Source organism: Salinicola halophilus, assembly GCF_003206155.1.
Classification (GTDB): Bacteria; Pseudomonadota; Gammaproteobacteria; order Pseudomonadales; family Halomonadaceae; genus Salinicola; species Salinicola halophilus.
In genome coordinates this window covers 57,141-285,869 of record NZ_PZJV01000006.1, presented here as the reverse complement: position 1 = coordinate 285,869, position 228,729 = coordinate 57,141, and the positions used below count along the sequence as shown (strand labels likewise).

Genomic DNA, 228,729 nt, shown 5'->3' with positions numbered 1-228,729 from the left:
AGCTCGGCTGGCTCGCGTCGACCTCGACGCCGTCCGCCGCCGCCATGGCGATCACGTCGGTGAGGTAGTACTCGCCCTGGGCGTTGTCGGCAGAGAGCGCGGGCAGCCAGCGCTTCAGCTGGGCGCTGGTCATCGCCATGATGCCGGTATTGCACTCGCGGATGTAGCGCTGCGCGGCGTCGGCATCCTTGTGCTCGACGATGGCGGTGACCGCCCGCTTGTCGTCGCGAACGATCCGGCCATAGCCGGTGGGGTCGTCGAGCGTCACGGTCAACAGCGCCATGTGCTCGTCATCGACGTGGTCGAGCAGCGTCTGCAGGGTCTTCGTCTGGATCAGCGGCACGTCGCCGTAAAGCACCAGCACCTTGCCGTCACCGAGACCCTCGAGCGACTGCGCCACGGCGTGACCGGTGCCCTTCTGTTCGGTCTGCTCGCAGAACGAGAGATTCGTGGCACCGGTCACCGTCTCCAGCGAGCTGCGTACGCTATCGCCGCCGTGCCCGATGACCACGTGAACGCGGGCGTCATCCAGCGATAGTGCCGTGTCAACGACGTGGCGCACCAGCGGACGGCCGGCGAGCGGATGCAGCACCTTGGGGGTCTTGGAGCGCATCCGGGTTCCCTGACCGGCGGCCAGGATCACGACGTCCAGTGACATGGGGGGTCCTCGATTCGAACGTTGAGAGAGGCGCGCTCGCACGGCGGCGGTTCTTCGCAGGCGAGCGCTCGCAAAATACAGAGCCTAACGTGACGCGCGACCGGCGAACAGCCGATCGTCGCGACATCTTGCTGACCGACCGGGCATGAAAAAGGCGGCTCCGAAGAGCCGCCTTGGTCGGGTCCTGCCGAACGCCGCCATCGCCTGACGAACGTCGAAGACGCGCGTCAGCCGCGACCGCTCTTGCGGCGCATCTGCTGCAGCGTCCGCAGCTGGGCGGTGGCTTCGGCCAGCTCTGCGGCGGCACGGGTGTAGTCGAGCTCGGACTGCTTGTCGTTGAGCGAGGCCAGTGCGTGCTGGCGGGCCTGCTCGGCCTCGGCCTCGTCCAGATCGCTGGCGCGAGTGGCGGTATCCGCCAGCACGGAGACCATATCCGGCTGTACTTCGAGGAAGCCACCGGTGACGTAGTAGAGCTCTTCTTCACCGTTTTCCTGAACCACGCGCACCGGACCGGGCTTGAGCTCGGTCAGCAGTGGCGCGTGGCCGCGCAGGATACCCAGATCGCCGGCCACGCCGGCAGCGATGAGCTGCTCGACGCTGCCCGAGAAGATCTCCTTCTCGGCACTGACGATGTCACACTGAAATGTGGCCATAGCGATATCTCCCGGGAGTCTGCAGGCTTACTTCATGCTCTTGGCTTTCTCGACGGCTTCGTCGATGGTGCCGACCATGTAGAAGGCCTGTTCCGGCATGTCGTCGTAATCACCGTTGAGGATCCCCTGGAAACCGCGAATGGTCTCCTTGAGCGACACGTACTTGCCGGGCGCGCCGGTGAAGATCTCGGCGACGAAGAACGGCTGCGACAGGAAGCGCTGGATCTTACGCGCTCGCGACACTGCCAGCTTGTCTTCGTCGGAGAGTTCGTCCATCCCCAGAATGGCGATGATGTCCTTGAGCTCCTTGTAGCGCTGAAGCACGTTCTGCACGCCGCGAGCGACGTTGTAGTGCTCATCGCCGACGACCAGCGGGTCGAGCTGACGCGAGGTGGAGTCGAGCGGATCGACCGCCGGATAGATACCCAGCTCGGCGATCGAACGCGCCAGCGTCACGGTGGAGTCAAGGTGCGCAAACGTCGTTGCCGGCGACGGGTCGGTCAGGTCATCCGCGGGCACATAGACGGCCTGCACGGAGGTGATCGAGCCGGTCTTGGTCGAGGTGATGCGCTCCTGCAGGGCGCCCATCTCTTCGGCGAGCGTCGGCTGGTAACCCACCGCGGACGGCATACGGCCCAGCAGCGCCGACACCTCGGTGCCTGCCAGCGTGTAGCGGTAGATATTGTCGACGAACAGCAGAACGTCGCGGCCTTCGTCACGGAAGTTCTCGGCGATGGTCAGGCCGGTCAGGGCGACGCGCAGACGGTTGCCCGGCGGCTCGTTCATCTGACCGTAGACGAGTGCGACCTTGTCGAGGACGTTCGACTCCTGCATCTCGTGATAGAAGTCGTTACCTTCACGCGTACGCTCACCGACACCGGCGAACACGGAGTAGCCGCTGTGTTCGGTAGCGATGTTCCGGATCAGCTCCATCATGTTGACGGTCTTGCCGACACCGGCGCCGCCGAACAGGCCGACCTTACCGCCCTTGGCGAACGGGCAGACCAGGTCGATGACCTTGATGCCGGTCTCGAGCAGTTCGCTGGAGGCGGACTGCTCGGCATAGGTCGGTGCCTGACGGTGAATCGGCATACGCTCGACGTTTTCACCGATGTCGCCGGCTTCGTCGATCGGCTGACCGAGCACGTTCATGATGCGGCCCAGCGTCTGCGTGCCGACCGGCACGGAGATCGGCGCCTGGGTGTTGACCACCTCGATGCCGCGCTGGAGACCTTCACTGGAGCCCATGACGATGGCGCGTACCACGCCGTCGCCGAGCTGCTGCTGTACTTCGAGAACGGCCTCTTTGCCGGAGACCGTCAGCGCGTCGTAGACCTTGGGCACGTCGTCCCGCGGGAACTCTACGTCAACCACCGCGCCGATGATTTGTACGATACGTCCGCTCATAGTGGTTCCTCGTAAACCTGCAAATGAAACCTGTTGGCCAAGCCGTACTCGAGCGCCGCCACGCAGGCGGCGCCGTCGTCATACCGCCGCGGCGCCACCGACGATTTCCGAGATTTCCTGGGTAATGGCCGCCTGACGCGCCTTGTTGTACACCAGTTGAAGATCGTCGATGAGATTGCCGGCGTTGTCGGTCGCGTTCTTCATCGCGATCATCCGCGCGGCCTGCTCGCAGGCCGCGTTCTCGACCACGGCCTGATACACCTGGGATTCGACGTAGCGAACCAGCAGGTGATCGAGCAGGGTCTTGGCGTCCGGCTCATACAGGTAGTCCCAGTTGCCGGGACTGGATTGTTCGTCACCCTCGGTGTCGTCCTCGACCGCCTCGAGCGGTAGGAGCTGACGCACCACGGGTTTTTGCGTCATGGTGTTGACGAATTCGTTGTACACCACGTAAAGCCGATCGAGACTGCCTTCGTCGAAAGCATCGAGCATCACCTTCACGCTGCCGACCAGATCCTGGGCTTCCGGCGCATCGCCGAGGCCCTTCTTGGCCGCCATGAGGTTGCCGCCCTGCTTCTGGAAAAAACCGGCCGCCTTGCTGCCGATCGCCGCGAAGTCGGCGCCGACGCCCTGCTCGTGCCACTCTTTGGCATGGCGTACGACGGCCTTGAACAGGTTGACGTTCAACCCGCCCGCCAGACCGCGATCGCTGGAGACGACGATATAGCCGACGCGCTTGACCTCACGCTCGACCATGTAGTCGTGTCGATACTCCGGATTGGCCTTGGCGACGTGACCGACCACTCGGCGAATCAGCTTGGCATAGGGCTGGCTGGCCGCCATGCGCTCCTGGGCCCGACGCATTTTCGACGCAGCGACCATTTCCATGGCGCTGGTGATTTTCTGCGTGTTCTTGATGCTCCCGATCTGGGATTTGATCTCTTTTGCAGCTGCCATCGCGGATCACCTGATTCCTGTCGCTCAGCTGGACGGGGCGGCCCGGGTATCCAGGGATATCCGGGCCGCGCCGCTTACCAGGTCTGAGTGGACTTGAACGACTCGAGACCCGACTTGAGACCTTGCTGAATCTCGTCGTCGTAGCCGCCGCTTGAGTTGATCTTGTCGAGCAGGTCGGCGTGCTCGGACTTCATGTAGTCCTGCAGCGCGCGCTCGAAGTCCAGCACCTTGTCGACCGGTACGTCGTCCAGGAAGCCTTCGTTGGCGGCATAGAGCGTGAGCGCCATCTGGGCCACGGACATCGGCGAGTACTGCTTCTGCTTCATCAGCTCGGTCACACGCTGACCGTGTTCGAGCTGCTTGCGCGTCGCCTCGTCGAGATCGGAAGCGAACTGCGAGAACGCCGCCAGCTCACGATATTGCGCCAGCGCCAGACGTACGCCGCCACCCAGCTTCTTGATGATCTTGGTCTGCGCCGAACCACCGACACGCGAGACCGAAAGGCCTGCGTTGATCGCCGGACGAATGCCCGAGTTGAAAAGCCCGGTCTCGAGGAAGATCTGGCCGTCGGTGATCGAGATCACGTTGGTCGGTACGAACGCGGAGACGTCGCCGCCCTGCGTCTCGATGATCGGCAGTGCGGTCAGCGAGCCGGTCTTACCCTTCACTTCGCCGTTGGTCAGCCGCTCGACATAGTCGGCGTTGACGCGCGCGGCGCGCTCGAGCAGACGCGAGTGGAGGTAGAAGACGTCACCGGGGTAGGCTTCACGGCCCGGCGGACGACGCAGCAGCAGCGAGATCTGACGGTAGGCGACGGCCTGCTTGGAGAGATCGTCGTAGACGATCAGGGCGTCTTCGCCACGGTCACGGAAATACTCGCCCATGGTGCAACCGGCGTACGGCGCCAGATACTGCATGGCGGCCGGATCGGCAGCGCCGGCGGCGACCACGATGGTGTGATCCATCGCGCCGTGCTCTTCGAGCTTGCGCACCACGTTGGCGATGGTCGACTGCTTCTGACCGATCGCGACGTAGATACAGGTGATGCCGGTACCTTTCTGATTGATGATCGCGTCGATCGCCACGGCGGACTTGCCGATCTGGCGGTCACCGATGATCAACTCGCGCTGGCCGCGGCCGATCGGCACCATGGCATCGATCGACTTGAGACCGGTCTGCACCGGCTGGTCGACGGACTGACGCGTGATGACGCCCGGCGCCACCTTTTCGATCGCGTCGGTCATCTTGGTGTCGATGTCGCCCTTGCCGTCGATCGGGTTACCCAGCGCGTCGACCACGCGGCCGACCAGCTCGGGGCCCACCGGCACTTCAAGGATGCGACCGGTGCACTGTGCGGTCATGCCCTCTTCGAGCTCGAGATAGTCGCCGAGCACTACGGCACCGACGCTATCGCGCTCGAGGTTGAGCGCCATGCCGAAGATGCCGCCGGGGAATTCGATCATCTCGCCCAGCATCGCGTCGGCCAGGCCGTGGATACGAACGATGCCGTCAGCGACGCTGACGACGGTGCCCTGATTACGGGCTTCGGAAGCAACATCCAGCTTGTCGATACGCTGTTTGATGATGTCGCTGATCTCGGAGGAGTTCAGTTGCTGCATGCCATGTCCCTCGAACTCAAGCCGTGAGCGTTTCGCGCAGGCGCTGCAATCGACCGCGTACGGAGCCGTCGATGACGGTGTCGCCAGTACGCAGGATCACGCCGCCTATCAGCTCGCGGTCCACTTGAGTGGTAATGGAGATTTCACGATTCAGGCGCTTCTTGAGCGCTTCGGCGAGAGCGTTTCGCTGAGCGTCTTCCAGCTCGAAGGCGGAGACGATGGTGACATCGGCCCGCTTTTCTTCTGTCGCCCGCAGAACTTCGAAATGTTCGGCGATGTCGGGAAGCGCCGTCAGGCGTCCTCGCTGACCCAAGAGCCGTACGAAATTGTTGACGTTTTCGTCTCGGGAGCCGTCTTCGCAGAGAGCCAGAAACAGCCGTGTCTTTTCGTCGTTCGACAACCGGGGGTTGTGCAGAACGCGCTCACGAACGTCGTCGTCGCGGGCGACGACGACGTAGTAGTCGAGGCTTTCTGACCAAGCCGCTAGCGCCTGATGATCGCGTGCGTGTTCGAACGCCGCCTTGGCATAGGGGCGAGCAACGGTAAACGAATCAGCCATGGGCATTCCCCCTTAGAGCTCAGCGGCAAGCTTGTCGACGAGTTCACGATGCTTGCTCTCGTCGACGGAGGATTCCAGAATCCGCTCCGCGCCGGCGACTGCCAGCACTGCGACCTGGGCACGTAGCTCTTCCTTGGCGCGCTGCACTTCCCGATCGATCTCAGAACGTGCACCGGCCACGATGCGATCGCCTTCCTCGCGAGCCGTTTCACGCGCTTCCTCAACGATCTGGGCAGCGCGCTTGTTGGCCTGTTCGAGGATCTCGTGCGCCTGCGCTTTGCTCTCGGCGAGCGTCTCGTTGGCCTTTTCCTGCGCCAGTTCGAGATCGCGAGTGGCACGGCTGGCTGCGTCCAGGCCGTCAGCGATCCTCTTCTGACGTTCCTGCAGCGCCTGCATAATGGGCGGCCACACGTACTTCATGCAGAACCAGACGAAGATCGCGAAGGCAATCGACTGTCCGATAAGCGTCAAGTTGATATTCACAGGGATGTACCTCTGACAGGTTCGTGGCAGCCGACATGAAACGAACCGAGCGGTGAACCGCCCGGCGTCGAGTCATTAACCGGCGACGACGAAGATCAGGTACATCGCAATACCCACACCAATCATCGGTACGGCATCCAGCAGACCGGCCATGATGAATGTCTTGGTCTGAAGTTCAGCGCCCATTTCCGGCTGACGAGCGGTCGCTTCCAGCATCTTGCCGCCCAGCAGGGCGAAACCGATACCAGTACCGAGTGCACCCAGGCCGATCATGAGAGAGGCTGCGAGGTAGATGTAGTCCATGGGGATGGCTCCTGTTTCAAGTTGCGGTTAAGGGAAAACCTGAGAGAAATTTCACACGCGAAACTCAGTGTTTCTCGTGCGCCAAACTGAGATAGACGATGGTCAGCACCATGAAGACGAAAGCCTGCAGGGTGACGACGAGAATGTGGAAAATGGCCCAGGGGACGTTGAGCGCCCACTGAATCCAGAACGGCAGCAGGGCGATCAAGATGAAGATGACTTCGCCGGCGAACATGTTGCCGAACAGTCGCAGTCCCAGACTCAAAGGCTTGACGACCAGCCCGATGATTTCCAGCAGCAGGTTGAAGGGTATCAGTGCCCAGTGATTGAACGGGGTGAACGAGAGCTCTCTGGCGAAACCGCCAACGCCCTTGACCTTGATGCTGTAAAAGATGATCAAAAAGAACACGCCCAGCGCCATCCCCATGGTGGCGTTGACGTCGGTGGTAGGGACGACTTTCATGTAGTCGACGCCCATCTTGGCAAAGAGACCGGGCAAGAAATCGACGGGAATGAGCTTGAGTGAGTTCATCAGGAAGATCCAGACGAACACCGTCAACGCCAGCGGGGCGATCAACGTATTCTTGCCATGGAAGGATTCGTTGACCGTACGGTCGACGAATTCGACGATCGACTCCACCACGTTCTGAAGTCCGTGCGGCACGCCACTGCTCGCCCGCACGGCGACACGCCGGAAAAGCAGCAGAAACAGCACGCCCATGGCGATGGACCAACCCAGCGTATCGAGATGAAGTGCCCAGAAACCCATTTCGCGCGCTTCTTCCTGACCGTGGGCGATCGACCACCCGTTCTGCGGATGTAGGCCAAAGGTCAGATTCTGGAGATGGTGCTGGATGTATTCGACTGACGTCGTGTCGTTGCCTGCTGCCATGAGTCTGCCTCAGTTCCGAGGGGACGACTGTCGACGCACCAGCCAGGGGGCCAGCCAGTGCACGGCGATCGTCGCCACGTAGGTCAAAAAGAAAAAAGTCGGGTTTGAGGGGGGCACTAGCGCAAACACGATTGCAAATAGTGCCACCGTCAAACCGAACTTGCCTGCTTCCGCCTTGTAGAGGCGGCCTGCCGCACCCGTGAGTCTCTGAGACTGGCCGAACAGGCGCCAGGCAAAGTAGAAAGACGGTATCAGACTGACTAGCCCGCCCATCACGGCATCCCGCGCCGTTTGTCCGCCCCCCAGGGCGGCCGCGATCACACTCAACGTGCCGATGACCACTACCTGGCAAACGATGAGACGAGTGGTACTCGGGCGCGGGTAACGGGCAGGCCCGCGGACTCTTGCCATCTGTCGGTTCTGACCGCTTGTTTGAATGTTGAATAGCCGCAGAGGCAAACCCCGGCGGATTATAGAGAAGCGGTCATGCCGCTTCAACCGGACCTGCATCGATCTGAGGCATCTTGTGGGAAAACGACGCGTGAAAAGCGCGTATTTTCCATTAACCCGCTAAATACTTTCTAGGAACCCTCAACGAATGTGGCCGAGAATACCATCCAACTCGTCGAGACTGGTGTAGCGGATCGTCACACGCCCCTTGCCGGAGTTGTTGTGGTGAATCTTGACCGGCGCCCCGAGCAGATCGGCGAGACGGTTCTCGAGCCGTCCCACATCGGCGGGCTGGCGCTTGTCGTCACTCTTCTTCTCGCCGCTTGCGATCTGCTTCACCAGCGCCTCGGTCTGGCGCACGGTCAGCTCACGAGCGACGACCTCGTGCGCCGCATGGCGCTGCTTGGTCGTGGGTAGCCCGAGCAGTGCCCGGGCGTGGCCCATGTCGAGATCGCCGCGTTCGAGCAGCGTCTGCACGTGAGGGTCGAGCGCCAGCAGTCGCAGCAGGTTGGCGACCTGGGCCCGCGAGCGTCCCACCGCATCCGCGACCTGCTGCTGGGTCAGTTCGAACTCGTCGAGCAGGCGCTTGAGCGCCATCGCTTCCTCGACCGGGTTGAGATTCTCGCGCTGGATGTTCTCGATCAGCGCCAGCGCCAGCGCCACCTCATCGCTGACCTCCCGGACCACTGCCGGGATGGTCTCCAGCTCCGCCAGCTGGGAGGCGCGCCAGCGCCGCTCCCCGGCAATGATCTCGTAGCGATCCTTGCCGATCTGACGCACCACGATCGGCTGCATCACGCCCTGGGCGCGGATCGAATCGGCGAGCTGCTCGAGCGCCTCGGGCTGGATGTCGCGGCGCGGCTGATACTTGCCGCGGCCGAGCTGGCGTAGCGGCAGATACTCCAGTCGATCGCCCGTTTCTCCCGTCTCGGTGACCGGGGCGTGCGAGGCGTCCGGCACGTCGACGTCGGACGTCGATGGTGCGTCGGCCGACGAAAGCGTGTCGCGGCGACGCGCGCTGGAACCGATCAGGGCATCGAGGCCGCGCCCCAGCGGGCGTTTACGCGTCGTCATGGCTTTTTCCTCGCAGCGATCGTTGGCTTGCTGATGAAACGCGAACGCTTCGACCGAACGGATCGAAGCGTCATGAACGGGTCGTCGGCCGAGCTTTACAGCTCGAGACGGCGAATCAACTCCTTGGCCAGCACGCGGTGCGCCTGGCTGCCACGAGACAAGCGAGCGTATTTGGTCACCGGGACGCCGTGGCTCGGCGCCTCGGCGACGCGAACGTTACGCGGAATGGTGGTCTTGAGCAACGCATCGCCGAAGTACTGCCCGAGCTGTTTGCTGACGTCTCGAGTGAGGCTGTTGCGGGGGTCGAACATGGTGCGCACGATACCGAAGATAGCCAGCGTCGGGTTCACGCTCTCCTGGATCTGCTCGACGGTATCGAGCAGTGCGGAGAGCCCTTCGAGGGCATAGAACTCGCACTGTACCGGGATCAGCACGCCATGAGCGGCGGTCAGTGCGTTCACCGTGAGCATGTTGAGCGAAGGCGGACAGTCGATGACGACCACGTCGTAGTCCTCGGCGACGCTCTGGATCGCCGACTGCAGCACCCGCTCGCGTCCTTCTCGGGAGAGCAGGTCGACCTCGGCGGCGGTGAGATCGCCGTTGCCCGGCAGCAGGGCATAGCCGGCGACCGCGCAGTCGACGATCACCTCGCCGGCACTACGTTCGCCGAGCAGCACGTCGAGCACGCTGGCATCGAGGGCGTGCTTGTCGACGCCGCTGCCCATGGTGGCGTGTCCCTGCGGGTCGAGGTCGACCAGCAGTACGCGACGGTCCAGCGCCGCGAGGCAGGCGGCGAGATTGACCGCCGTGGTGGTCTTGCCCACGCCGCCTTTCTGGTTGGTCAGGGCGATGATTCTGGTCACTGGCGACTCCCTAGGTCGAAACTGGATCGCGGAGATCGTCGCTGGACCCGCCGCTATGGCCGTTGGCCGTGTCGCTCTGGTTCGAACTCACGCCGATGTCAGCGTCAAGGTAAGCAGCTGGCGCTCGGCGCCGTCCAGTCCGGGGACCTCGAGGAGGCGCTGCTCGCGAACGAGGATGTCCGAGGGAAGTGCATCGCGCTCCCGAGACTCGAGCGCGCCCTTCATGGCCAGCCACTCGCCGCCCACGGCCAGCAGCGGCCGCGTCAGCGTGATGAAATCACCCAGCGACGCGAAAGCCCGCGAAATGATCTGATCGAAACGCCCTTCGAACGTTTCCACCCGACTCTGCTCGCAGCGTACGTTGTCGAGTCCGAGTTCCATGACCGCCTGGCGCTGGAAGCGAACCTTCTTGCCGTTGCTGTCGAGCAGCGTTACCGCAAGCGATGGATTCAGGATCGCGAGCACCAGCCCGGGGAACCCGGGTCCGGCGCCGACATCGAGCAGCTTGGGGCCACGTACCGACGCCGCCGCACTGGCGCTGTCGAGCAGATGTCGCGAGACCATCGCCTCGGGGTCGCGCACTGCGGTGAGGTTATAGGCGCGATTCCACTTGTGCAACAGCGCCAGGAGCGCCAGCAGGCGCTGACGCTGGGAGGCATCGACGTCGATGTCGAGCGCCGCGAGACCGCGATCCAACAGGGTTTCACACGTCGGCGTCATGCCTTCATCGCCTGGCTGTCGTCGAGCAGTCGACGTTTCTTGAGATGAATCAGCAGTATCGACACCGCCGCCGGCGTGACACCGGAAATGCGTCCCGCCTGCCCCAGCGTCTGCGGGCGGGCCTCGGTGAGCTTCTGACGAATCTCGTGGGAGAGCCCATCGACGTTTGCGTAGTCGAGCGAGTCGGGCAGCGCGGTCTCTTCGTGACGCCGCAGTCGCTCGATCTCATCGGCCTGTCGCGCGATATAGCCGGCGTACTTGGCCTCGATCTGAACCTGCTCGGCGACCGCTTCCTGATCCACCGGCTCGCCCTTGAGCGAGGCGACGTCGGCGTAGGTCAGCTCGGGGCGCTTGAGTAGATCCATCAGGCTGTACTCGTGAGCCAAGGGCTGGCCGAGTTTTTCCGCCAGCTGATCGGCGGCCGGCGTTCCCGGCTGGATCCAGCTGGTTCGCAGCCGCTCGCTCTCCCGCTCGATACGCTCGCGCTTGACCTCGAAGGCAGCGAACCGCGCATCGTCGACCAGGCCCAGTTCGCGCCCGATCGGCGTCAGGCGCAGATCGGCGTTGTCCTCGCGCAGCAGCAGTCGATATTCGGCACGCGAGGTGAACATGCGGTAGGGCTCCTGCGTGCCCATGGAGATCAGGTCGTCCACCAGCACGCCGAGGTAGGCCTCGTCACGTCGCGGCCACCAGGCCGTCTCTCCACGAGCGCGGCGTGCGGCATTGAGTCCGGCGAGCAGCCCCTGGGCACCGGCTTCCTCATAACCCGTCGTGCCGTTGATCTGGCCGGCGAAGAACAGGTTGTGGACGAATTGGGTTTCCAGCGAATGCTTGAGATCCCGCGGATCGAAGAAATCGTACTCGATGGCGTAGCCCGGACGCGTGATCGTGGCGTTTTCGAGTCCAGCGATGGAGCGCACGACCTCGAGCTGCACATCGAAGGGCAGCGACGTCGAGATGCCGTTGGGGTAGAGCTCGTGGGTATCGAGGCCCTCGGGCTCGATGAAGATCTGGTGGCTCGTCTTGTCGGCGAAGCGGTGAACCTTGTCCTCGATCGACGGGCAGTAGCGCGGACCGACCCCGCCAATAACGCCGGAGTACATCGGCGACCGATCGAGATTGGCGAGAATGATCTCATGGGTTCGGGCGTTGGTGTGGGCGATGAAGCAGTCCACCTGGCGCGGATGCTGTTCCCGTGAGCCGAGGTAGGACATCACCGGCAGCGGCGTATCGCCCGGCTGACGTTCGAGCTGAGAGAAATCCACGCTCTTGGCATCGATTCGCGGCGGCGTTCCGGTCTTCAGGCGATCGACGCGAAACGGCAGCGCTCGCAGTCGTTCGGCAAGCGCGTTGGCGGGCGGGTCGCCGGCGCGGCCACCGGCGTAGTGATCCATGCCGATGTGGATAACCCCGCCGAGGAAGGTACCGGTACACAGCACCACGGTATCGCCCATGAAACGGATACCGGTCTGGCTCAAAGCACCGATCACCGTATCGCCGTCGACGATCAAGTCATCCACACCCTGTTGGAACAGGGTGAGATTCGTTTGGTTCTCCAGCAGATGCCGGATGGCTGCCTTGTAGCGAACGCGGTCCGCCTGGGCTCGAGTCGCACGGACTGCCGGGCCCTTGCGTGAGTTGAGCACGCGAAACTGGATACCTGCAAGGTCGGTCGCCGTTGCCATGGCACCGCCGAGTGCATCGATCTCCTTGACCAGATGACTCTTGCCAATGCCGCCGATGGCGGGATTGCAGGACATCTGACCCAGCGTCTCGATGTTGTGAGTCAACAGCAGTGTCTTGGCACCGCTACGAGCGGCTGCCAGAGCCGCTTCGGTGCCGGCATGGCCGCCACCGATGACGATGACCTCAAAGCGGTCGGGGTACTCCACGTCTCACCTCGTTGAACGCGCATCGATGCGTTCGACAGCGAATGAATCTCGTTGATCGCTTCTGTGACGAGCCGGCGCGTTAGCGACGGCGGCGATCCGCGACCCGGTCTTCCTCGATTCGACGTTGGGTGATGACACGCTCGTTGAATCAGGGCCGGTATCGCAAGGGCCGCACAGTATAAACGTCCTGTGGGTAACCGTCAGGGGTTTTCCACACCGTCTCGCTATGCGACGGGTCAGTCATCAGTATCAATATTAAATAAAAGAAAGAATATAAAAGAACTTCTGTAATGGTAATGACTATTGGTGTGGATGATTTCTGTGGATATTCTAAAAAACTCTAATATTTCCAATAGCTTGTGCTGTTATTCAAAACCGTTGAAAGTTCTGACGAGGCTGGCGACAAGCGGTCCGGATCCTGTGGATGAAAGCGTACATTGTCCACAGCCGTGATGGCGCACGGGTTATCCACCGATGCATACGCCCGCTGTCACCGTAGGCCTCAACAGATGATCGATCGCGCTGTGACGACTGCCATGAGCGGGATGGAAGCGAATTCGTCGAAAAACTATCCACAGGCCCAAAAAGTCGATGTGAATACCGATTAGCAGGGTGCCATTCTCACGATGAGCTCCTGATCGATGCCCGCAGGGCGGTCATGATCGAGCGCTGAGCGCGAATGCTGTGCCGTGCTCGCTGAAGGCGCGAGCGCGGAATCGGCATCGAAAGAGCGAGCGAGAGTCGAGAAGAGAGAGCGTTGAGAAGAGAGGAAAAGAGGCTGTCGGTGCGAGGGAAGCGAGGAGACCAGAACAAGCGCGAGCGAACTCCGAACGGGTCCGCTCGCGGGGGGCTAGTGCTTGAGCACGCGTGAGAGGAACGCCTGAGTCCGTTCATGACGTGGCTGGTCGAAAACGCGCTCTGGCGGCCCTTGCTCGACGATCTCGCCGCCGTGGATGAAGACCACGCGGTCGGCGACTTCGCGGGCGAAGCCCATTTCGTGGGTGACGATCATCATCGTCATGCCGTCCTTGGCCAGCTCGCGCATGGCATCGAGCACCTCGCCGATCATCTCCGGGTCGAGGGCCGACGTGGGCTCATCGAACAGCATCAGTCGCGGCTCCATGGCGAGCGCTCGCGCCAGCGCCACGCGCTGCTGCTGGCCGCCGGAGAGCTGTCCCGGATACTTGTCCGCCTGATCGGCAATGCCCACCCGCTGGAGCAGCCGGTCCGCGGTCGCATCGGCCTGCTGACGCGTCATACCGCGGACCTTGCGCGGTGCCAGCGTGACGTTGTCGCGGATCGAAAGATGGGGAAACAGATTGAATTGCTGAAATACCATGCCGACCTCGGTGCGCACCGCCTGGAGCGATTTGCCACTCGCCCCGTTGGGCTCGAGGTATTTGCCATCGACTTCGATCCGGCCACCCTGAAAGGGTTCGAGGCCGTTGACGCAGCGGATCAGCGTCGACTTGCCCGAGCCGCTGGCGCCGATGATCACTACCACTTCTCCCGGCGCCACATCGAGATCGATGTCGCGCATGACGTGCAGCTTGCCGAAGTGCTTGTTGACCTTCTGCAGGCGCACGATGGGCCGTGTGTCGGTCGCGCTCATCCCACCACCCCCTTGCGTTCGAGCAGGTTCAGCGCCATCGACAGGCTCAGCGTGATTGCCAGATAGAGCAGCGCGATCATGAAGTAGACCTCGAGAGCGGTGAACGTATTGGCGATGTAGACCTGTCCCTGACGCACCAGCTCACCGACCCCGATCACCGAGAACAGCGAGGTGTCCTTGATGCTTACGATGCCCTGGTTACCCAGCGCTGGGATCATGCGTCTGAGCGCCTGCGGCCAGACGATGTACTGAAAGGTCTGCGTGCCGGAGAGACCGAGCGAGAGCCCCGCCTCGCGCTGACCGCGTTCGATCGACTGAACGCCGCCGCGCACGATCTCCGAGATATAGGCGCCAGCGTTGAGCGCGATGGCGGCGATGCCTGCAGTGAGTGCGTTGATCGGTCCGCCGAGCAGTGTCGGCAGCCCATAGAAGATGAAGAGTACCTGCACCAGTACCGGCGTGCCGCGGAACACTTCGATGTAGACCACGGCCGGAATGCGTAGCCAGCGGGTCGGACTGATGCGCATCAGCCCGAACAGAATCCCGACGACGAAGCCGATGGCCAGCCCGCCGAACGAGATGAGCAGGGTGTAAGGCAGACCCTTGAGCAGATAGGGCAGCGAGGCGATCGCCGCGTGCCAGTCGAACTGGAAATTCAATTCCACGGAGGAGCTCCCTCGATCACGAAAGGCGTGTCGTCAGACGACGAGACGCAGGACGACAAGAGGCCGGGCATGAAAGCCCGGCCTCGCGACGCCATAGGTGACGTTATTCGGCGTCCGGCGCTTCGCCGAACCACTTCTCGTAGATGTCGTCGTAGGTGCCGTCTTCATGCATCGCGGTAAGCGCTTCGTTGGTGGGTTCGACCCACTCGCTGCCCTTATGGAAGGCGATGCCGTACTGCTGGCCCTCGTAGAGCGGTCCCACCGTCTTGACGCGGCCCTGGCCCTTGGTCTGGGCGAAGTAGCTGACATTGGGGGCGTCGTAGAAGACGGCGTCGACGTTGCCGCCCATCAGCGCCATGTACATGTCGGAGCTGCCGGGATAGGGCGTGATCTCGGCGTCGTCACCGAGGTTCTCCTGGAGATAGTCGTAGCTGGTCGACCCGATCTTGGTACCGATGCGCATACCTTCGAGCCCGTCGACGGTTTCCACGTCGCTGTCCTCCTTGACCAGGATGCGCAGGCCGGAGTCGTAGTAGGGATCGCTGAAATCGACGATCTCCTGGCGCTCGTCGGTGATGGTGATGCCGGCGATGGCGAAATCCACGTTGCCGGTCTGAATGGCAGGGATGATGCCGTTGAAATCCATCGTGTTGATATCGACGGCAAAACCGGCGCGGTCGGCAATCTCCTGGATCATGTCCATGTCGAAACCGACCATCTCGCCGCTGTCCTGATCCATCATCTCGAAGGGGACGAAGCTGGGGTCGGTGGCACCGTTTAGGGTGGTTTCCTGGGCCTGAGCCGCACCGGTCACGGCAACGGCGGAGAGACCGAGCGAGAGGGCCAGCGCGGAAGCCGCCAGCCGGGGAGTCGCGGGAGTGTTGTTGTTCATGATTTCCTCGAATCGGTGAGTGATCGGGACGATCACCGCCTACAGTGAGGAAATTTGTTAAGAAACGTCAAGTCGATACGCGCGGGGGAGGCGAATTCAGACCGAGAAGGACGCACCGCAGCCGCAGGTAGATTGGGCATTGGGGTTGCGGATGATGAACCGGGCGCCCGCCAGCCCCTCTTCGAAGTCGACGGTAGAGCCGACGAGATACTGATACGACAACGAATCGATCACCAGACTCACGTCGGCGTTGTCGATGACGGTGTCGTCCTCGGCGAGCTGGTCGTTGAGATCGAAACCGTACTGGAACCCGGAGCAGCCGCCGCCGGTCACGTAGACCCGCAGCTTGAGTGCCGGATTGTTCTCCTCGCTGATCAACGCCTTGACGCGTCTCGCCGCGGCATCGGTGAAGAACATGGGGCTTGGAGCGAAGGACTCCACTGTACTCATCGTCACGCTCCCAAAGCGCGGTCGCATGACCGCAGGGTAGATCGGAAAGGCTTGGCGGCCGGCGGGTTGCGCCGCCGTCGATGGCCGTCATTATCGGTAATACCCAGTAAAAGGGTCAACTTTAGCGCCGTCGTCGCATCCGACGCGACGTGTATGATTGCCTTCTGAGGCGTCGCCCGGGTCCCCATCGGCATACCGGCGCGCGATCGATCAATCCGCGAGATCGACCAACCCACGAGATCGACCAACCCACGAGAAAGGGGGCAGGCGTGGCGAGACTGGCTTTTCGACGTCCCAGCATGGAGCGTTTCCGTCGCCAACTGGCGAGCGTCGATGCCATGCCCCAGCTCTGCCTGCTGGGCATTTTCGCCGGCGTGTTAACGGGGGGCGTGATGGTGGCCCTTCGTCTGCTGCTGCAGCTCGGGGCGCTCTTTCTGATGCCGGGAGACGACCCGGAGGCATTCGAGGCGCTACCGCCGCTGGCGCGCGCCCTGATGCCTTTGATCGCCGTCGCGCTCATCGGCCTCTGGCTCTGGCCGCAGCCTCGACGCACCCTGCGGATGGGCATCGGTCACGTCATCGAACGTCTCGCCTATCACCAGGGCAAGATGCCGTTTCGCAACTGGCTCAATCAATGGTGGGTGGGGGTGATCTCGGTCATCGGTGGGCTCTCCGCGGGCCGCGAAGGGCCGGCAGTCCATCTCGGCTCGGCGGCATCGAGCTGGATCGGCACACGCCTGCGCCTGCCCCACAACAGCCTGCGCGTGCTGGTCGGCTGCGGCACCGCCGCGGCGATCTCGGCCTCGTTCAATACGCCCATCGCCGGCGTCATCTTCGCCATGGAAGTGGTGATCATGGAGTACACCATCGCCGGTTTCATGCCAGTGATACTCGCCTCCACCATGGGGGCGCTGGTGTCGTGGGCGGTCTACGGCAGCGAGCCGGCGTTCAGCGTGCCGCCACTGGAACTGAGCTCGCTGCGTGATCTGCCCTGGATCGTGCTGACTGCCCTGATCATCGGGGTCATGGCCGGCGTCTTCGTGCGTCTGGCCAAGGGGCATGCGCTGGTCGCGCGCCTGCCGTTCGCGCTGCGTCTGCTGATGATCGGTAGCGTGACCGGCGCCATCGCCTGGTTCTACCCCGAGGTTCAGGGCATCGGCTACGACAGTCTGGCACAGACGCTGAACGCCCCCATGGCGCTCGATACGCTGCTGGTGCTGGCGGTGATCAAGCTGTCGCTGACCGCGCTCTGCCTTGCCGGCGGCATTCAGGTCGGCGTAATCGGCCCGCTGCTGGTATCGGGGGCGGCGGCCGGTGCGGTGATGGGCATGATGGGGGGAGCCTGGCTTCCGAGTATCGTCACCACGCCGGATCTCTACGCCGTGCTCGGCATGGCGGCGATGATGGCCGCTGCCCTGCAGGCGCCGCTGGCGGCGCTGCTCGCGCTGCTGGAACTCACGCGCAACGCCGCCATCATGCTGCCGGGCATGCTGGCGGTCGTGGTGGCTGTCCTCACGGCACGGCAATTCTGCGGCTGCCAAGGATTTTTCATGTCGACGCTCAATCAGTTGGGCCAGCATCCGCTGCAGCAACCCCTGATGCAGGCGCTCTCCCGCGTCGCGGTACCGGCGGTCATGGAGCGCAACCTGGTGCGCACGCCGCGCCTTATCGATCATGACCGCGCTCGTAGCCTGCTCGGTTCCAAACCCACCTGGCTGGTCATCGTCGACGACAACCGCAACAAGCCGCCCTTGGCGATGAAGGCGGCGAGTCTCGCCCGCGTGCTCGACGACGAGGCGTGGCTCGCCGAGCACGAACGCATCGATCTCGAGGAAGTGCCGGGCGAGCGGCTGGATCTGGCGCCGGTTCCGCTGCAGGCAACGCTCTCGGAAGCCTTTGATACCCTCAACGAATCCGGCGTCGACGCGCTCTACGTCGAGCACATGACCGCGCCGATGATCCGCAAGATTTCCGGTATCATCACCCGCGAAGCGATCGAGAATTACTATCGTCGCAAACGCTGACGATGAAGACGCCTCACGATGCAAACGACACCAATATCCGCCGGGAGGTGAGCGACATGTCTCATGACGACAAGCCGGTGGTGCTGATTCTGTCAGGTCATGACCCCAGCAGCGGGGCCGGTCTCGTCGCCGATGCCGAGGCCGTACGCGGCTGTGGTGGCTGGCCGGTCACCGTGCCCACCGCCCTCACCGTGCAGTCGACGCAGGACGTCGAGAGCGTCACCGCCTGCTCGGTCGAGTTCGTACGCCGGGCCGCGAGGGTGCTCTGCGACGACTTCCCGATCGCGGCGATCAAGGTCGGGCTGATTCCCGATGCCGACGTGCTCGACGCGGTGATCGACGTTGCCAGAACGTGTCCCGGCGTGCCGCTGATCGTCGATCCGGTCATGGCCAGTGGTGGCGGCACCGAATTATCCACACCCGGTTGGCTCGGGACGTTTCGCGAACGGCTGCTTCCCCTTGTGGATATCCTGACGCCCAACCGTCGAGAGCTCGCTCGGATCGCCGCGCTTCCCCGGTCGGGCGAAGTCGCTCAAGTCGTGGAGATCATGTCGCTCGGCTGCGCCGCGGTACTGGTGACGGGCACCGATCCGCTCGCAGGGGAAGCGGTATCGAGTAGCGTGGTTCACACCCTGCATACGCCAGACATCAACCGGCAGTGGCAATGGCCGCGTCTGCCGGCGGACTACCACGGCTCGGGCTGCACGCTTGCCGCCGCGCTGGCGGCTCGGCTGGCCGCCGGCGAGGGGCTACCCGGCGCCTGCGCGCAGGCTCAGCGTTTCACCTGGGATGCCCTCGACCATGCGCGTGCACTCGGCCAGGGCCAGCACCTGCCGGACCGATTCTGGCGCGCGCCCAACTTCGATGCCACGCTGGAGACATGATGTCAGACCGCCCCGCCTGCCGACCCCTGAACGGGCTCTATGCCATCACCGACAGCCATCTGTTGCCCGACGACGAGCGGCTACTCGATGCCTGTGGACAAGCACTCGAGGCGGGGATAGCGCTGCTGCAGTATCGCGACAAGTCCGACGACGTCGTTCGTCGCCGCCGCCAGAGCGATGCGCTGGCCGCGCTCTGCGCCCGTTACGCCACGCCGCTCATCGTCAACGACGATCTGGCGCTGGCCGGCTGGCTACACGAACGCTGGGGCGATGGCGTCGGCGTCCATCTGGGTCAGCAGGACGCGTCGGTCGTCACCGCGCGGGCACGACTGGGCGACACGGCGATCATCGGTGCCACCTGTCAGGGGTCGCTCGAACTCGCCGAGCGTGCGGCCGGTCAGGGGGCGAGCTATCTCGCCTTCGGGCGGTTCTTCGCCTCCAGGACCAAGCCCGACGCCGCGCCGGCCTCGCTCGACGTACTCGCCGAAGCCGAACGCTTCGGCCTGCCCCGCGTCGCCATTGGCGGCATCGATCGAAACACGATAGGGCCAACCCGGACGGCCGGCGCCGAGATGCTCGCCGTGGTGCACGCGCTGTTCGGCACTGCCGATGTCGCCGGCGCGACCCGCGAACTCGCCGCCGCGATCCGCGCGACGCCCTTACCGAATTCCGTCACCGAACGCTGTTAGAGAGAGTCTCATGACCACTTCCGCCGAACTCTTCGAACGTGCCAGCCAACGCATTCCCGGCGGCGTCAATTCACCCGTGCGAGCCTTCAAGGGCATGTCGCGCTCACCGGTCTTCATCGAACGCGCCCAAGGGGCGTATCTATTCGACGTCGAGGGCCAGCGCTACATCGATTACGTCGGCTCCTGGGGCCCGATGATCACCGGGCACGCCGATCCGGAAGTCCTCGCCGCGGTCCGCGAGCGGCTCGATAGCGGGCTCTCCTTCGGCACGCCGACGGCGATCGAGACGACCATGGCCGATCTGATCTGCGAGATCATCCCGTCGATCGAGATGGTGCGCATGACAAGCTCCGGGACCGAGGCGACGATGTCCGCGATCCGCCTGGCGCGGGGCTATACCGGCCGCGACAAGATCGTGAAGTTCGAGGGTAACTACCACGGCCACTCCGACTCGCTGCTGGTCAAGGCGGGCTCCGGGGCGCTGACTCACGGCGAGCCCAGCTCGCCGGGCGTACCCGCTTCGCTCGCCGAGCACACCATCACGCTGCCCTACAACGATATCGAAGCCGTTCACGAGTGCTTCGAGACCCTCGGCGAGCAGATCGCCGGGGTGATCGTCGAACCCGTCGCCGGCAACATGAACTGCATTCCGCCGCAGCCGGGCTTTCTCGAAGCGCTGCGTGAAGTCTGCCACGTCAGCGGCGCGGTGCTGATCTTCGACGAGGTGATGACCGGCTTTCGCGTCGCCCTCGGCGGCGCCCAGGCCCACTATGGCGTGACGCCGGATCTCACCTGTCTCGGCAAGATCGTCGGTGGAGGCATGCCGGTGGGCGCCTTCGGCGGCAAGCGCGAGATCATGGAGTGGATATCGCCCCTCGGGCCGGTCTACCAGGCGGGAACCCTCTCGGGTAATCCGCTCGCCATGGCCGCCGGCGTCACCCTGCTCGAAAAAATTCGCCAGCCCGGCTTTCACGAGGCGCTGACCACGCGGGTCGATACGCTCTGCGACGGTCTCGAGGAACGCGCGCATGCCGCGGGCATCGACATGATCACTCAGCGTGCCGGAGGCATGTTCGGGCTGTTCTTCACCGCTCAGCAGCGGGTGGACAATTTCGGTCAGGCAACGGCCTGTGACGCGCAGGCATTTCGCGATTTCTTCGTCTCGATGCTCGAATCCGGGGTCTATCTGGCGCCGTCGCCCTTCGAGGCCGGTTTCATGTCGAGCGCCCATACGCACGACGATCTGCAGCGCACGCTGATGGCCAGCGAACGCGCGTTCGCCGCGATGAAGCGAGGGGCCTGATTTCATGATGCAACCGCAGCACCCTCCACGAGGAGAAGGATGATGAGTCGAACGTTGATCCAGGCGCTCAAGGAGAGCGATTGTTTCGATCATCCGGTCGGCGCCATCGATCTTTTCGAGACGCCGATTTCCTGGGTGGTATTGACCGGCGACTACGCCTACAAGATCAAGAAACCGTTGGATTACGGCAGCTTCCTGGACTTTTCCACCCTCGACAAGCGCAAGCAGCTCTGCGAGCAGGAAGTGCAGCTCAACCGCCGCGTCGCCCCCGCGCTGTATCTGGGGTGTGTCGCGATCTCGGGTAGTGAAGAGGCCCCCCGGGTCAACGATGACAGCGCGCCGATCGAATACGCGGTGAAGATGCGTCAGTTCAGCAACCGTCACCTGCTGAGTTCGATCCAGGCGAGCGGCGAGCTGTCGGTAGAGCTGATCGACGATCTGGTCGATCAGCTGGTCGCGCTTCACGAGTCGGCCGCCAGGGTGGCCGACGACAGCCCCTACGGGACGCCGGACTACATTCGCCAGATGCTGGTCGAGGAGTTCGAGCTGATCGAGTCGCTGCTCGAAACGCCGGAGGATCGTCAGGCGCTCGACAGCGTCAAGACACTGTCACTCGAGAGTTTCGCGCGACTCGAGCCGGTGCTCGCGTCGCGGCGCCGCGAAGGGTTCATCCGCGAAAGCCACGGTGACATTCACCTGGGCAACGCCGTCCACTTCGAGGGGCGGGCGATCCTGTTCAACGGCATCGAGTTCAACGAACGTCTGCGCTGGTGCGACGTCGCCTGCGAGCTGGCGTTTCTGATCATGGATCTGGAAGCCCGCGGCGAGCACGAGTACGCGCACTACGCGCTCAATCGTTATCTCGAACTCTCCGGCGACTACCAGGTCGTCAGTCTGATCAGCTTCTACAAGCGCCATCGTGCCCTGCTGCGGGCGCGTATCGAGCTGGTCCGGGACCGTGAAGCCGGTGCGATCGATGACCTCCCCGAGGCGGAGCCGCTCGACGTCTTTCGTCGTTATCTCGCGATGGCGCAGGACTACAGCGAATTCCGTTTTCCTTATCTGATCCTCGCGGTGGGCGTCTCGGGGAGTGGCAAGAGTCGCTTCACCGAAGAGACGGTACGCCGCCTGGGGGGCGTGCGCATTCGCTCGGACGTCGAGCGCAAGCGGCTTTTCGACTTCACCGCCGAACCGGCGGATGCCGAGACCGTCTATAGCGAGGCGGCCACGGAAAAGACCTATCGACGCCTCGCCGAGCTTGCCGGCACCGTACTCGAGGCCGGTCTACCGGCCTGCATCGATGCCACCTGTCTACTGAGCGAACAGCGCAAGCGGTTGCGTTTCGAGGCGGAAAAACGGGGCTTGCCGGTACTGATGGTGAGCTTCGAAGCCGACCCGGCAACGCTGCGCGCCCGGATCGTCAAGCGCGCCAGACGCAGCGGCGAGCCTTCCGAGAAGAGCCTTGCGATCCTCGACAAGCAGCAGGCCCGTTTCGAACCGTTCGCCGAGGACGAGTCGAGCTACCTGGTACATCTGGACACTACCGCCCCCGACGCCAACCTGACGCTCGCGTCTCTCATACAAGAACGTATGCGTCTCAACTAGCGCCACCCGTCGATACGCGAAGGCTGTCGTTTCGCGTATCGACGCTTCACCACACGCTCCTGCCATAAAACGCTCACCTCTCCGAGAGTGTTAGTCTCATTTAAATTAGCGATGTCGAATATAAAAGGCCGAGAACCTTTTATCTTTAATTGAGCTAAATTAGCGAGTTTTGTTTTGTCAAAAGTGTTCTCATCGTTTTGCTCTATTGCTGTCTCTTAAATAAGACATCTACGAGTTTTAAGTCGGGACACGGCGACATGTAACGATGGTTTAGTCGGCTTTTAACGACACCCTTTCGGCTGCTGGCCAATATTTAATTAAACTAAACTAACGTTGCGTCAGTTTTTGACGACGGTTTTTCCGCTTGCCGGCGGCTAGCGACGACTGGCGTAACGCGATGCCATCACCGGAATGGTGCCCAGGTTCTGCCGCGCCCAGTTGGTCGCCTGGATGCGGTTATGGACGTTGATCTTGCGAAAGAGGTTGTAGAGGTGCGACTTCACGGTGTGTTCGCTGACGAACAGTTTCTCGGCGATCTCGGTGTTGCTGGCACCCGAGACCAGGAGCGTCACGATCTCCAGCTCTCGACGCGTCAGGCCGCAGACCGGGCGGTAGGTATTGACCTGCTGGCGCCGGTAGAAGTCGATCAGCATTGCCGAGAGAGGGCGAGAGATCCAGAGCTCTCCCTTGAGTAGCTTGAGGATGCCCTTGCAGATGAGCTCGAGACTGTCCTGGCGGTAGAAGACGCCACGCAGGTGGATCCCGATCAGAAGCTCCATGACCTGCTTGTTGTCGCGCACGTTGAAGGCCGACAGGATGACGGTCTTGTGCTCCTCGGCGCGCGTGTTCCAGGTGAGAAGATCCTTCTCCTGGACGTGATCGCCGTCGAGCAGGACCAGCGCGCCACGTCCTTCGACCACCGCAAAACGCTCCTGGGGGTTGAGCGCCAAGACGCGACAGCCGGTTTTCTGATGAATGTAGTCGAGAAAGAGGACGGACTGAGAGTTGCAGTCCGTGACGAGAATGATGTCAGTGCTATCGGTGTTCACGACCAAGATCCCCCTTTGAGTCATTAATCTTCTATATGTTTTATGGTGCGCGCTGAGCGAATTCCCCGTACTCAAGTGCCGAGAACGCGGGTGCTATAGTGTTAATAAAACCTCTGCCTTGTAAATATGGGGGTGAAATGTTTTCAAACTGTCACGCGTGAGAAATTTTTGCGCTCTTGACAAGGGTAAAAATAATGGTATCCAATCAATAGTTTGCAGCGGCTAATTCAGATTAGGCCTAAAAAATGACGAGCACCGTATGAGAAAAACCCACCGTTTCATCGCCCCCGATATGCTGGGTACACGCGCTAAATCGTCAGATTTCTGACCAACGTAAGCGGCTGGCGGGCGAGGGGGCGAGACGCTGCCCAGGGTGCTATACCCGCTTTCGTGTGCCCCGTAGAATGGCCCTTTTCTCAGGCAGGAAGTCACTCATGCGCGAACCTCTCGATGATCTGGTCGTCGCCAGCGCCAATTCCGGCAAGCTCACCGAGTTCCAGCAGCTGCTGGGCCCGTTGGGTTGTCGAGTCCAGCTGCAGTCGGCTTTCGGCGTCACCGACGTCGAAGAGACCGGGCTTACGTTCGTCGAGAACGCCATCCTCAAGGCGCGAGCCGCGTCGCGAGCGAGCGGCCTGCCGGCACTCGCCGATGACTCGGGGCTGGCGGTGGAAGCATTGGGCGGTGCGCCCGGCATCTATTCGGCCCGCTACGCCGGTGCCTCGGGAGATCGCGCCGCCCGTGATCGGGCCAACAACGACAAGCTTCTCGAAGCCTTGAAGGAGGTGCCCGAGGGGGCGCGTGGCGCGCGCTACTGGTGTGTCCTGGTCCTGCTGCGTCATGCCGAGGACCCGGTGCCGCTGATCGTTCAGCGCGACTGGGCCGGCGACATTCTCGCCTATCCGCGAGGCGAGGGGGGGTTCGGCTACGACCCGCTGTTCTGGGTGCCGGAGAGCGCCATGAGCGCCGGCGAACTCAGCAGCGATGAGAAGAATCGCCTGAGCCATCGCGGCCGCGCCCTGCAGGCACTGATGGAGCAGCTCAAGGCGTGAGCGATGTCATGACCCGTGAAGCGAGGAGCGCAGCCGCCGGCGTGTCGGGTTCACTACCCCCGCTGGCGCTCTACATTCACGTGCCCTGGTGCGTGCGCAAGTGCCCGTACTGCGACTTCAATTCGCATGCGCTGGGTGCCGGCCAGCAGCCCCCTGAAACGGCCTACGTCGAGGCGCTACTCGCCGATCTCGATGGCGACCTGCCCCTGGTGCAGGGGCGCGATATCGTCAGCGTGTTCATCGGCGGCGGGACGCCGAGTCTGCTCTCCGCCGAGGCCTACGCGCGCCTTTTCGCCGGCCTGCGCGAGCGGCTTCGCTTTGCCGACGACGTCGAGATCACGCTGGAGGCGAATCCGGGCACCTTCGAGCAGGCGCGTTTCGAGGGCTACCGGCGGGTCGGCATCAACCGGCTCTCGATGGGCGTGCAGAGCTTCAACGCCGCCCAGCTCGAGGCGCTGGGGCGAATCCACTCCGGCGACGACGCCATCAATGCCATGAATCGTGCGCGAAGCGCGGGGTTCGACAACGTCAACCTCGATCTGATGCACGGGCTTCCCGGACAGACGCCGGCGCTGGCGCTGGCCGATATCGAACAGGCCCTGGCGCTGTCGCCGAGCCATCTCTCCTGGTATCAGCTGACGCTCGAGCCCAATACCGAGTTCTACTCGCATCCGCCGGCGCTACCCGATGAGGAGCACCTGTGGGACATCCAGGATGCCGGCCATGCGCTGATCGAGTCCGCCGGGTTCGAACGCTACGAGATATCCGCCTACGCCCGGCCCGGTCGGCAGGCACGCCACAATCTCAACTACTGGCGGTTCGGTGACTATCTGGGAATCGGTGCCGGCGCCCATGGCAAGCTCTCATCGCAAAGCGGCGACGGCCATTTCCAGATCGAGCGGCGCTGGAAGGCGCGTCAGCCCGAGGCGTATCTGCGCCGAGCGAACGATCCGCGGGGCTTCGTGGCAGGAAAGCAGACACTGCCCGCCGAGACGCTGGCGCTGGAGTTTTCCATGAATGCGCTACGCCTGGTCGACGGTGTCGCCATCGACGATTGGCAAAACCATACCGGCCAACCGCTGTCCGAGTTAACGGCCAAGTTGCACGAGGCCCGTGACAAGAGGTTACTCGAGCCGAGCGACACTCGTTTTCAAGCGACACCGCAGGGTCTTCTGTTTCTCAACGACCTGCTGGTGTCGATCGATGAGGCGTGAGGGTCTCGTCCCCACACCATGGAATCAGGCCGCCTACGGGCGGTGAGGCAAGCAAGGAGCTAGACGCATGACAATCGCGACGAAGAAGACATTCTGGATGGCCATCCCGGTAGCCGTCGCCGTGGGGGTTTCCGGCTGTGCATCCGATGGCTCGCAGCAGGCCTCCTCGCCGCAGCAGAATGGCGGCAACACCAATACCTGGGGCGGCGCGGGTATCGGTGCGGTCGCCGGTGCGATCGCCGGCGCGCTGACCGGTGACGGTGGCAGCAGCACGCGGGATCGTGCATTGATCGGGGCCGCCTCGGGGGCCGCTATCGGCGGCGGAATCGGTGCCTACATGGACAAGCAGGAGCGCGAGCTTCGCAACCGCCTCGACGGCACCGGTATCGGCGTCGAGCGTCAGGGCAACGACCTGATCCTCAACATGCCGAGCAGCGTGACCTTCGATACCGACTCGAGCGATCTGCAGACGCCGGCGCGTCAGGCATTGAACGACGTCAACGCCGTGCTGCGCGCCTATCCGGAGACGCGCATCACCGTGGCCGGCTACACCGACAGCACCGGCGCCGAGAGCTACAACCAGACGCTCTCCGAGCGCCGTGCCCAGTCGGTCGCGACCTATCTGGAACAGGGCAGCGTGCAGGCGAGCCGGATCGATACCATCGGTTACGGCGAGCGTAATCCGGTCGCCAGCAACGATACCGACGCCGGTCGGGCGCAGAACCGCCGCGTCGAGATCACGCTGACGCCGACCGGTCAGTCCTGAGCCGCCGTCGCTGAACGCAAGCGGGCGTAGGCCCGCTTGCTGCGTCGATGATTCCCGAGGGCGTGGCTTTTCGAAGCCGCGCCTTTCGTCATTCTGGAGCGTTGCCCGCCATTCCGGGTCGTCGCTCCTCATTCTGGGTCGTCGCCCGTTATTCTGGGTCGTCACCGACGGTCCCCGTTGCCACGAGTCGCTCATGCTCGCCTATCAGCACGCCTACCACGCCGGCAATTTTGCCGACGTGCACAAACACTTGGGGCTTTTCGCCCTCACTCGTTCGCTCACCGGCAAGACGTCGGCGATCAGTTTCGTCGATACCCACGCCGGACGTGGGCGCTATCCGCTGGCCGCGAAAGAGACGCAGAAGCTGGGGGAATATCGGGACGGCGTCGAGCGCATCTGGCGAGAGCGGCGAGGGCTTTCGGCGACGTCGCTGCTGGGGGAGTGGACGGCGGCGCTCGCCGCGCAGCAGCCCGGTGCCGAACTCGAGCGCTATCCCGGCTCGCCGACATGGCTGGGCGAGGCACTCAGGCCACAGGACCGGCTGACGCTGTTCGAGCTGCATCCGGGGGAGCATCGCTTCCTCGCCGATCAGGCCATGCCGTCAACGGCCAACGTGACGCGCCGCCACGCCGACGGCCTCAAGGGGCTGCGCCAGCTGCTACCGGTGTCGACGCCCAGGCTCTGTGCGCTCATCGACCCGAGCTACGAGCGCAAGGCGGAGTACGACGAGGTCGCCGAGACGCTCGAATTCATCGCGCGCAAGGTGCGCCATGCCGTGGTGATGGTGTGGTATCCGCTGCTGCCGGCCGAGCGTCATCGACCGATGCTCGAGCGCCTGCGAAAGGCCGGTATCGACAAGCTCTGGCGCAGTGAACTCAACGTGCGCAAACCCGCTGCCGAACNNGTTCGGCAGCGGGTTACTGGTACGCAATCCGCCCTGGCAGCTCGACCAGCGGCTCGATGCCGCCTTCGCCGACCTGGCGCCGAGACTCGCCGAAGGGGCGAGGCATCGAAGCGAATGGTGGACCGGCGAAGCCTGACGGTTCGATTCGAACCCGGGCGTGGCGTGCCACGCCCGGGCGTCACTCAGGCGAGGTTGCCCGTCGGGTTGACCGTGCTGGTCTCGCTGCCTTCGCCTTCTCCCGGCGCTTCATCGCGGATCGCCTCGATGAACGTCTTGCCCCAGCGGCGAATGTCGTTGTAGCTGACGATATCGTTGAGCTGGCGCAGCCGCGCCTCCGCTTCCGCCCGCGGCAGATTGAGCCCCAGATAGCAGGTGCGTGCCAGGTCGTGGATGTCGTGCGGGTTGGTCAAAATGGCGCCCTTGAGCTCTGCTGCCGCCCCGGTGAACTCGGAGAGCACCAGCACGCCGCAGCCCTGCGTCATTCCTTGGGTGGCGGCGAACTCCTTGGCCACCAGGTTGAGTCCGTCGCGCAGCGGCGTGATCCACATCACGTCGGCCATGGCGTACCAGGCGACTACCTCCTCGAACGGAAAACCGCGGAAGTAGAACTGCACCGGCGTCCAGCCGACGTCGGCAAAGCGCCCGTTGATGTGGCCGATGGTCTGCTCGATCTGCGTCTGCAGCTCGTTGTAGATCGTCATCTCCCGCGCCGCCGGCACGCAGATGCTGACCAGCGTCACCTTGCCCCTGAGCTCCGGGTTCTCCTCGAGCAGCAGCTCGTAGGCCTGGAGCTTCTCCAGGATGCCCTTGGTGTAGTCGAGGCGTTCGACGGAGAGAATCAGTTTGACCCCGCTGAACTCCTGGCGCAGCTCCGTCATCCGCGCCTCGGCGCCTTCCCGGTCTAGGGCGTTGCGAATACGGTCGATGTCGAGGCCCACCGGATGTGCGCCCAGGCGCACCACTCGCGAACCGGTGTCCACCGCCGTCGTCATGGTCTCGAGCCCCACCGCGCAGCCGTAGGTCAGAAAGCGCGGCGCGCAGTTCTGCCGGGAGAGTGTCTTCAACGGCACCACGCCGCGGGCGACGTCGACGAAGTTCTCGACCTGGCGCGGAATATGGAAGGCAACGTAGTCACACTGCAGCAGGCTGGAGACGATCTCGCGACGCCACGGCAGCACGTTGAAAACGTCGGCCGAGGGGAAGTAAGTGTGGTGGAAAAACGCGATACGCAGATCCGGGCGAATTTCGCGCAGATACGCTGGCACCATCCACAGGTTGTAGTCGTGAATCCAGATCAGCGCGCCTTCGGCGGCCTCCTCGGCGGTGCGTTCGGCAAAAGCGCGGTTCACCTCGCAGTAGACCGTCCAGTCCTCCTCGCGAAACACCGCGCGCTCCCAGAAGGTATGCAGCGTCGGCCAGAACGCTTCCTTGGAGAAGCGCTTGTAAAAGGTGTCGACCTGCTCCTTGGTCAGCGCCACGCGAGCGGCAGTCAGCAGCGGGTACTGCTTGGCGTCGACGCTGGTGTGCTTGACGAAGGGTTCGACGTCGTCGGGCTCGTGGATCGACCAGGCGATCCACGAGCCGCGCTGATCGGCGAAGAAGCTCAGCAGTGTCGGGATGATGCCGTTGGGGGACTTCGGACGACGGCGCTGGGTCTTGCCATCGACGCGGTGCTCCTCGTAGGGCAGGCGGTGATAGACGATCACCAGCTCCGCCTTGCCGGTCTGGGTGGCATCGCGCCGGTTCTCGGCGGTCATGCCGTGGGCGCCGAGAAAGCCGAAATGCGCGAAGGCCTCGATGATGCCGCCGCAGCCCGCCTCGGTGGCATGCATGACGCGGGTCTGGCTCTGGGTCTTCTCGAGCAGGGCAGGCTCCGAGCCGCCGACGCAGACCGACTTGAATCCGACGGTGAGCATGGCGAGATCGTTCAGCGTGTCGCCGGCGACCAGCACCTCCTCGCGGTCGATACCCAGCCACTCGACCAGCTTCTCGAGGCTCGAGCCCTTGTTGACGCCCCGCGGCAGGAAATCCAGATAGCGATCCGAGGAGTAGAGCATGTCGCAGTCGAGGGTGCGGGCGAGCTCGGCGAGCGCTGGGTTCTCGGCCTGCGCTGGCGGGCAGTAGTAGGAGCAGCGTCGGAGCTGCGGCTCGTCCTGGCGAACGACATCGGGGAAGCGGGTCATGGCGCTGGCGATCTGGGATTCGCCCGGCCAGCGTTCATCGATGGCGGTCTGCAGCGGCTGGATGGGCTGGAGCGTATCCCCGTGATAGAGGCTCGCCCCGACGTCGGCGACGATGAAGTCCGGCTGTGGCAGCGTCGGATCCGACAGCAGCGGCAGAATCGCCTCCAGGCTACGACCGCTGATGTAGGCGAGCTGGATCTCGGGATGGGCGGCGATGGTCTGGTAGAGACTTAGCTTGGCATCGGCATCGCCGCCCAAGAACGTTCCGTCGAGATCGGTTGCAAGTAGCATGCGTCTTCTCCTGACCGGTCGTTGGACCGGCAATTATCCCTTGATAGGCCATGTCGCGCGTTCTCTTGCGAATCGCTGAGCACCGCCGAGCCGAGGCTGCCAGAGGATCAGCGCTCGCCCGCCATCTCGACGATTCGCTGGCGCTCGTGCTCTTCGTAGAAACTGGGGTCGGCGAACAGATCCTTCTGCACGTCGTCGTACATCATCGCCAGCGCTTGGCCGCTGGTCGGCGTCATCGGCTCGAAGTGTGCGGTATCCCCGCTGATCAGTGTAGAGACTCGGCGGCGTCGGTAGTGCGCGAATATCGCCAGCAACATCAGGACACCGGCGATATAGAGCGGAAACGCCTGCACGCCGAAGATTCCCATCAGAAAACCCGCCACGATCGGCGCCACGGCGCTGCCCGCTCCCTGAACCACCAGCATGTCGGCGGAGCCGGCCACGATCTCGTCGGGGTGGAGCTGATCGACCAGCTGAGCGATGGCGATCGGATAGATCGAGAACGCAAGACCTCCCCAGGCGAAGTAGAGCGCCAGCAGCGTCGTCTGATTCGGCGCCAGCGGCATGACCAGGGCCGTCACTGCGGCGAGGAGAACCACGTAGGTCATCACCCGCGAACGGTCGTGCCGATCCGAAAAGCGGCCGATGGGGATCTGCAGCAGCGCCCCCCCCAGAATAGCGCAACTCATCAACGTACCGACGCCGGTGACGTCGAAGCCGACGCTGCGCGCAAAGACCGGGGTGAGCGTCCAGAACGCGCCCATGGCGAGCCCCGACATCGCCGAGGCGGCAACCGCCAGCGGCGCGAAGCCGAGCAGCGCCTTGAGGCTGCTCTTGGGGCGCTCGGCAATGACCGGCTGGCTGCGCCGGGTCATGGTGATGGGCAGCAGCGCCCAGCAGATCAGAATCGAGGTGATCGCGAAGAGCAGAAAGCCCTGCGACGTATCCAGTCGCAGAATCTGCTGTGCGATGGCGAGCGAACCCAGGTTGACCACCATGTAGATGGCGAAGACGCGACCGCGCTGGTGGCTCGCGGCCTGACCGTTGAGCCAGCTCTCGATGACCGTCATCAGCGTGATGAAAGACAGCCCGTAGACCACGCGTAGCGCCAGCCATACCCAGGGGTTGATGAAGATGAGATGGAGGAGGGCGGCGGAGGCGCAGATGCCGGCACCGAAGGCGAAGGTGCGGATGTGCCCCATGCGCCGGATCAGACGCCCGCTGATCCAGGTCCCGCCGATGAAGCCGATGAAGTAACCCGACATCACCAGACCCAGCAGCGTCGTCGAGAACCCCTCGTCGGTGCCGCGAAGCGTCAATAGCGTGTTGATCAGACCGTTGCCCAGCAGCAGTAGCGCAACGCTACCGAGCAGGGCACGGATGGGGCGCAGTAACGACCACATGGCACTCTCCCGAAGTGGTATCTGGCATGAGTCCTGTCTGGCATGAGCTCTGTCTGGCATGAGTCATGCAGTAAACGTGCCGGACCCCGCCTTCGACGCGGGAGAGGCGGGTAGTGGCTGCCTTTCGTCGGTGCAGGAACGTGCGACCTTTGTCCTAGCGTCCGCGGCGACTGCACCAATTTGATGCAGATTGCCCTGGCCAAACGAGTCAGGGCACCTTGGCGGTCCAGTCGTCGCGGGAGAATTTCGTCTCGACGAGGGCGTCGGCCGCAGCCAGTTCCGCCTCGGTCAGCGGCTCGGAGGAGAGCGAGAATCGGGCAGCGAAGGAGTCGATCATCCGCGCGATGATCGTGTCGCGGTCGAGACCGGTCTGGCGCTTGAGCGGATCGACACGCTTGCCGGCGCTCGTGGTGCCCTTGTCGGAGAGCTTTTCGCGGCCGATACGCAGCACGCGGGTGAGTTTGTCGGCGTCGATGTCGTAGGCCATGGTCACGTGGTGCAGCACCGCACCGTCGAGGCGCTTTTGGGCAGCGCCGGCGATCTTGCCGCCGGGGGAGGTAATGTCGTTGATCGGCACGTACCAGGCGTTGATCCCCATGTCGCCGAGGGCCTGGATGACCCAGTCATCGAGAAAGGCGTAGCTCTCGACGAACGACAGCCCCTGCACCAGGGACTCGGGTACGATCAGCGACCAGGTGATGGTGTTGCCGGGTTCGACGAACATCGCGCCGCCACCGCTGATGCGCCGGACCACCTCGATCCCTTCGGCGGCCGCGGCCTCGCTATCCACCTCGTTGGCCAGCGACTGGAACACGCCGATGATGATCGCCGCGCGATCCCACTCCCAGACGCGCAGCGTCGGGCCGCGCCGCCCTGCGGCCACCTCCCGGGTCAGCAGCTCGTCGAGCGCCATGTGTCGCGCGGGCGATTCGGGGTCGCGATGCACCAGGCCGAAGCGATGATCCCGCCAGTCCGTGGTCGTCGCCAGTGCCCGCCGCACCACGGTAGCGATCGCCGGCACCGACAGCCCCACCATCTGTGTCTCTGCCGGCAATGCGGCCTGGACGCGCTGCGTCAGCGTGTCGGCTCCGCTCGTGACCGGCGAGCCGATCAGCGCGGTTTCGATCGCCTCGAGCGCCGACTCCGGTTCGAGAAAGAAGTCTCCCGAGAGCTGCACGCGGCTCAGGCTGTCGCCATCGATTTCGACATCCACGACCAGCAGCTTGCCGCCGGGAACCTTGTATTCGGCGTGAAGACGCTCGGCGTGACGACGCTCGGCGTTGGGGCGCGGCGATGCGGGGGGCGGCGTCGGCGTCATGGTGTCGTCTCCTGCGGGCTTGAGATGAGTGGCGACAGTATAGCGGCCCTGTCGCCGGCGGCCGCTGGCGTCAGAGGTAGAGCGTACCCTCGCCGACGATCACGGCGTCACCGGCGATACGGATCGCGTCGATGCCGTCGGCGCTGCGCTCGACTCGACCCTGGATGCGGCTCGAGCGCCCCATCTCGACGCCTTGCACGATCTCCCAGTCGATCGTGCCGGTCTCGGTCGTTTGCGACGAGAGATAGCCGATCAGCGGTGCGGCGGCGCTACCCGTGGCCGGGTCTTCGGGGGTGCCCGTCAAGGGAGCGAACATACGCGCACGCAGGCGATTCCCGCCTTGACGCACGAAAGCGTAAAGCGAGCCAGTGTCGAAACCGCACGTTGAAGACCTGAGTTCGCCGACATCGATATCGATACGCGCCAGTGCATCGAGACCGGACAGCTCGACAAGATGATAGGGCGTGCCACAGGAAGCCAGTACGGGCGCAGAGACCACGGCGGCGGGTGGCAGACCGAGTATCGCCGCCGCCTTTTCACGCGAGAGTGAGTCTTCACTGACAGTGAGCGGCTGTGCCGTGGTGAGCTCGGCGCCGTCGCTCGAGAAGCGGATGGCGACATCGCCAACGTTCTCGACGAGCACCAAGGGGGCGTCGCCGTCGTGCCAGCCCAGCGCGCGGATCAGCCAGGCGGTGCCGACGCTCGGATGCCCGGCAAAGGGAAGCTCACCCTCTGGGGTAAAGATTCGAATCACGTATCGCCCTGGCTGGCGGTCAGTGATGAATACGGTCTCGGAGAGGTTCAGCTCGGCGGCGATGCGCGCCATGTCCGCCTCATCGATCGCCTCTGCCTCGGGAAAGACCGCCAGCGGGTTGCCGCTGAAAGGCGTGTGGGTAAAGACATCCAGCAGTACGTAGCGATGGCCAGTGCGATCTCCCACCAGCGATTTTGTCGGTAAGTACTCACTCATCTTTGACCCCTGGCGTTGCAACGTTTCATTTACCGATACAGAAGCTGCCGAATATCTCGCCGAGCAGATCGTCTGCGGTGAATTCGCCGGTGATCTCGCTGAGGGCGTTCTGGGCGTCGCGCAGATCCTCGGCGAGCAGTTCTCCGGCGGCGGCCCCCTCGAGCTGAGCGGTACCGCTTTCGAGTGCGCGCGCGGCGCGGTCGAGGGCGTCGAGATGACGCCGGCGCGCGGAGAAGCGCCCTTCGGTGGTGGCATCGAAGCCCATGATCGTTTTGAGATGCTGTTTCAAGTTATCCACACCTGCCCCGGTCTGCGCCGAGAGGCGGATCACCGGTGGGGTTGTGGATAGATCGGCCTGATCGCCCTCGCCGCTTTCATCGATCTTGTTGCGCACCAGCGTCAGCCGCGACGGGTCCGGCAGGCGCTCGACGAACTCCGGCCAGATGGCGTACGGGTCGGTGGAGTCCGTCTCGCGGCCGTCGACCAGTAGCAGCACGCGGTCGGCGTTTTCGATCTCCGCCCATGCGCGCTGGACACCGATCTTCTCCACCGCATCCGGGGTGTCTCTGAGCCCGGCGGTGTCGATCACGTGCAGTGGCATGCCGTCGATATGGATGTGTTCGCGCAGCACGTCGCGGGTGGTGCCCTCGATCTCGGTGACGATGGCGCTGTCGCGCTCGGTCAGCCGGTTGAGCAGGCTCGACTTGCCGGCATTGGGTCGCCCGGCGATCACCACGCTCATGCCCTCGCGCATCAGCGCGCCCTGATTGGCACTGGCGCGCACGCTCTGCAGTGTCTCGCCGACCGCGGCGAGCTTGGTCGCGACGACGCCGTCGGCGAGGAAGTCGATCTCCTCCTCGGGGAAGTCGATCGCCGCCTCGACGTAGAGCCGCAGTTCGATCAGCTCGCTGACCAGCGTAGAGACGCGCGTGGAGAACTCGCCCTGCAGCGAGCGCAGGGCGTTTTCGGCGGCGGTGCGGGAGCTGGCGTCGATCAGGTCGGCGATCGCTTCCGCCTGGGCGAGATCGAGCTTGTCGTTGAGAAAGGCGCGCTCGGAGAACTCACCGGGACGCGCCAGCCGCGCACCCAGCGCCACGCAGCGCTCCAGCAGCATGTCCATCAGCACCGGGCCGCCATGACCCTGCAGCTCGAGAACGTCCTCGCCGGTGAAGGAGTTGGGCCCCGGAAAATAGAGTGCGATGCCCTCGTCGATGACATCGGCCTCGCCGCGAAACGCCCCGTAGTGGGCGTAGCGGGGCGTCGGCGTGTAATCGAGGATGGCAGCGGCCAGGGTGCTGGCCGCGGGGCCGGAGACACGCACGATGCCGACGCCGCCGCGCCCCGGCGGGGTGGCGAGCGCGGCAATGGTTTCCTGACGGTAGAGGGGGGCGTTCATCGCGATCTCCATCGGCGAAGAGTCGAAGTCGGTGGCCGGTCATTGTCTTGATCCGGCCCCAGAAACGCCAGACCCCCGCAGAAGCGGGGGTCTGGAGACAGGCTTGGCGGGCGTGATCAGCTCTTGGCTTTCACCGCTCGGCCTTCGCTGGGTTCGTCGACGATCTTACGCGTGATGAACCACTGCTGAAGGATCGAGATCGAGTTGTTCACGATCCAGTAGATCACCAGACCTGCCGGGAACCATAGGAAGAAGAAGGTGAAGACGATGGGCAGCATCTTCATGATCTTCGCCTGCATCGGGTCCGGCGGTGTCGGGTTCAGGAACTGCTGCATGAACATCGTGCCGCCCATGATGATCGGCAGGATGAAGTACGGGTCCATCGCCGAAAGATCCTGAATCCAGAGCATGAACGGCGCATGGCGCAGCTCCACCGACTCCATCAGCATCCAGTAGAGGGCAATGAAGACCGGCATCTGGATCACCATCGGGAGACACCCACCCAGCGGGTTGATCTTCTCCTTCTGGTAGAACTTCATCATCTCCTGCGACATCTTCTGACGGTCGTCGCCGTACTGCTCCTTGAGCCGCTTCATCTCGGGGCCCATCTTGCGCATCCGTGCCATCGACTTGTAGGCCTTGGCGGAGAGCGGGAAGAGCACGATCTTGACGCAGACGGTGAGCAGGACGATCGACCAGCCCCAGTTGCCGACCAGGCTATGAATCTTCTGCAGCAGCCAGAACAGCGGGTTGGCGAGGAACCAGAGCCAGCCGAAGTCGACGGTCAGTTCCAGATGCGGCGCCACGGCTTCCAGACGATCCTGAACCTTGGGGCCGACGTAGAGCGTCGCGTCGAGCGTCTGGGATTCTCCCGGTGCGAGGGTCTGGTTGGGACCGGCAAAAGCGGCCACCGTGCGGTCGCGGCTGTCGACGCTGCCGTAGTAGAGGTTCTGCTGATCGTCCTTGGGCACCCAGGCGGAGGTGAAGTAGTGCTGAATGATGGCGACCCAGCCACCTTCCACGTCCCGATTCTGGAAGTTGCCGTCGCGGATGTCGTCGAAATCGACCTTGCTGTAGTTCTCGTCCGGCGAGGAGAACGCCGCGCCCAGGAACGAGTGCATGCCGACACCGGAACCGCCGGCGGGATCGTCGCTGCGATCGCGGGCGAGCTGGCCGATGAAACGCGCGGTGACCGGCTCCTGGCTCTCGTTGTCGAGACGGTATTCGACGTCGATGGCGTAGTCGTCGCGATGGATGACGAAACGCTTGACGATATCCACCCCGTCGACGCTGCCGCGAAGGTCGACGTTGAGCGTGTCTTCGCCCTCGTCGAGGGTGTAGCTCGACTGCTCGGCGTCGAATGCGATGCGGCCGCTGTGACCCTCGATCTGCAGCCCGGACTTGGCGACGTAGCTACGCACGTCGTTGTCGCTGAGCAGCACGAAGGGCCTGTCGGAATCGAGCGCGTCGTCGTGGCCGAACAGCGCGGCGTAGACAATGTCGCCACCGTTGGGATTGATGCGCAGGTCGAGAACGTCGCTGCGAACCTGAATCAGGTTGCTGCCCTGGGCCGGTTCGGCGCCGGTGGGCATGTCGTCTTCGATGGGCTCGGCATTACCGTTGGCGTTGCTCGGCGCGGAGAGGGCGCCGTCGCGATCGCCATCGTTACCCGGGGCGGCGGTGGTGACTTCCGGCGCGGGGTTGTTGACGACGCTGTGACCGTAGTCCTGATTCCACTGCATGATCAGCAGATAGGCGAGTAACGCCAGCGGAATCACGAATAGGAGTCGTTTGAAATCCATAGAAGGGTCTGCCCGGTAAAGGAATGGGTCGATGGGCGCCGGGCATCGGCGGTGGTCCGGTGGTGGACACCGAAACTCCCCGGCCGTGGGCGCGGGGATGTCCGATCAGGTCGAGAGCGACGAGCCGCGTCTAGCGAGCGGACTTCTCCAGCCGCCGCCACATGCCATGGAGCTGGCGAGAGACGGTGGCGTTATCCAGCTCGTTCACTCCACGTCGCGCAAGCAAGACGATGTCCACGCCGGGCAGCTGATGCTGACGATGCCGGATGGATTCGCGGACGAGACGCTTGAGACGATTACGGTCGACGGCACGCCGCACGTTCTTCTTGCTGAAGATCAACCCGATCCGCGGATGGCCCAGTGTGTTGGGACGAGCCAACGCCAGCATTCCTTTACCGTGGACCTTGAAGGGAGCGTGGTCGAAAACGTGCTTGTAGTCCCCGGCATTCAGCAGTCGCAGCTGCCGGGGAAAACCTTGATCGAACACCCGAGGTCCGATCAGGCGCTGAGACGCTTGCGGCCTTTGGCACGACGACGGTTGAGGACCTGACGGCCGTTCTTGGTGGCCATGCGTGCGCGGAAACCGTGATTGCGCTTACGCTTCAGAACGCTCGGCTGAAAAGTACGTTTCATGGTGGCTGATTCCCAATTGGTTGCGTGTTAATGCCGCTGACTAGCCGTGCAAGTGACTGACTAGAAAGCAAAACGGGTTCGAAACGGCACGCCCGATGGGTTCGCAGGGACCGGGCTCGCTCGGCTCAAGAGCGGGAATTCTAGAGAATCCTGGGAAGCGGTGCAATTTTTCTGTGGATTATCCACACCCCTTTTGATGTGAATTTCGCGCCAGCCTGTGGGCAAAATTGTGGGCAATATCGGATCGACGCAGTCGGCGCCATTCGGCTCTTGGCGCGGCTTTCGCGCCGCTGCGGCGTCGCGTTTTCCACCCGGGAGTCGGTCACTGGCTCGGGTGGGGATGGGTACCAGAATAATTTTGTCAATCGCACCATGTGGTTAAAAGTGGGGACACAATTTGTGGTTAACTCCACTTAACCCAAAAAATTCAAAAACATACGGCTATTTATGATGTGTGCATAACCTGCTGGATAACGGTGAATCAAGCGTGGATGGCTGTGTCCTGTGGGCGTTTCGATGATGAGCGGTGATCGACATTGAGAGAAGTTGTCCCCGCGGCTTCTACCGCTTGCCACTAGGTTATCCACAGGACGACTTCTCGCTTACCTCGTGTGGATAACCTGAGCGCTGAGCGCTACAATGCCACCCCGATTTTCCCAACTCTTCAAATTCTCGTGAGGTCGCGTGTCGGTCGCTCTCTGGCAACAATGTCTCAATGCGCTGCAGGATGAGTTGAGCTCGCAGCAGTTCAACACCTGGATTCGTCCGCTGCAGGCGGAGGACGATCCGTCGGACGAGCTCTGCCTGCTGGCGCCCAATCGCTTCGTGCGCGACTGGGTCAGCGACAAGTACTTGAAGCGCATCAACGAACTGCTGCGGGAAGTTTCCCCTTCCAGCAAGCCGCCGAAAGTGCGTCTGGTAGTGGGTAGTCGCGGCACGGGGGCGGTTTCGGCGCGCGGACTGGGGGCGCCGGTGTCGGCACCGACACCGAGTCAGCCTGCCGCTCCCAGCGTGCAGACGACGTCCCGCTCTTCGAGCGCGAGTGACAATCGCGAAGAGGACCGTGCGCGCGAACAGGCGCCAGCGCGGGAGGAACCCAGCCGGCGCGGTAACCGTGAGCGTCAGGTCCAGGTCGAAGGGAGTCTGAAGCACGGCAGCGGGCTCAACCCCAACTTTACCTTCGAGACCTTCGTCGAAGGCAAGTCGAACCAGTTGGCCCGGGCGGCCTCGCGTCAAGTCTCCGAGAACCCCGGCGGCGCCTACAATCCGCTGTTCCTCTATGGCGGCGTGGGGCTGGGTAAGACCCACCTGATGCATGCAGTGGGTAACCACCTCGCGGGGATGCGCGACAACGCCAAGGTGGTCTATCTGCACTCCGAGCGCTTCGTCGCCGACATGGTCAAGGCACTGCAGCTCAATGCCATCAACGACTTCAAGCGCTTCTACCGCAGCGTCGATGCGCTGCTGATCGATGACATTCAGTTCTTCGCCGGCAAGGAGCGCTCTCAGGAGGAGTTCTTTCACACTTTCAACGCCCTGCTCGAGGGCGGCCAGCAGATGATTCTGACCTCGGACCGCTATCCGAAGGAGATCAGCGGCGTCGAGGAGCGCCTGAAGTCGCGCTTTGGCTGGGGTCTGACGGTGGCGATCGAGCCGCCGGAACTCGAGACGCGCGTGGCGATCCTGATGAAGAAAGCGGATCAGGCCAAGGTCGACCTGCCTCACGATGCGGCGTTCTTCATCGCCCAGAAGATCCGCTCCAACGTGCGCGAACTCGAAGGGGCATTGAAAAAGGTGATCGCCGACTCCCACTTCATGGGCAAGCCGATCACCCAGGACTTCATCCGCGAATCGCTCAAGGATCTGCTCGCCCTGCAGGACAAGCAGGTGGGAATCGAGAACATTCAGCGCACCGTCGCGGAGTACTACAAGATCAAGCTGGCCGATCTGCTCTCCAAGCGCCGCTCGCGCTCAGTGGCGCGTCCGCGTCAGGTCGCCATGGCGCTGGCCAAGGAGCTGACCAATCACAGTCTGCCCGAGATCGGCGACGCCTTCGGTGGCCGCGACCACACCACGGTGCTGCATGCCTGCCGCAAGGTCGTCTCGCTCAAGGAAGAGAGCGCGGACATCCGTGAAGATTACAAGAATCTCATGCGGCTTTTGACCAGCTGAGCGCACCATCGACTCGCCGCGCGGGGATTGCGGCCCGGGCACGGCGGGGCAAGAATGGTTCCAATCGCACCGACCAACAATCATCGAACGTCTCGGTATCGAATCCACCTGACGCCGGATCGACATCTCTAGTGGAGCTCCAATGAAATTTTCCATCTCCCGCGAAGCCCTGCTGCGCCCGCTCTCCCTGGTCGCCGGGGTCGTCGAGCGGCGTCAGACGCTGCCGGTTCTCTCCAACGTGCTCATCGAAGTCCACAACGACAGCGTATCGCTGACGGGTACCGACCTGGAGGTGGAGCTCATCGGCCGGGCGGTGCCGTCGCTGGTCGACGAGCCGGGCTCGGTGACGGTGCCGGCGCGCAAGCTGATGGATATCTGCAAGTCGCTGCCGGACCAGTCCGAGATCACCTTCACCCTCGAGGATGCACGGGTCGTGCTGCGCGCCGGGCGCTCGCGTTTCACGCTCTCCACGCTGCCGGTAGCGGAGTTTCCCAACATCGAGGACGGCCAGAACGACACCAATCTGTCGCTGCCCCGCGGGACGCTCAAGTACCTGATCGATGCGACGTCGTTCGCCATGGCGCAGCAGGACGTGCGCTACTACCTGAACGGCATGCTGCTGGAGCTGGGCAACCACATCGTGCGGACCGTGGCGACCGACGGCCACCGCCTGGCGGTCTGTGAGCGCAGCGCAGAGATCGAGCTCGAGACTCATCGCAAGCTGATCATTCCGCGCAAGGGCGTGCTCGAGCTCGGACGTCTGCTCGACGGCAGCGACGAGCCGGTCGAGCTGTCACTCGGCGCCAACCACGTGCGTGCTCACACCGGCGAGTTCACCTTTACCTCCAAGCTGGTCGACGGCAAGTTCCCGGACTACGACCGCGTGATTCCCAAGGGCGGCGACAAGACCTTCATCGCCGAGCGTCAGGAGCTGCGTCAGATCCTCTCGCGTACGGCGATTCTCTCCAACGAGAAGTATCGCGGCGTGCGGCTTCACCTGGAGACGGAGAACCTCAAGGTGATGGCCAACAACCCCGAGCAGGAAGAGGCCGAAGAGAACGTCGGGATCGAATACGACGGCGACTCGCTCGAGATCGGGTTCAACGTCGGCTACCTGATCGACGTGCTCAACGTGCTCGACGCCGATCGCATGCAGATGACGCTTTCCGACTCCAACAGCTCAGCGCTGATGGAAGAGCCGGGCGGTGGGGATGCGCGGTATGTCGTCATGCCGATGCGCCTTTGATCACCGGTAATGGCTGCGAGCGCGAATCGCGTTGTTGCACGCCGCCCGTCAAGCTCGCCTGACCTCACTGTTATGCCTCGCTTTTCGGGCGGCGTGCGCCGCGCGTTTCATCACTCTCGCCGATTACCCGCCCGCGGCAGCGGATCCGCTCGTCGCTCGCCGGCTTCTTCCGTATCGGCGAGGTCGTGTGCGAATGCTGCATCACGCTCGTCGGTTACCCGTGACGCGGTAACGCCTCGCTACCTCATACGTTTCCCCCCTCCGGATTCCCATGCCGCTTGATCGGTTGAGCTTTCAGGGTCTGCGCAATCTCGAGCCTTTCGAGATGACGCCGGGGCCGCACATCAATCTCATCAGCGGGGCCAACGGCAGCGGCAAGACCTCCCTGCTGGAGGGAATTCATCTCCTCGGCATGGCGCGCTCCTTTCGCACCCAGAAGCTCAAGTCGGTGATCGGTCACGACGAGGAGGCGTTCACGCTCTTCGGCCGGCTGGCCGGCGATCCGCCGGTACCGCTCGGCGTGCGCCGGCGCCGCGACACGCCGGAGCTCGAGATCCGTGTCGGCGGCGAGCGCGCGGCCCGCATCACCCAGCTTGCCGAGGCGCTGCCGCTACAGCTGATCAATCCGGATGCGTTCCGGCTGCTGGAGGGGTCACCCGCGGCGCGGCGCGAGTTTCTCGACTGGGGCGTTTTCCACGGCGAGAGCGCGTTTCTCGACGTCTGGAAGCGCACCCGGCGGGCGCTGAAACATCGGAATGCCCTCCTCAGGCATGATAGAATCGACGTCCAGTCGATCCGTGTCTGGGAGCAGGAACTGGCGCACTGGAGCGAGCGGCTCGACGCGCTGAGAGAGACGTACATGGCGCGGTTTCTGCCGGTGTTCGAGGAGACGCTGGCGGCACTGCTGCCGCTACCCGATCTGGCGCTTCGCTACTCGCGCGGCTGGGACGGCAAACGCGAACTGCTCGATATCTTCGAAGGCAACCGCGACACCGACCGCCAGATGGGGTTCACCCAGCAGGGGCCACAGCGCGCCGATCTGCGTATCCGCCTGGGGCGCCACCCCGCAGTCGAGGTGCTCTCCCGCGGCCAGCAGAAGCTGGTCGTCAGCGCGCTGAAGCTGGCCCAGGGGCGGCTTCTAGAGCAGTGGAACGCACGCACCTGCCTCTACCTGATCGACGACCTGCCGGCGGAGCTCGACGGCGAACACCGACAGATTTTCTGCCGCTGGCTGGAGACCCTCGACTGTCAGGTCTTCATCACCAGCGTCGATCACTCGGCGCTGGCCGACGTCTGGCAGCCAGGCACGGATGTGGCGACATCGCGCATCTCGAGAGGACGGCTGCACCCGGAATGATTTCACCATGGAGTGAGCAATGAGCGAACAGGCCTACGATTCATCGAGCATCAAGGTCCTCAAGGGATTGGACGCGGTGCGCAAGCGTCCCGGCATGTACATCGGCGATACCGATGACGGCACCGGGCTGCACCACATGGTGTTCGAGATCGTCGACAACTCGATCGACGAAGCACTGGCCGGCCATTGCAGCGAGATCCGCATCGTCATTCACCCGGACGAATCGATCACCGTCTCCGACGACGGCCGCGGCATCCCCACCGATATCCACTCCGAAGGGGTCTCTGCCGCCGAGGTCATCATGACCGTGCTCCACGCCGGCGGTAAGTTCGATGACAACTCCTACAAGGTCTCCGGTGGCCTGCACGGCGTTGGCGTCTCGGTGGTCAACGCACTCTCCGAGCAGCTCAAGCTCACCATCTGGCGCAAGAACCAGGTCCACGAGCAGATCTATCGCCATGGCGTGCCTCAGGCGCCGCTGGCGGTGGTGGGCGATACCGAGAAATCCGGCACCCAGATCAACTTCAAGCCGTCATCGGAAACCTTCGCCAACATCGAGTTCCACTACGACATTCTCGCCAAGCGCCTGCGCGAACTGTCGTTTCTCAACTCGGGCGTGGCGATTCGGCTGATGGACGAGCGCGACGGTCGCGAGGAGCTGTTCCACTACGAGGGCGGCCTCAAGGCGTTCGTCGATCACCTCAACACCAACCGCACCGCGCTCAATCCGGTCTTTCACTTCTCGATGCAGCGCGAGGACGGCATCGGTGTCGAAGTGGCGATGCAGTGGAACGACACCTTCGCCGAAAACGTCTACTGCTACACCAACAACATTCCGCAGCGCGACGGCGGCACGCACATGGCGGGCTTTCGCGCCGCGCTGACGCGCACGCTCAACAGCTACATCGAAGCCGAAGATATCCAGAAGAAGGCAAAGGTGGCGACCGCCGGTGACGACGCCCGCGAAGGTCTCACCGCGATCATCTCGGTGAAGGTGCCGGACCCGAAGTTCTCCTCGCAGACCAAGGACAAGCTGGTCTCTTCCGAGGTGAAGACGGCGGTGGATCAGGAGCTGAGTCGCCAGTTCTCCGATTACCTGGTCGAGCACCCGGGCGAGGCCAAGTCGATCGTCAACAAGATGATCGACGCCGCCCGCGCCCGCGAAGCGGCGCGCAAGGCGCGCGACATGACGCGGCGCAAGGGCGCGCTCGACATCGCCGGGCTGCCGGGCAAGCTCGCCGACTGCCAGGAAAAGGACCCGAGCCTCTCCGAGCTCTATCTGGTCGAGGGTGACTCCGCCGGCGGCAGTGCCAAGCAGGGCCGCGATCGTCGCACCCAGGCGATCCTGCCGCTCAAGGGCAAGATCCTCAACGTCGAGAAAGCGCGTTTCGACAAGATGCTGTCGTCTGCCGAGGTGGGCACGCTGATCACCGCACTTGGCTGCGGCATCGGCCGCGAGGAGTTCAATCCGGACAAGCTGCGCTACCACTCGATCATCATCATGACCGACGCCGACGTCGACGGCTCGCACATCCGCACGCTGCTGCTGACGTTCTTCTTCCGTCAGATGCCGGAGCTGATCGAGCGCGGTCACGTCTTCATCGCCCAGCCGCCGCTCTACAAGATCAAGCGCGGCAAGCAGGAGATGTATCTCAAAGACGAGCAGGCGATGACCGACTATCTCACCGCCACGGCGCTGGACGGCGCGCGTCTCTACGTCAACGAGACCGCCCCGGCCATCAGCGGCGAGCAGCTCGAGACGCTGGTCAACCAGTATCGCGACGTGATGAAGCGCATCGATCGTCTTTCGCGGGTCTACCCCAATGCCGTGCTGCGCAAGATGGTCCATGCCCCCGGCATCGACGAGACCCGCCTCGACGACCGCGGCACCATGCAGCAGTGGATCGACGGGCTGCAGGTGGCGATGGACTCGCTGATCGCTCACGAGGGCGGGCCGCGCTACGTTTTCGAACTTTTCGAGGACACCGAGCGCGGGCTGTGGCTGCCGAAGGTGGCACTCACCGCTCACGGCGTGACCACCGACTACCTCTGGGGTATCGACTTCTTCCGCAGCGCCGACTACCGCGCGCTCTCCGGACTCGGTGCGACGCTCGACGGCTTCATCGAGGAAGGGGCGACGATTGCCCGCGGCGAGCGGCAAAAGCCGATCGAGAACTTCTATGACGCGCTCGAGTGGCTGATGCTGGAAGCCCAGCGCGGGCTCTCGATCCAGCGCTACAAGGGACTGGGCGAGATGAATCCGGATCAGCTCTGGGAGACCACGATGGACCCGGGCTCGCGGCGCATGCTCAGAGTCTCCATCGAGGACGCGGTCGCCGCCGACCAGATGTTCAACACCCTGATGGGCGACGAAGTGGAGCCGCGACGCGACTTCATCGAGCGCTTTGCCCTGGTGGCGAACATCGACATCTAGTCTTCCTCGGCTTTCTGCCAAAGGCGGCCTGCGGGCCGCCTTTTTTGTGAGCGTCGTTCGCCGCCCGAGTCGAACCCGACCGAATCTTCGTCCATGCTGGGCAGCCGGCGACGTGCCGGGTTCTCCTTCATCGATACAGTGAGTCTCCCGTGCCCGAGACGTTCAGCGCCATTGCCGGTCAGTGCTTCGGTTTTGCCTCGTTTGCACTCTGCCTGCTCGCCTTCGCCAACAAGCGCGACGATCGGCTGATGACCTATCTGATTCTCGCCAACGTCGCTTTCGCGCTGCAGTTTCTGTTCCTGCAGAGCTGGACCGCCGCGGCGCTCACTGTCCTGGTCATCGTGCGGATCGCGCTGGCGCGTCGCTACCCCGGCAACATTGGCGTGATGGCGGGGGTGCTCGCCGCGAGCGTCCTCGCTGCCTGGCTTACCTGGCAGGGCTGGGCCGATCTGCCCGCGCTGGTGGCGATGGCGACCGGTACCGTGGGCATGTTCCTGCTTCACGGTATCGCCATGCGCGTCTTTCTCGGGCTGGCGGCGCTGGGATGGATGCTCAGTCATCTGCTGGCGGGCTCGGTGGGCGGCACCCTCGCCGAGGCGCTGGTGATCGTCACCAACGCCATCACCATCGTCCGGCTGATTCGCGCCAGGCGGCGCTATCCGGACGCCTTCGGCGAGACGAAGGAAGAGACGTCGTGACCCCGGCACGCCGCCCATCGCTGGATGACTCGGTGGGAACGACGACGGCCCGCGCCAGAAGCGCGGGCCGTCGTCGTTGTGCGCGGGGCAGTCGCCGCATGCTTGTTTCGCCTCGATCGTCTCAGTCGAAGAAGCTCACCAGCAGCGTGTAGGAGCCCCACAGCGTCAGCAGCGTGGTCGCCACCAGAATGACGTTCTCGACGATGTTGTTGGTCTTGTCGGCCAGATAGCCCTTGTTGTTGGAGATGATCAAAAGGCCCACGGCGATGGCGGGCAGGGCCAGAATGCTCAGGGCGTTGGTGAACAGCACCAGCGTCACGAAGCCCGTCACGCCCGGAATCGACCACACCAGCGGTGTGAAGAGCAGAAACATCGTCATCCAGAAGACCTTCGGGTCCTTGTCCAGATTGTCGGTCTTCTTCACCGCCTGGTTGGCGAGCTGATAGTAGCTGTCGACGATGATCTTGCCGTAGCCGTTGGCGGTGCCGATCACGCTCGAGTAGAGGATGCCGAACACCCCCAGATAGAAGATCCACGCTCCCAGATGGCCCATGTAGAGCATCAGCGCCTGGGCGATGTCGCCGATGTCGGTGACCTCGATGCCGTTGGGCCGCAGAATTTCGGCGCCCACCACCCAGATTGCCAGATCGATGACGATGGCGGCGGCGAAGCTGAACAGCAGATCGTTGCGCTGAATGCGTTTGTGCTCCGGGCGTACCCAGCCGCGGTCGACCAGAAAGTAGGGATAGATCAGGTTGGTCAGCGAGCCGGCCACCGAGCCGACTAGGGCGATCCCCACCAGAAAGGCGTCGAAGGCGGCGGTGTCGTCCGGAAAGCCGAAGCCGACGGTGCCGATCAGAATCTCCACGGGGTCGGGGCCGCTGTAGACCGCAAGCCCGATGAAGCAGAAGGTCAGTACGCCGAGCAGCACCTTCATCATCTTCTCGACGCTCGAGTAGGCATTGCGCCGCATCAGGATGACGCTTGCGATCACCACCACGATCGACAGCACGAACGGGTAGTCGAGCCCCGACATCCAGGCCAGCGCGATCCCCGAGCCCTTGATCATCTGCGCGGTGATCAGGTGACCCATGCAGATCGCCGCGATGCCGAAGAACACCGGGAAGATCTTGTGGATCCGTGAGTAGCCTTCGAGGATCGTCATCCCTTCGCTGTTGTAGATCTGAAAGCGTCCCATGACGTTGAGGATCACGAAGCGCAGCATCAGCGACAGCACCAAAAGCCACATCAGGTTGTAGCCGTAGTTGGAGCCCGACACGGCCGAGGTGATGAGGTCCCCCGCACCCATCATGGTCAGCACCATCACGATGCCGGGGCCGTAGTCGCGGGCGACATTGGCCAGTTTCTTGGCAAACCCGGGGGAGCGGTCGGCGCTCGCCGTCGTCGTGTCTCGTTCAGCCATGGAGCAGCCCTCGAAAGCGATCGGGAAGCCCGCCTGCCGGCGGGCGCAAACGATGGAGTGACGGGTCTTGCGGTTATCTCATGGCTCGCTCACGAGTGTCTTGCCGACGTGGCGAGATTCGTTTCATCGCGTTTCAACCTGAAGCCCGGCGCTCTCGGCGCGCGGCGAGTTCGGCCTCGCGCAGGGTACGCACCGCCGGGCCCACGCGCCGCGTTTCGTGCTCGTCCAGGCCGCTGAGTAGCGGCAGCATCGGCCCCATGTCGGCGGCGCCGGATAGCGTCACCGCGTCGTGCATCACCCGTATCGGGCTGATCGCATCGCGCTGATCCTCGAGCGCCAGGAAGTGCTCGCGGAGGATTTGTGCCTTCTCGATATCGCCCTGCTGCAGCGCCTGTCGTATGCGATTCGAAAGCGTCGGCGCCACGCAGACGCCGCCCGAGGTAAAGGCACGCACGCCGAAGGTCTGCCAGTGCGCGATGACCGGACGCTCGCCGATGCCGCTGATCACGCGCTCGGCACCGAGGGCATCGATCAGCGCCGTCAGATAGACGTCCTCTTCGGGCGTGTCACGGACCACCGCATACTTGACGGCGAATACCGCCCCTTCGTCGACCAGGCGTGCCAGCGCCGCCGGCGAGAGATAGCCGTCGCTTTTCACATAGGCGATCAGCGGTCGGCCGAAGGTTGCCTGAGCGTGCCGAATGCCGGTTTCGATACCCGCCTGCGTCGCCGGAAAGGACTGGGGCAGCACCATCGCGGTGGGAAAGTCGCGCTCGGCCAGCACTCGCGCCTGCGCGATCATTCGTCCGTAATCGGGACCGATCGAGGGGATCATCCAGGTATCGCCGTCGGCGGTCGCGGCGAGCAGGTCGAGCAGCGCCGGGTACTCGTCGAGTCCGAGGTGATAGAGGTTGGCGTTGCCGCCATAGAGGAGAGTGGTGACACCACCCGCGGCGAGATCCGCAACCAGACGGCGATTCTCTGCGCCGACGAGTGCAAGGCTTGCGTCGCGGGCCAGCGGCGGGACCGCGATCACCGAGTGTCGGAGTCGGTCGAGCACTGTCTTGGAATCGACGAACATGCCGGCGTCCTCATCACATGTCGGATGTATGACGAAGCTTATCCGCGCCGGGCGCAGCGGCGAATAGGGATTTGGTCGATACGACTTAAGGCGCAGCCCGGAGGAATGCGGGTGCGTTGGGGGTGGCGACACCGCAAGCCGGTGGCTTCGTCGATGGTTGTATTGTTAGACAAAAGCGCCTGAGTAATAGTCCGCTTCAGCCCACGCCAGCGGCTGTCATCGTGGGTAATCTCGTAAAAAAACCGATATTGATTCCCACAAAACAAGGGATGCACTCATGACAACAACGCTTAATAAGTGCCTGGTGGCCGGTGCCGTGCCGCTCGCCATGCTGCTGTCGGCATCGGCCTTCGCGCAACAGAGCGCAACCGAAGGCGACGTCGAAGTCCTCAACTGGTGGACCTCGGGCGGCGAAGCAAAAGCGCTCGGTGCGCTCAAGGACCAGCTGGCAGAAGACGGCATCGGCTGGCAGAACATGCCGGTGGCCGGCGGGGCGGGCACCAATGCGATGGCCGTGCTGCGCTCGCGCATCACCTCCAACAATCCGCCGACCGCAGCACAGGTGCTGGGCTACGACGCGCAGGACTGGGCCGACCGCGATTCGCTGAGCTCGCTCGACGACGTTGCCGAAGCCGGCAACTGGGGCGAGGTTTTTCCGCAGCCGATCCAGCGTTTTGCCAAGAGCGACGGCCACTGGATTGCCGCGCCGTTCGAGATTCACTCGACCAACTGGGTGTGGGCCAACACGTCGATGATGGACGAGCTCGGCCTCGAGCAGCCCGAGACCTGGGACGACTTCATTGCATCGATGAAGACGGCACAGGACGCGGGCCACACCGGTCTGGCCTACGGCGGGCAGCCCTGGCAGGACGCGACCGTGTTCGAGAACGTGGTGCTGGCCACCGGCGGCGCCGACTTCTACCGCCAGGCGATGATCGATCTCGACCCCGAGGCGCTCGATTCCGACACCATGACCGAGTCCTTCGACCGCTTTCGTGAACTTCTCCAGTACAAGGACGACAACTCCCCGGGGCGCGACTGGAACCTGGCCACGGCCATGGTCATCAACGGCGACGCGCTCTATCAGATCATGGGCGACTGGGCCAAGGGCGAGTTCCTCAACGCCGGTCTCGAACCGGAGCAGGACTTCATGTGCTTCCGCACGCCGGGCACGCAGGAGGCGGTGACCTTCAACAGCGACCTGATGATCATGTTCAAGAACGACGACGAGCAGCAGCAGTCGATGCAGAACACCATGGCCGAGATCATCGGCTCGCCGGAATTTCAGGTGACCTTCAGCCAGTTCAAGGGCTCGGTGCCGGCGCGTACCGACCTGTCAGCCGACGAGCTCGATGCCTGTGCCAAGCGCGGCTACGAGCAGGCCAAGGCCGCCGCCGACAGCGACACGCTGATGGGCAGCATGGCGCACGGCTATGCGGCGCCGGCGAGCGTGAAGAACGCGGTGTTCGATATCGTCTCCTCGTTCGTCAACAGCGACATGCCAAGCGACGTCGCCGCCGAGCAGCTGGCGATGGCGGTGCAGGGCGCAAGCTCCTGATCGAATCCGATTAGACCCGTTCGGCCCCGTCGCATCCGGCGGGGCCTGGCCCTGTATCGAGGTGATCGATGTCGAAACCACCCTCCTCGCGAGGCGGCGCGCGCGAGCGTTTGCAGCACTGGCTGCCAAGGCTCGTGCTCTCGCCGTCGTTCGTGCTGGTGCTCTTTTTCGTCTACGGCTTCATTCTGTGGACGACCTACATCTCCTTTAGCGGCTCCGGCATGATGCCGGACTACACCTGGGTCGGTACCCGGCAGTGGTCGAGGCTATGGTCCTCCTGGACCTGGGGTATCGCGCTGCACAACATCTGGGTGTTCGGGCTGCTCTATATCGTTACCTGTACGGTGCTGGGCCTGCTGCTGGCGATTCTGCTGGATCAGCGCATCCGCGCCGAAGGCACGCTGCGAACCATCTATCTCTACCCGATGGCACTGTCGTTCATCGTCACCGGTACGGCGTGGCAGTGGTTTCTCAACCCGGGGCTCGGGCTCGAGCGCACCATGCATTCGCTCGGCTGGGAGAGCTTTAGCTTCAACTGGCTGATCGACGCCAACATGGCGATCTACACCGTGGTGATCGCGGCGGTCTGGCAGGCGACCGGCTTCATCATGGCGATGTTTCTGGCCGGGCTCAGAGGCATCGACGGCGAGATGATCAAGGCCGCTCAGATCGACGGCGCGCCGACCTGGAAGATCTATGGACGGATCATCATTCCCCAGCTGCGCCCGGTCTTTCTGAGCGCGATCGTGGTACTGGCGCACCTGGCGATCAAGAGCTTCGATCTGATCGTCGCCATGACCGGCGGCGGGCCGGGCAACGCCACCGCGGTGCCGGCGACCTTCATGTACTCCTACGCCTTCTCGCGCAACGAGATGGGCATCGCCGCGGCCAGCGCCGTGTTCATGCTGGCGGTGATCGCCGCGCTGATCATTCCCTACCTCTACTCCGAACTGCGGGAGCCCCGATCATGAGTGCCGGATCCCTCGTTGCCCGCCGCAATACCCTCGCCCGCGCGCTGCTCTATGCCGTGCTGCTGACGTTCGCGGTGATCTATCTGATGCCGCTCTACGTGATGCTGGTGACCTCGTTCAAGCCGCTTGAGGAGATCCATCAGGGCAACATGCTGGCGCTGCCTCAGGACTGGACGTTCGCTCCTTGGCGGGAAGCCTGGGGGAGTGCCTGCATCGGGCTCGAGTGCAGCGGCGTGCACGGCTACTTCTTCAACAGCATCAAGATCGTGGTGCCGGCCGTGCTGATCTCGGGGCTTCTGGGGGCGTTCAACGGCTACGTGCTGACCAAGTGGCGCTTTCGCGGTCACAAGATCGTCTTTGGCCTGATTCTGTTCAGCTGCTTCATTCCGTTTCAGATCATCCTGCTGCCGATGGCGCGAGTGCTGGGCATTCTGCACATCGCCAACAGCACCACGGGGCTGGTGCTGGTGCACATCGTCTACGGCATCGGTTTCACGACGCTGTTCTTCCGCAACTTCTACGCAAGCTTCCCCGACGAGCTGGTGCGGGCGGCCAAGCTCGACGGCGCCGGCTTCTTCACCATCTTCTTTCGCATTCTGCTGCCGGCATCCATTCCGATCATCGTGGTGACGATCATCTGGCAGTTCACCAACGTCTGGAACGACTTCCTGTTCGGCGTCTCCTTCACTTCCGGCGACAGTGCGCCGATCACGGTGGCGCTCAACAATCTGGTCAACAGCTCCACCGGGGTGAAGGCGTACAACGTCAACATGGCGGCGGCGATGGTGGCGGCAGTGCCGACGCTGATCGTCTATATCCTGGCGGGCAAATACTTTCTGCGCGGTCTGATGTCGGGATCGGTCAAGGGCTGAGGATCACATGAGCTTTCTACACATCAACAACATCCACAAACGCTTCGGCGAGACCCACGTGCTCAAGGGCATCGACATCGCCATCGAGAAGGGCGATTTTCTGGTGCTGGTGGGGCCGTCGGGCTGCGGCAAGTCGACCCTTCTGAACATGATCGCCGGGCTCGACGACATCAGCGAAGGCGATCTTCTGCTCGATGGCGAACGGATCAACGATCTGCACCCCTCGAGGCGTGATATCGCCATGGTGTTCCAGTCCTACGCGCTCTACCCGAGCATGACCGTCGCCGGCAACATCGGCTTTGGACTCGAGATGCGCAAGGTCCCCAAGGCCGAGCGCCGTGAAGCGGTCAGGCGCGCCGCCGAGCTGTTGCAGATCGAGAACCTGCTCGATCGCAAGCCGGGGCAGCTCTCCGGCGGCCAGCGCCAGCGTGTGGCGATGGGGCGCGCGCTGGTGCGCGAGCCGCAGCTCTTTCTGTTCGACGAGCCGCTCTCCAACCTGGATGCCAAGCTGCGCGTCGACATGCGCACCGAGATCAAGCAGCTCCATCAGCGCCTGGGCACCACCATCGTCTACGTCACCCACGATCAGATCGAGGCGATGACGCTGGCCTCGCGAATCGCGGTCATGCGAGGCGGTGAGCTGCAGCAGCTGGGCACGCCGCAGGCGGTCTACGACGACCCCAACAACCTCTTCGTGGCGGGCTTCATGGGCTCGCCGTCGATGAACCTGGTCAACGCACGCATTACACGAGACGCCGGTGTGCTGGTGGCCCGCATCGAATCGCCCTCGGGCGATGTGACGCTGCCCATCGTGCGCGATCGTGCCGCCCTCGAGACCTGGTGCGATCGAGACGTGATCCTCGGGCTGCGTCCGGAAGCGATCACCGATCCGTCCAGTGCCAACCGCCAGGACGGCGAGATCCATGAGGCCGAGCTCGAGGTCGAGCTGGTCGAGCCCACCGGCGCCGATCTCTACGTGGTCACCCGGCTCGGCGGTCGCGGCATCAATGCCCGTATGCGTCCGGGTGCGCCGCTCGAGTCGGGCCAGCGGGCGCGTTTTGCCTTCGACGTCTCGCGCATGGTGGCGTTCGACCCGGAGAGCGAAGATCGGATTCGCGACGTCGAAAAAGCCAGTGCCGAGATGCCGGCGGCGGCTCTGGATGTCAGTTAGCGCTGGCTGACTCGCGAGACGCCAACCGGTCGGCATCAGCGCTGGCGGCGGCCTTCGCGCTCGACGAAATGGCGAATCCCCTCCGCCAGGCGCTGGCCGTGGGTGGCAAGCGTCTCGCCTTCGACCATACCGATGCCCAGAACCAGGCCGCGGCGTTCGTCACCCGGGCTGCAGACACGACTGAGCGGTCGCGCTACCAGATGGTGGCGGCTCAGCAGAAAGTCGGCGAGACGCTCGTCGTCGATCGTCGCCGAGAGTGTCAGACAGAGGCTCACGTTGCCGGCAGGGGGCGAGATCGCCTCGATACCCGGCGTGCCCGCCAGCAGCGCCGCGAGCGTACGCTGGCGGGCGAGATAGACCCCGGCCATGCGCCGGCACCAGGCGTCCAAGTCGCCGCCGTCGATGAAGGCGGCGAGCACCGCCTGATCGAGTAGCCTTCCCTCCCGAAACACCCCGCTGCGCAACCGATTGATCGGCGCGCTGAGCGCCCGCGGTACGACCAGATAGCCCAGGCGCAGACCCGGAAACATCATCTTCGAGAAGGAGCCGACGAGAATGCGGTTGTCGGCATCGTCGCCGAACAACAGATCCCGTCGCGTTCCGTCGCCGAACTCGTAGTCGTCTTCCAGCACCCATCGGGGCGAGAGCCGCGCCTCCAGTGCACGTTTGTGAGCGCTCACTGTTGGTAAACACAGCGGATAATGGTGGCTGCCGGTGAAGTAGAGTAGTGTCGGATGCGTTTCGGGAAGCGGCTCGCGATAGCCCGCGTGTGCGGTCCAGGGCGCGTGCTGCAGTGTCAGCCCACTGGTTTCGAAGACATTGCGTGCGCCCCAGTAGAAGGGGGAGTCCATCACCACGCGATCCCCCACGTCGGTCAGGGCCAGCGCGCAGAGGTGGAGCCCGTGGTGGGCACCTTCGGTGATCACGATCTGATCGTGATCGCAGTGGATGCCGCGCCAGCGCGCGAGAAAGTCGGCGATGGCCCGTTTGAGCGGTCCGTAGCCGCCGGAAGCGTAGGAGAGCAGCAGCGTGTTGCGGGGCACGGTGATGCGCGAGTAGAGATGGCGCCAGCGCGCGATGGGGAAATGCACGATGTCCGGCACGCCGGGCACGAAGGCCCCGCTCTGCACTCGACTGGCGCCGATGTCGCCGAGCACCCGCTCGCCGCGGCGCGAGAGCGTCACGTCCGGCTCGCGCGGCGTCGTTACCGGCACGGGCTTATGCACCCAGGTGCCGCGGCCGTGGTCGGTCATCAGATGACCCTGCGCGACCAGATCCTCGATCGCGCCGGCCAGCGTGTTGCGGGCAACGTTCAGGCGCTGACAGATCAGGCGATGACCGGGCAGGCGCTGCCCGTGGGTCCAGTGCTGCTCGATCGATAGCCCCAGCGCCTGCGCGAGACGCGACTGCTTGGTCAGGTGATCGGGCAGGGCGCGGTAGCGCCGTTCGATCTCCGCAAGCGTCTGCTTCGTATCGTCCGTCGGCAAAGCGTCTCTCCGGCGTGTTCGACGTGCATCCTGCGTGGCGCGCCCGAATCGGCAACGGGTAGCGAATTATGGGGTGTGACGGAAAAGTGGTCCACTCGATCCGAAAAGTGGTCTAGCTAAAGCGGTTGCGCGCGGTGATAGCGTGGCCGCTCTCACCAACAACAACCTCATGAGACATAGCCAATGTCGAAATCCTCGGAACCTCAAGAATTCGTCCGTGTGCTGGCGCGCGCCGACGTCTTAGCGCTCGCGTTCGGCGCGATGATCGGCTGGGGCTGGATCGTGCTCACCGGCAGCGCCATTCTCGACGGCGGCAGCGTGGGGGCGATTCTCGCTTTCGTCGTCGGCGGTATCGCGGTGCTGCTGGTCGGGCTGACCTACGCCGAGCTGGCAGCGGCGATGCCGCGGGTCGGCGGCGAGCACGTCTACAGCTATCGGGCGCTGGGTCACGCCGCGTCGTTCCTCTGTACCTGGAGCATCGTGCTGGGCTACGTCAGCGTCGCCTCCTTCGAGGCGGTGGCACTGCCCACGGTGTTCGAGTACCTCTTTCCCGGCTATGCCGTCGGGCATCTCTGGACCGTCGCCGGCTGGGACGTGCAGGCGAGCTGGGTTGCGGTCGGTGTGATCGGCTCGATCGTGATGATGATCGTCAACTATTTCGGCATTTCGACGGCCGCGCTGCTGCAGAAAGTGGTCACCGGGCTGATTCTGCTGGTCGGCGTGATGTTCGTCACCGGTTCGTTGTTCACCGGTGACGCGGCCAACATGCAGCCGCTGTTCTCCAGCGGCGAGAGTGGCGCGATCGGCGGCATCGTGGCGGTACTGGTGCTGGTGCCTTTCCTGTTCGTCGGCTTCGACGTCATTCCGCAGGCGGCGGAGGAGATCAACCTGTCGTACCGCGACATCGGCAAGGTGCTGGTGCTCTCCGTGCTCATGGCGGTGGCGTGGTATGTGCTGATCGTGCTCGGCACCAGCCTGATCCTGGATGGCGAGGCGCTCGGTGCGAGCACGCTGAGCGTGCCGGCGGCGATGGAAGCAGTGTTCGGCGGCGCCTGGGCGGGCAACCTGATGGTGCTGGCGGGGATCGCGGGAATCATCACCAGCTGGAACGCCTTCTACATCGGTGGCTCGCGGGCGATCTACGCGCTGGCGCACTCCGGCATGCTGCCGGCCTTTCTGGGCAAGCTACATCCGAAGTACAAGACACCCACCAACGCCATCATCCTGATCGGCGTGCTCTCCACGCTGGCGCCGTTCTTCGGCCGCCCGGCGCTGGTCTGGCTGGTGGATGCCGGCGGTCTGGGTATCGTCATCGCCTATCTGGTCGTGGCGGTCTCGTTCCTCATTCTGCGCCGGCGCGAGCCGGACATGCCGCGTCCTTACCGCGTCTCCTGCGGCATCGCGGTGGGCGTGCTCGCAGTGCTGATGTCGCTCGGCATGCTGTTCGCCTATCTGCCCGGCAGTCCGTCGGCCCTGGTGCCGGTCGAGTGGCTGATCTTCGGCATGTGGATGGTCGGCGGTCTGGTGCTGTACGCCTGGGCGAGACGGCGCTACGGTCGAGAGATGGGCGACCGACTCATTCGTGCCTCCTACGAGCGCGACTAGTCGCGACACCGCCCGATCCCCTGCCGAGCGTCGGCAGGGGTGCCTAGACTACCGCGCGCGGCGCCGACGCTCGCCATCGACGACGCGCATCGAGAGTCGCGGCGTAACGCGCCGCGCCAAGAGGAGTGAATCATGACCAACGCAGAACTCAACGAACTCAAGCAGCGCTATGTCGCGAGCGGCGCCGCCAGCCCCGCCACCCAGTTCGCGGCCAAGGCGGAAAACGCCGAGCTGTGGGACGAGGACGGCAAGCGCTTCATCGACTTCGCCGGCGGTATCGGCGTGCTCAACATCGGCCATCGCCACCCCAAGGTGGTCGAGGCGGTGAAGGCGCAGCTCGACCGTGTGATGCACACCTGCCAGACGGTGATGCCCTATGAAGGCTACGTGCGCGTCGCTCAGAAGCTGAGCGAGCTGACGCCGGTACGCGGACACGCCAAGGTGATGCTCGCCAACTCCGGCGCCGAAGCGCTCGAGAACGCGGTGAAGGTCGCCCGCGCCGCCACCGGCCGCTCCGGCGTGATCTGCTTCACCGGCGGCTATCACGGCCGCACGTTCATGACCATGGCGATGAACGGCAAGGTCGCCCCGTACCGCACCGACTTCGGCCCGATGCCGGGGCAGGTCTACCGCGCGCCCTACCCGGTGCCCTCCATCGGCGTCAGCGAAGAGGAGGCTCTGCGCCATCTCAAGATGACGCTCAAGAGCGACGCCAATCCCAGCGACACCGCGGCGATCGTGATCGAGCCGGTACTGGGCGAGGGCGGCTTCCACGCGGCGCCGGCGAGTTTTCTGAAGGCGATTCGCGAAATCTGCGACGAGCACGGCATCCTGATGATCGTCGATGAAGTGCAGTCCGGTTTCGGGCGCACCGGCAAGCTCTTCGCCATCGAGCACGCCGGGATCGAGCCGGACATCATGACCATGGCCAAGAGCATGGCCGACGGCATGCCGATCTCCGCCGTGGTCGGCACCGACACGGTGATGGACGCCTCCGGCGGCAACTCGCTCGGCGGCACCTATACCGGTAGCCCGGTCTCCTGCGCCGCGGTACTCGCCGTCCTGGAAGTGTTCGAGGAAGAGAACATCCTGGAGAAGAGCCAGGGGCTCGGGGAGAAGCTCAAGTCGCAGTTCAACGCTTGGGAGGCGCGCTTCGACTGTGTCGTCCGTGGCCGCGCGCTGGGCGCGATGGCGGCCTTCGACCTGGTCGAGAAAGACGGCTCGCCGGCCACCGAACTCACCGGCAAGCTCTGCCGCGAGGCACGCGAGCGCGGCCTGATCCTGCTCTCCTGCGGGCTCTACGGCAACACGATCCGCTTTCTGATGCCGGTGACCATCGGCGATGACGTGCTCGAGGAAGGGTTCTCGCTGATCGAGACGCTGCTCGACGAAATGACTGCCTGAAGGCATACCGGGTCACATGACTGCCTGAAGGCATACCGGGTCACATGACTGCCTGAACGCCTGTCTGACCGGAAGACAGGACTGCCTGAAGGCACACCGGGCCACATGACTGCCTGACCCCGAGACAGACCGGGCTCCATGAGCGTCCGGCGAAGCTAAGTGAAAGGCCGGTATCCGCGAGGATATCGGCCTTTTTGTTGGTCCCGGGTCTTCACCGCAGGGGAGAAGGCTCACGGCGTCTGATGGGCGACAGGGCGATGCATGCCGATATGAGGAATATCGTCTTCGAGATAGACGTCGGTGACGGCCCGAAAACCGTGGCCGGCGTAGAAGTGTTGGAGATGCGCCTGCGCGGAGAGGTAGGCGTCGCGCTCTGGCCAGGCTGTCTCGATTCGCTGCAGTGCTTCCTGCATCAGCGCGTGACCGAGACCCGAGCCGCGTTGGGCAGGGGCGATCACGACGCGGCCGATGGCGATCGCTTCTCGCGGATCGCTCGGCGCGAGCAGCCGCAGCGTGGCGGCGAGTCGGCCCTCGCGATGCACCAGCAGGTGCTGGGTCGTCGCCAGCAGGTCCTGGCCGTCGAGCTCCTGATAGGCGCAGCGCTGCTCGACCACGAAGACCGCGACGCGAAGAGCGAGCAGCTCGTAGAGCGTGGTCGCGTCCAACGCGGTACCGATGTGCCAGGTGGTCTCGGGGGGTGCCATGGTTCGCTTCCGTCGCAGAGGTTTGCAGGTCATTATCAGGCATCGACAGGCGGCCGGGGTGCTGCCGGGGTGAGGCCAACGTGTCGACCTTAGACGCTGGAGCACCCCGATGGAATGACAGAGCGTACGATATCGCCCCGTCCCGGCTTCAGTTTCCGTTAGATAGTGTGGGAGTCAGTCATGCAGCATTCAGCCGGCGGTCGCGCGCTTGCGATCGACTACGACGACGTTCTCTCGGCTCAGCGCCGACTCGAAGGGGTCGCCCATCGCACGCCGGTACTGCGTTCGGCAACGGCGGATGCCCGGGCGCAGGCGACTCTGCACTTCAAGGCGGAGCATCTGCAGCGTATCGGCGCTTTCAAGTTTCGCGGTGGCTACAACGCGCTCGACCGCTTCGATGCAGCGCAGCAGCGAGCCGGGGTAGTCGCGTTCTCTTCCGGTAACCATGCTCAGGCGATCGCGCTCTCGGCACGGCTCAAGGCGATGCGCGCGGTGATCGTGATGCCCGAGGACGCCCCCGAGGCCAAGATCGCCGCGACGCGGGGCTACGGCGCCGAAGTGGTGCTCTACGATCGCTACACCGAGGATCGCGAGGCGCTGGGGAGAGGGCTTGCCGAGCGCGAGGGACTGACGCTGGTGCCGCCCTTCAATCACCCCCACGTGATGGCGGGGCAGGGGACCGTCGCCAACGAGCTGTTCGACGAGGCCGGCGAGCTCGACCTGCTGCTCGTCCCGCTCGGCGGTGGCGGGCTGCTGTCCGGCTGTGCCACCGTGGCCCGCGCTCGCTATCCGAACTGCCGGGTGATCGGCGTGGAGCCCGAAGCCGGCAACGACGGTCAGCAGAGCCTGGCGCGCGATGCCATCGTCGCCATCGATACCCCGCGAACCATCGCCGATGGGGCGCAGACCGCGGCGCTCGGAGATCTCACCTTCGGCGTCATTCGTCAGTGCGTCGACGCCATCGTCACGGTCAGCGACGCCGAGCTCGTCGACGCCATGACGTTCATGGCGAGTCGCATGAAGCAGTTCGTCGAGCCCACGGGCTGTCTGGCCGTGGCGGCGGCCTTCGCCAATGCCGAGCCCTGGCAGGGTCTGCGGATCGGTATCGTCATCAGTGGCGGCAACGTCGACCCGCTGCGTTTCGCTTCACTCATCGCTGCGCCATGAACTTGGGCGCAGGGGCGAGTCGGGGACTCAGCGGCGTTCGATCAGCGTTTCCGTGATGCGCCGCCACTCTTCGTCCAGGCTCTGGTCGGGCATGCAGCGGCCCGCTTTCGCGTACCAGTAATTGGCATTGCCCAGGTCCCCCTCCCAGCGATGCAGGTAGGCGTGAACCCAGGCGGCATCGACGCCCTTGGCGGTATCGACCTGGGCGTGCGCTTTCGACCACTCGGACCTGCCCGCCCACCACAGGGCGAGCAGTTCGGGAGACAGAGGCGTCGGCGGTTCGGCCGCGTCGAGGCTTTGCGTGAACGTGGTGAGATCCTTCATCACAGCACCCCTTCGGATTGAGTCTCGAGCGTAGACGTACACGACGACCCGGTCGCGTTCTGATGAGCGCGACCGGGGCGTTGTCGACGGTGATCGAGGCGCCGTACGGCCCTCAGAAAAACCCCATGGGATTGATGTCGTAGCTCACCAGCAGGTTCTTGGTCTGCTGATAGTGCTCGAGCGCCATCTTGTGCGTTTCACGCCCGACGCCGGATTTCTTGTAGCCACCGAAGGCGGCGTGAGCCGGATAATGGTGATAGCAGTTGGTCCAGACGCGACCGGCCTGAATGGCCCGGCCCATGCGGTAGGCGAGATTGATGTCGCGGGTCCAGACCCCGGCGCCGAGGCCGAACTCGGTATCGTTGGCAATGGCGAGCGCTTCGGCCTCGTCTCTGAAGGTGGTCACCGATACCACCGGGCCGAAGATCTCCTCCTGAAAGACACGCATCCTGTTGTTGCCCTTCAGCAGTGTCGGCTGGATGTAGTAGCCGCGGGAAAGATCGTCGTCGACCGACTCCCGTTCACCACCGGCGAGAAACTCAGCGCCTTCGCCGCGGGCGACCTCCATGTAGGCCATGATCTTGTCGAACTGCTCCTGGGAGGCCTGAGCGCCCACCTGAGTGTCGGTATCCAGCGGGTGGCCGCGCTTGATCGTCTTCACCCGTTCGATCACGCGTGCCATGAAGTCGTCGAAGATGCTCTCCTGGACCAAGGCCCGCGACGGGCAGGTACAGACCTCGCCTTGGTTGAGAAAGCCCATCACGAGCCCCTCGGCGCACTTGTCGATGAACGCGGGCTCGCCCTGCATGATGTCGGCGAAGTAGATGTTGGGAGACTTGCCCCCGAGCTCCACCGTGGAGGGAATGATGTTCTCCGCGGCGCATTTCATGATGTGCGAGCCGATAGGCGTGGAGCCGGTAAAGGCGATCTTGGCGATCCGCTTGCTGCTGGCGAGCGCCTGGCCGGCCTCTTCGCCGTAGCCGTTGACGATGTTGACCACGCCGTCCGGCAGCAGGTCGGCAATCAGCTCCATCACCTTGAGGATCGACACCGGAGTCTGCTCGGCGGGCTTGAGCACCACGCAGTTGCCCGCGGCCAAGGCCGGTGCCAGTTTCCAGCTCGCCATGAGGATGGGGAAGTTCCACGGAATGATCTGGCCCACCACGCCAAGCGGCTCGTGAAAATGGTACGAGGCGGTGTGCTCGTCGATCTCGGCGGCGGTGCCCTCCTGGGCGCGAATGCAGCCGGCGAAATAGCGGAAGTGATCGACGGCGAGCGGCAGATCCGCCGCCAGCGTCTCGCGTACCGGTTTGCCGTTGTCCCAGGTTTCGGCGACGGCGAGACTCTCGAGATTCTGCTCGAGCCGATCGGCGATCTTGAGCAGTACCTCGGCGCGTGCCTGAGCGGCGCACTTGCCCCAGGCGGGGGCAGCGGCGTGGGCGGCGTCGAGGGCGAGTTCGATGTCGGCTTCGCTGGAGCGCGCGACCTCGCAGAAGACGTCACCGGTGACCGGCGTGACGTTCTCGAAGTAGCGACCGTCGACAGGGGCGGTCCACTTACCGCCTATGTAGTTGTCGTAGCGTCTGGCGAACTCGACGAGAGCGTTGGCGGTATTGGGATTGGCGTAGCGCATGATCGGTACCTCGAGATGGGAGAGGGACCTACCAATGTGAGCGCTCGAGGCACGCCTTGCCATTACGCTTTAGGCGGCCTGCGTTCAGGCGGCCTGCGTTCAGGCGGCCTGCGTCGAGGCCCCTGCGGCACACCGTCCCATGCGACTAAAGGGCGACCGGGTAGGGCGACCACGCTTGATAGACTGAAAGCGTACGCAACCGAACCCGGAGGGCACCATGTCGAAAGCCGAAGCGTATGACGCTCGCGAGCCTGCCGCCGACGTGACCGACTGCTGTGAGATGAGCGCCATCAATCTGCTCGACGACAGCGTCTCGACGCAGAAGGAGGTGCAGGAACGCAATGTCATGCAGCTCTATCTGCTCACCGTGCAGATCCGTGCGCTGATGGACGTCGCCTGCCACCAGGGCCAAGCGACGTTTCTGACCGAGCGTCTTCGATTCCACACCCAGGCGCTCAAATCGCAGTTCGAGGATCTGGTGAAGCGACATCGCGGCGCGTCCTTCACCCGGCATTTCTATTCTCAGCAGCAGCGCCGTTTCGAAGAGGAGATCGACAAGCTCATCGATGCGCTCGATAGTCTGGGAGAGCAGTATCGTGAGGAGCAGGCGTCGCAGTAACTCGAACTCGTGATATGACGTCGCGCGCGGAACCCGCTGATTCGGGTTCCGCGCTTTCGTTTTCGAGCCGGTTTGCGTACGACCCGCGACAGGCTGGCTCGGGGCAGGCGGCTTTCGTATTTATGCCCTGCCGCCTTTCCCCTCACGGCATGTTTCACATGAAACATGGCATGTCTCGATTAGCGCCTTGGCGTTTCACGTGAAACATTGAACAGCGTTTGCGTGATTGGCCCGGCGTTCCGAGCGATCATTCCGTCTGCACTTCGCTCAAAAAGTCATTGCAGGGCGTGGTGCCGTCGGCGCTCGGGGAAACCAGTGCCAGTAGCGCAGCGGCGGGGGTCGCGACGGTACCCAGAATGGCGCCGGCGGCACCTCGTGCCAGCAGTGAGCCGGCATCCACGCCCGGCGAGGGATTCTTGAACGTCCCTTCGACGTAGAGCGGTGAGCGTAGCGTGAAGACGCGGGCGCCCTTGCTCTCGGGCTCGATGGTCAGATCGAGACCTTCGGTGGCGAAGTTGATGCTGCCATCGATACGGACCAAGGCATTCTCGGTGTCGATGACGAAGAACCGCGTGCGAGCCACGCCGTCGTTCACTTCCAGGTTGGTCGCGGCACAGTTGATGTTGACCTGTTCGTCGCCAAAAAGCTGCCCGACGAGGTAGTTGCCCACGTTGAGACCTGCAAGCTCCATCAGGTTCTGGCTGATGACGCCATCGCTGATGAGCGTCTGAAGATTGCCGTTGCTCGAACCGAGAATCGCCGCGACCGAGTTGCCCGTGCCGCTCAGGGTGGCGTCGCCGTTGAGCTCGCCCCGGCTGTTTTGCATCAGTTCGACGTCGGGGAAGAGCTGACTGAGCAGAAGATGACGAATGTGCATATCGACCCGGCTCTGCATCGGATCCTGGCTGCCGTCGAGCCGCAGGGTGGTGTTGAGATTGCCGCCAGCGACGCCGAAGCGCAGCGGATCGAGCAGAATTTCACCGTCATCGAGCACCACGTGCGTATAGAGATCGTCCAACGGTAGCGATTCGCCATGCTCGATGCGTTCGGCGGTGAATTTGACGTCGGCATCCATGGCGCGCCACTGCTCGGTGTCGAAGGTTTCGGTCGGCAGCACCTTGTCCTCGGGCTGCTGAGAGGTTTCGCCTCGATCCGCCTTGTCGGCGTTGGAGTCCGCGCCGATCAGCGGTGCGAGATCGGCGAAGCGCAGCTGGCGTGAGACGACTTCTCCGGTCAGCGAAGGGCGCGGTTCGCCGAGGCGGTAGGTCAGGTCGCCGTGGATGTCGCTGTCGCCGATCTGGCCGTCGAAATCGCGATAGCGGAAGGTCAACGCTTCGTTGCTCGCAAGATCCGCCGTCAGGTGCCCGCGGGTGGAGTAGGGCGGCGTATCGGGAAGCGTCACGCCGATGATGTCGTAGAGATCCCCCAGATTCTGCCCGGCGAAGCTCAGATCGAGATCGATGCGCTGAGGAGCGAGAGGGTCGGTCAGGGTGCCATCGACACTGACCTGAGTGGCGCCGGCTTCGAGTTCTGCCTGGATCGGATAAGGGCTGCCGGTTTGGCGAAGGGCACCGAGCCCCCCTAGACGACCGTTACCTTCCACGGGGGCATCGCGGTAGGTGCCGCTGGCGCGCCAGGCGAAGGCAAAGTCCACGACATCGCTTTCGACCGAGGCATCGTCAGCCGCAGGCGTCTCGTCGCTGCCGGGGGCGTCCTGTGCCCCATCGGTACCGGTCACCTCCTCGAAAGCGATGGGCTCGCCCAGCAGTTCGACCGTGGCATCGACATCGGCGGCGAGAATGGCGTCCCGGTAGTGGATGTCGATGGGATCGAAAGCGATCTCGCCGATATCCACGGTCCAGGTGCTGCCCTCGTCAGAGGTGTTCGACGCCTGGGCCTCGTCCTCGCCGCTAAAGGTCCAGTTGTTCGTTCCGTCCTCGAGTCTGACCAGCGTCGCCTCACCGCCGCTGAGGGCGATCGACGGGATGGCCACCGTCTGCGACAGCAGCGGCAGCGGCGAGAGCACGACATCGATCGCTTCGAGCGTGGCGAGATCGGCATCGGTGACGGCGTCGGGACTGCCGAGACGCACATCGTTGGCGCGGACATGGGGTTGGGGTATCCAGCGCGCCAGGCCTTCCGCTGCTTCGGGAAGCGCCCACTGCACGTCGAGGTCGCCCTCGATGGCGAAGGGGCGATCGAGGGCCTGCGACACTTGCTCGTTGAGGGTCGGTTTCAGCCGGTTCCAATCGAACGTCGCGACGACAATCACCAGCGCCACGAGCAGTACCAGCACGATGCCCAGCACCCAGAGTGCGATCTTCTTGCCTGTAGTCATCGCCACAACCTTGTTCACGGGATAGGAAAAGGATAGCTCAGCGCGACGCCAATGTTGTCGATCTCGAACCGGATCAAAAGGTAGAACGATCGCGGGGCCGGTTGATTCCGACGGAGTGAAACATGGCGGGGGTCATTGCCGCTGATGTTTCACGTGAAACAGTCCGAGTGCGGCCACTCGGCGAAATGGCATCAGGATTTGGAATCGGTGAGGCGAGAAACGAAATCGGCCAGGTCATCGCATACCCAGGCCTCGGGAAACGTCGAGCGCACCGTGGCCTCGCAGCTCGCGCCCTTGCCGGTACGCACCAGTGCCGTATGGCAGCCCGCTCTTGCTCCTGCGTCGATATCGCGCAGGCTGTCACCCACCATCCAGCTCTGGCGAAGATCGACGAGGTCGAGCGTATGTTGAATGGCGAACAGCATACCGGGCGCGGGTTTACGACAGACACAGCCCTCGTCCGGATGGTGGGGGCAGTATTCGACATGGCTGATGAGACCACCGGCCTCGACGACGAGGTCGGTCAGACGGCGATGAATGGCGGCGAGCGTAGCGTGATCGTAGTAGCCGCGTCCGATACCCGACTGGTTGGTGGCAATCGCCACGCGAAACCCTGCCCGGCCGAGTCGTGCGATCGCTTCGATGGCGCCTGGCAGCGGCTGCCACTCGGCCACCGATTTGATGTAGGCGTCGGAGTCTCGATTGATGACGCCGTCGCGGTCGAGTATGACGATGCCGGCCACTGGCGGCCTCCATTACGGTCGGGATGCACCATTATCCGAGCGTATCCTCGACATCGCAAAGGACCTGTTTCACGTGAAACAGGTCCTTGTGACTAAGAGCCGTCGGCAAGCCTTTGCCAGCGGGCAGACTCAGGGAATGATCTTGCGCTCCCTGAGCTTGTCGAAGGCCGCGAACAGCGATGCCCGGGTATCCATGCGGGGCGTGAACCCATAGCGATAGATCTTGTTCACATCGGAAATGACATCCGTCTCGGTGTTGAAGATGAAGTCGCCGAAACCCCACTGAACCACGCTATCCAGATCGTGCTCCCGCAGACCGTAGCGTTCGGCGATGCGCTCCCAAACGGGCTGCTTGTCCGCCATGTGCTCGGCCAGCGTGAGGGGGATCGGGCTGGCCGTCGACAGCTCGAAGTAATCGGCGACGTCCTGCCAGAGGCGCTCCCAACGAAAGACATCGCCGTTGGTCACGTTGAAGGCCTCACCGCTGATCCCTTCGGCTTGTGCCGCCCAGACGCTGGCATCGCCGAGCAGTGCCGCGTCGGTGCCCTGCATCAGGACTCGGTAGGCGGTTTCGCTGCCGGGATAGCGCATCGGAACGCCCAGCTCGCGGGAAATCGCCGCGAACGCGCCGAGCACCGCGGCGATGTTCATCGGGTTGCCGTGAATCCCTCCGTTGATGATGACGTCGGGTCGCAGTGCGACGTAGTCCCAGCTGGCCGTTTCGGCGCGCTGGGCCAGCATCGCCTCCTGAGACTGATAGAGATTGGGCGGCATGTGCGCAGGGTCGCTTTCCCGCGCAGGCGTCGGGACTTTGGCGCCGAGATGGATGCCGTAGATCTTGAACCCCTGGTAGATCACCACACGCTCCAGCGGTGCATCGGCCTGCTCGAGGGCGTCGAGCAGGTTGTCGAGCATGCGTCCGTTGCGCTCGGCCTCCGTCGCAAGATCCGCATCGGGGGCGAGTGCCGCGTAGAACAGATGTGTGGTTTGCCCCGCGCTTTCTCGGATGGCCCGACGCGTCGAGTCGGGATCCGTCAGATCCACCGTCACCGTTTCCATGCCGTCGATGACATGACGTCCCAACCCTTTCACGTCCGCGCCGTGCGCCTTCAGCGCCTGGTGGACGCCTTCGCCGATGATGCCGCCGGCGCCTGCAATTAGAGCCTTCATGAGTAGCCTTCCTTGGGTTTGCGAGAAATTCGACAAACGCTGATCTGCCTTCGAATGATAGCCCCTGCCGGTTACGTCGTTCGGCGAGGGGCGCGAATCGATAGCGACAGTCTGGTAGAGTTCGATTGTTGAATAAATCGCGTTATTGGGAACTCCGGTTCGAGGATTTCGAAGAGTGTCCGCGTCTCTGAGTACACTGCAGCTGTTCATCGATATCGTGGAGACCGGCAGTCTCTCCGCCGGCGCTCGACGTCACGACCTGGCACTGTCGTCGGCCAGTCATCGCCTGCGTCAACTCGAACGCTCGCTCGGGGCGACGCTACTCAACCGCACGACACGGACGCTATCGCTGACCGCGGAAGGCGCTACCTACCTTCAGGGGTGTCGAGAGGCTCTGGAGGCGATGCGGCTAGCCGAAGATCGTCTGCATCATCGCCAGACATCGCTCACCGGGGATATCGTCGTCACGGCACCCAATGATATCGGCCAGCGAGTCATCGCTCCGGCGCTAGCTGCGTTCTCGCAGGCGCATCCCGGCGTCAGTGCCGAATTGCATCTGAGCGACGCCGTAGTCAGAGGCGTGGGGCAGGGGATCGATTTTGCCGTGCGGGTCGGGCCATTGGCGGACAGTGCTTTGGTGGCGGTGCAACTCTCGCCGGATCGTCGCCGCGTGGTCGCCGCCCCCGCCTACTGGCGACAGCGGGGTAAGCCGGCGCACCCGGCCGAGCTGGTCGATCACGACTGTCTGGTACTTACCCGCGATGGCGAGATGCAGACGCCCTGGCATTTCAGCGATCAGGGCAGTCCGCTCGCCGTCGGCATTCGCGGCGCGTTGAGGGCCAATTCCGGCGTGGTGCTTCGGCGCTGGGCGCAGGCCGGACTCGGCGTCATCCTCAAGTCCGAGCGAGACGTCAGCCGTGCCCTGCGTGCCAATGAGCTCGAGAGTGCACTCGACGAGTATCTGCCAACGCCGTCGGGCCTCTACGCCGTGATGGCCAAAGATCGATATCGACCTTCGCGGCTTCAAGCGCTGATCGACTGGTTGAAACGGTGGTGCCAGGACCATCAGTAGCGGTTGGATGTTTCACGTGAAACACGTCAGCGTTTTACGAATCCAGCTAGCATCGGAAAGTGATGAATGATCCGCGCGAGCTCTTCTTCATCCGTAATCTGAGCGCGGCTCACGTATTTGGATTTGACGTCGATTTTACCGCGGTAGGCCGAGACGTCGTTTTCGCCATGATTAACGAGATAGATTGCCATCGGTTGAGGGTAGGTAGATAGCGGGCGTCCGTGATCGGCCGCAGTATTAGCGTACTCGGCATGCTTCTTGAACTGCGTGAAGTAACAGATGTTGTCGCTGAGCTTCGCTGGCAAGTCGTCGCGAGTTAGATGGATCACTGCGCAGGAGCCACAGTGCCGCCAGAATTCGCTGAATGTTGCATCCATCCGGCCGACCAGGCCAGATGCGCAGTCGAGCATATAGCCGCGCTCGATGAGGTAGCCGAGACGGTTGTCATCGCTCAACGTCGCCTCGACCAGAGTGGGATGAACCAGATCATCGGCGTCAAGATGCATGAAGTAGCTTGCCTCGCCCATCGAGGCCTTCATAGCCATGCCCAATAGACGTTTCTTGGCGGGTTTGTCGTTACCCGGTTGGCCCTTTTCATCGATTGCCGCGGGCGGGTCGAAATCGGCCATCACGAACTCTATGTCCAGTCCGCTGGTATCGACGTCGGGAATTTCGTGGCAGGCGACCAGGACACGAAAATCGGGACACGTCTGGCGCCTGAGTGCCTCTAGCGTTCGGTTCAGGTTGCGACAGGCGAGCCCCCAATCCAGCGTCACGGCGCGGGCTCGTAGAGGAATGCCGAAGTGAAAGTGGCGATTCTCGGTGGCTGATTGTGACGATGCGACGTCGAATGGGGTCATGGGCGATCACTGTCTGGGGCCAGTTCGCAGTGTCCGAAGGTTGGTGCACCGGCGTCCAGTTATCTTCTGCAACCTTCCCGTTCCCCATGTAACGCCTGATGAGGGCAGGGTAAGTGCAGGCTCAATAGGCATCGCGCCGGTGCTCCAGTCGTCGGCTCTCAGAGACAAAAGCCCGGTGCGAGGCCGGGCTATGTTTCACGTGAAACATCGTTCAGAGGCTGTCAGCGTTAAAGCTCATCAGCGTTGAAGCTCATCAGCGTTGAAGCTCGGCGATGTCGGCTACCGCCAGGAAGAGCCCCTGCAGGCTCGCCAGCAGCGCGAGCCGATTGGCGCGGACCGCCTCGTCGGTGGCGGCGACCATCACCTCATCGAAGAACCGATCCACCGGTGCGCGCAGCGTCGCCAGGATGTCCAGCGCCTGAGCATACTCGGCCTCACGGAAGAGCGGCTCGACCTGATCGCGACAGTCGTTGACGGCGTTGGCCAGCGCGATTTCCGCTTCCTCGTTGAGCAGACTGGCCTCGATCTGCGTCCGCCCGTCGTGACTCTGCTTGGCGAGAATGTTGGCAACACGCTTGTTGGCAGCGGCCAGGGCGGCGGCCTCCTCACGTTCGGCGAAACGGTGGACCGCGTGTAGCCGGCGGGCGAAGTCGAGCGGGCGGGTCACGGGGCGGGCACGCACCGCCAGGTAGACATCCACCGGCAGGCCTTCGTCCTGCGCCCAGGCGCGGAAGCGGTCCAGCATGTAAGTGAGGACGTCGTCGACCAGGCCTTCGGCCTTGGGCAGATCGCGATGCTGGGAGGCGGCGATTTCCAGCAGCTCGCGCAGGTCCAGGTCAAGCTCGCCCTTGATCAGGATGTTGAGCACGCCGATGGTGGCGCGGCGCAGCGCGAACGGATCCTTGGCGCCGGTAGGGCGCTGGCCGATGCCGAAGATGCCGGTCAGCGTGTCGAGACGGTCCGCCAGGGCGATTGCCTTGCCGGTCGCGGTCTCGGGGATGGCGTCGCCGGCGAAGCGCGGCAGGTACTGCTCGTGGATCGCACCCGCCACGGCCTCGGGCTCGCCGTCGTAGCGCGCGTAGTAGGTGCCCATGATGCCCTGCAGCTCGGGGAATTCGAGCACCATCTCGGTGACCAGATCGCACTTGGCGAGCTGGGCGGCACGGGCGGCGGCGCTGCTGTCGCCGTCGATCTTGCCGGCGATGAAGCGGGCGATGACCTCACTGCGCGCGGCCTTGTCGGCAAGCGTTCCCAGCTCGCGCTGGAACACCACGTTCGCCAGCGCCCCTTGGCGGGCCTCGAGCGTCTGCTTGCGGTCGGTCTCGAAGAAGAAGGCGGCGTCGGCCAGGCGCGGGCGGATCACTTTCTCGTTGCCGTAGATCACCTGCTGCGGATCGGCGCTCTCGATGTTGGCGACGGTGATGAACTGCGGCACCAGATTGCCAGCGTCGTCGAGCAGGTGGAAATACTTCTGGTTGGCCTTCATCGACGACACCAGGCACTCCGCGGGCACCTCCAGGAAGCGCTCGTCGAAGCTGCCGGTGAGCGCCACCGGCCACTCGACCAGCCCGCTCACTTCGTCGAGCAGCGATTCGTCGATCACCGCCGTCGCCCCGTTGACCTCGGCTTCGGCCAGCACCTGCTCGCGGATGCGCTCGCGACGGCGCATCGGGTCGACCAGTACGTAGGCCGTTTCCAGCGCGGATTCGTAGTCGTCGGCATGATCGAGCGCGATGGCCGCCGGCGCATGGAAGCGATGACCGAAGGTCTGGCGGTCGGCGTCGAGACCGAGCAGAGAGGCGGGCACCACCTGGTCACCGTAGAGCGCCACCAGCCAGTGGACCGGGCGCGAAAATTCAATTCTCGAGGCGCCCCAGCGCATGTTCTTGGGCACCGGCAGGGCGTTGACGGCGGCGGTGAGGATTGCCGGCAGCAGCGCTTCGATTCGTTCGCCCTGCTGTTGCTCGCGATAGCCGAGCCAGGTGCCCTTGTCGGTCTCGAGATGGATGAGATCGTCGACGGTGACGCCGCAGGAGCGCGCGAAGCCTTCGGCGGCCTTGGTCGGCGCGCCGTCCTTGAACGCCGCGGCGAGTGCCGGGCCGCGCTTTTCGACTTCGCGGTCCGGCTGCTTGTCGGCGAGCTGCGCGATGCGCACCGCGAGTCGGCGTGGCGAGGCAAGCGCCGTCGCTTCGCCCATCTCGACGCCGGCGTCGGCGAGACCTTTTCGAATGCCGTCACGCAGGGCGCCGGCGAGCTCGGTGAGCGCGCTCGGCGGCAGCTCTTCGACGCCCAGTTCGATCAGTAGGGTGTTGGCTGCCATGCTCATGCGTCTCCCGATTTGGTGTCGTTGGTGTCTTGCAGCAGTTCACGCCGTAGCGCCTCGGGCGCCAGCGGGAACCCGGCCGCCTCGCGGGAGGCGTAGTAGGCGTGGGCGACGTCGCGGGCGAGGGCGCGCACCCGCAGGATGTAGCGCTGACGCTCGGTGACCGAGATGGCGTGGCGCGCGTCGAGCAGGTTGAAGGTGTGCGACGCCTTGAGCACCTGTTCGTAGGCCGGCAGCGGCAGGCTCGCCGCGAGGAGCTTGTTGCACTCGCTCTCGCAGTGATCGAACGCCTCGAAGAGATAGGGCACGTCGGCGTGCTCGAAGTTGTAGGTGGACTGCTCGACCTCGTTCTGCAGGAAGACGTCGCCGTAGGTCACGCGCGTGCCGTCCGGGGCGATGGTCCAGACCAGGTCATAGACGCTGTCGACGTCCTGCAGGTACATGGCGATGCGCTCGAGGCCGTAGGTCAGCTCGCCGGTGACCGGGTAGCATTCGATACCGCCGGCCTGCTGGAAGTAGGTGAACTGGGTCACCTCCATGCCGTTGAGCCAGATCTCCCAGCCCAGCCCCCAGGCGCCGAGGGTGGGCGACTCCCAGTTGTCCTCGACGAAGCGGATATCGTGGACCAGCGGGTCGAGGCCGAGTCGTTCCAGCGAGCCCAGATAGAGTGCCTGGAAGTTCTCCGGCGAGGGTTTCATCACCACCTGGAACTGGTAGTAGTGCTGGAGGCGATTGGGGTTCTCGCCGTAGCGGCCATCGGTGGGGCGGCGCGACGGCTGGACGTAAGCCGCATTCCAGCTCTCCGGCCCGATCGAGCGCAGGAAGGTCGCCGGGTGAAAGGTACCTGCGCCGACCTCCATGTCGAGAGGCTGAAGGACCACGCAGCCCTGTTCCGCCCAGTATTGCTGCAGGGCGAGGATCAGCCCCTGAAAGGTTTTCGCATCTGCCGTCGACTCTGTCATTGACTGCGTACCGTTGCCCATGAATTCGTGAGCCGCCAAGTATACAATTAGCGCTCAATCGGTTATAGGCACGGCGTTTCGGGTCGTGAATGCATCGGCGGCGCGGCGAAACGCCCGTCGGCGATGATCGCTTCCCGCCTACCGGCTCGAAACAGGAGAATTCGCGAATGATCGTAGTCACCGGCGGTGCCGGCTTCATCGGGGCCAATCTGGTCAAGGCACTCAACGCGCGCGGCCATCGGGACGTCCTGGTGGTCGACGATCTCAGCGACGGCACCAAGTTCGTCAACCTCGCGGACTGTACCCTCGGCGACTATCTCGACAAGGCCGATTTTCTCGAGCGCGTGAAAGCCGCGCTGCGCGGCGAGATCGGCGCCGGGCTGCCGCCCATCGAGGCGATCTTCCACGAGGGCGCCTGCTCGGACACCACCGAGTGGGACGGGCGCTTCATGCTCGAGAACAACTTCGAGTACTCCAAGGTACTGCTCGAGTACTGCCAGGCCGAGCGCATTCCGTTTCTCTATGCCTCGTCGGCGGCGACCTACGGCGGCAGCGACGTCTTCGTCGAGGACCCGCAGTTCGAAAAACCGCTCAACGTCTACGGCTACTCGAAACTGCTGTTCGATCAGTACGTGCGGGCGCGCTGGGACACTTTCACCGCGCAGGTCGTGGGTTTTCGCTATTTCAACGTCTACGGCCCGCGGGAGTCCCACAAGGGCAAGATGGCAAGCGTGGCCCATCATCACCACAACCAGGTCGGACGCGGCGAGAACCCCAAGCTCTTCGGCGCCTGGGACGGCTACCAAGCCGGCATGCAGAGCCGCGACTTCATCTACGTGGGTGACGTGGTCGACGTCAATCTGTGGTGTCTCGACAACCCCGAAGTGTCCGGCATCTTCAATCTCGGTACCGGTCGCGCCGAGCCGTTCAAGGCGATCGCCGATACCGTCATCGACTACTATGCCGACAAGACGGATTTCGAGGTCGAGATCGAGTACATCGATTTCCCCGACGAGCTCAAGGGGCGCTATCAGAGCCACACCCGTGCCGATATCTCGCGTCTGCGCGAAGCGGGCTACACGGCCGAGTTCAAGACGGTGAGCGAGGGTGTCACCGCCTACCTGGAATGGCTGAATGGCTGACGCCAACGGCGCCGCACCGCTGCGCCTGCTGGTCGTCGGCCCCTCCTGGGTCGGCGACATGGTGATGGCGCAGAGCCTGTTCATGACGCTCAAGGCACGTCATCCCGGGGCGACGCTCGGCGTGCTGGCCCCGGGCTGGTCGCTGCCGATTCTCGAGCGCATGCCCGAGGTGGACGAGGCGATCCCGCTGGATGTGGGGCACGGCGAGTTCGGCTGGCAAGCGCGGCGTGAGGCGGCCCGCTCGCTCAAGGGGCGCTTCGATCGCGCGATCGTGCTGCCACGTTCGCTGAAGTCGGCGCTGGTGCCGTTTCTCGCGCGCATCCCAGAGCGAATCGGCTTCACCGGTGAGCAGCGCTACGGCCTGCTCAACGATCGTCGGCGTCTCGACAAGGCGGTGCTCGACCAGACCGTCAAGCGCTTCGTGGCGCTGGGGCTCTCGGCGCGGGAGGCGGCGACGGGGGATTTTCCGCTGCCGTCGCCGACGCTGCGTGTCGATCCACGGCGTCAGCGGGCCCTTCGCGACGAGCTCGCGCTGGGCGAACGGCCCGCCATCGGCATGATGCCCGGGGCGGAGTACGGTCCGGCGAAACAGTGGCCGCTGGCGCACTTTCGCCAGCTTGCCGAGACGCTGACGGCGCGGGGCTATACCGTCTGGGTACTGGGCGGGCCGAAAGACGCCGAGGCCGGGAACGCCATCAGCGATGGCTTGTCCGATGTCCATATGCTCTGTGGCAGGACGCGGCTGGCGGATGCGGTGGATCTGCTCGCCGAGTGTGAGCAGGTCGTCACCAACGACTCCGGACTGATGCACGTCGCCGCCGCCGTGGGCACGCGCATTCAGGCGCTCTACGGCTCCTCCTCGCCGCGCTACACGCCGCCGCTGACCGAGAATGCCGACGTGCACTATTTGGGACTGTCGTGCTCGCCCTGCTTCGAGCGGACCTGCCCGCTGGGGCATCGCAACTGCCTGAGGCAGATGCCGCCCGAGCGCATCGCTCACGCCATTCAGGGCTAGTCTCCCGTGTATCCCGTACTCCTGGCGGCATCGATATCGTCATCTTCGACGCCATGGCCTCTTCCAGCGATACCGATAGGCGCCGCAGGGCTTTCATCCGGTTCGGGAGCGACTGCTCCGACCCCTTCGCGAGAACCATCATGGCGTTACTGAAAGCCCGGCGGCGGCGCAAGATTCGCTCGGCGCTGCGCATGCTCGACTACCGCTGGAAGAACCGTCGGCGTACGCGACGCATTCCTTCCAGCGACGATCGCCTCATTATCTCGCTGACGACCCATCCGCCGCGGGTGGGGCAGATATTCGGGACGCTGGAGTCGCTCGCCGATCAGGATCTCGAGGCTTTCGACGTTCACGTCTATCTCAGCGAGCGCGACCGCGTGACCATCGGCGAGCTGCCGGAGACGCTCAGACGCCTCGAGCGGCGCGGGGTGAAGATCGTCACGACGGCCGAGAACTACCGCTCCTACGACAAGCTCGTGCATGCCCGGAAAGCGCATCCCGACGCCACGATCATCACCGCCGACGACGACATGCTCTATCCGCCGGACTGGGCGGGTCGGCTGCTGGCGGGGGCGGCACGCTTTCCCGGCAGTATCGTGTGTCATCGCGGGCACATGCTGTGCGAGAGCGAGCCCGGCTCGGGCAGCGTCTCGTATCGCCATGCCCGACGCGACGACGGCCGCGATGCGTGTACACCGAATTTCGCGCTGATGCCCACCGGCAGCGGCGGCGTACTCTATCCCCCGGGTGCGCTCGATGCCATGGTGTTCGACGCCGAGGCGTTTCGCCAGTTGGCCCCGAGCGCCGACGACATCTGGTTCAAGATGGCATCGCTCAAGGCGGGCACGCGCTGCGTGCGCATCAACCCGCGCAATGTCGATTTCTTGCCGACGCCGGCGTCCAACGCCTCGGCGCTGCATGAAGAGAACGTCAAACAGGGCGGTAACGATCGTCAGTTCGCCGACTGCCTGGCGCGCTACCCCGAGCTCAAGGCATTGATCTTCGACACGACTCCTCCAACGGTGGCCCCGTGACCCAAAGAGTGCTGCTGGTCGTACGCAAACTGAGCATCGGCGGGATCGAGCGGGTCACCGTCAATCTCGCCAACGTGCTGGCGCGAGAGGGCCACGAGGTCCACGTGCTGGTTCTCAAGGGCGGCCACGAGCTCGCACCCGACGCCGGTGTCATCGTGCACCGTTTGGATTTCGACAAGGCGTTTCGCAAGACCGGCGTGGGACTCTTCTACGATCTCGCCACCCGCGCGACGCTGAAACCGCTGCTGCCAGGGTCCGGCTTTCTCTGGCGCGGCTGGTACGGCGGTGGCTATCTCAAGCGATTCGTCGCGACGCTGGAGCGCGATCACGGCCCCGTCGATCGCGTGATCATGCGCGGACAGGGCGCATTCGAAACCGTCTGGTCCTGGCGTGACCCGCGACTGTGGCAGGTGACCGTCTCCTGGCCGGGGAGCGCCGGCGGCCGGCTCAAGGGGCTCTACCTGCGACGCCTCTACGAAGGCAAGCAGGTGGTCTGCAACACGCCGAACGTGCGCGAGCAGCTCGAGAGACAGCTTGGGCACCATGCCATCCGCCCCGCCCGCTGGGCGACCATCATGAACCCTTGCGACATCGAGGCGATTCGCCGTCAGGCCGACGAACCGGTCGAGCTGCCTCAGAAACCCTTCATCGTCCACGTTTCCCGGCTCTCCGACGTCAAGCGTCAGGCGTGGCTGATCGACGCCTACCTTGCATCGGGCATCGATGAGGATCTGGTGATCGTCGGCGACGGTCCCAAGCGGGAGAGTCTGGAGAGGTTGGTCGACGAGCGGGGAGCGCGGGAGCGGATTCATTTTCTCGGCAGTCGCCCCAACCCCTACCCGTGGATGAAGCACGCCCGGCTCTTCGTGCTCAGCTCACGCAGCGAAGCCTTCGGCATCGTGCTGGCGGAGAGCATGATCTGCGGTACGCCCTGTGTCGCGGTGGACTGTCCGGGCGGGGTGCGCAACGTGCTGATCAACGATCAGGCGCGATTGATCGCCGAAAACTCGATCGCCGGGCTGGCGGCCAAGATTCGCGAGGGGCTGGCCCGCCCGCCGGTACTCGCCGAGGACCCGGAGCTGGTCGAGCGCTTTCGGGATACCCGCATCATGGCGCAGTTTCTCGCGCTGCCCACGGGGCTGAACCCCGACTGACGGCCGCCGAGAACCGGTTGGCGAACGCGGCCCGTGGCGAGTAACTATATAGCCTGCTTATAGTATGCTAGCCTAAGTCGCCCGAACACTGTTTTATAAGCACGGCTTCACCAGAACTGTCTTATTAGCAATGATTCATTAGCATCGTTTCATCAGCGATGTTTCATGAGAACGGTTTTATTAGCACGGTTTTATTAGAACGGTTTCATCGGCATCCGCCCTTCACCCGACCAATGAGTTTGTCATGGCGCGCGCTCCTCGCAACGCGGCGCCGCCGAGGCTACCCGCCGACGACGCGGCGTTTCGTGATCTGCTCGACCCTCGCATGAAGTGGGGCGTTCGGCGTGCGCGCTGGCAGGCGGGGCTGCGCGACGGCTTTGAACGTGGCATCGGCCGACCGCTCGAACGCTGGCTCTACCGGCGCTGGACGCAGGGTCGCGGCGCGCGCGTCGAGGCGTGGGGGCTGCCGCGACGCATGATCGAGGACGAACTCGGCGAGGCGCTCACTGTCGAGGTCGACCCGCGCACCCTCATCCGGGACTTCAACGCCAAGGGCGTCGGCGGCAAGAAACCGTCGTCGTCGTCGTTCATCTGGGACGGCGACTGGGATCGGACCCGGGGCGATCTACGCCGCGGGTCGCGCTATCGCTTCATCAGCGATCTGGATATTCATCGCGACGATCTCACTCGGACCGAACGGTTTAGCCAGCTGCGTTCGCGGCTCGATTCGGGTCGACCCTGGTCCTCCTACCAGCAAGGGCTGCTGCTCGACTCCGAAGCGAAGATCCTCGCCTACCTGCAGACCTATCTCGCCTTTCTCGACGACATGGCCATTCGCGGTTTCGATGCCGAGCGCGGCAAGGACGAGCTCGGTGTCGCCATCACTCGTGACGGCCATCTACTCAAGATCAATCGCGGGCTGCATCGACTGGCGATGGCCCAGCGTCTGGGAATTCCCCGCGTGCCGGTACGCGTGCGGGCGGTGCATCGTCAGTGGTGGGATCGGGTGACGCACGGCGCGCAGGGCGAGGCGGCGCTGGCCCGGGTACGCGAGGCGCTGCCGGGCTGCGTACCCGAAACCGCCCCCGGTGACCTGCACCCGCTACCCGACTACGGTCCTTTCGAGTGGCCCGCGCCGCGCCGGGCGTTCGCGACCCAGCGCGCGCTTTCGGATGCCTGAGCCTCGACGCTGGAACGCGTCGATGCTGGCGTCACCGCCGAGGCTCAGTTGACCCCGCTCCAGAGCCGCTCCTGCAGGCGATTCTCGTCACGCACCCGGCGATTCAGCGTCTGCAGCGAGTAGCGCTCGATCAGCGTCGGCGTCGGCGAGAATAGCGAAACGCCGAGGCCGGCCCGGTGCTGCGGGATACCGAATCCCATCGCCTCGAGTACGGTCGGCAGCACGTCGACCATGGTGGCGGAGCGCTCGATCACCCGCGTGTTGAGCGAATCGCCGAGCATGATCAGCGTGTTTTCGCGATTCTCGTCGACCAGCGTCTCCCAGGCCGAATTCTTCATCGACAGATGGTCGCTGGCGACGACGACGACGGTATTGTCGAGCAGGCCCTCGTCATCCAGTCGATCGATGAAATTCTTCACCAGCCAGCCGGTACATTTCACCGAGTAGAGGATGTCGGTGCCGTCGAACGGCCCCTGATTGTCGATACACGACTGCGAGGGGTTGCCGAACGGCGGATGCGCGGCGAGCGTCAGACCAAAGAAGGCATAGGGTCCGTCACTGTCGTGCAGATGGCGGATGCGGGTTTCGGCCAGCCCCAGCAGGGTGTCGTCGTACAGCCCCCAGTCGTTGAGGTAGCCCGGCGGGGCTTCGTCCTGCAGCTCGTCCTTGCCCAGCACCGTATCGAAGCCATGGTCGGCATAGAACTTGTTCTTGCCGGCAAAGCGCGTGCTCGCCCCGCCCATGTAGGCGAGCCGATAACCGCGCTCGTGGAGTAGGTCGCCCAGGCAGTCGGCGCCCGGCAGCACCTTGGAGAGCGGTTCGAACTGGTTGTCGTGCATCAGTCCTGCCGGCATCAAGGGGGTGCCGCACTGGCTGGCGACCATGCCGCCCATGGTCCAGCCGGTGTTGTCGAGCTGCTTCACCCCCTTGAACACCACCCCGCGCTCGCCGAGATCGGCGAGGTCCTCGTAGACGTCGCCGAACGCCTCGGTATCGGCGTAGGTGCGCTCGGTACTCTCCAGATAGAGATAGATCAGGTTGGGCGGCTCGGCGGGCTCGGCCTCGATCGCCGGCGAGAGGTAGCGGTCGTTGAGCCAGGATTCGTCGTCGTCGATCACCGAGGCGCCGCGCAGCGACAGCCCGAACAGCAGCGGATTGAAGGCGATTAGAAAGAGCGTCAGCACGCGCTCCCACAGCCGCCAGCGATGATCGGCGCGCACCAGCCAGGTCACCGCGACGAGCATCACGCTGCCTGCCAGCGCATAGAGAACGCCGGCGATCTGGCGGTCGGTGCTGCCGTTCTCCTCGATGCCGGCTTGAAGATGAAAGATCACCGCGCCGAGGTCGAGCTGGCCGAAGCTATCGTCGAGGTAGATATAGACCCACCACAGCGCCAGCGGCAGCAGCGACCAGGGCAGCGGCTTGCGGGTCGCCTGTCGCTGCGCCGGGTGCCCCCAGCGAAAGCCGTAGGCGAGCGCGAGCCAGGCGAGTGCGACGGCGACCGGTGTCCACCAGGGGAGTACGCCGATCACCATGATGGCATAGCCGATACACAGGCCGATGTAGGCGAGCACGCCCCAGCGGTGAAATTTGCGGGATACACTCATGAAGCGATTCGATCCGTGAACATCTCGAGGCCTCGGCGCCACGGCCGAGGATCGAGCTTTTGTGACTCTAGCATGACGAAATCAAGACAGGCCGATCGGCTCAAGGTTCCTTCGGTCGATCCGCGACGGGGAGAGTGGCCCCCTCGGCGACGGGGCCGAGCGCGTCAGCGTGCGTGACGTAGCGCAGCGTCGGCGCGGTGGCGCTCCAGCGCCAGGTCGATCAGACGCGAGACCAGTGCCGGATAGCCCAAACCGCTGGCCTGCCAGAGCTTGGGATACATGCTGATACGGGTGAAGCCGGGGAGCGTGTTGATCTCGTTGACCACGATGTCACCGTCGCCGGTGAGGAAGACGTCGACGCGAGCGAGCCCGGCACACCCGAGCACCTCGAATACGCGCACCGCCAGCGCCCGGATGCGCTCGCTGTCGGCGTCGTCGATCGCCGCCGGCACGGCGACTCGCGCGGCGTTCTCGTCGAGGTACTTGGTGTCGTAGGAGTAGAAACCGCCGTCGACTACGATCTCGCCGCATACGCTCGCCTCGGGCGAGTCGTTGCCCAGCACCGCGCACTCGATCTCCCGCCCGGTCACCGCGGCCTCCACCAGCACCTTGTGATCGAAGGCGAGCGCCAGCGACAGCGCCTCGGCCAGCGTCTCACGGCTCTCCACCCGGCTCACCCCTACCGACGAGCCCTGGTTGGCCGGCTTGACGTAGAGCGGCGTGCCGAGCTCGGCGACGAGGGCGGTGAAATCCGCGTCGGCGGCGGTGCGCCGGGTGAAGGTGACGAAAGGCGCGACCGCGATGCCCGCATCGCGCAGCAGCCGCTTGGTCACGTCCTTGTCCATGCCGGCGGCGGAGCCGAGCACGCCGGCGCCGACGAAGGGCAGGTTGGCCATCCGCAAAAGCCCCTGAAGCGAGCCGTCCTCGCCGAGGGTGCCGTGCACGATGGGGAAGATCACGTCGAACTGAGAGAGCGCGTCCTGGGCTGCGTCCCGCGCCACCAGCTGATCGCGCTCGCGCCCCGGTACCAGAGCGATCTCGCCGGCCGAGGCGGCAAGCGCGATCTGGCGCGGGTCGTCGGCGTCGACGAGGAAGTTGTCGGCGTCGTTGAGGTGCCACTGCCCCTGCTTGTCGATGCCGATCACGCTCACCGCGAAGCGCTCGCGATCCAGCGCATCGACGATGTTCTTCGCCGACTGCAGCGACACCTCGTGCTCGGCGGATTTACCGCCGCAGATCACTCCGACCCGAATCTGACTCATGAAACCACTCCACTCACTGAAGACTGGCGATGCCGTCGAGGCACGCCGTTTGGCGCTATGTTGCCACGTTCGACCGGCGCTGTGCCGTTGCCATGCGTAAGTGAAGGCTTACTCACGCGCTGTCCCGGCGATGGCTCGGTAGTGTTCGAGATAGCTCGCCGCCATCGCCGCCGGGGTGAAGGCGGCAAGATGCGCGCGCGCCGTGGCGGCAAGACGTTCACGCCGCGCGGGATCGTCGAGCAGCGCATCGAGCGCTTCGCTCAGCGCCTCGGCGTCGTTCGGCGCCACCAGCACCCCGCTGACGTCGTGCTCGATCAGGTCCGGAATGCCGTCGACCCGGCTGGCGACGATGGGAACCCCGTGATCCATGGCGTCGAGCAGCGTCGAGCCGAGCCCCTCGTTGCGCGACGGAAAGGCGAACAGCGTCATGATCTCGAGGTAGTCGCCGACGTGGGGGGTGAAGCCCTCCCAGGTCACGTTGTCGAGATCCGCGCTCTCCGCCTTCAGCGCCTCGGCATCTTCGCCCTCGCCGAGCAGCACGAAGCAGAGCTCGGGGCGCGCGTGTCGCAGACGTCGGGCGGCCTCAAGCAGCACCCGCTGGCCCTTGTGGCGATCGACCAGCGCGCCGATATGGCCGATCACCACGCGGCCCGCGAAGCGCTCGCGCAGTGCCGCGACTCGCGCCGGATCACTCGGCGCCCCGGAGAGCACGCTGGGCACGCGCGCCACCGGGCACCAGTGGCGCTCGCGCAGGTGCGTTTCGATCACCGACGAGATGGCGACGCCCAGCGCCGCGCCGCGGTAGGTGAGCCGGTTGAACGCCTTGTCCTTGACCGGCTGCGGTACGCGGCGGGTCAGCAGGTAGGGCGAGCCCTTCAGGCGGCGTTCGAGCCACGCCCAGTGCACCGCCTTCGCCTCGTGGGCGTGGACCACGTCGGCCCGCGGCGAAAAATGACCGGCGAGGGCGTGATCGGCGTCGATCAGGGTGACGCCGGTGTCGGTGAGCGCCTCGCGCATCGGCGAGTCGCGCCGACACACCAGGCTCTGGGAGATGCCTGTGTCACTGGCGTCGCTCGCCAGCGCCTCGATCAGCAGCAGCGTCTGGCGCTCGCCGCCGCGAAAGCCGCGGGCGAGATTGACGTGGCGCACGTGGAGGGGTGAAGGCGCGTCCCGAGGCGACGTGCCCGGCTGCAGCCCATCCTGTGAGGAATCTAGGGTCACGCTCACCACACCTTGTCGAAGTCGGTGGCCTCGCGCACCTTGGCATCGCGCTGGAGCTCGAGCAGCTTGGCGTACTTGAGATAGGCGTTCACCGCCGCCGAGAGCGCCACCGACATGCCGTCTAGCCCGCCGAGGAAGCCGCGCTGAAACACGTACTTGCGCATGAAGGCGTTGGCGCCGTGCAGCGCCGGCGAGGCGGCGTTGGCCCGCTTGCCCTTGGCGTACAGGATCTTGGCGGCGCGGTTGGAGAAGCGCCCGCTCGCCTTGCCGAAGAGCTCGGCCAGATTGGCGAAGGAGTAGTGCTCGAGATCAGCGTCGAGCCGCACCGGCTGGCTCGCCGGTATGGAGGCGTGCTGGCGGCTCTCGGAGAAGTTGCAGCGTTCGCGGTCGAACAGTCGCAGGCAGTAGTCCGGGTACCAGCCGCAGTGGCGCACCCAGCGGCTGCCGACGAAGTTGCGCCGGCGCAGGGCGAAGGCGTCGGTGGCAGTGGTCTCCAGGTCGAGCGCTTCGATCGCCGCGACGGCGCCCTCCGTCAGGCGTTCGTCGGCATCCAGCGAGAGCACCCAGCGGTGCGTCGCCGCCGCCGGCCCGACCCGCTTCTGCGGGCCGTCGCCGAGATAGGGCTGGTGGATGACCCGTGCGCCCAGCGCCTCGGCGCGGGCGACGGTGTCGTCCCGGGAGCCGGAGTCGACCACGATCAGCTCCGCGCAGACCCGCGCGAGCGAGTGAAGGCACGCCTCGATGTTGTCGGCTTCGTCGAGCGTGATCACCACGCCGGTGATGGCGGCCATGAGCACTCCTGGTTCGCTGGCGGCTGAAAGGTGGGGGCGGGCGCAAACGCGCCGGCCCATTGTACGCGTCGCCACCCGCTTTTCGGAGGTGCCTCGTGGCCCCGTCGGTGTCATGGGCGCGGTATCACGGGGGCGTTGTCAGTGATAGTAACGCTGGAACCACTCCATCGCCTGGAACACGGCCGGCGAGAATTCGGCGTCCGGGATGGGGTCGAGCTTGCGATCGACGATCTTCCACTGGCCGGTACCGTCGACCACCGTAATGCGGTTCGGCTCGATGATGCCGTAGTCGATGTAGCTCGACGCCTGCACCCAGGGATGGTCGATCTCCGGCTCGAGGAGATCTTCACCCATGGCGTAGTCGTCGAGCGGGTTGGTGCAGCCGAGCGCGTGGCGCATCAGCATCGGTGCGACATCGAGATGGCTGGTGGTGCCCTCGACGCGCCCGGGCGCGACGCCGGGGCCGGCGACGATCATCGGCACCCGGGTCTGCGGCGAGGCGAAATGGCCGTTGTGTCCCCAGTAGTTCTTGCCGAAGTCGTTGAACGACTGGCCGTGATCGCTGGTGACCACCACGATCGTGTCTCGCCATTCGTCCTTGGCCTTGAGATCGTCGATGACCCGGCCGAGCAGCTCGTCGTCGTAGTGCACGGCGTTGCGGTGGCGGTTGGCATAGGGTGTGGGGTCGGTCTCCGGGCCTCGCTGCAGGTAGTCCATGCCGCGCTCGGGCTGGTAGGGCGTCGGTTCGCCTGCGGGCACGTCGTAACCGTGGGGCGCGTCGTAGAAGAGCCAGCCGAACCAGGGGGCGTCGTCGTCACCCTCCTGTGTCGAGAGCCAGTCGAACCAGTCCTGGGTCAGCCGTCGGTCACGCGCGGCGGGCGAATCGCCCGGCGTCATCATCCGCGGCGAGTCCACCGACGAGAACACCGTCCGATCCAGCCCCACGCCGTTCAGACTCGCGGACTTGAAGATCCCCAGCGCGTAGCCCTGATCCTGAAGCTCGGTGACCAGCAGGGGCGGCGTCTGGGTGTCTTCGAGATAGGCGTAGTAGTTGCCCGTCAGCCCGTAGAAGAAGCTCAGCACGCCGTTGCGCGTGGCGTTGCCGCCGCTGTAGTGGTCGAGATAGTGGCGACCGTCGTCGTTCAGCGCGGCGTAGAGATTGGGCGTGTTCTCGGGGCCGTACTCGTCGTGACGCCAGGAGTCGATCATCACCACGAGCACGTTGGGCGGGTCGCTCTTGCCGCAGGTGAGCGGATGCTGGGGCCAGTCGAGGTTTTCCGGCGTCTCGGCGCCGATATCGGCGCGGGCCGCCCGGGCGGCCCGCGGGTCGAGCCAGCCGTGGGACTCCATGAAGTCCTTGGCGGTGGCGGGGAACAGCAGCGGATAGATGCCGACCTGCTGGGTCACGCTGCGAACGTAGCGCGCATCGGCGACGACGTGCAGCGCGTGGCTGCCGAGCAGCGTCACCCAGATCATCAGGCAAGGGATGCCGACCGGAAAGCGCCGCCCGCGACCCTTCACGATGAGTCGTCGCGCCAGCCACCCCTCGAGTAGCAGAGCGCCGAGCACAGCGGCGGCGACGACCAGCCAGGTGGAGCGGTTGAAGGCGAATATCTCGCCGTTGGTATCGTTGAGAAACAGCGACACCATGAAGTAGTTCACGTGGAAGCGGTACTGGGCGTAGACCACCGTGTCGAGCAGCAGCGCGCAGAGCCCGAGCGCGGCGATGAGCGTCGCCGGCAGCCACAGCCAGCGCGCCTTGAGCAAGAGCGCCAGCAGTGCCAGCGGCAGCCAGCCGAGCAGCACCAGCAGGCCGAAATGGCCGATCCAGGTCAGAATCAGGTAGGCAATGCCCAGCGTGTCATCGGGTAGCGACAGGTAGGGCGTATAGCGCAGAGCGATCAGCCAGACGAGCGGAAGCTGGAACAGAGAAAAAACGAGAGTCGCGCGCCAGCGGCGCATCACGGTGTCTTGCATGCGGAGGAAGTTGCCTTGTCGAGAGTCGATCGACGAGCAGCTCATCCGTCAAAGCGGCGCGTCGACCTAGGTGTTGCGATAACCGTCGAGGAGGGAGCGGTAGAACGTTTCTGCCTGGTCGGGCGCGAAGCGTTCGAGCGAGCGCTTGAAGCGGGCCAGGTTGCGCTCGCGCCAGGGGCCATCGGTGCGTAGCCGACAGCGGTCGAAATCTATCAGCCAAACCTTATCGGTGTCTGAAACGAGCACGTTGCGTGCATTGAGATCGACGTGATCGAGCCCCGCGTCGTGAAAGCGACGTATCGTCCTGCCGACTTCGACGAGCAGCGCCGGGGAGGCTGTCCCGAGTCGCGTTTCCAGCGCCTGCGTTTGCGGCAGGCGAACGGTGATGAGCGCACCGCGATAGGTCGCCCCGCCGCGAGTCACCAGGGCGGCGACCGGCACCGGTACTGGTAGCCCCTGCTCGTGAAGCGTGTGCGTCAGGCGCAGTTCGCGAAAGGCGCGGGTGCGCTCGAACCCCGGCCAGACGTAGCGCGCCCGGCTCACCTTGGCCGCCATGCCACCGCGCCGATAGGGGCGCACCACCCACTGCTGCCCGGCGACGTCGAGAAACAGGCTCTCGCCGCGCCCCGGCGCCGAGCCAGTGACGAGGCCGCGCTCGCGCCACGCCGTTGGCTCCAGCCAGGCGGGCCCGGGCGGGGGAAGCGCCGGATCGTCGGGCTGAGCGAGGCGCTCGGGATCGTATAAGATGTGCGTGCGGTGGCTGCGGTAGATCGTCAGCGACATGCTCGAGTCTCGCCTGGGTCGGTGCGTGCGCTAGCATTGTAACCGCGCTCGCGCCGTCGGGCGGGGGCGTCGTGTCGAATCACCGTTGGCTCGCATTCAAGTTCATGCGCACCCCTGTTCATGCGCATCCCTGTTCGTGCGCGCCACCGTTCGTCCACACCCCCGTTCATCTCGAATCACAAAGGAAGCCCCGTGACCGTCGATTCCCAAGCGCCGCTGGCGGTGATCGCCATTCGCCAGGTGGAGAAGAGCACCGGCGCCAGTCGCAACGCCTTCGAGCAGGCAAGCGCCCTCGAGGCGCTGGGCTACCGGGTGGTGATCCTCGCCGAGCGTGGCCGGCGCGAGCTGGCGGAGGCCGCCGGCGCGCGGCTGATCCGGCTTTGGCGCTGGCCCTTCAAGGGGCCGGGCCGACGCTTCTGGTTCAATCGCCGCGTGCAGGCCTGGTGTCGCCGTCACGAACCCGCGCTGCTGGTGAGCCACGGCGACGTCGAGACGCCGGATACGGTCTACATGCACAACTGCGTACACCTCGCCAGCCGGCTGATCCAAGGCCGCGAGCTGCCGGCGGGCCACGAGGTTGCGGCGATTCACGACCGTGTGCTGGGCGGCGGCCGGTTCCGCCAGGTAGCGGTCAACTCGCGCCTGATGGCCGAGGAACTTCGCGACCGCTACGCCATCGATCCGGCGAAGATCGAGATCAGCTACCCCGGCTACGACCCACGGATCTTCACCTCCGACAGGGCTCGCGAGGGGCGTGACGCTCGCCGTCGCGAGCTCGGCGTCGCGCCCGGCACGGCGCTGATCGGCCTGGTCACCTCGGGGAATTTCCCCAAGCGCAACGTCGCCGGCTTCGTCGAGATGGCCGCCGCGCTGGAGGCGCGGCGACCGGGGCACTACCGTTTTCTGGTCGTGGGCAAGGACGACGCCTCCCCCTATCAGCGCCAGGCAGCGCAGGCCGGCATCGCCGAGCGCTTTCTCTGGCGCACCACGGTCGGCGACGTCGAGACGCTCTACGGTGCGCTCGAGCTCTTCGTGCTGCCGGCGCACATCGAGGAGTTCGGGCGGGTCTCGCTGGAGGCGATGGCCTGTGCCACGCCGGTGCTGCTCTCGCGGACCACCGGCGCCGCCGAGCTGCTCGAAGCCGACCACGCCGACCTGATCATCGATAGCCACGATACCGAGGGCTTCGTCGCGCGTATCGAGGCCCTGATCGACAGCGGCGAGGGCGAAGCCTTGGGTCAGACGCTCTCCCGGTTGGTGAGCCCCTACTCCTACGCACGTCAGACGCAGAGGCTCGAAGCTTCCTTCGCCGCGCTCGTCGGCGGCAGCTGCCCGGCGAAAAACCCGGCCAGCGACTCGACGTAGCCATCGAGGGTGAAGTCCGTCGCCACCCGCTGACGCGCCCGCTCGCCCATGGCGCGACGCTGCTTCGGTGAATTCGCCCACGTCTCGAGCGTGGCGGCGATCTCTTCGGGATCGAGAACCCTGGCATCGACCATGTCGTCGACCCGCGGCGAGTAGACCTCCCGCGGGCCCTGCACGCAGCGCGGATCGTAGCGCGCCAGCGTCTCCCGCGGGCGCCGAGGTTCGAGGATCGCCCCGTGCCCGACCCCCAGAATCGACTCCGGCATGCCGTCGACGTTACCCACGACCGTGGGCACGCCATGGGCGACCGCCTCCTGTACCACATTGCCGAAGGGCTCGCGCCACGACGGACACACAAAGGCGTCGAGCTCGGCGTAGAAGCCGGACATGTCCGCCACCGCGCCGCAGAAGCGTACGCTCTGCTCGAGCCCCCACTGATGCGTCCAGCGCTCGAGCACCGGCGCCAGCGGCCCGTCGCCGGCGATCCAGAGCTCGGCGTGGGGGACGCGCGACTTGAGGATGCGCAGCGCCTCCAGCGCGATCATCGGTGCCTTGAGCCCCACCAGGCGGCCGGCAAAGCCGAGCCGAAACCGGCCCTCGGGATGCGTCGAGGCGCGCTCGGGCAGATCGATGGCGTTGTTGAGCGTCATCGTCGGCAGCGCCGGGTCGAGGCCCCACTTGATCTGCAGAACGCGGTGCGCGGCCCGCGAGATGCCCAGCGTCCCGGCGAGTTCGGCGACGTAGCGGCGAGTCTTCGGGCGATCCTCGGCGAGCCAGGCGCTGCCGCGTTCGAAGTGATAGACCGGCAGGTTCGCCGGCCGGGCGAGCGAGTGGTTGGCGATCTTGTTCCAGATCAGCAGCGCCTGCGGGTCCAGACGCTCGAAAAGGCGCCGCTGATGGGCGCGCCGCAGCCCGGCGAAGGCCGGCAGCTTGTAGCGCCCCGGCCCCTTGATGCGGTGCACCTGCGCTTCGAGGTCGCGAAAGTACGGCTGTAGATAGGGATGAATGCCGTCGGTCTGCAGCAGCACGTGGCTGTCGTGGCGACGAGCGTCGCGGTCGAAAAAGCGTGAGAAGAAGCGCTCCACGCCGCCCAGATTCTTCAGGCTGACGAGGTGCGCGATACGCGGCGAGTCGAGCTCCCGCGCCAAGGGCGAAGTCATGACGGTCGAAGTTCCTGCAATGTCGTAGATGCCCCATGATACGCGGGCGTGGCGCCCGGCGCGTGCCGTCTTCGGCCCGCACCGGCAACATCGGTTAGAATGCGCGTTTCATCCGTCGAGAACCGGTCACGCCATGAAGCACCCCCTGCCCGAGCACCCCCGCCACATCGCTATCCTGCGCCTCTCGGCGCTGGGCGATGTCTGCAATCTGGTGCCGACTGTGCGGGCGCTGCAGCGCCAGTGGCCGGAGGCCCGCATCACCTGGATCGTGGGCAAGACGGAGGCGGCGCTGCTCGAAGGGCTCTCCGGGGTCGAGTTCAAGGTCTACGACAAGGCCACCGGCGTGAAAGGCATGCGCGCGCTGTGGCGGGAGCTCGCCGACACGCGCTTCGACGTGCTGCTGCACATGCAGCAGGCGATTCGCGCCAGCGTCCTGTCGCTGGGGCTCAAGTGCGGCGTGCGCATCGGCTACGACAAGGCCCGCGCCAAGGATTGGCAGCACTGGTTCACCCAGCGCCAGCTGGCGCCGCACCCCCGGGCCCACGTGCTCGAATCCTTCATGGACTTCGCTCGCGCGCTGGGCGTCGAGGACACCCGCCTGGAGTGGTCGCTGCCGATCCCCGAAGCCGCCTACGCCGAGGCGCGCCGGCTCACCGGCGACGCTGCGTATCTGGTGATCAGCCCGTGCGCCAACCCGCGGCTGCGCAACTTTCGCAACTGGTCCGCCGAGGGTTATGCCGCGGTCATCGAGCACGCCTGGCATCGCCACGGCCTGAAAACGGTGATGAGCGGCGGCGGCAGCCCCCAGGAGCGGGAGATGGGCGAGCAGATCCGGCGGCTCTGCCCGGCCGAGATCGAGATCAACGATGCCATCGGTCGCACCTCGCTGAAGGGGCTGCTGGCGCTGCTCGACCGGGCCCGGGCGGTGATCGCTCCCGACTCCGGACCGGTACACATGGCCAACGCGCTGGCCACGCCGACGCTGGGTCTGTACGCCACCACCAACCCCTCTCGCGCCGCGCCCTACTGCTGGCGGGAGCACGTCGTCGATCGCTACCCCGACGCGGTGGCGCACTATCTGCAGAAGCCGCCGGAGAGCGTGACCTGGGGCACGCGAGTGCGCCACAGCGATGCCATGTCGCTGATCACTCTCGACGACGTCGTCGGTCATCTCGATGCGCTGCTGGCGGCGACGGCGAGCGCCGCCGACACGCCCGAACCCCCCTCGATGGAGCCCGAATCATGAAGGTCGATCTCTCGCAGCTGGAGAATGCGCGCGTACTGGTGGTGGGCGATGTCATGCTCGACCGCTACTGGCACGGCGGCACCTCGCGCATCTCGCCGGAGGCGCCGGTGCCGGTGGTCAAGGTGGAAGACGCCGACGACCGCCCGGGCGGGGCGGCCAACGTCGCGCTCAACATCGCCTCCCTCGGTGGCCACGTGGGACTCGCCGGCGTAGTCGGCGACGACGACAACGCCGAGCGTCTGGCCGTCGCCTTGGCCCAGGCCGAAGTGAGCGCTCACCTTCAGCACGCCCCGGAAGTGCCGACGATCACCAAGCTGCGAGTGATGAGCCGCAACCAGCAGCTGATCCGCCTCGACTTCGAAGCGCCGCTCTGGAACGTGGACACCACGCCGATGCTCGAGGAGGTGGAGCGCCAGCTGGCCGACGTCGACGTGGTGATCCTCTCCGACTACGGCAAGGGCAGCCTCAACCGGGTCGAGACGCTGATCGTCCAGGCGCGCCGCGCCGGCAAGCGGGTGCTGGTCGATCCCAAGGGCAGCGACTTCACGCGCTACCACGGCGCCAGCCTGATCACCCCCAATCTCGCCGAGTTCGAGGCGGTGGTCGGCCCCTGCGCCAACGACGACGAGCTGGCGACGAAGGGCGAGGCGCTGCGCGCACGGCTCGAGCTCGACGCGCTGCTGGTGACCCGCAGCGAGCGCGGCATGACGCTGATTCGCGCCGATCATGCGCCGCTGCATCTGCCGACCCACGCCCGCGAGGTGTTCGACGTCACCGGCGCCGGCGACACCGTGATCGGCGTGCTGGGGCTGGCGCTCGCCGCCGGTCACGACTTCGACGAAGCCGTGGTGCTCGCCAATCTGGCCGCTGGCCTCGTGGTCGCCAAGCCCGGCACCGCGGTGCTCTCGGTGGCCGAGCTCTACACCGCGCTCCACGGCGACCGGCTCGCCGAGTTCGGCGTGATCCGCGAGTCGGCCCTGGCCGAGGCGGTGCGGGCCGCGCAGGCGCGGGGCGAGAAGGTGGTGATGACCAACGGCTGCTTCGACATCCTCCACGCCGGCCACGTCGCCTATCTCGAACAGGCCCGTGCCCTCGGCGATCGGCTGATCGTCGCGGTCAACGACGACGCCTCGGTGGCGCGCCTCAAGGGGCCGAAGCGGCCGATCAACACGCTGGCCCGACGCGCGCAGGTGCTCGCCGGACTTGCCGCGGTGGACTGGGTGGTGCCCTTCGGTGAAGAGACGCCGCAGCGGCTGATCGAGGCGGTGCTACCGGATCTGCTGGTCAAGGGCGGCGACTACCGACCGGAGGAGATCGCCGGCGGCGAGGCGGTCATCGCCAACGGCGGCGAGGTGAAGGTGCTCGGCTTCGAGGATGGGGTCTCCACCACCACGATGATCGACACCATCCTCGACCGCGAGCGCTGAGCGACGATGCCCCCGGGTCTGGCACGCGCGCTCTACACGCTGCTGCTCTTTCTGCTTTCACCCCTGATATGGCGGCGGGTGTGGCGGGAGTGGGCGCCCACTAACCCCCGGCGCGAACGGCTGGGGCTGATCGCCGAGGCGGACGATCCGCGCCCCTGCCTCTGGCTCCACGCCGCTTCACTGGGCGAGGTCGCCACCGCCACGTCGCTGATCGAGGCGCTGCTCGCCGATCATCCTGACCATCGGCTGGTGATCACCACGATGACCGCCACCGGCGCCGAGCGGGTGCGCGAGCGCTTCGGCGAGCGGGTACGTCACTACTTCCTGCCACTCGACTTCCCTGGCGCCACGCGACGCTTCGTGACACGTCTGGCGCCGGCGCTGGCGGTCATCGCCGAAACCGAGCTCTGGCCCAATCTGCTGGCCGCCTGCCGGCAGCGCGGCGTCCCCGTCGCCATCGTCAACGCCCGGCTGAGCGACGGCGCCTTCTCGCTCTACCAGCGGTTTCGCCCGCTCACTGCCGGTATGCTCGCCGACGTCGCCTGGGTCGGCGCCAAGTCGCCGAGTGATGCCGAGCGCTTCATCGCCCTCGGCACCCCCGCCGAGGCGGTGACGATGACCGGGGCGCTCAAGTTCGATCTCGCCGTCAGTGACGAGGCAAAACGGAATAGTGAGCGCTTACGTCGTCGCTGGGGCGCGCGGCCGGTGTGGATCGCCGGCTCCACCCAGCCCGGCGAGGACGCGCAGATTCTCGCCGCTCACGCCGCGCTCAAGGCGCGTTTCCCTGAGGCACTGCTGATTCTGGTGCCGCGCCATCCCCAACGCTTCGACGAGGTGGCCGCGCTCTGCCAGGCGTCCGGCGAAGCCGTCGTCCGCCGAAGCGAGATGCGTCGAGGCGAGGCGTATCGCGACGAAAGTCACGAGATCACCGTCGGCACCACGGTGCTGCTCGGCGACACCATGGGCGAGCTCACCACGCTCTACGGCGCGGCGGATATCGCCTTCGTCGGCGGCTCGCTGGTGCCCATCGGCGGGCACAACCTGCTCGAGCCCGCCGCCCTCGGCGTACCGGTGCTCAGCGGGCCGCATCTCGACAACCTGCGCGAGATCGCCGATGCCCTGGCGGCGAACGACGCCCGGCTCGAGGTGGCGAACGCCGACGCCCTGGGACGTGCATTGATCGCGCTGTTCGAGGACGACGCCCGCCGGCATCGGCTGGGCGAGGCGGGGCGGGGCGTGGTCGAAGCCAATCGCGGCGCCCTGGCCGTCACGCGCGAGCGGATCGCCTTCCTTCTCCCGTCGCCGGTTAGCCGGTGAGCGAGTCTTCACTGCGAAGGGCGAGTGCGGCGAGAAAGAGCTGGGCGTGACGCTCGGCGAGCACCTCGAGGTCACGATCGTAGCCGCCGCCGATTACCCCGGCCACGGGGATGCCGCGGGCCAGACACTGGCCGAGCACGTGACGGTCGCGGCGGTAGAGGCCTTGGGTGGTGAGATCGAAATGGCCCAGGCGGTCGCCGGCGTGCACGTCGGCGCCGGCGTCGAAGAGCACGAACTGCGGCTGCACGCGCTCGAGGGCGCGCTCGAGTTCGACGGCGAGCGTGTCCAGATAGGTCGCATCGTCGGTGCCGCGAGGTAGCGCGACGTCCCGGTCGCTTTCCCGCTTGTCGAAAGGGAAGTTGGCCTCGCCGTGGATCGACAGCGTGGTGACCCGCGGCTCGTGGCGAAAGAGCCATGCCGTGCCGTCGCCCTGATGCACGTCGCAGTCGACGATCAGCACCCGCGTCAGGCCGTGCTCGACCAGCAGATGCCGCGCCGCCACCGCCAGATCGTTGAGCAGACAGTAGCCGCTGGCGCGGTCGGCGTAGGCGTGATGGGTACCGCCGGCGGTGTTGAGCGCGAGGCCACGAGCCAATGCGGCCTCGACGGCGGCGAGCGTGCCGCCGACCTCCAGCAGCGTGCGCTCGACCAGCGCCGGCGACCAGGGGAAGCCGCTCGGCGAGCGCCGCGCGGTCGTGATCTCGCCGAGGGCGAAGCGCTGCAGATAGTCGGCGGTGTGGGCGCGCAGCAGCGCCTCGCTCGAGGCGGGCGCGGGCGTGATCCATTCCACGTCGTCGCGAGCGTCGAAGCCGAGCGCGGCGAGATGACGGCGCAGCACGCCGAACTTGGCCATCGGAAACGGGTGGCGCTCGGGCCAGTCGATGCTGTAACCGGGATGATGAACGAGGGGCAGCAACGCGGAGTCTTCCTTTAATCGGTGGCGCGATGGCGCCGGCCGTGCGGTAACGGCCGCCGACAGTGCGGCAAATGAGCGCCGGCGACATCGGGCCGCTGGTTCGAGAGGGGGAAATCGCTACGCTGAACGTGTCCGGCGTTCTGGTCTGTTTCGCCCAGAGCGACTTCGAGAGCGACACCGAGAGCGACACCGAGAGCGACCCCATCATGCAGATCACACTCTTCAGCGCCCAGCCCTACGACCGCCGTTTCTTCGAGGAGGTCCGCCAGGCCCATTTCGCCGACGCCGACCTTCACTTCGTCTATCAGGAGGCGCGGCTGGACGCGCAGAGCGCGACCCTGGCGGAGGGCAGCGACGCGGTCTGTGTGTTCGTCAACGACCGCCTCGATGCCGAGACGCTCGAAGCGCTCGCCGGGCTCGGCGTGCGCGCCGTGGCACTTCGCTGCGCCGGGTTCAACAACGTCGATCTCGACGCTGCGCGTCGGCTGGGACTCTTCGTCGCCCGGGTGCCGGCGTACTCGCCGGAGGCGGTCGCCGAGCACGCGCTGGCGATGATCATGACGCTCAATCGCAAGACCCATCGGGCGTTCAACCGCGTGCGCGAGGGCAACTTCGCCCTCGACGGTCTGCTCGGCGTCACCCTCCACGGCAAGACCGCCGGCGTCGTGGGGACCGGGCGCATCGGCCTCTGCATGGCACGCATCCTGAAAGGGCTCGGCTGCGAGGTGATCGGCTACGATCCCTATCCCGCCGACGCCTTCGCCGACTATGGCGAGATCGTGCCTCTCGACACGCTGCTGGCCCGCGCCGACATCGTCAGCCTGCACTGCCCGCTCACCGAGCAGACACATCACCTGATCGACGAGACGTCGCTTGCGAAGATGAAATCCGGCGCCATGCTGGTCAACACCTCCCGCGGGGCGCTGATCGACACTCCGGCAGTGATCGAAGCGCTCAAGTCGCGAAAGCTCGGGGCGCTGGCGATCGACGTCTACGAGCAGGAGAGCGAACTCTTCTTCCACGACCACTCCGCCGAGATCATCACCGACGACGTCTTCGCGCGGCTGTCGAGTTTCCCCAACGTGCTGATCACGGGACACCAGGGATTCTTCACCGCGGAGGCGCTCAGCGAGATCGCCGCGGTGACCTGTGCCAATCTCACGGCGTTCGAGGCTGGCGACGCCTCCCCCAACGCTCTCTGATCCTCTGAAACCGCCGAGCCTTTGACCCGCGTCTCGAACGCAAGGCGCCCGCGAATCGAACGCGGGCGCGAGAGGGGCCGAAAGTGAGAGCGGCGGAAAGCGAGAGGAGCCGGAAGCGAGTCGTCGTCGGGCGATCAGAGGCCGACCAGCTCGCCGCCCTGGGACTTCTGCAGCGAATCGTCGACGTCGATCACTCGGTCGCCGTAGAAGAGGTGCATCGTCGGCGCGAGCGCCTCGGGCAGGTGGCCGCCGTTGGCCTTGCGGAAGACGCCGTGCGGGACCACCGGCATACCCGGCTTGTGGCGGCCGAAGAGCGTCATGCCGCATTCGGCGCAGCCGTAACGGGTCATCTCCCGGTCCGCCATCTTGTGCACGAAGAGTTGGGATTCGTCCGGCAGCTCGATGTTGTCGTCCGACCAGGCGGTCAGCGAGGCGATGTCCACCGAGTAGAGGTCGCGACAGCTCGGACAGTGGCAGTAGAGCGAGAGTTCGGGTTCGCCGCGGGCGGTCAGGGTGACCTTGCCGCAGTCGCAGCTCAGCGCGTAGGTCTGGCTCATGTCGATCTCCTTGACGTGAAGTTCCGCCTCACAGCGTAGCTCTCCTTTCACGTCGGCTCACGCCTCGTCGCTCGCCGCTTCAGTTCTGCGGCGCGGCAAGCCCCTCCACGGCCAGCCGCACGAAGTCCACCGACGACACGATGCCGACTAGGCGCTCGCCTTCCACGACGGGAAGCGCGCCCAGGCGCTGCGTCAGCAGACAGCGACCGGCATCGGCCAGCGGCGAGTCCGCTTCGACACGAGGGCAGTCGCCGCTGATCAGGCTCGACAGTGCGACCCGTTCGAGATGGTGATTGAGCGATTGCGTGCCGAATTCGCCGGCGATGCGCATCGCTTCACGCAGTACCACCTTCTGATCGAGCAGTCCGACCAGGCGGCCGTCGTCGTCGACGACCGGCAGGTGGCGCACGCGATGCTCGCGCATCAGCTCGTTGCCGTCGTGCAGCGTCTGTTCCCGACGCAGTGTGACGACGTCGCGGGTCATGATCTCCGCGACGGTGGTGGGGCGGGAAGCGGACATGCGGCTACTCCTTCGAGGTCGACCGAGGCGCCGACGGGACGCCGGCTTTGCCAGACTCTATCGGCGCCGCAAAAGAGAAGTTGACCGCGAACGGCGAACCTAGCGGGTGAGCCGCTTCACGCCGTGGCGCTCACCGAGCAGCAGCACGTCCGCCGGTCGCTTGGCGAACAGCCCGTTGGTGACCACGCCGACGATGGCGTCGAGCTGGGCCTCCATCGTCTCCGGCGCGTCGAAGAGCTTGTCGAAGCCGTCGAGAATCCGGTTGCCGTTGTCGGTGAGCACGCCCTCGCGATAGACCGGCGTGATGCCGAGCTTGACCATCTCGCGGGCCACGAACGAGCGTGCCATGGGGATCACCTCGACCGGCAGCGGGAAGCCGCCGAGGGTCTTGACGTACTTGCTGGCATCGGCGATGCAGATGACGCGCTCGGCGCAGGCGGCGACGATCTTCTCGCGGGTCAGCGCCGCACCGCCGCCCTTGATCATGCGCAGCTGCTCGTCGATCTCGTCGGCGCCGTCGACGTAGACCGGCACCGTGCCCACGTGATTGAGCTCGAGCACGTCGATGCCGTGGGACTTCAGGCGCTCGGCGGTGGCTTCCGAGCTCGCCACGGCGCCGCGGAAGTCATGTCGACGCGCGGCGAGCAGATCGATGAACTGATTCGCCGTCGAGCCGGTACCGACGCCGATCACGGCGTCCGCGGTCAGCAGGCTGTCGATGTCTTCGAGGGCGGCGGCGGCAACGGCGCGTTTGAGATCGTCCTGGGTCATGTCGGCTCTGGCGGGCTAGGGGAGGGAGGCGGCCAGTATAAGGCAAGCGATGCGCGCTGCCGATGGCGCTGGACGCTCGGGGCGAGGGTCTGCTAACAATACCGGTCCTCTCAAGTCCCAGTCGTCATCCCTGAGACCCCGACTCCGGCCCGTTTTTCGTCAGGACATCCGAATGCAGCTCGAAGACCTCGTCAAGAAGATCCTCCAGGCCCGCGTCTACGAGGCGGCCCGCGAGACGCCCATTTCACCGGCACCTTCCCTCTCGAGGCGTTTCGACAATCGCATTCTGATCAAGCGCGAGGATCTCCAGCCGGTGTTCTCGTTCAAGATTCGCGGCGCCTACAACAAGATGGCGCAGCTCGACGCCGAGCAGAAGGCCAAGGGCGTGATCGCGGCCTCGGCGGGTAACCATGCCCAGGGGCTCGCCATGGCGGCGCGTCAGCTGGGGGTGAAGGCGGTCATCGTGATGCCGCGGGTGACCCCGGAGATCAAGGTGGCCGCGGTGCGCGGCTGGGGCGCCAAGGTCGTGCTCAAGGGTGACGCCTTCAGCGAGGCGCTCGCCCACGCCCGCGAGCTCATCAGTGAGCACGGCTACACCTACATTCCGCCCTACGACGACTTCGACGTCATCGCCGGCCAGGGCACGGTGGCGATGGAATTCCTGCGCCAGCAGTCCGGGCCGCTGGATGCCGTATTCGTGCCGGTGGGCGGCGGCGGTCTCCTGGCGGGTATCGCCGCCTATGTGAAGTATCTGCGTCCGGAGGTGAAGGTCTACGGCGTCGAGGCGGAGGATTCGGCCTGTCTCAAGGCGGCGCTGGCGGCCGGCGAGCGGGTCACCCTCGATCAGGTCGGGGTCTTTGCCGAAGGGGTGGCGGTGGCGCAGATCGGCGAGGCGCCGTTCACGATCCTGCGCGACAACGTCGACGGCGTAATCACCGTCAACACCGACGAGATGTGCGCCGCGGTGAAGGACACCTTCGATGATACCCGCGCTGTCTCCGAGACCTCCGGCGCGCTGTCGCTGGCCGGGCTCAAGAAGTACGTCCAGCAGACCGGGGCGAAGGATCAGACGCTGCTGTGCATCAATACCGGCGCCAACATCAACTTCGACCGTCTCCAGCACATCGCCGAGCGCACCGAACTCGGCGAACAGCGCGAGGCGATCCTCTCGGTGCAGATTCCGGAGCGGCCGGGTAGCTTCAAGCAGTTCTGCCATGCGCTCGGCCGACGCATGGTCACCGAGTTCAGCTACCGCTACGCCGATCCCGGTCACGCGCACATCTACGTCGGCGTCCAGGTCAAACCCGGCGGCGAGGATCGCGCCGAGGTGATCCGTCGGCTGCGCGAGGCGGATTATCCGGTCGAGGATCTCACCGACAACGAGCTGGCCAAGCTGCACATCCGCCACCTCGGCGGCGGTCGACCGCGAGAGGAGTTCCAGGAGGAGGTCTATCGCTTCGAGTTCCCTGAGCGCCCCGGCGCGCTGATGAACTTTCTCACCCACCTGCCGGCGGACTGGAACATCTCGCTGTTCCACTACCGCAACCACGGCGCCGCCTACGGCCGCGTACTCGTCGGGCTACAGATGCCCAACGGCGATCGTGCCCACGCCGAAGAGCATTTCGATCGCATCGGCTACCGCTACTGGAAAGAGACCGACAACGTCGCCTATCGCCTGTTCATGGCGTGAGCCCGTCACCGCCTCATCGCCGAGTCCCGAGTCCCGAGTCCCGAGTCCGGAGGATTTCGGCGTACGGGGCGGCCTTCTCTCGACGGCTGAATTTCCTGGTGCGGGGAGTCCATTTCGATTCCCCCTTTTTGCGTAAACTGCGTTATCGTTTGGTTACGAAAAAAGCTGGGCAAGATGTGAACTTCTCGCTTGTCAAGGTTTTCACCTCACCCTATAGTCGTGCCCGTCGCTGCGGGGGGTAGCGGCCAAGCAAACGCCGTGGAGTCGAGATGAAACGCAAACCCGATCTGGTGATGGCACTGGTACTGATTTTCGGCATAGGCGTCGTCGCCACGGGGTATGCGCAGACGCTGCTCGGCGCCTGACGCGTTTCAGACGACGATTCGGCAAGCACAGATACAGGAAGGCCGGCCGCGCCATGACGCGGCCGGCCTTCGTCGTTTTAGGCTTCTGGCAACGCCAAATCGTCCAGCGCTTCGGCTCAGGGTCTGACCAGGCGGGCGTCGCTGGCGATAGCGTCGAGCGGGACGTCCCAACGCGCCACCGGCAGGGTATCGACGCGCTGGCAGTCGTGCGCCAGGCCGATCAGCACCGGAGCCGGCCGACGATGACGCGCAAAGGCGAAGGTGCGGTCGTAGAAGCCGCCGCCCATGCCCATTCGGTTGCCGGCGTCGTCGAAGCCGACCAGCGGCAGCAGTACCGTATCCAGCGCCCAGGCAGGCAGCCGATTGGCGCGCGCGGCGCCGAAGCGGGTATCCGGCTCGTGAATGCCGAAGCGATTCGTCGTCATGCGGGTCGTCGCGTCGTAGCGCACGAACCAGAGGCGATTCTCGACCAGCGGTCTCAGTACCGGCAGATAGACGCGCGCGCCGCGAGCGCGTAGCCACGCCATGAGCGGACGAGGGTCGATCTCGCCGTCATTGGGCAGATAGAGCGCCACGCGTTGGCCGCGCTGGAGTTCGGGAAGTCGCTTGAGACGACGGCAGAGCGCTTGAGAGGCGAGTCGTCGCTCGCGAGAGGAGAGTCGGCGCCGGCGCCGGCGCAGCTCACGGCGCAGGGAGCGCCGGTCGTGTTCGAGACTGGAGAGTGCGTCGCATCCGCTAGCGGGAGAGGCGGCGGTCGAGGCGGTCTCGAATGACGATGAAGACAAGAGAGTTCCCCAGAGTGCCGCTGTCATTCTGGCCCTGAACCTACTGGTTCAAGGTGGGTGGCCGCAGACAGGCCTTCAGGCTTTCCGACGCGCGGACATGCACACGGGCCTGTCTAGCATTTGGCCCCCTGGGTACTGCGCATAGGCTCGAGGGACTTGTAACGACTGGCGAACACCCCAGGGAACGACACCATCCTAGCAGAGCCGGCCCGGATGCCCAATCCGCAATCGATTCGCGACGGAGGCCGACGCGCGTCAGCGACGCCTAGGAAGCGTCCGGCGTCTTGATGTCGGCAAGCGCCCGCTCCAGGCGCTCGCCGAGATCGTTGAGGCTCTGCTCGCCGGCGCGATTGGCATCGAGTGCGCCGAGCAGCTCATGGGTGATGTTGAGCGCGGCCATGATCGCGATCTTTTCGGCGCCGAGCACCTTGCCGCGGGAGTGAATGCCGTGCATGGCGCGGTCGAGATAGCGCGCCGAGCGCTTCAGCTGCTCCTGCTCTTCCGGCGGACAGGCGATCACGTAGGGTTTGCCGAGCAGGGTCACTTCGGTAGTGGGGCGAGACGTGTCGCTCATGGTTCGCTCCGGGATGGGCGTCGGGGTGGGCGTGAGATTCCGATGCGCTAAAATGGCGGGTATTCGCGTCGTACTCGATCGGGCGCTCACACTCGACTGATCGGTCGCGGCCGGTTGGTCAGCCACTATAGAGAGCCGCCCCATGGCGGTCAACGCGGCGCCGAATCGCCCCGGCGACGCCTGCGCTCAGGCGTCGTCGACCGCTGTCGCGCGGCTCTCCCCACGGATATTGTTCATGTCGATCATCAACGAACAGCTCGATTTCGCCACCGTCGCCAACGTCTTTCTCGCCCACGGCAGTCTGCAATCGCCCGCCTTCTTCGACGGCCGGCTCTGCGCCGAACTCGCGCTTGCCGATCTCACCGCCGAGCGCTGGCTGGAAGAGGTGAGTCTGGCGCTCAACGTCGATCAGCCCGACAACCGCGACGATGCCGACGTTCTGCTCGGCTGGCGCCGCCAGACGCTGGACGCACTCGGCGCCGCCGAGCTCAACTACGAGCCGCTGCTGCCGGACGAGCTCTTCTCGCTCGCCGAGCGCGCCCAGGGGCTGCGCGACTGGGTTCAGGGCTTCACCGAGGTGGTCAACGAGACCGACGGCGAGACGTTTGATAACTGGTCGGCGCCGCTTCGCGAAGCGCTCGAGGATCTCGGTCCGTTGAAGACCATCGAGGTCGACATCGCCGACGACCCGGAGAACGAGAACGATCTCTTCGCACTCACCGAACACGCGCGCATGGCGGCGATGCTGCTCTACACCGAGCAGCACCCCGGTGATCCGCAGGTCGAGCAGGTCGACGAAGAGAGCGCCGGTGCGGCCAACGGTGAAACGCCGCCGACGACCCACTGAGTCGCACCGCCGACGGGGCGCCCGACGCCCCTGACCCGATTGCCAGGAGATACCCGATGCCAGCCGAACATCCCGAGCGTACCGCGCTCGATACCCTTGATGCGCGCCCGGCGCCGATCGCGCTCGACGAGTACGCCGCCCGCCGCGAGCGGCTGATGGCCGAACTGCCCGAGAATGCTGCAGTGATCGTGCCCGGCGCCGGCCTCAAGACGCGCAACCGGGACAGCGAGTACGCCTTTCGCCAGGATAGCGACTTCCACTATCTCTGCGGCTTTCCCGAGCCGGACGCGCTGCTGGTGCTGCTACCCGGTCGGGAAGCGGGCGAGGCCGTACTGTTCTGTCAGGAGAAGGACCCGCTCAAGGAGGCCTGGACCGGCATTCGTATCGGCCCCGAGGGCGCGGTGCGCGACTACGGCGTCGACGAAGCCTTCGACAACGCCGAGCGTTCGCGGCTGAACGATCTGCTGGACGGCCGCCGCTCGCTCTACCTGCCGCTGGCCGATGCCTCGGCCATGGCGCTCGCCGAGAACGTGCGCCAGAGCCTGAGCGCCAGGGCGCGCCGCGGGGCGATCGCCCCCGAGCACTTCGGTGACGTCAGCGCCGTGCTTCACGAGCTGCGCCTGACCAAGAGCGAGGGGGAGCTTGCGCTGATGCGTCACGCCTGCCGGATCAGCGCCGCGGCGCACCGTCGGGCCATGCGCATGAGCCGCCCCGGGCGCTTCGAGTACCAGCTGCAGGCGGAGATCGAGCACGAATTCGTCTGGCACGGCGCCCGCGCGCCCGCCTACGGCACCATCGTCGGCGGCGGCGCCAACGCCTGTGTGCTTCACTACGTGGAGAACGCCGCCGAGCTCGCCGACGACACCCTGGTGCTGATCGACGCCGGCGCCGAGTACGCGCTCTATGCCGGCGACATCACCCGTACGTTCCCGGTCAACGGGCGCTTCACCGCGGCCCAGCGCGCGCTCTACGACGTCGTGCTCGCCGCCGAGGAGCGCGCCGTTGCCGCGGTGGCGCCGGGGGTGACGCTGGACGCGATTCACCAGGGCGTGGTGCGCGATCTCACCGCCGGGCTGATCGAACTTGGCCTGCTCGAGGGCGAGCTCGACGCCAATATCGACTCCCAGGCGTATCGGCGCTTCTATCTGCACTCGACGTCGCACTGGCTGGGCCTCGACGTTCACGATGTCGGCAGCTACCGCGTCGACGGCGAGCCCCGGGCGCTCGAGCCGGGTATGGTGGTCACCGTCGAGCCCGGCCTCTACGTGCCGGATGCCGACGACATCCCCGCGGCGTATCGCGGTATCGGCATCCGCATCGAGGACGACGTGGTGGTCACCGCCGAGGGTTTCGAGGTGTTGACCGGTGACGTGCCCAAGCGCGCCGACGAGATCGAAGCCCTGATGCGTGGCGACGACGTCTGAGCGATGGCGCTCGCCGCCGTCGTGGTCAGCGGAGACCGCGCCCATCGCGCCCATCAACAGGAGGCAAGTCCATGGATGATTCCCGCCCCGCCGACCGGGTCGACGTCGCCATCATCGGCGGCGGCCTGGTCGGTGCGAGCCTTGCCTGCGCCCTGGGCGAGCTTGCCGCCGAGCAGGGGCTGCGCGTCGCGATCATCGAGCCGCGCGCGCTGCCCGCGGTCAGCGAGCGTGTCTATCAGCCGAGCTTCGACGCCCGCGCCAGCGCCATCGCTTACGGGTCGCGGCGACACTTCGAGCGCCTCGGCCTGTGGGTCAACGATGAGGCCTGCATGGCGAGCGAGGCCTCGCCGATCCGCCACATCCACGTCAGCGAGCGCGGCCGCCTCGGGGCGTCGCGGCTGCACGCCGAGGAACTCGGCGTCGAGGCGCTGGGCTACGTCGTCCCCAACGCCTGGATGGGCCAGGTGCTCCATCGCCGGCTGGAGGCGCTGCCGATCGACTGGCGCTGCCCGGCGAGCGTCGAGCAGCTGACACCCGAAGCCGATGGCTACCGCCTCACTCTCGACGACGGCAGCGCCCTGACGGCGGGGCTGACGGTGCTCGCCGACGGCGGTCGCTCCGGTCTCAAGGCGAGGCTGGGGATCGAGGACGACCGCGAGAGCTACGATCAGACCGCGCTGATCGCCAACGTCGAAGTGAGCCGGGATCACGCCGGCTGGGCGTTCGAGCGCTTCACCGCCGACGGCCCGATGGCGCTGCTGCCGCTCGGTGAGGGGCGCATGGAACTGGTCTGGACCTTCGACAGGGACGAAGTGGGGGAGGCGCTGGCGCTCGGTGACGGCGATTTTCTCGCCCGTCTGCAGCGCGCCTTCGGCGACCGCGCCGGGCGCTTTCGCCGCGTCGGCGAGCGCCATACCTATCCGCTATCGCTGGTGACCGCGCGGGAGACCGCGCGTCCGCATCTGGCGGTGCTGGGTAACGCCGCCCACGCGCTGCATCCGGTCGCCGGGCAGGGCTTCAATCTGGCGCTGCGCGGGGTGATGGATCTGGCCGCGGAGATCGCCGCCGCCCACAGCGCCGGCGACGTCATCGGCTCGGCCGCCATGCTGGCGGCGTTCGAGGCGCGCCGCGCCCGGGACACACGAGCGATCGTGCGCTTCAGCGATGGCCTCATCCGGCTGTTCGGAATCGACCACCCGGTCATGGGGCACGCGCGTGCCGCCGGCCTCGTCGGCCTCAACGCCGTGGGGCCACTGCGGCGGACCCTGGCACGACGTGCCATGGGGATCGAACGATGAGAGCCGCGTCGCGCCATGGGGATCGAGCGATGACAACCCGCTCGGCATCACTGACCCTCTCGACACTGGGTCGTCATCAGGGTGCGCCGTTACCCGGCGCCCGTCAGGCAAGGAGTCGCGCAGGATGACCCAGGAAACTCGAGACGTCGCCATCGTCGGCGGTGGGCTGGTGGGCGCCACGCTGGCGCTACTGCTCGGCGAGGCGGGCTGGCGGGTCGATCTGTTCGACGCCGGCTCACGCCCCGACGAGGCGGCGACGCTCGGAGAAGGCCCGCCGTCGCTTCGCGTCAGTGCGCTGACCGCGGCCACCCAACGGCTGCTGACGTCGCTCGGCGTCTGGCCGTGGCTCGCCGCTCGGCGTATCGCGCCCTATCGTGGCATGGCGGTGTGGGACGCCGAGGGGAGCGGCGAGATCGCCTTCGACGCCGAGGACGTCGGCGTCGCCTCGCTCGGCACCATCGTCGAGAACGACCTGCTGCTGGCGGGGCTTCGTCGGCGGCTCGACGACCTGCCGAGCGTGACCTGTCACTTCGAAGCGCGCCTGACCGGCTACCGCCGCGAGTCGGGCGTCTCCACGCTCGTCTTCGACGACGGCGGCAGCTATCGCACGCCGCTGGTGGTGGGTGCCGACGGCGGGCGCTCCGTGCTGCGCGGGCTGGCCGGCATCCCGGTGAGCGAGCGCGACACCGGCCAGGTGGCGCTGGTCACCAGCGTACGCACCGAGCTCGGCCACGGCGGCATTGCCCGCCAAGCGTTTCTGCCCACCGGCCCGCTCGCCTTTCTGCCGCTCAACGTCGTGCCAGCCTCGAACGGCGATCCGTTACCCGGCAACGAGGCGAGCGATCATCACTGCTCGATCGTCTGGTCGACGACGCCGGGCGAGGCCAGGCGGCTGGCGTCTCTGGCCGAAGACGACGCCGGGCGCGAGGCGCTCGCTCGCGAGCTGGAAGCGGGCATCGGCGATCGGCTGGGGCAGGTGACGGTGATCGACGCGGCCCCGCATTTCCCCATCGTGCAGCGCCATGCCCAGCGCTACGTCGACGAGGGGCTGGCGCTGGTGGGTGACGCCGCGCACAGTCTGCATCCGCTGGCGGGGCAGGGGGTCAATCTCGGCATGATGGACGTCGCGGTGCTGGCCGAAGAGTGGATTCGCGCGAAAAAGCGCGGCGCCGACCCGGCGGATGCGCGAATACTCGCCCGCTACGCCCGCCGCCGGCGCGGCGACAACGCCGCCATGCTGGCAGCGATGCAGGGGTTCCAGCGGCTCTTCGGCAGTGCGCAGCCGGCGCTGCGTCTCGCCCGCAACTGGGGCCTCGGCGGCGTCGACCGGCTGATGCCGGTGAAGCGGTTGATGATTCGCCAGGCGCTGGGCGAGTCCGGGGATCTGGCCGAGCGCTGCCGCTGACACCGCGAGCGACGCGGGGCCCGCGTCGGCTTCGATCATCCGCCCCATCGACAACGGCTGCCCTCGGGCAGCCGTTGTCGTTGGTGGCTTTCGGTGCTGGCCATTGCCGGCTGGCAAGCCGGCGTGACGCCCGGTATCAGGGAGCGGTCGGCGCCTCGGCCTGGGGGCGCTGGATCACGTTGAGCGCCTTGAGCAGATTGAGGGCTTCGCCGAGCTGGTAGTCGTCGGCGGCCACCGGCGTGCCGTCCGAGTTGCGCGCCTCGCTGCCGTCGGCATTGAGCAGATGACCGCGCAGGTCGGATTCGCGCAGCTGGAAGTCCGACCCGTCCTCGACCTCGAGCCGCCCGCGGACGACGTGCACGTCCGGCGAGATGCCCTCGGCCTGGATCGAGCGGCCGCTCGGCGTGTAGTAGCGCGCGGTGGTGAGCTTCAGACCGTCGCCGTTACCCAGCGGCAGCACCTGCTGCACCGAGCCCTTGCCGAAGGTCTGGGTGCCCATGAGCACCGCGCGGCGCTGATCCTTGAGCGCGCCGGCGACGATCTCCGCCGCCGAGGCGCTGCCGCCGTTGATCAGCACCACCAGCGGTACGTCCGGGGCGACGGTGGCGGCGTTGGCGTTGAAGCGCATGTCGTCGCTGCCGAGTCGTCCTTCGGTATAGACGATCAGCCCCGAGCTCAAGAAGGCATCGGCCACTTCGGTGGCGCTGGAGAGCACGCCGCCGGGGTTGTTGCGCAGATCCAGCACCAGACCGTCGAGGGGGCCGTCGGGAGCGAGGGCTTCCAGCGCGTCGCGAGTCTCTTCCCCGGTGCGGCTCTGGAACTGGCTGATGCGCAGATAGCCGAAGCCCGGCTCGAGCAGACGGCTGGAGACGCTTTCCGAGCGAATCGATTCACGGGCCAGCGTCACCGTTCGCGGCTCCGGCTCGCTGCCGCGCAGCAGCGTCAGTTCGAGTTCGCTGCCCGCCTCGCCGCGCATCAGCTCCACCGCTTCCTGCAGGGTGAGGCTGTCGGTGGGGGTGCCGTCGATGGCGAGGATGCGATCGCCCGGCTGGATGCCGGCGCGTGCCGCGGGGGTGTCGTCGATGGGGGCGATGACGGTGAGCTGATCGTCGCGCAGCCCCACCTCGATCCCGATGCCGCTGAACTCGCCCTCGGTGGATTCCCTGAGAGATTCGAAGGCATCGGCGTCGAGATAGGCCGAGTGCGGGTCGAGCTCGCTGAGCATGCCGCGCATGGCGTTGCGCAGCAGTGTCTCGTCGTCGACCTCCTCGACGTAGGCGCGCTTGATGCGCTCGAACACCTCGGCGAAGGTCTGGACGTCTTCCACCGGCAGGCCACTGTCGTCCTGGGCGGCGTCGCCCGCCGACAGTGGCGGTTTGGCGGGAGAGGCCGGCATCTGCGCCGGGGCGCCGGGCGCACTCGGCGACTCGACGGGCGCACCGGTCTGGGCGCGGGCTGGCGGTACCGCGATGAAGGGGGCGAGGGCGAACAGCAGCGACCCCGCGATGGCCTGGCCCTTGAGCCGGCGGCGTGACGCTGGCCGGGTCTTCGATCGGCTGGAAGTCATGCGGTCTCCGCGAGACGTGCTGGTGGGTAGCGGCGGCGATGATGCCGACGCTGGCGTGACGAAACGGCGTTTGATAATTCAGCATAGCGCCTAGAGCGCCGGGTGATCCAGCGTCCAGTCCGCTTTTCCCTCGAGGCACTCGGGCCGTCAGCGCCGGGCGATCCAGCGGCCGGGGTCGATGGGATCGCCGTTCTGGCGCACCTCGAAGTAGAGGGCGGCGCGGGACTGACCGCCGGTGTCGCCGACCGCCCCCAGCGTCTGACCGTCGGCGACCTGGGCGCCCGGGCCGACGCTGAACTGCTGCAGGTGGGCGTAGAGGGTGAGCACGCCGTCGCCGTGATCGACGATCAACAGGTTGCCAAAGCCGCGCATCCAGTTGGCGAAGACCACGCGACCGGCATGCACTGCCTTGACCGCCGTGCCGGCGGGGGCACCGATGAGAATGCCGTTGCGGCTGACCCCGTCGCCCTTGCCGTAGCTCGAGAGCAGCGACCCCTGTACCGGCCAGGGGAGCTTGCCGCGCGTCTGCTCGATCGCGGTGGAGGGTGGCGGCTTCTTCAACGCTGCCAGCTCCTTCTGCATGCGATCGAGCAGGCGCTCGACGTGGGCGCGATCCTGGCTGAGATCCTCGAGCCGCGACTGCTCGCTGTCGTAGCGGTCGTCGAGCTGGGCCACCAGCGTCTGACGCGCGTCGAGACGCTCGGCAAGCTGCTGGCGCTGCGTGTCGAGGTCGGCCTCGACCTCGTCGAGCCGCGAACGCCGGGTCTGGATCTCGGCGAGGTTGTCGTCGAGCGCCCGGTTGAGATCGCGCAGGGCGTCGAGACGCTGCTGGCGGGCATCGGTCAGCGCGTTGAGATAGTGCTGCAGCCGGTCCACTTCGGCCGGGTCGTTCTGATTGAGCAGCAGCTTGAGCTGAGGCGTGGTGCCGAGTCGGTAGAGCGCATCGAACTGCCGCGCGAGCGCCTCGCGCTGGACGTCGCGAGCGGCATTGAGGCGCTCGCGCTCGTCGCCGAGCGACTCCACCTCGTCGTCGAGCCCACGCCGTTCGCGCTGCAGGTCATCGAGCTTCTGGTGCGTCTCGGCGATCGCCGTCTCCACACTCTCGAGCTCGGAGCGAGCGTCGCTTCGGGCGCTACGGGTGTCATCGAGCTTGCCCTGCAGCGCCTTGATGTCGGTGGCGAGGCTATCCAGCCGTGCCCGCGCTTCCTCGGGACTCGCCTGTGCGAAGACCGGCGCCGCGGGGAGCGTGACGCCGACGGCGAAGCTCGCGATGAAGAGCAGCGCGGGCAGACGCCGGCGCGAAAGGCGAGTGTCGAAGCGTGTCCGCTGACACCGCTCGACCGGCACGTGACGGGTCCCGCCCCTCACGAGCGGGCGGTTCCGTCGGGTCCGTGAGCGTTCGCGTTCACCACCCTCAGCGCCTCTCGATCAGCACGTTGCCGGTCATCTCTTCGGGCGACTCGAGATGCATCATGTGCAAAAGCGTCGGCGCGAGATCGCACAGTCGGCCGTCGGCCTTGAGCTTCACCCCACCTTCGCGGGCACTCGCGTCCTGGCAGACGTAGACCAGCGGCACCAGGAAAGTGGTGTGCGCGGTATGCGGGTTGCCGGTCTCGGGGTTGACCATCTGTTCGGCGTTGCCGTGGTCGGCGGTGACCAGGCACTCGCCGCCGGCGCGCTGAATCGCCTCGACCACGCGGCCGAGACAGACATCGACGGCTTCGATCGCTTGGGTGGCGGCGGCGAGATCACCGGTGTGGCCGACCATGTCGCCGTTGGCGTAGTTGCAGACGATGAGGTCGAACTTGCCGGCGTCGATCGCCTCGACCAGCGTGTCGGTGAGTTCGAACGCGCTCATCTCCGGCTTCTCGTCGTAGGTCCTGACGTCCTTCGGCGACGGAATCAGTGCCCGCTCCTCGCCGTCGAACTCGCTCTCTCGCCCGCCGGAGAAGAAGAAGGTGACGTGGGCGTACTTCTCGGTCTCGGCGATGCGCAGCTGGGTCCGGCCGTGACTCTCGACGACTTCGCCGAGGGTGTTGACCAGATCCTTCGGCGGGAAGGCGACCGAGGCGTCGATGTCGTCGGCGTAGTGGGTGAGGGTGACCAGACCGTCGCTAGCGAGGTTCAGGCGCTCGCCGCGGTCGAAGCCGTCGAAGTCGGCGTTGACGAAGGCGCGGGTCAGCTCGCGGGCGCGGTCGGCGCGAAAGTTGAGAAAGAGCGCGGCGTCGCCATCGCTCATGGCAAGCGTCTCGCCGTTCGGGCGCACGGCGGTGGCGGTGACGAACTCGTCGGTCTCGCCGCGTTCGTAGGCCGCCTCGAGCCCGGCCTCGGCGCTGTCGGCGACGTGTTCGCCTTCGCCGAAACGCACCACGCGATAGGCCTGCTCGACCCGGTCCCAGCGGTTGTCGCGATCCATGGCGAAATAGCGCCCGACCAGGGAGGCGACGAAACCGTTGTCGGCACCGACCAGGGCGGCGAGGCGCTTGTTGGCGCGGGCGATCGAGTCGCCGGCGCTCTTGGGCGCGGTGTCGCGGCCGTCGGTGAAGGCATGCAGATAGATGCGCTCGGCACCGCGGTTGGCGGCGAGCTCGGCGACCGCCAGCAGATGATCCTCGTGGCTGTGCACACCGCCCGCCGAGAGCAGCCCCATCAGATGCACGGCACGCCCGTTGGCGACCGCGTCGTCGATGGGCTGAGTCAGGGCGGTAATGCTGTCGAGTTCGCGTTCGGCGATCGCCTTGGTGATACGGGTGAAGTCCTGATAGACGATGCGCCCGGCGCCGATGTTCATGTGGCCGACTTCCGAGTTGCCCATCTGGCCGTCGGGCAGGCCGACGTAGGGGCCGTCGGTGTGGATCAGCGTATGCGGGAACGCTTGCTTGAGCCGATCCATGACCGGCGTGTCGGCGTTGGCGACGGCGTTGTTGGCGCTGTCGTCGTTCTGACCGTAGCCGTCGAGAATCAGAAGCGCGACGGGGCGCGGCGTGGAAGTCTCTGCCATGACAAGCCTCGGTGAAGTCGGATGAACGAAAAGAGCGAGGGGCGAGCGCGAGGCCGTTGGCCCGGCATCGCCGAAAAGAGATCGGTGCGGGTGCCGCCACCTCCCAAGAGAATAGCGTAACCGCGGGGTCGGGTCAGCCGGCGCGCCTCGTTTCACGGCGTGCCTTGTGTATAATGGCCCGCGCCCGAAAACGGAGCCCGTTTGGCAGCGGAGCGAGGTTGTCGACGGCCCTGCGAGAGTGACTCGGCGAAAGCGCCGGCGGGGCGACAGCCCGCATGACGCAGAGGTATCGGAGTGCCGCGTCGAATCCGGCGCGTTAAGACCTTCGGCCTCTGATCCAGAACCCCTTGGCCCGATTCAAAACGGGAGTGTCGGCAGATCCATGATCGATCAGTTGTTCGAATTCATCGAGAATCATCCGCTGCTGGTCAGCGCCTTTCTGCTCGTGCTGCTGGCGTGGCTGGCCTTCGAGGCCAAGCGTGGCGGTAGCGCCGGCGTCTCCACCACTGAAGCCACGACGCTGATCAATCGCGAGGACGGCCTGGTCGTCGATATTCGCGAAAGCAGTGAGTTCAAGGCGGGCCATATCGCCGGGGCCAAGAACGTGCCGCAGTCGCGCCTGAAGGAGCGTCTGCCTCAGCTCGAGAAGCACAAGGAGAGCCCGGTGATCGTCGTCTGCAAGCAGGGCCAGAATGCCGGCGCCGCCGTCACCGAACTGAGCGAGGCGGGCTTCTCCCGCGTCTACAAGCTCAAGGGCGGCATGGCGCAGTGGCAGGCCGACAACCTGCCGGTGGTCAAGCGCTAGCCCCCGTAGCACCCTCGGATTCGCAATCGCCGGCGCGACGCCGCGTCCGGCAGGCAATGCTCAGCACGCAGAGGAAACGCAACATGGCGGAAGAGAACAATCAAGCCAACGCGCAGCAAGACACTCAGCAGAACGACCAGCAGAAGCCGCAGCTTCAGTTTTCGCTGCAGCGTGTCTACGTCAAGGACATCTCCTTCGAGTCGCCCAACGCCCCGAGCGTGTTTCAGCAGCCGTTCAAGCCCAAGGTCAGTCTCGATCTCGACACCACCAGCGAGCCGGTCGGCGAGAATCTCTACGAAGTCGTGGTGAAGGTGACCGCCCAGGTCTCCAACAACGAAGACGACACCACGGCGTTTCTCGCCGAAGTGGAGCAGGCGGGTCTGTTCCGTATTTCCGGTATCGTCGGCGATCAGCTCGACCACACCCTCGGCGCCTTCTGCCCCAACGTGCTCTTTCCCTACGCGCGTGAGTGCATCGACAGCCTCGTCGGTCGCGGCAGTTTCCCGCCGCTGATGCTGGCACCGGTCAACTTCGAGGCGATGTACGCTCAGAAGAAGCAGCGCGCCGCCCAGGCCAACGGAACCGCCGAATAAGCGGCGACACCGCCGCCCCGATCAGGGAGCTTTCGCGATGGCGAACCCCCGTATCCACGTCGCCGCCGGCCTTGAGGTCGGCGGCGACGTCGTTCTACCCGACGGCGCGGCGCGCCACGTCGGCGCCGTGCTGCGGCTCAAGGAGGGGGCTTCGCTCCGGCTCTTCGACGGCGCGGGTCGAGAGGCGACGGCGACGCTCGTCGAAGTGGGCCGCAAACGCGTCGTCGCGCGTATCGAGACGGTCACGGCAGGCAGCGGCGAGTCGCCGCTGGCGGTCCATCTGGGCCAGGCGATCTCCAAGGGCGATCGCATGGATTACGCCATCCAGAAGGCGGTGGAGCTCGGGGTCGCGGCGATCACGCCGCTCTACGTCGAGCACGGCGACGTGCGCCTCAAGGGCGAGCGCGAGGCGAAGAAGCTCGCCCACTGGCAGGGCGTGGCAGTGAGCGCCTGCGAGCAGTGCGGTCGCGCCACGGTACCGCCGGTGCACCCGCCGCAGCCACTTTCGACGTGGCTCGCCGCCCGCGGGGAGACACTGCGACTGGTACTGCACCCCGCCACCGACGAACGCTGGCGAGAGCAGGAAGCGATAGAGAGTGCCGCCCTGCTGATCGGTCCGGAGGGTGGCCTGAGTGCGGCCGAGGTCGATCAGGCCCGCGCCGCCGAGTTTCTGCCGCTCACCCTCGGCCCGCGTGTTCTGCGCACCGAGACCGCACCCGTCGTGGCGCTTGCGCTGTTGCAGCATCATTTCGGCGATCTCTAGCCGCGTCGTGAGCTGATCGCCCTTCCGAGTGCCTCAGCTCGATCATGCAGACGAACGCGAACGCCCCGGCCATCATGGCCGGGGCGTTCGTGTTGGCGGGCGAGTCGCGCGCCGAAGGGCGCGTCGTTATCGACTCAGGACTTCTCGGCGATCGCCTTTTCCCGGGCGATACGCGCCTGCTCTTCCGGGTAGGTGGGGAAGTCGACGTAGCCGCGAGCGTCGCCGCCGTAGAAGGTGGTCGGGTCGAAATCCGCCAGCGGCCAGTCGTTCTGCATCCGCTCGACCAGGTCCGGGTTGGAGGTATACAGGCGACCGAACACCGGCAGGTCGATGGTGCCCTCGTCGACGAGCTTCTGCGCCTCGGCCTGGTCCAGGTTGCCCGCGAGCAGCAGATTGCCCTGGTAGACGTCGCGGAACTGACGCAGGTACTCCCGCGGCATCGGCGGCATGCCCTGTCCGCCCTGATCGTGCAGGTGGACGTAGGCGAGGCCGCGCTTGTTGAACTCGCGCGCCAGGTAGAGATAGGTCTCGCCGTTGTCGTCGTACTCCGGCATGTCGAACAGGGTGCCGAAGGGCGACAGCCGAACGCCGACGCGGTGTGCGCCGATCAGCTTGCTCGCCTCGTCGACCGCTTCCAGCAGCAGCCGGCAGCGATTCTCCCGCGAGCCACCGTAGGCGTCGTCACGGTCGTTGACGTGGGGGTTCAAGAACTGCTCGAACAGGTAGCCGTTGGCTCCGTGCACCTCGACGCCGTCGAAGCCGGCTTCCCGCGAATTGACTGCCGCCTGGCCGAAGTCGCGCACGATCTCGCGCACCTCGGAGGTCTCGAGCCGGCGCGGCTGGCTCGCGGCGAGCATGTCGGGAACGCCATCCTCGTTGTAGCCGAACGCCATGCCGCCCTGCTGTTCGCTGGGGCCGACCGGGCGTTCACCGGCGACCTGGATCGTGGTGTGCGAGACGCGTCCCACGTGCCAGATCTGGGCGAAGAAGATGCCGCCGCGCTCGTGCACGGCCTTGGCGGCCTTGGCCCAGCCCGCGACCTGATCCGGACCGAAGATACCCGGGTTGTAGAGATACCCCTGACCCTGACGGGAGATCGGCGTGCCTTCGGAGATGATCAGCCCGGCAGAGGCGCGCTGACGGTAGTAGAGTGCGCCCATTTCGGTCGGGATGTCGTCGGGCGCGCGAGAACGGGTCATCGGCGCCATGACGATGCGATTGTCGAGGCGTGTGCCGTTGAGATCGAACGGTTCGAAAAGCGATGCCATATCGAGAATTCCTTCCAGGCTTGGCTGCCGGTATCGGCAATGTGACGAAAGTCTAGTCAACGATTAGCCGAGCAACCATCAACGTCCTCAAGCGTCTCGATAGGCGAAGACTATCCCCGATCGAAAGCCATTCATGATCGAAAGCCACCCCCGACCGAAGACTATCTCCGACAGAAGACTATCTCCGACAGAAGACTATCTCCGATCGGAGGCGAGGCATTCGCGCCCTCCGGGTGATCCCCAGCGTCGCGTCACACCACCGACGTCATGCCGCCATCGACCAGAATGTTCTGGCCGGAGACGAAGTCGGAGGCCCGCGAGCAGAGATAGATCAGCGTGCCCACCAGCTCCTCGACCTGGCCCCAGCGCGCCGCCGGCGTGCGCCGTTCGATCCAGGCGTTGAACGACTCGTCCTGCCATAGCGCGCGGTTCATGTCGGTCTGGAAATAACCCGGCGAGAGGCAGTTCACCTGAATGTTGTAGCGGGCCAGATCCGCCGCCATGCCCTGCGTCAGCATCGCAATACCGCCCTTGGAGGCGGCGTAGGGAGCGATCGTTTCCCGCGCCAGCCGCGACTGCACCGAGCCGAGATTGACGATCTTGCCGTGGCCGCGCTCGGCCATCTTCGGCGTCAGCGCTCGCGCCACGTAGAACGCGCTGGAGAGATTGGTGGCGATCACCGCATCCCAGTCCGCCGGATCGAACTCGGTGAAGGGCGCGCGCTTCTGCAATCCGGCGTTGTTGACCAGGATGTCCGGCACGCCCTGGCGCTCGACCAGCGCCTGGAGAGCCGCGGTGACCGCCTCGCTGTCGGTGACGTCGAACGCCACCGCGCTCACCGTGGCGCCGGTTCGTTCGCCGAGCTCGGTGGCCGCAGCCTCAACCGTTTCAAGGTCGCGCCCGTGGAGCACGACCCGCGCGCCGCGCTCGGCGAGACCCTGGGCCAGAGCGCTGCCGAGCCCCCGGGTGGAGCCGGTGACCAGCGCCAGGCGGTCTCGAATGTCGAAGAGATCGTGCATCGTGTCGCCTTTTCAGAGAGTGGATAACGCTTTGGATCAGAGAACGAGTGACGTTTCAGATCCGGGAATTGGCGGCGCGTCAGAAGAGTACGAAGACGAGATAGGCCATCGCAAAGCCGACCACCGACTCCAGTGCCTGCTGGACGGTCCAGGTCATCAGCGTCGTCTTCACGTCCATGCCGAGCAGACGGCCTACCAGCCAGAACCCGGAGTCGTTGACGTGCCCGGCAAAGACCGAGCCCGCGGCGGTGGCGAGCGTTACCGCCACGACTTGCATGGCGGAGAAGTCGCCCTGGGCCACGGCCGGGGCCATCAGGCTCGCGGCGGTGACCAGCGCCACCGTCGCCGAGCCCTGGGCGAGACGCAGCGCCACGGCGACCACATAGGCTGCGGCGATCACCGGCAGACCCAGATCGCTCATCGAATCCGATAGCGCCTCGCCGATGCCCGACGCCTGCAGCACGCCGCCGAACATGCCTCCGGCGCCGGTGATCAGCACCACCGAGCAGATCGGTCCGAGCGACGAGTCGACGATCTTCTCCAGCGCGCTGCCACGCTCGCCGCGGCGCCGCCCGAGCACGTAGATCGCCACCAGTACCGAGATGAGCAGCGCGATCGGGGTCTCGCCGAGGGCGGAGAGCAGCTGGAACCACGCCGTCTGGCTGTCGGCGACGCCGGCGGCGCGGGCGAAATCGAGCCCGGTATTGAGAAAGATCAGTGCCAGCGGCAGCAGCAGGAGCGCGATGACCGTGCCGACCCCGGGCGGGGTCTCCACGCTATCGTCGTCGCGCCCGCCGAAGAGGCTCGCCTCCAGCCGGAAATCGAAGCGGCGGGCGGCGAAGCGCCCCCACAGATAGCCCGAGAGATACCACATGGGCAGGGCGATGATCACACCGACCAGCAGCACCAGCCCGAGATTGGCGCCGTAGAACTCCGCGGCGCTCACCGGGCCGGGATGCGGCGGCACGAAGACGTGCATCACCGAGAACGCGGCCGCGGCGGGCAGTGCGTAGAGCAGTACCGGTCCGCCCAGGCGTCGCGCCACGGCGAAGATGATCGGCAGCATCACCACCAGCCCCGCGTCGAAGAAGATGGGAAAGCCCATCAGCAGCGAGGCGATGCCCAGCGCGAAAGGGGCGTGGGACTCGCCGAAGAGCGCCACCATCCGGTCGGCGAGCACCTGTGCCCCGCCGGAGTGCTCCACCAGCTTGCCGAGCATGGCGCCGAAGCCTACCAGCAGCGCCACCGAGCCGAGCGTGCCGGCGAAGCTCTCGGTGAGCACATCCACGATCGACCCGGCGGGGATGCCGGTGGCGAACGCCGTCAGCAGGCTCACCAGCACCAGCGTGGGAAAGGCGTGGAGGTGAAAGCGGATGATCAGTACCAGCAGCAGGGCGATGGCGGCGGCGGCGATACCCAGCAGCGGGCCGGTGGAGAGGGTCTGCGTCCATTCGTCCATGAAGATCGCTCCCGAAGAGTCATGGGGCGGCCGTGGGGCACGGGCCGGCGCTCGTTCCCGATAGCGCCCGTTCAAGGTTGCACGCCGCCGAACCGGGCGACATACGACATTGGTTTGGCGACTATCGATTGCCCCGTCAAAGCACGGCGGCATTTGAACAATCCCCAGCCGCGACCAACACTTGAGGCGGACTCACGCGCTCAGGAAGCCTTTCATGCATCGTCGAACCTTTTACCTCGCCGCCCCGGCCACGCTGGCGGCGATTCTCGTTCTCGGGGCGCTGTGGCACCCCTGGCTGTGGCTACTGCTGCTGTGGCTGCCGCTCGCCGTGGTGGGCTGGCGCGATCTCAGCTCGACGCAGAACGTGCTCTACAACTATCCGATCATCGGGCACCTGCGTTATCTGCTCGAGTTCATCCGCCCGGAGCTTCGCCAGTACTTCTTCGAGTCCGAGACCAGCGGACGGCCCTTCTCCCGCGAGCAGCGCAACCTCATCCAGGCCCGCGCCATCGGTGCCGGCGACACCTCGCCGTTCGGCACCGTGCGCGACGTCAGCGCGCCCGGCTACAACTTTTCCTGTCACTCGATCCAGCCGGGGGAGGTCCCCGAGAGCGAGCGCTGGATCACCATCGGCGGGTCGCAGTGCACGCGGCCCTACCGCTCCTCGCGGCTCAACATCTCGGCGATGAGCTTCGGCTCGCTCTCCGGCAATGCGGTGGAGGCGATGAATCTCGGCGCGCAGAAAGGCGGCTTCGCCCACGACACCGGCGAGGGCGCGATCAGCCGCTATCACGAGAAACACGGCGGCGACCTGATCTGGGAACTGGGCACGGCCTACTTCGGCTGCCGGCAGAAGAACGGACGCTTCGACGCTGATACCTTCAGGGAGAAGGCGCGTCGCGATCAGGTCAAGATGATCGAGATCAAGATCTCCCAGGGCGCCAAGCCCTCCCACGGCGGTCTGCTGCCGGGGAGCAAGGTCAATCAGGAGATCGCCGAGACCCGCCAGATCGACGCGGGCCAAGACTGCGCTTCGCCCGCCGCCCACCCGGAGTTCTCCACGCCGCGGGAACTGCTCGCCTTCGTCGCCCGGCTTCGCGAGCTCTCCGACGGCAAGCCGGTGGGGATCAAGCTGGCCCTCGGCATCCGGCGCGAGTTCCTGAGCATCTGCAAGGCGATGGTCGAGACCGGCACGCGGGTCGACTTCATCGTCATCGACGGCGCCGAGGGCGGTACCGGCGCCGCCCCGCAGGAGTTCTCCGACAGCCTCGGCGTGTTCATCGACGAGGCGCTGCCGTTCGTCGACAGCGCCCTGCGCGGCGCGGGCCTGCGCGACGAGATTCGTCTGGTCGCCAGCGGCAAGGTGGCGCTGGGCTACGACCTGGTGACCAAGGTCGCCCTCGGTGCGGATCTCTGTAACGCTGCCCGGCCGTTCATGTTCGCCGTCGGCTGCATTCAGGCGCGGCGCTGCCACACCAACCACTGCCCGACCGGCGTGGCAACGCAGGACCCCAAGCGCGCCCGCGCCATCGACGTGCCCGAGAAGGCGGAACGGGTCGCGCGCTATCACAAGGCGACCCTCGACGGTTTCGCCGAGCTGGTGGGGGCGATGGGGCTTTCGCGCTTCGACGCGCTGACGCCGGATCACATTCGCCACCGAACCGACTACGCGCCGGCGCAGGGACACAGCGCGTTCGAGTGGCCGCGTCTGGACGCCGGCCAGCTGCTCGGTGACGAGCTGCCGTCGGTGTGGCGCGACGCTTGGAAAGCGGCGGCCGTCGATCGCTTCTGACCCGCATCGTCGCGAGATTTCCCGTGCGCCACTTCATTCAGGAGAACCGCCATGTACCGCCTACCCGCTTTTTCGCTTCTGGCTCCTGCCGCCGAGGAGGGTGGCTCGACGGTCGCCGGCGATGACTACCGCTGGCTCGAGGCCGTCGACAGCGAGGCGGCGCTCGCCTGGGTCGAGACCCGTAACCTCGAGACCCGCGCTCGCTTCGAAGACGCCGACTTCCAAACGCTCGAGCGCGGTCTGCGAGAGATCTTCGATGCCGACGACCGCATCCCCTTCGCGGTCAAGCGCGGCGACTTCGCCTACAACTTCTGGCAGGACGCCGAGCATCCCCGCGGGCTGTGGCGACGCACACCCTGGGCCGAGTACCGTCAGGCCCGGCCCGCGTGGGAGGTGCTGATCGACGTCGACGCGCTGAACGCCGAGGAGGGCGAGAACTGGGTCTGGCATGGGGCGCGCTGTCTCGAACCCGCCGATCCCAACGCGCCGTGGGAGCGGGCGCTGGTCGCGCTCTCCCGCGGCGGGGCGGATGCCGACGTCACCCGAGAGTTCGACCTGACCACGGGCACTTTCGTTGTCGGTGGTTTCGAGCGCCCCGAGGCCAAGGGCGGGCTGGGCTGGATCGATCGCGATCGCGTCTACGTCTATTCCGACTTCGGCGACGGCTCGCTGACCGATTCCGGCTACCCCCGCGTGGTCAAACGCTGGCGGCGCGGCGAGCCGCTCGATGCCGCCGAGACCGTATTCGAGGCGGCGCCCTCGGATCTGATGGCGGTGGCGTTTCACGACGACACCCGCGGCTTCGAGCGCGACTTCATCCACCATGCCCTCGGTTTCTACGCGCAGCGGCTGATCGAGCTTGCGCCCGACGGTGAGCGATTCACCCTGGACCTGCCGCTCTCCGCCGAGGTGGACGTGCACCGCGAGTGGCTGCTGGTGCTGCTGCGCGAGCCGTGGAGCGGACCGTCGCCGGCCGGCGGGGCGAGCGACGAGTATCCCGCCGGGGCACTGCTGGCCATCGACTACGCCCGCTTCAAGGCCGGTGACCGGGACTTCCGAGTGCTCTTCACGCCCACCGCGCACCGCTCGTTGGAAGGGTTCGAGTGGACGCGCCATTTCCTGGTGCTCGACGTGCTCGAGGACGTCAAACACCGCTTCGAGCGGCTCGAGCCGTCTCAACAGGGCGAGTGGCCGCGTCAGGCGCTGAACGCGCTGCCCGAAACCGGCGACGTGGGGTTGGCGGCGATCGATCCCGATGCCAGCGACGAGGTGTTCGTCACGCTCACCGACTACCTGACGCCGACCACGCTCTCGCTGTGGGATCTGGCTGGCGACGCGCCGCCGCAGTCGCTCAAGCAGGCGCCGCAGTTTTTCGATGCCAACGGCATGCAGGTCGAGCAGCGCTTCGCCATCAGCGCCGACGGCACGCGCATCCCTTACTTTCTGGTGCTGCCCGACGGCCGCCAAGAGGTGGATGTTTCACATGAAACACGGCCAACGCTGCTCTACGGCTACGGCGGTTTCGAGATCTCGTTGACGCCGCACTACGCCGCGACGGCCGGGCGAAGCTGGCTCGCCCGCGGCGGTGCCTACGTGGTCGCCAACATTCGCGGCGGCGGCGAGTACGGCCCGCGCTGGCACCGGGCCGCGCTCAAGGAAAATCGCCACAAGGCGTTCGAGGACTTCGCCGCCGTGGCCGAAGCGCTGGTCGCCACTGGCGTCACCCGCGTCGATCAGCTGGGTATCCAGGGTGGCTCCAACGGCGGGCTGCTGGTGGGTAACATGATCACCCGCTACCCCAACCACTTCGCCGCCGCGGTCTGCGAAGTGCCGTTGCTGGACATGCAGCGCTATCACCGGCTGCTCGCCGGGGCCTCCTGGATGGCGGAGTACGGCGATCCGGACAGCGACGACTGGGAGAACTTCCTGCAGGATTATTCGCCCTACCACAACCTGCGCGACGACGTCGTCTACCCGGCCGTGCTCTTCACTACTTCGACGCGGGACGACCGCGTCCACCCCGGCCATGCGCGCAAGATGATGGCCAGGATGGAGGCGATGGGCGGCGACGTGCACTACTACGAAAACACCGAAGGCGGCCACGGCGGCGCGGCGGACAACGCGCAGCGCGCGCGCCTCGGTGCGCTGGCCTGGCGTTTTCTGTGGGATCGGCTGGGGGGCGTGAACGGTGACTGAAACGCGCAAGGGCGAGCACCATCTTGGTGCTCGCCGGTCGGCTGCGTCATACTCGCCGCCAACGTTTCTCTTCTCTCTTTGTGGATACTCGAACCGATGAGTCAGAACGCGATCAAGCTCGGCGTGGTGATGGATCCGATCAGCGATCTCGCCTACAAGAAGGACACCACACTGGCGCTCCTATGGGCGGCGAAGGCCAAGGGCTGGACGCTCTACTACCTCGAGCAGGAAGACCTCTATCTTTACGAGGGGCGAGCCATGGGCAGCGTGCGCGCGCTCGAGGTGCACCAGGACGCCAGCCACTGGTTCGACCTCGGCGAGCGCGAGGCGATGCCGCTTGCCGAGCTCGACGTGATCCTGATGCGCAAGGACCCGCCGGTAGACGAGCACTTTCTCAACGCGGTGCACCTGCTCGGGTTCGCCGAACGCGAAGGCACGCTGGTGGTCAACCCGACCCGGGCGCTGCTCGAATGCAACGAGAAACTCTTCGCCCAGCAGTTCGCCCACTGCATTCCGGCCACGGTGGTGTCTTGCAACGCGGCGGTGCTACGCGCGTTCCAGGCCGAACACGGCGACACCATCTTCAAGCCACTCGACGGCATGGGCGGCAGCGGCATCTTTCACATCGGCCCGGACGGGCGCAATCTGGGGTCGGTGATCGAGCAGCTCACCGAGCGGGGTCAGCGCCAGATCATGGCGCAGCGCTATCTGCCGGAGATCAAGGAAGGTGACACGCGCATTCTGCTGGTCGACGGCGAACCGATCCCCTTCGGTCTGGCGCGCATCCCGAGCGCCGGTGAAACCCGGGGCAATCTCGCCGCCGGCGGGCGCGGTGTCTCCCGCGCACTCACCGATCGCGACTACTGGCTGGTCGAGCAGGTCAAGCCGATGATTCGCGAGAAAGGGCTGATGTTCGTCGGCCTCGACGTGATCGGCGACTCCATTACCGAGATCAATGTCACCAGCCCCACCTGCGTGCGTGAGATCGACGATCAGCGCGGCACCGACATCGCCGGCAAACTGATGGCGGCGATCGAATCTCGCCTCGGCTGAGCCCGTCCTGCCGTCTGGCCCCCGCTGGCCGCCGGGTCATTCGCGCCCGGCCAAGCTGATACACTGCACGTCTCAAACGACGGACACCTCATTCGAACCGGCAGCGCTCGCTGCCGGGCGTCGCGACGCCCCAGGAGTCTCATGCAAAGTTCCATGCCAAGTTCGATGCAAAGCCTCAAGCATCAGTTTTTGATGGCGATGCCGCATCTGGAAGATCCCAACTTCGCCGGCACCCTCACCTATATTTGCGATTACGACGAAGACGGCACTCTCGGCGTGACCGTCAATCGCCCCTCGGACTTCACGCTTCAAGGGCTGTTCGAGCAGCTCGACATCGACTCCGAGCCCGGCGTGCACAACGAGGTGATCGTCTACAACGGCGGACCGACGCATCGCGATCGCGGTTTCATCCTGCACCGCGGCAACGCGGAGGACTGGGATTCGAGCATCCAGGTCGCCGACGGCATCGCCCTGACGACCTCGATGGACATGCTCCACGCCATCGCCAAGCGTCGCGGGCCGGATCACTACCTGGTCGCGCTGGGCTGCGCGAGCTGGAAGCTGGGTCAGCTCGAGGAGGAGCTCAAGCAGAACGCCTGGCTCACGGTCGAGGGCGAGGCCGGCATTCTCTTCGATCTTCCCGCCGAGCAGCGTCTGACCGCGGCCGCCGGCAGCCTCGGCGTGGATCTCAACCTCATGACGCGTGACGCCGGGCACGCCTGATGGCAACCCTGGGCGGCAAGGCCGATGCCGAGATCGGCCAGCGTCTGGTCATGGCGTTCGATTACGGCACGCGGCGCATCGGCGTGGCGGTAGGCAACGAGATGCTCGCCTCGGCGAGCGGGCTCGAACCGCTCACGGCTCGTGACGGCATTCCCGACTGGAAGGCGATCGAGCGGCTGCTGGCGGAGTGGGGGCCGGACCTGCTGATCGTCGGCCTGCCGATCCACGACGACGGCAGCGAGTCCGACATGAGCGTGCGGGCGCGCAAGTTCGGCAACCGTCTGCACGGCCGCTTCGGCAAGCCGGTGGAAATGTTCGACGAGCGCGGTACCACCCGCGCCGCCAAGGCGATCGCCAGAGCCGAGGGTCACCGCGGCAACTACCGTGACCGCGGCGTCGACGGCATCGCCGCCCAGCTGATTCTCGAGAACTGGTTCAGCCGGGACCTGCCCCACGATGCCCTGCGCGATCTGTCGCGCGGCCCGTGACATCGATCGAAAGCGTCATCGCGACTCCCCTCCTACAGCGCCGGATCGTCCACGCCGAAGGTCTCCGGCACGTACCAGCGTACGTCGCGTAGATCCTTGTCGATCTCCTCTTCCACCTTCAGCAGGTGGGCGAAGATCGCCATGCGCATGGGGATGCCGTTGTCGGTCTGGCGGAAGATCGCCAGCCGCGGGTCGCCGTTGAGATCCACCGAGAGATCGTTGGCGCCGGGGCGGCTGTCGCGGGGCAGCGGATGCATGACGAAGGTCGAGGCGTTGCAGCGCCGGTCGAGAAAGCCGCGGTCGACGACGTAGTCGGCGGTCAGCTCGTGAAAGCTTTCCGTCATCTCCGTGGTGAAGCGCTCGCGCTGGATGCGCGTGGCATAGATGACGTCGACGTCGCTGAAGTCGTCGGCGAGGCTCGGCCGGATCTCGATACGGTGCCCGCGGGAGGCAACCCGGTCGATCAGCGGCTGCGGCATCTCGAGGCCCGGCGGCGAGACCAGCGTGATGCGCAGCGGGTCGAACAGCGACAGCAGCTTGATCAGCGAGTGCACCGTACGCCCGTACTTGAGATCCCCCGTCAACAGCAGATGCGCCCCCGCCAGCGGCTTGCCGAGCCGAGCGAACTCCTTGGTGATGGTATAGACGTCGAGCAGCGCCTGGCTCGGGTGCTCGCCGGGACCGTCGCCGCCGTTGATCACCGGCACTTTCGTCGCCTCAGCGAACTCCGCCACCGAGCCCTGCTCGGGATGGCGCATGACGATGGCATCGACGTAGCCACCCATGACGCGACTGGTGTCGTAGAGCGATTCGCCCTTGGCCATCGACGAGAAGGTGAAGCCGGTGGTGTCGCAGACGCTGCCGCCGAGCCGGCAGAAGGCAGCGTTGAAGCTGATGCGGGTGCGCGTGCTCGCTTCGAAGAAGAGGTTGCCGAGCACCGCCCCCTCGAGCACGCGAGTCACCTGGCGGCGCTGGGCGATCGGTTCCATGCGATCGGCGATGCGGATCAGGTGGTCGACGGCGTCGCGGTCGAGGGAGTCGATGGAGAGCAGGTGCGAAGGCATCACGGACCTCTTTGGCGGCGAATCAATGGCGTCGGAAAAGCGGTGGGTCACGCCGTGGCATCGCCCGGCGCGACCGGGCAATAGTGTAGCGCTGTGGCCGTTGCGCTTCACATCGGTTTGACGCGCCTCGAATTAACCTGGGTCAACTGTTGCAACGTCGGTTTGGCGGAAACTTTCGTCACGCTCTACGCTCAAGAGCGTGGCCGGCTCGCCGTGTGCGAAAGGTCGTGGTGCGCTCCGCGCTCGCCTCTTGACTCTCGACCCCCGCCGCTCGACGTCCGTATCACTTTCGTCACTCACCTCCAGGAGAGCGCCAGGATGGCAGAATCACAGATTCCTCCGCAGCATCAGGACCACCAGCCCGGCGACGAGCATCGCATGACGCCGGAGCCGGAGTTCATCCGCGATGATTACCAGGGGACGGGCAAGCTCAAGGACAAGGTCGCCATCATCACCGGGGGCGACAGCGGTATCGGACGCGCCGTGGCGCTTCACTACGCTCGTGAAGGCGCCGACTGCGCCATCGTCTACCTCGACGAGGAGCGCGACGCCGAAGACACCAAAGCGCTGGTCGAGGCCGAGGGGCGGCGCTGCCTGCTGCTCAACGGTGACGTGGCGGACTCCGCCTTCTGCCGCGAGATCGTCGAGCGCACCCGTAGCGAACTCGGCGGCGTCAACATTCTGGTCAACAACGCCGCCGAGCAGCACGACTGGGACGACGTCACCCAGATCACCGACGAGACGCTGCAGCGAACCTTCGCCACCAACATCTTCAGCCACTTCTACCTGATCCGCGAGACGGTGCCGCACTTGGGCGCCGGCGACACGATCATCGCCACCTCCTCGGTCAACGCCTTCAAGGGCAACGACACGCTGATCGACTACTCCTCGACCAAGGGCGCGATCCAGGGACTGGTACGTTCGGTGGCGCAGGCGCTGGTGGGTCGCGAGATCCGTGTCAATGCGGTGGCGCCGGGACCCGTGTGGACGCCGCTGATACCGGCGAGCTTCGACGAGGAGAAGGTGGAAGGCTTCGGCGAGCAGGTGCCCATGAAGCGGGCCGGCCAGCCCAGCGAAATGGGGCCGGCCTACGTCTACCTGGCGAGCAAGGAGTCTTCCTACATGACCGGGCAGACGATTCACTTGAATGGCGGGGTCATCCTCAACACCTGAGGCGAGGGCGCCCCAGAGCTCGCGGACGCCCAACGGCCCGCGATCAGATCGGCGGCTGGCTGGGAAGCTTGCCGCCGATTCGCGTCGTGATCTCGCGGGCGGTTGCCGCCACCGTTTCCGCGAGTTCGGGCAGACGGGCATCGTCGATCCGAGCGACAGGTCCCGAGACCGAAATCGCCGCCAGCGGCAGGCCGCTTTCGTCGTGCAGCGTCGCTGCCACGCAGTTGAGGCCGATGGCGTGCTCTTCACGGTCGATGGCGTAGCCCTGCTCGCGGATCGTGACGAGTTGATCGCGTAGTCGGTCCAGATCGGTCAGCGTGTTGGGTGTCTCGCTCTCCAGTATGCGCCCGCTCATGATCCGTTCGAACTCCATGGGCGGCATCCACGCCAGCAGCGCCTTGCCGACGCCGGAGGCGTGCAGGGGCGCACGCGAGCCGAGCCGAGTGATCATGCGCATCATCTGGCGCGATTCGCTCTGGGCGAGATAGACCACCATGCCGTCGTCGCGGATACCCAGGTTGGCGGTCTCGCCGGTGGCCGCGGTGAGCTGGCGCAGAAACGGCCGGGCGGTGGCCACGAAGTCTCGCGCCTCGAGAAAGCTGTTGCCGATCCGAAACGTCTTCACGTCGATCTTCCACAGCCCGCTCTCCACGTCCTGCGTGATGAAGCCCTGGTGATGCAAAGCCTGCAGCAGCCGGTGCGCGGTCGACGGCGCGAGGTCGACGTCTTCGGCCACCGCCGAGAGCGCAAGCCCTTCGGGCGCGGCGGCGAGCCCTTCCAGAATCGACAACCCCCTGACCAGCGACTGACTGTGTCCGCCGGCGCTCTTGGCGCTACCTGCCGGACGCCCGACGCCTCGGCGTTTCGGTTCGCTCTCCCGGTTTGGCTGCTGTTCGCTCGCCCGATTCCGCTGCTGTTCAGTCGCCCGGTCCCGCTCGTTGTCCGTCACCCGTCGCCGCTCTCGTATTCGTTTGCGTGAAGCGTCAAGGATAACCATTCGGCCCGGCGCTGTCTGGTAGCGGTAGGTCGCGGTTTGGGGGGCAAGGACAAGGAATCGACGCTGGGACTTTTAGAATTGGAAATATTTTCCATAAATATTGACGCTCGGCGACCGCTCGCTTAATTTGGCACTCAGCGGCGGCGCAAAGGTGTCATTATCTGGCCTGTCGACCCCATTTTCGCGTGTCGTCGTGACCGACATCGGTCGACGACTCGCCCCGAGCGCTCTTCCGTCGGGTTAGAGATCGTATTGATCGACGGAAGCTTGGCGAGCCACTGGCTCGCCATTTTTTTGTCCGTCTTTGGGAAGTCTGTCATCACGCGCGCAACCGGCGTTGCGGCGCTACGCGGCGACTGTGGCGAGAGCGGCAGACGCCCCGCATGAAAACGCCGGCGCCCCGAGAAGGAGCGCCGGCGTTGTCGATTGAGACGAGCAGTAGGCCGCTTCACGTCTCGCGCTCAGTTCTGAACCGACATTACCGCGCCGCCGTCGACACGCAGGTTGCTGCCGTTGATGTAGGAGGCGTGCTGGGAGACCAGCATGGCGATGACGAAAGCGACCTCGTCGGCTTCGCCACGGCGCTTGGCGACGATGCCGGGACGCTCCTCGTCGAGGAAGCTCTCGATCGCCTCCTCGAACGAGCAGCCGAGCTGCTCCGCGCGCTTCTCCATCATGCCGTCGGTCATCGGCGAGGCGACGAAGGCCGGGGCGACGGTGTTGCACAGCACGCCGTAGGCCGCTTCCTTGTATGAGAGATTCTTGACGAAGGCGCTCAGCGCGGCCTTGGCGCTGTTGTAGACCGCCTCTTCCCAGTAGGGCTGGACCGTGTTCTCGGACGTCAGGCAGACGAAACGGCCCCAGCCGCGCTCACGCATCGCGGGAATGGTGGCCCGCGCCAGGCGCACGGCGGAGAAGAAGTCGATCTTCCAGGCGTGCTCGTAGTCGTCGTCGGAGAGTTCGAGCGGGTCGCCCTTGGCGCCGGTCACGCCGGCGGTGTGAATCACGATGTCCACCGCGCCGAAGCGCTCGACACCCTTGGCGACCAGGGCATCGACCTCGCGCTGGTCGGTGACGTCGGCGACCACCAGCAGCGGGTCGCTCTTGAGTTCCTTCGTGGCTTCTTCGAGCGACGCCATTTCCATGTCGCTCAGAATGAGATTGACGCCCTCGGCTTCGAGTTTCTGCGCCGTGGCCAGGCCGATCCCGCCCTGGGCGCCGGTGATGAGTGCGGTCTTGCCGCGAATGGCCAAATCCATGGTCGAGTCTCCGTGCTCTCTTGCGAGTGCGCCGCCAGAGTCGGCGGCGTGACACAGAGCATGGCTAAGAACGCTTCGGCGCGCCAATGACCGTGCGATTGTCGAAATGCCAAACCGCATCGTCGCTGACTCGCATTGCCGCTTTCGTCGCTCAATCGCCTCATCGCTGACTCGCATCATCGCTTGGTCGCGTCGCGACGCTCGGGCATAGTACCCGGCATAAGACTTTGGTTCGTGATTCGAACCCGACAACACCATCGAGGCTCCGTCGAGAGCCACCATCGACTCGCCGCTTCGATGCGGCGTACGGGATCTCAGGGAACGCCATGATCATTCGCTATTTTCCGCTCGCCCTCGGCCTGGGGGCGACGCTCGCGCCGCTCGCTTCGCAGGCGCAGAGCGAGCCCGTCGACCCGCCACCGCGTAACGGCGTCACTCAGGCACAGCCGGTCATCGAAGTCACCGCGCCGCGTCTGTCGCGCGAACTCTACGCCACGCCGGCGGCAGTCTCCGTGGTCGATCGCGACGAGATCCAGCGCGGCCAGCAGCGCGTGCGGCTCGACGAGTCGCTCGACACCGTGCCGGGGGTGTTCATCCAGAACCGGGACAACTTCGCCCAGGGCCAGCGCATCTCGATCCGCGGCTTCGGCGCGCGGGCGCCGTTCGGGGTGCGCGGCATTACCGTGGTGGTCGACGGCATTCCCTACACGCTGCCGGATGGCCAGGCACAGCTCGACGCCATCGACCTCGACAGCGCCGAGCGCATCGAGGTGATTCGCGGTCCGGCGGCGGTGCAGTACGGCAACGCCGCGGGCGGCGTGATCAGCGTCACCACCGCCGACGGCCGCGACGACCCCGGCAGCCGGATTCGTCTCGGCGGCGGCAGCGACGGCTATCGCAAGCTCTCGGTGAGCAACGGCGGCGAGAACGGTCCCTGGTCGCATCACGTCAGCGCCTCGGCGCTAGGGCTCGACGGCTATCGCGACCAGAGTTCGACCGAGAAATACTTGCTCAACGCCAAACTGCGCCGGGATCTCGGCAGTGACCGTGCGCTCACCGCCATCGTCAATCTGCTCGAGAATCCACGCTCGGAGGACCCGGGCGGGCTCACCCGCGATCAGGCCCACGCCGATCGTGATCAGGCCGGGCGCTTCACCCAGGAGTACGACACCGGGCAGAGCGTCGATCAGCAGGTGCTGGGGCTGCAGTACGAGGATCTCTCCGCCGGGCCGGGGGAGTTCTATCTCAAAGGGTTCTATCTTCAGCGTGACTTCGAGCAGCAGCTGCCGTACCCCGGCGACAGCCTGATCGACTACGACCGCGACTATTATGGCGCCAGCGCCGAGTACCATCAGACGCTGAGCCTTGGCGCGATGCCGCTGCGCTACGTGGCGGGCATCGACGCTGCGCATCAGAAGGACGACCGCGGGCGCAAGAATGTCGCCTTCAGCGGCGACGTCACCGGCACCGTCGCCGACGAGACTCAGGAAGCGACCTCGGTCGGCACCTTCCTGCAGGGCGATCTCGATCTCACCGAGCGCTGGACGCTGTCGCTGGGCGGACGCTACGACCGGGTCGACCTGGACATCGACGACGACTATTTGAGCGACGGCGACGACAGCGGCGATCGTACGTTCCACGAGTGGAGCGGCTCGGCCGGCGTGAGCTATCGCTATCGCCCGTCGCATCAGGTCTACGCCAATACCGGTACCGCCTACGAGACCCCGACCTTCTCCGAGTTCGCCAACCCATCCGGTGTCGGTGGCTTCAACGGGGATATCGAGCCGCAGAAGTCCTGGAGTCGCGAGCTGGGACTGCGCGGCAACTTCGACAACGGCGTCGATTACGATGTGGCGCTCTTCTCGGTGCGCGTGCGTGACGAGCTGGTGCCCTACGAGGGCGACGACGGCCGCACCTTCTACCAGAACGCCGGCGACAGCGACCGCGATGGCGTCGAAGTCTCTCTCGGCTGGCAGTTCGCCACCGACTGGCGCGTCGACAGCGCCCTGACCCTGGCGAAGTACGAGTTCGATAGCTTCGAGGCCCAGGACGGCGACTACGGCGACAACCGTATCCCCGGCCTGCCCGAGCAGACCTGGGTCAACCGTCTCACCTGGGAGAGCCTCGAAGGCCGGTTCGTCAGCGCCGAGACGCAGTACGTCGGTGACATGGTGGCGGACAACGCCAACGACGTTCACGTCGGCGAGTACTGGCTGGTCAATCTGCGTGGCGGCAACGGCTGGCGGCTCGGGGCCGACACCGACCTCGAACTCTATGCGGGGATTCGCAATCTGTTCGACGTCGAGCACTATGCCAACGTGCGCATCAACGCCAACAACGACCGCTACTTCGAGCCGGCACCCGGGCGAACGGTCTACGCTGGTATCGGGATCGACTTCTAAACTCGGCGGACACGCCCGAACGCGCCGAACGAAGAACGGCCGTCATCACCGCCCGGATCGGACAAGGAACGCACCATGCGCATGCTACTCACACTCACTCTCGCCGTCGGCCTGCTCGCAGGGCTTGCCGGCTGTACCGTCAACACCTACGCCAATGGCCAGCGCGACGTCGAGGCCGGCGTGCCCCAGGAGGGCCCGACCAGCAATCCGGCGGACGCCTCCCGCGGGCAGAACGGTAGCGGCGCGCTGCCCTGAGCCGGCGGTTAGCGGTTAGCGGCTTCGGTACGACGCCAGCATGAAAAAGCCCCCGGCGATATCTCGCCGGGGGCTTTTGCGTGACGCTTCCCGTCATCGGGGCGCTAGCGGGGCTGGCGCTCAGGGGCGGTAGTCGGTTTCGGAGTAGAGTACACGCAGACGCAGGGTATGGCTGACCTGCTTGAGCGCTTCCAGCGCCTTGTCGCCGTAGCCCTTGTCGACGTCGACGACCACGTAACCCACCTTGTCGTTGGTCTGGAGAAACTGGCCGGCGATGTTGATGCCGTTGTCCGACAGTACGCGGTTGATCTCGGAGAGTACGCCGGGCACGTTCTCGTGAATGTGCAGCAGACGATGCTTGTCCGGATGCGAAGGGAGCGCCACCTCGGGGAAGTTGACCGAGGTGATGGTGGTGCCGTTGTCGGAGTAGGTCACCAGCTTCTCGGCCACTTCGACGCCGATGTTCTCCTGCGCTTCCAGGGTCGAGCCGCCGATGTGCGGGGTGAGAATGACGTTCTCGAGCCCTCTGAGCGGCGAGACGAACTCCTCGTCCGCCCCCTTGGGCTCGACGGGGAAGACGTCGACCGCCGCCCCCAGCAGCCTGCCGGCCTTGAGCGCTTCCGCCAGCGGTTCGATCTCGACCACCGAACCGCGGGAGGCGTTGATCAGAATGGCGTTCTGCTTCATCAGCGCGATCTGCTCGGCGCCGATCATCCAGCGGGTGGCGGGCAGGTCCGGCACGTGCAGCGTGACCACGTCGGCACGCGCCAGCAGCTCTTCCAGACTCCCCACCTGGCGGGCGTTGCCCATGGCGAGCTTGGTCACCACGTCGTAGTAGAGCACGTCGAAGCCGAGCCCTTCGGCGAGCACCGAGAGCTGAGCGCCGATGCTGCCGTAGCCGACGATGCCCAGCGTCTTGCCGCGTGCCTCATGGGAGTTCTTGGCCGATTTGAGCCAGCCGCCCTGATGCGCCCGGGCGTTCTTCTCCGGGATGCCGCGCAGCAGCATGATGGTCTCGGCCAGCACCAGCTCGGCGACCGAACGGGTGTTGGAGTAGGGCGCGTTGAAGACCGGAATGGCGCGCTTGAGCGCGGCATCGAGATCGACCTGGTTGGTGCCGATGCAGAAACAGCCCACCGCCGTGAGCCTTTCGGCGGCGGCGAAGACGCGCTCGGTGAGCTGGGTGCGCGAGCGGATACCGATGAAGTGAACGTCGCGAATCTTCTCGATCAGCTCGTCTTCGGTCAGCGACGTGGAGAGTGTCTCGATGTTGGTGTAGCCCGCGTTCAACAGCGAATCCACGGCGGACTGATGAATGCCCTCGAGCAGCAGGAACTTGATCTTGCTCTTGTCCAGGGACGTCTTGGCCATTGGGGATCAACCTTTCTTCATCGGCTTGGCGCGACAGCGACGACAACGGCGCCGCTGCAGTGAAATCGGACCGTCGGTCAGCGTCGCGAACGCGGCGGGGGAGCGGTCTCAAAGGTCGCATAGCGTATCACAGCCGTCGCATTCGACGATGAAAACGACGCGGAAGGTCATCACCGGAAAGCGATGAATCAGGTAGGCGTGCCCCGGCGAACCGGGGCACGAAGAGGAGAGGCGTCTTAAGGGGTGAGCACGATCTTGCGGCAGTCGTCCGCCTTGGCATCGAACATCTGATAGCCCTTGGCGGCGTCTTCGAGGTTCATGCGGTGGCTGATGATCGACTCCGGCGCCAGCGTGCCATCCTGAATCGCCTTGAGCAGCGTGGGCAGGTAGTGATGCACGTGGGTCTGGCCGCCTTTCATGGTCAGGCCCTTGTCGAAGAAGTCGCCGATCAGAAAGCCGTCGACCGCGCCGGCGTAGACGCCGGGGATGCTGACGTTGCCGCCGCGCCGTACCGCCGCCAGGCACTGATGCAGGGCGATGTCGCTGCTCTGGACCTCGAAGCGGTCCATCGACGGCAGTTTGCCGCCATGGCCCTTGGATTCGTAGCCCACGGCATCGATCACCGCATCCACGCCGCGATAGCCGTCGGTCATCTGCACGATGGCGTCGGCGACGTCCTCGACCTCGTCGAAGTTGAGCGTCTCGACGCCGTAGGTCCGCTTGGCGAAATCGAGACGATAGGACTGGTTGTCGACCATGATGATGCGCTCGGCGCCTTCCATGCGGGCGCAGGCCGCCGACAGCAGACCCACCGGACCGGCGCCGAAGATCGCCACGCTCGAGCCCTTCTGGATGCCCGCGTTGATCACCGCCTGATAGCCGGTCGGCAGGATGTCGGACATGAACAGGACTTTCTCGTCGGAAAGGCCTTCGGGAATCGCATAGGGGCCGGCGTTGGCCTGGGGGACGCGGACGTATTCCGCCTGGCCGCCGGGAATGCCGCCGTACATGTGCGAAAAGCCGAACAGCGCCGCCGGGGCGGGAATCGACTTCTTGTTGAGCGCACCGCCGTCGTCCGGGTTGGTGGTTTCGCAGGCGGCGTAGAGCGAGTGCTGGCAGAAAAAGCAGCTGCCGCAGGCGATGACGAAGGGCACTACCACGCGATCGCCCTTTTTCACGCTGGTGACCGCGGAGCCGGCCTCTTCCACCACGCCCATGAATTCGTGACCGAAGATGTCGCCGGGTTCGGTGGCCGGCATCGCACCGCGATACAGGTGCAGATCCGAGCCGCAGATCGCCGTGGCGGTAACCCGCAGGATGATGTCGTCATCTGCCTGGAGCTTGGGTTCGGGAACGTTGTCGACGCGTACGTCCTCGGCGCCGTGATAAACGAGTGCTTTCAAGATCGTCTCCTTGATCGAGGCCATTGGCTGCGATGCAGTCGAGGGCGACGTTCGATACGCCGCCGGTGCCTCAAACGTAGAGAAAGAAATGTGGAAGCGCCAAGTTCTTGAGGCGATCGGCGTCAAAGGAGAGCGTAAAAGCGCCCAAAATCTCACTTTTAACGCAGGTTAAAAGCTAAGTTGGATTTGGCGCGAAGTGAGATCTCCAGGCGCCGACAGCCGCGCGAATGGGGTGGGAGGGCAGACGACCCGGGGGGGCAGCGGTGTATACTCATCCGTCAAACATGAATCGGCGTGCGGCATGGCCGCCTCGCCCAGACGACAGCTCTCGATGCCGGCTCGGTGTGGCGAGAGCGACGACACGAGAGCCCTATGTCCGATAACAGCGCCGACCGGCCAGCGACCCAGGCCGACCGCGACCCGCCGCAAGATTTCGCCGCCACGCTCTCGACGCTCGAGGGGCTGGTCGGCCGGCTCGAGTCCGGCGAGCTGAGCCTCGAAGCCTCGCTCGACGCCTTCGAGCAGGGCATTCGGCTCACCCGCGACGCGCAACGCCGCCTGGATGACGCCGAACTCAAGGTGCAGGCCCTGCTCGAGCAGGCCGACGGTAGCCTGGAGGGCGTCGCCTTCGATGCCCCGCAGGATGACCGGGACCGGGAGGCCGGCCATGGACAGTGACGTAACGCCGGAAGCCGCCAAGGCGACCGCCTCGCCCGGGGACAGCGTTCCCCCCTCGCGGGCGATCGATGCAGCGCGAGCGCGTGCCGATTGCGTGCTCGCCGACTGCCTCAATCGACAGGATGGCGTCTGCCCGTCGCTCGACGACGCCATGCGCTACGGCGTGCTGGGCACCGGCAAGCGCCTGCGGCCGATCCTCGTCTATCTTGCCGGCCAGGCACTCGGCGCCAGCGACGACGCTCTCGATGCGCCGGCCGCGGCGGTGGAGATGATCCACGCGTATTCGCTCATTCACGACGACCTGCCGGCGATGGACGACGACGATCTTCGCCGGGGTCGGCCGACCGTCCATCGCGCTTTCGACGAGCCCTCGGCGATTCTCGCCGGCGACGCGCTGCAGACGCTGGCTTTCGAGGTGCTGGCGGCGACGCCGCATCCGCGTCTCGGGGCGCTGGTCACGACGCTCGCCCGCGCCGCCGGTCGCGACGGCATGGCGGCCGGCCAGGCGATCGATCTCGGCGCGGTGGGCTCGCGCATGGACCTGGCGTCATTGCAGCGCATGCATCAGCACAAGACCGGCGCGCTGATTCGCGCCGCGGTTCGGCTCGGCGCGCTGACGGCGGTCGAGGAGAGCGATCCCCGCCTCGCGGCGCTCGATCGCTACGCCGGTGCCATTGGCCTGGCGTTCCAGATCCAGGACGACGTGCTCGACGTCACCGGCGACACTCAGACGCTGGGCAAGACCTCCGGTGCCGATGCCCAGCGCGACAAGCCCACCTACCCTGCGCTGCTCGGTCTGGAGCCGGCCCGTGAGCGCGCTCAGGATCTGCTGGCCGAGGCACTCGACGCGCTCGACGTGCTCGGCGAGAAAGGCACGGCGCTGGCGGCGCTGGCGAGAACCATGATCGATCGTGATCACTGACCGGTAACGACATGCTATGAAGTTGTTCGATGAGATTCCCACCCAGCGCCCCCTGACACCACGGCTCGACGCGCTCGAGACGCCGGACGGGCTGCGGGAGATGACGCTTGCGCAGCTGCGCGAGGTCGCCGACGAGCTGCGCGCCTATCTGCTCTACAGCGTCGGCGTCAGCGGCGGCCACTTCGGCGCCGGCCTCGGCGTGGTGGAGCTGACCGTCGCGCTGCACCGCGCCCTCGAGACGCCCCATGACCGTCTGGTATGGGACGTGGGTCATCAGGCCTATCCGCACAAGATCCTGACCGGGCGACGCGAGGCGCTGCTGGGGATTCGTCAGTACGGCGGGCTCGCCGCCTTTCCACGGCGCGAGGAGTCCGCGTTCGACACCTTCGGCGTCGGCCACTCCAGCACCTCCATCTCGGCGGCACTCGGCATGGCACTCGGCGCCCGGGCCAAGGGCGAAAAGCGCCGCGTCTGCGCGGTGATCGGCGACGGCGCGCTGACCGCCGGCATGGCCTTCGAGGCGCTGGCCCACGCCGGGCACGTCAACGCCAACCTGCTGGTCGTGCTCAACGACAACGAGATGTCGATCTCCGAGAACGTCGGCGGCATGGCGAGCTATCTCACCCGGATTCTCACCAGCAAGCCCTACGCGGCGATGCGCGAGAACTCCAAGCGCGTGCTCTCGCACCTGCCGGGGGCGCTCGAGTTCGCGCGGCGTACCGAAGAGCACGTCAAGGGGATGATCAGCCCGGCGACGCTGTTCGAGGAGATGGGCTTCAACTACATCGGCCCCATCGACGGTCACGACCTCGGCGCGCTCAATCAGGCGCTCGAGGCGCTGCGCGACCAGGAAGGGCCGCAGTTTCTCCACGTGCGCACCCGCAAGGGGCGCGGCTTTCGGCCGGCGGAGTCTGACCCGATCGGCTTTCACGCCATCACCAAGCTCGAAAAGACGCCGGCGTCCGCGCCCCGGGTCGATCCCGTCTCCGCCCCCGCGACCACAGCGACACCGAGGCCGAAGCCCAAGAAGTACTGCAACGTCTTCGGCGACTGGCTCTGCGACATGGCGGCGGCGGATTCGCGGCTGATCGGCATCACCCCGGCGATGCGCGAGGGCTCCGATCTGGTGCGCTTCTCGCAGACGTATCCCGAGCGCTACTTCGACGTCGCGATCGCCGAGCAGCATGCGGTGACGCTCGCCGCGGGCATGGCCTGCGAGGGCATGAAACCGGTAGTGGCGATCTACTCGACCTTTCTGCAGCGCGGCTACGATCAGCTGATCCACGACGTCGCCGTGCAGCACCTGGACGTCACCTTCGCCATCGACCGCGCCGGGCTCGTCGGCGAAGACGGCCCGACCCATCACGGCGCGATGGATCTCTCCTTTCTGCGCTGCGTGCCGGGGCTGATCATTCTGGCGCCGGCGGACGAAGCGGAGTGCCGCGCGATGCTCTCGACGGCCTATCACCATGCCGGGCCGGCGGCGGTACGCTACCCGCGTGGTACCGGGCCGGGCAGCGAGATTCCGGCCGACCTGGAGGCGCGCCTGTCGATCGGCCAGGCCGAGACCCGGCGCGATGCCGGTGAGAGCGCGAGCCCCCGGGTAGCACTGCTCGCGTTCGGCAGCCTCAACGTGCCCGCCGCCGAGGTCGCCGAACGCCTGGATGCGACGCATATCAACATGCGCTCGGTGAAGCCGCTGGATCGTGAGGCGATCCTGCGCGCGGCCCATGACCACGATCTCGTGGTGACGCTCGAAGAGAACGTCGTCGCCGGCGGCGCCGGCAGCGGCGTCAACGAACTGCTGGCGGCGGCGCGGGTCGAAGTCGCTTTGCTCAACCTGGGCATCCCGGATGCCTTCGTCGAGCACGGCAAGCCCGCGGAGCTGCTGCGCGACTGCGGTCTCGACGTCGACGGTATCGACGCGGCGATTCGTGAGCGTCTGGCGAGCGCCGCCGCCGACGTCTCCCCTCAATAACGAACAACGGAACTCTCCATGCTGTTTTTGATTGCGATTGGCGCCTTCATTGGCTATCTCATCGGCAAGCTGCCGGGGCTGCTCATCGGCGCGGGTATCGGCTGGTGGATCACCAAGAAGCTGCGGGCGTCGCTGCTGGGCAAAGTGGTCAACATTCAGCACCAGCTGCTCGAGTCGACCTTTGCGGTGATGGGGTGCGTGTGCAAGGTCGACGGCCATATCACCGAAGACGAGATTCGGACCGCGCAGACCCTGTTCGATCGCATGCAGCTCAACGACGAGCAGCGCGAGCGGGCGAAGGCGGCATTCAACCGCGGCAAGGAGGCGGATTTCGACCTCGATGCCGAAGTGGCCAAGGTGCGTCAGGTCACCGGTGGCCAGCGAGCGCTGCTGCAGGTCTTCCTGCAGGTTCAACTGGCGGCGATCGCTTCCGACGGCCAGATGCATCCCGCCGAGCACGAGGTGCTGCTGCGAGTGGCCCGCGGACTCGGCTTCTCGGAAGCGGAGATCGACCAGATCGAAGCGATGCTGCGCGGCGGCGCGCACCAGGCCGGCGGCAGCCAGGCGAGCAGCGGCCAGTCGCTGGAGGATGCCTATCGCGTGCTCGGTGTCTCCGAGGAGGCGACCGATGCCGAACTCAAGCGCGCCTACCGCAAGCTGATGAGCGAAAACCACCCCGACAAGCTCGCGGGCAAGGGGCTGCCGGAAAGCATGCGCGAGACGGCCAAGGAGCGGACCAGCGAGATCAGCAACGCCTACGAGGTGATCCGCAAGCGTCGCGCCGGCGAAGCCTGAGCCGACCCGCTGCGGCGCTGGCCGTGGCGGATGTCTCACTGCCAAGCCGCCGGCGATCGCATCGCCGGCGGCTTTTTCGAGCGTACAGGCTTTTTCGATAGCGACGTCGTCGTGACGCTCGGCGCTATTGTCGGGCGTGGAAGGAAAGGCTTAGATTGAGGTGTCGCCGTCACAAGGATGTCACCGCATGCCCGCGAAGGCCGAGCTCTACCGCACCGCTGCGCGCGTTCTGAACACGCTCGACCGCACCGGCTGGATACTGCGCTATCGCTACGGCGACCGCCGCCTGCTGGAAGATGTGATCCTACCGTCGCTCGATCGCGATCCGGCGGTCACGTCGGTACTGCTCGTCGGCTGCGCCTGGTACACGCGGCACTATCCGCGGCTACTGCCACGGACCCACGTGGTCACCATGGAGATCGACCCGGCCAAGGCGCCATTCGGCGGCGAGCGACACCTCGTCGCCAACATGGTGGATATCGAGGATCACGTGGCGCCCGGTTCGCTGGACGCGGTGGTGTGCAACGGCGTGCTCGGCTGGGGATTGGACGATGCGGACGCGGTGGAAGCCGCTTTCGCCGGCGCCGTCACCTGTCTCAAGCCCCAGGGGCTCTTCTTGCTCGGCTGGAACGACGTCGTGCCGCGCAACGGCTGTGCGCCCCATTCGATCGCCGCGCTCGACGGCCTCGAAGCGGTCCCGGTGCCGGGGCTCGGGGCGCACTCGCTGGTCGCACTGGAGCGCAACCAGCACTGCTATCAGGCCTGGCGCAAGCCGGCAGATGAGGCGACGCCGGCCCAGAACACCGACCAGACGCCGCTGAAGCGCCGCGCAAGCTCCGACGGCGAGTAGATGAAGGTCTCCGACAGCAGGCCGTCGACCACGCAGTAGAAGGCGGCGAGAAAATCGGCTTCATCGAGAGTGTCCCGCAAGGCGCCGACGGCTCGCCCCTCGGCGAACAGCTTGCGTAGACGCTGATCGATTCGTCGCTCCCCCGCCTGCATGATCTGGCTCGCCTCGTCGGCAAGCTCCTGCGGCGGAAAGAGCAGAAACCGCTTGTAGAAAACCCCCTGATGTTCGCGATAGGCGAACGTCGCACACTGATGCAGCAGGTGGCGTAGCCGCTGCTCGAACGGCGCCTCCCGCTGTTCGACGAGGCTTTCGTCCATCAGCGCGATCAGGTCGGTGTCGGCGTCGGCGGCGAGTTCCAGAAACAGCGCCGCCTTGCTCTCGAAGTGGTTGTAGATCGACGGCTTCTTGATCTCGGCGGCGTCGGCGATGCGCGCAAGGCTCGTGCCTTCGTAGCCGTGCCGGGCGAACAGGGAGAGGCCGATCTGCTTGAGGCGGTCGCGGGTATTCAATGGGCGCTCTCTCGGGTGACGGGCGTCGTAGCTTGCCAAGAAAACGCCCGACAAATAAACTAACGACCGTTAGTTAGTTTTCGGACAGCGAGGGGCCGTGATGATGCAGCCGCAGTGGTTCATTCTGCCGTTCGCCGGCGCCGCCGAAGTGGGCTGGGCGACCGGTCTCAAGCATGCCGGTACGCCGCTCGAGTGGGCGGCGACGGTGATGCTCGCCGTGGGCAGCCTGTGGCTCGCCTCGCGGGCGGTGCGTTATCTGCCGGTGAGCACGGTCTACACGGTCTTCGTCGGTCTCGGCGCGGCAGGCACGGCGGTGGCGGACTGGGTGGTGTTCGGCGTGCCGTTCCACTGGCCGGTACTCGCCTTTCTGGTGATTCTTCTGATCGGCGTGATCGGGCTGCAGCAGGTGACCGAGTGATGGAACTCACAACGCTTCACTGGTTTCTGCTGATCGTTTCCGGGGCCTTCGAGATCGTCGGCGTCGCCGGCTTCGAGCGGTTGCATCGCGGTCAGCGAGCGCTCGGCCTAGCGCTGCTGGTGGGCGGCTTCGGTGGCTCGCTGGGCCTGCTGTCGATCGCCATGCGCTCGATCGACATGGGAGTGGCCTACGCGGTCTTCACCGGTATCGGCACCCTCGGCAGCACGCTGATGGGCATGTTGTTCTGGGGCGAATCGCGGCGGCCGCTGCGGCTCGCCTTCGTTGGAATGATCGTCGCCGCCGTCATCGGGCTGAAGCTGGCGAGTTGAGTCGCCGTGACGTGACGCTTTCCAAGCGCGGCGGCAGGGGCGGTGAGCGAAGCCCGACGGGCGATGAGTCAGAGACGTCGAACGAAGCGTGAACCGAGATTGGTCGGGAGGGGCGCGAGCCTATACGCTGAAGTGCCCGTCGTCGTCACGACGACCGCACTCGCTCGATGCCCACGCAGGACATCGGCCTCTTCGCCGTTATCCGGCCCCTACGGAGTCACTTCATGCATCCGATCGCCCACACGCTCATCGTCGGGTTCCTCAGTTTCCTCGCGCTGATCGTCGTGATCCGGCTATCCGGCAAGCGCACGCTGTCGAAATGGAACGCCTTCGACTTCGTGGTCACCATCGCGCTCGGTTCGACGCTCTCCACGGCGCTGGTCTCCACCGACGTATCGCTCGCGCAGAGCATCACCGCGTTCGTGCTGATCGTCGCGCTGCAGTTCGTGATCACTTTCACCTCGGTGCGCTCGGAAAGCGTCAAGAATCTGGTCAAGTCCCGCCCGGCGCTGCTGCTGCGTGACGGTGAGTTCCTCACTCGAACGATGCATCAGGAGCGCGTGGTGGAGGCGGAGCTGCGCGCCGCCATACGTGAAAACGGTATCGCCGACGTTGAAAAGGTCCATGCGGTGGTGCTCGAAACCGATGGCACCTTCAGCGTCATCTCGCAGGCCGGGACCACCAACTCTGCGCTGGCGGGCGTAGCCGGCTACGACGTCGTTCGCTGATCCTGCACGGTGCCGGCGTCGTCGGCTTCGAGAAAACCGCCGGACTGGCGCTGCCAGAGGCGGGCGTAGACGCCGCCGTGGCGTAACAGCTCGGCGTGGGTGCCCTGCTCGACGATCGCACCTTTCTCCATGACCACTAGCCGATCCATCGCGGCGATGGTCGAGAGCCGGTGAGCGATGGCGATGACCGTTTTGCCTCGCATCAGCCGATCGAAGTTCTCCTGGATCGCAGCTTCGACGTCGGAGTCGAGCGCCGAGGTCGCCTCGTCGAGAATCAGGATCGGCGCATCCTTGAGCATCACCCGAGCGATGGCAAGGCGCTGGCGCTGGCCGCCGGAGAGCTTCACGCCGCGCTCGCCGACGTGAGCCTCGAGCCCGGTCTGACCGTCGGCGTCGCGCAGCGACTCGACGAAGCCCGCCACGTGCGCTTCTTCGGCCGCCGCCCAGGCCATCTCGTCGCTGGCGTCTGGCCGGCCGTAGAGCAGGTTGTCGCGCACCGAGCGGTGCAGCAGCGCGGTGTCCTGGGTGACCATGCCGATATTCGCGCGCAGGCTCTCCTGGGTGACGTCGGCGATGTTCTGGCCGTCGATGCGAATCGTGCCGCCCTCCAGATCGTGAAAGCGCAGCAGCAGATTGACCAGCGTCGACTTGCCGGCGCCGGACGGCCCGATCAGGCCGATCTTCTCGCCCGGCTTGAGGGTGAGCGACAGATCGTCGATCACCCCGCTGCCCTTGCCGTAGTGAAAGCGGATCTGATCGAAGACGATCTCGCCCTGGGCCACCGTCAGCGGGCGGGCCTCGGGCTTGTCGTCGATGCGCCGCGGCAAGGAGAGCGTCGCCATGCCGTCCTGCACCGTGCCGATGTTCTCGAACAGTCTCGACACTTCCCACATGATCCACTGCGACATGCCCCACAGGCGCATCACCAGCCCCAGCGCCACTGCCACCGCGCCGACGCTCACTGCCTGCTCCAGCCAGAGATAGAGCGACAGCCAGCCGACCGCGAACAGCATCAGCGCGTTGAGCAGATAGAGCGAACCCTCGAGTGCGGTGACCAGACGCATCTGGCGGTAGACCGTGGTCAGAAAGCCGCTCATCCCCGACTTGGCGAAGGCCGCCTCGCGGCTGGCGTGGGAGAAGAGCTTCACCGTCTGGATGTTGCTGTAGCTGTCGACGATGCGTCCGGTCATCTGCGAGCGCGCATCCGCCTGGGTCTTGGAGACGCGGCGCATGATCGGCACGAATACTCGCAGCAGCAGCAGATAGCCCACGAACCAGGCCACCAGCGGCAAGGCCAGGCGCCAGTCCGCGCTACCCACCAGGATCAGCGTGCCCAGGAAATAGACGCTGACGTAGTTGAGAACGTCGAACAGCTGGATCACGCACTCGCGAACGGCCAAGGAGGTCTGCATCACCTTGGTGGCGATGCGCCCGGCCATCTCCTCCTGATAGAAGTGCATCGACTGACGCAGCAGATAGCGGTGCGCCTGCCAGCGAATGCGCATGGGGAAGTTGCCCATCAGCGACTGGTGCTGGAACAGCGAGTGCAGCCAGACCAGCCCCGGCAGCAGTATCAGGATCACCAGCGCCATGCCGACGAGTTTCCAGCCCTGATCGGCGAGAAACGTCTCCCGGTTCTGCTCGGAGAGCCAGTCGACGATATTGCCGAGAAACCCGAACATCCACACCTCGATGCCGGCGATCAGCGCCATCATCGCCGTGGCCGCCAGCAGATAGGGCCAGGCGCCCTTGGTGTAGTGCAGACAGAACGCGATCAGCGTGTTCGGCGGCTGCGCGGGCTCGGACGGCGGGAAGGGGTCGAGGCGATTTTCGAACCAGCGAAACATGGCGATCCTGTCTGACGAAGAAGGAGGGTCGGGGTAGCGGCGCCGGGCGACGCGTAAGCCCAACGAGCATAGCTTGGCGCGGGCGGCGGGCAAGTCGCCGACGTGGAAGAGGCGTGTCCCGCACGGGGAAACGAGGCGATCGTTACCGCCTCGTCGATGGCCGCTGTCCCGATTCCGTTGGGATTGTTCGAACCGGCGGTGCTCAGGCCTGGAACGGCAGCACCGCCATGTAGACGGCGAAGAAGTGGCAGACGCTGCCGCCGATCACGAACAGATGCCAGATGGCGTGGTTGAAGGGAATCGCGCGCACGGCATAGAAGAGTACGCCGACGGTGTAGGTGATGCCGCCGGCGACGAGCAGCCAGAAGCCCGCGGGCGGGAGCCGGGTAGTGATCTCTTCGGCGGCGAGCAGGATCAGCCAGCCCATGACGAGATAGACGACGACCCGCAGCACGTGAAAGCGTCGCGGCCAGATAAGGCGTAGGGCGATACCGCCAGCGGCGAGCCCCCAGATCACGCCGAACAGCAGCCAGCCGGTCGAGCCGCGCAGATTGACCAGCAGAAACGGGGTGTAGGTGCCGGCGATCAGCAGATAGATCGCGCAGTGGTCGAAGGTCTGGAACAGCCGCTTCAAGCGCGGGGCACGAAAGCCGTGATAGAGCGTCGAGGCGGTATAGAGCGTGACGAGGCAAAGACCGTAGAGGGAGACGCCGACGACCTTCCAGGGGTCGACCTGGACGGCGAGCGAGGCCAGCGCGATCAGCACGATCATACCGATCAGGCTCAGCGCCGCGCCGACGCCGTGACTCAGGCTGTGGAGCCACTCCTCGCGCAGCGAGAATTCGCTGAAGTCGGTTGTCATGGGCATGTCGTCGACGACCGCCGACATGTGATCCGAAGAAACAGGCGATGCTGTGCGGGCGGCGACCATGGTCGTCCAACCTCCTCGGGTGGCGGCGACGAGACGGCGAGGTTCTGCGATACCGGCGGTCGAAAGATCGGCGGGCAGGACCTCTGAACTATGACCCCAAGCGAGGGGTGGGGTTCACTCTGAGCGATGGGAGTGACGGGCATGTGACCCCGCCCGTGGCGCGACGTGGAAGCGTCTCGGCGCCAGTCGGCAGGGGACGTCTGGCGGAACAGAACGTCAGCCGGGAAAGAACGTCGGGTGGGCCAGTGTCAGGCGTCGCGCTCGATGTCGACGTCGCTTGCCGGCGTGAAGTCGTCGAGCTGCATCATGTGCCCAAGCTTGCCCACCTTGGTGGTCAGGTAGTGCTCATTGAAGGGATTGCGCCCGGTGGTGATCGCCAGTCGTTCGCGAATCTTGACGCCGTCCCGGGAGAGCGCTTCGACCTTGCGCGGGTTGTTGGTCATCAACTTGAGCGAGTCGATGCCGAGATGCTCGAGCATCGGCACGCAGATGTCGTAGCGGCGCTGATCGGCGCCGAACCCGAGGCGCTCGTTGGCCTCGACCGTATCCGCCCCCTCATCCTGCAGCGCGTAGGCGCGAATCTTGTTGAGCAGTCCGATGCCACGCCCTTCCTGACGCAGGTAGAGCAGTGCACCGCGCCCCTCGTCGGCGATCCGCTTGAGCGCTTCCTGGAGCTGATAGCCGCAGTCGCAGCGCATCGAGAAGAGCGCGTCGCCGGTGAGGCATTCGGAGTGTACGCGGGCCAGGACCGGCTCCTCCGTGGTGACGTCGCCGAGCGTGAGCACGACGTGCTCCTTGCCGGTGGACTCTTCCTGGAAGCCGTGCAGCATGAACGTCGCCCAAGGCGTGGGCAGTTGCGATGCGGCGATGAAACGGATGGACACGATGACCTCGCGAGACGGGCTGCCCACGGCCGCAAGCGCGGCGGTCGGCGAATTCATGGAGGGCGCGCATTATAGCAGGCTTGCCGAGCGAGCGTATCGGGCGCGTGCCGAACAAGGGGGCCGTCTGGCACGAACGCAAGGGGAGCGTCTGGGGGAGGGAACGTATCAGGCTTGCCGCGGCATCCGTTACACTTGAAGCCAAATCTCGAACCTCGAAGGCCGTCATGACCTCTTTCAACGATCCCGCCACGCAGACGTCCGCCGACGATTCGGCCCCGTCGACACTGCACAACGACCGTATCCTGCGGGCGCTGGCGCGTGAGCCCGTCGACCGCACGCCGGTCTGGATGATGCGCCAGGCCGGGCGCTATCTACCCGAGTACCGGGCAGTACGCGCCAAGGCGGGCAGCTTCATGGATCTCTGCCGCAACCGGGATTTCGCCTGCGACGTGACGCTGCAGCCGCTGGAGCGCTTCCCGCTGGATGCGGCGATCCTCTTCTCCGACATCCTCACCATTCCCGATGCCATGGGCCTGGGGCTCTACTTCGAGACCGGCGAGGGGCCGAAGTTTCGAAAGCCCCTGCGCAGTGCCGCCGACGTCGCGGCGATCGAGGTGCCGGATGCCGAGCGCGATCTCGACTACGTGATGAACGCCGTGCGTAGCGTGCGTCAGGAGCTCAACGGCCGGGTGCCGCTGATCGGCTTTTCCGGCAGCCCGTGGACGCTTGCGACCTACATGGTCGAAGGCGGCTCGAGCAAGGATTTCCGCCACATCAAGTCGATGCTCTACGGCGATCCGCAGACGCTGCACACGCTGCTGGGCGTACTCGCCACCGCGGTCACCGACTATCTCAACGCGCAGATTCGTGCCGGTGCGCAGGTCGTGCAGATCTTCGATACCTGGGGCGGGTCGCTGTCGACGCCGGCGTATCAGGAATTCTCGCTGGCTTACATGCAGCGCATCGTCGGCGGGCTGATCCGCGAGCACGACGGCCGTCGAGTGCCGGTCATCCTGTTCACCAAGAATGGCGGGCAGTGGCTCGAGTCGATCGCCGACAGCGGCTGTGACGCGGTGGGCATCGACTGGACCACGGAGCTCGGCGATGCGCGTCGGCGGGTCGGCGAGCGGGTGGCGATCCAGGGTAATCTCGACCCCAACGTCCTGTTCGCCTCGCCCAAGGCGATCCGCAGCGAGGTGTCGCGGCTGCTGGAGAGCTTCGGGCCAGGCGAGGGGCACGTCTTCAATCTGGGTCACGGGATCAGCCAGTTCACCGATCCCGACCACGTGACCGCCTTCATGGAGGCACTCCATGAACTCAGCCCGGCCTACCATCGTTGAGTCGAGCACCCTCGCTGAACCGATGAATGCCGACGTCGACGGACTGCTGCTCTTCGACGCCGGCTGCCCTTTCTGCCGGCGCTCGGTGCGCTGGTTCCTGGCGCGGGAGCGCCGCGACAGCCGCGTCGCCATCGTCGGGCTGGAGACGCCCCTCGGCGAGCGCCTGGGCCGGCATTTCGGGTTCGACCCGAGCGACGGCGACAGCATCCGCTACCTGACCGCAGGGCGCTGTCATCGCGATAGCGAGGCGCTGTGGCGACTCTGCGAACGTCTCGACGGCAGCTGGGGGGCGCTCGCCCGGATGCAGAAGGTGCCCCGTCCGTTGCGTGACGGTATCTATCGTTTCGTCGGGCGCCACCGCAGTCGGCTTGCCCCCAGTGACGACGCCCGGCTCGAGGGGCATCCGCGCTGGATCGATCGGCTCACGCAAGCGCACTGCCGACACCTCGAACTGCCGCTCTCCCTCGCTGGCGAAGCGCCGGTTTGAGGTCGTCCCGTTTCTTCACTATCGCGTTCACCCTGGTCTGGGCGCTGGCCATTGCCTGGGGCAGCCTGACGCCCGGCAGCAACCTGCCGAGCGAGTTGCCGTGGGACAAGTTCAACCATCTGGCTGGCTACGGCGGACTGACGCTGGGGCTGCTATTCGCCGGCCTTCGCACGGTGCCCGCGGTCGTGACAGCGCTGGTCTACGGCATCGCGATCGAATACGCCCAGCTCTGGGTGCCGGGACGCAGCGGCGGCGACTGGGCGGATATTCTGGCCAATGCGCTGGGCGCGATCGGGGTGGCACTCGGTGCGATGTCGGTACGCCGGCTGGTGTCATCCACCGGCCGACGCGCCTGAACTTTGACGCGCTCCAACGTCGATTCGCCGGCCATCGCATCCCGAGCCTGCTTTCGTCATGGCGCCAGCCAAGGCGTTGGGTGCCGCTTTATTCTGGTGCAGCCCGCCCGGTGAGCGATGAAATTGCAACGAAATGGGGCGTGATAGTGCGCCGCTGGTCGCGACTGTCGCGGTCAGCGGCGGTGCGTGTCGTTTCGAAAACAATGTGTTAGCGCAAGTAAGACGGATGTGGAATGGACTTTGCTTAGACCCTGTGGGCATGCTCGGCATGCACACCAAAACCACGCAAGGGAGTGGAGTTCACTATGCCTCACAAGAACAAGAGCCTGTCGCTGCTGACCGTTGCCGCCCTCGGCGCCGTCGCTGCCACCCAGGCGAGTGCTGCCACGCTGGACGACATCAAGAACAATGGCGAGATCCGCTGTGGGGTCAACGCCGGTCTGACCGGTTTCTCCGCGCCGGACGAAAACGGTCGCTGGTCGGGCATCGACGCGGATTTCTGCCGCGCCGTCGCCGCTGCCTCTCTGGGGGAGGCCGAGTCGGTCGCCTTCACCCCGCTCACCGCCAAGGAGCGCTTCACCGCGCTGCAGTCGGGTGAAGTCGATGTGCTGTCGCGCAATACGACCTGGACGGCAACCCGCGACAACTCGCTGGGGCTGAACTTCACCGGCGTCACCTTCTACGACGGTCAGGCGTTCATGGTGAGCAAGGATCTCGGCGTCAGCAGCCTGGACGAGCTCAACGGTGCCACGATCTGCATCCAGTCCGGCACCACCCACGAGCTGAATATCGCCGACTATTTCCCCGCCAACGACCTCGACTACCAGCTGGTCACCTTCGATACCCCCGACCAGACCGCGCAGGGCTTTGGCAGCGGGCGCTGTGACGTACTGACCTCCGACTCCTCTCAGCTGGCGGCGCTGCGTCTGCAGCTCGACAACCCTGACGGCGCGATGATCCTGCCCGAGCGCATCTCCAAGGAGCCGCTGGGTCCGGTGGTCCGTCAGGGCGACAGCCAGTGGTTCAACGTCGTGAAGTGGACGCTCTTCGCGATGATCAACGCTGAAGAGATGGGCGTGACCCAGGACAACGTCGACGACATGCGCGACAACCCGCCGAACCCCAACGTCGCGCGCCTGCTCGGCAAGGACGGCAACTACGGCGAGCAGATGGGTCTGGGCAGCGACTGGGCCTACAACATCGTCAAGCAGGTGGGTAACTACGGCGAAGTCTACGAGCGCAATGTCGGCACCGACTCTCCGCTCGGCATCGACCGCGGCATCAACGCGCTGTGGAACGATGGCGGCATCCAGTATGCGCCGCCGGTTCGCTGAGGCCCTGCGCCGACGCTAGCCGTTCCCGCGACACTGCGCCCCGGTAAGCCCGGGGCGCAGTGCTTCTCAATGCTCGGGTCGAGACCGACACGACAGGCAAGACAGACACCTCTATGCTGCGTCCATCCTCTTCTCTGCTGCGGCGAGGCCACGGCCCGCTGTGGCGAAATCCCACGGTGCGTGCACTGATCGTCCAGATCGTGCTGTTTCTGGCACTGGCGATCTTCATCGGCTTTCTCGTCCACAACACGCTGGCCAATCTGGATGCCCGAGGCATCAATACCGGATTCGATTTCCTCGATCGGCGTGCCGGTTTCTCGATTCCCCAGACCCTGATCGAGTACACCAGCAACTCGAGCTACGGACGGACCTTCGTCATCGGGCTTCTGAACACGCTGCTGGTCTCGGCGATGGGTATCGTGCTGGCGACGGTCCTGGGCTTTCTGATCGGTATCGCGCGGCTGTCACCGAACTGGCTGCTGGCGCGGCTGGCGACGGTCTACGTCGAGACCTTCCGCAACATCCCGCTGCTCGTCCAGATCCTGTTCTGGTACTACGCCGTGCTGCGGGCGCTACCGTCGCCGCGACAGAGTCTGTCGCTGTTCGACACCTTCTTCTTCAACGTTCGCGGCGTGGTGATGCCGGACCCGCAGCCGCTGCCCGGGTTCACCGCCACGGTGTGGGCACTGCTGCTCGCCGTGGTCGCGACCGTGGCGTTCGCGGTCTGGGCCAAGCGGCGTCAGAGCCGCACCGGCCAGGCGCTGCCCGTTTACTGGATCGGCGCCGGCGTCATCGTCGGTGTGCCGCTCGCGGCCTTTCTCCTGACGGGCGCGCCGCTCGAATGGACGATCCCCGAGATGGCGGGCTTCAACTTCCGCGGCGGCGTGAACATCCTGCCGGAGCTGGTGGCACTGTGGCTGGCGCTCTCGATCTATACGGCGGCCTTCATCGCCGAGATCGTCCGCTCGGGCATTCTCTCGGTCTCCCAGGGGCAGACCGAGGCGGCCCGCTCGCTGAGCCTGCCGGGGGCGATCACGCTGCGCAAGATCGTGATTCCCCAGGCGATGCGCGTGATCGTGCCGCAGATGACCAGCCAGTATCTCAACCTGATCAAGAACTCGTCGCTGGCGACCGCCATCGGCTACCCCGATATCGTCGCCGTGTTCGCCGGCACCACGCTCAACCAGACCGGGCAGGCGATCGAGATCATCGCCATGACCATGGCGGTCTATCTGGTCATCAGTCTGACGGTGTCGTTTCTGATGAATCTCTATAACGCCCGCACGTTGATGAAGGAGCGATGAGATGAACGATCAATCCGCTTATCGCACCGAGATGCTCCCCCCACGCCAGGCGCCGGATCAGCGCCGCGGCATTGGCGGATGGCTGCGGGCCAATCTCTTCAACGGCCCCATCAACAGCGTCGTCTCGGTGGTAGTGATCACCTTTCTGGCGTGGTGCCTCTGGCCGTTTCTGAAATGGACGCTGTTCGATGCCGACTTCCTCGGCTCGACCCGCGCCGATTGCACCGGCGACGGCGCGTGCTGGGTCTTCATCTCGGCGCGCTTCGAATCCATTGTCTACGGCTTCTACCCCGAAGCGGCGCGCTGGCGAGTGGATATCGTCTTCGCGATGATGGCGGCGCTGGTGGCGTGGCTCGCGATCCCCCGGCTGCCCTACAAGCGCTGGGTAGGGCTGTTCGCGCTGGTGGGCTTTCCGGTCGTCGCCTGGATTCTGCTCAGCGGCGGCTATTTCGGGCTGGAGTACGTTCCCACGCGCGCCTGGGGCGGGCTGATGCTGACGCTGGTGATCGCGACCGTAGGCATCGTCGGATCGCTGCCGCTGGGCGTGCTGCTGGCGCTGGGGCGGCGCTCCAAGATGCCCTTCGTCAAGGCGGTCAGCGTCATCTTCATCGAGTTCTGGCGCGGTGTGCCGCTGATCACCGTACTGTTCATGGCTTCCGTCATGCTGCCGCTGTTCGTCCCCGGCAACGTCGAGTTCGACAAGCTGCTGCGGGCGCTGATCGGCATCATGTTCTTCTGGAGCGCCTATATGGCCGAGGTGATCCGTGGCGGGCTGCAGGCGATCGGCAAGGGCCAGAACGAAGCCGGCCAGGCGCTGGGGCTGGGCTACTGGCAGCGCACCGGGCTGATCATCCTGCCGCAGGCGCTGAAGCTGGTCATACCGGGCATCGTCAACACCTTCATCGCGCTGTTCAAGGACACCTCGCTGGTACTGATCATCGGGCTGTTCGATCTGCTCGCGATCATCCGGGCCGGGCTCACCGACGCCAACTGGCTGGGCTTTTCGACCGAAGGCTACGTCTTCGCCGCACTGATGTTCTGGGTCTTCTGTTTCGCCATGTCGCGCTACAGCCAGTACATCGAGCGTCGCCTCAACACGAGCTACCGGACATGAGGCGGGCGGCAATGCCGACAGGCCTTCAACAACAATGGATTGGGGAAAACGAGTGATGAACGAAGCCACTGCGTCCGATACCCGCAACGTCGACGACGCCAAGCCGATGATCGAGATCGAGCGGCTCAACAAGTGGTACGGGGACTTTCACGTACTGCGCGACATCGACCTCACCGTCGCCAAGGGCGAACGAATCGTCATCTGCGGACCGTCCGGGTCGGGCAAGTCGACGCTGATCCGCTGCATCAACCACCTGGAAGCGCACCAGCAGGGGGCGATCACCGTCAACGGCATCGAAATGACCCGCGACATCAAGCGGATCGAGCAGATCCGTCGCAATGTCGGCATGGTGTTCCAGCATTTCAACCTCTTCCCCCATCTCACGGTGCTGGAGAACTGCTGTCTGTCGCAGATCTGGGTGCAGAAGAAGCCCCGGGCCGAGGCCGAGAAGACGGCGTTCGAGTATCTCGAGCGCGTGCAGATCGCCGATCAGGCACGCAAGTACCCGGGCCAGCTCTCCGGCGGCCAGCAGCAGCGCGTGGCGATCGCCCGGGCGCTCTGCATGCGCCCCGAGGTGATGCTGTTCGACGAGCCGACCTCGGCGCTGGACCCGGAAATGATCAAGGAAGTGCTCGACGTCATGATCGAGCTGGCCCATGAAGGCATGACGATGCTCTGCGTGACTCACGAGATGGGCTTCGCCAAGACGGTGGCGGATCGTGTGATCTTCATGGACCAGGGGCAGATCATCGAACAGGCGCCGCCGTCGGCGTTCTTCAACAACCCGCGTTCGGAGCGAACGAAGCTCTTCCTGAGTCAGATTCTGGGGCACTGAGACACAATTGGCTCGTCTAACGCCTTGAGCAGCGGCGAAATGTCGACCACGCTTTGAAGGTTGCCCGTGCCGGGACAGACGTCTCGGCACGATCGATCCAAGGAGAGGAGACAGATCATGGAAAAAATCTACGTCGTCGCTGCCGATGCCGCCCGCGCTCGCATTTTCGTTCGCCAGGCCAATGTCCTGCGCGAGATCGAGACCCTGACGCACTCCGAATCGCGTCTGCACACCGGTGATTTGCGTACCGGCGGCAAGGGCGAAGCGACCTCCGGTGCCAGCACGCGCCAGACCGGTGACGACAACGCCACCTCGGACAAGCACGAGTCGTTCTTCGCCAAGGAAGTCGCCGAGTACCTGCGTGACGCTCGCACCAAGCACAACGTCGAAGAGTTCATCCTGATCGCCGCGCCGCAGTTTCTCGGCGAGCTGCGCGACAAGCTGGACAAACCGACCCAGGCGCTCGTGACCAAGACCCTCGATAAGGACGTCTCCAAGGCCAGCGAAGACGAAATCGCCAAGAAGCTCGGCTGGTCGTAACGGCTTCACCCGAAATAGCTCAGACGCTTCACGAGACTTAAAGGCATGTGGTGCGCTAGCCGTTAAAAGGGGTTCGATTCCCCGACGGCGAGCGTACGCATGCTTCACTCCTTCAAGACCCGAATCATGGCCATCTGCGTGGCCATGATTCTCGCGGCCCTGATGGCCACTGGCGGTTTCAACTACTGGTCGATCAGTCGCCAGCAGGCCGAGTCCAACAACGAGATGGTCGAGTCGGTGGCCAAGGGCCACGTCACTGCGATCGGCGACTGGGCGGCGGCCAAGCGCGGACTGATCGAGGCTGTCAAACCCGAATTCGGTGGCGACCGTCTGGTCGATTCGCTGCGTCAGACCGCCCGTGCCGGTGGTTTCAGCCAGGTCTATGTCGGTACCGCCGACCAACGCATGATCACCAACGACGACTGGGTGCCGCCAGCCGACTACGATCCCACCGTGCGCCCCTGGTATCGCACCCCCGCCGAGGCCGGCGAAACCACGGCGAGTGCGCCCTATCTGGACATGGTTACCGACTCGCTCGTCGTCTCCTTCTCCACCCCGTTCGTCGACAACGGTCAGACCGTGGCCGTCGCCGGTGCGGATGTTCCGCTCGACGAAGTCACCGCCAACGTGCTCTCGGTGCAGCCGACGCCCCACAGCTTTGCGTTTCTGATCGATGCCGACGGCGATATCGTCGCCTATCGCGATCCGGGGCTGGCCCTGGAGCCGACGACGAGTCTCGATCCGAAGCTCGACGCGTCGTTTCGCCAGCGCATGATGACCGACGGGCGCCTGGCCGAGGCATCGATCGACGGCCGCGATGTCCTGGTGCGCGGCGTCGAGATCCCCGGTATGGACTGGCGGCTGGTGATCGCCCTCGATCGAGCCGAAGCCAACGCCGGTGCCAATAGCCTGTTGAAAGCGACCCTGGTGGCCCTGGTGCTGGCCGGTGCGGTCTCCGCGCTCCTGCTGTGGCTGCTCGTGACGCCGGGCTTCCGGCGGCTCGACAAGGCCCGCGATGCGATGAAAGATATCGCCTCCGGCGACGGCGATCTGACCCAGCGTCTGGCGGTCGAGGGGCGCGACGAAGTCGCCCAGATCGGCGGCGCCTTCAACGCCTTCGTTGCCACCATCAGCGACGTGCTGCTGGAAGCGCGGCGCACCAGCGACGGCGTCAAACAGGCCTCCGACGAGATCGCCAAGGCGAGTCAGGCGCTCTCGCGTCAGACCGAGACCTCGGCGAGCAACCTGCAGGAGACCTCCAGCGCCATGGAACAGATCTCCGGCACGGCAGGGAGTACGGCGGAGTCCGCCGGACAGACCGACGCGCTCGCCCGTGAAGCGGTGCAGAAAGCCGAGCACGGCGGCACGGTGATGGCGCAGGCGCTCACGTCCGTCGAGTCGCTCAACGACCGCACCGAGCAGATCTCGGGGATCGTGCAGATGATCGATGACATCGCCTTCCAGACCAATCTGCTGGCGCTCAACGCCTCGGTCGAGGCGGCCCGCGCCGGCGAAGAGGGGCGCGGGTTCGCGGTCGTCGCCAGCGAAGTGCGTTCGCTGGCCGGTCGTGCGACGGGCGCCGCGTCTGACATCAAGTCGCTGATCGACGGTTCCATTGCGCAGACGCGAGAGGGCGCGCAGATGATGCGCACGGCGGGCGGCAGCATGCAGGAGATCGTCCAGGCGATCTCGCAGGTCTCATCGACGCTGGGCGAGATCAGCGTTGCGGCGGCAGAGCAGAGCCAGGGCGTGGAGCAGGTCAATCAGGCGGTGAGCGAGCTCGACCGCGCCACCCAGCAGAGCGCGGCGATGGTCGAGCAGTCGACGGTCGCATCCGAGCATCTGCGCGACCAGGCGTTCCACCTGGCGGATCTCGTCGGTCGTTTCAAGCTCGTCGAGCCCGAAACCGCGCAGTGATGCGCGTCATCCGCTGGGCGAAGTGGATATCCTCGAGCGATATCCACTTTCATCGGGCAGAGTAGCGCCCCGCCGCGTTCGGGATGGCTTTCGTGTACTCGAGCGCCAGCGCCGAGGGCGTTTCCTGAGCCGAGATCGCTCAAGAGTCTGGCTGATATCGGACTCTCTCAGGGGCTGCGAGTTTTTAAATTAAGTAAACTTAAAGCCCGCTCGGGCGCCTGCCGTAAAACGGGGTTCGATTTTACCGACGGCGAGCGCATGCATGCTTCACTCCTTCAAGACCCGAATCATGGCCATCTGTGTGGCCATGATTCTCGCGGCCCTAATCGCCACTGGCGGCTTCAACTACGGGTCGATCAGTCGCCAGCAGGCCGAGTCCAACAACGAGATGATCGAGTCGGTCGCCAAGGGCCACATCACTGCCATTCGAGACTGGGCGTCGGCCAAGCGCGGACTGATCGAGGCTGTGAAGCCCGAATTCGGTAGCGACCGTCTGGTCGATTCGCTGCGTCAGACCGGCCGGGCCGGCGACTTCGGCCAGGTCTACGTGGCGACAGCCGACCGTGACCTGATTACCAATGACGACTGGGTTCCTCCCGCGGGTTACGACCCCACATCTCGTCCCTGGTATGGAGCAGCGGTGGATGCCGGTGAGACCGTACTGAGTGCGCCCTATCTGGACATGGTCACCGACTCGCTGGTGGTCACCTTTTCCACGCCGATCGTCGAGAACGGCCGCACCGTGGCCGTCGCGGGCGCCGACGTCCCTCTCGATGATGTCATCGCCAACGTTCTGTCGGTGCAGCCGACGCCCCACAGCTTTGCGTTTCTGATCGATGCCGACGGCGATATCGTCGCCTATCGCGACGCCGAACTCGCCCTGAAGTCGACGACGAGTCTCGATCCGAATCTCGACGCGCCGTTTCGCCAGCGCATGATGACCGACGAGCGCCTGGCCGAGGCATCGATCGACGGTCGCGATGTCCTGCTGCGGGGCGTCGAGATTCCCGGTATGGACTGGCGGCTGGTGATCGCCCTCGATCGAGCCGAGGCCAACGCCGGTGCCAACAGCCTGCTCAAGGCGACGCTGGTGGCCCTGGTGCTGGCCGGTGCGATCTCCGCGCTGCTGCTGTGGCTACTTGTGTCGCCCGGCTTCCGTCGGCTCGACAGGGCTCGCACGGCGATGCAGGACATCGCCTCGGGCGGCGGCGACCTGACCCAGCGGCTGGCGGTGGAGGGGCGAGACGAGATTGCCCAGATCGGTGGTGCCTTCAATGCCTTTGTCGCCACGATCAGTGACGTTCTGCTGGAAGCACGGCGCACCAGCGATAGCGTCAAACAGGCCTCTGACGAGATCGCCAAGGCGAGCCAGACGCTGGCGCATCAGACCGAGACCTCGGCGAGCAGCCTGCAGGAGACCTCCAGCGCCATGGAGCAGATCTCCGGCACGGCGGGCAACACGGCGGAGTCTGCGAGTCAGACCGACGCCCTCGCCCGGGATGCGGTGCAGAAAGCCGAGCACGGTGGCACGGTGATGACGCAGGCGCTCTCCTCGGTCGAGTCGCTCAATGACCGGACCGAGCAGATCTCGGGAATCGTGCAGATGATCGACGACATCGCCTTCCAGACCAATCTGCTGGCGCTCAACGCCTCGGTTGAGGCGGCTCGCGCCGGTGAAGAGGGTCGCGGGTTCGCGGTCGTTGCCAGCGAAGTGCGCTCGCTGGCCGGTCGCGCGTCCAGCGCCGCGGCCGACATCAAGTCGCTGATCGACGGCTCCATCGCGCAGACCCGAGAGGGCGCGGAGATGATGCGTACGGCGGGAGGCAGCATGCAGGAGATCGTCGAGGCGATCTCGCAGGTCTCGTCGACGCTCGGCGAGATCAGCGTCGCGGCGGCAGAGCAGAGCCAAGGCGTGGAGCAGGTCAATCAGGCGGTGAGCGAGCTCGACCGCGCCACACAGCAGAGCGCGGCGATGGTCGAGCAGTCGACGGTCTCGTCCGAGCATCTGCGCGATCAGGCGTTCCATCTGGCGGATCTCGTCGGTCGTTTCAAGCTCGTCGAGCGCGACGCTCCCCGCTTGGGATAAAGGTTCAGCCGACGATCAGGGGATCGTCGGCAGGCTGATCTCGTCGGTGCGCTGGATGGCCGCGGTCATCTCTCGGCAGAGCCGCAGGAACTCGCGCATTGCCGTGGTCAGGTACTTCTGACGGTGCCAGATGAAGTTGAATCGCCGGGTGAGATCCAGCTCCGGGGTGGCGATCGCGACCAGGCTGCCGCGCCGGACGGCGTCGCGCAGGGCCAGCTTCGAGATGCAGCCGATCCCCAGCCCTGATTCCACCGCCCGCTTGATCCCCTCCGTGTGCTCGAGCTCCAGCAGAATGTTGAAGCGTCCGCGGCGATGGCGCATGGCGTGCTCCAGCGTGCGTCGGGTACCCGAGCCCTCTTCCCGCATGATCCAGGACTCGCGCAGCAGCCGTTCGGCGTCGGCGCCGCCCTCCTGTGCCAGCGGGTGCCGCGGCGAGCAGAAGACGCTCAAGTCATCCTCGATCCAGGGCTGCACCACGATGGCGTCGTGCTGGCAGTCCCCCTCGATCAGTCCGAGATCGAGCTCGTGCAGCGCCACGCGCTCGACGATGGAGGCGGTGTTGCCGACCTGCAGCCGCACACGGCTTTCGGGGTGGCGCTGCATGAAGTCACCGATCAGCAGCGTCGCCAGGTAGTTGCCAATGGTGAGCGTGGCCCCCACGTCGAGTGAGCCGATCCCCTGCTGGCCCTTGAGCAGCTCTTCGATCTCTTCCCCGCGGTCGAGCAGGGCGACCGCCTTGGGCAGCAGCTGAAAACCCAGCGCGTTGAGCTTGAGCCGTTTGCCGATTCGATCGAGTAGCTGACAGTCGAACTGACGCTCGAGCTCCGCGAGCGCGGCGCTGGTCGCCGACTGCGACATGGCGAGTGACTTCGCGGCCAGCGAAACGCTTTGATGCTGAGCGATGGCGACGAAGACTTCGAGCTGACGGAAGGTGTAGCGCATGACACGTTTCCATATCGACGGAATCGATAAAGCTTATTCAAACAATCCACTTAACGGAACGGTCGCGCCCTTCATATAATTTGGAAATCTACTCGGTATCCGCTTTATATCGATTCGGTATCCGTTTTCGGCAGGCGACAGGAGGCTTCATGAGCAAGTTTGCGTTGGAAGAGGTTCTCAGCGTTCATCACTGGAACGACACCCTTTTCAGCTTTCGTACCACGCGCGAGAGAAGCCTTCGGTTCAAGAACGGACAGTTCGTGATGATCGGTCTCGAGGTGGAAGGCAAGCCACTGGTGCGTGCCTACTCCGTGGCGAGCCCGAACTACGAGGACCATCTCGAATTCTTCAGCATCAAGGTGCAGGACGGCCCGCTGACGTCGCGCCTGCAGCACCTGAAGGTGGGCGATCAGATCATGGTCAGCCGCAAACCCACCGGGACGCTGGTCTGCGATGATCTGCTGCCCGGCCGCAATCTCTACATGCTCTCTACCGGCACGGGGCTTGCGCCGTTCATGAGTCTGATTCAGGACCCGGAAGTCTACGAACGCTTCGAGAAGGTGGTGCTGATTCACGGCGTGCGCTCCGTCAGCGAGCTCGCCTACGCCGACTTCATCTCCCAGGAGCTGCCGGCCCACGAATACCTCGGCGACGAGATCCGCGAGAAGCTGGTCTATTACCCGACCGTGACACGGGAAGCGTTCCACACCACTGGCCGTCTGACGGACCACATTCGCAGCGGCAAGCTGTTCGAGGATACCGGCCTGCCGCCGCTGGACCCGAAGCAGGATCGCGCGATGATCTGCGGCAGCCCCGCCATGCTCGACGAGACCAGTGGCCTGCTCGACGAGCTGGGTTTCGCCATCTCCCCGCGTATGGGCGAGCCCGGCGACTACGTCATCGAGCGCGCTTTCGTCGAAAAGTAGGCGAACGAGCTACGAGCTACGAAAAGCGCCAGCGACGTTCGTCGCTGGCGCTTTTTTACGCGGCAATCCCTTTAAGCTCTTATTGCGGCTCGCGGCTTACACCGCGTCCTTGTCGGTCTCGCCGGTACGAATCCGCACGACCTGCTCCAGCGGGGAGACGAAGATCTTGCCGTCGCCGATCTTGCCAGTGTTGGCGACCTTGGTGATCGCGTCGATCACCTGATCGCTCATCGAGTCGTCGACCGCGACTTCGAGTTTGATCTTGGGCAGGAAATCGACCACGTATTCGGCACCGCGATAGAGTTCGGTGTGTCCCTTCTGGCGGCCGAAACCCTTAACCTCGGTGACCGTGACGCCCTGCACGCCGATCTCCGATAGCGACTCGCGCACGTCGTCCAACTTGAAGGGCTTGATGATGGCGGTAACCAGTTTCATGAAATGTCTCCTCGCGTGCGATGAGCGAGTAGCGGCGCGCTGGGAGCGCCAATGCCGCTACTGCGTAGGCAGTCGTTGGGAATGGTCGATGACTCTCGGGTGACTCTCAGTGTAAGCATACATCGCCATTTCTAGGAACAAAAAAGGCCCCCGAAGGGGCCAGGGGAGCACGCCAGCTCACTCGGTTCGTCGACTCATTTCTTGCCGACGTAGAATTCGGGATAGGCCTCCATGCCGCACTCGGCGATGTCGATGCCCTCGTACTCTTCTTCTTCCGACACTCGCACGCCCATGATCGCCTTGATGATCAGCCAGACCACGAGGCTTGCGATGAAGACCCAGGCGAAGATGGCGACGATGCCCAGAAGCTGGGGCCCAAAAGACGCATCGGCGTTGTTCAGGGGCACCGCCAGCACGCCCCAGATACCGGCCACGCCGTGCGCGGAGATGGCACCGACCGGGTCGTCGAGCTTGAACTTGTCGAGCGCAACGATGGAGAGGACGACCAGCAGACCACCGATCATGCCGATGATCGCGGCGCTCAGGCCGGAGGGCGACAGCGGATCGGCGGTGATCGCGACCAGGCCGGCGATAGCCCCGTTGAGTGCCATGGTGAGGTCCGCCTTGCGGAACCAGACCTTGGCCAGGATCAGCGCGGCGATGACACCACCGGCGGCGGCCGAGTTGGTATTGACCAGCACCTGAGCTACGTTGTTTGCCGAGTCGACGTTGGAGACCATCAGCTCCGAGCCGCCGTTGAAGCCGAACCAGCCCATCCAGAGGATGAAGGTACCCAGGGCGGCCAGCGGCAGGTTAGCGCCGGGGATGGCGTAGATCGCGCCGTTCTTGCCGTACTTGCCTTTACGCGGACCGAGCACGATCACGCCCGCCAGCGCCGCGGCCGCACCGGCCAAGTGCACGATGCCGGAACCGGCATAGTCGGAGAAGCCCGCTTCGGCGAGCCAACCGCCGCCCCAGGTCCAGTAGCCGGAAACCGGGTAGATCAGGCCGGTCATGATCACGGCGAAGATCAGGAACGACCACAGCTTCATGCGTTCGGCGACCGCCCCGGAGACGATGGACATCGCCGTGGCGACGAACACGACCTGGAAGAAGAAGTCGGCACGCGCGGAGTAGTAGATGTCACCGCCGCTGCCCATGACGTCGTCGACGCTGTTTTCGCCGCCGAGCAGGAACCCGAGGTTGGGGAAGATGCCGCCGGCATCGCTGGAATACATCAAGTGATAGCTGAACAGCAGATAGACGAGGCTCGCGATGGCGAAGAGCACCACGTTCTTGGTCAGGATCTCGGTGGTGTTCTTGGCGCGTACCAGGCCCGCCTCGAGCATGGCGAACCCGGCCGCCATCCACATCACCAGAACGCCCGACATCAGGAAATAGAAAGTGTCGAGCGCATAGGAAAGTTGGACTACTTGATCGTTCATTCTTCTTTCTCCTCGTTCCGCGCCGTCAAACGGCGTCGGCCCCGCGTTCCCCGGTCCGGATCCGGATGACGTCTTCGAGTGGCGTGACGAACAGTTTGCCGTCGCCGATCTTGCCGCTGTTGGCGGCATTGCGGATCGCATCCAGCACCCCGTCGACGCGCTCTTCGGCGACGGCGACTTCGATTTTCACCTTGGGCAGAAAATCGACGACGTACTCTGCGCCGCGATAGAGCTCGGTGTGGCCTTTCTGGCGGCCGAACCCTTTCACCTCGGTGACGGTGATGCCCTGTACGCCGTTGTCGGCGAGTGCTTCACGAACGTCATCGAGCTTGAAGGGCTTGATAATGGCGGTGATGAGTTTCATCCCATGCGTCTCCCTTGATCGACCTGCGCCAGCAAGCACAGGCAGGTGCCGTGCCATCGTAATTTTTTTTGTTTCAAATCATATGCCTATCGGCAATGCGGCGTAGGCGCCCCATAGCGGTGCAAACGGCTCGCCCGCTCGATGCACCAAATCAGTGAGAAGGGATTCGGGTGTGCACTTTTTGAGCGCAAGCGCAACCTGCCCACTTTGCGTATGCTATGTGGAGACCTTTTTCACGGAGAGAACAGCATGTCGGCACAGGATCGATTCGAACGTCTGGCCAAGCAGTTGGGGGATCGGCTGCAGGGCGCGTCCGGTGCGCCCGGCGACATTCAACGCAACGTTCAGGGAGTCCTCCGCGGCGCCATGGAGCGCATGGAGATCGTCTCGCGCGAAGACTTCGACATCATGATGGAAGTACTGCAGCGCACCCGTGAGCGCGTCGAAGCGCTGGAGGAGCAGGTTTCTGCGCTGGAGAACACGATCCAGAGCGAGCGTGCCGCCCAGCCCGCGCCGCCGACGCCCGTTCATGACGATCTGGATGGCTCTTCGGACGGAACACCGGACACGCCACGCTAAGGACACCGGATACTCTGCGCGAAAGACACCGGCAACATTGCGCTAAAGCTTGAAGTCATCGAGGCGATAATCCGGTAATCGACGGTTACTGGACGGGGGGTTGCCCCGCATCGCCTGCGGCAGTCGCCCAGGTTGGCTTTCAAGGGAGGCGGCATGACGCTGGCAATCGTGCGGACGCGGGCGAGTCTCGGACTCGAAGCACCCGAGGTGTTGATCGAAGTCCATCTCAGTAACGGCCTGCCCGGGCTTACCCTGGTGGGACTGCCTGAAACCGCGGTGAAGGAGAGCCGGGAGCGCGTTCGCAGCGCATTGATCAACGCCGGCTTCGAATTTCCCTCTCGACGTATCACCCTCAATCTCGCGCCCGCCGACCTGCCCAAGGACGGCGGGCGCTTCGATTTGCCGATCGCCCTCGGCATTCTCATGGCGTCCGGCCAGATCCCGGTGGAGGCGGCCGAACGCCTCGAAGTGGTCGGCGAACTCGCGCTGGACGGGACGCTCCGAAGTGTCACCGGCGTTCTTCCCACGGCGCTGGCGGCGAGACGCGAGTCGCGGGCGCTGATGGTGCCGTCGGCCAACGCTGACGAGGCGGCGCTGGCCGACGGCGTCGAGGTCTTCGCCGTGGGTCATCTCCTCGAGGTGGTAGCCCATCTGCTCGGGCGCGAAAAGATTGCGCCGCACCAGTTTGGCGCACGTCTGACCCAGCCGCCTCCGCAACCCGACATGGCGGACGTCAAGGGTCAGCATCAGGCGCGTCGAGCGCTGGAGGTCGCAGCGGCCGGCGGCCACAATCTGCTTTTTGCCGGTCCGCCGGGCACCGGCAAGACGATGCTGGCGAGCCGACTGGCGGGCATCCTTCCACCGCTGACGCGGGACGAAGCTCTCGAAGTGGCGGCAGTGCGCTCCGTGTGCGGGCTTTCCATCATGGATCGCTGGGGCCAGCGACCGTTTCGCAACCCGCACCATACGTCGAGCAGCGTCGCGCTGGTCGGGGGCGGTTCGAAGCCGCGCCCGGGGGAGATTTCGCTGGCCCACGAGGGTGTGCTGTTTCTCGACGAGCTGCCGGAGTTCGACCGCCACGTGCTGGAAGTCCTGCGTGAGCCGATGGAGAAGGGAGTGTGCTATTATCAAACTTTTAGTGAAAGTGGTTAAAAAATGACCAGAAAAGCTTATGCATACGTTCGCTATTCGTCAGCGATTCAAGCCAAAGGCGATTCAGTCGACAGGCAAGTTAGCCCGCTAACATTATTTTCTGAAAAATTTGGTGCCGGGATTGAAGAAGTCTTTGTCGACGAAGGCGTATCAAGCTTCAAAGGCGATAATATCAAGCGTGGTCGTTTTAAAGAAATCCTTGAAATGATTGAAAACGGTGTCATTTCAGCAGGTGATTATCTGGTAATCGAAAGTATCGACAGAATATCTCGTCAGGCACTAAACAAAACAGCTTCTCAGCTCTATGCGATTTTAGAAAAAGGTATACAGATTTATACGACAAGCGACGAAAAGCTTTATTCATTAGAAGATAAAAGTCGCGATCTTGAAAATTACTTAATGATTGGTTTAATCGCAAAAAGAGCGAATGAAGAAAGTGAAATTAAGTCAAAACGCCGGAAATCTGCTTGGCGAAATGCAAGGAAGTTGGCTAAGGAAGAGAAAAAAGTTTTCAGCACATACCAAAACACGCCGTATGGGTTAAGAGTAGAAAATGGTCAGTTTGTTATTGTCGAAGAAGAAGCTGAGGAAATCAGACAGCTTTTTGAAAGCCTAAAATATGTTGGAGTTTCAAAGTCTATTAAAGAGTTGAATAAAACAGCTAAGAAAAAATGGTCGCATAGAAATGTTCATCAGCTTTTAGTGAACAAATATGTCATAGGAACTTACAGAGCACAGGTTAAAGAGGACGGCAAAAAAGTTTTTGAAGAAAATATTGAAGATTATTATCCAAAAATAATCAGCGAATCTGTTTTTTATGAAGCAGTTGAAGCTATGAAAGTTAGAGCTACAAAAACGTACTATGGTAACGAAAGCACAGGTAGTTTGAATATTTTTAAGCACTGTATAAAGTGCTCCTGCTGTGGCGAATCAATGCGTTTTTATCGCGGGAAAAATCCTAAAGGCATTCAGTACTGCTACGCCGGTTGTACTAACAAGACAGAATCGGGGTTTAGTTGCTACGACCAAGCATTTCGTTTTGATTATGCTATAGGGGTTTTGCTTAATTATTTGAGAGGGCTTTATTTCTACAATGTCGAATACGGCTTGGCAGAAAAAATGGAAAATGCCAATGTAGAACAAGTTAAAAACTGGTATGCGTCTGATATTCTATTTTTAGATATTCTAAAAAAGCAGAAAACGGCTGATAAAAACATTGAAAATAAAGCGAATGAATTGGCAAAAGCAAAGTCCTTTTTGACTAACCTAACAGAGTCTGTCGGAAGTTTTCAGGGTCGTATACCCACAACTATACTTAAACAGCTTGGTGAAGCTGAGGACAAAGTTGAGAGGCTCGAAAATGAATTCAATTTGCTTAAAGTTGAAGAAAGAGAAACATTGAATGCTGTCGATTTTAACCAATTTCTCGATTTGCTGAACTCGGAAAAAGGCCGTCAGCGTATTAACAGATTTTTTAAGCAAAACGGTTATACTTTTCACTTCGAGTATCAAAAACATTTAGGTCGAAGTTTGAAAATGACTATCAAGCGAGACGGTGTTTTTGCGGGTGTTTACGGAGTAAGTTTTAGTTTGCGACACCCGCTTAAAGATTTTGATATATATAATTACAATGACCTTTGCTAAGCTTCTTGCTAAGGGGTGGAATATACCTTGCTAGAAACGTGTTTGCTGTCGATAGCGTTTAGAAATCGGTTTTGTTCTTCAAGCATACGACATATGTCAATTTGGTTGCTATGTATTAAAAGCTTTTCAGTCTCTACGCCCTCGGAATTTATCTTACGCAGGGTCAGAGGTGTCTGCCTACCGATTTTAGGCTCATGCACCCTATAATCGTCTATTAGCCGAGTAATACAGTTGTTATAGTCCGATTGTTTCGAAGCTCGCATTTTTCGATATCTTTCTAGTATCAGAAATAATGATTTAATAAATTTTTTTGAGGCGAGCATTAAATCTATTTTATCATTGTGACTTTCGAGAAATTTTTCCGTAAATTGATTGTTTTCTAACAGAGCCTCCTTCTCAGCATATATCTCACAACGGCACTCCATATGCTCTCGATTTTGGTCCCAGCCCGAGGGCAGTATAATTCTATGCACAGGCTGTTCACCGTGGGCGACATAGTTCCTCAGCTTGAACATTAGTCTATAGTATTTACAGTTATCGTATTGCTCAGAAATAAAAGACTTTAATTCTGATTTTGAATCTTTGCCAAGTGTCTTTTCGACCTGTGACTCGATTTTATCAAGATAAAATCTTGCGGATAGCAACAGAGCGTTAATTCTAGCATTCATTAACACTCTATATTCATAAAATTTTTCAGGGGTAATGATATGATAGAAAGAGTTTTTTGAAGCTATGTTAAGTATTTCCCTTTCGGCCTCCATAAACATTTTGAATGTTATATCGAAATTAGTTTCCGCTCTCAATGAGTGCTTAAAAAAGCTCATTCCTTTTTTTGCGGAATGATATTCTTCTTCTTTTATTTCTACTTCTGCATGCTTACCAAGGTAATTGGCATATAAGATATATTTTTGCATTATTTTCTTACCATTTTGTCAGTTGGGTTCAGGAAGTGATCGTTTAAGTTTTAATAAAATGAAAATAATTGTCTTTTATGTTATAATATAATTGCGGGTTAAAGCAAGCATACACAGAGACCCCTCGCTTCGCTCGGTTATCTCAGTGTGCTTGCTCAGGGGCTTCGCCCCCAAGACCCCCAAAACAATAACAACAATCACACGGAGGTGGTTATATGAAGAGAACAGAGTCAGTAAAAATTAGATTATCCAAAATCGAAAAAAACCAAATCATCGAAAACTCGAATGGTTTGAAAGTTGCTGTTTGGTTAAGAGAATTGGCGCTTGGTAATAAATCAAAATCAAGAAAGCCAATTCCAAAAGCCGACCCTGAGTTAATCAGGGAGTTGGCAAGAATCGGCAACAACATAAATCAAATCGCTCGATTAGCGAATGAAAACAAAAAAAGCGGTTTTGACTTTAATGCTTTCGCAGTGCTTCAACAGCTTCAAGAGATTGAAAGCCAGTTGGAGTTATTGAAATGATAGTCAAGTTATTCCGCCACGGTGCTAACCAGAAACGCCCCAGACAAGCTGTTAAAAATGCGGTTGGCTATCTATTCAGTTCTCACGACTCAAACGGCTCACAGCGTGCCGTGGAGCCGTCTCTGGTGCGCGGAAATGTTGACCTATGGTCCCAAGTCGTCGAAGAAGGGAACTTTGCCGGACGCTACACAAGTGGCGTTCTCGCATTCGCAGAGAATGATATCCCGGAAGATACACAGCAAAGAATTATCAGCGACTTTGAAAAAGCATTGTTACCGGGCTTAGAGCCAGACCAATATGCTTCGCTTTGGGTTCGACACGAAGACAAAGGGAATGTTGAACTTCACTTTATGGTGGCTGGTGAAGAGTTGAGCACTGGCAAGCGTCTTAATGCTTATTATCACCGCGTTGATAAGCACCGCGTAGACACTTGGAAAAATGCTGTGAACGCTGAATATGGCTTTTTAGACCCGAACAGCCCTAACCGTCAACAGTCGTTAACAAGTGCTAAGGATTTGCCGAAGGTTAAGCAAGAAATTGTTGAAGCAATGAACGAGCATTTAACAAATATGGTTGTCGACGGTGAAATTAAGAATAGAAAAGAACTGCTCGTGGAAATCACAAAACTAAAATTGGAGGTGGCCCGTGAAACAAAACAATCAATCAGTATCGTCCCGCCGTCTGGCGGGCAAAACATTAGACTCACAGGCGCAATCTATGCGCGAGATTTCGACGCGAATAACTTCTCGTCAGAAAGACTATCAAACAGAGTTGAGAGCTACGACAGCAGTCGCGAAGAAAGAGCTTTCAAGTCTCGCGAATCACTCGAAGCAATGTGTAGAAAGCGTTCAGAAGCAAACAGGAAAAAGTATTGCGAGGCTGAAGAGGGGGGGAATTCTCTTTTCAGTGATAGGCTCGATAACGCTTCTAGCGCTAGGCGCAGTAATCAGTCTGACAGCATTTTTCTATTTCAGCGACAAAACTATCGCCTCGACTTTGCCGGAGAACCGAAGCTATATTCTATGTCAAAAAACAGGGGCAACAAGCAACGGTCAGAAAGTATGTCTACCAAAATAAAAAAGGGGAAGAATAATGAAGCAGACAAATACAGAGATAATGATTTTTTTGAAAACTTTCGTAGAAGAATACGAAAAACGAGACGAGTCTATAATGACGCTCTTGAAAGTGTCAGAACAAGAGCGAAGCGCTTTAATGAAAGAAATAAAAGAAGCGAGACAAGAAAATCAAGATTTGAAGCTGAAAGTCGAAAAATTGACTCAGCTATTGCAAGATTAGAAAAACAAAAAAGTCGTCAAAAAAGCAGAAGCAAGGGCTTCGATTATCCAGCCCCTTAATCCTCCAACTCTTTTAATTCTTCAATCAATAACTCATTTTTGCTTTCAAAAATCAGCTCCCGATTGTAGTAAATAAAGTTGTTTCCGACCGCTTTCAGCACTTCTTCCTTTTTATTTTTTACTTCTTCAATGTCAGAAGGGGGTTGTCCGAATAAGTCGCATGATGCTTTCATACAGCCTCCTTTTTCTTGCTAAGTATATCGTGCTGTTGTTCGAAAGGTCGTCTCGCAAAATCTCTTTGTTCCTTCATTTTGTAAAAATGCGAAGTAGCTTCGCCTTGCCAACAGACAAACGGAGAAATACGAATCCACTCAAAAGCATTGCCTTGCGTGCTATAACTGATTATGTGTAGCCTTCTCAGCTTGTTGAATGCTGTAGAAACAGATTGTCGAGTCAAGAATAGTTTTTTTGCTATCGCGCTTTGTGTTTTTTCTATGTGATTCATATTGACTGTATTATCGAACATAATGTTAGCCATTAAGTAATTAAATACAGCATTGTCGGCATTGCTTATTAAGTCGCCTTTTAACTTTGCTATTTTCTTCTCGACTGCTTTTTTGTCTTCATCGGAGATTTCCTCTTTCTTTTTTTCTTTTAGCTCAAAAATCTGTTTCCTGACTTTTGTTTCATACTCTGTAATATTCATTGGATACCCCTCTTTTTTGTTTAAGTTATAGTAGGCGAAATGCTGAAAACCAACTTTCTTTTTTGTCTTTTGTTCTTCATTGTTTTGACTTTTGTCATTTACATTATTTTGCTTTTTTTCATTTAATTTGTTATAGTCACTCATGGCTCATTCTCCTTTTGTATGTAATGAGTTAAAAAATCACCTGCTCGCAACAGGTGATTTTATTATATCATACAAAATCTAGTGTGTCATATATTATGACACCCTTATCATTATATCAGACACCCCCTCCGTCATTTTTTCAGCAGTTTTTCAGCGAAAATGACAATCAAAATAATTTGCTTATTGATATTAGAAATCTGGGAGTTGGCAGAACTCAGTTTTCGAGCAGTTCTGCATATTTTTCTTTTTGAAAACAACCCCTAGCCCGCTTCGCGGGCTTTGTTTTTGTTTTATATGCTACCGCCAGCAGAGCTGGCTCTCGTTCGCTTCGCTCTCTCACTGGTTATTGAAGCAGAAGCTATCTGGAACTGCTATATTCTGCCCAGAGTGGATTTAAAGTTGAAGTGCGTATATTGGCGACCCGGTCAAGAGCTTCAAGCAAATCCTCGTCGTTTGCTATTAACATTTCTTCCGCTTTTATGATTTCAGTTACCGCTTCATTGAAATGAATATATGCGACCCTGTTGTTATTTCTCTCGGAGTACGCCAAGCCCCGGTCAAGAAGGTCTTGAGTGTCTTGTGAGAGTTTCAAGTTTTCTTCAAAGTAGCCCATATTTCGTTCTAAGCAGTTGATAAGTATGTAGACCAGTAAAGAAGAAGCTTCTTTAAATGCTTGGTCAAGAGAGGCCACAATGTCTTGGTCCTGTCCTGAATCCCTCATAATTTAGTGTCTCCGCTTTGTAATCAGTTTCAATGGTCTGAGATTTTTTGCAAAATCTCCACTCCTTTTCTTTCGACTAAAACCTCTCTTTATTTTCAATTGCTTAGCGCTTCATAAAGTTTGGTTTTACCCCCTACCCTTGGAGTCGGCGCAGATCCTGATCTCCAGGGCTAATCATCAGCGCCGGTTCCCTGCCCGCTTCCAGCTCGTCGCCGCGATGAACCCTTGCCCCTGCGGCCATCTCGGTGACCCGCGCCAGCGCTGTCACTGTACGCCGGCGCAGATCCAGCGCTATCAGTCGCGTCTCTCCGGACCGCTGCTCGACCGCATCGATCTCCAGGTCGAAGTGCCCGCCCTACCCGCGACCCAGCTCACGGATCGCACCCCGGGGGAGAGCTCCGCCGCGGTCCGCGAACGCGTGCTGGCCGCCCGAGAGCGCCAGACGGCGAGGGGCGCGCTCAATGCCCACCTGCCCGGGCCGGCGCTCGAAGCCGCCTGCGCCCTGAGTGGCGAAGAACGTCACTGGTTCGCCGACGTGCTGGACCGCCTCAACCTCTCCGCCCGCGCCTATCATCGAGTGCTGCGCGTCGCGCTGACGCTGGCCGACCTCGCCGGCGAATCCCGCGTGAGCCGAGGGCATCTGATGGAGGCGATCGGCTACCGTCAGCTCGATCGCATGCTCAACGCCAACGGTGCCCCGCCAGGCTGAACGCTTGCGTCAGCGCCGGCGTTTCACGTCGGCGTTCACCGGTGTGTCCAGGAGGGCCACGGGCGCGCGCTTTGCCGCGAGTGTCGCGGCCCTCTTCTTCGTATGAAAGCGGGGCGCGCCAACCCATTTGTCACACCCCGGAATGGCTAACCCAGCGCGACCCGCAGCGGCTCCAGTCGCCCTGGCGCCAAAGCGTCATCCAGCGCACTGATCCGCAGCACGTGGCCAAGCGACGGGTGCGCCGGCCGGTGGATCAGCGTCCCCTCGGCCAGTAGCGCGGCGTGCACCTCGGCTGCGCGCTCGGCGCTCGGCAGTCGCAACGCGACGAAGTTGGTCGTGCTCGGCAGGACATCGCCTCCCCATTGGGTGAGCGTCTCGGCGAGGACTTCCCGCCGCGCTACCACCGCCGCGACGTGTTCGCGGGTCTCCTCCGGATGGTCGAGCACCGTCATCGCCGCCGTCAGCGCCAGCGACGACACCGCGTAGTGAATCCGCGCCTTCATCAGCATGGCGACCGTTTCGGGCTCGGCGATGGCGTAGCCGATACGCAGCCCCGCCAGGCCGTGCGCCTTGGAGAAGGTGCGTAGACGAATGACGCCGGGCCAGACGGCGTTCGCCGCGGGCGTCCAGGCGTCGTCGCGAAAATCGTGATACGCCTCGTCGAGAATCAGCGTGCAGTCCTCGGGTAGCGCATTTTGCAGTCCGAGCACGTCGGCATCGCTGTGGAGATGGCCGCTCGGATTGTCGGGATTGGCCAGATAGACCGCGCGGGCGTCTTCGCGATGTGCCGCCTCGGCCAGCGCGCTGAGGTCCGGAGCGAGATGGCCGGGACCGTTGGCGTAGTCGACCTCGACGGCGCGTAGCCCCTCGGCGCGCAGGAAGTAGCTGAAGGTGGGGTAGGTGCCGGCGCTGACGATGACCGTACTCTCCGGGTCGCAGAGCGTACGCAGGCAGAGCGCCATCAGGCTGTCGGCGCCGGCATCGACGAGAAGCGCGGCCGGGTCGAGCGTCAGGACGTCACCGAGGCGCTGGCGCGGCAGCCATGCCTCGGCGTCGCCGTAGGCTCGGGCGAGTGTCGCGATGTCGTCGCCGAAGCGCGCGGTCAGCGCCCGGTGGGGCATGTCGAGCCCTTCGTTGGAGCCGATGCGATGGGGCAGCGAGTGGCCGAGCCGACGCTCGAGCGCGCTGACGCCGGGGAAGGGGTTGTGCGGGCCGTCCTGGTTCTCGAGGTGGCGGGCGAAGCGGGGCATGGCAATGGGTCCTGATTGGCCGGATCTGAATGACGAAGAGCGACGAACGTGGCGTTAGCGTGCCCCGGGCAGGGCGTCGAGATCGAGCGCGCCGCTGGCCTGCCACTGCCAGTGGTTGCTGGCGTCGCTGGCATGCGAGAGCACGAACTGCAGTCGGTAGGGCTGCAGCGTGCGGTCGCTCAGGCGAAGCGGCGGTGCGTCCGCGCTGAGCGTCGCCTGCAGCGTCCACTGATCGCCGTTTTCGCCCAGCGCGCCGCTCGGCGCCCAGTCGAGCACGTGCGGTGAAGTCGCGCGCGAAAGTAGTGCCCGACCGAGTGCTTCGTTGAGCGCTTCGGCGCCGATCGGCAGATTCGCATCGACCTGCGCCGGGCGCAGCAGGATCACCGTATCTCGAGTCTGCCCGGCGGGCCACGGCGGGGCGGCGAGCAGACCGCGAGCGGCGCTCTCGGCCAGACCGCTCAAGGCCTGGCGGGGTGTGCTCGGGGCCGAGGCGAGGCCGGCGCAGCCGGCGAGCAGCACCAGTATCAACGTGGCCAGCAGGCCTCGGCAGCGACCGATGGACTTCGATGCGCCGGCGTCTTCGCTCGGGCGTGAGGCGCGCATCCGACTCACGAGGGAGGCGTCTCTGCGTCGGCGTGACCGGGCCGGCCGCTCGGATGCGTGGCGGCGAAATCGACGAGAAAACGCGACAGCGTGTCGAACAGCTCGGTACGGATGTCGTCGGCTTCGTTGACCAGGTGATGGCGGGCCAGCGGATGGCGCACGATGTCGGCGCCGGGGAACTTGCGCTTGAGCGCCTTGAGATTGAAGGGCCAGTCGACGGTCAGATCCTGCTCGCCTTGAAGGATGAGTACCGGTAGCGGGCTCGGTTGGCGCTTGAGCAGCCGCGGCATCCAGCGGCGCATGGCGGTGACCCAGGCGACCGCCAGACGGTCGTCCTGCAGCGGGTCGTGCAGCCGCAGAAAATCGGAGAAGGCGACGTTGGTGGTATTGGCGCGATACTTGCGCGCGATGCTCGAGACGAAGGGGCTCGCCAGGCTGTGCAGCCAGCGCGACTGATTCCAGCCCCAGGGGCGCACCAGCGGGGCGAGCAGGATCAGCCCCTCCCAGGGCGCGTCGTCGCCGCGATCGAGCGCATCGGTGGCGACGATCGAGCCGCCCGTGCTCTGACCGATGGCGAGCCAGGGCCCGGGCGCGAGGCCGAGAGCGGCGATCTCGCGCTCCACGTCGTTGAAACAGAGCACGTAATCGGTGAAATCGTCGATGCTCGCCCGGGCGCCGCTCGAGAGCCCATGACCGGGCAGATCCCACATCACTACCTGCCAGCCGAGCGCGAGCAGCCGCTCGAGCAGATGGCCGTAGAGGCCGAGATGATCGAAATAGCCGTGCACCACGAAGATCGTGCCGCGCGGCGAAGGGGGCGACCACACCTGCGTCCAGAGGTCGAAGCGCCGGTCGGCGTCGCCACGTCCCTGTAGAAAGCCGGCGTAGAGCGTGACCCCTTCTCGCCAGTGCCGAGTCAGATGATAGTGATCGAGATAGGCGAGCAGCGCCGGCTCGGCGAAAGGCTCGACCCGCCTGACGGGACCGAGAGCGTGCAACTGCGAAAAGTCGAGCATGGACGAATCTCCTGAGACGCTCATGCTACTCGCCGCGTCGGTGCAAGGCCACGCGTGAGGACATGGCGATGGCGTCGCGATCTCGCGACTGCCGCGGGTCGGGCATGGACCAAGGTCGAACACGACATTCCTGGTCTCGGCGCCTACTATCGGCGATAAGATCGGGTATCTGGAAACGATTTCCACAGCGGCCTCGTGTCAGTGCCGCCGTGGCATGACGCGCCAATGGCGCCCACTTTCGGGCTCGCCGCGACCCCTGCCGAAGGCGAAGCCGACCGTTTCATCGTCGAGGGCCGCCGTGCCCGGACCGGCAGCAACATTCTAGGAGGCTGACATGACGGAGCGTGTGACTCACCATCGACTGCAGGTCGCTGACGTGCTCGAGCGTTTCATCGAGCGCGAAGCACTGCCCGGCACGGACATCGAGCCGGCGGCATTCTGGCAAGGCTTCGACGCGCTGGTTCACGACCTCGCGCCGCGCAACCGAGAGCTGCTGGCCGAACGCGATCGGCTCCAGACCGAACTCGATGAGTGGCACCGGGCGCACCCCGGTGAGATTCAGGACATGGGCGCCTACCGCGCCTTTCTCGAGAAGATCGGCTATCTCGAGCCGCAGCCGGCTTCGGTCAGTGCGACCACGGCCAACGTGGATACCGAGATCGCCCGTCAGGCCGGTCCGCAGCTGGTGGTACCGGTGAGCAACGCCCGCTACGCGCTCAACGCCGCCAACGCGCGCTGGGGCAGCCTGTACGACGCGCTCTACGGCACCGATGCGATCAGCGAGGACGACGGCGCCGAGAAGGGGCGCGACTACAACCCCAAGCGCGGCGAGAAGGTGATCGCTTACGCCCGCCAGGTGCTGGACCGGGCGGCGCCGCTGGCCGAAGGCTCCCACGCCGAGGCGAGCGCCTATCGCATCAGCGAGGGCCGGCTGCGGGTGACGCTCGACAGCGGTCGCGAGAGCGGGCTCGAGAATCCGGATCGCTTCATTGGTTTTCAGGGCGAACCCGACGCGCTCGACGCCGTGCTGCTGAGCCACCACGATCTGCACCTGGAGATCCAGTTCGACGCCGGCCACTCCATCGGCAAGATGGATGCGGCCGGGATCAAGGACGTGCTGTTGGAGGCGGCGATCACCACCATCATGGACTGCGAGGACTCCGTCGCGGCGGTGGATGCCGACGACAAGACGCTGATCTATCGCAACTGGCTGGGGCTGATGAAAGGCGATCTCGAAGAGGCGATCGACAAGGGTGGCAAGGTCACCACCCGGCGGCTCAACGCCGATCGCGTCTACACCCAGCCCGACGGTGGCACGCTGAAGCTCCCCGGACGCTCGCTGATGTTCGTGCGCAACGTCGGCCATCTGATGACCACGCCGGCGATCCTCGACGGTGAGGGCAACGAGATCCCCGAAGGCATTCTCGATGCGGTGATGACGTCCTTGATCGCGATTCACGACCTCAAGCGCGAAGAGGACGATTTCAGCGGCAACTCCCGCTCGGGGTCGGTCTATATCGTCAAACCCAAGATGCACGGTCCGCGCGAGGTCGCGTTCGCCAACGATCTGTTCGCCGGCGTCGAGCAGCTTCTGGGGCTCGCCGAGAACACGCTGAAGATGGGCATCATGGACGAGGAGCGACGCACCTCGGTCAATCTCAAGGCGTGCATCGCCGCCGCCGCGGCCCGAGTGGCATTCATCAACACCGGCTTTCTCGACCGTACCGGCGACGAGATGCATACCGCCATGAACGCCGGCGCCATGCTGCGCAAGGGCGACATGAAGGGGGCCGCGTGGATCGACGCCTACGAGCGCAACAACGTGCAGATCGGGCTGGCCTGCGGGCTGCGCGGTCGCGCCCAGATCGGCAAGGGCATGTGGGCGATGCCGGAGCTGATGGCGGCGATGCTCGAGCAGAAGGTGGGGCATCCCAAGGCCGGCGCCAACACCGCCTGGGTGCCGTCGCCCACGGCAGCAGTGCTGCACGCGCTGCACTATCACCAGATCGACGTCGAAGCGGTTCAGCATGAGCTCGAAGCCAAGGGCGAGAGCGATCTGCTCGACGAGCTGCTGACGGTGCCGGTCGATCCCCGCGCCGACTGGGACGACACCGCGATCCAGCAGGAGCTCGACAACAACTGCCAGGGCATTCTCGGCTACGTGGTGCGCTGGGTGGAGCACGGCGTCGGCTGCTCCAAGGTGCCGGACATCCACGACGTCGGCCTCATGGAGGACCGCGCCACGCTGCGGATCTCGAGTCAGCACATTGCCAACTGGCTGCACCACGGCGTGGTCGATGCAGCTCGCGTCCGGGAAACCCTCGAGCGCATGGCCCGCGTGGTCGATGAGCAGAACGCGCACGACTCGGACTACACGCCGATGCACACCCATCTGGAGGACTCCAGCGCTTTCCAGGCGGCATCCGACCTGATCTTCAAGGGGCGCGAACAGCCGTCCGGCTATACCGAGCCGCTGCTGCATCACTGGCGAGCAGTGGAGAAAGCCAAGCACTGACGCGGCAAATCGGCGTCGATCGAGAAAGCCAGCGGCCCGGCCGCTGGCTTTTTTCGTACGCGTGGGTGTCGCCACACCCGGGTTGGGCCCGGGGGAGTCGAGAGGCGTCGTAGTGGGGTCAAGGCGTTGTTCGAGAGACTGGGACTCTCCGAGCGCTTGGGCTATCGTTGTCGCCAGCCCGCTCGATCGCCAACCCGCTCAATTGCCAACCCGCTCAATTGCCAACCCGCTCGGTCGTCCGCTCGCCGAGCCGCCCGGGAGAGTCCGATGACCGTGATGACCGCCGCCGAGATCGAGGATTTCCTCGATGACGTCTTCCCGCACCGTCAGGGCACCATCGAGGCGGTGGATCACATGCGTGCCACCATGAGCCTCGCCATCGAGGACGAACACCTGCGCCCCGGCGCCAGCGTCTCCGGGCCGTCGGTCATGGGGCTGGCGGACGTCTGTCTCTACGTGGCGATTCTCGCCGAGATCGGCCCCGAGGCAATGGCGGTCACCAGCAGCATCAACTGCCACTTCCTGCGCCGGGCGCGGGGCGACCGCGATCTGGTGGCCAATGCCAGGATCCTCAAGCTCGGGCGGCGTCTCGCCGTCGGCGAGGTCCAGCTTTTCTCCACCGGCGACGACGAACCGGTGGCGCTGGTCACCGCGACTTACGTGCTGCCGGACCGCGACGACTGAGTTCTTTCCCCGCCCGCGCCTGTGGTGGTTTGCTTCTATTGCGAGCCAGCTTCTATTGCGGGTCCGCTTCTATTGCGGGTCCGCTTCCGACGGGCGCTGGCGCCAGGCGCTCACGCCGAGGGCGATCCAGCCCGCCATCAGGCAGAGCCCGCCCACGGGGGTGACCACGCCGAGCAGCCGGGGCGCGCCGAAGGTCAGCGCGTAGAGGGAGCCGCTGAAGAGCAGCACGCCGGCGAACCACAGCGTAAGCGTCAGAATCTGCCCGCGCAGGAGGCGCTGCTGACGCCAGACGAACACGCCGAGTGCCGCCAGCGTGTGCCACGCCTGATAGCGCACGCCGGTGTGAAAGACGTCGAGCGAGCTCGGGGAGACACGGTCGGCGAGGGCGTGCGCGCCGAAGGCGCCCGCCATCACCACGATCAGTCCACTCAGCGCCACGGCCAGGCCGATGACTCGCGTCTCGCGCCATACTCGCGTCCCGCGCCACAATGGTTGCATGTCGATCCTTCTCCGATGGGACTATTCTGACCAGACGCCAGGACTTGGGTAGGTGAAAGCGCACTGCGCAAGCGGAAGCCGGTGCGAGCCGATCCACGCCAGCGCCCGTGAGCCGCGCCATGGCGGCATTTGACGCCCGACAGTCTAGCGCGTAAAAACCGCCCCGGCAGTCGCCCGCCGCAGCGCCGGGTCGGCGTCGATGTCATCGCTTTCCACAAGGATCCCAAGATGGAATTCATCAACACGCTCCGCGACGCGGCCTACTCGGTCATGACCCCCGTCAGCGATTTCGTCTGGACCTACATCCTGGTCTATCTGCTGCTCGGTGCCGGCATCCTGTTCACCATTCTCACCCGCGGGATGCAGTTTCGGCTGTTCGGCCACATGGCCCGGGTCACCTTCACCAGCCGGGGGTCCGGCAACGGCGTCAGCGGCTTTCAAGCGTTCGCCACGTCGCTGGCCGCCAGAGTCGGCACCGGCAATCTCGCCGGCGTGGCGCTGGCGCTCTGGGTCGGTGGCCCGGGGGCGATCTTCTGGATGTGGGTGACGGCGCTGGTCGGCTTCTCCACGGCGTTCATCGAGTCGACCCTGGCGCAGACCTACAAAAAGCGTAACGAGGACGGCGTCTTTCGTGGCGGCCCGGCCTACTACATCGAGCGCGCGCTCGGCTATCGCTGGATGAGCGCGCTGTTCGCCGTCTTCCTGCTCATCGCCTACGGGCTGGCCTTCAACGGCGCCCAGTCCAACACCATCGCGCAAGGCATGGCGCAGGCGTTCTCGATCCCCCACTGGCTCACCGGCGTGGTGCTGGTGGCCCTCACGGCGATGGTCATCTACGGCGGGCTGCGCTCGATCGCGCGCACCGCGGAGAAGATCGTGCCGCTGATGGCGATCGCCTATCTGCTCGTCGCGCTGTGGGTGCTGTTCATGAACCTCTCCGAGGTGCCGGCGATGCTGGCGCTGATCGTCAAGAGCGCCTTCGGCTTCGGCCCGGCCGTCGGCGGGGCCGTGGGCTACTCGATCAAGATCGCCATGGAAAACGGCATCAAGCGCGGGCTCTTCTCCAACGAGGCGGGCATGGGCTCGGCGCCGAACGCCGCCGCTCAGGCAGACGTCAAGCATCCGGCGGCACAGGGGCTGGTGCAGTCCTTCGGCGTATTCATCGACACGCTGGTGATCTGCAGCTGCACCGCGGTGGTGATCCTGCTCTCCGGGGTCTACGAGCGGCTGATGAGCAACTCGCCGGGTCAGGATATCGTCGGCATCCAGCTCACCCAGAATGCGATGGTCGATCACCTGGGCAGCTTCGGCGAGATCTTCATTGCCATCGCCATCTTTCTGTTCGCCTTTACCTCGATCCTCGCCAACTTCTCGTTTTCGCAGATCAACATCGAGTATCTGTTTCAGCGCCGGGCGAAGCTCGCGGTGGCGATGTTGCGCATCGCCGTACTGGCGATGGTGATGATCGGCTCGGTGGCACAGCTGTCGTTCGTGTGGGATTTCGCCGACTTGGCGATGGGCCTGATGGCGACCACCAACCTCGTCGCAATTCTGATGCTCTGCCCGATCGCCCTGCGGGTGCTCAAGGATTACGAGCGCCAGCGTCGCGACGGCATCAACGAGCCGACCTTCGACCCCCAGGGCGTGCTCAAGCGCCCCGAGCAGGTCGACGCCGACGTCTGGCCGCGCAAGGATGTTTGAGCCGCGCTGACGGGCTACAATGCGGCGCGCGCGTCACGGGCGCGCTGTTTTATGATCCGCGCCCGAACCCGCGCGAAAGGCAATTTTGTGGTCCGCGCCCGGCCCCGCGCGCAAGGCGTTTTTCATTCCGCGCCCGAAAGGCGCTTCGGTCCGCGCCGCTTTTGATGACCGCGCCTGGACCCGCAAGACGCGCGTTGTTTGACCCGCATCCGATCGCTCGAGGAAGCCGCCATGCAGATTCAGCTCAACGGCGAGCCGTACCGCCTGAACGCCGACTCGACGCTTGCCACGCTGATCGAGTCGCTGGGCCTCGCCGGCCGCCGCATCGCCATCGAGGTCAACGAAGAGATCGTGCCGCGCAGCCTTCATGCCGAGACCCCGCTTCATGCGGGCGATCGCGTGGAGGTCGTTCACGCCATCGGCGGTGGTTGAACGGCGTCGTCGACTGCCGTGATCCATCGCTGCCTGCTGGGGGAGTCTTCCATGTCATCTGTATCCCACGATACGCCGCTGACCGTCGCCGGGCGGCCATTCGCCTCACGCCTGCTCGTCGGGACCGGCAAGTATCGCGATTTCGACGAGACCGCCGCCGCCATCGAGGCGAGCGGCGCGGACGTCGTCACCTTTGCCGTGCGCCGCACCAACCTCGGTCAGAACCCGGACGAGGCCAATCTGCTCGATGCGATCTCGCCGTCGCGCTATACGCTGCTGCCCAACACGGCCGGCTGCTACACCGCCAAGGATGCCGTGCGGACCTGTCGGCTGGCACGGGAGCTGCTCGACGGTCACAACCTGGTCAAGCTCGAGGTGCTCGGCGACGACAAGACGCTCTATCCCAACGTCATCGAGACGCTGGCGGCGGCCGAGACCCTGGTCAACGACGGCTTCGACGTCATGGTCTACACCAGTGACGACCCGATCGTCGCCAAGGAGCTCGAGCGTCGCGGCTGCTGTGCGGTAATGCCGCTGGGCTCGCTGATCGGCTCCGGCCACGGCCTGCTCAACCCGGCCACGCTCGCGCTGATTCTCGAGCAGGCCGAGGTGCCGGTGCTGGTGGATGCCGGGATCGGCACGGCGTCGGATGCCGCGCTGGCCATGGAGATGGGCTGCGACGGCGTGCTGATGAACTCCGCCATCGCTCACGCCAAGCAGCCGGCACTGATGGCGAGCGCCATGCGCAAGGCGATCGAAGCGGGGCGGGAAGCCTTTCTCGCCGAGCGCATGCCGCGCCGGGCGAGCGCCTCGGCCTCCTCCCCCTTCGCCGGGCGCATCAACGCCTGACGCGGTCGCCGCGACGGCGGCGACTTTCCCCTATCGACAAGAGCGCCACGCAGCCACCGCATGACTGACAATTCGACTCCCGACAATCGCCCCTCCCACGCCGATACCGACGAGCCCGCTACCGATGCCGAGCTTTCCCGGCCAGGGGCCGGCGAGACGCCGAGCGAGACCGCCGAGACGCCCCGGGTTCACCGTGGCATCAAGAGCTACGTGCTGCGCGCCGGTCGCATGACCGCCGCCCAGGAGCGTGGACTCAACGAGGTCTGGCCGCGCTGGGGACTGACCCTCGATCAGGGCCGGCAGGATCTCGAGACGCTCTTCGGTCGCCAGGCGCCCCGCGTGGTCGAGATCGGCTTCGGCATGGGCCAGTCGCTGATCGCCCAGGCCGAAGCGCATCCGGAAACCGACTTCATCGGCATCGAAGTGCACGCCCCGGGTGTCGGCAAGCTGCTCGACGAGGCCGACAAGCGCGGGCTGACCAATCTGCGTGTCTATCGCGAGGATGCGCTGGCGGTGCTGGCGGACTGCCTGCCCGAAGAGAGCATCGACACGCTGCAGCTCTTCTTCCCCGACCCCTGGCCGAAGAAGAAGCATCACAAGCGCCGAATCGTGCAGCTATCGTTCGTCGAGCAGGTCCGCACCCGCCTGAAACCGGGGGGAACGCTGCACATGGCGACCGACTGGGAGGCCTACGCCGAGCACATGGCGGAAGTCATGGCCGAGGCGCCGGGGTTTGCCAACACTGCGCCCGCCGAAACGGCACCGTTCGTCGAACGCCCCGCCTTCCGCCCGCTGACCAAGTTCGAGACCCGCGGCGAGAAGCTCGGCCACGGGGTGTGGGATCTGATCTTCCGCCGCGCCTGAGCGCGGCGTCGAGGGTAGAGCGACCTTCCCTCAGGGCGTGACCGCCTCCTGAATCTGATGGCGCGTCTCCGGGTTACGCGCGAGCAGGGAGGCCGCCACGCCCAGCAGTGCCAGGGCGATGCCGCCGATCTGGAGCATCGCCACCGGCTCGCCGAACATCCACATCGCCCACAGCAGCGTCACCGGCGGCGTCAGGAAGATCGCGCTGGAGACCGTCGTCAGGCCGACGCGGCGCAGACAGGCGGTGAAGAAGCCGTAGCCGCCGAAGCTCGAGAGCACTACCAGCCAGCCGAGTGTCTTCGTATCGGCGAGCGTCATGCCCGTCGGCCAGGTGAGATCGCCGCTCACGCCGGCGGCGGCGAGAAAGACGACGCTGGCCGCGGCGAGCTGCGAGGTGAGCGAAGGCGCCATGCCAAGCCCCGAGGGGTAGCGCGAGGCGAGCACGCTGCCGAGCGTCACGCTGACCACCGAGAGCAGCGGCAGCGCGTACGACCACGCCGAGGCGCCGCCGGCGCTGCGCCAGTCACCCACCACGCAGAGCGCGACGCCGCCGGCGGCAACCGCCAGCCCCGCCCAGCCCAACGTACCCAGTCGTTCGCGCAGCCAGAGCGTCGCGATGGCGGCCGCCAGCAGCGGCTGCTGCGCGGTGATCAGCGCCGTGGCGCCGGTACTCACGCCGGCATCCACCGCCAGCATCACGCCGAGCAGATAGCCGCCCATGGTGAGCGCCCCTACGCCCATTTCGAGACCCACGGCGTAGAGGCTCACGCCGCGAACGCGACACGCCAGGCACCACGCCAGCGCAATGGCGGTCGCCAGCAGAAAGCGCCAGGCGAACAGGTCGAGCGCCGCCATTGGTGCGTCGCTCGCCAGCCGGCTGCCAATGAAGCCCGAGCTCCAGCAGATCACGAAACCGACCATCAGACCGATGGTGGACGTTGAGATACGCATCTTGACTCTCCCTCTCGTTAGGGCTTGAGTCTGGTCCCGAGGCAGCGTTCAATAAATCGAATAAATGTTGATGAGGGGTTCAATATGATTGAAGGCGGCGCGACGCTGGATCTCGAGCTGCTCAGGACGTTCGAGGTGGTCGCTCAGTGCGGTTCGCTGGCGGCGGCGGCAGAGATTCGCCACCGCACGCTCAGCGCCATCAGCATGCAGATCAAACGGCTGGAGACGGAGCTCGAATCGCGTCTCTTCGAGCGCGGCCCGCGCGGCGTGACGTTGACGCCGAGCGGCGAACTCCTGCAGCGGGAGGCGCGGGAGCTGCTGCGTGTCCACGATACCCTGGTCAGCCGCTTCAACGGCGAGCGCCTGAGCGGACGCGTGCGCCTCGGTATTCCCGAGGACTACGCCCGCGAGCTGCTCGACGACACCCTGCCGCAGTTCATGGCGCGCTATCCCGGCGTGCTGCTGGATGTCACCACCGATACCAGCGGGCGTCTGGCTCGCGCCCTCAAGCGTCAGCAGGTCGATCTGGCCATCGTGCTCGATGGCGCCGAGGGCCTCGCCCACGGCGAGACGCTGTGGCATCCGGAGCCGGTATGGGCCGCGCCCAGCTACGGCGCACTGCATCTCGACCCCGTCCTGCCGCTGGCCGTGCATCCGGTGGAGTGTCCCTATCGTCAGCTGGCGATCGATGCGCTGGAAACCGCGCATCGACCGTGGCGTGCGCTTTTTACCAGCACCAGCATTCACGCCGTGGAGAAGGCGATCGAGGCGGGCATGGCGATCGGCGTGATCGACCGCGAGCGGCTGACCACCGCGATGCGCGCCCTCGGTGAGGCGGACGACATGCCGGCGCTTCGCCAGTGCACGGCGCGGCTGCACTTCGCCCGTGCCATCGAGGCGACCTCGCGCTCTGCCGTCGAAGCGCTGGCGACACTGCTGCGAGAGCGTCTGCACGGGCGGGGTCCCTGGCAGACCGACTCGCTGAGCGAGCGCCACGGCAACGGGCGTGGCGCAAAGGCCAATGGCTCGCGCCGGCCGGGCCAGTAGCTCTCCCGTTCGCGGTCACGCGCCGCGGCAATGGCGAGAGCGTCCCCGGCAGCGCGAGCGATCGTCGCGCGTTCCGACGCTGACCCGGCCCGCGAGTTTCGTAAAGGCAGGCAGAAGCGATAACGGCGAGCGGGACGCCAGAAGCGGAATGGCGAACGAAAAAAAGCCGCCCTGGGCAGGGCGGCACGAAGGACCGTGACTAGCTTGATGAGGAGATAACCATGGCAGGAACCTGACATTCGCTGCTGTGGTTAGCGGCGTTTGGCGACGCCACGGTTTAAAAGTAATCATTCTCATTTGGCATTGCAAGCGTAACGAGAATATTTTTTATTCGCATCTGGCTCGCGACTTCATGCCGTTCGCGAGCCTGCGGCTTTCGGCATGCTTCCCTCGTCCCTCACCCCACGCCCAACAGCGGCAACCACAGCGGTAGCGTCAGCCCGGCGAGCAGCGTCTGGCCGGTGATGATCGCCGCCATCAGCGAGGCATCACCGCCGAGCTGACGCGCCAGAATGTACGCCGAGGTCGCGGTGGGCAGCGCGGCGAAGAGCAGCGCCACGTCTCGATTCACGCCCTCCAGGCCGACGAGGCCTGCGAGTCCCACGGCGATCAGTGGCGTCGCCAGTAGCTTGAGCGCGCTCGACAGCCAGAAGGCGCGGCCCGCGCGCAGTAGCGCTTGGGGGCGGAGTGCGACGCCCACCGCCACCAGCCCCAGCGGCAGGGCGGCGCCGCCGAGCAGGTCGAGCGCCGCCTCGCTCCAGCCCGGCAATCCCAGACCGGTGGCGTTGAGCGCCACGCCGATCAAGCAGGCGAGTATCAGCGGGTTGCGCCCCAGCGCCAGCGCGCTTTGACCGAGACTCGCGCGGCCCAGCGTGCCGGAGGCGATGAACGCGAGCACGCAGAGCACGTTGGCCAGCGGCACCATCAGCGCCACCGCCACGGCGGCCACGGTCGCCCCCGCCTGACCGTGGAGGGCTGTGGCACCTGCGACGCCGACGTAGGTATTGAAACGGGCGGTACCCTGAAAGACCGAAGTGAACGCCGGCGCCTCCAGCGCCAGGGGTTTCCGCCACAGCCACAGCCCGACGGAGAGTGTCAGCATGCCACCGAGCACGACGGCGGCCAGCGCGAATACCGGTACCCGATGGACCTCGGCCTCGGCGAGCGTGGAGACCAGCATGGCGGGAAACAGCAAGTAGTAAACGAAGCGTTCGAGCCGCGGCCAGAAATCGCCGCCGGGAAAACGTGCCCACCCGAAGGCGGCTCCGAGTAGAATCAGCAGGAAAAGAGGCCCGAGAGCGTGGGCGACATCGGTCATGGCGCGTCCTGAAAAGGCACATCGGCGGCCGGCGTGAAGCGCTGCGTGACCGACGTCGCCGGTACCGCGCTCGATGGCGGGAATCTTGAGTTTACCGGCAAATCTTCAACGCCTGGAGTCTTCGAAAGTCCATGCTTGCCCACGAAGAGGAAACCCATCGCCCGCGCATGCTCAACCTGTTGATCGGGGTGACGCTGGCGACGATCGTGATCGCCCTCTGGTATCTGCTCGACTACTACCTGCGCGACACCACCACCGACGTGACCTGGTATCCGCCGGCGCAAGGGTGCCAGCGTCTCCAGACTGCCACCGGCTGCAGCGCCGGACTGGGGCTGGGAGCGGCGCTGTCGTTCTCGCTGCGCGAAGCGGGTGACGCGAACGCGCTGGTGTTCGAGGTCGACGTCAGTGGGGTCGAACCGAAGGCCGTCAGTGTCGAGTTCATCGGTCGCGACGCCAATGTCCATTCGCGGCGCTTCGCACTCGCTCGCCAGGGCGACGGTACTTACGTCGGCCACGGCGATCTCGGCGTCTGCAGCGATCACATCGACGTCTGGCGTGCGCAGGTATCGGTTGAGAGCGCCGATTGGCGGCGGGGAAGCTGGTTCGACTTCGATACCGATTCGCTGAATCGGGCGAAGCAGCGCCGAGAGGCGCGTCAGAGCGTATCGGCGCGCTGTCTCTGGATTGCCAGCTGAGGATGCGTCTGCCGCGACGTTCCTCCGTCGCCCGACACGAAAACGCCGACCCGAGGGTCGGCGTTCGCGGCTTCGTCACACTGGCCGGCGCGATCAGTCGTCGCTGTCGCTGTCGTCGTTCTGATCCGGATTCACCGCGAGCAGCTCGACCTTGAACTGCAGCGCCTGGTTCGGGCCGATCGGACCATTGGGGCCGGTACCGGCAGCGCCGTAGGCGAGATCCGACGGAATCGTGACGCGCCAGGTGTCGCCGACTTCCATCATTTCCAGCGCTTCCTGCCAGCCCGGAATCACCTGGCCGACTTTGAACGAGGTCGGCTCGCCGCGCTCGTAGGAGCTGTCGAAGACGGTGCCGTCCGGCAGCGTACCTTCATAGTTGACCTTGACCGTGTCGTCCTGGCTCGGCGATTCGCCGTCGCCGGACTCGAGCTCTTCGTACTGCAGCCCGGAGTCGGTGGTCTCGACGCCGTCCTTCTTGGCGTTCTCGGCCAGGAAGTCCTCGCTCGCCTTGCGGTTCTCCTCGGCGAGCTCCTTCTGCTCGGCGGCGAGCTCGGCCTGCTGCTGGCGCTGATACTGCTCGAGGGTGGCGGCGATCGCCTCCTTGTTCATCTGCAGGTCGTTGTCGTCATAGACATCGCGCAGGGCGGCGGCGAAGGCGTCGACGTCGAGCTCTTCGAAATCCTGCGCCATGCCCTGGCCCAGTGTCGCGCCGAGGCTGTAGCTGAGCTTTGCCTGATCGCTGTCGAGATCGGTGCTGTCCTGCGCCAGGGCGGCCAGCGGCAGGGTGACGAGGCTGCCGAGAGCGACGGCGGTTACCAAACGTTTCATGCGAATTCCTTGCGTTGAAGAGAAACCGATGTCGGCAATGTCGCGAAAAAGCGCCGAGAAAAAGCGTAAAACATCGGTGGGATCACGGGTCTAGGACTCTAGCAAGGCCTGCTGGGTTCCGCATCCGACGATTTTTCGAGCCATCGCGTCATCAGCTCGCGTAACGCGGGGTAAGCACGCGGATCGAGTTCGTCCAGGCACCGGCAGTTGTCGAGCGCCAGCGCGACCCCTGTCGATGTCGGCTGGGGCCAGGGCATCGACAGTGTTTCCAGCCGCCGCAGCGTCTCGCGTTCGGCCTCGAGTTCGGCGCGCTTGAGCGCCTGACGCAGCGCCTCGAGAGAGGGCGTAGCAGCGGTCAGGGGCTTCAACGCCCGGCGGCGCTCGCGCAGGGCCTGTGTCATGTCGGACTGCCAGTGGCGGATCGGTTCCAGCCGCACCGGCGCATCGTCGGCGACGGCGAGCCCGCGCTCGGCGAGCCAGGCGGCCCAGAGCAGCTCGCAGACATCCAGACCGTGGGTGTCCTGAAGGTCGAGACACAGCGCCTCGGCACCGGGCCGGGCGTAGCGCTCGAGGGCGAAGGACCAGAGGGAAGGCGAGGCGTGGGACATGCGGCTCCGGGAAGAACGGCGGCACCGGACTGAGCGGCGGTTCGCCACCGAGTCTCGAGCGCGGCGGGCTGTTAGACTGTGCGCCCCATTCGACGCGCCCTGGAGTCCGGCATGATCGCACTGCGCCAACTCACCCTGCAACGTGGCACCCGGCGGCTGATCGAGGACGCCGATCTGGTGCTTCACGAAGGCCACAAGGTGGGCATCGTCGGTGCCAACGGCGCCGGCAAATCGAGCCTGTTCTCCCTGCTGCGCGGCGAACTCGTCGCCGATGCCGGCAGCGTCGAGATCGCCGGCGGCAAGCGCATCGCCCATATGGCCCAGGAGGTCTCGGCGATCGACCGGCCACTGGCGGAGTTCGTGCTCGACGGCGACCACGCCCTGCGCGAGGCCGAGGCGGCGCTGGCGACGGCGCAGGAGACGGGCGATACCGATCGCGAGGCCGCACTGCATGGCCAGATCGATGCGCTCGACGGTTACACCGCGCGTGCTCGCGCCGAACAGCTGCTCGCCGGCCTCGGCTTCGGGCAGAGCGATCTCTACCGTCCGCTGGCGGACTTCTCCGGCGGCTGGCGCATGCGGGTGGGGCTGGCACGCACGCTGTTCACGCCATCGGAAATCCTGCTGCTCGACGAGCCCACCAACCACCTGGACCTCGACGCGCTGGTGTGGCTCGAGCAGTGGCTGGTGCGCTACCCCGGCACCTTGATGCTGATCTCCCACGACCGCGATTTTCTCGATGCGGTGTGCGATCACATTCTGCATATCGACCAGGCGCGGCTCACGCTCTACCGCGGTCACTACAGCGCTTTCGAGCGTGCCCGGGCCGAGCGCCAGGCGCAGCAGCAGGCAGAGTACGAGAAGCAGCAGGCGCGGCGCGCCGAGATCGAGCGTTTCGTCGATCGCTTCCGCGCCAAGGCGACCAAGGCACGCCAGGCCCAGAGCCGGCTGAAGATGCTCGAGCGCATGGAGACCATCGCCGCCGCCCGCGCCGACTCGCCGTTCCGCTTTCGTCTGCCCTGCGCCGACAAGACCTCGACGCCGCTGCTGTCGCTGGACCGGGCCGCGCTCGGTTACGGCGAGCGTCACATACTCGACAACGTGCGCGTGTCGATCTCGCCGGGAGAGCGCATCGGTTTGCTGGGGCCCAACGGCGCCGGCAAGTCCACCCTGATCAAGACGATGATCGGCGATCTTGCAACACGGGCCGGGGAGCGGGTGCCCGGCGAGAACCTCGTCGTGGGGTACTTCGCCCAGCACCAGCTCGAGCATCTCGACGTCACCGCCACGCCTTTCATGCACGTCCAGCGTCTCTCGCCGACGGCCAGCGATCAGGCGATTCGCGACTTTCTTGGCGGCTTCGGCTTTCGCGGCGACGATGTCTTCGGCAACGTGGGCCGTTTCTCCGGCGGCGAGAAGGCACGACTGGCGCTGTCGCTGGTGGCGTGGGAAAAGCCCAACCTGCTGCTGCTCGACGAGCCCACCAACCACCTCGATCTCGACATGCGTGAAGCGCTCGCCGAGGCGCTCGCCGAATACGAGGGAGCGGTGGTGATCGTCTCCCACGACCGCCACCTGCTGCGCTCGAGCGTGGATACCTTCTGGCGCGTCGCCGAAGGTCAGGTGGTGCCGTTCGACGGCGATCTCGACGACTACCACGCCTGGCTCAAGGAGCGCGAAACGTCGCTCAAGCGAGAGCGCCAGGCCGGCGAAGACAAGCCCGCGGTCGAGGGGGGCGATCGCAAGGCCGCCCGGCGCGCCGCCGCCGAGCTTCGAGAACAGACCAAGCCGCTGCGCAAGCGCCGCGATGCCGCCGAGAAATCGATGGAGAAGGCCCAGAAAGCGCTCGAGGCAGTCGAGGCAAAGCTCTCGGACTCGGCGATTTACGAAGCCGATCAGAAGGCCCGGCTGACAGAACTTCTACGCGAGCAGGGCGAGTGGAAGGCCCGTCTTGAAAGCGATGAACAGGCTTGGATGGAGGCCGAAGAGGCGCTGGAAGCGCTGGAAGCCGAGCTCACAGCCGCTTCCTGAGAGGCAGAGGCGGCGTCGGCGGAATTTGCCGGCGGCCGCTGTCGGGTGTCTACACTGATCGCGAAGCGCCGATGAGCCGATCGGTATCGAACCCCGCTCTCAGGAGGCGTCATGCCCTACGACACTCGCGACGACATTCCCGACAGTGCCCGCAAGGTGCTGCCGCCCCACGCCCGCACGATCTATCAGGAGGCCTTCAACAGCGCCTGGGAAGAGTACAAGGACGCCAAGGATCGTCGTGGCGACAGCTCCCGCGAGGAGACCGCTCATGCCGTCGCCTGGAAGGCCGTCGAATCGAAGTACAAGAAGGGCAGCGACGGCTACTGGCACCCGAAAGATTGAGTTACGAGCGCAGTCCATTACTGGTGAGTCTAGTCGGCGTAGATCATCTTCCTGGTCATCCCGCCGTCGACGCTCAAGTGCTGGCCGGTGATAAAGCCGGCCTTGTCACTGGCGAGAAAGACGATGGTGGCGGCCACGTCACCCGGTTCGCCAACCCGCCCCACCGGATGCTGCTCCCGGTCGACGTCACGATGCTCGGGGTGGGTACGGTTCGCGCGCTTCTGCCACGGCCCGGTCTCGATCCAGCCGGGGCAGATGGCATTGACGCGGACGTCCGGCCCCAGGCTCACCGCCAGGGCATGGGTCATCGAGAGCAGGCCACCCTTGGCGGCGGCGTAGGACTCGCAGTGCGGCTCGGACTGCAGCGCCCGCGTCGAGGCGATGTTGACGATCGCGCCCTGGCGCTTGCGCAGCCCCGGCACCGCAGCCCGGGTGCAGAGGAAGGTGCCGGTCAGGTGGCTCTCCTGCCAGAGCCGCCAGTTGTCGAGCGAGAGATCCTCGATGGGGCCGCACTCGGGGTCGGCGATGCCGGCGTTGTTGACCAGCAGATCGATCCCTTCGCTCTGATCGCCCTCGCGCTGCCAGCCGCCGATATGCTGGAACACCTCCTTGACCTGCGCTTCGTCGCTCACGTCCACCGCCATGGCGAACAGCGGCTGGTTGGGAAAGCGCTCGTCGAGCTCGGCGACCGCCTGCGGGTCACGGTCCAGCGCGGCGACCCGCCATCCCTCTTCGAGCAGCCGTTCCACCGTTGCGCAACCGATTCCCTGGGCGCCACCGGTAATGATGGCCAAAGGCATCGTCATCGTCGTCTCTTTCCTCTGTATGGCCTGAGGCCGTTATCGTAGCCGGCCGGGCCGGCCCTGTGGGGTGAAGCATCGGTCTGCTGTCGTCGACGCTGGCCAGGGTCGATCAGGTCTCGAGCAGAAAAGTGACCGGGCCATCGTTGACCAGGGCGACCTGCATGTCGGCGCCGAAGCGCCCGGTCGCGACCGGCGACCAGGCGGCGTCGGCTTCAGCGACCAGGTGCGCGAACAGGGCGCGACCGTGCTCGGGCGGCGCGGCGCGGGAGAAGCTCGGGCGCAGCCCCTTGTCGGTACCGGCGACCAGCGTGAACTGCGACACCAGCAGCAGCCCGCCCTCGGCCTGCTGCAGGTTGTGGTTCATGCGCCCGTCGGCGTCCGCGAACATTCGATAGTGCAGCAGCCTGTGCAGCAATTTGTCGGCGCGGGCGGCATCGTCATCGGCCTCGACGCCGATCAGCGCGAGCATGCCGTGGTCGATCCGGCCGACCACCGTGTCACCGACGGTGACCGACGCCTGGGTGACGCGTTGAACGAGCGCTCGCATGGTCGTGTCGTCTCTGTCGGGAAGTCTGGATCGAGGTGTCCGGGTCGAACCGTCTGGATCGAGAGGTTCGGGCCGGGACCCCCGAGGGAACGGTGCCAAGCCTAGCATGAGGGATCTGATTGAAAAGGCTGAGCGCCAGGTTTCGCCCGCCCCGACGCGGTGATCCGGTGGCAATGGTGACGGCGCTCTTGTTATAACAGAGGTCGCTTCGAGACGGATGGCCGGGACGACTATGTAGCGTATTCACCGTCTCGCGCTGCTCTCTTGTCGCGTCTTTTCCAGGTGAAGGAAAACATTCACGACAAGGACAACACGCATGGACTCAACCTCTCCAGCCCGGGGCGACCAGCGCCGTCCGAGGGGCCTGCTGGGCGCGCTGCTAGCGTTCGATCGGCTACTCGGCTTGCTCGAGCGCACCCTGATCGCGACGGCGATCCTGTTCATGGCGCTTTTGATGAGCGCCCACGTGGTCGGCAACATCCTTTTCAATCAGGGCATCGCCGGCACCTACGAAATCACCGAAATGCTGATCGTGCTGATCACCTTCGTGGGTGTTGGCTACGCGGCGCGGCATGCGCGTCACATCAGCATGTCCGCCTTCTACGACCAGCTGAAGGGACGCGCGCGCAAGGCGCTCTTGATCGTGATCTCGCTGGGAACGGCGCTTCTGATGTTCTACTTCTGCTACAAGTCCATCGAGTACGTGATGGCGCTTCATGATCGCGGGCGCACCAGCGCCTCGCTGCAGATTCCTTTCTGGATCGTCTATCTTGCCCTGCCGGTGGGTTTCGCGCTGGCCGGCATCCAGTACGTTCTGACCGCCGTGCGCAATATGCTCAGCCCCGGCGTCTGGCGTTCGCTGACAGAGGAAGAGACCTACGACGAGGTCGCGATCGCGGTGGAAGACGACGACGAAGAGACCGGCCGGGGGCACTGAAACGTGGTGCTTTACGCAACACAACGACAACAAGGACGATTCTCATGCTGCTAGGTCTTGGCCTGATCATGCTGGTGCTGCTGCTGCTGGGCTTTCCCATGATGGTGCCGCTGGCGGCCGGCACGCTCTACATGATGTTCACCGGGATGACGTTCTTCGGCCCCGACCAGGCCGTGAGCTGGATGATCAGCGGGGTGGGGAGCTGGGTGCTGGCGGCCGTGCCGATGTTCATCTTCGCCGCGGACATTCTGACCAAGGGCCACACCGCCAACCGCCTGCTGGACGTGGTCGATGCCTTCACGCGTCACCTGCGCGGCGGACTGCCGATCACTACGGCGGCCTCGTGTGCGCTGTTCGGCGCGGTTTCCGGGTCGACCCAGGCGACCGTGGTGGCGATGGGCGGGCCGATGCGCCCACGGCTGCTCAAGAAGGGCTACTCCGACGCCTTTACGCTGGCGCTGATCATCAACGCCAGCGACGTGGCCCTGCTGATTCCGCCGAGCATCGGTTTCATCATCTACGGCGTGGCAATGCAGACCTCCATCGGGGATCTGTTTCTCGCCGGCATCCTGCCCGGGGTGCTGATCCTGGTGATGTTCGCGATCTACTGCTGGATCGACTCGCGGATCAAGGGCATCGAGCCAGAAGCCAAGGCGACCTGGAAGGAGCGTGGGCAGGCGATCCGTCGCGTGATCCTGCCGCTCGGCTTCCCGATCCTGGTGGTGGGCGGTATCTACGGCGGCTTTTTCAGCGCCGTCGAGGCCTCGGCGGTGGCGGTGGCCTACGCGCTGCTGCTGGAAGTGGTGATCTATCGTCAGGTGACGATTCGCGACCTTGGCGGTCTTGCGCTCTCCACCGGCTTGATCACGGCGGTGGTGTTCATTCTGGTGGCGATCGGCGCGGCGTTCTCCCAGGCGCTGGGGACGGCGGGGGTGCCCAATCAGATCCTCGGGCCATTGATCGAGGCCATCGGCGACAATCAGTTCCTGGCGCTGCTGCTGATCGCGGCGGCGTTCTTCGTCGGCTGCATGTTCGTCGATCCGATCGTGGTGATTCTGATCCTGGTGCCCATCTTCAAGCCGCTGGTGCAGTCCACTGGGCTCGATCCGATCCACGTCGGGGTCATCGTCACGCTCCAGGCAGCGATCGGCTCCGCCACGCCGCCGTTCGGTTGCGACATTTTTACCGCCATCGCGGTCTTTCGACGCCCCTACATCGAGGTGATCAAGGGCACGCCGCCGTTCATCTTCATTCTGCTGCTGGCGACCCTGATCCTGATCCTCTTCCCGCAGATCTCGCTGTTGCTGCCCTCGCTCGGCGGGGAGTGAGGTGCACCGCTCGGCGAGAGCGGGCAAAAAAACCCGGAAGCGCAATGCTTCCGGGTTCTCGTGGGCGGCAGCCCTAGAAGTCACTGCGACGTTTAGGAGTCGCTGTCATCACCGGTCTCGGAGCCGCGCGACTTGACCTCTTTGAGGACGATGTCGAGCGCTTCGCCGCCGCGCTCGCCGACCAGGTTGACGAAATCGTCACGCACCGGGCGCGCCAGATCGCGGAAACGCCCGCGCTGCTCTTCGTCGAGACGAATCACTTCGATGTCGCTGTTCTCTTCGATGGTCGCCAGGCGCTCTTCGTTGAGCTGGCTCTGAATCTCGTCGCCTTTCTCCACCATCTCGTCGATGGTCGAGTCGAGCATTTCGCGCTGATCGTCGGAGAGGCCGTCATACCACTCTTCGTTGGCGATCAGGTTGGCGATGAACTGCGACTGCTCGGCGAAGATCATGTAGTCCTGAACTTCGTAGAAGCCCATGTTCTCGTGAGCAAAGACCGGCTGGATGTTGCCCTCGGCCTGCCCCTGCTGCAGCGCGCTGTAGAGCTCACCGTAAGCGATGGTGATCGGCGCGGCGCCGTAGGCCTGATAGGTGGAGCGCAGCAGGCTGTTGTCCATGACGCGGATCTGCAGGCCTTCCATGTCCTCCGGGGTCTCGATCGCCTTGTTGGCGGTCCACACCTGGTAGCCCTCGGGGAGGGCGGCCAGCGGTACCAGATCGCGCTCGCGGAACGATTGCTGCCAGGCATCGCTCTTCATGAAGGCGTCGGAGTTGAGAATCTCCGCCGTCTCCCGCTGATCGTTGGGCATGACGTAGTTCAAACTCATCAGCTGGCTTTCGGGAACCGTGCCGCCGAGAAAGCCGGAGCCGAAGGAGAGCGGGATCGCGCCGCTCTGAATCGCGTCATAGAGGGTCGAATAGCTCGAACCCCAGACGCCATAGGGGAGCACTTCGACGGTGGTGTCGCCGTCGCTCTTCTCTTCGATGAGCTGTTTGAACGCCATGGCGTACTCGTACTGTACGCTGCCCTCGGTCTCTTCCAGGCCGAAGCGCCAGGTGTCGGCAAGGGCGGTGGAAGCGGCACTCATCATGCCGAAAGCGAGAATGCCGGTCGCTACGTTGCGCGTCTTCATAGGGGTCCCTTTAGTCGTTGTTTACCCAGTTCAGAAGAGGATAGGAAGCGACATCTGTCAAATCGTGTGATCCAACGGTGACGCTTGGCTATCGTGTGGCATTCCACGCTATCACGGCCCGACCCGGCCTATTTCGAACGCGACACCGATCGCCGGTTCGGCGGCCCCTGGCAGGGTGACGCGCTGCGCCATGGGCAGGTCAGGACGTCGGCGAATCGCGCTGTATTAGGCTTGCCGCTGCACTGGTTCGCGACTGCATTGGCCTGCCGCTACCACCAGGCATGAAAGTGGTGGGGCGGCCCCTTGCCCTGGCCAACGTCGAGACGCTCACTGGCTTCCAGGGCAGCGTGCAGCCACTGCTTGGCGGCAACGATCGCCGGCTCCACGGCGGTCTCTCCCGGCGGCAGATGCGACAGCTGAGCGGCAATGGCCGAGGAGAGCGCACAGCCGGCGCCGTGCAGGTTCTTCGTGGTCAGTCGGGGCGCGTCCAGCCAGCGGGTGGTCTCCGGCGTCCAGAGTCGGTCCGGACAGCGCGCGAAGGGCAGATGCCCTCCCTTGAGTAGCCCGTAGGGCGCGCCGAGCGCGGCGAGTCGCGCGGTCATCGCTTCCATCCCGGCCAGATCATCAGGGACCGGCGCATCGAGCAGGGCTGCAGCCTCGGGCAGGTTAGGCGTGATCACGTCCGCCAGCGGAACGAGGATGTCGCGCACGGCACGCAATCCTTCGTCATCCACCAGCCGGTCGCCGCTCTTGGCCACCATGACGGGATCGAGCACGATCCAGCGCGGGCGGCGGCGTTGGAGGCATTCACGAATCGTCTCGGCGACCTCGCGGCTGGCCACCATGCCGATCTTGACCGCGTCGAGCTTGACGTCGTCGAGCAGGTGGTCGAGCTGGATCGCGATCATCTTGGCGGAAACCGGTTCCACCGCGCGCACCCCCTGGGTGCTCTGGGCGATGACGGCGGTGATGACGTTGGTGGCGTAGACCCCGAGCGCCGAGAAGGTCTTGATATCGGCCTGTAGTCCGGCCCCGCCAGAGGGATCGGAGCCGGCGATGGTCAGTGCCTTGGGGGGACGGTGAGGTCCATTCGAAGATTGGGAGATCGGCATGGTTTCGACATTGCAAGCGAGAACAGAGCGACTAGCCTAAAACAAGGTGCCGGGGGAACCCAGCACGGGGATCGGTCATTCGATTTTTATGCGCCAAATGACACTGCTCCAGAGCGATCGCGCGTTCGCAATAAGACGATCGTCAAACAGTAGGACCGACCCCTTGAGAGTAGACTCGTAAACTTACGACATCGCGCGTTCGATGTCGGTTTTCAGCGTCTTGCGAGGGAACGCATGTCCGATCAGGTCAGCGCAGGGATCGCCAGCTACTGGGCCACCGGGTTTTTCGTGGTCGCAGTGCTGATTCTGTGTACGCTCATGATTGGCGTCGCCAGCCTGCTCGGGGGGCGTAGCACCGGTCCGAGCAAATCCCTCCCCTTCGAATCCGGCATCGTTGGCGCCGGCACCGCCCGCCAACGGTTTTCCGTCAAGTTCTATCTCGTGGCGATGCTGTTCGTCATCTTCGATATCGAAGCCGTTTATCTCTTCGGCTGGGCGGTCTCCGTGCGCGAGGTCGGCTGGACCGGCTTCGCCGGCGCCGCGGTGTTCATCCTGATTCTATTGGCAGGCCTGGTCTACGACGCCCGCGTAGGTGCGCTCGACTGGGCGCCGCGCAAACGCGGGCGCGAAGATGCGCCGAAAGCGCGCGAACTCGCCAGCACGCCGGGAGCCAAGTCCGGTGTGCGCTGATTCGTCGTGGCGGTACGCCCCGGCGGCGTTCGATCATTACGACGGAAGTCCATCCGTGACGTCCTGGAACTTCCGCGACCGATTTTTCATCTGGTTTGGTGAGGCTTTCCATGCAGTACACCCTGACACGAGCGGAGGAAGACGACTCCGCGTCTGAACGCTACCCGCTGGGTCAACGTCAGCGCGTCGACGACCCCATGGACGAGCAGGTTCATCGCAACGTCTTCATGGGTAAGCTCGACGACGTGCTCAATTCGGCGGTCAACTGGGGTCGCAAGCACTCGCTTTGGCCCTACAACTTCGGCCTCTCTTGCTGCTATGTGGAGATGACCACGGCGTTCACCGCACCCCACGACGTTGCGCGTTTCGGTGCCGAGGTCATTCGTGCCTCCCCGCGTCAGGCCGACTTCATGGTCATTGCCGGCACCTGCTTCATCAAGATGGCCCCGGTCATTCAGCAGCTCTACGACCAGATGCTCGAGCCCAAATGGGTGATCTCGATGGGCTCGTGCGCCAATTCCGGCGGGATGTACGACATTTATTCCGTGGTGCAGGGCGTCGACAAGTTCCTGCCGGTGGATGTCTACGTGCCGGGCTGCCCGCCGCGCCCGGAAGCGTTTCTTCAGGGGCTGCAGCTACTCCAGGAGTCGATTCAGCAGGAGCGCCGGCCGCTCTCCTGGGTGGTGGGAGATCAGGGCGTCTACCGCGCCGAGATGCCGTCGCAGCGCGAGAAGTATCGTGACGAGCGCATCGCCGTTACGGAGCTTCGTACACCCGATGGGATCTAGGCCGCTTACGCGTGACCGTCGCCCATCGTCGCCTGCGACGACGATCGATTCATCTTCCGGGAACCGCCATTCATGACCCTAGCCGATGACACTGCCGCCGCCGTCCCGCCGGGCGGTCGCGACGTCGCCGCCCAGCTGATCGCCCATTTCGGCGAACGCGTGGTCGTGGCGCAGACGACGCTGACCGGCATGCCGGTTCTCTGGGTCGAGCGCGAACGGCTACGCGACGTGCTCGGTTGGCTCAAGGCACTCGACGGCGCATTCTCGTTGCTGTTCGACCTGAGCGCCGTCGACGAGCGGCTGCGCACCCACCGCCGCGGCATGCCCGCATCGGATTTCACCGTCTTCTATCAGCTGATGTCGATCGAGCGAAACGTCGACATCATGCTCAAGGTCGCCCTCGACGAGCGCGAGCCGACGCTGCCCTCGATTCACGACATCTTTCTCAACGCCAACTGGTACGAGCGGGAAGTCTTCGATCTTTTCGGTATCCATTTCAACGGACACCCGCATCTGACGCGAATCATGATGCCGCCGACCTGGACCGGTCACCCGCTGCGCAAGGACTACTCCGCCCGCGCCACCGAGTTCGACCCCTACACGCTGACGGTGAAGGGCCAGGAAGTGGAGCAGGAGGCGCTGCGCTTCGATCCGGAGGCCTGGGGCATGCAGCGCCAGGGCGAAGAGACCGAGTTCATGTTCCTGAACCTCGGGCCCAACCACCCCTCGGCCCACGGCGCCTTCCGGCTCGTGCTCCAGCTAGACGGCGAGGAGGTCGTCGACTGCGTACCGGACATCGGCTATCACCACCGCGGCGCCGAGAAGATGGCCGAACGCCAGTCCTGGCACAGCTTCATCCCCTACACCGACCGCATCGACTACACCGGCGGGGTGATGAACAATCTCCCCTACGTGCTGGCGGTGGAGAAGCTCGCCGGCATCACGGTGACCGACCGGGCCAAGACGATCCGGGTGATGATGGCGGAGATGTTCCGCATCAACAGCCACCTGCTGTTCCTGGGTACCTATCTGCAGGATCTCGGCGCGATGACGCCGGTGTTCTTCACCTTCACCGACCGGCAGAAAGCCTACGAAGTGATCGAGGCGATCACCGGTTTTCGCATGCACCCGGCGTGGTATCGCATCGGCGGCACGGCCCACGATCTGCCCACCGGCTGGGAGAAACTGGTCAAGGGCTTCGTCGACTGGATGCCCAAGCGTCTGGCCGAGTACGAGAAGGCGATGATGGACAACGCCATCGTGCGCGATCGCACCAAGCACGTGGCCGCCTTCACCACCCGGGAAGCGCTCGACTGGGGCGTCACCGGCCCCAACCTGCGCGCCACCGGGCTCGACTTCGATCTACGCAAGAAGCGCCCCTACTCCGGCTACGAGAACTTCGACTTCGAGGTGCCTACCGCCGCCAACGGTGACGCCTTCGACCGCGGCATGATGCGTATCGAGGAGATGCGCCAGAGCGTGCGTATCCTGCAGCAGTGCATCGATCACATGCCCGCCGGCGACTACAAGGCGGATCATCCGCTGACCACGCCGCCGCCGCGAGAGAAGATGCTCCAGCATATCGAGACCCTGATCACTCACTTCCTGCAGGTCTCCTGGGGGCCAGTGCTACCGGCCAACGAGTCCTTCCAGATGATCGAGGCGACCAAGGGCATCAACAGCTACTACCTCACCAGCGACGGCAGCACCATGAGCTATCGCACGCGCATCCGTACACCGAGCTTTCCGCATCTACAGCAGATTCCGGCGGTGATGCGCGGCGGCTTCGTGCCGGATCTGATCGCGCACCTGGGGAGTATCGATTTCGTCATGGCCGACGTGGACCGATGAGGATGACGACATGAACCCGACCGTCGACAGCCGCTCGACCTTAAGCGATGCCTCGACCATCGCCAGTGACGCCTTCGTCCTCGACCCGGCCGACCGCGAGGCGATGCTCGAGGAGCGCTCGCACTATCCCTACCCGCAGGCGGCGAGCATCGAGGCGTTGAAGATCGTACAGAAGCGCCACGGCCACGTGCCGGACGGCGCGATCCCCGCCATCGCCGAGACGCTGGGGCTCAAGGTCGCCGACGTCGAGGGCGTGGCGACCTTCTACAGTCTGATCTTTCGCCAGCCGGTGGGGCGCCACGTCATCCTGATCTGCGACAGCAGCTCCTGTTTCCTGACCGATTACGAAGAACTGCGCGACGCCATCAGCGAGCAGCTGGGGATCGGCATGGGTCAGACTACGCCGGACGGGCGCTTCACGATGCTGCCTGTCTGCTGCCTGGGTGCCTGCGATCGCGGTCCCGCGATTCTGATCGGCGAGGATCTGCACGGCCCGGTGACGCCGGATCAGGTCCCGCGCCTGCTGGAGGGCTACTCATGAGTGTCGAATGTCTGACTCTCGAGAACTCAGCGCGCGCGATGCAGGGAGACGCGACATGAGCCGTATTCTGCAGTCGGCGAGCGAACGCCAGCCCGAGACGCATCCGTTGACCTGGCGGTTGCACGACGACGAGAGCCCGGTGCTGCTCCAGGAGTACCGCGACAAGGGTGGATTCGAGGCCGTCACCAAGGCGCTCGCTGAGCACACCTACGAGTCGCTCACCGAAGAGGTGAAGACGGCGAACCTGCGCGGTCGCGGCGGTGCCGGCTTCTCCGCGGGGATGAAGTGGAGCCTGACCGTCAAGGGCGAAGACAAGCCGCGAGGCTACATCGTCTGCAACGCCGACGAGATGGAGCCGGGTACCTTCAAGGATCGTCTGCTGATGGAGCAGCAGCCGCATCTGCTGATCGAGGGCATGATCCTCGCCGGCTTCGCCAACCGCGCCAAGCAGGGCTACATCTTCCTGCGCGGCGAGTATCACCTCGCCGCCGCCCGGATCCAGCAGGCGCTCGCCGATGCCCGAGCCGACGGCTGGCTCGGTGGGGACGTGCGTGGCAGCGGCTGGGACTTCGACATCGCGCTGCATACCGGCGCCGGGCGCTACATCTGCGGTGAAGAGACGGCGCTGATCAACTCGCTCGAGGGCAAGCGCGCCAACCCGCGCTCGAAGCCGCCGTTCCCGGGGCAGTCCGGCGCCTGGGGACTCCCCACCGTGGTCAACAACGTGGAGACGCTCTGCAACGTGCCGAGCATCGTCAGCCATGGCGCCGACTGGTTCCAGGCACTCTCCGGCAATCTCAGCGATGACGGCGGCACCAAGCTTTACGGCGTCTCCGGCAAGGTCAAGCATCCCGGTCTGTGGGAGCTGCCGATGGGTACCACCGGGCGCGAGATTCTCGAGCGCGCCGGCGGCATGCGTGACGGCCTCACGCTCAAGAGCTGGCTGCCCGGCGGCGGCAGTACCGGTTTCCTGCTGCCGGAGCATCTCGATCTGGCACTGGATTTCGACACCATCGGCAATACCGGCAGCCGCATGGGTACCGGGCTTCTTACCGTGGTCGCCGACACGCAGAGCATGGTCTCGCTGACGCGCAATCTCGAGGAGTTCTTCGCCCGCGAGTCCTGCGGCTGGTGCACGCCGTGCCGCGACGGGCTGCCGTGGAGCGTCAAGCTGCTGCGGGCGCTGGAGAGCGGCAAGGGCGAGGCCGGCGACATCGCACTGCTCGAGCAGATGGCGCGTGATCTGGGCCCCGGCAAGACGTTCTGCGCCCACGCCCCGGGGGCGGCGATGCCGCTGTCGTCCGCGATTCACTATTTCCGGGACGAGTTCGAGCGCGGCGTGGCGCATTCCCAGGGCAAGGCTCACGCGGACCCGATTCCCGTCGGCGGCGTGTAGCAGAGAGGAGAGCGAATTCATGGCGACCATTCACGTCGACGGCCAGGACTACGAGGTCGAGCAGAGCGACAACCTACTCCATGCCTGCCTGTCGCTCGGGCTCGACATTCCCTATTTCTGCTGGCATCCGGCAATGGGCAGTGTCGGGGCCTGCCGCCAGTGTGCGGTAAAACAGTACAAGGACGCCGACGACGACCGCGGCATGCTGGTGATGTCCTGCATGGCGCCGGTAAAGGACGACGCCTACATCTCGATCGACGACGAGGAGGCGAAGACCTTCCGCCAGACGGTGATCGAGTGGCTGATGGTCAACCATCCCCACGACTGTCCGGTGTGCGAAGAGGGCGGCCACTGCCACCTGCAGGACATGACGGTGATGACCGGTCACGACCGGCGCCGCTACCGCTTTCGCAAGCGCACTCACCGCAACCAGAATCTCGGGCCGTTCATCGCCCACGAGATGAATCGCTGCATCACCTGCTACCGCTGCACGCGCTTCTACCAGGACTACGCCGGCGGCGAGGACCTCGGGGCATTCGGTGCCCATGACAACATCTATTTCGGCCGCCATCAGGATGGCACCCTGGAGAGCGAGTTCTCCGGCAATCTCACCGAAGTCTGCCCGACCGGCGTCTTTACCGACCAGACCCACTCCGACCACTACACCCGCAAGTGGGATCTGCAGTTCGCCCCCAGCGTCTGTCATCAGTGCGCCAGCGGCTGCAACATCAGTCCCGGCGAGCGCTACGGCGATATCCGGCGCATCGAGAATCGCTACAACGGCGACGTCAACGGCTACTTTCTCTGTGACCGCGGCCGCTTCGGCTACGGCTACGTCAATCGCTACGACCGCCCGACCCGGCCCGAGCGCCGCGATCGCACGCAGGCGAGCAAGACGGCGACCCGCGAGACGGCGGGTACGCTCTTGGAGATCGACGAAGCGTTGGATCGCGCCGCTGACGGCCTGCGCGATGCCGGTGACATCATCGGCATCGGCTCGCCCCGCGCGAGTCTCGAAAGCAACCACCGCCTGCGCGAACTGGTGGGTGCCGGCAACTTCTCCACCGGCATCGAAGCCGGCGAGCTTACCCGGCTACAGCGCATGGCCGAGCTCAACCGCGAGACCGGACTCGCCACGCCCAGTCTGCGCGAGATCGAACACTGTGACGCGATCCTCGTGCTGGGTGAGGACCTGCTTCAGAGTGCGGCCCGCGTCGCGCTCAGCGTGCGTCAGGCGGTTCGCGCCAAGGGCGTGGCGATGAGCGAGGCCCGCGACGTACCGGGCTGGAACGCCGAGGCCGTCAAGACCATCGCCCAGGACGCCGGCTACCCGCTCTACCTGGCGACGCCGGAGGCGAGCAAGCTCGACGCCATCAGCGCCGGCACGTGGCGCGCCGCCCCCGAAGAGATCGCCAGGCTCGGCTTCGCCGTCGCCCACGCGCTCGACCCGACCGCGCCCGGGGTAGACGCGCTGGACGACGCCACCGCGGCACTTGCCGAGCGCATCGCCGACGACCTGCTCGCCGCCGAGCGTCCGCTGGTGATCGCCGGTGAGTCGCTGGGCTCGATGGCCATCCTCGAAGCGGCCGGTAGTGTCGCCCGTGCGCTGCATCGCCGCCAGAAGACGCAAGGGGCGCTGACGCTGATTCGCCGCGAGGCCAATAGCGTGGGTCTGGAAATGCTTGGCGGCGAGTCGCTCGACTGGGCGCTCGAGCGTCTCGAAAGCGGGGCGGCGAAGGGGGTGGTGATCCTCGAGAACGATCTCTACGTGCGTCTACCCGCCGAGCGCGTCGACCGTGCGCTCACCCGGGCGAGCAGCGTGGTGGTGCTGGATCACCAGCGCACGCCCACCTGGGCGCGGGCCGACATCGGCCTGCCGGCGGGGACGTTTGCCGAGAGCGACGGCACGCTGGTTAGCCTCGAGGGCCGCGCCCAGCGTTTCTATCAGGTCTTCGATCCCAGCTATCTGCGCCCGGATACGCGCATCCGCGAGAGCTGGCGCTGGCTGCACGCGCTGGCGGCGACGCTTGCGCGCCAGCCGATGGAGACCGTGCTCCTCGACGATCTCACCGAGGCGGTCGCCCAGTCGGCGCCGGTCTTTGCCCCGCTCGCCCAGAACGCGCCGGAAGCGCTCTTTCGCATTCACGGCCTCAAGCTCGCCCGCGAGCCGCACCGCTACAGCGGGCGTACCGCCATGCGCGCCAATCTCGACGTCAACGAGCCGCGGGCGCCGGTCGATCTGGATACGCCGTTCGCCTTCTCCATGGAGGGCTACTCCGGCTACCGCGAGCCTCGTCGGGAGGTCGCGTTCGCCTGGGCCCCGGGCTGGAACTCGCCGCAGGCGTGGAACAAGTTCCAGGACGAGGTGGGCGGTCATCTGCGTGCGGGTGACCCCGGCGTACGGCTCTTCCCGGCCCCCGTCGTCAGCGGCGATTACTGCGAGGCGATTCCCGCCGCGGTCGCCACCCGCGATGACCGGTGGCGGGTGATCGAGCTGCCCCGGCTTTTCGGCGGCGACGAGATGTCCCGGCGGGCGGCACCGATCCAGGCGCGCATGGCGCCGGAGGCGCTGGCGCTCAACGCCGATGACGCCGAACGGCTGGGGATCGAGGCCGGCATGCCGGTGACGCTGACGCTCGACGACGCGGCGGTCACGCTGCCCGCGCGCCTCGGCACCGGCCTACCGTGCGGGGTGATCGGGCTGCCCGCCGGCAGTGCGGCGAGCCTGGCGGCACGACCGGCTGACCGCGGCGAGTGCTGGGGGCGCGTCAGTATCGGCGAACCGGATTCGACCGGGGAGGCCCGACCATGAGCTGGTGGACGCCGCAGGTCGAGGCGACGCTCTTCGCCATGTTTCAGGCCGTGGTCATTCTGCTGGCGGTGGTGCTGGCAGGCGCGCTTCTGAGCATGTTCGAGCGGCGTCTGCTGGCGCTATGGCAGGATCGCTACGGCCCCAATCGGGTCGGCCCGCTGGGGCTCTTCCAGATCGTCGCGGACATGCTCAAGATCTTCTTCAAGGAGGATTGGATACCGCCGTTCGCCGATCGTACCTTCTTCGTGCTCGCCCCCGGCATCGCGATGGCGTCGCTTCTGCTGTCGTTCATGGTGATCCCGATCACGCCTGGCTGGGGCGTGGCCGACCTCAACATCGGCATCCTGTTCTTCTTCGCCATGGCGGGTATCAACGTCTACGCGGTGCTCTTCGCCGGCTGGTCTAGCGGCAACAAGTACGCGCTGCTGGGTGCGCTTCGCGCCTCGGCGCAGACGCTCTCCTACGAAGTCTTCATGGGGCTTGCGCTGATGGGCATCGTCGCCATGACCGGCTCGTTCAACATGCGCGACATCGTCAATGCGCAGGAGGGCTTCTGGAACGTCATTCCGCAGTTCTTCGGCTTCTGCACCTTCGTGGTCGCGGCGATCGCGGTGACCCACCGCCATCCGTTCGATCAGCCGGAGGCGGAGCAGGAGCTAGCCGACGGCTATCACGTCGAGTACTCCGGCATGAAGTGGGGGATGTTCTTCGTCGGCGAGTACGTCGGCATCGTGCTGGTGTCGGCGCTTCTGGTCACGCTGTTCTTCGGCGGCTGGCACGGGCCGCTGCTGCCGCCGATCGTCTGGTTCTTGCTCAAGACGGCATTTTTCGTGCTGCTGTTCGTGCTGCTGCGCGCGGCGCTGCCGCGACCGCGCTACGACAAGGTGATGAGCTTCGGCTGGAAAGTCTGTCTGCCGCTGACGCTGGTCAATCTGCTGGTGACCGGGGCCGTCATCCTGCTCATCGATCCGGCCGCCTGAGGGAGGGGCGCCCATGCTGACAACGATCAAGAAGGTAGTCCTCGGGACCGGCACCCAGCTGCGCACGCTCTGGATGGTGTTCAGCCACGCCTGGCGCAGACGAGAGACGCTGCAGTATCCCGAGGAGAAGGTCTATCTGCCGCCGCGCTATCGCGGGCGTATCGTGCTGACGCGCGACCCCGACGGCGAAGAGCGCTGCGTGGCCTGCAACCTCTGCGCGGTGGCCTGTCCGGTGGCGTGCATCTCGCTGCAAAAGGGCGAGCGCGACGACGGCCGCTGGTATCCGGAGTGGTTTCGCATCAACTTCTCGCGCTGCATCTTCTGCGGCATGTGCGAGGAAGCGTGCCCGACCTCGGCGATCCAGCTCACGCCGGATTTCGAGATGAGCGAGTTCAGACGCCAGGAGCTGGTCTACGAGAAGCAGGATCTGCTGATCGACGGCCCCGGCAAGGATCACAACACCAATTTCTACCGGGTGGCGGGGCTGTCGATCGCCGGCAAGGACAAGGGCGAAGCGCAGAACGAGGCCGAGCCGATCGACGTCAAGTCCTTGATGCCCTGATCCATTCATCTGTACGCGATGATCGCGACCGGGCGATGGCGCGTCGTTTTGGGAGGTCGAACATGGAAGTCGCGTTTTATCTGAGCGCGCTGGTCGCGATAGCGGCGACTCTTCGCGTGATCACCAGCACGCACCCGGTACACGCGCTGCTTTACCTGATCGTGTCGTTGATCGGGGTGGCGATGGTGTTTTTCGCCCTCGGCGCGCCCTTCGCCGGGGCGCTGGAGATCATCGTCTACGCCGGCGCCATCATGGTGCTCTTCGTCTTCGTGGTGATGATGTTGAACCTCGGCGAATCGGCGGTGGAGCAGGAGCGCGCCTGGCTCGCTCCCAGGCTCTGGATCGGTCCGGCGGTACTCGCCGGGGCGCTCTTGATCGTGATGCTCGCGACGCTGGTCAGCGGGGATCTCGACGGCATGATCAGCGGCGAGACGCTGACGGCGAAGATGGTGGGGGTCACGCTCTTCGGCCCTTACCTGGTGGTTGTCGAGCTCGCGGCGATGCTGTTGCTGGCGGCGCTGGTCACGGCCTCGCATCTGGGACGCAGCGACGCTCAGGGCGAAGCGGATCTCGCCCGCGAGCGTCAGCGCGAACGAGCCGAGATCAGCGCGTCGCGTAATACCGCGCCGACGACTCAGGAGACGCCGCTCACCGACGGCACCGAACAACCCACCGGCCGGGGAGGCAGCGCATGAACGGCGTACCCATGGAGCACGGCCTGATTCTCGCCGCGATCCTCTTCGTCATGGGGCTGGTCGGGCTGATGACCCGTCGCAACATGATCTTCGTACTGATGAGTCTCGAGATCATGATGAATGCGGCAGGGCTTGCGTTCATCGTCGGCGGCACGCACTGGCAGCAGCCGGATGGGCAGGTGATGTTTCTGATGGTGATCACGCTGGCGGCCGCCGAGGCGAGCGTGGGCCTTGCGCTCTTGATGCAGCTCTACCGGCGCTTCAAGACTCTCGATATCGATGCGGCCAGCAGGTTACGCGGATGAGCCTACCCATTAACGCCATGCTGATTGGCACGTTCCTCTTTCCGCTGCTGGGCGCGCTGCTCCTGGCTTTCTCATTCGGCCAGCGCTCGGAAAAGGCGAGTAGCGCCATCGGCGTGGCCTCGATCGGGCTGGCGGCGCTCTGCACTCTCGGCGTGGGGATCGACTTCTACGAGGGGGGCCGCGCGGCCCAGACGCTGACGCTATGGCAGTGGATCGCGGTGGGGGACTTTCGCCCCACCATCGGCCTGATGCTCGACGGGCTGTCGTTGACGCTACTCGGTGTGATTACCGGGGTCGGCTTTTTCATTCACCTCTTCGCTTCCTGGTACATGCGCGGCGAAGAGGGGGTGACGCGGTTCTTCTGCTTCATGAATCTGTTCGTCTTCAGCATGGTGCTGCTGGTGCTCGGCGACAATCTGCTGCTGCTCTACTTCGGCTGGGAGGGCGTGGGGCTCTGCAGCTATCTGCTGATCGGCTACTACTACCGTACCTCCGCCAACGGCTGGGCGGCGTTCAAGGCGTTCGTGGTCACCCGAACGGGGGACGTCTTTCTCGCCATCGGTATGTTCCTGCTGTTCGTCGAGCTCGGCTCGCTCAACATCCAGACGCTGCTCGCTCGCGCTCCGGAGGCGTGGGCGCGCGGCGATCTGATGGCGCAGCTCGCGGCGCTCATGCTGCTCGGCGGCGCGGTGGGCAAGTCCGCCCAGCTTCCGCTGCAGACCTGGCTGGCCGATGCCATGGCGGGGCCGACGCCGGTGTCGGCGCTGATCCACGCCGCGACCATGGTCACCGCCGGTGTCTACCTGATCGCGCGCACCCAGGGGATCTTCGCGCTGGCGCCGGACATTCAGCTGCTGGTGGGGGTCATCGGTGCGCTGACACTCTTGATGGCGGGCTTTGCGGCCCTCGCCCAGACCGACATCAAGCGCGTGCTCGCCTACTCCACCATGAGCCAGATCGGCTACATGTTCCTGGCGCTCGGGGTCGGCGCCTATGACGCGGCGATCTTCCATCTGATGACGCACGCCTTCTTCAAGGCGCTGCTGTTCCTCTCCGCCGGCTCGGTGATCATCTGCACCCACCACGAGCAGGACATGCGCAAGCTCGGCGGGCTGTGGCGCAAGTTGCCGCTCACCTATGCCGGTTTCGTCGTCGGCGGCGCGGCGCTGGCGGCGCTGCCGCTGGTCACCGCCGGTTTCTACAGCAAGGATGCGATTCTGGTGTCGGCGCTGGGGGCGGGCCACTGGGTGCTGATGCTGGCGGGCCTCGTCGGTGCGCTGCTCACCTCGATCTACACCGTGCGGCTGATCCTCGGCACTTTCCACGGCCATCCCAAGAGCGATCACGCTCGCGAGGCCCGCGAGGGCAAGGGCTTCGCCCACGGCCTACCGCTGATCGTGCTGATCGTGATGTCCACCGCCATTGGCGCGCAGCTCACCCCGCCGCTCGATGACGTGCTGCCTGCCGGTCCGCACGGGGAGGGCGGCGGTGCCCATGCGCTGGAGATCGTCGCCATGCTGGTGGCGCTCGGCGGGGTGCTCGGCGCGATCTGGCTCTTCCGTCGACGTCGCGAGCTGCTTCGACGCGCCGTCGCCGACCGTCGTGGTGCGCGTCTGTGGGCGTTCTGGAATGCGGCCTGGGGCTTCGATGCGCTCTACGGCCGGCTTCTCGTGCGGCCCTATCAGGCGTTGGTACGCGTCAATCGCAGCGACTGGATCAATACGCTCTGCAATCTAGCGCCCTGGCTCGCCGGCGTCGCCCATCGGGGGCTCAAGCGCACACAGACCGGGCGGCTGCGGCACTACGCATTCTCCATGGTGCTGGGCACGACCCTGCTCCTCGCGTTTCTGCTGGTGGGGTGAGCAATGAGGCACACGATGACAACGACAGGCGGCGGGACGTTCGCCATACCCGTAGCGGCAAGGGTGGCACCCCGTTCGCAACACACACACCCGCGGAAGGCTGATTCATGACTCTGGTCTGGCTGATACTGATCCCTTTCATCGGCGGCCTGGCGTGCTGGCAGGCTGAGCGGTTCGGCGACCGCGCGCCGCGCTGGATCGCGCTTGCGACCATGGTGCTGGAGCTTGCGCTGGTGCTTGCGCTCTGGATCGGTGCCGACTTCCGCCTGCCCGCAGAAGGCGCCACCACGGCCTGGACCCAGGAGTGGCGGATGGACTGGATTCCGCGCTTCGGCATTCAGCTGCACCTGGCGATGGACGGGCTGTCCCTGATCATGATCGCGCTGACCGGGTTGCTCGGGGCGATGGCGGTGGTCTGTTCGTGGCGAGAGATCGTCACGCGGGTCGGTTTCTTCCACCTCAATCTGCTCTGGATCCTGGGTGGCGTGGTCGGCGTCTTCCTGGCGATCGATCTGTTCCTCTTCTTCCTGTTCTGGGAAATGATGCTGGTGCCGATGTATTTTCTCATCGCGCTCTGGGGGCACAGCGGGTCGAAGGGGAGTTCGCGAATCGGCGCGGCGACCAAGTTCTTCATCTACACCCAGGCCAGCGGGCTACTGATGCTGATCGCCATTCTGGGGCTGGTCTTCGCCCACCACGATGCGACCGGCGTCTTCACTTTCGCCTACGCCGATCTGCTCGACACGCCGCTGCCCGAGCACGTCGCCTGGTGGCTGATGCTGGGTTTCTTCGTCGCCTTCGCGGTCAAGCTGCCGGTGGTGCCGCTGCACGGCTGGCTGCCGGATGCCCACGCCCAGGCGCCCACGGCGGGCAGCGTCGACCTCGCCGGCATCCTGCTGAAGACGGCGGCCTACGGCATGCTGCGCTTTGCGCTGCCGCTCTTTCCCGAAGCCTCTCAGGCGTTTGCGCCGGTGGCGATGACGCTGGGGCTGATCGGTATCTTCTACGGTGCGATCCTCGCCTGCGGCCAGCAGGATCTGAAGCGCCTGATCGCCTACACCAGTATCTCGCACATGGGGTTCGTGCTGATCGGCATCTATGCCGGCACCGAGCTTGCCCTGCAGGGCGTGGTCGCGCTGATGGTGGCGCACGCCTTCTCCGCGGCGGGGCTCTTCATCATCTCCGGGCAGCTCTACGAGCGCCTGCACACTCGCGACATGCGCCAGATGGGCGGGCTCTGGGGGCGAATTCACGGGCTTCCCGGGTTTGCGCTGGTGTTCGTCGCCGCTTCGCTTGGCCTGCCGGGCACAGCCAATTTCGTGGGTGAGTTCATGGTGATGTTCGGCGCCTTCGGTGTCGCCCCCTGGATCGTGGTGATCGGCAGCGTGGGCCTGATTCTGGCGGCGATCTACTCGCTGTTTCTGATGCAGCGGGTCTACTTCGGGCCGCCCGCGGAGGAGAGCTCGCTCGGGGGCATGGACCGACGGGAGACCGTGTTACTGCTCAGCGTGGTGGCGCTGGTGATCTTCTTCGGGCTCTTCCCGCAGCCGCTGCTCGAGACCACGGCGGGGGCGATGCAGATCGTTCAACAGACCTTTGCTCAGACCGGGGCAATGACGGGAGGCGTGCAATGATGCCCGCAATGCTTGCGATCTCGCCGCTGATTCTCGTCTGTCTGAGCGTCGTCGTGGTGATGCTGTCGATCGCCTGGCAACGCAACCATGCGTTGAACGCGATTCTCTCGGCGGTGGGGCTGAACGCCGCCCTGCTGGCGCTGCTGTTTGGCTGGCCCATGGGTGACGTCGACGTGACCGGGCTGCTCGTGGTCGACGATCTTTCACGCTTTGGCGGGGTGCTGGTGCTGGTCTCGACGCTCGCCTGCGTGACGCTCGCGCACCACTATCTCGAAGGATACGAGGGGCCGCGGGACGAGTTCTACCTGCTGCTGCTGAGCGCCGCGGCCGGCGGGCTGGTGCTGGTATCGGCGCGGCACATGGCGACGCTCTTTTTCGGCATCGAGCTTTTGTCGATGCCGCTGTTCGGCATGCTCGCCTATACCTTCCGCGACCGCGGCGCGCTCGAGAGCGGTATCAAGTACATGGTGCTCTCGGCGGCGGCGACGGCGTTTCTGCTCTTCGGCATGGCGCTGCTCTATGCGGTCACCGGCACGCTCGAGTTCGCTGCGCTGGGTGAGGCGATGGCCACCCGGGGCAACGATGTCTGGCTGCTGGCCGGCGCCGGCATGCTGCTGGTGGGGCTGGCGTTCAAGCTCTCCATCGTGCCGTTTCATCTCTGGACGCCGGACGTCTATCAGGGCGGGCCGGGGCCGGCGACGACCTTTCTCGCCACGGCGAGCAAGGTGGCGGTCTTTCTGGTGCTGCTACGTCTTTTCCAGTCGGCGCTGGCGTTTCACGAGGACTGGTGGAACGACCTGCTGGGCTTCGTCGCGCTGATCACCATGCTGGTGGGCAACCTGCTGGCGCTGACGCAGACCGATCTGAAGCGTCTGCTGGGCTACTCCTCCATCGCCCACTTCGGCTATTTGCTGGTGGCGCTGGTGGTCAACGAGGGGCTCGCCACCGAAACGGTGGGGATCTATCTGATCACCTACGTGCTGACCACGCTGGGCGCCTTTGGCGTGGTCACGCTGGTGTCGAGTCCTTACACGGCGACCGGTGGCACTGCGGATGCGAGTCCGCTGCACCACTATCGCGGGCTCTTCTGGCGCCGACCCTATCTCACCGCTGTGATGACGGTATCGCTGCTGTCGCTGGCGGGCATTCCGTTCACGGCGGGTTTCATCGGCAAGTTCTACATCATCGCCGTCGGCGTAGAGGCGCATCGCTGGTGGCTGACGGGCGGCGTCGTACTGGGTAGCGCCATCGGCCTCTACTACTATCTGCGCGTGATGGTGACGCTCTTTCTAATCGAACCGGGCATGCAGAAACGCGATGCCACCCACGATTGGGCCGAACGTGCCGGCGGTATGGTGGTGCTGGGCGTGGCGACCCTGGTGATCCTGCTCGGGCTCTATCCGACGCCGATGATCAACTGGGTCGGCTTGATCGCCTCCCCCTGACGTCGCCGGTCGGCCGTCGCGATGCCTGCAGGCGCCTCTTCGGAGGCGCTTTTGCGTCGCGGGGGGATGAATTCGGCAACGTTGTTGCTTCCAGAACGTTGGCTAGCGCGTGGGGGCGGTATCTCGGGTCGCGCTCAGCCCGATGCTGACCCGGCAGGCCGCCGGCAGGTGAATGTCCACCGCGACGGGCAGATGGTCCGAGAACATGGCGTCGAGCACGCGGGGCGGCTCGGCGCCGAGGGAGGCGGAGAGCAGGACGTGATCCAGCGCGCGGCGTGGCTGCCACGCCGGGTAGCTCGCCACCGGGTCCTGCGGGTTCAAGTCGAGCGCCTGACAGAAGCGCGGGTGGGTGCGCAGCTGACTCAGTGTGCAGTTGAGATCGCCCATGACGACGACGTTGTGCAGTGGCCGGATGATCTCGCCGAGGTAGTCGAGCTGACGGGCGCGGCCGCGCTGGCTCAGTGCCAGATGCGCGACGAAGACGTGCAGCGCTTGCGGGCCGTCGCCGTAGCGGGCGTGAATCGCACCGCGGCCGCGCATGCCGGGCAGTCGATGCTCGTCGATCTGACTCGGCGCAAGACGCGACAGCAGCCCGTTGCTGTGCTGGGCGACGCGGCCAAGGTCGCGATTGAGCTGCTGAAAATGGAAGGCAAAGTCGGAGCGGCGAGCCAGATAGTCGACCTGATTGACGTGATTGGAGCGAAAGCTGCCGCCGTCGACCTCCTGAAGGCCGACGATATCGAATCCTGCAAGCGCGTTGCCGATGACGTCGAGCCGTGAGCGGCGCTTGGGGTGTGGCAACAGGTGCTGCCAGCTTCGTGTCAGGTAATGGTGGTAGGCCGACGTATGAATGCCGACCTGCAGATTGCAGGTCAGCAGTTTCAGCGTCGGTGCGACGTCACTGGCGGGTGTCGAAGCGGCTACGGACATGACCTCACTCGGCCTCGTCGCGTTCCTCGCGGACCTTGTCGATCAAGGCGCTAGCGATCTGGGTCATGTTCTCGAGCGACCCGGCCGAGTCCGGCGTTACCACGTAGCGGTTGTCGACGATCAGATCGGGCACGCCCATCAGCTTGTAGGCACGCATCTTGGCGCTCGCCTGCTGGATCTGGCTTTTCACGCCGAATGAGTTGAGCGCCTTGCGGGCTTCGTCTTCGGTGACGCCGTAGTTGGCGAAGAAGGCGGCGATATCGTCCTCCTCGGTGAGGCGCTGGCCCTTTTCGTGAATGGCGTCGAAGAAGTCCTGACGCAGATCTTCCTCGATGCCCAGCGACTCGGCGGCATAGAACGCCTTGGCGTGCTGTTCCCACACCTGGCCGAGCGGGGCAGCCAGGCGGTCGAAGGTGACGTCGTCCGGCAGTTGGTCCACCCAGTCGTTGAGCGTGCTTTCCAGCGCGTAGCAGTGCGGGCAGCCGTACCAGAAGACTTCGGTGACTTCGATTTGATCGGACGGCGCTTCGGAGGCCATCGGCTCGTCGATGACCTGATAGTCCTGGCCCTCGACCGGGGCGGCGGCCATGACGGCACCGGAAAGCGTGACACCGGCCAAAAGCGCGACAAACGACTTGATCATGCGTACAGCTCCTGAGCTTGAAAATGAAACCTGGGGGCGACCTGGCTATCGAAGGCCGTAGCCCGGCCGTGTATCGACTGTCCGCGGCGCGAGCACTCACGGTGGCCGACAAGCGCTCTGAATTGGAGCGTCTGGCGTCGGCAAAGGTTCCCGGTGCGGTCACCCGGCAGAGGTCGGCAATGAACGCGTCCTGGTTCAGCCTGACAGAAAGCCGGGTGAAAACGTAGACCGCGGCGGCGAATCGCGCTGCCATCGGGCGTCATCAGCGATCATGCTACACTGCGCGCCGCCAACGCCAAACGGACCTCGAGCCGGCCATGACCGAGACACCTGCACGCCTCAATTACCAGACGGCCCAATTTCTCATCAGTGCGCCGACGCTGGCTCACTGCCCCGTCGATGAAGGCGTGGAAATTGCCTTCGCCGGGCGCTCCAACGCCGGGAAATCGAGCGCCATCAATACGCTCACCCGGCAGAAGGCGCTGGCGCGCACCTCGAAGACCCCCGGGCGTACGCAGCTGATCAACGCTTTCAGCTTAGAGAACGACGAGAGTCGACGCCTGATCGACCTGCCCGGCTACGGCTACGCCAAGGTGCCGGAGGCGATGAAGAAAGAGTGGCAGTCCCATCTGGCCGACTACCTGCGCCGGCGCCGCTCGCTCGCCGGGCTCATTCTGCTGATGGATGTGCGCCATCCGCTGAGCGATTTCGACGTGCAGCTGCTCGAGATGGCCGACGCACGCGAACTGCCCGTGCATATCCTGCTGACCAAGGCGGACAAGCTCAAGCAGGGGCCGGCGAAGGCTTCGCTGCAGCAGGTCAAAGCACGCCTCGCCGAGTGGGAGGATCTGGTCAGCGTGCAGCTCTTCTCTTCGCTCAAGCGCCAGGGTGTCGACGAGGCCTACGCGGTGATGAACCGCTGGATGGCGTCCGACGCCTGACGTCTCGATTCGGGCGAGCGCCGGCGCTCGCCCGAGCCTGTCAGGCCATCTCCCGGTCCAGCCTCTCCACGACCCCCGGCAGTTCACGCACGTGGGTGATCCGCGTCACTCTGGGTGGTAGCTCGCGTTCGCCCTCGTTCTTGGCATCGATCCAGACCGCCTGCATGCCGACGCGATGCGCGGCGAGCACGTCCTCCTCCCAGTTGTCTCCCACGTGCAGCGCCCGATAGGGCACCGTGCCCATCCGAAAGACGGCGTCGAGGAAGGGGCGGGCGTCGGGCTTGGGCGCATGCATCTCGCCGGCGAGAATGATCACGTCGAAATGGTGGTCGAGTGCGAGCCGACGGACGTCGACGTTGCCGTTGGTGATGATGCCGAGGCGATAGCGCCGCGCCCACGCCTCGAACATCGGCTCCACTTCCGGGAAGGGCGTCAGCGTATGGCGCAGCGTCATGAACTGCTCGAACCCCTTCGCCGCCCAGTGCGTCGCCGTCGATTCCGACAGCCCGTGAGCCTGCAGCAGCTCGATCATCGCGCGCTCGCGGATGAAACTGTGATCGCCCCGGCTCAGCGGAAAACGCTGCATGAGCGAAGCCCGGATACGCTGATACTCCTCGAGCGGAAAACTGTCAGCCAGCGGTTTGGCGATGGCGTCCGGCAGCGCATCGATCTGCTCGGCGAGCCATTCGTAGTGCGTGGGTTCGGCGTGCGCCATGACCGGGCCGTTGTGCCACAGCGTGTCGTCGAGATCGAAGGTGATCGCATCCAGAGGCATTCGGCTTAGTTCTCGTCGGTGGAAGAGGGGGCGCGGCGTGCTCGCGGGTGGGCCTTGTCGTAGACCTCGGCGAGCTGCTGCCAGTCGAGTCGGGTGTAGATCTGCGTCGTCGAGAGGTTGGCGTGGCCGAGCAGCTCCTGTACCGCGCGTAGATCCTGGCTCGATTCCAGCAGATGGCTGGCAAAGGAGTGACGCAGCCGGTGCGGGTGCAGATGCTCCGGCAGACCGCGACGCTTGGCGATCTCGGACAGCCGCGACTGGATCGCGCGGTGCCCCAGTCGCCCGCCGTGCTGGGCGACGAACAGCGCGTGTTCGTCCGGCTTGGCGAGCACGCTGCGGATACCCAGCCATGCCGTGATTCCCTCGGCGGCACGGCGGCCCAGCGGCATCTGACGCGGCTTGCCGCCCTTGCCGATGACGCGTACGTGTCGGGCATCGAGGCTTGCGAGATCGAGCGCGGCGAGTTCGGCAAGGCGCAGGCCGCAGGAGTAGAACAGCTCGAGCATCGCCTGATCGCGAATCTCGAGCGGCTCGCCGCTATGCGGCGTATCGAGAAAGTGGCCGAGCTGATCGACGTCCACCGGGCTCGGCAGGTGACGCGGCTGGCGCGGGGCCTGGGTCAGCTTCACCGGGTTGTGGCCAAGCTCGCCCTGATTGACCAGGAAGTCGGCGAAGCGTGACAGCGCCGCCCGACGGCGCGCCAGCGTTCTGGGGGCCATGCCGCGGGTGCGCTCGCCGGCGAGATAGCGGCGCAGCGTCGCGACGTCCAGCGCTTGCCAGCTGTCGACGCCTTGCTCGCCGAGCCAGCTCGCGAGATGGGCGATGTCGCGGCGGTAGGCGTCCACGGTCGCAGGGCTTGCGCGCTGCGACAGCCGCCGCAGGAAGGCGTCAGCCGCGGCCTGCAAGTCGCGTCTCCGCTCGTGACAGCAGCCGGCTCACCACCTCGCCGAGATACTCGGTGAACAGGGTGTCGAGGGTCGCCCGGAAGTGTTCGTGGTCGTGGCTCGCCAGCACGAGAAAGCCCAGCGACTCGCCTTGGGTCAAACGGGTGATCGCGCAGGAGCCGTTGGTTTCCGGGGCGGTGCAGTGTGGCAGCAGCGCCGCCCAGGTTGCCTGATCCAGCGTCGTGCAGCGGCTGGTCTGGCCGTCGAGCAGCATCTCCAGACGCGCCCGGGCATCATCGGTCAAGGCAAAGCGGGGCGGCTGCAGCGCGTTGTCATCCCGCGGACGCGCGTGGCACGCCGGCGAGGTTTCCAGCCACAGCCCCATCGCCTGCGTGCGAAAGCGCTCGGCGAGCTGGGTCGACAGCGCCTGTGCCAGGGCGTCGGCGTCCTCCGCTTCGATCAGTCCGAGTACCAGCTCTCGGGTGCGGCGGTACTGCGCCTCGTTGTAGCGCGCCGACTCCAGCAGGTTTTCCAGTCGCCACTCGGCGTCTTCGGCACGCCTTCGCAGGTCGATGACCAGACGTTCGAGCAGCGAGACGGCGCCAGCCGTGTGGGGATGCGGCACCTTCATCTGCTGAAGGAGCCCTTCGCGCCCCACGAAGAAGTCGGTGTGTTGCGCGAGCCATTCGGCGACCCGGTCAGGGTCGAGCGTCCGGCGTGGCTCGGGGGCCTGGGCAGCTGACATGCGATCGTTCTCCTTTCATCCCTTACGACACGACATGCGCGACACGACATGTCTTTATTCGATTGCTTTCATCACTGTTGCCCGCGCCCGGTAGCGAGCGGGATCACGCCTGCCGTCGGACGGCTGCACGGGGGGCGAAGTCGCGTACCGTGGCGCCGCTCGGCGGCTCAGTTGAGCGCGAACCGGCCATCGAAGACCCGCACCGCCGGGCCCGTCATGATCATCGGTGCCTCATCGCCGGCCCACTCCAGGGTCAGCCGCCCGCCGCGCAGCTCGATCTCGACCGGGCTTTCGAGCACGCCACGACGAATGCCGCAGGCGACCGCCGCGCAGGCGCCGGTACCGCAGGCGAGCGTCTCACCGCTGCCACGCTCGTACACGCGCAGGCGGGCCGAGTGTGGCGAGTCGATCTGCAGGAAGCCGACGTTGACGCCTTGCGGAAAGCTCGGGTGCGCCTGCAGTTTCGGCGCAAGCTCAGCGACCGGCGCGCTGTCGACGTCGGCGACCTGAACCACCGCATGGGGGTTGCCCATGGAGGCGACCGCGAACGCCACCGTCTCGTCGTCGATCACCAGACGGTGCAGCGGCTGATCCTCGTCGGTGACGAACGGAAGCGCCGGTGGTGCGAACCGGGGGGCGCCCATGTCGACCCGCACGCGGCCGTCGTCCGTCACCTTCAGTGTCAGCGGCCCGCCGAGGGTCTCGACCTTGAACTCGCGCTTGTGGGTCAGGCGCTGGTCGACGACGAAGCGGGCAAAGCAGCGCGCGCCGTTGCCGCAGTTTTCCACCTCGCCACCGTCGGCATTGAAGATGCGATAGCGAAAGTCCATGTCCGGCTGGCGCGGTGGCTCCACCAGCAGCAGCTGATCGAAACCGATGCCGAACTGGCGATGCGCCAGCCGGCGGATCTGCTCGTCGCGTAGATAGGCTCGCTGGCTGATCAGATCGATGACCACGAAATCGTTGCCGAGCCCGTGCATCTTGGTGAAGTTCAGCAGCATGACGGGCGCTCCGCCGACGGCGAGTCTTGCGCTGACCCGCTCTCCGGCAGGCGCGACTCCAGTGACCAGAGCGATTCCAGCGGTTCGCGTCTGCGCACCAGGTGATGCGCGTCACCGTCGACCATCACCTCGGCGGGGCGAGCGCGGGTGTTGTAGTTCGAGGCCATGACGAAGCCATAGGCGCCGGCGGAGTGGACCGCGAGCAGATCACCCTCGGCAATGGCGAGATCACGCTCCTTGCCGAGATAGTCGCCGGATTCGCAGACCGGGCCGACGATGTCCCAGCATGCGGTTTCGCGCGGCGCCCGGCCATCCACCGGTGTGATGTTCTGCCACGCCTGATAGAGCGTCGGCCGGATGAGATCGTTCATGGCGGCATCGACGATGGCGAAGTTCTTGCTCTCGCCGGGTTTCAGGTACTCGACCCGGGTCAGCAGCACGCCGGCGTTGGCGGCGATCGAGCGGCCCGGCTCGAAGATCAGCTCGACTTGGCGCTCGCCGATACGTTCGCGCAGCGCCCCGATGTAGTCCGCCACCGGCGGCGGCGTCTCGCCGGCGTAGTCGACGCCCAGCCCGCCGCCGAGATCGAGATGCTCGATGGCGATACCGGCGGCGGCGAGACGGTCGTGGAGTCCCAGTAGCCGATCCAGGGCGTCGAGAAACGGCGAGATCTCGGTGAGCTGAGAGCCGATGTGGCAGTCGATGCCGACGGGCGCGACGTTCTCGAGCGCAGCCGCGTGGCGATAGACCCGTTCGGCGTCGTCGATGGCGATACCGAACTTGTTGTCCTTGAGCCCGGTGGAGATATACGGATGCGTGCGGGCGTCGACGTCCGGGTTGACCCGGATCGACACCGGCGCCACGCGACCGAGGCGCCCGGCGACGGCGTCGAGACGCGCAAGCTCCGACTCGGACTCGACGTTGAAGCACTTGATGCCCACCTCGAGCGCGCGAGCCATCTCGTCGTCGCGCTTGCCGACGCCGGAGAAGACCAGTTTGGCCGGGTCGCCGCCGGCGGCCAGGACGCGTTCGAGCTCGCCCACCGAGACGATGTCGAATCCGGCGCCGAGCCGGGCCAGCACGTCGATCACCGCGAGATTGGAGTTGGTCTTGAGCGAGTAGCAGACCAGATGCGGCATGTCCGCCAGTGCATCGCGGTAGGCGCAGAAATGCTGCGTCAGCGCCGCACGGGAGTAGACGTAGCAAGGCGTACCGTAGGTCTCGGCCAGGGCCACGAGACTCAGCCCCTCGGCGTGAAGGATGCCGTCGTGGGTCGGGAAGGCCGCCAGCGTCATTGTGGTGCCTCGCTATCCGCAGGCGTCGTGCTGCGCATGCCGGGGCGCGTCGGGGCGTCGCTGTCGGAGCGCATGCCGGGGCTCGCCTCGACGGGATCGACGGGTAGCGTTTCCGCGTCGGGTGCCGACGCGCCCGGCAGCGGCGTGGCCTGCGGGCCCGGCGCGGTGTCGCCGTCATCGGCCTGGGTCTCGTAGGCGCCCTGCGGATCGTAGTCCTCGGCGGCGTCGCGATCCCCCGGCATGTAGAGCGGGCCCTTCTGACCGCAGCCGACGAGCGCGATTAGCGCCAGCGTCGCGAGCAGGCCGAGCGCGACGCGACGGCCATGGCGGAAAGCCGGAGTGCGAGTGTCATGCCACATGGTTCGGCTCCTTCAGGGCGTTGAGCGCGTCGCGGGCACGACTGGCCGCCGCCCGGACCTGATCCGGCGCCGTGCCGCCGATGTGATTGCGCGCCGCCACCGAGCCCTCGAGGGTGAGCACCTCGAAGACGTCGTCACCGATGGCGTCGGAGAACTGCGTGAGCTCGGCAAGGGTCATCTCGGAAAGATCGCGGCCCTGCTCGATGCCGAAGGCGACTGCCTTGCCGACGATCTCGTGGGCGTCGCGGAAGGCGACGCCGGCGCGCACCAGATAGTCGGCGAGATCAGTGGCGGTGGAGAAACCGCGCCGGGCCGCCTCGAACATGCTCTCCGGCTTGGACTTCAGCGCCGGGGCCATGTCGGCGAAAGCGCGCAGGCAGCCCTTGACCGTATCGAGGGTGTCGAACAGCGGCTCCTTGTCCTCCTGATTGTCCTTGTTGTAGGCCAGTGGCTGGGACTTCATCAGCGTCAAAAGGCTCATCAGGTGGCCGTAGACACGGCCGGTCTTGCCGCGCACCAGCTCCGGCACGTCGGGGTTCTTCTTCTGCGGCATGATCGACGAGCCGGTGCAGAACCGGTCCGGCAGGTCGACGAAGTCGAACTGGGCGCTCGCCCACAGCACCATCTCTTCGCTCATGCGCGACAGATGCATCAACAGAATGCTGGCGAACGCCGTGAACTCGATGGCGAAGTCGCGATCGCTCACCGCATCCAGCGAGTTCTCCGCCGGCCGGTCGAAGCCGAGCAGCTCGGCGGTGACGTGGCGGTCGATGGGGTAGGTGGTACCGGCGAGCGCCGCGGCCCCCAGCGGCAGCACGTTGACCCGCTTGCGACAGTCGAGCAGCCGCTCGTGGTCGCGGGCGAGCATCTCCTGCCACGCCAGCAGGTGGTGGCCGAAGGTAACCGGCTGCGCCGTCTGCAGGTGGGTGAAGCCGGGCATGATGGTGGCGGCCTCGCGCTCGGCCAGTTCGATCAGCCCGTGGCGCAGGCGGGCGAGCTCAGCGGCAACGGCGTCGATCTCGTCGCGCAGATAGAGGCGGATATCGGTCGCGATCTGATCGTTGCGGGAGCGTCCGGTGTGCAGCTTCTTGCCGGTGACGCCGATCTTGTCGGTGAGCCGCGCCTCGATGTTCATGTGAATGTCTTCCAGCGCCACGGACCACTCGATCTCGTCGCGCTCGATCTCGGCTTCGATCTCGCCGAGGCCGGTGACGATCTGATCGCGCTCGGCGTCGGTCAGGACACCCACCCGCGCCAGCATGGTGGCATGGGCGATGGAGCCGCGAATGTCGTGATGATAGAGGCGCTTGTCGAAGGCGATCGAAGCGGTGAAGGCGGCGACGAATGCGTCGGTGGGTTCGCTGAAGCGCCCGCCCCAGGATTGATTGGTTGCCTGCGTCATCGAAGATCGAGCTCTGTCGTGGTTGGCGAAAGACGTTGCGCTATCGCGAGTGTCACCTGGAAAGGCAGAAGGCCCGCGGCACGGTGATTCGAGTGTACCAGAGTCACCGCCAGCGTCGTCCTGGCGGATCAGCGTCGTCCTGGCGGATCAGCGTCGTCCTGGCGGATCAGCGTCGTCCTGAGCCGGCGTTAGCCACGTTGGCGCGTGCACCGCCGCGAGCCGCCGTGCGACCGGCGGCACCGGTTTCTCCTCGCTCGACGACTGCTTTATCATGCCTCGAGGCGGGCGCGACGGCCGATGCCGGGCGTTCGTGATTCCGCTTTCATCCTTTTAGAGAGGCCGGTGTCGCCTTCTATGCGACCGGCAAAGCCCCCGACTCGGAGAATCGCGTGCTCGACGCCAACAGATTGAGAATCGCAACCCGCAAGAGCGCGCTGGCGCTGTGGCAGGCGGAGCACGTCAAGTCGCTGCTCGAGCATCACCACCCCGAGCTCACGGTCGAGCTGGTGCCGCTATCGACGCGGGGCGACAAGATTCTCGACACGCCGCTGGCGAAGATCGGTGGCAAGGCGCTCTTCGTCAAGGAGCTCGAGGAGGCGATGCTCGACGGCCGCGCCGATCTCGCCGTGCACTCGATGAAGGACGTGCCGATGCACTTCCCCGAAGGGCTCGGGCTCTCGGTGATTCTCGCCAGCGGTGCGCCCACCGATGCGTTCGTCTCCAACACCTACGCCAGCGTCGATGCGCTGCCCGAAGGGGCGCGCGTGGGAACCTCGAGCCTGCGTCGCGGGCTCCAGGTCAGCGCCCGGCGTCCCGATCTGGAAGTGCTGCCGCTGCGTGGCAACGTGCAGACGCGCCTCGGCAAGCTCGACGTCGGGGACTTCGAGGCGATCATTCTCGCCACCGCCGGCCTGCAAAGGCTGGGACTCGGCGAGCGCATCACCGCCGAGCTCACGGACGAAGAGAGCCTGCCCGCCTGCGGCCAGGGGGCGCTCGGCATCGAATGTCGCCACGACGACGCCGAACTCGTCTCGCTGCTGGCGCCGCTGGACCATGGCCCCACCGCCACCCGCGTGCGTGCCGAGCGGGCGATGAATACGCGACTCGATGGCGGCTGCCAGGTCCCCATCGGCGGCTACGCGGTGCTCGAGGACGGCGGCGACACGCTCTGGCTGCGCGGCCTGGTGGGGAGTCCCGACGGCAGCCAAGTGCTTCGCGCCGAGGGGCGGGGCTCGGCGATGGAGCCGGAGGCGCTGGGGATCCGCATTGCCGAGGCGCTGCTCGACCAGGGGGCCGGCGAAATTCTGGCCGAGGTCTACGGTAGCGCCTGATGCGCCAGCGCGTTCTGCTCACTCGACCCGGCGAGCGCGGCGAAGCGCTGGCCAGCGTCATCGGTGAAGCGGGCTACGACCCCGTGGCGCTGTCGGTAATACGGCTCGAGACGCTGGCTCTCGAGGCCGAGGCACGCGGCAAGATTCTCGAGCTCGACCACTACGACGGGGTGATCGTCGTCAGTCCACAGGCGGCGGCGTGTCTTGGCGAAGCGATTGATTCATACTGGCCGCAGCTGCCACTACGGCTACGCTTTTATGCAGTGGGTCGCGCCACGGCCGATGCGCTCCACGCGGCGCTCGGCGTGCCCGCCGTCTTGCCACCGGCTGGTGCCGGTGAAGACAGCGACGCACTGCTCGAGGCCGCCTCGCTGAAGCAGGTGGCCGGCAAACGGCTGCTACTGGCACGGGGCGAGGGCGGGAGAGAACGGCTCGTCGACGTGCTTGGCGAGCGCGGCGCACACGTCGAACCGCTCGCCCTCTACCGTCGCTGCTACGGGCCGCCGACGCCGCCGGCCAGTACCTGGCTCGAGGGCGGCGACTACCGGGCGCTGGTGGTGACCAGTGGGGAAATCCTGCACCATCTCGTGCAATGGTGCGGTCCAGCGGCGTTGAACCAACCGCTAATCGTGTCGAGCCGGCGCTTGGCTACACTGGCGACGACGCTGGGGTTTAGCTCGCTTCACGTGGCGTCCGGCGCATCGCCCTCGGCATTGACCGAGGCGCTCGACGGCCTACCGACGCCGCGACGCGCGACTTTCGATCAGGGTGACCAGGAAAAGGCATAGCGTAGATGAGCAAGCAACGAAAAGATTCGACATCGCAGTCGACCCCGAGGGGCGATAAGAACGACAACGTCGCGGAGACGAAAGCCGACGACGCAGCCTCCCCGCCGGATGCGCTTGCCAGCGACGAGACGGCCACCCCGTCCGCGGATCACGCATCGTCCGCTACCCACGCATCGTCCGCTCGCTCCGCTCAGCCGATCAAACCTGACGTCACCCAGCCCGACAGCCGGGGGGAGCCGAGTTCCGCTCGCTCGTCGGGAACCGGCGTCGGGGACGCCTCGACCGCTGCCGTATCGCCGGATGCCTCATCGGCGTCCGAGGCCGCAGCCGAGCCTGCCACCCGCGCGAAGGCGTCTGGCGACAAGTCTTCCAGCGGCCAGACGTCGACGGACAAGCCCGCCCCCGATAAAGCCACGCCCGGCAAGGCCTCGACGGCGGCTGCGAGTTCATCGACGACACCGGATACCGACAAGCGCGCGCAGACAAGCGCCGACCGTCCGACGGGCCCTTATGCTCGTGGCGGTAGCGGTAGCGGTAGCGGTAGCGGTACGCCGCCGAGCGATAACGGAACGCGTGGCAGCGGGGGTGGCGGCAAGCTGGGGTTGATCGCCCTGGTGCTGCTGGTACTGCTCGCGCTGGTGGTCGCCGTGCTCGGCTATCAGGGATGGCAGACGCTTCAGCAGCAGCAGGCCCGGCTCGACCAGATGGGGTCCAATCGTGACGCCATCGGGCAAATCGAGTCACGGCTCGACGACATCGATCAGAATCGTCAGCAGGCGCTCAACATGATGCGCGGCGAGTTCGATCAGTATCGTCAGAGCGTCGATCAGACGCTGGACGACGTTCTCGACGAGCTGGCGCAGCAGCAGCAGGCGGACCCGAGGGAGTGGCTGCATGCCGAGGCGGAGTATCTGCTGCGTCTGGCCAATCAGCGCCTGCAGCTCGAGCGTGACGTCAACGGCGCCAAGGCGCTGCTGAATACCGCCGACGATCGCCTGCGTGAGGCGGACAACCCGGCACTGGTGCCGATTCGCCGCGCGATCCAGTCGGAACTCGCCGCGCTCGACTCGGTGCCCAATGTCGATCGCACCGGTCTCTATCTGGCTCTGATGGCGCAGCAGGAGCAGCTGGCCAGCCTACCGCTCAAGCAGGACATCGAGCAGATCGCCGCGGACGGTGCCAATACCCAGCCGGCCGGCGGCTGGCGCGATCAGCTCGCGACGCTCGGCAGCGAGCTGAAGGATCTGGTGACGGTACGCCGTCATGATCAGCCGCTCGAGGCACTGATCACGCCGCAGCAGGAGTCCTATCTGCGCCAGAACGTCCGTCTGCTGCTGGAGCAGGCGCAGCTGGCGCTGCTCAAGGCGGAGCCGGAGCTCTATCAGGCGAGCCTCGACAAGGCGATCGAGCTGATCAACGGCTACTACGCCACCGACCGGGATGGCGTCGAGAACGCTCTCGACAAGCTTCAGTCGCTGCGCGACACCGAAGTACGCCCGGAACTGCCTGACATCAGCGAGTCTTCGCAGCTGCTCAAGCGCTTCATCGAGCAGCGCTTCGGCAACGGCGGTGGCAATGGCGGCAACAGCGACAACGATAGTCGCGGTGGTAACGGCGCCAGCAATGGCGAATCCCAGAGTGGGTCGGCCGAGGGAGACGACGCATGAGAAAGCTGATCCTGCTGATCGTCATCGGTCTGGCGGTCGGCGCGCTGTTCGGGCAGCTGATGTCGTCGCTACCCGGATACTGGTTCATTCGCGTTGGCGACACCTCGATCCAGACCTCGTTCTGGTTCGGCTGTGTCCTGCTGCTGATCGCGTTCGTGGTTTTTCACTTCTTGCTGCGAGCGCTGGTGCGCCTGCGTCGGCCCGTGAGCCGACTCAAGGTCTGGAACAGTCGTACGCGGCATCGCACTGCCATGCGGCGCACGGTGCGGGGGCTGGTCGCGCTGGCCGAAGGGCGCTGGAAACGTGCGGAGAAGGCGCTGACGCAGGCTGCCGACGACTCCGGCACGCCGCTGGTCAACTATCTCTCCGCCGCGCTCGCTGCCCACTACCAGGGGCGCTACGAGCAGGCCGACATTCTGCTCAATCGGGCCAATCACAGCACCGAGGGTGCGGATACTGCGGTGGGGCTGGTGCAGGCGCAGCTGATGCTGGATCGTCAGCAGTTCGAGGAGGCGCTGGCAACGCTGACGCGTCTCGAGCAGCAGCTACCCGAGCACCCGCAAGTGCTCAAGCTGCTCAAGCAGGCCTATCTCAGCGTCAACGACTGGGACGGGTTGCGACGCCTGCTGCCACGTCTCGACAAGCACCGGTTGATCACCGAGGACGAGCGCCGCGAACTCGAGCAGCGCGCCTATCGTGAGCTGCTGATCCACGCCGCGCAGCAAGAGGGCAATCTCGAGCGCGTGCGCACGCTGTGGGCCGATATGCCGGACGGTCTGCGTAACGACATCGAGCTGGTATTGCTCTACAGCGAAGCGCTGATCAAGGGCGGCGAGCAGGGCGATGCCGAGCGGCTGCTGCGCAATGCACTACGAGAGCACTGGGACACGCGCCTGGTACTGCGCTACGGCCTGCTCGACGTCGATGCCCCGCGCCAGCTCGTTTACGCCGAGAAGTGGCTGCAAGAACGGCCCAACGATCCGGACCTGCTGTTGACGCTGGGGCGTCTGTCACTGCGAAATGCCTACTGGGGCAAGGCGCAGGAGTATTTCGAGGCGAGCCAGCGGCAGCGTTCGAGCGGGGTGGTCTGCGCCGAACTCGCGCGCCTCTACGCCAATCTCGGCGATCACAGCAAGAGCCAGCTCTACTATCGTCAGAGTGTCACGCTGCTCGACAAGTCGCTGCCAGCGCTGCCCCAGCCCAGCGACATGACACGCTGACGACAAGCCAGCCCGGTTCCCCAAGGCGCCCCTCGCGGGCGCCTTTTTGTTGCCATCGTCCCTAGCGGGATACCCTGTTGCCGCCAACGCGTGGTGGCGCCTCGTCGCCACAACCGACGGCCCGATTTCGTCACTCAGGAGCCTCGTTCATGCACTACGGAATCGACATTGGCGGGACCAAGATCGAGATCGCACGCTTTGACGGCGCTTGGCAAAGACTCGATCACTGGCGCGAGCCGACCCCTGCCGATGATGGTGAAGCACTGCTGGAGACACTGGCCGCGATGGTGGCCGAGGCCGACCGGCGAACGGGGAACGCTGGCACGCTGGGCATCGGTATCCCTGGGGTGATCGACAGGCAAGGAAATCTCGTCGCTGCCAATCTTCCCGGGCTACGACAGGTGTCGCTGGTTCGAACGCTGGCAAAACGTTTCGATCGCCCGGTCGCGCTGGAGAACGACAGCCGCTGCTTCATCGTCTCCGAGACCGGTCCGGGTGGCAGCGCCGAGGGGGTCGAGCATGCCTTCGGCGCCATTCTGGGAACTGGCGCGGGCGGCGGCGCCGTGGTCGGCGGCCGCCCGCTACGTGGCAGTGGTGGCTTCGCCGGTGAGTGGGGGCACCTGCCCTTGTCGGCGAGCGCCATAGCGCGCTACGACCTGCCTGTACTTGCCTGCGGCTGCGGTCTCGAAGGCTGCCTGGAGAGCTACGTCTCGGGACCGGGAGTCGCGCGCCTGTATCGTCACTTCGGTGGCGAAGGGCTCACTGCGGAGCAGTGGCATGCGGCGTGGCAGGCAAAAGAGTCATCGGCCATCTCGGCGCACGAATGCCACCTCGACCTGCTGGGTGAGGCACTCGGCAACGTCGTCAAGCTGCTGGCGCCGGAAGTGATCGTGGTCGGCGGGGGGCTGTCGACGCTCGACTGCGTGATCGACGAGCTGCCAGGCGCGCTGTCACGGCATCTGTTTGCCGGCATTGCGTTGCCCCGTGTCGTGCGCTCGTATTTTGGCGCTGCCAGTGGCGTTCGCGGTGCGGCCATGCAGGGCGCCGCGCTTGCCACTTCCAGCGACGAGTGAGAAGCGGGCGCGTCCGGGCGGTCGATGATCGCCGAGGCCAAGAAGAGACAACTTCTGTCCGACGACACGAAAAAGGCCGCCCGAGGGCGGCCTTCGTCGTTGGCGATCGCTGATCGATAGCGGCGATCAGCGCGGATCGTCGGGGCCGTCGTCGTCGACGTCATCGTGAGTGGGTTTGCGGTGAGTTTCGTCGCGCGCTTCTTGGCTGGTGGGCAGGCTCCGTTGGTCGCCGGCGCCACCGTCGTTGCGCGGCTGACCGGCGGGGCTGCCGTCGATGCTGAAGTCCTGCTGCATCACGCGCAGGTTCGCCGGCGGCGCGGAGCCTTCGCGATCCTGACCGAAGTAGAGCGTGGTGTGCGGGAACGGAATCTCGATGCCGGCACGGTCGAAGTAGTATTTGACCAGCCGGTTGTAGGCGCGACCGACGCCCCACTGATCGCCCGGCGTGGTCTTGATGATCACGCGAATGTTCACCGAGCTGTCGGCCAGTGCAATGACGCCGGCGACGGTCATCGGTGCGAGCAGCTTGTGCCCGTGCTCTTCGTCTGCCTGCAGATCTTCGTAGGCGGCGTTGAGCTGAGCGATGGCGTAGTCGATGTCTTCGCGGTAGGCGATACCGTACTCGCCGACGTGGTTACCGAATTCGCGCATGAAGTTGGAAACCGTGTCGACCGAGGAGAACGGCACGATGTGGTAGGTCCCGGCGAGATCGCGAATCGCCACCGAACGAATGCTGACACGCTCCGCGGTACCGGTGATGCCGCCGGCCGTGACGACGTCGCCGGTATTCATGGCGTTCTCGAGCTGGATGAACACCCCGGTGATGACGTCCTGAACCAGCTTTTGCGCCCCGAAGCCGATCGCCAGACCCAGTACGCCGGCACCGGCGATCAGTGGCCCGATATTGATGCCGATCTGGGAGAGGATGATCATCACGGTCATGATGATCAGGGTGATCGCCAGCGCATTGCGGAACAGGCTCATCAGCGTCTTGGCACGAGCGGTCGGTTCGCCGCTACCGCTGTTCGGGCTGAGATAGTTCTCGATGAGGCTCGAGAGCCCGAGCCAGACGACACCGGCAACGACCAGGATCAGCAGCACCTGAATGACGGTGGCGACGGTGCGGGTGCCGCCGTCGGTGGCGTACCACGCGGCCAGATCGAAGACCCGCCAGGCGTCGAGAACGTACATCACCACGCCGATCAGGATGATCGCGCGAATGATCTTCAAAAGCGTCGGGATGTAGGAGTTGAGGCGAACCTCCAGCAGCGGCAGTCGCTCGCGAAGCCCTTCGGACAGTTCGATGCGACGTCCGATCAGCTGGGTGAGGATCCCGGAGATCAACATGCCGATGCCGATATAGAGGATCGTCTTGAGCGTAGCGATCAGCACGAAAGGCAGCGCGGTTTCGGGGTGCAGCAGCGTGACGGCGAACACCATTAGCGCGTAGGCGAGGGCGAGGATGTGCCAGCAGCGTGCGAATAGACGCAGCGCGACGCCTGCCGCTCCCATCGTCGCGTCCTCGGATTTAGCGATGAAGAAGTCGCGAACCGGAACGCGATTGCGCAGCACGACCGTTACCGCCCAGATCAGGGCGATCAGCATGACGAGAACGCTGACGGCCTTGCCGAACGTGGGCGAGAAGTTGGCGTTGATGATGGGTACCGCAACGAGCATGGCGTAGCCGACGAAGCCGGCGAGTGTCGCCAGAAAGCGATTGCAGTAACGGGCTTGATCGGAGGCGATGGGAACCAGCCTCAAGCCTTCATGGCTCGACGAGAACAGTACGCGAAGCGCGCACTTGAACAGTTCGATCATCAAGAAAGCGTTCAGGAACAGCGAGAAGCGCGTGCTCATGCTGCCGGATTCGCCGACGAGGAAGGTCGCCACGAGGTTGCCCGCGATATAGGCCAGTACGATCACGACGACATCGACGATCGCGGCCAGAACGACAGCGGCAATGACGCGCAGCAGTCGGTTGCGACCGTCACCCTTAAGCGACCACTGGCTGAACTTGGAGAAGAGCGGGCGGGCGATCATGCGCAGCACGAAGAACGCCACGACCGTCGCGGCGATCACCATGACGAGCTCCAGCGTCGCGCTGAGGAAGTCACCCAGATTGAAGCTCGGGCCGCTGCTCGCTGCAGCGTCACCGCTGGTGAAAAAACCGCCGATGGTAGTGGCGATCAGCGTCAACTGGCCGCCGATGTCACCCGCGAAGGCGCTGGTAATTTCCGCCATGCGTCGCGGGAAAGACTCGGTGGTGGTGTCGCTATCGGCTTCGCCGCTAGCGCTTTCGTCAGTGCCATTGGCGCTTTCGTCGGTCCGGTCGTTCGACGTGTCGTCACTCGCGGCATCGGAAGCAGCGCTTTCGCCATCGCCCTGGGAGGTTTCCTCGCCTTGATTCTGCGCAAGCTGGCGTAGCTGATCGATCAAGGTCTGGCGGGACTGCTCGTTTTCGAGCAGATCGGCCATCGTCGAATAGGCCGGGCCATCCTGAGTGCTCTGACTATCACTGCCGCTGTTCTGGGCAAGGGCGGGGGCGGCAAACGCCAGCAATATCAACAGTAGCCAGCGACTGAGCCAGCGATCCGGGCGAAGAACTGTCACGCTTCAACCTCCTTGTCCTGAATGATCGTATCGACGACGGGGGGATCCTAAACGCGCTTAGGTTAACACTTTATGCAGGTTAGGAAATTCGCTGGGCGGGCCGACAGCAGTACATGCCTTTCTTGCGAGGCCATTTTCCTGAGGCTAGCCAAATCCCCAACCGTTGCCACGTTTCTGACGTGGCGCGACAGAAAGCGTAACCGATTGCCAAGCGACGTCGAATCAGCAGGCATAAAAAAAGCACCTCCGAAGAGGTGCTCTATTTCAGTGTTGGTGGAGGCGGGGGGAATTGAACCCCCGTCCGCCGGCACTCGCCCATCAGCTCTACATGCTTAGTTCCGTCATTTGATTTAACTCAGTGCACTCCGACGGGCAGGATTGCACCTTGCGATCTCTCTAAGGTTTGACGAATGTCAGGAGAGCGCTGACATCCGCGGTCCCATCAGCTTTAGCTCATATCCCCGCAGCGATGAATGGGCACATCACCTTGGGGCCAGACAACAGCTAGCAGTTGTTACGCTGCCAGTGCGCCTTGAGCGTAGTTTTCGTCGTTTGCGACTATTTAATCGTAACGTTGGATTTACGAGATACGTTACGCTCTCGGCATGCACCTCAGGGATTGTCACCGGCGTCGAAGCCATGTCGCCCCCGTAGAACCTGCCTAGTCTAGCAGTCAGTCTTGCCACTACGCCACAGTCGTCTACCGATCAGGCGTGATCGCGCATGACCCGCGCCTTCTCCCGGTTCCAGTCGCGTTCTTTCTGCGTAGCGCGCTTGTCGTGCAGCTGCTTGCCACGCACCAGCGCCAGTTCGCACTTCACCAGATTCTTCTTCCAGTAGATACGAAGCGGCACGCAGGTATGACCCTTCTCCTGAGTCCGCGAGAAGATCTTGGCGATCTCCTTGCGATGCAGCAGCAGCTTACGCGTGCGCGTCGGGTCGGCCAGCACATGAGTGCTCGCAGTGTTGAGCGGCATGATATGACTGCCGAGCAGCCAGGCTTCACTGTTCTTGACCAGGATATACGTGTCGGTCAGCTGTGCCTTGCCGGCACGCAGACTCTTCACTTCCCAGCCCGCCAGCGAAAGCCCGGCTTCGAAGACCTCGTCGATGTGATACTCGAAACGAGCCTTCTTGTTCTGGGCGATCGTACTGTTGCCCGGCGCGTTATCCTTCTTTTTAACCATGACACCTCTTCACGGCGATATCCGGCGATCCCGCAGATATCGGGGCGGACATGCTACCATTCAAGCATTTGATAAACGGTTGCTCATGATACGCGTATCAGAGCGATAACGCAGTGGAGATGCCTATGCCAAGCGTCAACCGATCCGCGTTCGTGCGGCACACGCCGGCGGCGATGTTCGAACTGGTCAACGACTTCGAGCGCTATCCTGAATTTTTGCCGGGGTGTCGAAGCGCAGGCGTGGTCGAACGCGGTGAAGGGTTCATCGTCGGCCGCATGACGTTGGCCAAGGGGGGCGTCGAGCAGAGCATCGTGACGCGCAATGATCTGGATTATCCTTCCCGGATCGACCTCTCGCTGGTGGACGGGCCGTTCAAGCGCCTCACCGGTCAGTGGCACTTTCGCCAGATGGGCGAGCAGGCGTGCAAGATCGAGCTCGAAATGGAGTTCGAATTCAGCAATCGGCTGTTGGGTGTGGCCTTCGGTAAGCTTTTCCAGCAGGTAGCGGGCCAGCAGGTGGACGCTTTCACGCGGCGAGCCGATCAGCTCTATGGATGAGCCGGCAGTGGTCGAGCAGGAAAGTGCATCCGGCCCGGAGGCCACGTTCGAGGTCGTCTTTGCCACGCCAGAACGGCAGGAGATCGTGACGCTGCCCACCTCTCTTGGCCTGAACGCTCGCGAAGCCGTCATTCAGGCACGTCTGGAAACGCGCTTCCAGACCTACTCCAGCGACTTCTTTCGTCAAGCGCCGCTCGGTACTTTTGGCGTGGTGCTGCGGGAGCCCACACATTACTTCCCTGCCGAGAACGATCGGATCGAAGTCTATCGCCCGCTCGAGATCGACCCCAAGCAGGCAAGACGCGAGCGCGCTGCAAAACGCGTATAGCGTCGGCGAGAGTGCGCGTCGGTCGATGGTCACCCGAGCATCGTCTGGCAGCTCGCATGGGAAGCGATCGGGCGCAGATTCCGCGGTCAATCACTTGCCCAAACGTCGACGCGGCTCCCGAGGGAGCCGCGTCGATTCACAGCGAGACGACGATGTTGCGTTTAGATCGCGCTAGGGCCAATGCGCGGGGTCGCCATGCCTTCCCCTGCGCCCTCGACGGCAGGGCCGGGGCCGTAGTCCTGATCGAGTTCGACGTTGGAGTCCATGTCGCCGGATTTGGCGATGTCGACTAGCCGGTCGTCATCGAACGTCAGCGTCAAACGCTTCTCGACGGTGTCGCCATAGGCTTCGTCGAGGTAAAAGACGTAGTCCCACTGATCGGCAGAGAAAGGCGTCTCCAGTAGCGGTGTGCCCATGACGTAGGCGACCTGCTCTCGACTCATGCCGAGCTCGAGCTGGGAAACCATCTCCTGGGTGATGAGATTGCCCTGCGGAATGTCTCTTTTATACACACCGAAGTAGCTGCAGCCGGCGATGAGAGACGCGGCGAAGAGGAGTACGGCCGTTCTGATCAGATTTTGCATTTGAGTCCGTCTTTCACTATCGTTGCGTGGATTGATCATACCCGACACGAGACGCTACTGCGAAGAGCGACCATGGCCGACGAAAACCAAGAATTGCGGAAGGCGGGGCTGAAGGTCACTCTGCCACGTGTCAAAATTCTGCAGATCCTCGAAGCGACTCGAATGGAAGAAGAGCTTCATATGAGTGCCGAGGACGTCTACAAGGCGCTGCTGGAGTCGGGTGAAGACGTTGGACTCGCGACTGTCTACAGAGTTCTGACACAGTTCGAAGCGGCCGGCCTGGTCGTACGCCACAACTTCGACGGCGGACATGCGGTGTTCGAGATGTCGCAGGAAGAGCACCATGATCACATGGTGGACCTCGAGTCCGGCGAGATCGTGGAGTTCTTCGACGAAGCGATCGAACGACGCCAGCGAGAGATCGTCGAAGAGCATGGTTACGAACTGGTCGAGCATGCGCTGGTGCTTTACGTGCGCCCCCGAGGCTCCAAGGCCACGCGCCAGGACGGCGTCAAGAAGTAAGCAAGCGTAGACCGCCAGCCGGACGGTCGACCCCGAATTCCAGAACGAAAACGCCGANNTCGGCGTTTTCGTTCGTGTGCCCAGGATACTTTGGGACGTCATGCAGAGCGCGCCCGGCGCGCCTCAGTGCCTGGCGTTCTGGCTCGCCGCTAGCATCTCGCGGGCGTGAGCCAGCGTGCGATCCGAGAGCTTCACGCCGCCAAGCATCCGCGCGATCTCGCGAACCCGGCCGGCGTCGTCCAGCTGGGCCATCTGGGTACGCGTATTGTCGTCGTCGGACTGCTTTTCGATGTGAAGATGCTGGTGTGCCTGAGCGGCGACCTGGGGGAGGTGGGTCACCGTCATGACCTGGGCGTGCTGGCCGAGCCGGCGCAGCAGCTGACCCACGATCTCCGCCGTCGCCCCGGAGATGCCCACGTCGACTTCGTCGAAAACCAGTGTTGCCAGCGGGCTATGAGTCGCGGCGACCACCTGAATGGCAAGGCTGACACGCGACAGCTCGCCGCCGGAGGCGACTTTCGCCAGCGGCCGCGTCGGCTGGCCCGGGTTGGCGCTGATCTGCAGGCTGACGCGATCGGTGCCGTGAGGCTGCGACGACTCCAGCGGCGTGACTTCAATGGCAAACCGTGCCTTGTTCATCCCCAGAAACGCCAGCTGATCCTGCACCTGCTGGGCGAACGTCTCGGCAGTGCGGTGGCGCGTCTCGCTGATACGCTTGGCACTCTCGCGATACTGCTGACGTACCTCTTCGAGTCGCGCACGAAGCACCTCGAGATCATCGTCGCCACCGTCGAGTTCGGCGAGTTCGCCGCTCAGGCGCTGGTGCAATTCGACGAGTTCTTCCGGCATCACGTGGTGCTTGCGCGCGATGCGATGAATCTCGCCCAGGCGCTCGTCGACGAACGCCAGACGCTGCGGATCGAGTTCGGTGGACTCGACGAAGTGGTGCAGCTCGCGCGCCGCTTCCTCGAGCTGGATCTGGGCGTCGTTGAGCAGACCGAGCGCATCTGCCAGCGGGCCGGTATCGCCGCCCGGCGTCTTGGAGAGCCGACTGGTCGCCTGCTGGAGTAGCGTCATCGCGCCGTTCTCTTCGTGATCGCAGCTGTCGGCGGCGAACTGCGCCTCGCATAGCGTCTCCTCGAGATGCGCCAGCGTCTCCTGCTCCTGCTCCAGCGACGCGAGCTCGTCGGGCTGCAGGTCGAGCTGATCCAGCTCCTCGGCCTGATAGCGCAGCAGCTGTCGTTTGGCCTGACGCTCCTCGTCACTCTCGCTGCGTTCGCGATACTGCTTGCGCAGAGCGTGCCACTGCCGATGCAGCGCCGCCAGTGCTTCCACCTCATGGCGATGGCCGGCGGCATCGTCGAGCAGTCGGCGATGCGTCTCTTCGCTGAGCAACGCCTGATGCGCGTGCTGACTGTGGACATCGATCAGACACTCGCCGAGTTCGCGCAGATCCGTAATGGTGCACGGCTGACCGTTGATCCAAGCCTTGGAGCGACCGCTGGCCGTCACGACGCGACGCAGCAGGCATTCACTGGCATCGAGCTCGCGCTCGGCGAGCCACGCCTTGGCGTCGTCGCGTTCGGCGATGTCGAATCGCGCACTGATATCCGCGCGCTCGGCACCGTGGCGTACACCGCCGGCTTCGGCGCGCTCGCCGAGACACAGTCCCAGCGCCCCGAGAAGGATGGATTTGCCCGCGCCCGTCTCGCCGGTGATGGCGGTCATACCGGCCTGGAAATCCAGTTCCAGCGTATCGACGATAGCGAAGTCACGAATGGCGAGTTGCGTCAGCATGCTGCCTCCCAAATCGATGGCGGCCATACAGGTTCTGGTTGTTTATACAGTATGGCAATGGGGCCTTCAACGTCTGTCAGGCCTGGCGCAATCCCTCGGCGATCGACTCATTGGCGGCCGTCTCATCGATTCTCGTGTCTCGGGATCGATGCAAAATGGCCGCGGCGCTTGAGATCGGCGACGACAGCCCCATATAGGCAGTCACTTCGCGAATTACGCAACTGCCGTCACCATATCTGGAGGGAGTCATGGCGAAAGATCCGCAAAAGCCCGTCGACGAAGAGATCGAACGCAGTGAACGCGACGTCGAGCCGCAGCCGGTGGAAGAGCCGCAGGAAGGCACCGTCGAGGAGTTCGCCGCGGAGATCGAAAGCGACGATGTCGACGTCGTCGATGCCGATGCCAATCCCGAAGCCGAAGTACTCGCTGCCCGTGTCGAAGAGCTCGAACAGGCGCTCGCCGATGCCAAGGATCAGTCCGTGCGTGCCGCGGCCGAAGCGCAGAACGCCCGTCGCCGCGCCGAGCAGGATGCCGACAAGGCGAAGAAGTTCGCTCTCGAGAAATTCGTCAAGGAGTTGCTGCCCGTGGTCGACAGCCTGGAAAAGGGGCTGGAGAGCATGCAGGAACTCGACGAGATCCATCGTGAAGGGGTCTCGATGACGCTGAAGATGCAGCTCGACGTGCTGTCGAAGTTCGGCGTCGAGCAGCTCGATCCTCACGGCGAGCCGTTCGACCCGCAGTACCACGAGGCGATGACCATGGTGCCGAACCCGGAGCTCGATCCGAACACGGTGATGGACGTCATGCAGAAAGGTTACCTGCTCAACGGTCGCCTGATTCGTCCAGCGATGGTCGTGGTGAGCAAGTCGCCGGAGTGAACGAATCCGCTTCGCCACCCCTTGAAAGGTGGTGAGCGGCCCCCACATAGCAGGCAACCGCGCAATCAGCGCAGCTTGAAAACGAACGTGAAGAAACCGACAGCGAGCCTATCGCTCGCCCCTGAGACTTCCCGTTCACAGATCAATGAATTTGTTAGAGGTGAGGAACTATGGGACGCATCATTGGCATCGACTTGGGTACGACCAACTCCTGTGTCGCCGTTCTCGACGGTGACAAGACGCGTGTCATCGAAAACGCCGAGGGCGCACGCACCACGCCCTCCATCATCGCCTACACCGATGATGGCGAGACGCTGGTCGGTCAGGCCGCCAAGCGCCAGGCGGTGACCAACCCGACCAATACGCTGTACGCGATCAAGCGTCTTGTCGGCCGCAAGTTCAAGGACGATGTCGTCCAGAAAGACATCAAGATGGTGCCCTACCAGATCGTCGAAGCCGATAACGGCGACGCCTGGGTCCAGGTCAACGACAACAAGATGGCGCCGCCGCAGGTCAGCGCTGAAGTGCTGAAGAAGATGAAGAAGACCGCCGAAGACTATCTCGGCGAAGAAGTGACCGAGGCGGTCATCACTGTGCCGGCCTACTTCAACGACTCTCAGCGTCAGGCGACCAAGGACGCTGGCCGTATCGCGGGTCTCGAAGTCAAGCGCATCATCAACGAGCCGACGGCCGCCGCACTGGCCTACGGCATGGATCGCTCCACCGGCGATCGCACCATCGCGGTCTACGACCTGGGCGGCGGTACCTTCGACATCTCCGTGATCGAAGTCGCCGACGTCGACGGCGAGAAGCAGTTCGAAGTGCTGGCTACCAACGGTGACACCTTCCTGGGTGGCGAAGACTTCGACCTCAAGCTGATCGACTACCTCGTCCAGCAGTTCAAGAGCGATTCCGGCATCGATCTGTCCGGCGACAGCCTCGCCATGCAGCGTCTGAAGGAAGCCGCCGAGAAGGCGAAGATCGAGCTTTCCTCCGCGCAGCAGACCGAAGTCAATCTGCCGTACGTGACCGCCGACAACACCGGTCCCAAGCACCTGGCGATCAAGGTCACTCGCGCCAAGCTCGAGTCTCTGGTCGAAGAGCTGGTCACGCGTTCGCTGGGTCCGTGCAAGACCGCGATGGAAGATGCCGGTCTCTCCAACAG

General features: G+C 64.7%; 207 protein-coding genes, 2 other RNA genes and 3 pseudogenes (2 of these 212 running past the window's edge). 110 read left to right on the top strand and 102 right to left on the bottom strand.

Annotation, left to right across the window (positions count from 1 at the left end):
• From glmU to erpA, 18 genes are all read right to left on the bottom strand, one after another.
• On the bottom strand, positions 1-658 hold the 5' end (the start) of the coding sequence (glmU, locus tag DOM33_RS13195) for a bifunctional UDP-N-acetylglucosamine diphosphorylase/glucosamine-1-phosphate N-acetyltransferase GlmU (RefSeq protein ID WP_110669705.1). 722 nt of this gene lie to the left of the window's left edge; 658 of the gene's 1,380 nt are visible here — the first part of the coding sequence; the start codon lies at positions 656-658; its stop codon lies beyond the left edge, outside the window.
• 227 nt (positions 659-885) lie between these two features.
• Positions 886-1,311 carry a F0F1 ATP synthase subunit epsilon gene (locus DOM33_RS13190; RefSeq protein WP_110669703.1) on the bottom strand — a complete coding sequence of 142 codons (426 nt, stop codon included), beginning with the start codon at positions 1,309-1,311 and terminating at the stop codon, positions 886-888.
• A gap of 27 nt (positions 1,312-1,338) precedes the next feature.
• The gene (gene atpD, locus DOM33_RS13185) at positions 1,339-2,718 is read right to left on the bottom strand and encodes a F0F1 ATP synthase subunit beta (protein ID WP_110669702.1); all 1,380 of its coding nucleotides are present in this window, start codon (positions 2,716-2,718) and stop codon (positions 1,339-1,341) included.
• A 78-nt stretch (positions 2,719-2,796) separates the two neighbouring features.
• Complete coding sequence (atpG, locus tag DOM33_RS13180) at positions 2,797-3,675, bottom strand: F0F1 ATP synthase subunit gamma (RefSeq protein ID WP_110669700.1); 879 nt, start codon at positions 3,673-3,675, stop codon at positions 2,797-2,799.
• Between the two features lie 74 nt (positions 3,676-3,749).
• Positions 3,750-5,294 carry a F0F1 ATP synthase subunit alpha gene (gene atpA / locus DOM33_RS13175; protein WP_110669698.1) on the bottom strand — a complete coding sequence of 515 codons (1,545 nt, stop codon included), beginning with the start codon at positions 5,292-5,294 and terminating at the stop codon, positions 3,750-3,752.
• A 16-nt stretch (positions 5,295-5,310) separates the two neighbouring features.
• The gene (locus DOM33_RS13170) at positions 5,311-5,853 is read right to left on the bottom strand and encodes a F0F1 ATP synthase subunit delta (RefSeq protein ID WP_110669696.1); all 543 of its coding nucleotides are present in this window, start codon (positions 5,851-5,853) and stop codon (positions 5,311-5,313) included.
• Positions 5,854-5,865: 12 nt separating this feature from the next.
• Entirely contained in the window at positions 5,866-6,336 is a 471-nt protein-coding gene (locus DOM33_RS13165; RefSeq protein WP_110669694.1) for a F0F1 ATP synthase subunit B, read from the bottom strand.
• Positions 6,337-6,411: 75 nt separating this feature from the next.
• Positions 6,412-6,639 (bottom strand): F0F1 ATP synthase subunit C, encoded by a 228-nt coding sequence (gene atpE, locus DOM33_RS13160; RefSeq protein ID WP_110669693.1) that lies wholly within the window; start codon positions 6,637-6,639, stop codon positions 6,412-6,414.
• Positions 6,640-6,703: 64 nt separating this feature from the next.
• Complete coding sequence (gene atpB / locus DOM33_RS13155; protein WP_110669691.1) at positions 6,704-7,531, bottom strand: F0F1 ATP synthase subunit A; 828 nt, start codon at positions 7,529-7,531, stop codon at positions 6,704-6,706.
• A 9-nt stretch (positions 7,532-7,540) separates the two neighbouring features.
• Complete coding sequence (locus DOM33_RS13150) at positions 7,541-7,942, bottom strand: ATP synthase subunit I (protein WP_110670292.1); 402 nt, start codon at positions 7,940-7,942, stop codon at positions 7,541-7,543.
• A gap of 180 nt (positions 7,943-8,122) precedes the next feature.
• Positions 8,123-9,055: a ParB/RepB/Spo0J family partition protein gene (locus DOM33_RS13145; protein WP_110669689.1), complete on the bottom strand. Its 933-nt coding sequence runs from the start codon at positions 9,053-9,055 to the stop codon at positions 8,123-8,125.
• A 95-nt stretch (positions 9,056-9,150) separates the two neighbouring features.
• Positions 9,151-9,918, bottom strand: a complete 768-nt coding sequence (locus DOM33_RS13140; RefSeq protein WP_110669687.1) for a ParA family protein — start codon at positions 9,916-9,918, stop codon at positions 9,151-9,153.
• A gap of 87 nt (positions 9,919-10,005) precedes the next feature.
• Positions 10,006-10,638: a 16S rRNA (guanine(527)-N(7))-methyltransferase RsmG gene (rsmG, locus tag DOM33_RS13135; RefSeq protein WP_110669685.1), complete on the bottom strand. Its 633-nt coding sequence runs from the start codon at positions 10,636-10,638 to the stop codon at positions 10,006-10,008.
• Positions 10,635-12,530, bottom strand: a complete 1,896-nt coding sequence (gene mnmG, locus DOM33_RS13130; protein ID WP_110669683.1) for a tRNA uridine-5-carboxymethylaminomethyl(34) synthesis enzyme MnmG — start codon at positions 12,528-12,530, stop codon at positions 10,635-10,637. Before mnmG ends, rsmG begins: the two co-directional genes overlap by 4 nt.
• 850 nt (positions 12,531-13,380) lie before the next feature.
• Complete coding sequence (locus DOM33_RS13125; protein WP_110669681.1) at positions 13,381-14,142, bottom strand: amino acid ABC transporter ATP-binding protein; 762 nt, start codon at positions 14,140-14,142, stop codon at positions 13,381-13,383.
• Positions 14,139-14,807, bottom strand: a complete 669-nt coding sequence (locus tag DOM33_RS13120; RefSeq protein WP_110669678.1) for an amino acid ABC transporter permease — start codon at positions 14,805-14,807, stop codon at positions 14,139-14,141. The genes DOM33_RS13125 and DOM33_RS13120 overlap by 4 nt, the downstream gene beginning before the upstream one ends.
• Before the next feature lie 103 nt (positions 14,808-14,910).
• Complete coding sequence (locus tag DOM33_RS13115) at positions 14,911-15,699, bottom strand: transporter substrate-binding domain-containing protein (RefSeq protein WP_110669676.1); 789 nt, start codon at positions 15,697-15,699, stop codon at positions 14,911-14,913.
• 96 nt (positions 15,700-15,795) lie between these two features.
• Positions 15,796-16,149, bottom strand: coding sequence for an iron-sulfur cluster insertion protein ErpA (erpA, locus tag DOM33_RS13110; RefSeq protein WP_110669674.1), 354 nt, complete (start codon positions 16,147-16,149; stop codon positions 15,796-15,798).
• A 269-nt stretch (positions 16,150-16,418) separates the two neighbouring features.
• Between erpA and DOM33_RS13105 the strand changes: the two genes are divergently transcribed.
• The 5 genes from DOM33_RS13105 to DOM33_RS13085 are packed head-to-tail and all read left to right on the top strand — an operon-like array spanning position 16,419 to position 22,654.
• On the top strand, positions 16,419-18,173 hold the full coding sequence (locus tag DOM33_RS13105; RefSeq protein ID WP_420820191.1) for a chloride channel protein: 1,755 nt from the start codon (positions 16,419-16,421) through the stop codon (positions 18,171-18,173).
• A 56-nt stretch (positions 18,174-18,229) separates the two neighbouring features.
• Positions 18,230-19,057, top strand: coding sequence for a bifunctional hydroxymethylpyrimidine kinase/phosphomethylpyrimidine kinase (gene thiD, locus DOM33_RS13100; protein WP_110670290.1), 828 nt, complete (start codon positions 18,230-18,232; stop codon positions 19,055-19,057).
• Positions 19,057-19,746, top strand: a complete 690-nt coding sequence (gene thiE / locus DOM33_RS13095) for a thiamine phosphate synthase (protein WP_110669669.1) — start codon at positions 19,057-19,059, stop codon at positions 19,744-19,746. The genes thiD (DOM33_RS13100) and thiE overlap by 1 nt, the downstream gene beginning before the upstream one ends.
• A 10-nt stretch (positions 19,747-19,756) precedes the next feature.
• Positions 19,757-21,049 (top strand): glutamate-1-semialdehyde 2,1-aminomutase, encoded by a 1,293-nt coding sequence (hemL, locus tag DOM33_RS13090; RefSeq protein WP_110669667.1) that lies wholly within the window; start codon positions 19,757-19,759, stop codon positions 21,047-21,049.
• 42 nt (positions 21,050-21,091) lie between these two features.
• Positions 21,092-22,654, top strand: coding sequence for a bifunctional aminoglycoside phosphotransferase/ATP-binding protein (locus tag DOM33_RS13085; RefSeq protein ID WP_110670287.1), 1,563 nt, complete (start codon positions 21,092-21,094; stop codon positions 22,652-22,654).
• Positions 22,655-23,028: 374 nt separating this feature from the next.
• Here DOM33_RS13085 and DOM33_RS13080 read toward each other — a convergent pair whose 3' ends face one another.
• Positions 23,029-23,703 (bottom strand): LuxR C-terminal-related transcriptional regulator, encoded by a 675-nt coding sequence (locus DOM33_RS13080; RefSeq protein ID WP_239495364.1) that lies wholly within the window; start codon positions 23,701-23,703, stop codon positions 23,029-23,031.
• Positions 23,704-24,137: 434 nt separating this feature from the next.
• Between DOM33_RS13080 and rdgB the strand changes: the two genes are divergently transcribed.
• The 4 genes from rdgB (at position 24,138) to rlmJ (ending at position 27,936) form a co-directional block, all read left to right on the top strand.
• Positions 24,138-24,752, top strand: coding sequence for an RdgB/HAM1 family non-canonical purine NTP pyrophosphatase (gene rdgB, locus DOM33_RS13075; protein WP_110669664.1), 615 nt, complete (start codon positions 24,138-24,140; stop codon positions 24,750-24,752).
• Between the two features lie 41 nt (positions 24,753-24,793).
• Positions 24,794-25,966, top strand: a complete 1,173-nt coding sequence (gene hemW, locus DOM33_RS13070; protein ID WP_110670285.1) for a radical SAM family heme chaperone HemW — start codon at positions 24,794-24,796, stop codon at positions 25,964-25,966.
• Positions 25,967-26,033: 67 nt separating this feature from the next.
• Positions 26,034-26,732: a YiaD family glycine zipper/OmpA-like lipoprotein gene (locus tag DOM33_RS13065; protein ID WP_239495363.1), complete on the top strand. Its 699-nt coding sequence runs from the start codon at positions 26,034-26,036 to the stop codon at positions 26,730-26,732.
• A 193-nt stretch (positions 26,733-26,925) separates the two neighbouring features.
• Positions 26,926-27,936 (top strand): 23S rRNA (adenine(2030)-N(6))-methyltransferase RlmJ, encoded by a 1,011-nt coding sequence (rlmJ, locus tag DOM33_RS13060; RefSeq protein ID WP_338053857.1) that lies wholly within the window; start codon positions 26,926-26,928, stop codon positions 27,934-27,936.
• Here rlmJ and ggpS read toward each other — a convergent pair.
• From ggpS to rpmH, 8 genes are all read right to left on the bottom strand, one after another.
• Positions 27,819-30,110, bottom strand: coding sequence for a glucosylglycerol-phosphate synthase (gene ggpS, locus DOM33_RS13055; protein WP_110669662.1), 2,292 nt, complete (start codon positions 30,108-30,110; stop codon positions 27,819-27,821). The genes rlmJ and ggpS overlap by 118 nt on opposite strands.
• Positions 30,111-30,217: 107 nt before the next feature.
• Positions 30,218-31,513, bottom strand: a complete 1,296-nt coding sequence (locus tag DOM33_RS13050) for an MFS transporter (RefSeq protein ID WP_110669660.1) — start codon at positions 31,511-31,513, stop codon at positions 30,218-30,220.
• 208 nt (positions 31,514-31,721) lie between these two features.
• Complete coding sequence (locus tag DOM33_RS13045) at positions 31,722-32,831, bottom strand: lipoate-protein ligase small subunit (RefSeq protein ID WP_110669659.1); 1,110 nt, start codon at positions 32,829-32,831, stop codon at positions 31,722-31,724.
• A gap of 70 nt (positions 32,832-32,901) precedes the next feature.
• A complete protein-coding gene (locus DOM33_RS13040; protein ID WP_110669657.1) occupies positions 32,902-33,801 on the bottom strand; it encodes a PhzF family phenazine biosynthesis protein in 900 nt (299 codons plus the stop codon).
• Positions 33,802-33,826: 25 nt separating this feature from the next.
• Positions 33,827-35,197, bottom strand: a complete 1,371-nt coding sequence (gene mnmE, locus DOM33_RS13035; protein WP_110669654.1) for a tRNA uridine-5-carboxymethylaminomethyl(34) synthesis GTPase MnmE — start codon at positions 35,195-35,197, stop codon at positions 33,827-33,829.
• A gap of 116 nt (positions 35,198-35,313) precedes the next feature.
• On the bottom strand, positions 35,314-36,999 hold the full coding sequence (yidC, locus tag DOM33_RS13030; RefSeq protein WP_110669653.1) for a membrane protein insertase YidC: 1,686 nt from the start codon (positions 36,997-36,999) through the stop codon (positions 35,314-35,316).
• Positions 37,000-37,129: 130 nt separating this feature from the next.
• Positions 37,130-37,486 carry a ribonuclease P protein component gene (rnpA, locus tag DOM33_RS13025; protein WP_110669651.1) on the bottom strand — a complete coding sequence of 119 codons (357 nt, stop codon included), beginning with the start codon at positions 37,484-37,486 and terminating at the stop codon, positions 37,130-37,132.
• A gap of 11 nt (positions 37,487-37,497) precedes the next feature.
• Positions 37,498-37,632, bottom strand: coding sequence for a 50S ribosomal protein L34 (rpmH, locus tag DOM33_RS13020; RefSeq protein ID WP_104005388.1), 135 nt, complete (start codon positions 37,630-37,632; stop codon positions 37,498-37,500).
• A gap of 684 nt (positions 37,633-38,316) precedes the next feature.
• Here rpmH and dnaA point away from each other — a divergent pair.
• The 5 genes from dnaA to DOM33_RS12995 all read left to right on the top strand — a co-directional run bounded on the left by dnaA (position 38,317) and on the right by DOM33_RS12995 (position 45,539).
• Positions 38,317-39,804: a chromosomal replication initiator protein DnaA gene (gene dnaA, locus DOM33_RS13015; protein WP_110669649.1), complete on the top strand. Its 1,488-nt coding sequence runs from the start codon at positions 38,317-38,319 to the stop codon at positions 39,802-39,804.
• A 142-nt stretch (positions 39,805-39,946) separates the two neighbouring features.
• Positions 39,947-41,050, top strand: a complete 1,104-nt coding sequence (gene dnaN, locus DOM33_RS13010; RefSeq protein ID WP_110669647.1) for a DNA polymerase III subunit beta — start codon at positions 39,947-39,949, stop codon at positions 41,048-41,050.
• A 271-nt stretch (positions 41,051-41,321) separates the two neighbouring features.
• On the top strand, positions 41,322-42,407 hold the full coding sequence (gene recF / locus DOM33_RS13005; protein WP_110669644.1) for a DNA replication/repair protein RecF: 1,086 nt from the start codon (positions 41,322-41,324) through the stop codon (positions 42,405-42,407).
• Positions 42,408-42,426: 19 nt separating this feature from the next.
• Complete coding sequence (gene gyrB, locus DOM33_RS13000) at positions 42,427-44,841, top strand: DNA topoisomerase (ATP-hydrolyzing) subunit B (protein WP_110669642.1); 2,415 nt, start codon at positions 42,427-42,429, stop codon at positions 44,839-44,841.
• Between the two features lie 149 nt (positions 44,842-44,990).
• Entirely contained in the window at positions 44,991-45,539 is a 549-nt protein-coding gene (locus tag DOM33_RS12995) for a YgjV family protein (protein WP_110669640.1), read from the top strand.
• Positions 45,540-45,660: 121 nt separating this feature from the next.
• Here DOM33_RS12995 and DOM33_RS12990 read toward each other — a convergent pair whose 3' ends face one another.
• Together DOM33_RS12990 and DOM33_RS12985 are read right to left on the bottom strand one after the other, a co-directional pair.
• Positions 45,661-46,962 (bottom strand): Nramp family divalent metal transporter, encoded by a 1,302-nt coding sequence (locus DOM33_RS12990; RefSeq protein WP_110669638.1) that lies wholly within the window; start codon positions 46,960-46,962, stop codon positions 45,661-45,663.
• A 133-nt stretch (positions 46,963-47,095) separates the two neighbouring features.
• On the bottom strand, positions 47,096-48,043 hold the full coding sequence (locus DOM33_RS12985; protein ID WP_110669636.1) for a dihydrodipicolinate synthase family protein: 948 nt from the start codon (positions 48,041-48,043) through the stop codon (positions 47,096-47,098).
• A gap of 277 nt (positions 48,044-48,320) precedes the next feature.
• Between DOM33_RS12985 and DOM33_RS12980 the strand changes: the two genes are divergently transcribed.
• From DOM33_RS12980 to DOM33_RS12965, 4 genes are all read left to right on the top strand, one after another.
• A complete protein-coding gene (locus DOM33_RS12980; protein WP_204352679.1) occupies positions 48,321-49,601 on the top strand; it encodes an ABC transporter substrate-binding protein in 1,281 nt (426 codons plus the stop codon).
• A 68-nt stretch (positions 49,602-49,669) separates the two neighbouring features.
• The gene (locus DOM33_RS12975) at positions 49,670-50,572 is read left to right on the top strand and encodes a carbohydrate ABC transporter permease (RefSeq protein WP_110669634.1); all 903 of its coding nucleotides are present in this window, start codon (positions 49,670-49,672) and stop codon (positions 50,570-50,572) included.
• The gene (locus DOM33_RS12970; protein WP_110669632.1) at positions 50,569-51,444 is read left to right on the top strand and encodes a carbohydrate ABC transporter permease; all 876 of its coding nucleotides are present in this window, start codon (positions 50,569-50,571) and stop codon (positions 51,442-51,444) included. The genes DOM33_RS12975 and DOM33_RS12970 overlap by 4 nt, the downstream gene beginning before the upstream one ends.
• 7 nt (positions 51,445-51,451) lie before the next feature.
• The gene (locus DOM33_RS12965; protein ID WP_110669630.1) at positions 51,452-52,615 is read left to right on the top strand and encodes an ABC transporter ATP-binding protein; all 1,164 of its coding nucleotides are present in this window, start codon (positions 51,452-51,454) and stop codon (positions 52,613-52,615) included.
• A gap of 35 nt (positions 52,616-52,650) precedes the next feature.
• On the opposite strand, the gene DOM33_RS12960 is transcribed toward DOM33_RS12965, so the two are convergent.
• Entirely contained in the window at positions 52,651-54,102 is a 1,452-nt protein-coding gene (locus DOM33_RS12960; protein ID WP_110669628.1) for an aminotransferase-like domain-containing protein, read from the bottom strand.
• Between the two features lie 183 nt (positions 54,103-54,285).
• On the opposite strand from DOM33_RS12960, the gene DOM33_RS12955 reads away from it, so the two are divergent.
• Positions 54,286-55,707: an APC family permease gene (locus tag DOM33_RS12955; RefSeq protein ID WP_110669626.1), complete on the top strand. Its 1,422-nt coding sequence runs from the start codon at positions 54,286-54,288 to the stop codon at positions 55,705-55,707.
• A gap of 132 nt (positions 55,708-55,839) precedes the next feature.
• Entirely contained in the window at positions 55,840-57,111 is a 1,272-nt protein-coding gene (gene gabT, locus DOM33_RS12950) for a 4-aminobutyrate--2-oxoglutarate transaminase (protein ID WP_110669624.1), read from the top strand.
• 230 nt (positions 57,112-57,341) lie between these two features.
• Here the strand turns inward: gabT and DOM33_RS12945 are convergent, their stop codons facing one another.
• Positions 57,342-57,815 (bottom strand): GNAT family N-acetyltransferase, encoded by a 474-nt coding sequence (locus DOM33_RS12945; protein WP_110669622.1) that lies wholly within the window; start codon positions 57,813-57,815, stop codon positions 57,342-57,344.
• A 180-nt stretch (positions 57,816-57,995) separates the two neighbouring features.
• Here DOM33_RS12945 and DOM33_RS12940 point away from each other — a divergent pair, with 180 nt between their 5' ends.
• Positions 57,996-58,982 carry a threo-3-hydroxy-L-aspartate ammonia-lyase gene (locus tag DOM33_RS12940; protein ID WP_110669620.1) on the top strand — a complete coding sequence of 329 codons (987 nt, stop codon included), beginning with the start codon at positions 57,996-57,998 and terminating at the stop codon, positions 58,980-58,982.
• Positions 58,983-59,009: 27 nt separating this feature from the next.
• On the opposite strand, the gene DOM33_RS12935 is transcribed toward DOM33_RS12940, so the two are convergent.
• Positions 59,010-59,306 (bottom strand): hypothetical protein, encoded by a 297-nt coding sequence (locus DOM33_RS12935; protein ID WP_110669618.1) that lies wholly within the window; start codon positions 59,304-59,306, stop codon positions 59,010-59,012.
• A gap of 112 nt (positions 59,307-59,418) precedes the next feature.
• Positions 59,419-60,939 carry an acetaldehyde dehydrogenase ExaC gene (exaC, locus tag DOM33_RS12930; protein WP_110669616.1) on the bottom strand — a complete coding sequence of 507 codons (1,521 nt, stop codon included), beginning with the start codon at positions 60,937-60,939 and terminating at the stop codon, positions 59,419-59,421.
• A 217-nt stretch (positions 60,940-61,156) separates the two neighbouring features.
• Between exaC and DOM33_RS12925 the strand changes: the two genes are divergently transcribed.
• A complete protein-coding gene (locus DOM33_RS12925) occupies positions 61,157-61,558 on the top strand; it encodes a hypothetical protein (RefSeq protein WP_110669614.1) in 402 nt (133 codons plus the stop codon).
• 247 nt (positions 61,559-61,805) lie between these two features.
• Here the strand turns inward: DOM33_RS12925 and DOM33_RS12920 are convergent, their stop codons facing one another.
• The 3 genes from DOM33_RS12920 to DOM33_RS12910 all read right to left on the bottom strand — a co-directional run bounded on the left by DOM33_RS12920 (position 61,806) and on the right by DOM33_RS12910 (position 65,809).
• On the bottom strand, positions 61,806-63,896 hold the full coding sequence (locus DOM33_RS12920) for an AsmA family protein (protein ID WP_110669612.1): 2,091 nt from the start codon (positions 63,894-63,896) through the stop codon (positions 61,806-61,808).
• Positions 63,897-64,087: 191 nt separating this feature from the next.
• Positions 64,088-64,639 (bottom strand): D-glycero-beta-D-manno-heptose 1,7-bisphosphate 7-phosphatase, encoded by a 552-nt coding sequence (gene gmhB / locus DOM33_RS12915; protein ID WP_110669611.1) that lies wholly within the window; start codon positions 64,637-64,639, stop codon positions 64,088-64,090.
• A 129-nt stretch (positions 64,640-64,768) separates the two neighbouring features.
• Positions 64,769-65,809 (bottom strand): NAD-dependent epimerase/dehydratase family protein, encoded by a 1,041-nt coding sequence (locus DOM33_RS12910; RefSeq protein WP_110669609.1) that lies wholly within the window; start codon positions 65,807-65,809, stop codon positions 64,769-64,771.
• A gap of 175 nt (positions 65,810-65,984) precedes the next feature.
• Between DOM33_RS12910 and DOM33_RS12905 the strand changes: the two genes are divergently transcribed.
• Positions 65,985-66,881: a LysR family transcriptional regulator gene (locus tag DOM33_RS12905; protein WP_162617972.1), complete on the top strand. Its 897-nt coding sequence runs from the start codon at positions 65,985-65,987 to the stop codon at positions 66,879-66,881.
• Positions 66,882-66,907: 26 nt separating this feature from the next.
• On the opposite strand, the gene DOM33_RS12900 is transcribed toward DOM33_RS12905, so the two are convergent.
• The 3 genes from DOM33_RS12900 to glyQ all read right to left on the bottom strand — a co-directional run bounded on the left by DOM33_RS12900 (position 66,908) and on the right by glyQ (position 71,026).
• On the bottom strand, positions 66,908-67,741 hold the full coding sequence (locus tag DOM33_RS12900; protein ID WP_110669605.1) for a glycosyltransferase family A protein: 834 nt from the start codon (positions 67,739-67,741) through the stop codon (positions 66,908-66,910).
• Positions 67,742-67,994: 253 nt separating this feature from the next.
• The gene (gene glyS / locus DOM33_RS12895; RefSeq protein WP_110669603.1) at positions 67,995-70,061 is read right to left on the bottom strand and encodes a glycine--tRNA ligase subunit beta; all 2,067 of its coding nucleotides are present in this window, start codon (positions 70,059-70,061) and stop codon (positions 67,995-67,997) included.
• Positions 70,062-70,063: 2 nt separating this feature from the next.
• Positions 70,064-71,026, bottom strand: coding sequence for a glycine--tRNA ligase subunit alpha (gene glyQ / locus DOM33_RS12890; RefSeq protein ID WP_110670279.1), 963 nt, complete (start codon positions 71,024-71,026; stop codon positions 70,064-70,066).
• Between the two features lie 167 nt (positions 71,027-71,193).
• Here glyQ and rfaD point away from each other — a divergent pair, with 167 nt between their 5' ends.
• The 5 genes from rfaD (at position 71,194) to DOM33_RS12865 (ending at position 76,551) form a co-directional block, all read left to right on the top strand.
• On the top strand, positions 71,194-72,168 hold the full coding sequence (rfaD, locus tag DOM33_RS12885; RefSeq protein ID WP_110669601.1) for an ADP-glyceromanno-heptose 6-epimerase: 975 nt from the start codon (positions 71,194-71,196) through the stop codon (positions 72,166-72,168).
• Positions 72,161-73,183 carry a lipopolysaccharide heptosyltransferase II gene (gene waaF / locus DOM33_RS12880; RefSeq protein ID WP_110669599.1) on the top strand — a complete coding sequence of 341 codons (1,023 nt, stop codon included), beginning with the start codon at positions 72,161-72,163 and terminating at the stop codon, positions 73,181-73,183. The genes rfaD and waaF overlap by 8 nt, the downstream gene beginning before the upstream one ends.
• A 140-nt stretch (positions 73,184-73,323) precedes the next feature.
• On the top strand, positions 73,324-74,217 hold the full coding sequence (locus tag DOM33_RS12875; protein ID WP_110669598.1) for a hypothetical protein: 894 nt from the start codon (positions 73,324-73,326) through the stop codon (positions 74,215-74,217).
• Positions 74,214-75,371, top strand: a complete 1,158-nt coding sequence (locus tag DOM33_RS12870; RefSeq protein ID WP_110669596.1) for a glycosyltransferase — start codon at positions 74,214-74,216, stop codon at positions 75,369-75,371. The genes DOM33_RS12875 and DOM33_RS12870 overlap by 4 nt, the downstream gene beginning before the upstream one ends.
• A 244-nt stretch (positions 75,372-75,615) precedes the next feature.
• A complete protein-coding gene (locus DOM33_RS12865; RefSeq protein ID WP_239495362.1) occupies positions 75,616-76,551 on the top strand; it encodes a hypothetical protein in 936 nt (311 codons plus the stop codon).
• A 44-nt stretch (positions 76,552-76,595) separates the two neighbouring features.
• On the opposite strand, the gene DOM33_RS12860 is transcribed toward DOM33_RS12865, so the two are convergent.
• The 6 genes from DOM33_RS12860 to DOM33_RS12835 all read right to left on the bottom strand — a co-directional run bounded on the left by DOM33_RS12860 (position 76,596) and on the right by DOM33_RS12835 (position 84,192).
• A complete protein-coding gene (locus DOM33_RS12860) occupies positions 76,596-78,158 on the bottom strand; it encodes a sulfatase-like hydrolase/transferase (RefSeq protein ID WP_110669595.1) in 1,563 nt (520 codons plus the stop codon).
• Positions 78,159-78,322: 164 nt separating this feature from the next.
• The gene (gene ddlA, locus DOM33_RS12855) at positions 78,323-79,420 is read right to left on the bottom strand and encodes a D-alanine--D-alanine ligase (protein WP_110669592.1); all 1,098 of its coding nucleotides are present in this window, start codon (positions 79,418-79,420) and stop codon (positions 78,323-78,325) included.
• 108 nt (positions 79,421-79,528) lie between these two features.
• Complete coding sequence (locus tag DOM33_RS12850) at positions 79,529-80,641, bottom strand: glycosyltransferase family 4 protein (protein WP_239495361.1); 1,113 nt, start codon at positions 80,639-80,641, stop codon at positions 79,529-79,531.
• A 2-nt stretch (positions 80,642-80,643) separates the two neighbouring features.
• The gene (locus DOM33_RS12845) at positions 80,644-81,432 is read right to left on the bottom strand and encodes a glycosyltransferase family 2 protein (RefSeq protein ID WP_110669591.1); all 789 of its coding nucleotides are present in this window, start codon (positions 81,430-81,432) and stop codon (positions 80,644-80,646) included.
• Positions 81,433-81,570: 138 nt separating this feature from the next.
• Positions 81,571-83,409 carry a DUF3413 domain-containing protein gene (locus DOM33_RS12840; RefSeq protein WP_110669588.1) on the bottom strand — a complete coding sequence of 613 codons (1,839 nt, stop codon included), beginning with the start codon at positions 83,407-83,409 and terminating at the stop codon, positions 81,571-81,573.
• Positions 83,410-83,475: 66 nt separating this feature from the next.
• The gene (locus DOM33_RS12835) at positions 83,476-84,192 is read right to left on the bottom strand and encodes a 3-deoxy-D-manno-octulosonic acid kinase (RefSeq protein ID WP_110669585.1); all 717 of its coding nucleotides are present in this window, start codon (positions 84,190-84,192) and stop codon (positions 83,476-83,478) included.
• 192 nt (positions 84,193-84,384) lie between these two features.
• Between DOM33_RS12835 and DOM33_RS12830 the strand changes: the two genes are divergently transcribed.
• The gene (locus DOM33_RS12830) at positions 84,385-85,557 is read left to right on the top strand and encodes a glycosyltransferase family 4 protein (protein WP_239495360.1); all 1,173 of its coding nucleotides are present in this window, start codon (positions 84,385-84,387) and stop codon (positions 85,555-85,557) included.
• On the opposite strand, the gene DOM33_RS12825 is transcribed toward DOM33_RS12830, so the two are convergent.
• On the bottom strand, positions 85,473-86,717 hold the full coding sequence (locus DOM33_RS12825; RefSeq protein ID WP_110669581.1) for a glycosyltransferase family 4 protein: 1,245 nt from the start codon (positions 86,715-86,717) through the stop codon (positions 85,473-85,475). The genes DOM33_RS12830 and DOM33_RS12825 overlap by 85 nt on opposite strands.
• Positions 86,718-86,850: 133 nt before the next feature.
• Here DOM33_RS12825 and DOM33_RS12820 point away from each other — a divergent pair, with 133 nt between their 5' ends.
• The 3 genes from DOM33_RS12820 to waaA are packed head-to-tail and all read left to right on the top strand — an operon-like array spanning position 86,851 to position 90,707.
• Complete coding sequence (locus DOM33_RS12820; RefSeq protein WP_110669579.1) at positions 86,851-87,963, top strand: glycosyltransferase family 9 protein; 1,113 nt, start codon at positions 86,851-86,853, stop codon at positions 87,961-87,963.
• The gene (gene hldE / locus DOM33_RS12815) at positions 87,960-89,390 is read left to right on the top strand and encodes a bifunctional D-glycero-beta-D-manno-heptose-7-phosphate kinase/D-glycero-beta-D-manno-heptose 1-phosphate adenylyltransferase HldE (RefSeq protein WP_110669577.1); all 1,431 of its coding nucleotides are present in this window, start codon (positions 87,960-87,962) and stop codon (positions 89,388-89,390) included. Before DOM33_RS12820 ends, hldE begins: the two co-directional genes overlap by 4 nt.
• Before the next feature lie 6 nt (positions 89,391-89,396).
• The gene (gene waaA / locus DOM33_RS12810) at positions 89,397-90,707 is read left to right on the top strand and encodes a lipid IV(A) 3-deoxy-D-manno-octulosonic acid transferase (protein ID WP_110669575.1); all 1,311 of its coding nucleotides are present in this window, start codon (positions 89,397-89,399) and stop codon (positions 90,705-90,707) included.
• Here the strand turns inward: waaA and DOM33_RS12805 are convergent.
• Positions 90,697-91,623 carry a histone deacetylase family protein gene (locus DOM33_RS12805; RefSeq protein ID WP_239495359.1) on the bottom strand — a complete coding sequence of 309 codons (927 nt, stop codon included), beginning with the start codon at positions 91,621-91,623 and terminating at the stop codon, positions 90,697-90,699. The genes waaA and DOM33_RS12805 overlap by 11 nt on opposite strands.
• Before the next feature lie 71 nt (positions 91,624-91,694).
• Between DOM33_RS12805 and DOM33_RS12800 the strand changes: the two genes are divergently transcribed.
• Positions 91,695-92,825, top strand: a complete 1,131-nt coding sequence (locus DOM33_RS12800) for a 2-hydroxyacid dehydrogenase (RefSeq protein ID WP_338053856.1) — start codon at positions 91,695-91,697, stop codon at positions 92,823-92,825.
• Positions 92,826-92,959: 134 nt separating this feature from the next.
• Here the strand turns inward: DOM33_RS12800 and DOM33_RS12795 are convergent, their stop codons facing one another.
• The 3 genes from DOM33_RS12795 to rpiA all read right to left on the bottom strand — a co-directional run bounded on the left by DOM33_RS12795 (position 92,960) and on the right by rpiA (position 94,673).
• Entirely contained in the window at positions 92,960-93,382 is a 423-nt protein-coding gene (locus DOM33_RS12795) for a GFA family protein (protein ID WP_110669572.1), read from the bottom strand.
• Positions 93,383-93,461: 79 nt separating this feature from the next.
• Positions 93,462-93,902 (bottom strand): CBS domain-containing protein, encoded by a 441-nt coding sequence (locus DOM33_RS12790; protein ID WP_110669570.1) that lies wholly within the window; start codon positions 93,900-93,902, stop codon positions 93,462-93,464.
• Between the two features lie 99 nt (positions 93,903-94,001).
• Positions 94,002-94,673: a ribose-5-phosphate isomerase RpiA gene (gene rpiA / locus DOM33_RS12785; protein WP_110669568.1), complete on the bottom strand. Its 672-nt coding sequence runs from the start codon at positions 94,671-94,673 to the stop codon at positions 94,002-94,004.
• A gap of 172 nt (positions 94,674-94,845) precedes the next feature.
• Here rpiA and ilvA point away from each other — a divergent pair, with 172 nt between their 5' ends.
• Positions 94,846-96,363, top strand: a complete 1,518-nt coding sequence (ilvA, locus tag DOM33_RS12780; protein ID WP_110669566.1) for a threonine ammonia-lyase, biosynthetic — start codon at positions 94,846-94,848, stop codon at positions 96,361-96,363.
• 481 nt (positions 96,364-96,844) lie between these two features.
• Here ilvA and DOM33_RS12775 read toward each other — a convergent pair whose 3' ends face one another.
• The 3 genes from DOM33_RS12775 to DOM33_RS12765 all read right to left on the bottom strand — a co-directional run bounded on the left by DOM33_RS12775 (position 96,845) and on the right by DOM33_RS12765 (position 98,087).
• The gene (locus tag DOM33_RS12775; protein ID WP_239495382.1) at positions 96,845-97,420 is read right to left on the bottom strand and encodes a 5-formyltetrahydrofolate cyclo-ligase; all 576 of its coding nucleotides are present in this window, start codon (positions 97,418-97,420) and stop codon (positions 96,845-96,847) included.
• A gap of 95 nt (positions 97,421-97,515) precedes the next feature.
• Positions 97,516-97,700, bottom strand: a non-coding RNA gene (gene ssrS, locus DOM33_RS12770) — 6S RNA.
• A 78-nt stretch (positions 97,701-97,778) separates the two neighbouring features.
• On the bottom strand, positions 97,779-98,087 hold the full coding sequence (locus tag DOM33_RS12765) for a cell division protein ZapA (RefSeq protein WP_110669562.1): 309 nt from the start codon (positions 98,085-98,087) through the stop codon (positions 97,779-97,781).
• A 235-nt stretch (positions 98,088-98,322) separates the two neighbouring features.
• Between DOM33_RS12765 and DOM33_RS12760 the strand changes: the two genes are divergently transcribed.
• The 4 genes from DOM33_RS12760 to DOM33_RS12745 all read left to right on the top strand — a co-directional run bounded on the left by DOM33_RS12760 (position 98,323) and on the right by DOM33_RS12745 (position 103,061).
• The gene (locus DOM33_RS12760) at positions 98,323-98,934 is read left to right on the top strand and encodes a UPF0149 family protein (RefSeq protein ID WP_110669560.1); all 612 of its coding nucleotides are present in this window, start codon (positions 98,323-98,325) and stop codon (positions 98,932-98,934) included.
• Positions 98,935-98,990: 56 nt separating this feature from the next.
• On the top strand, positions 98,991-100,358 hold the full coding sequence (gene pepP, locus DOM33_RS12755; protein ID WP_110669558.1) for a Xaa-Pro aminopeptidase: 1,368 nt from the start codon (positions 98,991-98,993) through the stop codon (positions 100,356-100,358).
• 71 nt (positions 100,359-100,429) lie between these two features.
• A complete protein-coding gene (gene ubiH / locus DOM33_RS12750) occupies positions 100,430-101,656 on the top strand; it encodes a 2-octaprenyl-6-methoxyphenyl hydroxylase (protein ID WP_110669556.1) in 1,227 nt (408 codons plus the stop codon).
• Positions 101,657-101,780: 124 nt separating this feature from the next.
• The gene (locus DOM33_RS12745) at positions 101,781-103,061 is read left to right on the top strand and encodes a UbiH/UbiF/VisC/COQ6 family ubiquinone biosynthesis hydroxylase (protein WP_110669554.1); all 1,281 of its coding nucleotides are present in this window, start codon (positions 101,781-101,783) and stop codon (positions 103,059-103,061) included.
• A 136-nt stretch (positions 103,062-103,197) separates the two neighbouring features.
• Here DOM33_RS12745 and DOM33_RS12740 read toward each other — a convergent pair whose 3' ends face one another.
• The 3 genes from DOM33_RS12740 to gpmI form a co-directional block, all read right to left on the bottom strand.
• Positions 103,198-104,457 (bottom strand): S41 family peptidase, encoded by a 1,260-nt coding sequence (locus DOM33_RS12740; RefSeq protein WP_239495381.1) that lies wholly within the window; start codon positions 104,455-104,457, stop codon positions 103,198-103,200.
• A 318-nt stretch (positions 104,458-104,775) separates the two neighbouring features.
• A complete protein-coding gene (locus DOM33_RS12735; protein ID WP_239495358.1) occupies positions 104,776-105,996 on the bottom strand; it encodes a murein hydrolase activator EnvC family protein in 1,221 nt (406 codons plus the stop codon).
• 46 nt (positions 105,997-106,042) lie between these two features.
• The gene (gpmI, locus tag DOM33_RS12730; protein ID WP_110669550.1) at positions 106,043-107,629 is read right to left on the bottom strand and encodes a 2,3-bisphosphoglycerate-independent phosphoglycerate mutase; all 1,587 of its coding nucleotides are present in this window, start codon (positions 107,627-107,629) and stop codon (positions 106,043-106,045) included.
• A 382-nt stretch (positions 107,630-108,011) separates the two neighbouring features.
• Here gpmI and DOM33_RS12725 point away from each other — a divergent pair, with 382 nt between their 5' ends.
• The 3 genes from DOM33_RS12725 to DOM33_RS12715 all read left to right on the top strand — a co-directional run bounded on the left by DOM33_RS12725 (position 108,012) and on the right by DOM33_RS12715 (position 109,790).
• The gene (locus tag DOM33_RS12725) at positions 108,012-108,434 is read left to right on the top strand and encodes a rhodanese-like domain-containing protein (RefSeq protein ID WP_110669548.1); all 423 of its coding nucleotides are present in this window, start codon (positions 108,012-108,014) and stop codon (positions 108,432-108,434) included.
• 83 nt (positions 108,435-108,517) lie between these two features.
• Positions 108,518-109,027: a protein-export chaperone SecB gene (gene secB, locus DOM33_RS12720; RefSeq protein WP_110669545.1), complete on the top strand. Its 510-nt coding sequence runs from the start codon at positions 108,518-108,520 to the stop codon at positions 109,025-109,027.
• Between the two features lie 37 nt (positions 109,028-109,064).
• A complete protein-coding gene (locus DOM33_RS12715; RefSeq protein WP_110669543.1) occupies positions 109,065-109,790 on the top strand; it encodes a 16S rRNA (uracil(1498)-N(3))-methyltransferase in 726 nt (241 codons plus the stop codon).
• Positions 109,791-109,924: 134 nt separating this feature from the next.
• On the opposite strand, the gene DOM33_RS12710 is transcribed toward DOM33_RS12715, so the two are convergent.
• From DOM33_RS12710 to DOM33_RS12700, 3 genes are all read right to left on the bottom strand, one after another.
• Complete coding sequence (locus DOM33_RS12710; protein WP_110669541.1) at positions 109,925-111,058, bottom strand: alkene reductase; 1,134 nt, start codon at positions 111,056-111,058, stop codon at positions 109,925-109,927.
• Between the two features lie 251 nt (positions 111,059-111,309).
• Positions 111,310-112,077: a glucose 1-dehydrogenase gene (locus DOM33_RS12705; protein ID WP_110669538.1), complete on the bottom strand. Its 768-nt coding sequence runs from the start codon at positions 112,075-112,077 to the stop codon at positions 111,310-111,312.
• A gap of 79 nt (positions 112,078-112,156) precedes the next feature.
• A complete protein-coding gene (locus DOM33_RS12700; RefSeq protein ID WP_110669537.1) occupies positions 112,157-113,536 on the bottom strand; it encodes a GntP family permease in 1,380 nt (459 codons plus the stop codon).
• Positions 113,537-113,750: 214 nt separating this feature from the next.
• Between DOM33_RS12700 and DOM33_RS12695 the strand changes: the two genes are divergently transcribed.
• The 5 genes from DOM33_RS12695 to ruvX all read left to right on the top strand — a co-directional run bounded on the left by DOM33_RS12695 (position 113,751) and on the right by ruvX (position 119,788).
• Positions 113,751-115,328, top strand: coding sequence for an FMN-binding glutamate synthase family protein (locus DOM33_RS12695; protein ID WP_110669534.1), 1,578 nt, complete (start codon positions 113,751-113,753; stop codon positions 115,326-115,328).
• 51 nt (positions 115,329-115,379) lie between these two features.
• On the top strand, positions 115,380-117,524 hold the full coding sequence (locus DOM33_RS12690) for a prolyl oligopeptidase family serine peptidase (protein WP_110669533.1): 2,145 nt from the start codon (positions 115,380-115,382) through the stop codon (positions 117,522-117,524).
• Positions 117,525-117,620: 96 nt separating this feature from the next.
• A complete protein-coding gene (gshB, locus tag DOM33_RS12685) occupies positions 117,621-118,577 on the top strand; it encodes a glutathione synthase (protein ID WP_110669531.1) in 957 nt (318 codons plus the stop codon).
• 165 nt (positions 118,578-118,742) lie between these two features.
• Positions 118,743-119,300, top strand: a complete 558-nt coding sequence (locus DOM33_RS12680; RefSeq protein ID WP_110669529.1) for a YqgE/AlgH family protein — start codon at positions 118,743-118,745, stop codon at positions 119,298-119,300.
• Positions 119,300-119,788, top strand: coding sequence for a Holliday junction resolvase RuvX (gene ruvX / locus DOM33_RS12675; protein ID WP_110669528.1), 489 nt, complete (start codon positions 119,300-119,302; stop codon positions 119,786-119,788). The genes DOM33_RS12680 and ruvX overlap by 1 nt, the downstream gene beginning before the upstream one ends.
• A 32-nt stretch (positions 119,789-119,820) precedes the next feature.
• Here ruvX and pyrB read toward each other — a convergent pair whose 3' ends face one another.
• Positions 119,821-120,852, bottom strand: a complete 1,032-nt coding sequence (pyrB, locus tag DOM33_RS12670; RefSeq protein WP_110669526.1) for an aspartate carbamoyltransferase — start codon at positions 120,850-120,852, stop codon at positions 119,821-119,823.
• Positions 120,853-121,170: 318 nt separating this feature from the next.
• Here pyrB and DOM33_RS12665 point away from each other — a divergent pair, with 318 nt between their 5' ends.
• Entirely contained in the window at positions 121,171-122,025 is an 855-nt protein-coding gene (locus DOM33_RS12665) for an SDR family oxidoreductase (protein WP_110669524.1), read from the top strand.
• Between the two features lie 43 nt (positions 122,026-122,068).
• On the opposite strand, the gene DOM33_RS12660 is transcribed toward DOM33_RS12665, so the two are convergent.
• Together DOM33_RS12660 and DOM33_RS12655 are read right to left on the bottom strand one after the other, a co-directional pair.
• Positions 122,069-122,974: an IclR family transcriptional regulator gene (locus DOM33_RS12660; RefSeq protein ID WP_239495357.1), complete on the bottom strand. Its 906-nt coding sequence runs from the start codon at positions 122,972-122,974 to the stop codon at positions 122,069-122,071.
• Positions 122,975-123,483: 509 nt separating this feature from the next.
• On the bottom strand, positions 123,484-124,281 hold the full coding sequence (locus tag DOM33_RS12655) for an SDR family NAD(P)-dependent oxidoreductase (protein WP_110669521.1): 798 nt from the start codon (positions 124,279-124,281) through the stop codon (positions 123,484-123,486).
• 326 nt (positions 124,282-124,607) lie between these two features.
• On the opposite strand from DOM33_RS12655, the gene DOM33_RS12650 reads away from it, so the two are divergent.
• Positions 124,608-126,683, top strand: coding sequence for a TonB-dependent receptor family protein (locus tag DOM33_RS12650; RefSeq protein ID WP_110669519.1), 2,076 nt, complete (start codon positions 124,608-124,610; stop codon positions 126,681-126,683).
• 75 nt (positions 126,684-126,758) lie between these two features.
• On the top strand, positions 126,759-126,938 hold the full coding sequence (locus DOM33_RS12645; protein ID WP_110669518.1) for a hypothetical protein: 180 nt from the start codon (positions 126,759-126,761) through the stop codon (positions 126,936-126,938).
• 120 nt (positions 126,939-127,058) lie between these two features.
• Here DOM33_RS12645 and serA read toward each other — a convergent pair whose 3' ends face one another.
• On the bottom strand, positions 127,059-128,309 hold the full coding sequence (gene serA / locus DOM33_RS12640; RefSeq protein WP_110669516.1) for a phosphoglycerate dehydrogenase: 1,251 nt from the start codon (positions 128,307-128,309) through the stop codon (positions 127,059-127,061).
• Positions 128,310-128,545: 236 nt separating this feature from the next.
• Positions 128,546-129,712 (bottom strand): zinc-dependent alcohol dehydrogenase, encoded by a 1,167-nt coding sequence (locus DOM33_RS12635; protein ID WP_110670265.1) that lies wholly within the window; start codon positions 129,710-129,712, stop codon positions 128,546-128,548.
• A 372-nt stretch (positions 129,713-130,084) separates the two neighbouring features.
• On the opposite strand from DOM33_RS12635, the gene DOM33_RS12630 reads away from it, so the two are divergent.
• From DOM33_RS12630 to DOM33_RS16205, 5 genes are all read left to right on the top strand, one after another.
• Positions 130,085-130,390, top strand: coding sequence for an exodeoxyribonuclease VII small subunit (locus DOM33_RS12630; protein ID WP_110669514.1), 306 nt, complete (start codon positions 130,085-130,087; stop codon positions 130,388-130,390).
• A complete protein-coding gene (gene ispA, locus DOM33_RS12625) occupies positions 130,380-131,312 on the top strand; it encodes a (2E,6E)-farnesyl diphosphate synthase (protein WP_110669512.1) in 933 nt (310 codons plus the stop codon). Before DOM33_RS12630 ends, ispA begins: the two co-directional genes overlap by 11 nt.
• Positions 131,313-131,328: 16 nt before the next feature.
• On the top strand, positions 131,329-133,290 hold the full coding sequence (gene dxs, locus DOM33_RS12620; protein WP_110669510.1) for a 1-deoxy-D-xylulose-5-phosphate synthase: 1,962 nt from the start codon (positions 131,329-131,331) through the stop codon (positions 133,288-133,290).
• A gap of 18 nt (positions 133,291-133,308) precedes the next feature.
• On the top strand, positions 133,309-134,085 hold the full coding sequence (gene djlA / locus DOM33_RS12615; RefSeq protein WP_110669508.1) for a co-chaperone DjlA: 777 nt from the start codon (positions 133,309-133,311) through the stop codon (positions 134,083-134,085).
• 187 nt (positions 134,086-134,272) lie between these two features.
• Positions 134,273-134,935 carry a class I SAM-dependent methyltransferase gene (locus DOM33_RS16205; RefSeq protein WP_162617971.1) on the top strand — a complete coding sequence of 221 codons (663 nt, stop codon included), beginning with the start codon at positions 134,273-134,275 and terminating at the stop codon, positions 134,933-134,935.
• Here the strand turns inward: DOM33_RS16205 and DOM33_RS12605 are convergent.
• A complete protein-coding gene (locus tag DOM33_RS12605) occupies positions 134,842-135,444 on the bottom strand; it encodes a TetR/AcrR family transcriptional regulator (RefSeq protein WP_162617970.1) in 603 nt (200 codons plus the stop codon). The two genes, DOM33_RS16205 and DOM33_RS12605, sit on opposite strands and share 94 nt — an antisense overlap.
• A gap of 100 nt (positions 135,445-135,544) precedes the next feature.
• Between DOM33_RS12605 and DOM33_RS12600 the strand changes: the two genes are divergently transcribed.
• The 3 genes from DOM33_RS12600 to DOM33_RS12590 all read left to right on the top strand — a co-directional run bounded on the left by DOM33_RS12600 (position 135,545) and on the right by DOM33_RS12590 (position 136,919).
• Entirely contained in the window at positions 135,545-135,862 is a 318-nt protein-coding gene (locus DOM33_RS12600; RefSeq protein WP_204352678.1) for a DMT family transporter, read from the top strand.
• A complete protein-coding gene (locus tag DOM33_RS12595) occupies positions 135,862-136,191 on the top strand; it encodes a DMT family transporter (RefSeq protein WP_110669503.1) in 330 nt (109 codons plus the stop codon). Before DOM33_RS12600 ends, DOM33_RS12595 begins: the two co-directional genes overlap by 1 nt.
• A 224-nt stretch (positions 136,192-136,415) precedes the next feature.
• Positions 136,416-136,919, top strand: a complete 504-nt coding sequence (locus tag DOM33_RS12590) for a DUF421 domain-containing protein (RefSeq protein WP_110669501.1) — start codon at positions 136,416-136,418, stop codon at positions 136,917-136,919.
• On the opposite strand, the gene DOM33_RS12585 is transcribed toward DOM33_RS12590, so the two are convergent.
• From DOM33_RS12585 to ribA, 3 genes are all read right to left on the bottom strand, one after another.
• Entirely contained in the window at positions 136,901-138,766 is a 1,866-nt protein-coding gene (locus DOM33_RS12585) for an ABC transporter ATP-binding protein (protein ID WP_110669498.1), read from the bottom strand. The two genes, DOM33_RS12590 and DOM33_RS12585, sit on opposite strands and share 19 nt — an antisense overlap.
• A gap of 202 nt (positions 138,767-138,968) precedes the next feature.
• Positions 138,969-139,634: a PAQR family membrane homeostasis protein TrhA gene (gene trhA, locus DOM33_RS12580; RefSeq protein WP_110670261.1), complete on the bottom strand. Its 666-nt coding sequence runs from the start codon at positions 139,632-139,634 to the stop codon at positions 138,969-138,971.
• Between the two features lie 311 nt (positions 139,635-139,945).
• Positions 139,946-140,581 carry a GTP cyclohydrolase II gene (ribA, locus tag DOM33_RS12575; protein ID WP_110670259.1) on the bottom strand — a complete coding sequence of 212 codons (636 nt, stop codon included), beginning with the start codon at positions 140,579-140,581 and terminating at the stop codon, positions 139,946-139,948.
• Positions 140,582-140,805: 224 nt separating this feature from the next.
• On the opposite strand from ribA, the gene hemE reads away from it, so the two are divergent.
• The 10 genes from hemE to DOM33_RS12525 all read left to right on the top strand — a co-directional run bounded on the left by hemE (position 140,806) and on the right by DOM33_RS12525 (position 151,894).
• Entirely contained in the window at positions 140,806-141,921 is a 1,116-nt protein-coding gene (gene hemE, locus DOM33_RS12570; RefSeq protein ID WP_110669491.1) for a uroporphyrinogen decarboxylase, read from the top strand.
• Positions 141,893-142,408 carry a thiol-disulfide oxidoreductase DCC family protein gene (locus tag DOM33_RS12565; protein ID WP_110669489.1) on the top strand — a complete coding sequence of 172 codons (516 nt, stop codon included), beginning with the start codon at positions 141,893-141,895 and terminating at the stop codon, positions 142,406-142,408. The genes hemE and DOM33_RS12565 overlap by 29 nt, the downstream gene beginning before the upstream one ends.
• Complete coding sequence (locus DOM33_RS12560) at positions 142,405-142,764, top strand: VanZ family protein (protein ID WP_110669487.1); 360 nt, start codon at positions 142,405-142,407, stop codon at positions 142,762-142,764. Before DOM33_RS12565 ends, DOM33_RS12560 begins: the two co-directional genes overlap by 4 nt.
• Before the next feature lie 305 nt (positions 142,765-143,069).
• A complete protein-coding gene (locus DOM33_RS12555; protein WP_110669485.1) occupies positions 143,070-144,098 on the top strand; it encodes an amino acid ABC transporter substrate-binding protein in 1,029 nt (342 codons plus the stop codon).
• A gap of 113 nt (positions 144,099-144,211) precedes the next feature.
• The gene (locus DOM33_RS12550; RefSeq protein WP_110669483.1) at positions 144,212-145,402 is read left to right on the top strand and encodes an amino acid ABC transporter permease; all 1,191 of its coding nucleotides are present in this window, start codon (positions 144,212-144,214) and stop codon (positions 145,400-145,402) included.
• Between the two features lies 1 nt (position 145,403).
• Positions 145,404-146,516, top strand: a complete 1,113-nt coding sequence (locus tag DOM33_RS12545; RefSeq protein ID WP_204352677.1) for an amino acid ABC transporter permease — start codon at positions 145,404-145,406, stop codon at positions 146,514-146,516.
• Between the two features lie 106 nt (positions 146,517-146,622).
• Positions 146,623-147,351 (top strand): amino acid ABC transporter ATP-binding protein, encoded by a 729-nt coding sequence (locus DOM33_RS12540; RefSeq protein ID WP_110670255.1) that lies wholly within the window; start codon positions 146,623-146,625, stop codon positions 147,349-147,351.
• Between the two features lie 117 nt (positions 147,352-147,468).
• The gene (locus tag DOM33_RS12535) at positions 147,469-147,891 is read left to right on the top strand and encodes a baeRF12 domain-containing protein (RefSeq protein WP_110669482.1); all 423 of its coding nucleotides are present in this window, start codon (positions 147,469-147,471) and stop codon (positions 147,889-147,891) included.
• A 99-nt stretch (positions 147,892-147,990) separates the two neighbouring features.
• On the top strand, positions 147,991-149,808 hold the full coding sequence (locus tag DOM33_RS12530; protein WP_110669480.1) for a methyl-accepting chemotaxis protein: 1,818 nt from the start codon (positions 147,991-147,993) through the stop codon (positions 149,806-149,808).
• 262 nt (positions 149,809-150,070) lie between these two features.
• The gene (locus DOM33_RS12525; protein WP_110669478.1) at positions 150,071-151,894 is read left to right on the top strand and encodes a methyl-accepting chemotaxis protein; all 1,824 of its coding nucleotides are present in this window, start codon (positions 150,071-150,073) and stop codon (positions 151,892-151,894) included.
• A gap of 15 nt (positions 151,895-151,909) precedes the next feature.
• Here DOM33_RS12525 and DOM33_RS12520 read toward each other — a convergent pair whose 3' ends face one another.
• The gene (locus DOM33_RS12520) at positions 151,910-152,836 is read right to left on the bottom strand and encodes a LysR family transcriptional regulator (protein ID WP_110669476.1); all 927 of its coding nucleotides are present in this window, start codon (positions 152,834-152,836) and stop codon (positions 151,910-151,912) included.
• Between the two features lie 149 nt (positions 152,837-152,985).
• On the opposite strand from DOM33_RS12520, the gene DOM33_RS12515 reads away from it, so the two are divergent.
• Positions 152,986-153,762: a ferredoxin--NADP reductase gene (locus DOM33_RS12515; RefSeq protein ID WP_110669475.1), complete on the top strand. Its 777-nt coding sequence runs from the start codon at positions 152,986-152,988 to the stop codon at positions 153,760-153,762.
• Between the two features lie 96 nt (positions 153,763-153,858).
• Here DOM33_RS12515 and glnK read toward each other — a convergent pair whose 3' ends face one another.
• The 3 genes from glnK to DOM33_RS12500 all read right to left on the bottom strand — a co-directional run bounded on the left by glnK (position 153,859) and on the right by DOM33_RS12500 (position 156,006).
• Complete coding sequence (gene glnK, locus DOM33_RS12510; protein WP_110669473.1) at positions 153,859-154,197, bottom strand: P-II family nitrogen regulator; 339 nt, start codon at positions 154,195-154,197, stop codon at positions 153,859-153,861.
• Between the two features lie 194 nt (positions 154,198-154,391).
• Positions 154,392-155,642: an ammonium transporter gene (locus tag DOM33_RS12505; protein ID WP_110669471.1), complete on the bottom strand. Its 1,251-nt coding sequence runs from the start codon at positions 155,640-155,642 to the stop codon at positions 154,392-154,394.
• Positions 155,643-155,667: 25 nt separating this feature from the next.
• Entirely contained in the window at positions 155,668-156,006 is a 339-nt protein-coding gene (locus DOM33_RS12500) for a P-II family nitrogen regulator (protein ID WP_110669469.1), read from the bottom strand.
• A 249-nt stretch (positions 156,007-156,255) separates the two neighbouring features.
• Between DOM33_RS12500 and DOM33_RS12495 the strand changes: the two genes are divergently transcribed.
• From DOM33_RS12495 to DOM33_RS12485, 3 genes and pseudogenes are all read left to right on the top strand, one after another.
• Entirely contained in the window at positions 156,256-156,585 is a 330-nt protein-coding gene (locus DOM33_RS12495) for an accessory factor UbiK family protein (protein WP_110669467.1), read from the top strand.
• 153 nt (positions 156,586-156,738) lie between these two features.
• A pseudogene (locus tag DOM33_RS12490) lies at positions 156,739-157,701 on the top strand (YifB family Mg chelatase-like AAA ATPase); the annotation flags it as partial.
• 39 nt (positions 157,702-157,740) lie between these two features.
• Positions 157,741-159,381: a recombinase family protein gene (locus tag DOM33_RS12485; protein ID WP_110669462.1), complete on the top strand. Its 1,641-nt coding sequence runs from the start codon at positions 157,741-157,743 to the stop codon at positions 159,379-159,381.
• A gap of 8 nt (positions 159,382-159,389) precedes the next feature.
• Here DOM33_RS12485 and DOM33_RS16200 read toward each other — a convergent pair whose 3' ends face one another.
• Entirely contained in the window at positions 159,390-160,295 is a 906-nt protein-coding gene (locus tag DOM33_RS16200; RefSeq protein ID WP_162617969.1) for a hypothetical protein, read from the bottom strand.
• A gap of 215 nt (positions 160,296-160,510) precedes the next feature.
• Between DOM33_RS16200 and DOM33_RS12480 the strand changes: the two genes are divergently transcribed.
• Positions 160,511-160,819, top strand: coding sequence for a MobC family plasmid mobilization relaxosome protein (locus DOM33_RS12480; RefSeq protein WP_110669460.1), 309 nt, complete (start codon positions 160,511-160,513; stop codon positions 160,817-160,819).
• Positions 160,816-162,174, top strand: a complete 1,359-nt coding sequence (locus DOM33_RS12475; protein WP_110669459.1) for a relaxase/mobilization nuclease domain-containing protein — start codon at positions 160,816-160,818, stop codon at positions 162,172-162,174. The genes DOM33_RS12480 and DOM33_RS12475 overlap by 4 nt, the downstream gene beginning before the upstream one ends.
• Here DOM33_RS12475 and DOM33_RS16195 read toward each other — a convergent pair.
• From DOM33_RS16195 to DOM33_RS16185, 3 genes are all read right to left on the bottom strand, one after another.
• A complete protein-coding gene (locus tag DOM33_RS16195; RefSeq protein ID WP_162617968.1) occupies positions 162,171-162,347 on the bottom strand; it encodes a hypothetical protein in 177 nt (58 codons plus the stop codon). The genes DOM33_RS12475 and DOM33_RS16195 overlap by 4 nt on opposite strands.
• Positions 162,344-162,964 carry a helix-turn-helix domain-containing protein gene (locus tag DOM33_RS16190; protein WP_162617967.1) on the bottom strand — a complete coding sequence of 207 codons (621 nt, stop codon included), beginning with the start codon at positions 162,962-162,964 and terminating at the stop codon, positions 162,344-162,346. The genes DOM33_RS16195 and DOM33_RS16190 overlap by 4 nt, the downstream gene beginning before the upstream one ends.
• Before the next feature lie 358 nt (positions 162,965-163,322).
• Entirely contained in the window at positions 163,323-163,685 is a 363-nt protein-coding gene (locus DOM33_RS16185; RefSeq protein ID WP_162617966.1) for a hypothetical protein, read from the bottom strand.
• Between the two features lie 136 nt (positions 163,686-163,821).
• Here DOM33_RS16185 and DOM33_RS12470 point away from each other — a divergent pair.
• A pseudogene (locus tag DOM33_RS12470) lies at positions 163,822-164,394 on the top strand (ATP-binding protein); the annotation flags it as partial.
• Positions 164,395-164,540: 146 nt separating this feature from the next.
• Here the strand turns inward: DOM33_RS12470 and DOM33_RS12465 are convergent.
• The 3 genes from DOM33_RS12465 to DOM33_RS12455 are packed head-to-tail and all read right to left on the bottom strand — an operon-like array spanning position 164,541 to position 167,263.
• On the bottom strand, positions 164,541-165,644 hold the full coding sequence (locus tag DOM33_RS12465) for a pyridoxal phosphate-dependent aminotransferase (RefSeq protein ID WP_110669458.1): 1,104 nt from the start codon (positions 165,642-165,644) through the stop codon (positions 164,541-164,543).
• 54 nt (positions 165,645-165,698) lie between these two features.
• Positions 165,699-166,247: a hypothetical protein gene (locus DOM33_RS12460; protein ID WP_110669457.1), complete on the bottom strand. Its 549-nt coding sequence runs from the start codon at positions 166,245-166,247 to the stop codon at positions 165,699-165,701.
• Between the two features lie 5 nt (positions 166,248-166,252).
• Complete coding sequence (locus DOM33_RS12455) at positions 166,253-167,263, bottom strand: alpha/beta hydrolase (protein ID WP_110669456.1); 1,011 nt, start codon at positions 167,261-167,263, stop codon at positions 166,253-166,255.
• Between the two features lie 334 nt (positions 167,264-167,597).
• Between DOM33_RS12455 and DOM33_RS12450 the strand changes: the two genes are divergently transcribed.
• Both DOM33_RS12450 and DOM33_RS12445 read left to right on the top strand, forming a co-directional pair.
• Entirely contained in the window at positions 167,598-169,778 is a 2,181-nt protein-coding gene (locus DOM33_RS12450; protein WP_110669454.1) for a malate synthase G, read from the top strand.
• Between the two features lie 267 nt (positions 169,779-170,045).
• Positions 170,046-170,462 carry a PaaI family thioesterase gene (locus tag DOM33_RS12445; protein ID WP_110669453.1) on the top strand — a complete coding sequence of 139 codons (417 nt, stop codon included), beginning with the start codon at positions 170,046-170,048 and terminating at the stop codon, positions 170,460-170,462.
• A gap of 69 nt (positions 170,463-170,531) precedes the next feature.
• On the opposite strand, the gene DOM33_RS12440 is transcribed toward DOM33_RS12445, so the two are convergent.
• The gene (locus DOM33_RS12440; RefSeq protein ID WP_110669451.1) at positions 170,532-170,960 is read right to left on the bottom strand and encodes a DUF423 domain-containing protein; all 429 of its coding nucleotides are present in this window, start codon (positions 170,958-170,960) and stop codon (positions 170,532-170,534) included.
• Positions 170,961-171,188: 228 nt separating this feature from the next.
• On the opposite strand from DOM33_RS12440, the gene DOM33_RS12435 reads away from it, so the two are divergent.
• From DOM33_RS12435 to trmB, 4 genes are all read left to right on the top strand, one after another.
• Positions 171,189-172,661, top strand: coding sequence for an alanine/glycine:cation symporter family protein (locus tag DOM33_RS12435; RefSeq protein WP_110669449.1), 1,473 nt, complete (start codon positions 171,189-171,191; stop codon positions 172,659-172,661).
• 231 nt (positions 172,662-172,892) lie between these two features.
• Positions 172,893-173,093 carry a sulfur carrier protein ThiS gene (gene thiS, locus DOM33_RS12430; protein WP_110669447.1) on the top strand — a complete coding sequence of 67 codons (201 nt, stop codon included), beginning with the start codon at positions 172,893-172,895 and terminating at the stop codon, positions 173,091-173,093.
• A 51-nt stretch (positions 173,094-173,144) separates the two neighbouring features.
• Positions 173,145-173,942 carry a thiazole synthase gene (locus DOM33_RS12425; protein WP_110669445.1) on the top strand — a complete coding sequence of 266 codons (798 nt, stop codon included), beginning with the start codon at positions 173,145-173,147 and terminating at the stop codon, positions 173,940-173,942.
• Positions 173,943-174,002: 60 nt separating this feature from the next.
• Positions 174,003-174,806: a tRNA (guanosine(46)-N7)-methyltransferase TrmB gene (gene trmB / locus DOM33_RS12420; protein ID WP_110669444.1), complete on the top strand. Its 804-nt coding sequence runs from the start codon at positions 174,003-174,005 to the stop codon at positions 174,804-174,806.
• A 30-nt stretch (positions 174,807-174,836) separates the two neighbouring features.
• Here the strand turns inward: trmB and DOM33_RS12415 are convergent, their stop codons facing one another.
• On the bottom strand, positions 174,837-175,757 hold the full coding sequence (locus DOM33_RS12415) for a DMT family transporter (protein WP_110669442.1): 921 nt from the start codon (positions 175,755-175,757) through the stop codon (positions 174,837-174,839).
• An 84-nt stretch (positions 175,758-175,841) separates the two neighbouring features.
• Here DOM33_RS12415 and DOM33_RS12410 point away from each other — a divergent pair, with 84 nt between their 5' ends.
• A complete protein-coding gene (locus DOM33_RS12410; protein ID WP_110669440.1) occupies positions 175,842-176,804 on the top strand; it encodes a LysR substrate-binding domain-containing protein in 963 nt (320 codons plus the stop codon).
• A gap of 397 nt (positions 176,805-177,201) precedes the next feature.
• Here the strand turns inward: DOM33_RS12410 and DOM33_RS12405 are convergent, their stop codons facing one another.
• Positions 177,202-178,122, bottom strand: coding sequence for an AEC family transporter (locus DOM33_RS12405; protein ID WP_110669438.1), 921 nt, complete (start codon positions 178,120-178,122; stop codon positions 177,202-177,204).
• A gap of 131 nt (positions 178,123-178,253) precedes the next feature.
• Here DOM33_RS12405 and DOM33_RS12400 point away from each other — a divergent pair, with 131 nt between their 5' ends.
• Positions 178,254-178,817, top strand: coding sequence for a hypothetical protein (locus tag DOM33_RS12400; RefSeq protein WP_110669436.1), 564 nt, complete (start codon positions 178,254-178,256; stop codon positions 178,815-178,817).
• Positions 178,818-178,910: 93 nt separating this feature from the next.
• Here the strand turns inward: DOM33_RS12400 and DOM33_RS12395 are convergent, their stop codons facing one another.
• Together DOM33_RS12395 and DOM33_RS12390 are read right to left on the bottom strand one after the other, a co-directional pair.
• Positions 178,911-179,645, bottom strand: a complete 735-nt coding sequence (locus DOM33_RS12395; protein WP_110669434.1) for a BamJ family beta-barrel-assembly machinery protein — start codon at positions 179,643-179,645, stop codon at positions 178,911-178,913.
• 98 nt (positions 179,646-179,743) lie between these two features.
• Positions 179,744-180,253: a TIGR02444 family protein gene (locus DOM33_RS12390; RefSeq protein ID WP_110669432.1), complete on the bottom strand. Its 510-nt coding sequence runs from the start codon at positions 180,251-180,253 to the stop codon at positions 179,744-179,746.
• 111 nt (positions 180,254-180,364) lie between these two features.
• Here DOM33_RS12390 and DOM33_RS12385 point away from each other — a divergent pair, with 111 nt between their 5' ends.
• Both DOM33_RS12385 and chaB read left to right on the top strand, forming a co-directional pair.
• On the top strand, positions 180,365-182,284 hold the full coding sequence (locus tag DOM33_RS12385; protein ID WP_110669431.1) for an ATP-binding cassette domain-containing protein: 1,920 nt from the start codon (positions 180,365-180,367) through the stop codon (positions 182,282-182,284).
• A gap of 111 nt (positions 182,285-182,395) precedes the next feature.
• A complete protein-coding gene (gene chaB / locus DOM33_RS12380; protein ID WP_110669429.1) occupies positions 182,396-182,626 on the top strand; it encodes a putative cation transport regulator ChaB in 231 nt (76 codons plus the stop codon).
• 29 nt (positions 182,627-182,655) lie between these two features.
• On the opposite strand, the gene DOM33_RS12375 is transcribed toward chaB, so the two are convergent.
• Positions 182,656-183,432, bottom strand: a complete 777-nt coding sequence (locus tag DOM33_RS12375) for an SDR family NAD(P)-dependent oxidoreductase (protein ID WP_110669427.1) — start codon at positions 183,430-183,432, stop codon at positions 182,656-182,658.
• A 106-nt stretch (positions 183,433-183,538) separates the two neighbouring features.
• Positions 183,539-183,976, bottom strand: a complete 438-nt coding sequence (gene dtd, locus DOM33_RS12370; RefSeq protein WP_110669426.1) for a D-aminoacyl-tRNA deacylase — start codon at positions 183,974-183,976, stop codon at positions 183,539-183,541.
• Positions 183,977-184,292: 316 nt separating this feature from the next.
• Here dtd and DOM33_RS12365 point away from each other — a divergent pair, with 316 nt between their 5' ends.
• Both DOM33_RS12365 and DOM33_RS12360 read left to right on the top strand, forming a co-directional pair.
• Complete coding sequence (locus DOM33_RS12365; protein WP_110669424.1) at positions 184,293-184,913, top strand: TRAP transporter small permease; 621 nt, start codon at positions 184,293-184,295, stop codon at positions 184,911-184,913.
• Positions 184,914-184,957: 44 nt separating this feature from the next.
• Complete coding sequence (locus DOM33_RS12360; RefSeq protein WP_110669422.1) at positions 184,958-186,241, top strand: TRAP transporter large permease; 1,284 nt, start codon at positions 184,958-184,960, stop codon at positions 186,239-186,241.
• A gap of 92 nt (positions 186,242-186,333) precedes the next feature.
• Here the strand turns inward: DOM33_RS12360 and dctP are convergent, their stop codons facing one another.
• Complete coding sequence (gene dctP / locus DOM33_RS12355; RefSeq protein ID WP_110669420.1) at positions 186,334-187,374, bottom strand: TRAP transporter substrate-binding protein DctP; 1,041 nt, start codon at positions 187,372-187,374, stop codon at positions 186,334-186,336.
• A 269-nt stretch (positions 187,375-187,643) separates the two neighbouring features.
• A complete protein-coding gene (thiD, locus tag DOM33_RS12350) occupies positions 187,644-188,486 on the bottom strand; it encodes a bifunctional hydroxymethylpyrimidine kinase/phosphomethylpyrimidine kinase (protein ID WP_110669418.1) in 843 nt (280 codons plus the stop codon).
• 234 nt (positions 188,487-188,720) lie between these two features.
• On the opposite strand from thiD (DOM33_RS12350), the gene ndhC reads away from it, so the two are divergent.
• From ndhC to nuoN, 13 genes are all read left to right on the top strand, one after another.
• Positions 188,721-189,176, top strand: a complete 456-nt coding sequence (gene ndhC / locus DOM33_RS12345; protein WP_110669417.1) for an NADH-quinone oxidoreductase subunit A — start codon at positions 188,721-188,723, stop codon at positions 189,174-189,176.
• Positions 189,177-189,286: 110 nt separating this feature from the next.
• Complete coding sequence (locus tag DOM33_RS12340) at positions 189,287-189,964, top strand: NuoB/complex I 20 kDa subunit family protein (protein ID WP_110669415.1); 678 nt, start codon at positions 189,287-189,289, stop codon at positions 189,962-189,964.
• Positions 189,965-190,036: 72 nt separating this feature from the next.
• A complete protein-coding gene (gene nuoC, locus DOM33_RS12335; protein WP_110669413.1) occupies positions 190,037-191,815 on the top strand; it encodes an NADH-quinone oxidoreductase subunit C/D in 1,779 nt (592 codons plus the stop codon).
• Between the two features lie 10 nt (positions 191,816-191,825).
• A complete protein-coding gene (gene nuoE, locus DOM33_RS12330; protein WP_110669411.1) occupies positions 191,826-192,356 on the top strand; it encodes an NADH-quinone oxidoreductase subunit NuoE in 531 nt (176 codons plus the stop codon).
• A gap of 55 nt (positions 192,357-192,411) precedes the next feature.
• The gene (gene nuoF / locus DOM33_RS12325) at positions 192,412-193,752 is read left to right on the top strand and encodes an NADH-quinone oxidoreductase subunit NuoF (protein ID WP_110669409.1); all 1,341 of its coding nucleotides are present in this window, start codon (positions 192,412-192,414) and stop codon (positions 193,750-193,752) included.
• A 19-nt stretch (positions 193,753-193,771) separates the two neighbouring features.
• Complete coding sequence (gene nuoG, locus DOM33_RS12320; RefSeq protein ID WP_110669407.1) at positions 193,772-196,564, top strand: NADH-quinone oxidoreductase subunit NuoG; 2,793 nt, start codon at positions 193,772-193,774, stop codon at positions 196,562-196,564.
• The gene (nuoH, locus tag DOM33_RS12315; RefSeq protein ID WP_110669405.1) at positions 196,561-197,544 is read left to right on the top strand and encodes an NADH-quinone oxidoreductase subunit NuoH; all 984 of its coding nucleotides are present in this window, start codon (positions 196,561-196,563) and stop codon (positions 197,542-197,544) included. The genes nuoG and nuoH overlap by 4 nt, the downstream gene beginning before the upstream one ends.
• A 13-nt stretch (positions 197,545-197,557) precedes the next feature.
• Positions 197,558-198,106, top strand: coding sequence for an NADH-quinone oxidoreductase subunit NuoI (nuoI, locus tag DOM33_RS12310; RefSeq protein ID WP_110669403.1), 549 nt, complete (start codon positions 197,558-197,560; stop codon positions 198,104-198,106).
• Between the two features lie 62 nt (positions 198,107-198,168).
• Complete coding sequence (nuoJ, locus tag DOM33_RS12305; RefSeq protein WP_110669401.1) at positions 198,169-198,801, top strand: NADH-quinone oxidoreductase subunit J; 633 nt, start codon at positions 198,169-198,171, stop codon at positions 198,799-198,801.
• Positions 198,798-199,106 carry an NADH-quinone oxidoreductase subunit NuoK gene (gene nuoK, locus DOM33_RS12300; protein WP_110669399.1) on the top strand — a complete coding sequence of 103 codons (309 nt, stop codon included), beginning with the start codon at positions 198,798-198,800 and terminating at the stop codon, positions 199,104-199,106. The genes nuoJ and nuoK overlap by 4 nt, the downstream gene beginning before the upstream one ends.
• On the top strand, positions 199,103-200,968 hold the full coding sequence (gene nuoL, locus DOM33_RS12295; RefSeq protein ID WP_239495355.1) for an NADH-quinone oxidoreductase subunit L: 1,866 nt from the start codon (positions 199,103-199,105) through the stop codon (positions 200,966-200,968). The genes nuoK and nuoL overlap by 4 nt, the downstream gene beginning before the upstream one ends.
• 107 nt (positions 200,969-201,075) lie before the next feature.
• Positions 201,076-202,602: an NADH-quinone oxidoreductase subunit M gene (nuoM, locus tag DOM33_RS12290; RefSeq protein WP_110669397.1), complete on the top strand. Its 1,527-nt coding sequence runs from the start codon at positions 201,076-201,078 to the stop codon at positions 202,600-202,602.
• The gene (gene nuoN / locus DOM33_RS12285) at positions 202,599-204,047 is read left to right on the top strand and encodes an NADH-quinone oxidoreductase subunit NuoN (RefSeq protein ID WP_239495354.1); all 1,449 of its coding nucleotides are present in this window, start codon (positions 202,599-202,601) and stop codon (positions 204,045-204,047) included. The genes nuoM and nuoN overlap by 4 nt, the downstream gene beginning before the upstream one ends.
• 102 nt (positions 204,048-204,149) lie before the next feature.
• Here the strand turns inward: nuoN and DOM33_RS12280 are convergent, their stop codons facing one another.
• Together DOM33_RS12280 and DOM33_RS12275 are read right to left on the bottom strand one after the other, a co-directional pair.
• A complete protein-coding gene (locus DOM33_RS12280; protein WP_110669395.1) occupies positions 204,150-204,977 on the bottom strand; it encodes an endonuclease/exonuclease/phosphatase family protein in 828 nt (275 codons plus the stop codon).
• Between the two features lie 4 nt (positions 204,978-204,981).
• Positions 204,982-205,620 (bottom strand): thiol:disulfide interchange protein DsbA/DsbL, encoded by a 639-nt coding sequence (locus DOM33_RS12275; protein WP_110669393.1) that lies wholly within the window; start codon positions 205,618-205,620, stop codon positions 204,982-204,984.
• A 317-nt stretch (positions 205,621-205,937) separates the two neighbouring features.
• Here DOM33_RS12275 and yihA point away from each other — a divergent pair, with 317 nt between their 5' ends.
• The gene (gene yihA, locus DOM33_RS12270; RefSeq protein WP_110669391.1) at positions 205,938-206,561 is read left to right on the top strand and encodes a ribosome biogenesis GTP-binding protein YihA/YsxC; all 624 of its coding nucleotides are present in this window, start codon (positions 205,938-205,940) and stop codon (positions 206,559-206,561) included.
• A 40-nt stretch (positions 206,562-206,601) separates the two neighbouring features.
• Here the strand turns inward: yihA and DOM33_RS12265 are convergent, their stop codons facing one another.
• From DOM33_RS12265 to argH, 7 genes and pseudogenes are all read right to left on the bottom strand, one after another.
• Positions 206,602-207,336, bottom strand: coding sequence for an HAD family hydrolase (locus DOM33_RS12265; RefSeq protein WP_110669389.1), 735 nt, complete (start codon positions 207,334-207,336; stop codon positions 206,602-206,604).
• Positions 207,337-207,341: 5 nt separating this feature from the next.
• Positions 207,342-208,241 carry a tyrosine recombinase XerC gene (locus DOM33_RS12260; RefSeq protein WP_110669387.1) on the bottom strand — a complete coding sequence of 300 codons (900 nt, stop codon included), beginning with the start codon at positions 208,239-208,241 and terminating at the stop codon, positions 207,342-207,344.
• On the bottom strand, positions 208,225-208,965 hold the full coding sequence (locus tag DOM33_RS12255; protein ID WP_110669385.1) for a DUF484 family protein: 741 nt from the start codon (positions 208,963-208,965) through the stop codon (positions 208,225-208,227). Before DOM33_RS12255 ends, DOM33_RS12260 begins: the two co-directional genes overlap by 17 nt.
• A gap of 167 nt (positions 208,966-209,132) precedes the next feature.
• Positions 209,133-209,966 (bottom strand): diaminopimelate epimerase, encoded by an 834-nt coding sequence (gene dapF, locus DOM33_RS12250; protein WP_110669383.1) that lies wholly within the window; start codon positions 209,964-209,966, stop codon positions 209,133-209,135.
• On the bottom strand, positions 209,957-211,261 hold the full coding sequence (lysA, locus tag DOM33_RS12245; protein ID WP_110669381.1) for a diaminopimelate decarboxylase: 1,305 nt from the start codon (positions 211,259-211,261) through the stop codon (positions 209,957-209,959). The genes dapF and lysA overlap by 10 nt, the downstream gene beginning before the upstream one ends.
• A gap of 224 nt (positions 211,262-211,485) precedes the next feature.
• Positions 211,486-211,572, bottom strand: a pseudogene (lptM, locus tag DOM33_RS16475) (LPS translocon maturation chaperone LptM); the annotation flags it as partial.
• A gap of 37 nt (positions 211,573-211,609) precedes the next feature.
• Positions 211,610-213,022: an argininosuccinate lyase gene (gene argH, locus DOM33_RS12235; protein WP_110669377.1), complete on the bottom strand. Its 1,413-nt coding sequence runs from the start codon at positions 213,020-213,022 to the stop codon at positions 211,610-211,612.
• Positions 213,023-213,411: 389 nt separating this feature from the next.
• Here argH and hemC point away from each other — a divergent pair, with 389 nt between their 5' ends.
• The 5 genes from hemC (at position 213,412) to DOM33_RS12210 (ending at position 219,101) form a co-directional block, all read left to right on the top strand.
• Entirely contained in the window at positions 213,412-214,353 is a 942-nt protein-coding gene (hemC, locus tag DOM33_RS12230; protein ID WP_110669375.1) for a hydroxymethylbilane synthase, read from the top strand.
• Entirely contained in the window at positions 214,353-215,141 is a 789-nt protein-coding gene (locus DOM33_RS12225; protein WP_110669373.1) for a uroporphyrinogen-III synthase, read from the top strand. Before hemC ends, DOM33_RS12225 begins: the two co-directional genes overlap by 1 nt.
• Before the next feature lie 5 nt (positions 215,142-215,146).
• Complete coding sequence (locus DOM33_RS12220; protein WP_110669371.1) at positions 215,147-216,808, top strand: uroporphyrinogen-III C-methyltransferase; 1,662 nt, start codon at positions 215,147-215,149, stop codon at positions 216,806-216,808.
• The gene (locus tag DOM33_RS12215) at positions 216,805-218,028 is read left to right on the top strand and encodes a heme biosynthesis HemY N-terminal domain-containing protein (RefSeq protein WP_110669369.1); all 1,224 of its coding nucleotides are present in this window, start codon (positions 216,805-216,807) and stop codon (positions 218,026-218,028) included. Before DOM33_RS12220 ends, DOM33_RS12215 begins: the two co-directional genes overlap by 4 nt.
• A 149-nt stretch (positions 218,029-218,177) precedes the next feature.
• Positions 218,178-219,101, top strand: a complete 924-nt coding sequence (locus DOM33_RS12210; RefSeq protein ID WP_110669367.1) for an ROK family protein — start codon at positions 218,178-218,180, stop codon at positions 219,099-219,101.
• Between the two features lie 126 nt (positions 219,102-219,227).
• Here DOM33_RS12210 and DOM33_RS12205 read toward each other — a convergent pair whose 3' ends face one another.
• The 3 genes from DOM33_RS12205 to smpB form a co-directional block, all read right to left on the bottom strand.
• Positions 219,228-221,711: a mechanosensitive ion channel domain-containing protein gene (locus DOM33_RS12205; RefSeq protein ID WP_110669365.1), complete on the bottom strand. Its 2,484-nt coding sequence runs from the start codon at positions 221,709-221,711 to the stop codon at positions 219,228-219,230.
• Between the two features lie 271 nt (positions 221,712-221,982).
• Positions 221,983-222,361, bottom strand: a transfer-messenger RNA (tmRNA) gene (gene ssrA, locus DOM33_RS12200).
• A 57-nt stretch (positions 222,362-222,418) separates the two neighbouring features.
• On the bottom strand, positions 222,419-222,898 hold the full coding sequence (gene smpB, locus DOM33_RS12195; RefSeq protein ID WP_110669363.1) for an SsrA-binding protein SmpB: 480 nt from the start codon (positions 222,896-222,898) through the stop codon (positions 222,419-222,421).
• A gap of 125 nt (positions 222,899-223,023) precedes the next feature.
• On the opposite strand from smpB, the gene DOM33_RS12190 reads away from it, so the two are divergent.
• Positions 223,024-223,455 (top strand): type II toxin-antitoxin system RatA family toxin, encoded by a 432-nt coding sequence (locus DOM33_RS12190; protein WP_110669361.1) that lies wholly within the window; start codon positions 223,024-223,026, stop codon positions 223,453-223,455.
• Positions 223,448-223,783, top strand: coding sequence for an RnfH family protein (locus DOM33_RS12185; RefSeq protein ID WP_110669359.1), 336 nt, complete (start codon positions 223,448-223,450; stop codon positions 223,781-223,783). Before DOM33_RS12190 ends, DOM33_RS12185 begins: the two co-directional genes overlap by 8 nt.
• Positions 223,784-223,944: 161 nt before the next feature.
• Here the strand turns inward: DOM33_RS12185 and DOM33_RS12180 are convergent, their stop codons facing one another.
• On the bottom strand, positions 223,945-224,367 hold the full coding sequence (locus DOM33_RS12180; protein WP_110669357.1) for an outer membrane protein assembly factor BamE: 423 nt from the start codon (positions 224,365-224,367) through the stop codon (positions 223,945-223,947).
• Between the two features lie 72 nt (positions 224,368-224,439).
• On the opposite strand from DOM33_RS12180, the gene fur reads away from it, so the two are divergent.
• Entirely contained in the window at positions 224,440-224,889 is a 450-nt protein-coding gene (fur, locus tag DOM33_RS12175; RefSeq protein WP_110669355.1) for a ferric iron uptake transcriptional regulator, read from the top strand.
• 123 nt (positions 224,890-225,012) lie between these two features.
• Here fur and recN read toward each other — a convergent pair whose 3' ends face one another.
• On the bottom strand, positions 225,013-226,686 hold the full coding sequence (gene recN, locus DOM33_RS12170) for a DNA repair protein RecN (protein WP_110670249.1): 1,674 nt from the start codon (positions 226,684-226,686) through the stop codon (positions 225,013-225,015).
• A gap of 248 nt (positions 226,687-226,934) precedes the next feature.
• Here recN and grpE point away from each other — a divergent pair, with 248 nt between their 5' ends.
• Positions 226,935-227,564, top strand: a complete 630-nt coding sequence (gene grpE, locus DOM33_RS12165; RefSeq protein ID WP_110669353.1) for a nucleotide exchange factor GrpE — start codon at positions 226,935-226,937, stop codon at positions 227,562-227,564.
• Positions 227,565-227,734: 170 nt separating this feature from the next.
• Positions 227,735-228,729 carry the 5' portion of a molecular chaperone DnaK gene (dnaK, locus tag DOM33_RS12160; RefSeq protein ID WP_110669351.1) on the top strand. The gene runs 940 nt beyond the window's last position, so 995 of the gene's 1,935 nt are visible here — the first part of the coding sequence; its start codon is at positions 227,735-227,737; its stop codon lies off the right edge, out of view.

Coding starts and splice junctions, on each gene's coding strand:
- DOM33_RS13190 (WP_110669703.1), bottom strand. CDS start 1,311: ATGGCCACATTTCAGTGTGACATCGTCAGTGCCGAGAAGGAGATCTTC.
- atpD (WP_110669702.1), bottom strand. CDS start 2,718: ATGAGCGGACGTATCGTACAAATCATCGGCGCGGTGGTTGACGTAGAG.
- atpG (WP_110669700.1), bottom strand. CDS start 3,675: ATGGCAGCTGCAAAAGAGATCAAATCCCAGATCGGGAGCATCAAGAAC.
- atpA (WP_110669698.1), bottom strand. CDS start 5,294: ATGCAGCAACTGAACTCCTCCGAGATCAGCGACATCATCAAACAGCGT.
- DOM33_RS13170 (WP_110669696.1), bottom strand. CDS start 5,853: ATGGCTGATTCGTTTACCGTTGCTCGCCCCTATGCCAAGGCGGCGTTC.
- atpE (WP_110669693.1), bottom strand. CDS start 6,639: ATGGACTACATCTACCTCGCAGCCTCTCTCATGATCGGCCTGGGTGCA.
- atpB (WP_110669691.1), bottom strand. CDS start 7,531: ATGGCAGCAGGCAACGACACGACGTCAGTCGAATACATCCAGCACCAT.
- DOM33_RS13150 (WP_110670292.1), bottom strand. CDS start 7,942: ATGGCAAGAGTCCGCGGGCCTGCCCGTTACCCGCGCCCGAGTACCACT.
- DOM33_RS13145 (WP_110669689.1), bottom strand. CDS start 9,055: ATGACGACGCGTAAACGCCCGCTGGGGCGCGGCCTCGATGCCCTGATC.
- rsmG (WP_110669685.1), bottom strand. CDS start 10,638: ATGACGCCGACGTGTGAAACCCTGTTGGATCGCGGTCTCGCGGCGCTC.
- DOM33_RS13125 (WP_110669681.1), bottom strand. CDS start 14,142: ATGAGCGCGACCGACACACGGCCCATCGTGCGCCTGCAGAAGGTCAAC.
- DOM33_RS13115 (WP_110669676.1), bottom strand. CDS start 15,699: ATGAACAACAACACTCCCGCGACTCCCCGGCTGGCGGCTTCCGCGCTG.
- erpA (WP_110669674.1), bottom strand. CDS start 16,149: ATGAGTACAGTGGAGTCCTTCGCTCCAAGCCCCATGTTCTTCACCGAT.
- thiD (WP_110670290.1), top strand. CDS start 18,230: ATGTCTCATGACGACAAGCCGGTGGTGCTGATTCTGTCAGGTCATGAC.
- thiE (WP_110669669.1), top strand. CDS start 19,057: ATGTCAGACCGCCCCGCCTGCCGACCCCTGAACGGGCTCTATGCCATC.
- hemL (WP_110669667.1), top strand. CDS start 19,757: ATGACCACTTCCGCCGAACTCTTCGAACGTGCCAGCCAACGCATTCCC.
- DOM33_RS13085 (WP_110670287.1), top strand. CDS start 21,092: ATGAGTCGAACGTTGATCCAGGCGCTCAAGGAGAGCGATTGTTTCGAT.
- rdgB (WP_110669664.1), top strand. CDS start 24,138: ATGCGCGAACCTCTCGATGATCTGGTCGTCGCCAGCGCCAATTCCGGC.
- DOM33_RS13065 (WP_239495363.1), top strand. CDS start 26,034: ATGACAATCGCGACGAAGAAGACATTCTGGATGGCCATCCCGGTAGCC.
- ggpS (WP_110669662.1), bottom strand. CDS start 30,110: ATGCTACTTGCAACCGATCTCGACGGAACGTTCTTGGGCGGCGATGCC.
- DOM33_RS13050 (WP_110669660.1), bottom strand. CDS start 31,513: ATGTGGTCGTTACTGCGCCCCATCCGTGCCCTGCTCGGTAGCGTTGCG.
- DOM33_RS13045 (WP_110669659.1), bottom strand. CDS start 32,831: ATGACGCCGACGCCGCCCCCCGCATCGCCGCGCCCCAACGCCGAGCGT.
- DOM33_RS13040 (WP_110669657.1), bottom strand. CDS start 33,801: ATGAGTGAGTACTTACCGACAAAATCGCTGGTGGGAGATCGCACTGGC.
- mnmE (WP_110669654.1), bottom strand. CDS start 35,197: ATGAACGCCCCCCTCTACCGTCAGGAAACCATTGCCGCGCTCGCCACC.
- yidC (WP_110669653.1), bottom strand. CDS start 36,999: ATGGATTTCAAACGACTCCTATTCGTGATTCCGCTGGCGTTACTCGCC.
- rpmH (WP_104005388.1), bottom strand. CDS start 37,632: ATGAAACGTACTTTTCAGCCGAGCGTTCTGAAGCGTAAGCGCAATCAC.
- dnaN (WP_110669647.1), top strand. CDS start 39,947: ATGAAATTTTCCATCTCCCGCGAAGCCCTGCTGCGCCCGCTCTCCCTG.
- recF (WP_110669644.1), top strand. CDS start 41,322: ATGCCGCTTGATCGGTTGAGCTTTCAGGGTCTGCGCAATCTCGAGCCT.
- gyrB (WP_110669642.1), top strand. CDS start 42,427: ATGAGCGAACAGGCCTACGATTCATCGAGCATCAAGGTCCTCAAGGGA.
- DOM33_RS12990 (WP_110669638.1), bottom strand. CDS start 46,962: ATGGCTGAACGAGACACGACGACGGCGAGCGCCGACCGCTCCCCCGGG.
- DOM33_RS12985 (WP_110669636.1), bottom strand. CDS start 48,043: ATGTTCGTCGATTCCAAGACAGTGCTCGACCGACTCCGACACTCGGTG.
- DOM33_RS12980 (WP_204352679.1), top strand. CDS start 48,321: ATGACAACAACGCTTAATAAGTGCCTGGTGGCCGGTGCCGTGCCGCTC.
- DOM33_RS12975 (WP_110669634.1), top strand. CDS start 49,670: ATGTCGAAACCACCCTCCTCGCGAGGCGGCGCGCGCGAGCGTTTGCAG.
- DOM33_RS12970 (WP_110669632.1), top strand. CDS start 50,569: ATGAGTGCCGGATCCCTCGTTGCCCGCCGCAATACCCTCGCCCGCGCG.
- DOM33_RS12965 (WP_110669630.1), top strand. CDS start 51,452: ATGAGCTTTCTACACATCAACAACATCCACAAACGCTTCGGCGAGACC.
- DOM33_RS12955 (WP_110669626.1), top strand. CDS start 54,286: ATGTCGAAATCCTCGGAACCTCAAGAATTCGTCCGTGTGCTGGCGCGC.
- gabT (WP_110669624.1), top strand. CDS start 55,840: ATGACCAACGCAGAACTCAACGAACTCAAGCAGCGCTATGTCGCGAGC.
- DOM33_RS12945 (WP_110669622.1), bottom strand. CDS start 57,815: ATGGCACCCCCCGAGACCACCTGGCACATCGGTACCGCGTTGGACGCG.
- DOM33_RS12940 (WP_110669620.1), top strand. CDS start 57,996: ATGCAGCATTCAGCCGGCGGTCGCGCGCTTGCGATCGACTACGACGAC.
- DOM33_RS12935 (WP_110669618.1), bottom strand. CDS start 59,306: ATGAAGGATCTCACCACGTTCACGCAAAGCCTCGACGCGGCCGAACCG.
- exaC (WP_110669616.1), bottom strand. CDS start 60,939: ATGCGCTACGCCAATCCCAATACCGCCAACGCTCTCGTCGAGTTCGCC.
- DOM33_RS12925 (WP_110669614.1), top strand. CDS start 61,157: ATGTCGAAAGCCGAAGCGTATGACGCTCGCGAGCCTGCCGCCGACGTG.
- DOM33_RS12920 (WP_110669612.1), bottom strand. CDS start 63,896: ATGACTACAGGCAAGAAGATCGCACTCTGGGTGCTGGGCATCGTGCTG.
- DOM33_RS12910 (WP_110669609.1), bottom strand. CDS start 65,809: ATGAAGGCTCTAATTGCAGGCGCCGGCGGCATCATCGGCGAAGGCGTC.
- DOM33_RS12900 (WP_110669605.1), bottom strand. CDS start 67,741: ATGACCCCATTCGACGTCGCATCGTCACAATCAGCCACCGAGAATCGC.
- glyS (WP_110669603.1), bottom strand. CDS start 70,061: ATGGCAGCCAACACCCTACTGATCGAACTGGGCGTCGAAGAGCTGCCG.
- glyQ (WP_110670279.1), bottom strand. CDS start 71,026: ATGACAGAGTCGACGGCAGATGCGAAAACCTTTCAGGGGCTGATCCTC.
- rfaD (WP_110669601.1), top strand. CDS start 71,194: ATGATCGTAGTCACCGGCGGTGCCGGCTTCATCGGGGCCAATCTGGTC.
- waaF (WP_110669599.1), top strand. CDS start 72,161: ATGGCTGACGCCAACGGCGCCGCACCGCTGCGCCTGCTGGTCGTCGGC.
- DOM33_RS12875 (WP_110669598.1), top strand. CDS start 73,324: ATGGCGTTACTGAAAGCCCGGCGGCGGCGCAAGATTCGCTCGGCGCTG.
- DOM33_RS12865 (WP_239495362.1), top strand. CDS start 75,616: ATGGCGCGCGCTCCTCGCAACGCGGCGCCGCCGAGGCTACCCGCCGAC.
- DOM33_RS12860 (WP_110669595.1), bottom strand. CDS start 78,158: ATGAGTGTATCCCGCAAATTTCACCGCTGGGGCGTGCTCGCCTACATC.
- ddlA (WP_110669592.1), bottom strand. CDS start 79,420: ATGAGTCAGATTCGGGTCGGAGTGATCTGCGGCGGTAAATCCGCCGAG.
- DOM33_RS12845 (WP_110669591.1), bottom strand. CDS start 81,432: ATGGCCGCCATCACCGGCGTGGTGATCACGCTCGACGAAGCCGACAAC.
- DOM33_RS12840 (WP_110669588.1), bottom strand. CDS start 83,409: ATGCAAGACACCGTGATGCGCCGCTGGCGCGCGACTCTCGTTTTTTCT.
- DOM33_RS12835 (WP_110669585.1), bottom strand. CDS start 84,192: ATGTCGCTGACGATCTACCGCAGCCACCGCACGCACATCTTATACGAT.
- DOM33_RS12825 (WP_110669581.1), bottom strand. CDS start 86,717: ATGACTTCGCCCTTGGCGCGGGAGCTCGACTCGCCGCGTATCGCGCAC.
- DOM33_RS12820 (WP_110669579.1), top strand. CDS start 86,851: ATGAAGCACCCCCTGCCCGAGCACCCCCGCCACATCGCTATCCTGCGC.
- hldE (WP_110669577.1), top strand. CDS start 87,960: ATGAAGGTCGATCTCTCGCAGCTGGAGAATGCGCGCGTACTGGTGGTG.
- waaA (WP_110669575.1), top strand. CDS start 89,397: ATGCCCCCGGGTCTGGCACGCGCGCTCTACACGCTGCTGCTCTTTCTG.
- DOM33_RS12800 (WP_338053856.1), top strand. CDS start 91,695: ATGAGCGCCGGCGACATCGGGCCGCTGGTTCGAGAGGGGGAAATCGCT.
- DOM33_RS12795 (WP_110669572.1), bottom strand. CDS start 93,382: ATGAGCCAGACCTACGCGCTGAGCTGCGACTGCGGCAAGGTCACCCTG.
- DOM33_RS12790 (WP_110669570.1), bottom strand. CDS start 93,902: ATGTCCGCTTCCCGCCCCACCACCGTCGCGGAGATCATGACCCGCGAC.
- rpiA (WP_110669568.1), bottom strand. CDS start 94,673: ATGACCCAGGACGATCTCAAACGCGCCGTTGCCGCCGCCGCCCTCGAA.
- ilvA (WP_110669566.1), top strand. CDS start 94,846: ATGCAGCTCGAAGACCTCGTCAAGAAGATCCTCCAGGCCCGCGTCTAC.
- DOM33_RS12765 (WP_110669562.1), bottom strand. CDS start 98,087: ATGAGCGACACGTCTCGCCCCACTACCGAAGTGACCCTGCTCGGCAAA.
- DOM33_RS12760 (WP_110669560.1), top strand. CDS start 98,323: ATGTCGATCATCAACGAACAGCTCGATTTCGCCACCGTCGCCAACGTC.
- pepP (WP_110669558.1), top strand. CDS start 98,991: ATGCCAGCCGAACATCCCGAGCGTACCGCGCTCGATACCCTTGATGCG.
- ubiH (WP_110669556.1), top strand. CDS start 100,430: ATGGATGATTCCCGCCCCGCCGACCGGGTCGACGTCGCCATCATCGGC.
- DOM33_RS12745 (WP_110669554.1), top strand. CDS start 101,781: ATGACCCAGGAAACTCGAGACGTCGCCATCGTCGGCGGTGGGCTGGTG.
- DOM33_RS12740 (WP_239495381.1), bottom strand. CDS start 104,457: ATGCCGGCCTCTCCCGCCAAACCGCCACTGTCGGCGGGCGACGCCGCC.
- gpmI (WP_110669550.1), bottom strand. CDS start 107,629: ATGGCAGAGACTTCCACGCCGCGCCCCGTCGCGCTTCTGATTCTCGAC.
- DOM33_RS12725 (WP_110669548.1), top strand. CDS start 108,012: ATGATCGATCAGTTGTTCGAATTCATCGAGAATCATCCGCTGCTGGTC.
- secB (WP_110669545.1), top strand. CDS start 108,518: ATGGCGGAAGAGAACAATCAAGCCAACGCGCAGCAAGACACTCAGCAG.
- DOM33_RS12715 (WP_110669543.1), top strand. CDS start 109,065: ATGGCGAACCCCCGTATCCACGTCGCCGCCGGCCTTGAGGTCGGCGGC.
- DOM33_RS12710 (WP_110669541.1), bottom strand. CDS start 111,058: ATGGCATCGCTTTTCGAACCGTTCGATCTCAACGGCACACGCCTCGAC.
- DOM33_RS12705 (WP_110669538.1), bottom strand. CDS start 112,077: ATGCACGATCTCTTCGACATTCGAGACCGCCTGGCGCTGGTCACCGGC.
- DOM33_RS12700 (WP_110669537.1), bottom strand. CDS start 113,536: ATGGACGAATGGACGCAGACCCTCTCCACCGGCCCGCTGCTGGGTATC.
- DOM33_RS12695 (WP_110669534.1), top strand. CDS start 113,751: ATGCATCGTCGAACCTTTTACCTCGCCGCCCCGGCCACGCTGGCGGCG.
- DOM33_RS12690 (WP_110669533.1), top strand. CDS start 115,380: ATGTACCGCCTACCCGCTTTTTCGCTTCTGGCTCCTGCCGCCGAGGAG.
- gshB (WP_110669531.1), top strand. CDS start 117,621: ATGAGTCAGAACGCGATCAAGCTCGGCGTGGTGATGGATCCGATCAGC.
- DOM33_RS12680 (WP_110669529.1), top strand. CDS start 118,743: ATGCAAAGCCTCAAGCATCAGTTTTTGATGGCGATGCCGCATCTGGAA.
- ruvX (WP_110669528.1), top strand. CDS start 119,300: ATGGCAACCCTGGGCGGCAAGGCCGATGCCGAGATCGGCCAGCGTCTG.
- pyrB (WP_110669526.1), bottom strand. CDS start 120,852: ATGCCTTCGCACCTGCTCTCCATCGACTCCCTCGACCGCGACGCCGTC.
- DOM33_RS12665 (WP_110669524.1), top strand. CDS start 121,171: ATGGCAGAATCACAGATTCCTCCGCAGCATCAGGACCACCAGCCCGGC.
- DOM33_RS12655 (WP_110669521.1), bottom strand. CDS start 124,281: ATGGATTTGGCCATTCGCGGCAAGACCGCACTCATCACCGGCGCCCAG.
- DOM33_RS12650 (WP_110669519.1), top strand. CDS start 124,608: ATGATCATTCGCTATTTTCCGCTCGCCCTCGGCCTGGGGGCGACGCTC.
- DOM33_RS12645 (WP_110669518.1), top strand. CDS start 126,759: ATGCGCATGCTACTCACACTCACTCTCGCCGTCGGCCTGCTCGCAGGG.
- serA (WP_110669516.1), bottom strand. CDS start 128,309: ATGGCCAAGACGTCCCTGGACAAGAGCAAGATCAAGTTCCTGCTGCTC.
- DOM33_RS12630 (WP_110669514.1), top strand. CDS start 130,085: ATGTCCGATAACAGCGCCGACCGGCCAGCGACCCAGGCCGACCGCGAC.
- ispA (WP_110669512.1), top strand. CDS start 130,380: ATGGACAGTGACGTAACGCCGGAAGCCGCCAAGGCGACCGCCTCGCCC.
- dxs (WP_110669510.1), top strand. CDS start 131,329: ATGAAGTTGTTCGATGAGATTCCCACCCAGCGCCCCCTGACACCACGG.
- djlA (WP_110669508.1), top strand. CDS start 133,309: ATGCTGTTTTTGATTGCGATTGGCGCCTTCATTGGCTATCTCATCGGC.
- DOM33_RS16205 (WP_162617971.1), top strand. CDS start 134,273: ATGCCCGCGAAGGCCGAGCTCTACCGCACCGCTGCGCGCGTTCTGAAC.
- DOM33_RS12600 (WP_204352678.1), top strand. CDS start 135,545: ATGATGCAGCCGCAGTGGTTCATTCTGCCGTTCGCCGGCGCCGCCGAA.
- DOM33_RS12595 (WP_110669503.1), top strand. CDS start 135,862: ATGGAACTCACAACGCTTCACTGGTTTCTGCTGATCGTTTCCGGGGCC.
- DOM33_RS12590 (WP_110669501.1), top strand. CDS start 136,416: ATGCATCCGATCGCCCACACGCTCATCGTCGGGTTCCTCAGTTTCCTC.
- DOM33_RS12585 (WP_110669498.1), bottom strand. CDS start 138,766: ATGTTTCGCTGGTTCGAAAATCGCCTCGACCCCTTCCCGCCGTCCGAG.
- trhA (WP_110670261.1), bottom strand. CDS start 139,634: ATGCCCATGACAACCGACTTCAGCGAATTCTCGCTGCGCGAGGAGTGG.
- hemE (WP_110669491.1), top strand. CDS start 140,806: ATGACCTCTTTCAACGATCCCGCCACGCAGACGTCCGCCGACGATTCG.
- DOM33_RS12565 (WP_110669489.1), top strand. CDS start 141,893: ATGAACTCAGCCCGGCCTACCATCGTTGAGTCGAGCACCCTCGCTGAA.
- DOM33_RS12555 (WP_110669485.1), top strand. CDS start 143,070: ATGCCTCACAAGAACAAGAGCCTGTCGCTGCTGACCGTTGCCGCCCTC.
- DOM33_RS12550 (WP_110669483.1), top strand. CDS start 144,212: ATGCTGCGTCCATCCTCTTCTCTGCTGCGGCGAGGCCACGGCCCGCTG.
- DOM33_RS12545 (WP_204352677.1), top strand. CDS start 145,404: ATGAACGATCAATCCGCTTATCGCACCGAGATGCTCCCCCCACGCCAG.
- DOM33_RS12540 (WP_110670255.1), top strand. CDS start 146,623: ATGATCGAGATCGAGCGGCTCAACAAGTGGTACGGGGACTTTCACGTA.
- DOM33_RS12535 (WP_110669482.1), top strand. CDS start 147,469: ATGGAAAAAATCTACGTCGTCGCTGCCGATGCCGCCCGCGCTCGCATT.
- DOM33_RS12530 (WP_110669480.1), top strand. CDS start 147,991: ATGCTTCACTCCTTCAAGACCCGAATCATGGCCATCTGCGTGGCCATG.
- DOM33_RS12525 (WP_110669478.1), top strand. CDS start 150,071: ATGCTTCACTCCTTCAAGACCCGAATCATGGCCATCTGTGTGGCCATG.
- DOM33_RS12520 (WP_110669476.1), bottom strand. CDS start 152,836: ATGCGCTACACCTTCCGTCAGCTCGAAGTCTTCGTCGCCATCGCTCAG.
- DOM33_RS12515 (WP_110669475.1), top strand. CDS start 152,986: ATGAGCAAGTTTGCGTTGGAAGAGGTTCTCAGCGTTCATCACTGGAAC.
- glnK (WP_110669473.1), bottom strand. CDS start 154,197: ATGAAACTGGTTACCGCCATCATCAAGCCCTTCAAGTTGGACGACGTG.
- DOM33_RS12505 (WP_110669471.1), bottom strand. CDS start 155,642: ATGAACGATCAAGTAGTCCAACTTTCCTATGCGCTCGACACTTTCTAT.
- DOM33_RS12500 (WP_110669469.1), bottom strand. CDS start 156,006: ATGAAACTCATCACCGCCATTATCAAGCCCTTCAAGCTCGATGACGTT.
- DOM33_RS12495 (WP_110669467.1), top strand. CDS start 156,256: ATGTCGGCACAGGATCGATTCGAACGTCTGGCCAAGCAGTTGGGGGAT.
- DOM33_RS12485 (WP_110669462.1), top strand. CDS start 157,741: ATGACCAGAAAAGCTTATGCATACGTTCGCTATTCGTCAGCGATTCAA.
- DOM33_RS16200 (WP_162617969.1), bottom strand. CDS start 160,295: ATGCAAAAATATATCTTATATGCCAATTACCTTGGTAAGCATGCAGAA.
- DOM33_RS12480 (WP_110669460.1), top strand. CDS start 160,511: ATGAAGAGAACAGAGTCAGTAAAAATTAGATTATCCAAAATCGAAAAA.
- DOM33_RS12475 (WP_110669459.1), top strand. CDS start 160,816: ATGATAGTCAAGTTATTCCGCCACGGTGCTAACCAGAAACGCCCCAGA.
- DOM33_RS16195 (WP_162617968.1), bottom strand. CDS start 162,347: ATGAAAGCATCATGCGACTTATTCGGACAACCCCCTTCTGACATTGAA.
- DOM33_RS16190 (WP_162617967.1), bottom strand. CDS start 162,964: ATGAGTGACTATAACAAATTAAATGAAAAAAAGCAAAATAATGTAAAT.
- DOM33_RS16185 (WP_162617966.1), bottom strand. CDS start 163,685: ATGAGGGATTCAGGACAGGACCAAGACATTGTGGCCTCTCTTGACCAA.
- DOM33_RS12465 (WP_110669458.1), bottom strand. CDS start 165,644: ATGCCCCGCTTCGCCCGCCACCTCGAGAACCAGGACGGCCCGCACAAC.
- DOM33_RS12460 (WP_110669457.1), bottom strand. CDS start 166,247: ATGCGCGCCTCACGCCCGAGCGAAGACGCCGGCGCATCGAAGTCCATC.
- DOM33_RS12455 (WP_110669456.1), bottom strand. CDS start 167,263: ATGCTCGACTTTTCGCAGTTGCACGCTCTCGGTCCCGTCAGGCGGGTC.
- DOM33_RS12450 (WP_110669454.1), top strand. CDS start 167,598: ATGACGGAGCGTGTGACTCACCATCGACTGCAGGTCGCTGACGTGCTC.
- DOM33_RS12445 (WP_110669453.1), top strand. CDS start 170,046: ATGACCGTGATGACCGCCGCCGAGATCGAGGATTTCCTCGATGACGTC.
- DOM33_RS12440 (WP_110669451.1), bottom strand. CDS start 170,960: ATGCAACCATTGTGGCGCGGGACGCGAGTATGGCGCGAGACGCGAGTC.
- DOM33_RS12435 (WP_110669449.1), top strand. CDS start 171,189: ATGGAATTCATCAACACGCTCCGCGACGCGGCCTACTCGGTCATGACC.
- thiS (WP_110669447.1), top strand. CDS start 172,893: ATGCAGATTCAGCTCAACGGCGAGCCGTACCGCCTGAACGCCGACTCG.
- DOM33_RS12425 (WP_110669445.1), top strand. CDS start 173,145: ATGTCATCTGTATCCCACGATACGCCGCTGACCGTCGCCGGGCGGCCA.
- trmB (WP_110669444.1), top strand. CDS start 174,003: ATGACTGACAATTCGACTCCCGACAATCGCCCCTCCCACGCCGATACC.
- DOM33_RS12415 (WP_110669442.1), bottom strand. CDS start 175,757: ATGCGTATCTCAACGTCCACCATCGGTCTGATGGTCGGTTTCGTGATC.
- DOM33_RS12410 (WP_110669440.1), top strand. CDS start 175,842: ATGATTGAAGGCGGCGCGACGCTGGATCTCGAGCTGCTCAGGACGTTC.
- DOM33_RS12405 (WP_110669438.1), bottom strand. CDS start 178,122: ATGACCGATGTCGCCCACGCTCTCGGGCCTCTTTTCCTGCTGATTCTA.
- DOM33_RS12400 (WP_110669436.1), top strand. CDS start 178,254: ATGCTTGCCCACGAAGAGGAAACCCATCGCCCGCGCATGCTCAACCTG.
- DOM33_RS12395 (WP_110669434.1), bottom strand. CDS start 179,645: ATGAAACGTTTGGTAACCGCCGTCGCTCTCGGCAGCCTCGTCACCCTG.
- DOM33_RS12390 (WP_110669432.1), bottom strand. CDS start 180,253: ATGTCCCACGCCTCGCCTTCCCTCTGGTCCTTCGCCCTCGAGCGCTAC.
- DOM33_RS12385 (WP_110669431.1), top strand. CDS start 180,365: ATGATCGCACTGCGCCAACTCACCCTGCAACGTGGCACCCGGCGGCTG.
- chaB (WP_110669429.1), top strand. CDS start 182,396: ATGCCCTACGACACTCGCGACGACATTCCCGACAGTGCCCGCAAGGTG.
- DOM33_RS12375 (WP_110669427.1), bottom strand. CDS start 183,432: ATGACGATGCCTTTGGCCATCATTACCGGTGGCGCCCAGGGAATCGGT.
- dtd (WP_110669426.1), bottom strand. CDS start 183,976: ATGCGAGCGCTCGTTCAACGCGTCACCCAGGCGTCGGTCACCGTCGGT.
- DOM33_RS12365 (WP_110669424.1), top strand. CDS start 184,293: ATGGACTCAACCTCTCCAGCCCGGGGCGACCAGCGCCGTCCGAGGGGC.
- DOM33_RS12360 (WP_110669422.1), top strand. CDS start 184,958: ATGCTGCTAGGTCTTGGCCTGATCATGCTGGTGCTGCTGCTGCTGGGC.
- dctP (WP_110669420.1), bottom strand. CDS start 187,374: ATGAAGACGCGCAACGTAGCGACCGGCATTCTCGCTTTCGGCATGATG.
- thiD (WP_110669418.1), bottom strand. CDS start 188,486: ATGCCGATCTCCCAATCTTCGAATGGACCTCACCGTCCCCCCAAGGCA.
- ndhC (WP_110669417.1), top strand. CDS start 188,721: ATGTCCGATCAGGTCAGCGCAGGGATCGCCAGCTACTGGGCCACCGGG.
- DOM33_RS12340 (WP_110669415.1), top strand. CDS start 189,287: ATGCAGTACACCCTGACACGAGCGGAGGAAGACGACTCCGCGTCTGAA.
- nuoC (WP_110669413.1), top strand. CDS start 190,037: ATGACCCTAGCCGATGACACTGCCGCCGCCGTCCCGCCGGGCGGTCGC.
- nuoE (WP_110669411.1), top strand. CDS start 191,826: ATGAACCCGACCGTCGACAGCCGCTCGACCTTAAGCGATGCCTCGACC.
- nuoF (WP_110669409.1), top strand. CDS start 192,412: ATGAGCCGTATTCTGCAGTCGGCGAGCGAACGCCAGCCCGAGACGCAT.
- nuoG (WP_110669407.1), top strand. CDS start 193,772: ATGGCGACCATTCACGTCGACGGCCAGGACTACGAGGTCGAGCAGAGC.
- nuoH (WP_110669405.1), top strand. CDS start 196,561: ATGAGCTGGTGGACGCCGCAGGTCGAGGCGACGCTCTTCGCCATGTTT.
- nuoI (WP_110669403.1), top strand. CDS start 197,558: ATGCTGACAACGATCAAGAAGGTAGTCCTCGGGACCGGCACCCAGCTG.
- nuoJ (WP_110669401.1), top strand. CDS start 198,169: ATGGAAGTCGCGTTTTATCTGAGCGCGCTGGTCGCGATAGCGGCGACT.
- nuoK (WP_110669399.1), top strand. CDS start 198,798: ATGAACGGCGTACCCATGGAGCACGGCCTGATTCTCGCCGCGATCCTC.
- nuoL (WP_239495355.1), top strand. CDS start 199,103: ATGAGCCTACCCATTAACGCCATGCTGATTGGCACGTTCCTCTTTCCG.
- nuoM (WP_110669397.1), top strand. CDS start 201,076: ATGACTCTGGTCTGGCTGATACTGATCCCTTTCATCGGCGGCCTGGCG.
- nuoN (WP_239495354.1), top strand. CDS start 202,599: ATGATGCCCGCAATGCTTGCGATCTCGCCGCTGATTCTCGTCTGTCTG.
- DOM33_RS12280 (WP_110669395.1), bottom strand. CDS start 204,977: ATGTCCGTAGCCGCTTCGACACCCGCCAGTGACGTCGCACCGACGCTG.
- DOM33_RS12275 (WP_110669393.1), bottom strand. CDS start 205,620: ATGATCAAGTCGTTTGTCGCGCTTTTGGCCGGTGTCACGCTTTCCGGT.
- yihA (WP_110669391.1), top strand. CDS start 205,938: ATGACCGAGACACCTGCACGCCTCAATTACCAGACGGCCCAATTTCTC.
- DOM33_RS12265 (WP_110669389.1), bottom strand. CDS start 207,336: ATGCCTCTGGATGCGATCACCTTCGATCTCGACGACACGCTGTGGCAC.
- DOM33_RS12255 (WP_110669385.1), bottom strand. CDS start 208,965: ATGTCAGCTGCCCAGGCCCCCGAGCCACGCCGGACGCTCGACCCTGAC.
- dapF (WP_110669383.1), bottom strand. CDS start 209,966: ATGCTGCTGAACTTCACCAAGATGCACGGGCTCGGCAACGATTTCGTG.
- lysA (WP_110669381.1), bottom strand. CDS start 211,261: ATGACGCTGGCGGCCTTCCCGACCCACGACGGCATCCTTCACGCCGAG.
- argH (WP_110669377.1), bottom strand. CDS start 213,022: ATGACGCAGGCAACCAATCAATCCTGGGGCGGGCGCTTCAGCGAACCC.
- DOM33_RS12225 (WP_110669373.1), top strand. CDS start 214,353: ATGCGCCAGCGCGTTCTGCTCACTCGACCCGGCGAGCGCGGCGAAGCG.
- DOM33_RS12220 (WP_110669371.1), top strand. CDS start 215,147: ATGAGCAAGCAACGAAAAGATTCGACATCGCAGTCGACCCCGAGGGGC.
- DOM33_RS12215 (WP_110669369.1), top strand. CDS start 216,805: ATGAGAAAGCTGATCCTGCTGATCGTCATCGGTCTGGCGGTCGGCGCG.
- DOM33_RS12210 (WP_110669367.1), top strand. CDS start 218,178: ATGCACTACGGAATCGACATTGGCGGGACCAAGATCGAGATCGCACGC.
- smpB (WP_110669363.1), bottom strand. CDS start 222,898: ATGGTTAAAAAGAAGGATAACGCGCCGGGCAACAGTACGATCGCCCAG.
- DOM33_RS12190 (WP_110669361.1), top strand. CDS start 223,024: ATGCCAAGCGTCAACCGATCCGCGTTCGTGCGGCACACGCCGGCGGCG.
- DOM33_RS12185 (WP_110669359.1), top strand. CDS start 223,448: ATGGATGAGCCGGCAGTGGTCGAGCAGGAAAGTGCATCCGGCCCGGAG.
- DOM33_RS12180 (WP_110669357.1), bottom strand. CDS start 224,367: ATGCAAAATCTGATCAGAACGGCCGTACTCCTCTTCGCCGCGTCTCTC.
- fur (WP_110669355.1), top strand. CDS start 224,440: ATGGCCGACGAAAACCAAGAATTGCGGAAGGCGGGGCTGAAGGTCACT.
- recN (WP_110670249.1), bottom strand. CDS start 226,686: ATGCTGACGCAACTCGCCATTCGTGACTTCGCTATCGTCGATACGCTG.
- grpE (WP_110669353.1), top strand. CDS start 226,935: ATGGCGAAAGATCCGCAAAAGCCCGTCGACGAAGAGATCGAACGCAGT.